Source organism: Ureibacillus thermosphaericus, assembly GCF_002370195.2.
In the GTDB taxonomy this organism is placed as follows: Bacteria; Bacillota; Bacilli; order Bacillales_A; family Planococcaceae; genus Ureibacillus; species Ureibacillus thermosphaericus.
In genome coordinates this window covers 3,002,206-3,232,891 of record NZ_AP018335.1, presented here as the reverse complement: position 1 = coordinate 3,232,891, position 230,686 = coordinate 3,002,206, and the positions used below count along the sequence as shown (strand labels likewise).

The window sequence follows — 230,686 nt, the reverse complement described above, 5'->3', positions numbered from 1 at the left end:
AAGGATTATTCCGGAACGATTAACAATTCAACACTTGGTAGTTTTATCTGAACTTAGAGGGATTTAAAGTTTTTACTGGCGTATTCTAATGCTTGAGCAAGTTGACGTTTTATCTGAACTTAGAGGGATTTAAAGTTGAAGTTTTCGAGCTTCAATGAAACCAACTTTACGACGTTTTATCTGAACTTAGAGGGATTTAAAGGATTATTCCGGAACGATTAACAATTCAACACTTGGTAGTTTTATCTGAACTTAGAGGGATTTAAAGGTTTTGTTATATCAATTGTTAACAGGAAAAACTCCGCATGACACATATTTTAACGTGATTCATAATGTCCCTTTTCCAAAACCAAGAGAATTAAACGATAGTATTACACCTTCGATGGAAAAGGTAATCATGAAGGCGTTAGAGAGAAATCCGGAAATACGATATCAGTCGGTTACCGATTTCCGCACTGAATTTAAAAAAGCGGTAGACGAACATTTAAAAGAGCAGCAAGTTGAAAAGTTTATTCCTCGTGCAACATTAGCAAGCAAACGAGATCCGTTAGAATTAGCAATGTTGAATTGTAAACTAAAAAAATTTACATTAGCCGAAAAAATTTTAACGACGGAAATTACAAATGGAAATACAATGCCAGAAATCTTATTACAACTGGCATATGTATATTACTCAACTTTCGCAGAGTAATATCTTATTGCAACTCTTGATATGACTGTTTTATATCGTCTTTCATTATTTCTCTTGTTTTTTATTGATTTTATTTTTTTAAAAGAAAAAGACACCTATCTTTTGGTAAAATTATGGTGAACAAACCAAATACCAAAGAAGGTGTCACCATTATGATAACGAAAAAAGATACTTTTGCACAACTACCAAAAGAACTTGAACGAAGATTTTCTGAATTAAATATAGGCAAACATTTGAGAAAAGCGAGAATTACTAAGGGATTTGGTTATTCATGCTTATCTATTTTCCGTCTTATTTTTTTGCTTGTTTTCCAATATAAAAATTGGTTTCAAGCACTTCAAAGTAAGAAAGCCGTGGACTTACCTAAAAAAGATACGATCTACCGTTTTCTAAATTCATCTACTTATGCTTGGCGAACTTTTTTACTTTCCTTATGTCAAGATCTTACTGGACGTATAAAAAAGCTTACATCAAACAACAGAGTGAAGGTGTTTATTGTTGATGATTCACTCTTTTCACGCAACCGAAGCAAGTCTGTTGAACTTCTTTCACGAGTATTTGATCATACAGAGAAACGATTCTATAAGGGGTTTCAGTTGCTTACTCTTGGTTGGTCTGATGGATATTCTTTTCTACCTGTAGACTTTGCTTTATTGAGTTCAGCGAAAAAGGAAAATCAACTTAACGGGGTCGATGAATCCATTGATAAACGCACTTCCGGCTACAAGCGTCGTCTTGAAGCACAACAAGATAAGCCAAGCGTTGTCTCTGCTTTATTGGATCATGCCTTAAATGCAGGAATTACAGCTGATTATGTGTTAATGGATACTTGGTTTACGCATGAGCCTTTGATTGAAAAAATCACGGATAAAGGTTTATTTGTCATTGGTATGGTCAAGCAGCTAAAACAACGTTATTTCATAGATGGTGAAGCCCATACTCTGGATGAACTCTTTAAAAAAGCAAAGCGTACCATGGAAAAGAAAGACCTACTCGGTTCGATCCATGTTCATCTTGCAAAAGGACGACAAGTCAAGATTGTATTCGTGCGTAACCGCAATAAAAAGAGTGAATGGTTAGCCATTTTGAGTACAGATACCACACTTTCAGATGAAGAAATTGTGCGTATTTACGGGATGCGCTGGGACATCGAAACATTTTTCAAGTGTACCAAATCATTGCTTAACCTAGCAAAAGAATTTCAAGGTCGTTCGTATGATCTGTTGATTAGTCATACAACGATTGTGTTTACTCGCTTTATACTCTTAGAGTGGGAGCGTAGACAAAACAACGATCCTAAAACGATTGGAAATCTCTTTTTTCTATTATGTGAAGATGTAAAAGATATGAATCTAGAGAGTGCATTGAATCAATTATTAGCGATCTTCCAAACATTAGCAGAAGCTAATGTTTGTTTGAACATGGAATTATTTAAAAGTAAAGTACAAGAATGGATTGCGTCTTTACCCAATTACATCAAGAGATGTCTGACAATATCTGTGTGCGAAAGTTGAGTATATTATAAAACAGACCGATTATTTGAGGCGTTACGGCAAATTGAAAATATTGAAGGAGTAGCAATTGAGGACACACGCCAAGAAAGTTTTGCTACAGCCGTAAAAAATCTAAAAGCAAGAATTTTCTTAGCAATGAAAAAGTACGAGGAAGCGCTGCGTTTATATGAAGAATTGAATCTAAAAGAACCAGGAAATTTAGATTATCGTTATAAATTAGCGTTATGTTATGGAGTGTGTGGAAAGGAAGAAAAAAGCATTCAAATTTTGGAACAAATCAATCAAGAGACTCCAGGAATTTGGGCTGTTGTGAAAAAACTTGGTCAAGCGTACGACCAAAAAAGGGATTACGAACGGGCAAGAGGCTATTTCAAATATGCCTTAAAACTAAGGCCAGATGATGAGTACGTAAAACAGAAGTTGGCTCTTTATGAGTATTATTTGTAATTGAGCATTTTGCATATTTTTTGACCCAAGAGCCATAAGGATTTCAAAGACATAAAAAAGGACTTCACCCCTAAAATGTAGAATTTTTGAAGTGACGAAACAACAAAAAATTCAAAAGGAGGAAGTCACTTTGTATATTCTACAAGAAAGCCTATTTTCCTTTGAAGAACTGCAAAAATTAGAGTCAAAAGAGAAATTACCTATCTTTTTTAGCTCGCTTGATTTACGCCCTTATGCTAAACAGTTGAGAAGTTCTTCACCCCGAGGGGCTGACGGTCATTCCAGAGAAGGGATTCTAAGGGCTCTCATCGCTGCCCCACTCGAAGGCATCGACACCTTTACCGCCCTTCATCATCGATTGGATAAAGACCTTCGTTTCCGTTATCAATGCGGTTTATCGATTGATCGCCCCGCACCGTCTATCTCCACTCTCAGCCGGGTTTTTGCAGCACTTACCAAAAAAAAGCTGGCTGAAAAGATCTTCCTTGACTTGGTACAGTTAGCTCAGGAGGAAGGAATAATTGACGGCAGCCACCAGGCCATCGACAGTGCCGCCATTGATGCCTATGAAAAGAAACAGCCCAAAAAGCGTAGTGAACAAACGGGTAATGCCAATTGGGGCGCAAAATATGATTCCTTCGGCAATAAAATTACCTGGTTTGGCTATAAGATGCATCTTTCAGTCGATACCGCAAGCGAACTGCCAATGGCCATAAAAGTAACCCCTGCCCATGTGAACGATGGAGAAGTCGCACCAGAATTAATCGAGCAAGTGGCAGAGCGTACCAAATCCAAAATTGAATTTCTGATCATGGATGGCGGATATGACCAACTAAAAAACTATGAATCAGCCAAAAACATTGGAGCGCAAGCCATTATCCCGCTCAATTTGCGCAACGAAAAAGAGCCTCCTGAAGGGATTTCTTCCAATGGAACTCCGCGTTGTTCCATGGGTTATGAAATGACTTATTGGGGAGCTGATAAGGACCAGCTCAAGTTCAGATGTCCTCACGCAACCGGCAAAGTGGATTGCCCATTAGGAATGGCAGCCTGTTCATCTTCCAACTATGGAATGGTGGTAAAAGTCGACATCAAAAAGGATGTGCGCCGATATTCCAATCCGCACCGTGATACAAAACGTTGGAAAGAGCTTTACAACGAGAGGACAAGTGTAGAACGCTGTAATTCAAGAATGAAAAGCTACCTTACGTCGAACTCCCTACATGTATGGGGAATTGAGAAAGTAAAGAGCCATATTTACCTGAACGCTATTGTATTACTTGTTTCAGCGCTAGCGATGGCAAAGGAAAATAAAGGGAAGAAAGCCGCTTAAAAAAATTCAATGTGAAAAATTCTGCAGGTATGCCCAAAAACAGGATTATTGTAATATTTTGTAAAATAACATGCTGGTAGCTATTTGTCGAGTGCTTTATTTTTTATACTTTTATCCAAAAAATCTAATTTTGCAAAATGCTCAATTCAATGATATTAAAGAGTAAGTAAACTTAACCAATTAATGAATACGCCTGAAAAGTCATTTTGATGCCCCTCATTTGGGCTGTCGCATACGCTTTTACCGTAAATAAATTGTAAGCTTGAGATCAAACGACGTATATAAATAGGTCGCACCTTTCTGTAAGATAGAGTTACTGATTACAGAGAAGGTGTTTGTATTTGTCGATTGAAAAATTGAATATCGAACCCATCAAATTGGATTCTTATTCCTGTTCAACTCCAACGAATCCACTCCTCACAGACTCGTATGAATCATTTAAGTCGCAAATTTGAAAATTTCTTTTTATCCCGGTGTAAAACTCCATATCATTCAAACAATCATCAAGGGATTAAATTTCCATGTTTCATGATCATCCATATTATCAGTGGTTATTCATATATGATAAAAGGGTTTGATGGGTTGGCAACGTTCATTCAAGACTCTTTCAAACTTGAACAATACAGTGAAGCCAATTTCTTATTTTGCGGACGGAGGAATACGCTGTAAATGTTCGTATTTTGATTGGGCTGTCGCCGACAAGCTTTACAAGAGTATTGATTTATGGAAAGCTCCAATGGCCTAGAAACGAAAATGAGGATTGAAAGCTGACTCAAAAGGAACTTAGATGGTTACTGGAGGGCTCTCGATATTACAGCTCAAAGCCATTTCAAAATCAAAAAAGGTGTTTTCTGACTATCCATTCATAATATTTAACGTGAAATTTATACGGAAATTTGGTGAATCGTGTGGGCAACACATCCTGCAGACTGAAAAAGTAACTTAACTTCTTGAAGAACAGTTAAGACTATATGAAAGAACATAATGATCAGTTAACCTGTTTATAGCAAAATAAAAATGGTTCTTAAGTTTGGTGAAAGCATATATTGTGTAGATTCCCATTTTTGTTTAAATTTTTTTAAATAACAAACTTATAAGCGATATAATACACGCTTTTCTAGTAAATCTAATTTTGCTTGACCATACATCATCGTTTCATTAGCTTCAACCGATGAATAGACCTTCTACCACTCCATTGCTTTAGGAAGTATGGAATGCCAGCATAATCGCCTGTAGCTCACTTCGAAGCCGCAGTGAACAATTAAATAAATAATTGTTTTTAGAAGACAATTGTTCCTTCAACCATTTTAAAAACGCAAGATAGTTACGTTCAACAATTGCCTTTCTAAATGTTTGAACGGTTGGGTAGAAAGAGCTTTGTGATGGGTACTGCTTAAAGGATTGTTCGAGGAGTTGAATTTCCTCTTCTGAAAGTGTGGATTTCCGTTTCCAAATACACAAAATCATCTATCGTCTTGAAATTCGAAAAGATGGTGTAGTAGACTCCTACTGTTTTCGTTCTTTTCGTATGCTTTCGACTGCAACGCGAACCTTAGAAACAAATAGGTACTTGTCTTGCATCAATTCTTATCTGTCATCATGTTTGAAAAAGAAGGAAAGAACCAACAAATTTTTCAAAATGAAACCAAAATGTAAGATTAAACAATGTAATACTGGATTATTTTACTCCAAAAAGACTGGATGGAAATTTTGAATCAAAAATATAACTAAAACTATAACTACTAATAGAGATTTTGCAAGTACTATTAACGAATCTTCAATAATTTATTATATTATTTCACTAGCGTCGCATAAATAAGTTTTGAAATTTCAGATTTTATTTTTCTGGAATATTAGCGAAAAACAAAAGCACCTAAATAAAGGTAGTAAACATCCATTTTTTACCTATAACTTAAGACGAGTGCAACAACGACAAATCAACCTTTAAGGAACGCTCTTCCCTTCGATTTTCCGTAACCCAATGTGTGCAGATTTCCATAAAGCTGCTTTCAAATATTATGTCTATTGATATTTTTTATGCGACACTAGTGTCCGATGGCGAATCCATAATAATTACAAAAGGTATTTAATTTCTTATTATAGTGAATATAAAGAGAAACACACTACGATGTATAAAAATTCATAAGTTTCGAAAATAAAGAATACATGAATGGAAAGAAACGGAAACACTTCTCAACAAAAATTTCCATTTTTTATTGTTTAGACAAATCTATTGATTGCCCGTAAAACGATTTTTATTGAAATCCCCTCCCCAAAACCAAACATTTCTTGAACTGTGCAACATTCCCCTAACTTTCTTCACAGACTTGTATTTCCAATTTCCCTTCATTTTAAGTAAAATAAGAAAAAAGAATGTTCGGAGGTAAGGATAGTGGATGAAATTTACCGCGCACTTAATGGCTATCCGAAAAGAATGATAGGATTATCCGCATTGGAAGCAATCATGGGGAATTTCTTTCATACATACGAAGAATATGCCGGCTTTATTTTGAAGCTGGAACAGGAAGGCATTTTGGAGATGGTGAAGTCTAAAGGAAGAACGACAAGAAATCCATCGCTCGCCTTTCAGTACCGGATCAATAAAAGTCTGCTTCAAACCGGTTTCCATCAAGAGATTCAACATTATCGCAACAAGTTCCATCCATCCATAAACCTTGATGAATATTACAAAAAAGATCCTTCCATTTGGCGGCACGATCTTCCTTATCTCATCAAAATCGATGAATACATAAAAACATTTGGTTTTCCGGAAGAGTCCGTTCCTGCACCGGAGCGCAGTTTTGAACTGGTCCAGGATGAAAAATGGCTCACTGAAAAAGGGGGAAAAGAGCTGCTGGAGCGTATCGGACTCTTCCATTCTTTTAACATCATCCCTGTTTCCGACCCGTTGATGTTTGCCATCCATCCCAAGCTGGTGACAAAGGAGACACAGTTTCACCTGATTGTTGAAAATAAAACGACTTATCAAGGTCTGCTTCCGGCTTTGCCATCCACTGAATTTTCCACATTGATTTACGGAAGTGGGAAGAAAATCATCCATAGCATCGATCAGTTCCGGGATCAATATCCGGTCAACGCCCAGCATCATTTTTTCTATTTCGGCGACATTGACCGGGAAGGAGTGTCCATTTGGCATTCGTTGAACCAAAAAATCAAAGCCCATTTGGCATTGCCATTCTATAAAGCTTGTCTTGAAAAACAGCCGATCGCCGGAAAAGAATATCAAAGACAATATACTGAAGCTCAAGAAAAATTCATTAGCCAATTTCCGCAAAAGGAGCAAGAACAACTGGCGATGATGTTTTCAGAAGGGAAGTATTACCCGCAGGAAATATTAAAATCAAAAGAATTGCAGGAAATTTGGAGGGGATCCGATTGGAACAGATGGATATGCAAGCGTTATTAAGCGGATACAGAGATCGGATCCGGCGCATCGCCCTTTTTGAACCATTGAATGAACTGGAACGGAAAAGGGATGTTGATTTAAATGGGACGAAGATTGATATGAAAGGGCTTGGCCTCCTCACTTTGCTTTTTTTCTTTGAACAGAAGTTGATGCGAAATCAAAGGACAGGTGTCAAAGAATTGGCTTCCTTTTTAAAAGAGGCCACGAAAGAAGTGTATATGCTGAAAGAGGAAACCTATGAAGAACTGGCCAGAACCTTGATTCAAAATTTCCGCCCGACCCACGGAAAAAAACGCAGCTACGGTTATTTTGATTGGGAGGAAAAGGCGGAGGAGACCATTGAATATTCCATTTTGAAGGCGAACGATTTTGATGCCGGAACGAATACCCAATTCTACACATTGGATGAAGATGGATTGGAATTGATTTTTGCAACGAAGGAATTTTATAGTGAGTTCCAAATATCCATCAACCAATTGATTTTACGGAAACAGCTGGAAAAGGGGGAATTTAAGGGGGCACTTCGGCAAATCAATGAAATGCGGGTGGCCGTCGAGACGTTGCAGGAACGCATTGTCAAATTGAAGCATGAAATCCAGCGAAGCATTGTGTCCGAAGAAACGTTTGAGCGGTATAAAGAGCTGCTTGATGATATTTTTCAGAGGCTGGAACGGGAAGATGAAGAATTCAAAGAATTGAGGGAGTTTGTCAAAGAAACGAGGGAACGATTGTTTGCCGAAAATATTCATCAAAAGGAGCAGAAAACGTATCAATACATTTTGCAGATCAACAGGGAATTGGAGAAAGTGCACTATGAACATTCCGAGCTTCTGAATCAGACTCTCCATTTGAAAAACACGACTTTGATTACAGCCCAGGAGTCGCTTTATTATACGGGCATGCATTCCTTTAACTTCGACCAAGATATCGTGTCTCTCATTGTGTCCACCCCTTTGCCGTTGGATGCGATGAAAGGCGTTCTCCATCCTTTCCTGAAAGTGGAAGAAAATGAATTTTGGTCGCCGCTTGCTGTTTTGGAAGAACAGAATATCGTGGAAGACCGAAAAGAGAAGGTGGAATATCACTTTTATGAAGTGGATGACGAAAACAGCTTCAATTCATATAAACAATGGATTTCAGAAAAATATAAAGAGCTGATGGAACATTTTCTGAAGGCTTATGAAGAAAATAGCGGCAATACGTTATCCGAGTTCATATCCTATCTCGAAAGAAATCAATTGGAGAATCTATTCCAAATGCGGTATTTCTACGATTTTTGGATTGTTCTCCACCAACGTTCGCCTATTCAAGCGGGAACGGATGATGAAGAAAGCAGAACGGTTTTTGATGAGGCCTTTCGATTATTGGGAAAACGCAAATTAATCGTTACGGAAGATAAAGCGATCATTCAAAAAGTAGATCGCTATTCCATCAGTGAAATGAACATAAAGTTGGAGGATGAAGATGAACTATTCTGAACAAACAGTGTTGCAAGCCTTTCGACTATATACGAAGCTGGCAAAGGACGGGGTTTTGGGCAAAGAGGCCGTTCAAATCTATAATGCCGATGAAGATGTGCGCGCCCTTCTTGAATTGTTCAGCCAGGAAGTGCATTGCGCCATAATCAAAACGAGTGAAGAACTGTTTCTCGTTCCTGAACCGAAGCTGTCTCCATTCCATGTAAGCAATGAGTGGATTAAACGGAAATATTTGCGTTCCGGTGCGACGAATGCGGATATGTATCTTCTTTATTTTTGCATACTTGTTCTTTTCGGCAGTTTTTATGATTCCTATCAAAGTCCGCATCCCACAAGGCAATTTATCGGCATGGATGATTGGATCCGGCTGATTCAGGAGCGGATTGATCATTTGAAATCCCATGATGAGGAACAATTAAAAGCATCGGAAAAAGAGTTTTCTTACAATTGGAGCGCTATCATCGAAAAATGGGATGATATGGATGATATTAAGGAAACCGCTAAGCGGCAATCAGGAAATACGATTAGCCGAATGAGCTTCCTGCATATGGTTGCAAAGTTTTTGAGCGACCAACAGTTGATCCGGGAAATCGGGAATAATGAAATCACCTTGACGGAAAAAGCGATGACCATCATCCAGCGATTTTTCATGGCAGTGGAATATAACAAAGGGATTTTTGAGTTTCTTTATAGTTTTGATAAGGAGGGACAACATGCCGGCCATCAATAAAATCAGATTGACCAATATTGTCTATGAAGAAGGCAACAAGCGTTATAATGATGAACTCTTTTTATTCAACGGATATAATGGGGCGATTCTTCTTGAAAACGGCGGAGGGAAGACCGTTTTTATCCAAACGGTATTGCAAGGGATGATTCCCCATACCGATTTGGCGGATCGAAAAATTAAAAACACTTTGGTGTTGGAAAATGCCCCGGCCCATATTGCGATCGAATGGATACTCAACGAACGTCCACGGCGATATGTTGTGACGGCGGTGACCCTTTTTATGACGGATAAAGGATTGGATTCTTACCGCTATGTTTATGAATATGATGAAGGGGATCAGAACGGAATCGAAGGCATTCCTTTTGTTCGGGAAGGACAAGGCGGCACCAGACCTGCCGACAAGGGAGAAATGCTTGATTATTACAATGGCATGAAGGAACGATATCCTTTATCGGCAAGAACGTTTTCGACAATCAAAGAATATCGGAAGTTTATTGAAGAACAATACCATATTATTGCCGATGAATGGGAAAGTATTGTGACGATCAACAGCTCGGAAGGGGGCGTCGAGGCCTTTTTCGAAACCTGCAAAAACACCACCCAGTTATTTGACCGCTTATTGATACCGACCGTTGAACAATCGATTGCGGGTCATCATCCAACCCTTTTTGCCGATATCTTTGAAAAACAGCTGGATAATTTGAAACTTTATAAAAAACTGAAAGAAACCATTGAAGAGAACAAGCGGATCCAACATCAACTGGAAAAATACGTGCAAACGTTTGAAAAACTGCATTCCTCCCAGCTTGCCTATGACAAGTCGAAGCAGAAGGCAAAGGGAATCTGGGAAGAGATTCAAATTCAAAAAATCGATGTTGCAAAAGAAATGGAAAAGAATGAAGAGCAATTCAATCTTTGGATTCAAAAGAAAAAAGAACATGAAGTGAAAGTGGCGTCTTATCAGATTGCCGTTGAGGAAGAAAAATACGAACAACTGCAGAAAGATTATGATCTGGCAAATGTTGAATATGGCACAAAAAAGGAAGAACTGGAGCAACATAGCCTTGCCTATTATTCATTGAAATTTGCGAAATGCAAGCAACTTTTGAATCATTATCAAAAGGAAATTGCGTTTGTTGAAAGCGAAATGAAGAAGTTGGAAGAAATAGAAGAGCTCTCGGATTTGCAAAACCAATTGGAAGAAACGAAGCAGGCGCTGCTCGGACATTTTATTGAACAGATGGATGACATGAAAAAGAATATGGAACAAATCCAATTCGAACTCAATCCGATTGTAAGGCAAATCGATACATTGCAGGAAGAAAAGCGGTCCATCGAAAAACATGATTTGGATAAGCAAAGGGAAATCGCCGGTGTTCAGAAAACCATCCAAATGAGGGAAGCGGATATCGAAAGGTTGAAACAAACTTTGCTTTCCAATCCACAGCACGAACAAGTGGAAGAGAAAATGGCCGAATGGCAAAACCGCCATCAATTTTTGGATGAAGAACTGATACGGCTTCACGGAGAGAAGAAGGAAAAAGAGAAGCAATCGATTGAGCTGGATGAAACCATCGAAAAATTAAAAAATGAGAAGAACGGTTTGCATGTTGCCAAAGAACAATTGAAAAACGAGAAAAGCCAAATTGAAAATGAACAAAGAAAATTGATTCGAATTTTGGGAAGATTAAGACCGCAATGGGCCATTCTGGAATCGGTCTATGAAAATGAACACTCCATTTATAACCGGCTTTATGAAACCGTCGAAAAATTGAAAAAGGAAAAAGAGGTTTTATTATACAAAGAGCGGGTGGCATTGCGTTTAGTCGATGATTATGGGGAACAGAAAACATTTTTCAGCGATCCGTTGATTGAAGCGCGGATAAAATCATGGAAAAATCAATTGGACTATTGCGTAACGGGTATTGAATATTTGCAGATGCTGAATGAAGCGGATTATGAAGAAAAAGTCTTCTATCCGTTATGGGCTGTCACTTTGATTACAACCAATAAATCGAAGGAAGAATTGCAAAAGAAAGTGGAAGACCTTGCAGATGAACTTCGATACCCGATTCAAATACTGACGACCGAAGAAGCGGCGAAGATAAAGAAAGATGCCGTCCAACCGGAGCCATCCTGGATTATTCCTGCTCATTGGGAAAAAGGGATGATGGAAGAGACCTTTGGGCAATGGAAAGAAAAAGTCCGTGTGGATGCGGAAAAAGCGACGAAGGAAAGAGAACTGAAAGAAACGGAACAAAAAGAATGGGAATATGCCCTACAAACCTTCCAACAATTTTTGAAAGACTATCCATATGAACGGCTGACCGATTTTCAAAAAAGATGGTCGGAAACAATGTTAAAAATCGAACAAATCGAAAGAGAAATTGAAAATGCGGAGCAGCAGCGAAAGAATCTGAAGCATCAAATCACAACCATCGGGGAACAAATGGAACTTTGCCAAGAAGAAATGCAAGGGCTTGAACGGAAAATCCAGGAAGGGAATCAATATTTCCATTATTGCCGTGAAGTAAAAGAGGCCAAGGAAGTTGAAAAAGAGTTGAAAGACGTATTGGCCAATATAAAAGCCAAAAAAGCACATTTAGCCGCACAATTATTGGATTATAACGAACAAAAGGCTGCACTGGAGGAACGTAAACAAAATTTAAAATGGAAATTAGATTCTCTTAAAAATGATGAAGAGTATAAAGAAGTGCAATCATTGACCCCAATTTTTACCGGGGAAAGCCGGAAAAATCTCCGCGACAAAATCCAGACGCTGAATTTGAAAATCCATCAAGCGTCAAAAAGTATAGGAGAATTGAATGAAAAGCTGGCCAATGCCAAACACAATTTGACTAAATTGCAGGAAGAGATGGATCAGATCCGCAATGAATGTGAAAATGTGCATGAACATTGGGAATTTCCATCAGATGGAGAACATTTATTGCAAAATAAGATTATCAAAATAAAAGAGTTGAAACAGGCATTAAACAAGTTGGAAAAACAGGTTACAGAAAAGCTTTCTGCAAAGGAAGAGCAAAAAGGAAAAAGAAATCATTTGAAACAGCTTTTCCGTGAAAATTTTCCGGATCATGATATTTACACATTCTCCGTTCCATTAAACCAAGCGGAAGAAGAGCTTGCTGAAGAAAAGAAGGCGCTTCAAAAAGAGAAGAATTATTTGGATGAACAGATGGAACAAGTGTCACGGGAGCAAAACAAGATTGATGAAGCGGAACGCGAGCTGATCAAATTCATTGAAAAACATCATTTTAACGCACCGCAAGTCGTGACAATCCCTTTAAGTGAAAATGAAAAAATGGATTTTATCTATAATCGGAAGAAAATGGTGAAAGCCATTATCCAAGAATTGGAGCAACATAGTGGACAAGTGGAGAAGGAAAAGGAAGCGGTGGATGCCCAAAAACAAGCTTATAAGCAGTTTTGTTCAACGATTTCTGATAATAAATTGCAAAAAATGGCGATTGAAGGTGTGGATTATAAGACGGGTTATGAAGAGTTATTGGATTTTAAAAAGAATATGATGATCCGAATCGAGCGGTCGACGAATTATGCCAATGAACATATACGGCAAAAAGATGAGGAATTGCAAGCATATATCAACCAAATCCATAACCATTTAAAAACAGTGGTAGAAGAGTTGAAACAAATTCCAAAACATACAAAAGTAAAAGAAGAGGATCAATGGAAAACGATTTATACTTTTACGATCCCTCAATGGGACGAAGAAGAAGGTAAGCAGCGGATTCGCGATTACATTGAGTGGATCATGCTTCAACTGGAGTCGGATCGTTATGTAAAAGAAAATGGCCTTCAGGATGAAACGAAAGTTCGGAATGACATTGAAATGTGGATGCAAACCAAACAGCTTCTGCAAGTGGTGATGAAAAATGAAGGCATGAAAGTAAGTTGCCGCAAAGTGACAAACGAAAATAAAGTGTCGACAAGGTCCTATTCTTGGGAGCAGAGCAATGTATGGTCAGGCGGAGAAAAATGGAGCAAAAATATGACGTTGTTTTTGGGCTTGTTAAAATACGTCGCTGAAAAGAAACAGCATCAAAAAACAAACATGAAGCACAGCCGGGTGGTGATTTTGGACAATCCATTCGGCAAAGCATCGAGCGACCATGTGCTCAGTCCGGTTTTCTTTGTTGCGGAACAATTGGGATTTCAAATCATCGCATTGACTGCCCATGCGGAAGGGAAGTTTTTGCGGGATTATTTCCCTGTAATTTATAGCTGCAAACTCCGTGAAGCCAAACAAGCCAATAAACAAATCGTCGCAACGGAAAAATGGCTCCACCACGCATACTTCCGCGACCATGAACCGGAAGCGTTGGAAAGACTGACAGAAAAGGAACAAATGTCTTTGTTCTAGAAAACGTGGGTTTATTCAAAAGAGCGAATGAGAATGATGATTGGCTTTCTCATTCGCTCTTTTCGTGCGCCCGGCATGTACATGAACTATAGGGTGTAAGTCCCGAACCCCGAAGACAGAAGTAGAGGTTAGCCAAGAGCAAGGGTGTCCGTGGTGACGCGGAATCTGAAGGAAGCTGGAGGCAAAACACCGGTCCGAGGAACACGAACCTCATATAAGGCTAGGTATGATTGAGTGAGTTTGCAAAACAAAACAAAGCTCTTTCTGTCGAAGGTCATATCGAGTAGATGAGGCGGATAGATGGTGTGAAAGTGCATGTACTTACCCGGGGAGGTCTGGCGGATAGGTGAAGTACGCTTCATAACCTACTTAGTGATAAGTAGCTGAACCGTCAGAAGTCAGCAGAGGTCATAGTATTAGTTGGTCTAGAACAACTAAGAAGGACCGAACAATTAAGAGAGAATAGCCCTTGGCATTCAGTGAGTCATGATGAAAACAGAAAACGTAGTACCTCACTTGAGGAAGGAAGCGGTGAATCCCGTGGGGGACCTCTTGGAGGGTGGAGTGACCACTGGCATAAAGAGAACAGCTATTCACGGAAGTTATAAAGACTTGCGTCAATCATCTTAATTGAACCGCCGTATACGGAACCGTACGTACGGTGGTGTGAGAGGACGGGAGTTAATCGCTCCCTCCTACTCGATTGCCAAGTTTCACCCCAACGAGAGCTTATTCCAATCTTTGATCACTAAATCCTCTTTCGTAAATTGCACCATGTTGCCGACAATCGGCATATGGATCCAGCCTTCCAGCACCGGTTTGCCGGAAGCTTCGGTCAAAGCGTGGGCATAGATCTTAGGTACGCGCTGCCAAAAGTTCTTCGCGGCCCGGGAATGTTTTATGGTAGATGATGACCCATCCGTCCGGCAGTTCAATTAAACAATCGATGACTCCTGAAGCCTTTTGATTAAGGACTGTCCGTTGACAATGATTTCTCCATCCTCTTCGCCAACCCAGACGGACATCTGTTGCCATTTGTTCATTGAGCCAAGTTGCTTTTGAAAAATCGCGGGTTATAGTCCCGGGCACGGGTCATTCCCACATAGAGCAATCGCCCCGACTTTCCAAAACGAAAGCGGGGGATTCATTTATTCCTTCAAACTTTTCCCAAAGCCTTTCAAAAAGTGAAGGGCGAAGTGGAGGCCGCGGTTGACGTCCGGGTCGTTGAGCATTTTTAATACATCGAATACGCCGAGTTTTTCATCATTGTTCAATGCATTTTTCGCTTCATCTAAGCCATTGGTGAAACTATTCGCTAATGTTTTCGTTGCTTCCGGGTCGATGGTAGATAATGCACCAGCTGCATTCATCAAATGATTCATGAGATTTGTCGCTGGTTTTCTAGTCAGTTGGCCAAGGGCGATTTCCGCCACATCTTCCCGAGCTTCAAGGAGTTTTTCCGCTGCTTCTAGTGCACCCATTTCCTGAAGTTCATTTAAAATCGAAAAGAGTTGATGAATAGTTTCCTTATTTTCCGAAACGAGCTCTTTCAAGTTCTCCAAATTTTGTTCTACGATTTCTTCTTTTGTTACTGGCTGCTTTCGAATTGTCCGAATTGGTGAGGCCATGTTTTCCCTCCTTTTGCATTGCTTGTTTGTGATTGGACAGAACTGCTCTGCCCAACGCAATTTCCGATTGTGCAGAGCTGCTCTATTACTGCTTCTCCTAATTAGTCGTGATCGGCACGTAATCAGGGCGCTTCCATTTTCGTTCCACTTCCACACCATTTTGCGGATTTCGTTTTTTCGTTCTTGGATTTGTTTTTGGAAGCGGGCGTTTTCCTTTATCTTTCAATACCTCTAGCCGCACTTTTGTTTGCTTGTAGGCAGGGGTTTTTGTGTTCACATCCGCTGCCGGACCCGTTAAGAAGTTGATGGCCGAATCTTTGCTTACAGAGTTCATTGGCAGGAAGAGTTCGTTTCCTTTCACCCGGTCTGTCACAAGGGCTTTGACTTTACATGCCCCATATGGAGATACAAGGCGCACGAACATGCCATCTTCAATGCCTCGCTCTTTTGCCAGCTCTGGCGATACTTCCACGAAGATTTCCGGCACTTTCGATTGAATGCCTGTGGATTTGTTCGTCAAATTGCCTTCGTGGAAATGTTCGAGCATCCGTCCATTATTGATGATGCAATCGAATTGTCCTTCATATTCCACTGGTTCTACCCAGTCGTCTAAAGCAAAACGGGCTTTTTTGTCCGGGAAGTTAAAGCCGTCCAAATAGAGTAAAGGCGTATCTTTACCATCGAGGCTGCCCCAGCAGAAGCTTCCCCAGCCTGCCAACACATCATAGTTGGCTTGGGAGAAGATGGGGGTGAGGCTTGCCATTTCATCAAAGATTTCACTAGGATGGCTGTAGTTCCAATCATAGCCTAAACGCTGCGCCACTAATTGAAGAATTTGCCAATCTGGTTTTGATTCCCCAAGAGGCGGCAATACTTGATACAACCGCTGCACGCGGCGTTCTGTATTCGTAAAAGTTCCTTCTTTTTCTAACGAAGGAGAAGCCGGCAAAATGACATCCGCATATTGGGCAGTACGAGAGAAGAACACATCTTGTACGACAAAGAACTCCAATTTAGAAAGGACTTCATCTACATGATTGGCATTGCAGTCCACTAAAGTCATTTCTTCCCCGACTAAATACATTGCTTTCATTTTGCCTTCCATAATGGCATCAAGCATTTCCGGATTTGTGCGACCAGGTGTAGAAGGAATTTTGGTACCATAAGCGTTTTCAAATTTTTCCCGGGCTTTTTCATCCGTTACCCTTTGATAGCCTGGCAGCATATTTGGCAATGAGCCCATATCGCAAGCCCCTTGCACATTATTGTGGCCGCGGAGAGGGAAAGCACCTGCCCCAGGACGTCGATAGTTTCCTGTTGCTAATAGAAGATTGGAAATAGCCGCAGAAGTATGGGAACCGCCTGTATTTTGGGTAACCCCCATTCCCCAAAGTACGCATGTGCCGTCTGCATTGCGAATCATTTCCGCCACTTGCATCAACGTTTCTTTCGGAATGCCTGTCACTTCTTCCGCATAGTCAAGGGTATATTTTTCAAGGAGTTGTTTATATTCCTCAAAGTTTAGGACATTTTCTTGGATAAAGGCTTCATCATGCCAACCTTGGTCAATAATGTATTTTGTGACGGCCATAATCCAAACTTGGTCTGTTCCTTGTTTCGGGCGGAGGAAAATATCTGCTCGTTCTGCCATTTCATTTTTGCGAAGATCAGCCACAATCAATTTTTGACCGTGCAATTTATGGGCGCGTTTAACTCGCGTTGCTAAAACCGGATGGCATTCTGCAGGATTAGCGCCAACGATGATGACAAGCCCTGCTTTTTCGATGTCTTTGATGGTTCCAGAGTCACCGCCGAAACCTACCGTGCGGATCAGTCCGTCAGTTGCCGGCGATTGGCAATAGCGGGAGCAGTTATCCACATCGTTTGTTTGGAAAATTTGCCGAGCCATTTTTTGCACTAAGTAATTTTCTTCGTTTGTCGTTTTGGAAGAAGAGATAAAGCCGATTGAACCCGGACCATAAGTTTTGTGAATGCGGAGAAGGTTTTCTGCCACAAAGTCTAATGCTTCATCCCATGACACTTCCACAAATTCACCATTTTTCCGGACTAAAGGTTTTGTAAGCCGTTCTTTAGAGTTGACGAAATCCCAGCCGAATTTTCCTTTGATGCAAGTGGAAATGCCGTTGACTGGACCTTCAGAAGGCTGCACTTTCAAAATTTTTCGCCCTTTTGTCCATACTTCAAAGGAACAGCCGACGCCGCAGAAAGTGCAAACCGTTTTCGTTTTCTTGATGCGTTTTTTGCGCAAGGACGCTTCCATCTCGGAAATGGCGAAAATCGTGCTGTAATCCGGTTCCACTTCTTTCACTAAATCAATCATTGGATTTAAAATTTCTTTTTTCAGCCCTGTTAGAAATCCAGCTTCCCCAAGCATGGATTTTTCCATCAACGCATTGGTTGGGCAAACAGTCACACATTGTCCGCAGCTGACGCAGGAAGATTCATTGATTTTTACGCCATCATCCCAAATTACTAAAGGTCTTTCTGCTTCCCAGTTGATGGAGATTGTTTCATTTACCTGTAAGTTTTGGCAAACCTCCACACAGCGGCCACAGGCAATGCATTGGTTTGGGTCATAACGGTAGAAAGGATGGGACATATCGACTTCATCAGGATCCACTTTTGGACGATATGGATATTTTTGCGATTTGATGCCCATCATCATCGCTGTGTTGTGGAGAATACAGTCGCCATTGTTATTGTCGCAAACGGTGCAGTACAATAAGTGATTTTCAAGAATGCGGTCCATCGCTTCTTTTCGAGCAGCTCTCGCCCTATCTGAATCCAGCTTCACATTCATGCCATCTAAGGCTTTGGTGGAACAGGATCTAACAAGCTTTCCATCCACCTCCACAATGCATGTATCGCAAGTTTGAATTGGATCAACAATCGGCGCACGGCAAATTTGCGGGTGAGGGATGCTGTTTTGATTCAAAATATCCAAAATCGTTGCCCCTTCAGAAATATCATAAAGAGTGCCATTAATATTGATTTTCTCCAAATTGAGAACCCCCTTATCGTGAGCGAAAGATTTCTAGTTTTGACACCTGAAAAAATAAAAAATCCACCATGAAACGGCATGAATGTTCATGCTGCTTAGTCATGGTGGATTAAATTTTTAGCAAACTCTTACTAAAAACCCAATCTCAAACATTATCATTTGGAAAATATATTATGATTTTCATGCATAGGTTTTGACATATACATAAAAATCAAAATATATCCAATTCATCCACAATATCCTTTTTTATATCATAACGCGGAACGTTCAATTCAACAATAGAAAAGTAATTTCTTAATTTTCGAAAATATTTTCTCTTTTATTTTTCAGAATTTGTTATTATTATAATCAAATTATAAACGAGTTTCTAGATGTTGGAGGGTTCAACTTGTCTAAAAAGATACATGAATTTAATAATCTCATCAGAAAACTGCGCAAAAATTTATTTGGAAAAGGGCCGGACCGCATTCATACGGTGTTTATTGATAATATCGTTGTATCGCTTTTATACGGCAATCTAACCCCAACAGAACGATTTATTGCCACAACGCCAGAAGGAGCCAAAATGGTGCATACCGCCCGCACAACGATGATTAAAGATTTATATGCCAAATCAACGCCGAAAGAAATGGAAGAATTGATGGGCTCTAAACTGCTCCATTTGTTTACCGACATCAAAATCGAGGAAGACTGTGCTGTTTCGGTCTTTATTTTTGAAGATCCAATTTCGGAATAAAGGAGAAAATCGATGAAAACTACGGTTACTCGGGAAATTATCCGAATTGAAAACGGCGAAAAACAGCAAGTCACGGATTTAATTGTTTCGGAATATGCACTCACTGTAAAGGTCAACCAACAGGAAATCGTGACAATGGTTTGCACGCCGGAATATGTGGAAGATATGGTCATTGGCTATCTCGTTTCAGAGCGCATTCTTCATTACAAAGATATTGAGGATATTTGGCATCAGGAAGAAGAGGGCTTTGTGCATATTAAAGCAAGGAAAGTGAACCCTTTTGTCCAACGACTGCAAAATAAACGGTATTTGACTTCTTGCTGCGGGATGAGCCGGCAAGGATTTGTCTTTGCAAGCGATGCATTGGCTTCTAAAAATTTGGAAGATGTGAAACTTAGCATCGCTCCGGAAGATTGTTTTCGATTGATGAAGGAAATGCAAGATTCTGCGCAAGTTTTTAAACAGACGGGCGGCGTCCACAATGCCGCACTTTGCGATGTAAAAGGCATTGTCATCAGCCGCATGGATATTGGGAGACACAATGCCCTTGATAAAATATATGGCTATTGTTTGCGAAATAACATCCCGGTAAAAGATAAAATCATTGTTTTCAGCGGGCGCATTTCCTCCGAGATTTTAATGAAAGTGTCTAAAATCGGCTGTGCAATGGTTTTATCGAAATCTGCTCCTACAGAATTGGCCCTTAATTTAGCAGAACAGCTGGGCATCACAACGGTCGGATTCATCCGCAATGAGTCGATGAATATTTACACCCATCCAGAAAGAATCCGGCTAACGAAAGAAGGCGATTGACTATTACAATGCTACAAGACCAATTGAAAAGACCTTTGCGGGATTTGCGAATATCGGTGACAGACCGATGCAATTTCCGCTGCCAATATTGCATGCCTGCCGAAATTTTCGGCCCGGATTATCCTTTTTTGAAATCGGAGCAGCTGCTTACTTTTGATGAAATCGAACGGCTCGTCAAGATTTTTGTGTCGCTGGGTGTGAAAAAAATTCGGTTTACAGGGGGAGAGCCTTTGTTGCGCCCCCGTTTATCGGAATTGATAGAACGTATTGCCGCTATTAGTGGAGTGGAGGATTTGGCCCTTACAACGAACGGCAGCTTGTTGAAAAAGCATGCGGAGGATTTGGCAAAGGCGGGGCTGAAAAGAGTTTCAGTCAGCCTAGATTCGCTGGATGAAGGCCGTTTTTCGGAAATAAACGGCCATCGGGGCAGTGTGAAGGCTGTTTTAGAAGGCATTGAAAAAGCCCATGAAGCAGGCTTAAAAGTGAAAGTCAATATGGTGGTAAAAAGGGGAGCCAATGAGGAAGATATTGTCGCCATGGCAAAATTTTTCAAAGAGAGAAAGCAAATTCTCCGTTTTATTGAATATATGGATGTGGGCAACACCAATGGATGGAAATTGGATGAAGTTGTCACAAAACAAGAGATTCTTGAACAATTGAACGATGTGTTTCCTTTAAAACCCATTAAGCCCAATTACCGAGGGGAAGTGGCAAAACGTTATCAGTATCTAGATGGAGATGGGGAAATCGGGGTTATTTCATCGGTTACAGAGCCTTTTTGCGCAACTTGTACCCGGGCTAGGCTGTCGGCTGAAGGAAAAATGTATACTTGTTTATTTGCTTCAAGCGGCACGGATTTGCGGAGTTTGTTAAGGAATGGCGCGGATGATGAAACCATCCAGCATTGTGTAATTAACGTGTGGGAAAACCGGAAAGACCGCTATTCCGAAGAACGCAATCAATATACAAAGAACAAGCCGAAAGTGGAAATGTCCCATATCGGAGGATAAAAGAAAAAGCGGCATTCGCCGATCTATACATGATGCACGAACGTTCCGCTTTTTCCTCCTGTTTTTTGGACAAGATAAATATCTTTAATGACCATCCTTTTATCAACAGCTTTGCACATATCATAAAAAGTGAGGGCCGCCACACTTACAGCCGTTAATGCCTCCATTTCAACGCCGGTTTTTCCGGTGCATTTTACCGTTGCTTGGATATGCAATTCGTAGCCGCTTTTCGATTTCGTATATTCAAATTCAAAATCAATGCCTTGCAACATGATTGGGTGGCACATTGGAATAAGGTCCGGCGTTTTTTTCGCCCCCATAATTCCGGCAATTTGCGCCACTTGCAATGGGTCGCCTTTTTTGATTCCTCCCTTTTGTATGGCTTCGTACAATTCATCGGATAAGGTAATTATGCCGCGTGCGATGGCTGTACGCTTTGTTGTATCTTTTTCGGAAATATCGACCATTTTCGGACGACCTTCTTCATTCCAATGGGAAAAATTACGCATCATTTTTTCTCCTTTTTTAGAATTTCCAGCAAATCTTGTTGGGTATTAATATTGGCAAAGGTTTGGCATTCCTCATCAAATTTAACATAGCAAACCTTCAGCTCCTTTAAAAAGTCTTTCATGCTTCTTTTATGTTGTTGAATGACAGAATCAAGTATCGGCAAAGTTCTACGCCGATAAATGGCAGCAAGGGGCTGGATTTTTGAATTTTGCTTTGGGACGATGGCTTCATACCGGTCATCGATTTTGTTTAGCATTTTGCGGATAAAATCTGCGTCTATAAAAGGCATATCGCTTGCCAGCACAACAAACCAATCAACATCAGGAAAATGTTGCATGACGTTTTGGAGTGCAACTAAAGGCCCTTGATGCAGTGTTGTTTCAATATGGAACACCACATTTTCTTCCGCAAAATTTGGCTGTAGTTCGGCATTGGTTGCGATGATGATAGGATGCAAAGAATTTCCTTGCAAAGCTTTTAAACTTTTTTTATACAAAGGTTCTTCTTCAAAGATTTCAAACATTTTTGGGCGGCCGAATCTCGATGATTGACCTCCTGCTAAGACAACCCCTGCCATGTTCATTGGCGGTTCAGCTCGCTCACAAAATGTTGCACCGTTGGGAGAATAAGTTTGGTCATGGCAAGCGTTACGGCATTTTGGGAGCCTGGCAATAAATAGATGGCTGTTTGATTTCTGCATCCCGCTGTGGCACGGCTAAACATCGCTTTTGCTCCGATTTCTTCATAGCTTAAGTAGCGGAACAATTCCCCGAAGCCAGTCATTTCTTTCTCCAAAAGTGGAACAATCGTTTCGTAAGTTTGGTCCCTTGGTGTAAAGCCGGTGCCCCCTGTCACGATAATGGCATTGATGCTTTCATGTTCGCACCAGTTTTGAATGTGGCTTGCGATTTCTGAAGGCTCATCTTTGACGATTTGGTAATCTGCAACGTGAAAAGAAGCCCCTTCAAGCAATGATTTGATTTTTTGTCCGCTGAGGTCATCGTCTTTTGTACGTGTGTCGCTTACCGTTAAGATAGCGGCATGGATAGGAATTTGTTTTGTAAGGTGCAATAGTAGCCCTCCTTTGGTACATTTCTATTTTTAGGAAATTATAGTTTATCATAATAGTTGAAGCAAATTTTTGTAAAGGAAAGATGGGTCATGATGAGTGATCGATATTCAAGACAACAATTATTTCGCCCCATTGGAGAAAAAGGACAGGAGATGCTGAAGCAAAAACACGTCCTGATTGTAGGCATTGGTGCATTGGGCAGCGCATCGGCAGAAGCCTTAGCAAGAGCCGGCGTCGGGAAACTTACCTTGGTGGACCGGGATTATGTGGAGTGGAGCAATTTGCAAAGGCAGCAATTGTACACGGAGCAGGATGCAGAGGAGAAACTGCCTAAAGCGATTGCAGCAAAAAACCGGCTTCAAGCAATCAACTCAAGCATTGAAGTAAAAGGGTATGTACTTGACGCTTTCTCCGAACCATTTGCGGAACTCTTAAAAGATGTGGATGTAATTTTGGATGCAACGGATAATTTTGATGTCCGCTATTTAATCAATGACCTTTCCCAAAAATATTACATTCCTTGGATTTATGGTTCCTGTGTGGGAAGCTACGGTGCCACTTACACCATCTTTCCCGGAAAAACCCCTTGCCTTCGCTGTTTGCAAAAGGTCATTACGAATACAGGGCTCACTTGCGACACGATTGGCATCATTAGCCCAGCGGTTCAAATTACCGCAGCCTATCAAGTGGCAGAGGTGTTGAAAATTTTAGTGGGTGATGAAGAGGCGCTGAGAAAGACGTATTTACTCTTTGATGTATGGAAAAATCAGCATTATGAAATCAATGTGGAAAAAATGCAGAATGAGGATTGTCCTTCATGCGGGATGCATCCGACGTTTCCGTTTTTATCTTATGAATCTCAAACGAAATTGGAAGTATTGTGCGGTCGGGATGCGGTGCAAATTCGTCCGGCAAAACCCCTTTCTTATTCTTTGGACGAACTTGCCCATCGCCTGCAAAATTACGGGAGAATCCAAAGAAATCCATTTTTAATTTCATGTCTAATGGAAAATGTTCGAGTGGTGATTTTCAAAGATGGACGCGTCATGATTCATGGCATTCAAGAAATTGAAAAAGCGAAAAGCATTTATTATCGATTATTAGGATAAAGAAGGTGTGTTAAGTTGTTGGAAAAAAGAAATCCCATACCAGTAGGGGAAGCGGTTCGTAGGGTAATGGAATTTGCCTTTGAAGCGAAGAAAGAAGTTGTGCCTTTAACGAAAGCGCATGGCCGTTTTTTAGCGGAAGATATTGCGGCAGATATAGATGTTCCAGCCTTTGACCGCTCTCCTTATGACGGTTTTGCAATCCGTTCTATCGATAGTAAGGGTGCAAGCAGGGACAATCCCGTAATTTTTAAAGTCGTGGGGGAAATTGGTGCAGGATATGTCTTTGAGGGAACGGTGGGCAAGCAAGAAGCGGTAAGAATTATGACGGGCGCTCCGATTCCTAAAGGATGCGATGCTGTGGTGATGCTAGAGTTGACCCAGGAATTTGAAGAAAATGGCCAAAGTTTTATGTCCATTAAACGTCCTTTTGAAGCAGGAACGAATATTTCTTATCGCGGCGAGGAAGTTCGAAAGGGAGAGGCACTCATCGAAAAAGGAGAGTTCATTAACCCTGGAGTGATTGCGTTGCTTGCAACCTTTGGGGTGTCGGATGTGCCTGTTTTCCGAAAACCGGTTGTTGGCGTGATTGCAACAGGCAGCGAACTGGTGGAGCCGGGGGAAGCTTTGCAGCCGGGAAAAATCCGCAACAGCAATGCTTATATGATGATGGCTCAAGTGGAGCGGGCAGGGGGTACGGCAATGTATTTAGGCAAGTTGAAAGATGACCTTGAAGAATGCATTGATGCTGTTTTGAAAGCGATGCAAGAAGTGGATTTATTAATCACTACTGGCGGCGTATCTGTGGGCGATTTTGACAATGTGCCTGCGATTTATGAAGCAATCGGCGCAAAAGTATTGTTTAATAAAGTGGCGATGCGGCCGGGAAGCGTGACAACGGTGGCTGTGAAGGATGAGAAGCTATTGTTTGGGCTTTCCGGAAATCCATCCGCCTGCTACGTTGGATTTGAACTGTTCGTTCGTCCAATTCTTCGGAAAGCATTTGGCTCTAAACGCCCGCACCTAAAAAGAGCCCAGGCCATCTTAGGGGCGGACTTTCCAAAACCAAATCCTTTTACCCGTTTTGTGAGAGGAACAGCTTTTCATGAAAATGGGACATTAAAAGCCATTCCTTCCGGGTTTGATAAATCAAGTGCTGTTTCTTCTTTAGCAAAAGCCAATGCTTTCATTGTACTCCCAAGGGGTTCCAGGGGATATGAAAAGGGAATGCAGGTGGATGTATTGTTGCTTGATGACCAAGAAGGAAGTGAGTGGCCTTGGGACGATATCGTAAAATCTTACAAATTGTAGGGTATTCTGGCAGCGGAAAAACTACGTTGATGGAAAATCTTATTTCCCAAGCAGCTGCTCAAGGTTTGCGCGTTGGTGCAATTAAACACCACGGGCATGGAGGCATCCCAGAGGAATTCTCTAAAGACAACGTTCGCCATGAACAAGCAGGAGCCTGTGTTGCAGCAGTGGAAGGGCACGGTACATTGCGTTTAAGCATTCATCAGGAGAGCTGGACATTGGATGAAATATTAATGATGTATGATTTGTTTAATCTCGATCTCATTTTGATAGAAGGCTATAAACAGGAACGATTCAGGAAAGTGATTCTTTTGCGAAGTCCAGAGGAGATGGAGCTGCTTGAAAAGTTGTCCAATATTTTATGCGTCATCCACTGGCCAACTTGTGTAATAGAGAAAAAGATGGATTATCCTGTTTTCTCCATTGACGAAGAGGAACGGTACATAAAATTTTTGATGGAAGAATGGAGGGGAAATCATGGAAACGTCATTGTTTGAAATTATTGAACATCCCATTGATGTTGAAGAGGTCAGAAAGAAAGTGGTAAACCGCAATGCCGGCGCAATCACCTTATTTGTCGGAACTGTGCGTGAAATGACCAATGGGAAAAAGACGTTATTTTTGGAATATCAAGCATATCCGGAAATGGCGGTAAAAATGTTTGAACAGATTGCAAAAGAAATTAAGGAACGCTGGCCGGAAGCGAAAATCGCCATTACCCATCGAGTGGGCCGGTTGGAAATTACAGAAATTGCTGTAGTCATTGCCGTATCTTCCCCCCACAGGAAAGCAGCATATGAAGCGAATGAATATGCCATTGAGCGACTTAAACAAATTGTGCCAATCTGGAAAAAAGAGCATTGGGAAGACGGCAGCGAATGGATTGGCGATCAATTGGAAAATGTGCCATATGCGGAAGGAAAACCACGATTCTGAGAGGTGAACAAGGATGATTAAGGTATTGTTATTTGCCCACTTGCAAGAAGCCGTTGGACAATCAAAGGTCATGGTAGAGCTAGAGGGCTGCACAGTACAAGATGTGAAGAAATGGATGGAGAAGGAATATCCTCAACTTTCTTTGGAGCAAATGATGGCTGCAGTGAATGAAGAATTTGTCACAGATGATGCAGTCGTAAAAGATGGCGATACCCTTGCCTTCATTCCGCCGATTAGCGGAGGGTGAACTTGAAGCAAATAAAAAGGAGGCCTCTTAAATTTTAGAGCCTCCTTTTATTTTTCAATTGAACCACTAAAAGTAGTGCGAAGGAAAGCAGGAAGATGGATATGCACCACATCCAAGCCCAAGCCATATTGCCTGATTCGATGGCAATATAAATGGCGGTTGGGATAGTTTGCGTTTCTCCCGGAATATTTCCAGCAAACATCAACGTTGCCCCAAATTCCCCCAACGCCCGGGCAAAGCTTAATATGCTTCCGGAGATGAGCGATTTTGAAGCAAGGGGGATAGAAATATACAAGAAAATTCTCCATTCGCTTGCCCCGTCAATTCTTGCGGCATCTTCAATATCTTTGTCGATGGCTTCAAATCCTGCTTTTGCGGATTGATACATTAAAGGGAAAGCGACGACCACCGCTGCAATTACCGCTGCATACCAAGTGAAAATGACGGGCTGCTGAAATAACCACTCTAAAAATTGTCCCACTGGGCTGTTTTTCCCAAAAATCACAATAAGGAAAAAGCCGACAACGGTTGGAGGAAGCACCATCGGAAGCAGAAGAAACGTTTCTAGCAGAACTTTCCCTCTAAAATTTTTCCGCGAGAGCAACCTTCCGGCAATCGTTCCAAAGACGATTACAATCATTCCTGCAATGGCAGCCGTTTTAATCGATAGCCAAACCGGAGTCCAAAATTCTTTATTTAACAGTAAATCCATAGGCTTCAAACACCTTTATTGCATTTTCGCTTTGCAAATATTGATAAAAGGATTTGGCTGCATCATAATTTTGTGATTCCTTGATGACCCCAACAGGATACATTATTGGCGCATGGATGCTTTCATCTGCTGTTGCTGCAATTTTGACTTTATCGGAAACTAATGCATCCGTTTTATAAACAATGCCTGCATCCACATTGCCCGTCTCCACATAGGACAACACTTGTCGGACATCTTTTGCATACACCAATTTGGATTCCACAGCTTCCCATAAATTCATCCGTTCAAGGGTTTCTTTTGCGTATAGGCCGGCTGGGACAGTTTCAGGCGTTCCAATGGACATTTTATGGATTTCTTCAGCTGCAAGGTCTTCAAAACGTTTAATGGAAGAATTGTTTTTGGGAACAATTAATGCAAGTTCATTTCCAAGCAGGTTGGTACCTTCTTCTATAATGCCTTTTTCAACAAGTTCGTTATAGGGCTCTATTGCCGCAGAGAAGAATAAATCGACAGGCGCCCCTTGAAGGATTTGCTGCTTAAGAGAACCAGAAGAGCCGTAATTGAAGGTTAAGGAAACATCCGGATGTTCCTTTTCGTAGTGCTGTTTTATTTCATCTAAAGCATCCTTTAAACTAGCTGCTGCGGATACCGTAAGTTTAACCTCTTTACTTTCCTGGTCGGAGTTCGAACATGCTGCAAGAATGAAAGAACATAACAAAATTGTCGTGAACATGCACAATTTTTTCATCAACAATTACCCCAGTCTTTAAAAAATCCGATTTTTTGTTTGGCTTTCAAAAAAATGTATTTTCTCTAAATCTATTGATAAGGTGTGAGGTTGTCCAGCTTGAACATTCGCTGTTGGTTTCAATCGGGCGGTGAAGGGCTGCTCTCCTAATTTGAAGTGGACAAGAACTTCAGCACCTAAAGATTCAACGATTTCTGCTTTTGCTTGGAAACTGATGCCTCTTTTTGGATTGAATGAAAAATCTTCCGGCCGAATTCCGATGATGATTTCTTGCTGATTGTAATCTTCTAAAAGAGTCAATTGACTTTCTAATAGAGGAATTGAAAGGGAGTCGATTTGAATTTTTCCGTTATTTATGATGCCGTTGAAAAAGTTCATGCTTGGTGAGCCGATGAACCCTGCCACAAATACATTTTTTGGCCGATTGTATATTTCCTGCGGTGTTCCGATTTGTTGGATAGTTCCTTGATTCATGACGACAAGGCGAGTAGCCATCGTCATAGCTTCAGCTTGGTCATGGGTTACATAAAGGGTTGTTGTTTTTAGGTGTTGATGGATTTGAATGAGCTCTTTTCGCATTTTTATGCGTAGTTGAGCATCTAAGTTGGAAAGGGGTTCATCCATTAACAAAAGGTTGGCATCCCGGATAATGGCCCGTCCAATGGCTATGCGCTGCAGCTGCCCTCCTGAAAGTTCATTAGGCTTTCGTTTTAATAAATCTTCAATATGCAAAAGTTTAGCAATATTTTGGATGCGAGATTCAATTTCCTCTTTTGGGGTTTTCCGGCTTTTTAATCCGAAGGCCAAATTGTGGTAAACATTCATATGGGGATAAAGGGCAAAATTTTGAAAGACAAAGGAAACATTGCGTTCCTTTGGTGAAAGATGATTGATGCATTGCCCATCCATGATAATTTGTCCGTGGGAAGGCTCCTCCAACCCTGCAATAAGTCGCAATAGAGTCGATTTACCGCAGCCGGAAGGACCAACAATCACAATAAATTCCTGATCTTGAATCTCAAAATTGACATCCTTAATAGCATCGAATTGGTGATAGGCTTTGTGCAGATGCTCTAATTTTAACTTGACCATGTTACTCATCCTTTGGAGGTTGGAATGAATAGTTACAAAGATTGTATAATAATTAATGACGAATTTAAAGGAAAAAATTGTTAATTATTTGTTTTAGTCCAAAGAAATCGGATTTATGTAATGGTTTTTTCTGAGGCAATTTTGTTAATATAACTTTAGTAAAAAGAACGCAGGAGGAAATCCATGATTATACGACCGAAGCATTTAAACAAAGGAGATACAGTTGGAGTGATTGCCCTTAGCAATCCGATGGATGTAGAAAGTTTGCAAAATCCTTTATCGATCTTTAGTGAAATGGGATTACAATACAAATTAGGACAAACCATCGGACTTTCTGGAAAGTACTTGGCAGGAACAGATGAAGAGCGGGTGCAGGATTTGCATCAAATGATTATCGATCCGGAGGTAAAGGCGATTTTTTGCGTGACAGACGGATATGGTGCTGCAAGAATAGCTGATCAAATTGACTATCCATTGCTTGCTGAACATCCTAAAATTTTTTGGGGATGTTCAGATATCACGTTTTTACATATTGCCTTTCATCAGTTTTCCAATGTGGCAACCTTCCACGGACCTGCTCTTTCAAAAATTGCAGATGAACAATCGAAAAAAATGCTTTACCAATTATTTGCACCTTACGAAATTTTTTATGATGAAAGCCTTTCGCCGCTTGTGAGCATTATTCCTGGCGCGGTTCAGGGAGAAATTATCGGCGGGAACTTGCGAAGAATTGTGGATACCCTTGGCACAAAATTTGAAATTAATACGCTTGGAAAAATTTTGCTTTTGGAAGAAGCAGATTTGCAGATTGAAGAAATCGACCGTTTGCTGAATCAGTTGAGGCTTGCAGGAAAGTTAAAAGAAGCAAGCGGCTTTGCAATTGGAAGTGTTGGTAAGGAAGACATATTAGCTTTATTCAAGGAATATTTATCCCCATATAAAAAGCCAGCAGTAGCGGGATTCAACATTGGGCATTCGAAGCCAAACATCGGTATTCCACTAGGGGTTGAAGTGATTTTGGATGCGGATGAGAAATTGCTGCGGCTCTTGCCAGGAGTGGAATAAGCGTTAGAGGTGAGTTACATGGATTGGCTAAAAATACTGTCTTTGATTTGTATCGCACTCGGATTTATTATAGGTATTTACGGTTTGAAGAAAAGATCTATATGACCATTATTTCAGGGATTTCCTTTTTACTAATTCCGATTTTCTTTTCATTTGGATGGTATGGATTTATTTTATTCTTTCCTCCGTTAGTGTTTGTTTTTTCCAATAACAAATCGAAAAAGTAGAAGGCTGGATAATCGCCGGCTTTAGCAAAATAATCGCCAAAGCGTAAAAGTTAATCGCCACCTAGGATAAGATAATCGCCAAACGAAAAAAAATAGAGCTTTAGAAGAAATCGCCAATCGAAAAAGCCTTGCCCAAAGAAAAAGGCTGTTTAGAAAGAAAAATCTTCCTAAACAGCCTATTGTTATAACGGCTGCACCAAAAAAACTAGGTATCTTGTTTGACTTCCTTTGCGTTAGTTGGTCATTGGTTAAAAGTGATCAAGTGACAGGTCAACGGTAATCGGTTTACCAACTATCGATTCAAACACCATTGCAGCCGTTACACCCCGGGGAGGACTCTCACCGCCCCTAGGCATTAGAAATATTTAGAATCATCAAATTCAATATGAATTTCATAGTTTTTCGCGTTGATTAAATTTGAAAGGCTATGAGCTTCTTTTTCAAGCTGGATGGCCCGTTCCCGGTATTCTCGAGGTTCATATGTTGCAATTTGATAAAGCACCGTTCCTTCGCCAGTCGTTGTATAAATTTTTTCTTTCTCTGTATTCCCTAAATCTTTATACAAACTTGATTCTGCTCTCAGTTGTTTCGCCAATTCAATGGCCTCTACAATTGGCATTTTTTCCCCTTTGAACTCAATCGCATGGTCAATGTTTGCCCGATAGATGAGTCTATCCAATGTCCGCACATCTTTCCGTATTTCTGCGAGTTCCGCTTCAATTTCCGATAAAGCTCTGCCGGATTGTTTTGGGGTTTCTCCTTTTTCTACAATCACATGGGCGTTGTTGTGCATCTCATACACCAATTCTTGAATTTTTTGGTTCTTTGTCAAATGGTGTTGGTGAATAAATTTTAGTGACATTATTTGGTAATATGTAATCGGATGGCTTAGGGGAAATTCGAGGTTCCCCTAAGCTGTTTTTATTTTCGCTAAGTTTTGGGTAATGAATATTCGGTTTCTAAAGTGATAGAAGGATCGATAACCGAAAGAAATGCGTTTAATCACTTTGATTTTGTTATGAATCCCCTCTAAAATGCCGTTATTATAATCGTACTTTAGCGTATTCTCGACGTAATTGATGTATTTGTTGATTGTCTTGATGGCGGTTTTCATATAGCTGGAAACGATATTTTGTTTATTCTCTAATGTTTTCTTTAGGAGCTCAAAGTCTTTGATTTTTATGCAATGTTGCACGTATTGGTATAACTCATAGGACGCTTTTAATTCAGAATCTAAATCAATGAGATAGTGGAGAATCTCCACCTCACACATATGCTTTTTAAAGCAACGATGATATGTATAGTTCTTATAATCAAGTTTTGTTTGATCTTTCAGAAGGAGCTTCCAGTATGTTTTCAATTTATTGTAATTCTTTTTATCCCGATTCATGACGTTGATGCGCGTTTTGTTTAATGCTCTGCTAAATAGTTGGAGGATATGGAATTTGTCGAGTATGATTTCCGCTTTAGGGAAAACTTCGTGAATTAAGGAAATATAAGGGCTGTACATATCGATGACAATCGTTTTTACCGCATCTCTCGCCTTCTTGGAATACCGTAAGAAATACTCTTTGAGGACATGTAATCTCCGGTCCTCCACGATATCCACAATCTCCCCCGTTTCAGAGTCGCAGAAAATAAAGGACATCGCTCCAGCTGCGGATTTCACTGATTTAAACTCATCAAAACACAAATGCTTTGGAAGGTAGTGAACATTTGGTTGATAATAGCTATAAAAGCTGTCAATGACACGACTGACAGTGGCATGAGAAACATTATGTTTCATCGCAATATCTTTTTCGGATATTTTATCTTTGGCGTTTAAAGCAATCGCTACTTTAGTATTGTTGGAAATACAACAGTTTTTAGCCACGACGCTCGTTTTTAAAGTAAACGTGGAATGACAATGTTTACAGAAATAACGCTGTTTACGCAATTTTAAGTAGGTATGAAAACCTGAAATGCTAGGCATTTTAATGAGAGACGTTTTAAAACCGTGTTTAATGATTTGAACATCAAAGACATGTCCACAAGCATAACAAGCTTTTGGTTGGTAAGTTAATTGGCCATAAAAGACTTTTGATTGGACCCCTTTAATGAGTTCTTCTGCACAAAAATTTTCATCAAATGTGATATTTTTGTCTTTTATATTGAGTAGGTTTCGTATAGAATGATGGTGAGACATGTGACACAACTCCTTTGGAAAATGTGTTTTGGCGATTACATTTTACCAGAGTTTTGTCACTGTCTCATTTTTTTGTTCAAAAAAATTGGTGCTGGTTTATACTCACCAACACCAAATATTATAGAGCCGGAAAAGGAAAAACTTTTCACCGTGGCTCTTTTTTATTACCCTTGGGCAAATAGACTATTGAAAAAATAAGGGAACAAAATCTATAATTACTAAAAGTTCACATTTCGTCTGGAAGGGATGGGGGAAAGTGAAAATCCGTGCGTTCATTTTGGCCGTTGTTGCAATGTTGCTTGTTGCTTGCAGCGATGGGGAGAAGACAACGAAAAATATGATTCAGCAAAAAGATTTTTCCGATGGGGATCACTTGTTAAAGGCGGTGGTGGGCGATAAAAGCTTTTATTATGAATACTCCGCGGAAAAAGGGAAATTTTTAAGAGTATGGGTTGAACGGTATGAATATGGGAAGTTGGCTGAGAAGGCTGGTGGCGTTGGAATTGGAATGACGGAAGATGCCAAGGGGGAAATGTTATTCTGCTTTCTGGAAGATTCCGAATGGGACAATTTTTACTTGCGCAAAGTGATCACAGATGAATCGGGCTATGCCATTTCAAACAGTCAAATTCCCAAACCGGACGAAAAGCTGGGTGCGGGAACATGGGGTCCGGTCATTAACGACAAAATGGAATTTACCGAAGACATGGTGTTGGGATATATGGCGTTTTTTGAAGCGGATGACGGAAATTCTGTGAGTTTCAGAACAAACGTGACAGACCCGAAAGAATTCATTGAAGAAAATGGGGATGTTCCTCTTCTTTACTTGATTCGGGCTTCTTTGTCGGACGAAGATGAATGGGATTGGAACAATGAAACAGGAAAGGAATGACGGAATGAAACCTTCAGAAAAGACGTTGAGAATTTGCGAAAAAGGGCACCGTTTTTATAAGAGCAGCGATTGCAACAGCTGCCCTGTTTGCGAGGCGGAACGGAAACCAAAGGAAGGCTTCCTTGCCAGTTTATCCGCCCCGGCAAGAAGAGCGTTGGAAGGGAAAGGCATCACATCGGTGGAAGAACTCTCGGACTACACGGAAAAGGAAATCATGTCCCTTCACGGCGTGGGGAAAACCGCGCTTGTGAGAATGAAAGAGGCATTGGACGAAGCGGGATTGAGGTTCAAAGAAGAATGAAACAGACTGCCTTACGGATTTTTTGAAACTTTTTGCAATGTTTGGGCGTAAATAAATGAAATAATTTCCGATTGAGGTGGATCAGAATGAAAAAATATCTTGTATTTATCATCAGTTTCATTCTTCTTTATGCCGTTTTCCAACTTTTCTCCGGTTTCATTTTGACAATCCTTAATACGCCAAACTTCTCAACCGGGGCTTCAACTCAAACGGTCACATTCGGTGAGACTTCCAAGTGGTCGTTTCTGTTAATGACGATCGCTGCATCCGTCGCCTTTTTTGTATCCACAAAATTTCAGAGAGGTTGAAGACATTTGGAACTTTTTCAATTAAAGAAATCCATTTCCACACTAAACGAACAGGAAGCAAAAAGCCTGCTGCATTTACTGTTGATACGTTCGGAATACGGAGATTTTCCGGAATTTGTGCGGTCTGTAAAAGAAGCGCTTATGAAAAGAATGGAGACACCGGCCGGGAAAAATGTGCATACCGTACATATTGTATTTGGTAGCTCCGCGGCAGGCAGCTTGAGATATGCTTTTCGGGATACACCATACGAACAAACGGAGGAAATCATCGAAGTGCCAGATAACTTGGCGGAAGGTCCAATACATCATCTTCACACTGCGGAAGGGTTTGAGCGACGGTATCAGTGGTTGAAGGAAAACTACCGGTGGGAAAAGGACCAAGCAGAGTGGTACAAAAACAACATGCAACAAGCCTTTGAAAAGATCCGTTCGATTCCTCCGGAGCAGCGGGTGGTCATTTGGACTGGTGAAAATGCCAGTGAAGGGACGGGCCTTCGATTTTCGCTCTACTTATTGAAGGAAAAAACGAATGAAATGTCTGTTTTGAATACGTATGATGCCTATCGCAAGTTTTACAATGGAATGCATGAAGATTTTCCTCGGCATACGGGAGAGTTGTCCCCTGAGCAGTTGCTCCTTTTTTATGAACTTGGGGAGCTTGAGGAATTGACGGAAGAACAGCGACAGGCTTATGCGAAAGAAGGGGAAGAATGCTTGCATTCCGATGCAGTGTTGCGGACTTACAATAAAGGCCAAATTTTCGGTGCGGAAAACCATCGGGATGATGCATTGATCATCGGAAAGATGAAGAACCTACAGGGCAATAAGAAATTCATTAAAGCAGCAAGAGTCATTGGAGAGGTGCTTGGCCACCTGGATCAATATACAAGCGATGAATGGATTGAGTATCGCTTGCGCCAGTTAATTGCACAAGGAAAAGTGGAGTATCAAGGTGAACTCCGCGAAATGAGATTTTATGAAGTGAAATTGAAGGAAGCATTCGTTCAATAGGGCATGTTAAGACATGCCTTTTTTATTTTTGATGTAACTTTTTTCCGCGTTAAACGTGGATATAGTGAAAGGAGGGCGTGAGAGTGAAGCGATGAATTTGGAGCAAATGTATGTTTTACATGTTCAAGATGTGTATCGATATATTTTTTCTCTCTGCAGAAATCAGGACTTGGCTCAAGATATCGTGCAGGAAACCTTCTATCGCGCCTTCCTGTATCTTGAAAGTTACAAAGAGGAGCAAATCCGGCCCTGGTTGTTTAAAGTGGCCTATCATACGTTTATTGATTGGATTCGGAAAGAGAAGCGGTTGACCTATGTGGGCGATATGACAACGGTTCATCCAAAAGTGACCGAAGCAACAGAGGATACGGTCATGAACCGGCAACATATCCATGAATGGCTGGCGCTTATTGATACTTTGCCGGTTCATAAGAGAAACCTCATTCTTTTAAGGGATTATTACCAATTTTCTTACCAGGAAATTGCGGAAATCCTCGGGATGCCCATTTCAAATGTAAAGGTGGCGATTTTCCGAATCAGAAAACAGCTGCGAACGAAAATGAAGGGGAGTGAGAAGGATGCGTTGCGAGGAAGTCAGAAAAAAACTTGAGGATTATCTTAACGGAACGTGCACAAATGAAGAAGAACTGGCCATAGAAGAACATTTGCAAACTTGCGAAGAATGCGAACGGGAAATGGAAGAACATATCAATCAGAAGAAGATATCGGCAAAGGATTGGAATGTTCCGGAGCTATCTTACATAGAACAGCGCAAAATTGTGCGCAAGGCGAAATGGAAAAATCGACTTTCCACTGCATTTACCGTTTTTGGCCTCTTCTTTATCATCAGCATTGGGTCGGCAATCGTTACGGGACTTTATTATAAAAATACCGGGTTGACAGCCAATCGGGTGATTCAAACGGCGATTCAAATGACGCTGCCCAATGTGTATAGTGATGGCGCAGGAACGAGTACGAATTTTTATTTTAACGCGGATATACAGGGGGATCTTCAGAAAAGTGTGGGCAGCGAAGAACGATATATCGGAAAATACCATGGAAAAATGATATTGAATTATTTGAACGGAATATCGAAGGAATGGGTGGACGGCCGATATGATTTAAGCTTAATTTTCCATTATCCACTTGGTTTCCTCAATGGCGCTTATGAAGAAAATCTTGAGGTTTATCGTCTTGGCGATGAGACTTGGGAAGCGTTGAATAAGTTGCCGGAAGGGACGGTTTCAGAGATAGCGGTCAGTTTGGATGGGGTTTATACCTTTGATGAAGTAAAAAGGCTGTTCAAGGATTATGATATCGATATTGTTTGGTATGCCATTGATACGGGTACGGCAAGGGACAATGATACGATTGATGTCAGTATAGGCGAAGATTTGTGGGGCATTCATGAATACGCTTGGTACAAACTGTTAGGTGATGATGAATCCGATAAGGCCACAAAAGAAGATGCCTTTAAAAAAGGACTGGCATTTTTGGCGGAACATGCAACTTGGGCAAAACGCGTCATTTGGGATTTTGATCAAGAATCCATTAAGGAAATGCTGGATTATGTGGACGAACATGGCGTGAAATGCTATGGGGTTGTGTTGACGGGGCCGACAAAAGAGTTGGCAAAACTCGCTGACAATGAACATATTACCTATGCCGCTTTAGGGGAAGTGGATTTTTGGAACTGGACCGGAAAACAGACCGGCGGCGCACTTTATAATTGAATGTGCCTGCCATTTCATGAATTCCGCTCCTTGCGTAAACAATAATAATGAGGGGGGAGAACATGAAAACAGCCGTTTTTTTGGATCGGGATGGCGTCATCAATGAAGTGTTAACAGAACGGGTGAAATTTGTAAACAAGCCGAAAGATCTTCATTTTTTGCCGGGTGTACCGGAAGCGATCCGCAAATTGAATGAGCATTTTGATTATATTTTTGTTGTCACGAATCAGGGGGGAGTAGGCCTTGGGTTTATGAAGGAATCCCAGCTTCAAAAGGTGCATGAGCATATGGTGAATGAATTGAAAAAACACGGAGCCATTATCCATGATATCGCTTATTGCCCCCATAAACCAAAAGCGGGATGCGCCTGCCGCAAACCGGGTTCCAAAATGATTGAAGATTTGGCTGAAAAATATCAAGTGGATGTGTCCAACTCTTACATGGTGGGCGATACGGATACGGACATTCAAGCAGGGAAAAAAGCGGGAACGAAGACGGTTTTTATCGGTGAAGAGGATCCTTTGGCCGATGCGGCATTTCCTGATTTGCAAAGTGCGGCGGATTGGATCATCAAGGATGCCCAAAAAAATGATTGTTAAGCTGCAAGGATATTGCGGAAAGCTGCAGATAATTTGCTACCCACTGCAAATACTTGGCTCAAACCGGCAAGTATTTGCAACTAGTCGTGCGCCCGGCATGTACATGAACTATAGGGTGTAAGTCCCGAACCCCGAAGACAGAAGTAGAGGTTAGCCAAGAGCAAGGGTGTCCGTGGTGACGCGGAATCTGAAGGAAGCTGGAGGCAAAACACCGGTCCGAGGAACACGAACCTCATATAAGGCTAGGTATGATTGAGTGAGTTTGCGAAACAAAACAAAGCTCTTTCTGTCGAAGGTCATATCGAGTAGATGAGGCGGATAGATGGTGTGAAAGTGCATGTACTTACCCGGGGAGGTCTGGTGGATAGGTGAAGTACGCTTCATAACCTACTTAGTGATAAGTAGCTGAACCGTCAGAAGTCAGCAGAGGTCATAGTATTAGTTGGTCTAGAACAACTAAGAAGGACCGAACAATTAAGAGAGAATAGCCCTTGGCATTCAGTGAGTCATGATGAAAACAGAAAACGTAGTACCTCACTTGAGGAAGGAAGCGGTGAATCCCGTGGGGGACCTCTTGGAGGGTGGAGTGACCACTGGCATAAAGAGAACAGCTATTCACGGAAGGAGAATAACGATGCTTTTGAATCAAATCCTGTCACGGGAGAACATGCTTCAAGCACTAAAACGTGTAGAACAGAATAAAGGAAGCCACGGAGTAGATATGATGCCCGTACAAAACCTACGACAGCACATAGTCGAAAACTGGCTATCTATTAAGGAGGCAATTCTCAAGGGAACTTATGAACCAATGCCAGTCCGCAGAGTCGAAATCCCGAAACCTGACGGCGGTGTTCGTTTACTAGGAATCCCTACCGTACGCAAGATGCCCTACCCGATGGAATACCGTATTCAGAAACTGAATCAATATCTAATGGGATGGTGTGGATATTTTGCGTTAGCAGACACCAAATCTATATTCCTTGGATTAGATAAATGGATTCGTAGAAGACTTCGAATGTGTCTATGGAAGAACTGGAAGAAACCGAAAACAAAGATACGCAACCTTATTCAACTTGGCGTACCACAAGGGCAAGCGTATGAATGGGGAAATACTCGGAAGGGTTATTGGCGTATTTCAAATAGTCCAATATTACACAGAACCCTTGGTAACTCCTATTGGAGAAACCAAGGGCTGAAAAGTCTTGAAGCTCGTTATGAAAACTTGCGTCAATGATCTTAATTGAACCGCCGTATACGGAACCGTACGTACGGTGGTGTGAGAGGACGGGAGTTAATCGCTCCCTCCTACTCGATTAATGCTTTGGCAATTATTTTGCCAAGTTTGACTATTATCCTTGGCATTTTGGCTATTATCGAATCAACTTTGACTATTATCGCCGATTTTTGAAGTTGATTTTAATTTATTGGCTATTAAATTCATAAGTTTGACTATTATCTTCTAAAGAATGACTATTATGTTCAAAGAGTTGACTATTATCGATTATTTCGTAAACTTTTTTCGATTGATTGGCTATTATGTTCACAAATTTGACTATTAACATAAGCAGAATGACTATTATTGTGCCATCTTTGGCTAATATCTCGCTTAATCTATGCAAAATCAGCCACACCTTTTCACTTTTCAAAGTTGTTGGCCTCATAGTTTAGATAGAAAAAACATTAAATTTTGCACTAACCCGTAATTTATATAATACCGAATTCAAACGACGCATATAAATCGATTGCACCTCCCTGTAAGTTAGAGTTATCGATTACAGAGGAGGTGTATTATTTGGTAATTGAAAAACTGAACATCGTACCGTCAAATTAGAAGACGATTCATCTCTCGCTTCAACAAATCGTGCTCCTCACAGGCCTATATGTGTAATTTAAACAACGAATTTGAAGTTTTGGTTAATAAGAATCCAATATAAAATGACGAAAATCAAAAAATGACTCTATCAATTTGGTGCTAGAATATGAAAACCAAATATGATAGAGCCATTTTTTTACTTATGAATTATTTAAATAGATTAATAGTTGTAATAATAATCGGTATTCCAAATACGTCGATGAGGAATGCACCTACAATTGGCACTACGAGGAAAGCTTTTTGCGATGGACCGAATCGTCCGACAATGGCATGCATATTTGCCATCGCATTTGGAGTGGCTCCCAGTCCATGGCCGAGAAAACCTGAAATCATGACTGCCGCATCGTAATTTTTGCCGAGCAATCTAAATAATACAAACATAGCAAGTAAAACAATAAATAACACTTGTACCAACACAATGATTAATAAAGGCAATGCTAAATCTGTAATTTCCCAAAGCTTAATACTCATCAACGCCATGGATAAGAATATTCCTAAGGTAATATCCCCAATAATGGATACAGTTTTCATATTGATAGCACCCGGTTTGATTTTATCAAGAATGTTGCGAACAATAACCGCTACAAACATAGCACCAACATAGCCAGGTAATACAAAATCCGTTAGCTCGGAGAACCATTTTCCTATATATGAACCAACCGTCATACAGAATGTGATGATTAATACTTGAGTAAAGAACGTTTGAGTTGTCACTTGTTCATGATCTGTATCCAATGAAGAAACTTCCATTTCCTCCTTAGATGGTTTTAAATCATATTTTGAAATTAAATGTTTCGCTGCAGGTCCACCAACTAATCCACCTGCTACAAGTCCAAGCGTTGCAGCTGCTGCACCGACTGTCATTGCTCCTTCAAATCCTAATTCTTCGAGCGTTTGACCAAAGGCAGCAGCGGCACCGTGACCACCCTCCATTGATACTGCACCAGCCATCATTCCGATTAATGGTTCAATGCCTAAAAGTGATGCTAATCCCACCCCAATGACGTTTTGCATTAACGCTAAAAAACCACAAGCGAGCCAGTAAATAATAAGCAGCTTTCCGCCGAGTTTTACTAATTTAAAACTGGCTCCTAATCCTACTGTAGTAAAGAATGTTATCATAAATAAACTTTGCAATGAAGTATCAAGAGTGATTTCAAAACCTGCAGACTTAGAAATCGTGACAATCAGCGCAAATAATAATCCCCCTACAACTGGTGCTGGTATACAGAAACGTTGAAAAATTCCTACCTTTTTAATAATGAATGTACCAATTGTTAAAAACAACACCGCTAAGAAAATAGTTGTAATTTGATCAAACGCCATCGTTTTTACCCCCTTTGTTTTATCATGAACATGATCACTTCATTGACGAAATACGCCGCTAATTTTGCAGTTTGGCCATTTAAATCGAAGGTTGGATTTACTTCACAAATATCGAATGAAGCCACCTTTGGAGATTGAAGCACATGCTGGATGATTTTTCGAACCTCAACAGCATTTAGTCCAAAAGGTGATGGGGCACTGACCCCAGGCGCTTCTGCTGCATTAATGACATCCATGCAAAGTGTTAACAAAATCACTTCATTTTGATTGATAAAAGAATCGATTTCATTTAGAGCTTGATTCATATTTTCTCGTATTTGTTGCTCTAAAATTGTAGTGACTCGAAACTCTTTTGCTCTTTCAAACAGTTCCAGTGTATTTCCGTATTGTTGTATACCGATTACACAATAAGATGCATGATTGTCATGATCTAAAATTTGTTTAAACATCGTTCCAGATGAAGTCGTTTCTTCATAACTTCGCAAGTCAAAATGAGCATCGATATTTATGATTCCTAATTTTTTATCACGACCGATGTATTGTCGAATACCTAAGTAGTGACCATATAATGTTTCGTGTCCTCCCCCGAGCACAATCACTTTCGAACCGTTTGTCCGTACTTCCGCTATTTTTTCCCCTAATAATTTTTGAGCTTTTTCTAATTCCGCATCTTCACAGCTTATATTTCCTAAGTCAGTGATACAAGCCGATTCCCCGTGCCAAGGTATATTTGCCAAAGCTTTTCGAATGGCATTAGGTCCTTCTTTGGCACCGATTCGTCCTTGATTTCGACGAACCCCTTCATCACATTGGAAGCCTACGATTGCCACGTTTGGTATTGGGTCAATATTTTTTTCTAGCTGTACGATTTCATGGTAGCGTTTGCTTTTTTCATCTCCATAATCAATTCTTCCAGACCAAATTTGTCGTAATGATGTCATCAAAAACGCATCCCCTTAATTTTGAAATATTCTGAGTAGTTAGTATCAGTATAGTTTGAATTGATTAATAAATCTAATATATAATTTGAATAATATTATAGATAATAACTATAAATAGGGTGGTTTAATGGATACGAAGCAGTTGAGATACTTTATAAAACTTGTGGAATGCATGAGTTATACGAAAGCATCAGAGGAATTACACATTGCCCAGCCTTCGTTAAGTATAGCAATGAAAAAATTAGAATCTGACGTAGGCTATCCTTTGTTTGAAGGACATACTCGAAAACTTCAATTAACAGATGTTGGGGAATTTCTATACGGTAGAGCCAAGGAGATTTTGGAGAACTTAGATATATTAAAAATTGAATTGCAAGAAATCGGTTCAGTTGGGGATGGTTGTTTGATATTAGGGTTAATTGAATCAGCAAAACATTGGATACCGCAAACATTAAAGAAATTAAAACAAGATTATCCATTCATCAACGTTAAGCTAGTCGATATTTTAGGTGCGGAAAGTGTCAAACAAGCTTTACGAACGCATCAATCGCATGTCATTATTACCAATCAAATTATTAACGAAAAAGATATTGTTTCTATACCGCTATACGAAGAAAGATTAGTAGCTGTTTTGCCAAAGAATCATCATTTAAAAGAGAAAGACACTTTGGAATTGAAAGATATATATAAGGAACCATTTATAATTAGTACTGAAGGATTCCAAACACGCTTAGATGTTTTAAAAGCATTTGAAATGAACAATTTGCCTATAAATGATAAATATGAGATTGAACGATTCGAAACAGCCATTTCCCTAGTACAGGAAGGATTGGGCGTGACGATTTTACCTGAAAATTATTTAAAGGGTTCTACAAGTGAAGCGGTTATTCAAAAAGTAATTGAACATCCAAATCTTAAACGTACTGTGCATCTCACTTACTTAAATCAACGCTACTTACCAAAATCCATTAGAAGGTATATCGAATTAGTACAAGAGCATTATTCTAGAGCATAAGTTCAATAATTCATGCTTCGTCATTTGCATGAATTCAAAAAGAGTTTTCATAACTACTTAATTTTTCTATACTACTATGTATAGAAATTTCTAAAATAGAAAAGGAAATGGAACATGAATACACAAATTTCAGAGCATACACCACGATTGTATTTTGAATTTGCGAATTCTAAAGGAAATATAGAGCCGATTACGTTTCTTCATCCTGATAAAATCATTTCGACTTACGACATCAGTGAAGTGTTAACTTGTCTTCAAGAAGTGCAGAAAGGGGTTAAGCATGGATATTACGCGGCAGGTTTCTTGTCTTATGAGAGTGCTGCGGCTTTTGACTCTGCGCTTAAAGTGAAGCCTGGTCATACAATGCCGTTGTTATGGTTTGGTCTTTTTAAAGAACCTTTACATGAATCGCCAGCAGTGATGAATTCCTATTCACTAACAGAATGGAAGCCTGATGTAAATGAAGAAGAGTATCGGGAAGCCATCCAATTTATTAAAGATTCCATTGCGAATGGAATTACATATCAAACGAATTATACGATTCGTTTACATGCGCAATTTGAAGGTGATTCATTTGCATTATTCAATAAAATGAAAAAAGCTCAATCGGCAAATTATTGCGCTTACATTCATACAGGAGAACATAGTATTCTATCGGCATCTCCTGAGTTGTTTTTCCATATTGAAGGAGAGAAAATTACAACTCGCCCAATGAAGGGGACAATAAAAAGGGGAAAAACTTTTGAAGAAGATCAAGAAAAGGCAAAGTGGCTCTATCATTCAGAAAAAAATCGTGCAGAAAATGTAATGATTGTTGATTTGCTGCGTAATGATTTAGGGGCTGTTGCCGAAACCGGAACAGTGACGGTACCCCGATTATTTGATATTGAACAGTATCCAACGGTCCATCAAATGACATCGACTGTTACTGCAACCTTGAAAAAAGAAACAGAACTAGTAGATGTGTTAAAAGCTATTTTTCCGTGTGGGTCGATTACTGGAGCACCGAAAGCTAGTACAATGGACATTATCACAAAGTTAGAAAAAACGCCTCGTGAAGTATATTGTGGTGCTATTGGCTACATTACTCCAAATAAAGAAGCTATTTTTAATGTGCCAATTCGGACGGTACTGATTGAGCATCAATCAGGAAAGGCCACTTATGGTGTAGGAGGCGGCATTACTTGGGACTCCACTGCTGAAGATGAATTTAATGAAATTCTTGCAAAATCTGATTTCCTTACTCGTGAAGTGAAAGAATTTCAATTATTAGAAAGCTTATTGTTGGAAGATGGAGAATTCTTCTTACTAGAGGAACATCTGAATCGATTAGGGAAATCAGCAGCGTATTTTCAGTATCAACTGGATATCAATGAAGTAAAACAGAAGTTGAAAGAGTTTGCAAAAGCTAATCAATCAGGACAATGGAAAGTTCGATTACTTGTCAATCCAAGTGGTACATGTACAATTGAAGGGCAATCAATCGTGAAAATGGAGTCTCCTAAAAAGGTTGCACTTGCTAAAACTCCAGTAAATTCGGAACATGTATTTTTATATCATAAAACAACGAATCGAGATCTTTATGAATCGTTCAAGCCTCAATCAGCAGATATGTTTGACGTTCTCTTATGGAATGAAAGAGAAGAGTTGACGGAGTTTATAAACGGCAATGTTGTATTAGAAATGGACGGAAAACTTTGGACTCCACCTGTTAGCAGCGGATTGCTTGCAGGTACTTTCCGTGAACATTTATTAAAAGCAGGAGAGATTAAAGAAAAGGTTTTGACATTGGAAGATTTGAAAAAGTGTTCGAAAGTATGGTTTATCAATAGTGTAAGAAAATGGATTGAAGTAGAATTTGTTTAAGGCATTTTAGGACTTCTAATTTGGAAGTCCTTTTTTTGTGGAAAAGAGACGAGTCTAGTTTTCATAAGCAAGAAATTCATATCTGAAACAATGACTAGCATAGGATAAACCAATCATTGTTTTGTTTCTGTAAGGGGGGAGACAACTAAATCATTGTTTGGGATGGGTGAATCACGGTAATACACAAAAGGGGGTTCAAAATGAGAAAGATTGGTCTGTTAACACAAATTTTAATCGCATTTGTTCTTGCGATTATTGTGGGTGTCATTGTTGGACCAAGTATTGAAGTGGTTAAACCTCTTGGGGATTTATTTTTAAGACTTATTAAATTTATTATCGTTCCATTAGTACTTGCTTCTCTTGTGATTGGAATTGCTGGTACAGGTGATATTAAGCGAATCGGCAGAATGGGTGGAATTACTTTTGCTTATTATTTAATTACGACAGCTATTGCCGTAATTATTGGATTAATTCTTGCTAATATTTTCAAGCCCGGTTCAGGCCTAAATTTAACAATATCTGAAGAAGCAGCTGAACCTAAGGAAGTGCCGGGAGCTATTGATACGTTGTTGAATATTATTCCTACAAATCCTATTCAATCATTGGTTGACGCTAATATGCTTCAAATAATTTTCTTCGCACTTTTCCTCGGAGTAGCTATTGCGTTGGTTGGAGATAGAGCAAAACCCGTTTATGATTTTTTCGATGGACTTGCAGAAATTATGTATAAAATTACCCATATTGTGATGAAAGTTGCTCCAATCGGGATTTTTGGTTTAATTGCTCCAGTTGTGGGACAATACGGTGCTTCTGTTCTCCTCCCGCTCATCAAATTAATTCTCGTTGTTTATGTTGGATGTATTCTTCATGCACTAATTGTATATTCAAGCTCAGTGAAGTTTTTAGCCAACTATAGCCCAGTAAAATTTTTCAAAGGGATTTTACCTGCAAGCTTAGTTGCTTTTAGTTCGTCCAGCAGTTCTGCCACATTGCCAATCACAATTCAAAATACAGAAGAAAATTTGGGCGTGTCAAAGAAAGTAAGCAGCTTTGTATTACCACTTGGGGCTACCATCAATATGGATGGAACGGCATTGTATCAAGGGGTATGCGTGCTGTTCATCGCACAGTTTTTAGGTGTCGATCTTTCATTTACACAGCAATTAATTATTGTATTAACTGCAACGCTTGCATCAATTGGTACTGCAGGTGTTCCAGGGGCTGGGTTAATCATGCTGACAATGGTGATTACAGCAGTTGGATTACCATTAGAAGCATTAGCATTGGTTGCAGGGGTTGACCGCGTTTTAGATATGATTCGCACATCAACCAATGTTACAGGAGATGCATCTGCAGCGGTTGTCGTTCAAGCTTTTGAGGATAAGCAAGGGACGGATTCCGCGGTATGATTCGTTAAACAATTTGTAAGCGTTATATTATCATACAAAAAAGCAATTCGGTTCAAGTTTGAACTGTAGTTGCTTTTTGTATGTTCGTTTTGATGATAATGAAGAACAAAGTTATTCCATAATTTGCATGTCTGCTTTTATTTTAGCCTAATTAAACCCTTTTGTTATAATAGTGGAGATTTGCTCAATGGGTATTGGTGAAGTAAAGAATTGAATAAGAAGGGGAATACGATGGAATTTATACGCAATTACCTTATAAGTTATGAATTGAACGACACGTGGGTTCGTTATTTATCAATTGCCATCATGATTGCGTTCATTATCATTGTTTGTATCATTGCGAACTTTATTGCCAAAAAAATCGTCATTCGTTTTATCATCAAAATCATACATAAAAATAAATTTACTTGGGATAACATCTTGCTGGAAAGTAAGATATTTCATAGGCTGTCTCATTTAGTACCTGCTATTATTATTTTTTATTCTGCTGCCATTTTTCCTACTTATCAGAGTACAATTGAGAAGTTTGCGATAACGTACATGATCATAGTTGCTTTAGGTTTGCTGAATAGCCTATTAACAGCTTTTCATGATATTTATCAAACGTATGAGATTTCGAAAATTCGACCAATCAAAAGTTATTTACAAGTAGCTAAAATTGCCAATTATATTATCGGAACGATTTTGGTAATTGCTAATCTATTAGGAGAAAATCCAATTATTCTTTTAAGTGGAATCGGTGCGTTATCAGCTGTGTTTATGTTAGTGTTCCGCGACTCTTTGCTAGGTCTTGTAGCCGGCATCCAGCTGACAGCTAATGATATGGTACGGGTTGGCGATTGGATTGAAATGCCGAAGTATGGTGCGAATGGAGATGTCATTGATATTTCCTTAAATACTGTGAAAGTGCGAAATTTCGACAGAACGATTACGTCTGTTCCGAGTTATGCGTTAATTTCTGATTCTTTTATTAACTGGAGAGGAATGCAGGCATCGGGTAATCGTCGAATTAAACGATCGTTGTTTATAGATATTACAAGTATTTCTTTCTGTTCTGAAGAATTGCTTGAAAAATGTAAAAAAATTCATTTGCTCAAAGATTACATTGTTCATCGCCAAAAGGAGATTGAAGAATATAACCAAAAGCATCAAATTGACCGATTAGCCAATTCAGTGAATGGTAGAGCTTTAACGAATATTGGATTATTTCGTGCGTACATCACTCAATACTTAATACATCATCCAGGTATCAATGAGGAAGCTACATTAATGGTTCGACAATTAGCACCGACTGAAAACGGATTACCATTGGAAATATATGCTTTTGCCAATACAGTAGTATGGACTGAATATGAATCCATTCAATCTGATATATTTGATCATTTATTTGCTGTTGCACAAGAGTTCGGTCTTCGTCTTTTCCAAATGCCAACTGGTAGCGATTTAAAAAATATACCGCATATTCTTGACAATGCGCAGACGAATAAAAGAAACGTTGAATTTGTTGCGAAAAAATAATGGTCATTATTGTAAGTTGATTATAAAATAAAAAAGGGCGCCAAATTTAAATTATAGGAGGAAAAAAATGAGCTCAATTAAATGGATTGAAGCAAAAGATTACGAGGATTTAAGTAAAAAAGCTTGTGACATCTTTGTAGAACAATTACAAAACAAACCAAATTCAGTAATTGGGTTAGCGACAGGAAGTACGCCAATTGGCTTATATAAAGAGTTAGTTCAACAATATCATTCAGGTAATGTTTCTTTTAAAGATGTGGTTTCATTTAATTTAGATGAATACGTTGGAATTGACCCAGATAATGAGGCAAGTTATCACTACTTCATGAATCATCATTTATTTAAACATGTAGATATTCAAAAGGAAAACGTACACATTCCAGAAGGTCATAGCTCTGATTTAGAAACTGCATGTCGTACATATGAACAACAAATAAAAGAAGCAGGTGGAATCGATCTTCAAGTACTTGGTATCGGAGTAAATGGACATATCGGATTCAACGAACCAGGCACACCTTTCGATTCTCTTACACATATTGTAGAATTAACCCAATCCACAATAGAAGCAAATCAAAAGTATTTTGAAAAACCAGAGGATATGCCTAGAAAAGCAATCACAATGGGTATTCAATCAATTTTAAATGCAAAGAAGATTATTTTGTTAATTTCCGGAGAAGCGAAACAAGAAGCTTATGACCGTCTTCGTACCGGTGTAATAACAGAAGATTTACCGGCAAGTGCTTTACACCAACATCCTGATGTAACGGTTATTTATACAGGAGTTAAATAAAATAAGTGAAAAGGGCCGCGTAAGGTGAGACGGCTCTTTTTTTCTGGACTAATCTCTAGAAGCATTGTTCAACGCCATTTGTTAATATAGTTGTAGTATCAATAAATTGTAGGAGGAACTCAATGAAAATAAGGCCAATGCACTTAAATAAAGGAGATACTGTAGGGATTATAGCACTAAGCGGTCCTATTGATTTGGAAAGCTTGCAACGAAATATATCTCTATTCACCGATATGGGATTACATTATAAATTAGGAAAAACCATTGAGCTTAATGAACATGATTTTGAGGAAACAGATGAAGCGTGGGTTCATGACTTGCATCAAATGATTGAAGACCCTGAAGTGAAAGGAATTTTTTGTGCCACTGATAGATATGGTGCTGCGAAAATAGCTGATAAAATCGACTATCCACTACTAACTGAACATCCAAAAATATTTTGGGGATTTTCAGACATTACCTTTTTACATATAGCCATTCAACAATATTCAAATGTTGTCACATTCCATGGACCTTCTCTTTCAAAAGAATTGGACGAACAATCGAAAAAAATGTTTTACCAATTATTTTCGCCTTTTGAAATTTATTATGATGAAACCATTTCACCTCTTGAAAGTTTAATACCTGGTTCTGTACGAGGTGAATTTATAGGCGGAAATTTGCGTAGAATTGTCGATACACTCGGCACAAAGTTTGAAATTGACACGCGCGATAAAATTTTGCTTATTGAAGATGAAGAATTGAGTATTGAAGAAATTGACCGTATGTTTAATCATTTAAGATTGGCAGGGAAATTGAAAGAGGCATGTGGGTTTGTGATTGGGCGATTAGGAAATGGTGGTGTAGAAGAGAACGCATTATCCTTAATAAAAGAATATTTGTTGCCATATAAAAAACCTACAGTTGCGCGATTTAACATTGGCCACTCTACACCAAACATAGGCATTCCCCTTGGGGTGGATGTTATATTAGATGCTGATGAAAAATTGTTGCGATTTTTGCCAGGAGTGGAATAGTTTTTTGAATGAAGTTGCGAGATATGCATCTTTGATGGTTTAGGGGTGATGATATGGATTGGTTGAAAGTTCTGTCCTTATTATGTATTGCGTTAGGTTTCTTGATTGGAATTTATGGATTAAAGAAACGATCAATATTAACGATTATTTCTGGTATTTCCTTTTTATTAATTCCGATTTTTATTTCATTCGGATGGTTTGGTTTTATACTCTTCTTTCCTCCGTTAGTGTTTGTTTTTTCAAATAGGTCAAAAAAATAGTTGTGAAGTGTTATCTGAGGGATATCGTCACGGAGTTGACTATAATTCATTGTAGTTTACCCATTTTCACTTGTGTGGAGTCGATTGGCAAATAACTTCCCGAGTTTGACTATAATCCAGCTGAGTTTGACTAATAAATTATGGACTTTGACTATTATCCCTTGATTAGGGAGTCGGAATTTTTCGATTGGCAAATATCTTCCCGAGTTTGACTATAATCCAGCTGAGTTTGACTAATAAATCACGGACTTTGACTATTATCCTTTGATTGGGGAGTCGGAATTTTTCGATTGGCAAATATCTTCCCTGGGTTGACTATAATCCAGCTGAGTTTGACTAATAAATCACGGACTTTGACTATTATCCTTTGATTGGGGAGTCGGAATTTTTCGATTGGCAAATATCTTCCCTGGGTTGACTATAATCCAGCTGAGTTTGACTAATAAATCATGGACTTTGACTATTATCCTTTGATTGGGGAGTCGGATTTTTTTGATTGGCAAATATCTTCCCGAGTTTGACTATAATCCAGCTGAGTTTGACTAATAAATCATGGACTTTGACTATTATCCTTTGATTGGGGAGTCGGATTTTTTTGATTGGCAAATATCTTCCCGAGTTTGACTATAATCCAGCTGAGTTTGACTAATAAATCATGGACTTTGACTATTATCCTTTGATTGGGGAGTCGGAATTTTTCGATTGGCAAATATCTTCCCGAGTTTGACTATAATCCAGCTGAGTTTGACTAATAAATCATGGACTTTGACTATTATCCTTTGATCGGGGAGTTAGAATTTTTCGATTGGCAAATATCTTCCCGAGTTTGACTATAATCCAGCAGAGTTTGACTAATAAATCATGGACTTTGACTATTATCCTTTGATTGGGGAGTCGGATTTTTTTGATTGGCAAATATCTTCCCTGGGTTGACTATAATCCAGCTGAGTTTGACTAATAAATCATGGACTTTGACTATTATCCTTTGATTGGGGAGTCGGATTTTTTTGATTGGCAAATATCTTCCCGAGTTTGACTATAATCCAGCTGAGTTTGACTAATAAATTATGGACTTTGACTATTATCCCTTGATTGGGGAGTTAGAATTTTTCGATTGGCAAATATCTTCCCGAGTTTGACTATAATCCAAAGTAGTTTGACTAATAAATCATGGACTTTGACTATTATCCTTTGATTGGGGAGTCGGATTTTTTTGATTGGCAAATATCTTCTCGAGTTTGACTATAATCCAAAGCAGTTTGACTAATAAAACTTGAACTTTGACTATTATCAAAAATAAGAATCTCCGTTAGAAAAAAGTAAGGCTGTTTAGAAAGATATCATTTTCTAAACAGCCTATTGTTATAACGGCTGTACAAGAAAAAACACTTAGGTATTTTGACGATCGATTGCCTTTGCGCTAGTTGGTCATTAGTTAAAGGTTACATAGTAACAGGTTAATGGTTATTGGTTTGCCATTTATGCACTATATCAAGTTTGACAGCCGTTATACCTCGGGGAGGACTCTCACCTCCCCGAGGAAATGATTTTGTTTTAGAAATAATTGGAATCATCAAATTCAATATGAACTTCATAGTTTTTGGCATTAATTAAATTAGATAGGCGGTGCGCTTCTTTTTCGAGCTGGTTTGCCCGCTCACGATATTCGCGTGGATCGTACATGGCAACTTCGTATAGAACAACTCCTTCACCAGTTGAAGTGTAGATTTTTTCCTTTTCAGAGTTGCCTAAAGTTTTGTATAAGGAAACCTCTGCCCGCAATTGAGTAGCAAGTTCGATAGCTTCAACAATGGGCATAACTTCCCCTTTAAATTCGATTGTATTTTCAATATTCGCCCGATAAATCAGTTTGTCTAATGTGCGGATATCTTTTCTCACTTGTGCCAGCTCTGCTTCAATTTCTTTTAAAGAACGGCCCGTTTGTTTTGGTGTTTCACCTTTTTCAACGACGACATGAGCATTTTTTTGAAACTCATACACTAATTCTTGAACTTTTTTCGTTAAAATGCTTTTTAATTTGATTCCTTCTGCCAGTGGAATAGTTTTCATTTTTTCACCTCAATCGTTACGCTCGGATTATCGGCGGATAATAATGCGGTCGTAAATTCTCCCCCTGCAACTTGTGTAAACATTTTACCGCAAGATGAAAGGAGTTTGTTGCAATAGTCTTCTTCTAAAGATGGACGTAAATAAAAAATTTGCAATGCTTCCGTAGTCTCTTCCGTAACGCTTGTTCTGACTGAATCGACAAATGGACTTCCAAAAGCCCCTTTTTCATCTTTGCTATATAAAATATTTGTTAATTTGTTATATCGGCCATTTAATCCATCATAGCCGGTTTCACTATTTCCTAAGTTAATTTCAACGTCCCCTACAATATGATCGACATCGTAAATACCAATAGGAATTTCATGTTCTAGCGAAAAGAAATTATTTAAATCCACCGCTAAATGAACAGGAGATAAATAGTTTTGTTTCGCAATTCTCCGCATTAAACTTTCAGCAGAATGACGGTAACGGTTCGGATCAGCACCTAACGCTTTCCAAACGGTTCTCCATTCTTTAATACCTGGACGTTCTGTTACAGGAGAATCTTGCAGTTCAAAAAATAAATTTTCTTGAAATAATTGCATTCGTCCTTTCAACATTTGAGGCGATTGTGATACAACAATTTTGGTATAATGAATAATGCCGATTTTTAGTTGCGGGACTTGAGAAAATAGTTCTTTATTGATTGAAAGGTTCATTAACATTCACCTGCCAATTATTTGTAAACCTATTGTACCATAAATGAAAAGGAAAGTAGATTGATTCTCATTAGACTTTGAATGATGTGAACGAGGGGAGGTGCAAATTGCGACTTTTTCATCGCGATTAGAATATGAATGTAGAACAATTGAAAATGGATTTAATTGAATATGCGAAGTCCATCGGGGTAGATAAAATCGGATTTACCACAGCGTCTCCCTTTCAAGAAATGAAAAATCGTTTGAAAAGGCAACAGGAATTGAATTATCAATCCGGCTTTGAAGAAGAGGATATCGAGAAGCGAACAGAGCCAAAGAAGCTATTGCCTGAAGGAGAAAGCATTATTGCGATTGCTTTAGCTTATCCATCTAAAATGAAAAATCCCCCAACTGGTAAAAAAGGTGAACGGAGAGGGATTTTTGCAAGAGCATCTTGGGGATTGGATTATCATGTGGCAGTAAAACAACGACTAGAATTGATGGAACAATGGCTACGAGAAAGAGTTCCCAATGTCTCGGTTAAGTCGATGGTCGATACGGGTGAGCTTGTAGACCGTGCTGTTGCAGAACGAGCGGGGATTGGTTGGAGCGGGAAAAACTGCTCGATTATTACCCCTGAATTCGGTTCATATGTCTATTTAGGAGAAATGATTACAAATATTCCATTTCCACCAGATTCTCCGATTGAAAATGAATGCGGCGATTGCAGGTTATGCCTAGATGTTTGCCCGACTGGTGCATTAGTAGAACCTGGTCAATTAAATGCAAAACGCTGTATTGCCTTTATAACACAGACGAAAGATGTTATACCGGATGAATTTCGAACAAAAATTGGAAACCGAGTATATGGCTGCGATACATGTCAAACGGTTTGTCCAAAAAATAAGGGGAAGACGAATTGGATTCATGATGAATTTTTGCCAGATCCTGAACTGGCAAAGCCGCTCCTCGTTCCACTGTTGAAACTTTCGAATAAAGAATTTAAAAACAAATTCGGTACAATGGCGGGTTCATGGCGAGGGAAAAAACCCATTCAGCGAAATGCAATCCTTGCACTGGCTCATTTTAAAGAACAATCAGCCGTGCCAGAGTTAATTGAATTATTGAAAAAGGATGAACGTCCTGTCATTCGGAGTACTAGTGCATGGGCTCTCGGGAAAATTGGTGGAAAGAAGGCAAAAGATGCATTGCTTGAAGTATATCATCAAGAAAAAGATGAAGAAGTGCTGCGTGAAATAAAAAAAGGGCTGGAACTAGTGGAAAGAGGCTAGCCCTTATTCCAAATAAAAGATGTATAAAAGAAGGAAGTGTCTAGTTTTGCCATTACATATCGTATTATATCAACCCGAAATTCCAGCTAATACAGGAAACATTGCACGTACTTGTGCTGCTACGAATACAACTTTGCATTTAATTCATCCTCTAGGGTTTTCTACTGACGATAAAATGTTGAAACGTGCAGGATTAGATTATTGGGAACATGTCAATATTGTGTACCATGACTCTTTAGAAGATTTTCTCGAATATGCAAAGGATGGGGAATTATATTTAATCGAAACGTATAGCGATGAGCCTTATACAACTCATGATTTTAGCGATAGGGAAAAAGACATTTATTTCATGTTCGGGAGAGAAACGTCTGGTTTGCCGAAAGATTTTGCATACGAACGTCGCGATAAAGTGCTAAGAATTCCTCAAACAGATAAAGTGCGTTCTTTGAATTTATCGAACTCGGCAGCCATCATCATTTACGAAGCATTACGCCAACAAAATTTCCCTGGGCTAAAATAAATTGCAAAGGGATGGTCTGAAAAAATGAAATGCTCCCTATTAAATGATACAAATAGGGAGTTTTTACAAATGCCCAAAAGACGGCCAGTTTGCGACGAGGATAGGGGAAGCTTGCTTCAACTAGAAAGGAGGTGTCTGGAAGTTTTCGACTTTCAAGACACCTTTTAATATTTATTCGCCATCCAATGTAAAAACAATGCGGATTCCTGAAGGGTCAATGGTTGAAAACTCTTGATGGCCTCCATATTTTGAAGCTCCTTCAAATCGTTCTACAACATGCCCCATTTCTTTTAAATGACCTTTAATTTTTTCTGCTTGTTCCTCGTTATCCAGCACTAATGTATAGGATTTTAAACCAACACTTTTTTCACTAGAAGGAGAACCTCCTAAGCTCTCCCAAGTGTTTAATCCAATGTGATGATGGTATTTTCCAGTGGAAATGAATAACGCCTGGCTTCCATATCTTGTAACAACTTCAAAACCTAAAGCTTTTGTATAAAATTCTTCTGATTTTAAAAGATCAGATACAGATAAATGAATATGCCCCATCACTGTTCCTTTAGGTAATCCATTCCAATGACCATCCGCTAAATCAAGAAGGGAACGGAAATTAACGGGTTCCGTTGTCATATAAACGGTATTTTCATTCCAAAACCACTGTGCTTCTGGACGGTCTGCATACACTTCAATGCCATTTCCGTCCGGATCGTATAAATAAATGGCTTCGCTCACATGATGGTCACCTGCACCAATTTGAACATTTAGTTGAGAAATATGTTGAATGAAATTTCCTAAATCCTTTCTAGTAGGGAGCAATATCGCAAAATGATAAAGACCAGTTTGACCTCTCTGTAAAGGAAGTGCATTGTCTACTTGCTCAATGGAAAGAATGCTTGTTTTTCCATCTGTTGTAAAAGCAGCTGCTTTTTCGGTTTGCTCCAACACGTCAAAGCCAATAATATTTTTGTAATATTCTAAAGAGCGATCTAAATTTGATACCTTTATTTGAACGTGAGAAACATATGTGTTTGGTTTTTTATGAAAATGTGTCGCCATACAAAGTCTCCTTAAAGTGATATTAATCAATCCACTTACTTTATGTAACTAAGTTTATTTTGTTAAGTATAAAAAGTCAAGACATAAAACAAAAAGGCAACCCTAAAATAGGATTGCCTTTTTTCGTATTTCGAATGATAAGAGATTATTCTTCAGTGTAATCTCCTTCACGTCCAGCAGTTAAAATAGCTGTGAGAAATGAAGCACATACTACTAGTAGTAAAACAGTACCCATGGAAGTATACCTCCTAAGTAAATGTTATCTCTAATTTAGTATAGCTTAAATAAATTTACTTTACTATATCATTTTTTTGAAGGATTTGTTCACAATAACTCATATAAACAATTGGGAGGTTACTTCTGTGGAAAACAAAAATGAAATGCCAGTTAGCGGGCATATGACGAATAATCTAGAAGATTGTATTTGGCTTGGGAAACAAATGGAAAGACTGCGGGATGGGGAGCAGTTAGAAGATGATCATCGAATTCCAGATCCAATTCAATCAGATGTTGTAGATCATCCAAATAAAGATGAAAGATTGAAAAGAAAAAATTAAATAGAAGGGGCAAATTCACAAAGATTCGCCCCTTAGTTTATTATGCATTCACTTTATAATTCTTTAATTCTTCTCGTAGTTTGGCTTTTAAGAATTTACCAACGGATGTTTTTGGAATCTCTTTTAAGAATACAATGTCATCCGGAATCCACCATTTCGCAAATTGATCTTTTAAATAATCGAGTAGTTCTTCTTTTGTAGCTTGTTTTCCTTCTTTTAATACGACGCATGCAAGTGGACGCTCTTGCCATTTTTCATGAGGAATGGCGATGACCGCTGCTTCTAATACAGCTTCGTGAGTCATGAGGGCATTTTCCAAATCGACAGATGAAATCCATTCTCCTCCGCTTTTGATTAAATCTTTTGTACGGTCAGTAATTTTGATATAACCTTCTGGTGTGACAACTGCAATGTCTCCAGTATACAACCACCCATCACGGAATGCTTCTTTTGTTCGTTCATCTTTATAATATTCATGGGCAATCCATGGACCTCGAATCCGCAGTTCGCCCATCGTTTTTCCATCCCATGGAACTTCTCCTTGGTCATTTACTACTTCCGTATCAAGAAGTGGAACAGTAAGGCCTTGTGTTGCACGGATATTTAATTTTTCTTCCCGCGTCCAATCTTCCATTGCGGATGTATAGTTGGAAAGAGAAACAAGTGGTGTTGTCTCGGTCATACCGTATCCAATAACGTACGGAACATTGTATTTATCTTCAAATGCTTGAATTAATCCTTTTGGCGAAGCAGAACCTCCCGATACAATAGCTTTTAGGGAAGAAATATCGCGAGGATTTTTTTCCTGTTCTTGAAGTACGCCAAGCCAAATAGTTGGAACACCTGCTGTTAACGTCACTTTTTCTTGTTCAATTAAATCAAGTAGTAAACTAGGTGTAAAGTGAGGACCTGGTAATACTTGCGTTGACCCATAATTTACTCCAGCAAATGGCATTCCCCATGCATTCACGTGGAACATTGGAACAACCGGCATGATAATGTCTCTTTCGGTGATTCCCATTCCGTCTGCTAAACCAAGTGCCATACTATGAAGTACTAATCCGCGATGAGTGTAAACGACACCTTTTGGCATTCCAGTAGTTGCACTAGTATAACAAATTCCTGCTGGTGAGTTTTCATCTAAATCATTCGGAAATTCAAATTCATCTGCTTCTTCTAAAAGCTGTTCATAAGAATAGACATTCGGGAAAGAGGATTCAGGAACGGTTTTATCATCTTGCATGACAACAATATGTTTAACCGTTTTTAAGTAAGGAATCGCTTTTTCAAGTAGTGGGAATAGATCTCCATCGACTAACAAAATTTCATCTTCCGCATGATTAATCACATAAATGATATGTTCTGGCGAAAGGCGAATGTTAATCATGTGCAAAACGGCTCCGGCACAAGGAACTGCAAAATATGCTTCTAAATGCCGGTGATGATTCCAAGCAAAAGAACCAACTTTTGTTCCGCGTTTCATCCCAAGCTTTGTGAGAGCGCTTGCAAGTTTTCTTGTGCGTTTGACATAGTCTTTGTAAGGAATGCGGTGAATTGTGTCTGGGCTTGTACGCGAAATAATCAACTTTTCAGGAAAGTAGCGCTCAGCCCGTTTTAAAAAACTCGTTAATAATAAAGGTGTATCCATCATCTTTACATCATCCCCCTTGTTTTTTTCCCTTTCAATAAATATATTTAGAAGAATACTACATTATTACTAAAAAATGTGGCGTATTATAGAATATTTTAACTTTAAAGAGAAAATAATGCTATGAATTTATTAGGAAGTTTCTATTAATTTTAATTCCTATAATATTGATGGATTAGATAATTTTTTTATTTATATTTTTCAGTTTATAATGAGGTTAATGAATGTGGTAGTGTCAAAAGTTCTATGAAAAACTAGCACGGTTCATACTACCTACCATTTATTAGGTGGAAATGCCACGCTATCGCTCTTGACAAACACACCAATGGTTTATTCAGAGGTCAATCAAGGGCGAAGGGAACAAAAGAAGGCATGCTAAATAAACCCTTGACTTTTTCCATTTTAAACCATTGGTAAGTTCGGTTTGTCAAGAGTTCGCTTCGCCGATAGCTGAATAGGGCTCAGCTAAACAAAAGTTAGGCTGACTGTTGTTGAATCCAGTCTTGAGCTAGCCTAATAAGGGCTGTCCATCTCGCTGGCATGGTTGGTAGCTTTTCTAATTCTGGAATTGTTACTGGCACTTTACCTTCAAGTGAAGAATGTGGGCGCAAGAAGTTAAAGTAAGCCACAAACAATGTCACAAAAGAAACAGAACCTTGTTCAGAACCAAAGCCGTGTGTCGATCGATAATTTCCTTTAAACGTGCGATTTAGTCTCTCGATGATTTGCTTGAGAGGTCGATACTCTCTGGAGACATCATCTTCATTTGTTAGCCCGATGACCTGTTTTACGTCAAACGATATGTGGTTTTCTGCGAAGAAATGCTGTGCCAACAAGTAAATAGGGTTACCATCTACTACAAATTGTAGGTTTTCGGGTATTTCTTTCAGCTTCACTAGTACTTCATCAATCGCTCGTATTGCTGTTGCGGTGTCGCGATTTGGTGACACTGGATACGAAAGAATGACTTTCTTGACCGCATCAAAAAAGAAAAACAGATAATGCCAACGACCGTTGACCCGGATGTACGTTTCATCCCCACAGAATTGATCCGACAGCTCATACGGAAAGTAGTCAATATAAGGCTTGAGCCATAATGCGACGCTGTTTTCGTAGTTTAGGATACTTTGATGGGAGACAGACACGCCGTGAATATCCTTCATGATCGCTGCCGTTTTACGGGCCGATAATCCGTAATTGACATGGTACGTCAAGATGAGCCCAAGTGTATGCGGTGAAACATACAATCTTGATAAATCGACTTTTGGCTGCTTTGGTGATTGTTTGGATAACGGTTGATAGTCGATGTGGAACTTCCGGTAAATGTAGCGAACTTTCAGCGATTGTGGATCTTCTTTAAACTGTTTTTTCTCTTTTTTAGTCATGGCGCTCAAGTTTTTTTGATAATAGGTACACATATCATTTTTGCACTTAAACACGTGAAAATCTTTTCGTTCTTTAATTTTTTCAAGCGTTTTAAGGCAGTGAGGACACTTAAGAATGGCCTCTTTCTGATAACGACTTTTTTTATTGAAAACACACGCACACACCTTACACTGATATTGTCCTTTTCCTCCGTTATTTGCGTACAAATACGCAGAAGGAGCACCACACTTCGGACAACATAAGGTAGACGGTACGGGCGTAGAATTGGCTCGACGGCGTACTGGTTTTAACGGTTTTCCTTTGGATTGAAGATATTCCGTTAATAAAAGCTGATAATCGAGCTTTTCTACCTTTTCAATGATAGGTAAATCATCAATTTGAAGCTTTCGATAAGGCTGATTAACAGGAGCTTCTTTGGGTTTATCGAACATGCTTCTTCCAATTAGTAGGGTAAGTAGAGTTCGAATAATTTGTTCTTGAAAGTTTATAAAAGTAAGTAAATAGGTTATAATTTGAGGTAACAACTTGCCACTTCTCCTTTCTAGGGATTTTGTGTTGGTGTGGTTACCTCACTAATACCCTAGAATTTAGGGGGTGGCAAGTTTTTTGCTTATAAAGCCCTCTAATATAGGATTCTATAACCTATTTCTATATAAAGTTTTGACAATACGCATATGGTGGTAGTGTCAAAAAATCTATGAAAACTTAGTTTTGGAGGGATGTGATCTAGCGAAACTAGAGGAAATGCCGCCGCAATCGCTCTTGACAAACACGTCAATGGTTTGATTTCGAACCAACAAGGGCGAAGGGAACAAAAAGAAGGCACACCAAAGAAGCCCTTGCCAATTCCCATTTTAAACCATTGACTGGTTCGGTTTGTCAAGAGTTCGCTTCGCCGATGCTGGTAAGGGCTCTGCTAAACAAAAAGTTAGGCAGTTTGCTCTACTAGCCATTGTTGAGCTAAACCAATCAGTTTTGTCCAACGTGCAGGCATATTCGGCAGTCCTTTTAGCTCTGGAATAACTACAGGCACTTTGCCTTCCAGGGCTGAATGTGGCCGCAAGAAGTTAAAATAAGCCACAAACAAAGTCACATAAGAAACGGATCCGTGATCGGATCCAAATCCGTGTGTCGATCTGTAATTGCCCTTAAATGTTCGATTCAGTCTTTCAATAATTTGTTTTAGCGGTCTGTATTCCGTTGAAACCTGGTCTTCGTTGGTTAGTCCAATGACCTGCTTCACATCAAACGTAATACCGTGCTGGGCAAAAAAGTGTTGTGCTAAAAGGTAAATCGGATTGCCATCTACGACAAAGGTGAGGTCTTCCGGGATCTCTTTCATCTTCTATAAGGCCTCATCAATCGCACGAATGGCTGATACCGTATCACGATTTGGAGAAACAGGGTAGGACAGAATAATTTTCTTTACCGCATCAAAAAAGAAAAAAAGATAATGCCAACGACCATTCACCTTAATGTATGTTTCGTCTCCGCAGAATTGATCAGAAAGCTCGTAAGGATAATGATCCACATAAGGTTTGAGAAGAAGTGCTACGCTGTTTTCGTAATTCAATATACTCTGGTGAGAGATGGGTACGCCATGAACATCCTTCATCAGTGCAGCTGTTTTCCGAGCCGATAAGCCATAGTTTACATGGTAGGTTAAAATGAGCCCCAATGTGTGCGGTGACACATGAAGCCTGGACAAATCCACTTTTGGCTTCTTAGGTGAATGTTTGGCTAACGGCTGATAATCAATTTGAAACTGACGGAATATGTATCGAACTTTAAAAGACGGAGGATCCTTTTCGAACTGCTTTTTCTCTTTTTTAGACATTCCTTGCAGTTTCTTTTTGTAATACGGACAGTCATTGTTTTTGCACTTAAATACGAGAAAATCTTTTCTTTCCTTGATCTTCTCGAGTGTTTTCGAACAGTGTGGACATTTTAGTATAGCCTCCTTGGCATATTGATTCTTTTTATTAAACAGACACGCACACACCTTGCATTGATACTGTCCTTTACCTCCGTTATTGGCATAAAGATAATCTGACGGAGCACCACACCTTGGACATTTCATGGATGAAGGTACTTTACCTTTTGAATTGGAACGCCTCTGAACAGGTTTGAGAGGTTTCCCGTTCTTCTCCAAATATTCTTTGAGAAGAATTTGATAATCGAGCTTTTGTAGAGTTTCAATGATTGGCAGCTCATCCACCTGGAGTTTTTGATAAGGCTTATTGACAGGCTTTTCAGTTGGCTTATCAAACATGTTTTTTCCAATCAGAAGGGTAAGTAATGTTCGAATCATTTGATCTTGGTACTTGATATATTCAAGCAAATAGGTTAATAATTGAGGTAACAACTTGTCACTTCCTTTATTAGGGATTTTTGAGTGTGTGGTTACCTCATAAATACCCTAATTTTAAGGGGGTGGCAAGTTTTTTTTATATAAAACTAGTTATATCAACAAAAACGTAAGTTTTATTAAGTAATTTTTGACAATACGATGAATGTAAGGGGAGTGATTTTATGGCAATACCGTCAAAAACATTAGCCAATGGTGTAGAGATGCCTTACTTAGGGTTAGGCGTGTATAAAATGGAAGATCATGAAGAAGCTTTAAATGCAATGGATACAGCGTTAAAGTTAGGCTATCGAGCAATTGATACAGCTTCACTATATAACAATGAAAGAGAAGTGGGAGAAGCGATACGAGCTAGCGGTATTCCACGTGAGGAAATTTTTGTAACAACTAAGGTATGGAACAATGATCAAGGTTATGACGAAACGCTTCGAGCATTTGAAACTTCATTGAAAAAATTGGGGCTAGATTACGTGGATCTTTATTTAACTCACTGGCCTGTTGAAGATAAGTTTATCGATACTTATCGTGCCATTGAGCGTCTGTATGAGGAAAAATTAATCCGAGTACCAGGTGTATCAAATCACCATCAACATCATTTAGAAAAAATCTTCGCAAAAGCAAATGTGAAGCCAATGGTAAATCAAGTTGAGTGCCATCCGTATTTGCAACAAGATGAATTAAGAGCATTTTGCCGCGAACATGAGATTGCCGTGACTGCATGGTCACCAATTGGCAAAGGTCGCCTATTGAATGATAACACTTTAGTAAAACTCGCTGAAAAGTATGGAAAAACTCCAGCACAAATCGTTTTACGTTGGCATTATCAAAATGATACAATTACAATTCCAAAATCAGTAACACCAAGCCGCATTGCCGAAAATATGCAAATTTTCGACTTTGAATTATCAAATGAAGATATGCTTGAAATAAAAATGATTAATAAAAATGAGCGATATGGACAAAATCCTGATAATTTCCATTTTGATTTTTAAGGGGAATAAAAGAGCAAATCTAGAATGGCTATTATGATGATTGACTATTATTCTTTTTGGATTGACTAATATTAAATTGAGTTTGGATAATATCCTATTATTTCATTTCAATAATCCTTGGGAGTGTCAGCAATATAAATAGCTTCTTTCGTTACAGTATCCCTTCGCAACGGAAGATAAGTAGCATCTAAATAAATACACACATAGCGTTTATCTAATTCTCGTTGATTGAACTCTTCTACGGCTTCGGAAACGGCTTTAGTCATATTGGAAATGGTTTGAGGTGTATAGTGATGACCATACATTTTTTCAATTAAATCTGCTATTTCAGACGTAGTAATGTCTTTTTGGAATAGATGGATAATCGTTGTCTCGAGTGAATCAATAGTGCGTTTATATGGAGCAATCGTTTGTTGTTTAAATTCTCCCTTTCGATCTCGTGGAATTTGAAGTTGTAAATCGCCATATTCCGTATGAAGGGTGCGTGAATAATACCCATTGCGCGAATTTCCAGAGTTAAAGCCAGCACGATCATATTTTTCGTAATCCAGAAAGGCTGTTAATTCTGTTTCTAATAGGAAGTTCATCGCTTTTTCTAAATGAACACGAAAAACTTCTGTAATATCTTGTTTTTTTACAAGTACTTCAATTAATTCTGTTGTAAACTGATTAATAGGAAGACCTCTTTTCTTGGGATTTTGTTGGTAACTTTATTCTATCAAGAAAAGGTCTTCCTTTTTTATTGGATTTTTTATTTACACAAAATGTTTTATACTCACGGTAGTTCACCTCATATGACTTTTATTTTCGTAATTTTTATGATTTTCATCAATCTTTTTTTCAAGCTTTTTTAGTTTTAAATATATATCAATTAGAAATCCAAAAATCAAGCCCTGTCCAGCAAAAACTTCTGTTTTAAAATATGCACCGCTAGCAAAACCAATAATAAATCCTATAATTGCAAACATATTTAAACTTCTCCTTTAGAATTAAAATAAATAACAAGTACAAAATTAAAGTAAAATCTCGCAATGTAACATTAATATGCGAGATTTTTCTACTACAATCACCATGAAAGATTAGCTGCTATATTTCCTTTTTTAACACCTGTTGTAACACTAACACTAAATACACCATTTTTATCGAATCCAATTGAACCCAAAGCTAGTGTTTGATGTCCATATTCGAATTTAATAGTAGCGTCTCCAGATGACTTTTTAGTATAAACATATTGTTCCATATAACCATTGTGTAGATTTAATTGTCCTTGTCTTAAATTTATAAAACATCCTACCCCACCATTTGTAGAAAAATCATCGGGATGATTTCCGTAGTCTCTTAATTGCCATCCACCAGCGCCTGTCCAATATTCATGTCTATGTTGTACAACTTGATTGTTGGAAACAGGAAGACTAAATCCCGCACTATCTGCAACACCAATTGCAAAAGCATCTGTTAAAGTAACTACTGGAGTAGAAATCCACTACCATCTTCCTACAATTCTGAATTTTTTATAACCACTTTTATCTGATTTTACTTCATAAGCTTCTTCCCTCCATTTGGTTCGAACCTTTTAAATCTCCTTGTGGATCAGTATATATTGGTTGAATTGTATTAAACTTATTATTAGGAATTCCATCTGTTACAGTAATTATATCACTTGTAATAAATTTCTTCTTTGCTCCTTCTTCGATTAAGGAACGTAAGAATTCTGGTGATCTAGTCTTAATTTCTTCTAATGTTAGTCCTACATCTTCTTGTAATATATTAATTTCTTCCTCAGTAAGTAATTCTAGCGAGTTACTTTCATCTTCAATTTCTGAAGCTTTAGCAAATGATGGAACGATTAAAAATAATATAATCGTAAATAATAAAACAACATAATTTTTCATCATAGATGTTTCTTTAATTTTTTTCAATCATTTTACATAAATACCAAAAATTTGTTTTTTAATATTATAAAAAATATTAAAAATTATTACTAATTAACAAAGTACTATTTTTTAAATTAGTAATAACTTAGTTGTAGAATTGGTGAAACAAGCAGAAGAAACGAAGAAGTTGCCTATATTCGAGGAAAATATTAAACACTTTGAAAAATCACTAAAATAGATCGAAAGGGAATGAATGAAAGAACAAATAATTATCTAGTATCTTTATATAGTAATATTTTAATATATAGAGATATTCATAAATTCATATATTAATATTTTTGTAGATAGGAGCTTTTGAACATGACCATACAAGAAATGCTAGAACATGCTCCAGACCATTTATTAAATATGCTGGATGTAAGGTCTATTAGTTCTAAAGCTGAATTGTTTGATAAATGTAATAGGGAGTGTCAAGAATTTTGTGTAAATGAATTTACCCTTTGATGGATTGGCTAATAAATTAATGAGTTTGACTATAATTCAACCATTTGACTATTATCTGCCCAACTTTGACTATAATAGCAAAATTATGAAGCTTTAACGAATAGCTATTAACTTATTGAGAATGGCTATTATAGTGATTTGTTTGACTATTATTTTCCCTTAATAATCTTTTAATTCAATAGTATGATTAAAATAAGAGAAGGCTGTTAGAAAAATTCATTTTCTAAACAGCCTTATAAATTTTTCATTCTGCGGAAAGATTAAGAACTTGCTTTATCATTAACAATGATACGTTTATCTAGAAAAGGATGTTCAAATTCTAATTGAATGGCATGAAGTTCATAATCGCGCTTCGAAGTTTTACGAGCATTGTACATTACATCCCCTACAATAGGATGGCCGATATGAGCCATGTGGACGCGGATTTGATGGGTTCTGCCTGTTTCTAATTGTAAATGAACAACTGTTGAATGTTCTTTTCGTTTCACAACCTTAAAGTGAGTGACAGCATGTTGACCAGTTTTTGAAACGATTCGTCGTGTAGGATGATGACGATCTTTTCCGATTGGTGCATTAATGGTTCCACGATCTTTTTTTATGATTCCTTGGACTTCCGCTTCATAAGTTCGAACGATGGATTTTTCTTCAATCATTCGGTCAAATACTGATTTTGCAATGGGATGTTTTGCAACAATCAACAGACCTTTTGTTCCTTGGTCTAGCCGATGAACGTGCTCTGCGTATTGTAACCCTTTATCTTTCATATAAGCCATTACGTGATTCATGCAAGTATTGTGATCGTCCCTGTCGTTCGGATGTGTACTCATTCCTTTAGGTTTTGAAACAATTAAAATATGATCATCTTCGTATTTTATTTCGATTTCACATTGTTTCGTTGGGGAATAGTTGGATTTCGGGACGCTAAAAATAAAAAATAGCATTGTTCCTTTTGATAATGGTTCATTCCATTTAACTGCTTCACCATCTGTATTTTTCACAGCTTTCGCCATTCGTAGTTCATGAACGAGTTTTTTTCCTAGTTTCCATTTTTCCCGCAACAAAGTTTCTACCGTTAATCCATCTTGCGAAATTTCATAGTGAAAATGCATACGTTTTCCTCCAAAGAAAAATCGTGTCCATATAAAGAACACGATTTCCATTTTACTTATTTTAATACCACTTCTTCAAAGAATTTGCGAATGTTTTCATCAGGATGTGCTCCTACCATTCGCTGAACTTCTTTTCCATCCTCGAAATAAATTAGCGTTGGTGTATATTCAACGTTATACTCGTCCCAGCCTTTTTCATATTCTAAGATGTTTAATTGATCGATATGAACATTCATTTCTTTCGCAATTGGCATGAGTCGAGGCGTCATTTCTTTACAATGTGGACATTCAGGACTAAATAAATAAGCTACAACTGGTTCACCTGAAGCAATTTTTTCTCTAAGAGCATCTGGCAAAATAATATTTTGATAATTTTCATCATCTAATAAATCAATTGTAGATTGTTTTAAATTGTCTGTGCCATACGGATTGTTTTCTAACTTGCTTTTGTTTGATAAATTTGTTAACACAATGATCACTGCAAATAAAATTACAACGATTGCTGCAAGAATTCCAAGCTTTTTCAACTATTTGTCCTCCTCAAAACCTTTAACATATAAAAACTAGTAATTGCAATTAAGATAAATGCAACTAACGCTAAAAATGGAATCGTAATGAAACCAAACCAGTTAATATATTGGCCTGTACATGGTACTCGTCCACAAGCTGGTGCATGTTGCGATAAAAAGTCCAATTTTTGAATTCCATAATGGTATAGGGAAATCGTTCCACCAATGCAAGAAAATACGGCTGTTGTTACCGCAATCCGAGCATTTTTTTGTAAATATGCCACAAGGGAAATGACTACAATTGGATACATTAATATCCGTTGATACCAACAAAGTTCACATGGTTCATAACCCCGAACTTCGGAAAAATATAAAGAACCTAGCGTTGCTACCAAAGAGACTAACCATACAAATAGCAAACTATTCTCTAATTTTTTGCTCATTATTACTCTCCTAAAAGATTTAATCTGTGCAGTTTGATTATAAATTGTTTTGACTTCGAAGTAAATGAATTCATATGAATAGAACGATAAAGTTCGAGAAATTGGAAATTCATTCAAAAGTCTTAGAGTTGAACGAATGCGAGGGAAAAAGGGGAATGTTATGATTAAACTACAAAGTGTTTGTTGAGGTGCTATATGGTAGTAAATGATCATTCCAATATTACATTATTAAAAGAAATTGCGGAACTGCTTAATGAAGAAACAGAATTAATACCAATGCTAAAAGGAGCACTTAAAAAATTTTTAGCAGGAACTAATTTTACAACAGGATGGATTTTCTTTATTAATGAAAAAGGAAAGATTAATCTTGTAGTCCACGAGAACTTGCCGGAAGGGTTATGTTACAATGACTGCCAATATTTAAAAAAGGGTGGTTGTTGGTGTGTTTCTCGATTCCGACGAAATGAACTAAAAAAAGCATCAAATATTATTGAATGTCAAAGAATTGAAAATGCCATCGAGGAAAAGGTGGGCGATACGGCAGGAATTACTCATCATGCAACGGTGCCATTACAATCGGGTAATGAACGGTTCGGAATACTAAATGTCGCTACTCCCAATACAGTTGTATTTACAGAAGAAGAATTGGAATTGCTAGAATCTGTAGCTTTTCAAATGGGATCTGCCATTAAACGTATTTGTTTAACGAAACAAGAACAAGAAATGGCATTAGTTCGAGAGCGGAATCGGTTGGCGCGCGACTTGCATGATTCTGTGAATCAGTTATTGTTTTCCGTTACGTTAACGGCTCGTGCTGGAATAGAGATGAGCGATAATATAGAAATTAAGGAAACCTTTAAAGAAATTCAAAATTTGACACAGTCCGCATTAACAGAAATGAGGGCTCTTATTTGGCAATTAAGGCCTCAAGGATTGGAAAGTGGACTAATCGATGCAATAAAAGCTTATGCAGAAATGTTAAAGATCAAATTAACGATCAATGTATCAGGAGTCATTCAATTTCCTTCAAGAGTAGAAGAAACATTATTCCGAATCACTCAAGAGGCATTAAATAATGTCCGAAAACATTCGGGCGTGATGGAAGCAACGATTTACTTAACGGTGACACAAACAGATATTTTACTCGTTATAAAAGACGAGGGTAGAGGTTTTAAAATTGATCAAAACATGAACATCCCTTCCATTGGATTGCAATCGATACGAGATCGAGCTACTGCAATTGGCGGCACAGCTGAATGGGTATCGGAGATTGGAAAAGGGACCGAATTGTTCGTTCGATTACCTTATTGAGGAGGGAAGCAGGATGATACGTGTTTTAATTGCGGATGATCATCATGTTGTTCGTAGAGGCTTATTATTCTTTTTGAAGACCCAAAAAGATATTGAAGTAGTTGGGGAAGCGAAAAATGGGATGGAAGCAGTTCGATTAGTGGAAGAATTAAACCCGGATATTGTCTTAATGGACTTAGTCATGCCGGAGATGGATGGCATTGAAGCGACGAAACAAATTAAAGCGTGTTGGCCAGAAGTGCAAATTATTATATTGACAAGCTTTTCAGATAAAGACCATGTTCTTCCCGCCATCGAAGCTGGGGCAGCTGGCTATCAGTTAAAGGATATTGAACCGGATGATTTAGTCAATTCCATTCGGCAAGTAATGCATGGAGAAAGCATTATGCACCCGGTAGCCACAACACAATTGGAAGAATCATTAAGGGAGGAAGGAAATCTGCCGCATGTGAAAAACCCATTAACTCCACGTGAACAAGATGTGCTGGCGGAATTGACGAAAGGAAAAAGCAACAAGGAAATTGCATCGTCATTATTTGTTACAGAAAAGACAGTCAAAACCCATATTTCGAATATATTTGCGAAATTGGAAGTGCAAGATCGAACACAAGCAGCTCTTTATGCAGTAAAACATGGGTTAACAGAAGGAAGAGGGAAAATTTAAATTAGAGTTATGTCATTTGCGAAGGAAAGCATTTATAAAATAAATGATTAAAGGGAACAGTAGAATTTCGATAAAATGGATCTACTGTTCCCTTTAAATTAGTACTTCTGTTCTTTTAATCTGCACCTTCTTCTGCCTCGTGAGGTTCAATATGTACAAGCGCTGTACAATTAATGTCAAATCGTTTAATCGTTGACTCGATATTTTCTGTAATGCGATGGCTTTCCCAGACGTTTAAATATGGATTTACTGTCACTGTCACTTCAATAAATGTTGCATTTCCGTGTGTTCTTCCTTTTAAATCCACCAATTCAATAACACCATCTACATTTTTTATTAATGTGGATAAAGTTTCGATTTCCTCGGTATCAAACGCATCTGTCAATGTTTGCACTGATTCCCAAAAGATTTCCAATGCAGTTCTAATAATAATCACTCCGATGATTAAAGCAGTAATGGTATCTATAATTGAATAGCCGATAATCGAAGCAAAAATACCGATGGCTGTACCAACGCTAACTAATGCATCGGAACGATTATCATAGGCAGCCGCTTTTAACGCAGAACTTTTAATTTTTTTAGAAAGAGCTAAGTTATATCGATATACGATGTACATGACAGCAGCACTGCCTAATGCAACAATAATGGTTAAAGTGGATGGCGAATTGCGAACAGGGTCAAATATGTTCATAATTGAGCTAAAGATTACTTCAAGTCCAACGACCATCATAATAAAAGAAGCCACTAAAGATGCAACCGTTTCGGCACGCAAATGACCGTATTGATGGTTTTCATCAGGAGGTCGTTGCGAAATCTTCAGACCAATTAAAACTGCTATAGATGCAATAATATCTGTAGTATTATTAAGACCATCTGCTTTTAAAGCTTGTGAATCTCCGATGTGACCTATAATGAGTTTCATCGAGCTGAGAAATATGTATGCGCCAATTGACACCCAGGCACCTTTTTCCCCTGCTCGTAAATTTGTATAAAGCTCCACTTTTTTTCCTCCCTACAAAAGTTCCGAACATGACAAAACGACTTTCTTAGAAAAGAAAGTCGTTTTTGAAATACGTTATTCAGCAACTGAGTACAAGTCGAGTTCTTGTTCTTCCGGCAATTTGATGACTTCAATGTATAAAATATGGTGACCATCTAATTCTTTAATTTTGAATTCGTAACCATCATATACAAAACTGTCACCCTCAACAGCGTCGTAGCGTTGAGTCCAGAACCAGCCGCCGATTGTATCGATATCTTCATCATCGATATGAATATTCAACATTTCATTTACATCTTCAATTAACATTTTTGCATCTATAATATAATGGCCATCACTAATTTCTTGAACTTCAGGGATTTCGTCATCGTCGAATTCGTCTTGAATATCACCAACGATTTCTTCAATGATATCTTCGATGGTTACTAAACCGGAAGTTCCCCCGTATTCATCCATTAAAATTGCCATGTGTATACGATCATGTTGCATTTTTAATAAAAGATCGCTGATTGGAACAGTTTCAATTACTCGAATAATTGGTTGCATATATTCTGTAATTGTTTTTTCTGCATTTTTAGGATCTTTTATATATGCAGTTAATAAATGTTTTAAGTTGACTAAACCAATTACGTGGTCTTTATCGCCATCAATCACCGGATAGCGAGTATATTGTTCCACACCCATTACTTCAAATACATCTTTTAGTTTTGCTTCCTTATCAATCGTTGTAATTTCTGTTCGCGGCACCATGATTTCTTTGGCAGTGCGGTCTGAGAATTCAAATATACTGTTTACATATTCAAATTCAGAATATTTGATTTCACCGCTTTTAAAGCTGTCAGCCATAATCATACGAAGCTCTTCCTCCGTATGGGCTGTATCGGTTTCGTTAAATGATTTCACACCGAAAATTCTTGCCAAACCACGAGCAGACATGTTTAAAAGGTGAATGAAAGGATACATCACTTTATAAAATGTATACAACGCTCCTGAAAAATTAAGCGTTACCCATTCAGCTTTTGTAATCGCTAACGTTTTAGGCGCTAATTCACCTGCCACAACATGGATATACGTTACAATACTGAATGCAATAATAAATGAAAGAACTTCAGTGATAGGTCCTGTTACACCAATCCATTTAAATAATGGACTTAATAACAACTGTACAGTAGGTTCACCTAACCAACCTAGACCTAATGAAGTAATGGTAATTCCTAATTGACAAGCAGATAAATACTCGTCAAGGTTCTCAATTACCTTTTTAGCCTTAATTGCTTTTTTGTTTCCTTCTTCTAAAAGTTGATCAATACGCGTTACCCGAACTTTTACTATCGCAAATTCTGTGGCAACAAAAAATGCTGAAAACAAAATTAATAAGGCAAAAACAGCTAACTTAATGGTCAGCCCCACTATGTCTCCGTCCAAATACTTTCCCCGTTCCACGCCCGAATGAGGGGTGAAATGAGGAGTACACCTCCTACAATAAAATTAATTTTTAATAAGATAATCATAACGGATTTTTGAAAAAAATACAAATCATCCATCTCTGAAATTTTCAGAAGATTGTGAGTTGTTTTGTTATATATAGTATGCGATTTCGTCAATAAATTAAATCTTTTGGGGCAAAGAATAATTTTCCTTAAGCAAAATAGAGCTTTTATTGGGAGGAAAAATAAATCGCAAAAAAAGAAATAGTCCGTAATAACTTTCAATGTTCATGAAACAATAATGAAATATAATCGTATATAACAAAAAGTATGTTATTATTTATTTCGCAAAGTAACTTTTGTTAGTGAAATCATTGTGTTAGAAAAGAGGATTTTAATGGATGTAGTACTATTAATACTATCTATGGCAATTATCGGTGCAATCATTGGTAGTGCAACAAACTTTTTAGCGATTAAAATGATTTTTAGACCATATAATGCGTTTTATTTAGGAAAATGGAAGCTTCCTTTTACACCAGGACTAATTCCAAAACGCCGCGGGGAATTGGCAAGGCAAATAGGGGTGACGGTGCAAGATTATTTATTGACACCTGATGTCATCAAAAATAAATTATTCTCTCAAGAAATTCGATTTGGAATTTTACAGTTTGCACAATCAAAGTCGGAAGAATTGATATTTTTAAATAATAAAACACTGAAAGATTGGTTGGAACTAGCAGGAATAAATGGGTTGCCAGAAAAGATTGAAGGGCAAGTGGATGATTTTATAGAAAAACAATTTGTATCTTTTAAACATACTTTATCGACAAAATCGATTGAAGAAGTGTTGCCGGAAGATATTACAAAAACGATAAATCAAAAAGTACCAGAATTAGTGACAACCATCATTCAAAGAGGGGAAGATTATATTTTATCTTCCAAAGGAGAAATCACCATTAAAAATCTATTAGATGATTTTCTTTCTTCAAAAGGGACAATCGGTGGACTTTTCCAAATGTTTTTCAGCGATTCTTCATCCATCGTCTCTAAAATTCAACATGAGCTCGTTCGACTTCTTCGCTCATCTGAAACAAAAAATTCATTAGTGAATATTATGAATGATGAATGGGGAAAAATAAAAAAACAGCCTATCATGAATTACCTAAATGAGATACAATTAGAACCAATACTAATAAATATCCAATCCTATGCCAAAAGAGAATTAGCTATTGAAGAACGATTCAATAAATCCATAAACTATTACTTTCCAAATGGCAACGACTGGGTAAAGTACGATTTGATGCCTAAAATTGTCGATAAGGCTTTGGAACTTGCTGAATCAAAACTTGAAGATGTACTGAAAAAATTAGACATTAAAGAAGTTGTTCGAGAGCAAGTTGACTCTTTCCCAATCGAAAAGTTGGAAGAAATCGTGATAGGAATTGCAAATCGTGAGTTAATGATGATTACTCTATTAGGCGGTTTCTTAGGAGGATTAATTGGTATCGTACAAGGTTTAATTGTACAATTTTTAAATTAATAGAGAGTAGGATTATAAATGAATCAATTTATGGAACTTATTCAAAAGTTAGAGACATCCATTAGTCAAACGGAAGCGTTTCAAAAATTAAAAGATACTGTTGACATTGTTCGTAATGATGAACAAGCAAGAACGATTTTCACTCAATTCCGCGATGTTCAGGTAAAATTGCAACAAAAGCAAATGCAAGGAGAAGAATTGCTAGAGGAAGAATATCTCTACTTCCAAAAAACTGCTCAACTTGCTCAACAAAATCCTAAAATTATGGCAATGTTAGAAGCTGAAATGGAATTAAGCCGTCTTATTGATGAAGCAAATCGTTCGCTAATTAAACCGATTCAATCCCTCTATGATGGACTATAAGATCGGTAATTGGACCGCACTGAATGTGTGGTCTTTTTTATTTCCATAAAAAACATGCATGATTTTATAGTCAATAAAGCCTTTCGCTGTTAAAATAAACAGGAACTAAAAATAAAAAAATCACGTAAACAAGTAAAAGTGCAACAAGTTCTATAAAGGAAGAGGTATGAATGAAAAAAATAATCATCCACGAAAGTTTCAAGCAAGACTGGATTAATGTTTTAACACATATAGCAAATCTATTTTTTGAAGATTGTAAGCTTTACGAAATCATTGAGGATCCGGATTTGTCTGTTCGTTTTCAATATAAAATGGAAAACAACGTGTATTACACTGCTAGTAAGTTAGAGGTGGATGGAAAAACGTTTATTAGCACTTATTCAAAAAAATATGATACGGATGGAACAGAAAAAGAACAAAATATTCGAATGAAGCGCGCATTATCTCACGTGCTGTTGGACGTGTTAGAGCAATATACTGGAATCAAGCAACATTGGGGGATTTTAACGGGAGTACGGCCAACAAAACTTTATCATAAATTAAGAAAACAAGGACTTACACGGAAAGAAATTGCAGAAGTGTTACAAACCGATTTTCGTGTATCCACCGAAAAAATCCAATTATTGGAATCGATTGTTGAGCGCCAATTGGCAACAATTCCCGATTTAGATGAGATTGGGAAAGAAATTTCTATCTATATCGGTGTCCCTTTCTGTCCGACGAAATGCGCTTATTGTACTTTCCCAGCCTATGCAATCGCGCCGAATCGAAAAACAGGACGAGTTTCTTCTTTCCTTGATGGATTGCATATCGAAATGAGAGAAATGGGAAAATGGTTGAAGGAAAATGATATGAAAGTGACTTCGATATATTGGGGCGGCGGTACGCCAACAGCAATCGAGTCGGATGAAATGGATGCCCTATATGAGACGATGTTTGAATCGTTCCCAAATCCTGAATCTATTCGTGAAATCACTGTAGAAGCAGGTCGACCTGATACGATTACACCGGAAAAAATAGAAGTGTTGAAAAAGTGGGGGATTGATCGCATCTCAGTCAATCCGCAAAGTTATACCGATGAAACGTTAAAAGCGATAGGCCGCCATCATACCGTACAAGAAACAATCGATAAATTTTTACTTGCTCGCAATTTAGGAATGAATAATATCAATATGGATTTAATCATCGGTTTACCAAATGAGGGTGTTGAAGAGTTTCAACATTCTTTAAATGAAACTGAAAAACTGCAACCAGAGTCTCTTACTGTGCATACGTTATCTTTCAAACGGGCTTCCGAAATGACGCAAAATAAAGATAAATATAAAGTGGCTGATCGTCCAACGGTGTCGCGGATGATGGAAATGGCTCAAAAGTGGACTCGCGAAAATGGATACAATCCGTATTATTTATATCGCCAAAAAAACATTTTAGGTAATTTAGAAAATGTCGGATACTCTAAACCGGGCGAGGAAAGCATCTATAATATCGTCATTATGGAAGAGGTACAAACGATATTAGGTATCGGTTGTGGGGCAGCTACTAAATTTGTAAATCCTAAAACTGGTAAAATCACACAATACCATAACCCTAAAGAGCCTTATCAGTATATTTTATCTTTTGAAAATGCGATTGAGAAAAAGATTGAAATGCTCAATGATTTATATCGAGTGCAATTGAAAAATGAATGTTGAGTTACCCGTTAACGATAACACCTCCCCTCTATTACTGTGGAGGTGTTTTTTAAATGAACAAAATGTATAAATAGAAGTTCCAATTTCTATATAGCTAGAATTTCAATATATGCTAGAATAATAATTACTACAATCATAAATAGGAGAAGTTGGAAATGGCAATTACGACGATCATATTTGATTTAGATGACACGTTACTTTGGGATAAAAAAAGTATCAAAACAGCTTTTGAAAAAACATGTCAATATGCGGCAACGAAATACGATATAGACCCTGAACAATTGGAAGAAGCGGTACGCAAAGAAGCACGAAAGCTTTATGAATCCTATGAAACTTACGATTATACGGTGTTGATTGGTATTAATCCTTTTGAAGGTTTGTGGGGAACTTTTGATGATCCTACTGATTCATTCCAAAAAATGAAAAACATTGTGCCGAATTATCGAAAGGATGCTTGGACAAACGGTTTAAAAGCGTTAGGCATTGATGATGAAACATTCGGCGCTGAGCTCGGAGAACGTTTTGTTGAAGAACGGAAAAAACACCCTTTTGTTTATGATGATACGTATCAAGTTCTTGATGCATTAAAAGGAAAGTACCAATTAGTACTATTAACAAACGGTGCACCAAGTTTACAAAACTTAAAATTAACTTTAACACCAGAAATCCTCCCTTATTTCGACCATGTGATTATTTCTGGTGATTTTGGAAAAGGAAAGCCTGATACATCTCTATTTGAATATATGATGGAAAAGGCCGGCATTACTGCGGATGAAGGGATTATGGTAGGCGATAATTTGAATACAGATATTTTAGGCTCATCTCGGGTAGGCATGCGAAATGTTTGGATCAATCGGGAAAATAATCTGCAAAACCCTGATATCCAACCAACTTACGAAGTTTCATCATTAACGGAATTTTTACAATTAGTTGAAAAGCTTTCATAATAAAATGAATGCGAGACATATGCCGTCTCGCATTTTCTATTCTGAGAGTTTTGCAAAATTAGATTTTTATTAAAAAGAGTTTTAAAAGAAACCCAAATAAATTGGGGTATTTTGTATCTTTGGTTTACAAATATTCTGTTTGTCCTTTTTTGGGCGTACTTGCAGAATTTTTCGCTTTAAAAATTTTTTAAGCGGTTTGTTGCTTTTTACTCTCTTTTGCCATTGCGAGAGCTGAAACCAGTAATACGATGGCGTTCAAGTAAATATGAGTTTTTACTTTATCGATTCCCCACACATGCAGGGAGTTCGCTGTAAGATAACTTTTCATTCTTGAATTGCACCGTTCTACACTGGTTCGCTCATTGTAAAGTTCTTTCCAACGTTTGGAATCGCGGTGTGGATTAGAGTACCGGCGAAGATCCTTATTCACGTTAATTTTTACTACCATTCCATAGTTGGAGGATGAACAGGCTGCCATTCCTAATGGGCAATCCACTTTTCCGGTTGCGTGTGGACATCTGAATTTGAGCTGATCCTTATTGGCGCCCCAATAAGTCATTTCGTACCCCATCGAACAGCGTGGGGTTCCATTGGAGGCAATTCCTTCGGGAGGCTCCTTTTCATTACGCAAATTGAGTGGAATAATAGCTTGAGCCCCGATGTTCTTGGCGGATTCGTAGTTTTTTAGCTGGTCGTACCCACCATCCATTATCAGGAAATCAATTTTAGAGTTTGTACAACTCTTTACTTGTTCAATTAATTGTGGTGCGACATCCCCATCGTTGATATGAGCAGGGGTTACTTCAATCGCCATTGGTAATTCACTTTTGGTGTCAACGGAAAGATGCATCTTATAGCCAAACCAAGTAATTTTATTACCGAAGGAATCAAACTTTGCCCCCCAATTGGCGTTGCCTGTTTGTTCACTTCGCTTCTTAGGCTGCTTCTTTTCATAAGCATCAATGGCGGCACTGTCGATAGCCTGATGTTTTCCATCAATTACTCCTTCCTCTTGAGCTAACTGGACGAGATCTTGAAAGATTCTTTTCACAAGTCCAGTTTTGGTTAGTGAAGAAAATACTCGGCTAAGAGTAGAGATGGATGGTGCAGGCCTGCTAATATCTAAACCACATTGGTAACGAAAACGCAGGTCATTTTTTAATCGATTGTGAAGAGAAGTAAAAGTATCAATACCTTCTAATGGGGCAGCGATAAGAGCCCTTAATATCCCTTCTTTGGAATGTCCTTCAGCCCCTTGGGGTGAAGAACTTTTCAATTGTTTAGCATAAGGACGCAAATCTAGAGCACTAAAAAAGATCGGTAATTTCTCTTTTGACTCTAAAATTTGCAATTCTTCAAAGGAAAATAGACGTTCTTGTAGAATATACAAAGTGACTTCCTCCTTATGGATTTTTGTGGTTTGGTCACTTCAAAATTCTACAAATAAGGGGTGAAGTCCTTTTTTATGCTTTAGAAAACCTTATGACTCTTGGGTTGAAAAATGTGCAAAATGCTCATTCTAAATAATCATATTTACTTGCTTCTTCAATTTCTCTTTTTGACATTGGAAAAGGTATTTCATCCTTCGTCGATACATGGAAAGACTGGGGTTCATCGTTATTTGCGTATTCTTCAGGGTCGTCATATAGTTCATTGAAATCTTCAAAATCCCCTTCAAAATCTGATGGCGTTTCAGATGTACCGTATTTTGCAACCACTTGGAATGTATCTTCAAAATCTTGAATTACCCCTTCTACTTCTCTTTCAGCAAAGGAATTATCGACAGGAGGAATCAGTAAATCTTCTTCTACTGGTCGATCAGTAGGGATGTTTTTTGCATCTGCATGTTTAATACAGAAGGAGGTATATGGAATAGCTGCTAATCGATCATATGGAATTTCTTTTTTACATACTTCACAAACTCCATATGTACCGTTTTCAATTTTCTCTAAAGCAGCGTTAATTTTAGCTAATTCATCTTCTTGGTGAACTTTTAAAGATAAATCCTTTTCTCTTTCGAAAAGTTCTGTTGCTATGTCTGCAGGATGATTGTCGACTGTTGATAATTCATCAATAGCGTCTCGTAAGCTGCCACGGTCAACAAACTCGTCATCTACAGATTGATTTTTTAACAACGCATGTTTTTGTTCAATCAGCTGTTTTTTTAGCTTAGCAATTTGTTTTTCCGTTAAAATGGTCATCACGTCCTTTCGTTCATCCATAGTATGAACAGAAAAATGAAATTTAAAGGAGAAAACAAAGTTGGAAAGTTTTCTATCGGAAGTTTTTTGGGCAAAATAATATACAGACAATGGTAAAATTCCATTGCCTGTATATTTAGGGACACAAAGCACAATTCTGTTCTATCTCACCAAGTAGTCGTGCCGGGCAGCTTAAAGAGTAATTGCTTTTACTTCATCGATATTTTCTAATTGTTCTACGTAAACTAAATCTTCAGGAGTTACTTCATTATCGATTGAAAGAATCATGACAGCAGCACCGCCAACTTGTTTACGTCCCACTTGCATCGTTGCAATGTTGACGTCTTTCTCAGCAAGTTTCGTTGCAACGAGGCCGATTGCTCCTGGCTTATCGATATTTTTGATGTATAATAAGTGACCTTCTGGAATAACATCTACAACAAAGTTTTCTACTTTTACGATACGAGCTCCAAGACCGTTTAGAAGTGTACCTGCAACACTATGTGTTTCATTTTCCGTAATTACTTCAACAGTAATAAGGTTAGTAAATCCTTTTGCTGTTGTTGTTTTATTTTCGTTAATTTTTACGCCAACTCTTTCTGTTAAATAACGTGCATTTACGTCATTTACATTTTCGCCGTGAGTTTTCTTTAAGTAACCTTTTAATGTATTGGCAGTCAATGGACGTACATCGTAATTTGCGATTTCACCAGCGTAGAACAAATTAATTTCTTTTAATGGTTCTGTTGTTACTTGTGATAAGAAAGCACCTAGTTTTTCTGCTAATTCAAAGAATGGTTCAACTTCAGCTAGCAGCTCTTTTGGAATTGATGGCATGTTCACAGGGTTTGTAACAGTACCAGTTTTAAAGTATTTAATAATGTCGTTAGAAACATCTACTGCTACAGATTCTTGTGCTTCAACTGTAGATGCACCTAAGTGAGGTGTAGCAATCACTTGTGGTAAAGTTAGCAATTTATGATCTGTAGCTGGTTCTTCAACGAATACGTCAAGAGCAGCGCCTGCGACTTTTCCTTCCACGATTGCATCATATAAATCATCTTCGTTGATGATTCCACCACGTGCACAGTTAATAATGCGTACGCCAGGTTTCATAAGAGCGAATTTTTCTTTATTAATCAAATTTTTTGTTTCAGGTAATAGTGGTGTATGCACAGTGATAAAATCAGCTTGTTGGCAAATTTCATCAACAGTTGCTTTTGTTACACCAAGTTCTTTCGCTCTCTCTTCAGTTAAGAATGGATCATATGCCATAATATTCATACGTTGTCCTTTTGCACGGAAAGCCACTTCTGTACCGATACGCCCCAAACCGATAACACCTAACGTTTTATTCTTCAATTCAACCCCAACGTAAGTTTTGCGATCCCATTTTCCATTTTTTAAAGATAAATAAGCTTGTGGAATATGGCGAGCAAGAGAAGTCATCATCGCAATGGTATGTTCAGCAGCAGAGTTTGTATTTCCATCTGGTGCGTTGACTACAATAATACCGTGTTCAGTTGCAGCTTGTAGATCGATGTTATCTACTCCTACACCAGCACGACCAATTAATTTTAAATTTTTTGCAGCTTCAATTACTTCACGAGTCACTTTCGTAGCACTGCGCACGATTAATGCGTCAACATCTTTAATTTTTTCAATGAGTTCTTCTTGTGAATTCCCAGTATCCACAATGATTTCTAAATTCAGATCTTTTTCTTCGCGCAATGGGAAAATACCGTCTTCACTTAATGGATCCGCAATAAACACTTTAATTACATCTGTAGCTGTAGTTGCTTTTGTAACCATTTAAAAAACTCCTTTTTCATTAATATTTTTTAATAAAGAATTAAAGACAATAGCCAACTATCGAACAATTGCAACAATTGTTAGACTTTCTCGATAAAAAGACCCCTTCCATTTTTTTAGGTATTAAAAAAAGCCTTCCACCCCCTATAAATTAGGGGCGAAAAGCTGTCATATCAACTTCACGCGGTGCCACCCTTTTTCTTTGCCTAATTCAAGGCAACCTCAAGTGATGCGTAACGTGCATTAACCGGAATTGGCTTACTTATTTGTTCAGCCATTCTATTCAGGAGTGGAACTACAAACGCCAGAAACACTGATTTGCACCAACCATCAGCTCTCTGAGAATCTGAACGTAAGAGCATGTCTCCGTCATAATATTTTGACTCTTATTAATGTGTTTCCATAATAAACTGATTATTCATGAATGTCAACTAATTTCCTAAAATGATTAAAAAATTTTAATGAAAACGCTTAAATTTTTTGTTAATTAACGAACGTTGTATTTGTAGTTTGTTGTTAATATTCGTGTTTTAATTGTTTTTCCATGTATAAAGATTTTTTAATTGATGAATATACATTTATTGTTGCTAAAATTTGATTGTCTATGTTTGAAAGGAATTTTCTCCATCTAAGTAGAAGTAATAATTGTACATCAAAATGAAGGGGTGGAGGAAATGACATACGAAACAATTGAATTAAGTCGTAATGATCGTCTTGCTGTGCTCACATTGAAGCGTCCACAAGCGATGAATGCAATGAATGAAGTAATGTTAAAAGAACTGGCGGATTGCTTTGAACAGTTACAAGGCGAAAAGGATATTCAAATATTAGTTATTAAAGGGGAAGGGCGAGCATTCTCTGCTGGAGGAGACATTAAAATGATGCTTCAATCAGAGCAATTGCAAGAGTTTCATGATATCATGGATTCGATTTCCCGAATGATGCTTGCTTTCTATCAATTGCCGATGATTACGATAGCTCAAGTACATGGTGCTGCAGCAGGTCTTGGATTCAGCCTTGCCATTGCATCAGATTATGTCATTGCTGAAGAAAATAGCAAGTTGGCTATGAATTTCATAGGAATTGGCCTCATCCCAGATGGTGGTGGGCATTTCTTTATGAAGGAACGAGTTGGAGTAGCAAAGGCAAAGCAAATTATTTGGGAAGGCAAAGTGATGAATGGGGAAGAAGCATTAAACCTTGGATTAGTGGATGTCGTTGTAAAGGATGGAGAAGCGCAAAAATACGTGCAACAATATACAGAGAAAATTTTATCTTCTCCTATTTTAGCGATGCTTGAGACAAAACAAATTTATCATACTGAGCGCCTTTCTGAATTAAATAAAGTGCTGGCAAAAGAGCTGGAAGCACAAATAAAGATGAGGAATACGAAAGACCATTTGGAAGGTATTAAAGCCTTTGTTGAAAAGCGTACCCCTCAATTTATAGGGCAATAAAACTTGTTTAGCAAAAAAAAATTAACTGGAGGTTGGCTATTTATAGTGAAAAGCCAACCTCCAATTTTTTTATACATGGAATAAAATGATTTTTCCTGAAGAGTTTACGAGTCGATGCGTTTTATCTTGAACCCCTTTTTCTTCAATGCGTTTTTGGCCTTCTATTATGGCTTCTTGTTCATTTTCAAATTCCCAAACTTCATTAAATAATAGTTCCCCTGATTTTTCATAAGCCGTGAAATAAAAATTTGCCATTTTCATCCCATCCTTTTTTGAAAATTCAATTTTATTATACAACAAAAATAAAGCAAGTTTATAGAATTATAATTTATGAATTCTTTCATCGAATCAAGTTTAAACAAATGGTACAATGAAAAATGAACGATAAATTTGAACGATGAAGGGAAAGAAAAGGGAGTGTCGGATATGCCAGGTATTACTCAACTCCAGCCAGGAGATGCAGTGAATCAATTTTTGCTTATTAAACAGGCAACCAAGGGAGTAACAACGGTGGGTAAGCCTTTCATGACGCTCATTCTCCAAGATAAAAGTGGCGATATCGAAGCAAAGCTTTGGGATACGAATGAAGAGCATGAAAAAATGTACCAACCGCAAGTGATTGTAAAAATAGGTGGAGAAATCCATGAATATCGCGGTAAAAACCAACTTCGCATAAAACAAATTCGACTAGCAAAACCGGAAGACGGGATACAGATAAATGATTTAATTCCTTCTGCTGCAACACCAAAGGAAAAATTATTTGAAGAGTTAACCCAATTTTTCTTTGAAATCAAAAATCCCAAAATTTCTAGAATCACCCGTTTTCTAATGAAAAAATATCAATCAGAATTGACTGTTTTTCCCGCAGCCTCTAAAAACCATCATGATTATGTTTCTGGATTATTAGATCATATCGTGCATATGTTGAGATTAGGGAAGGCAATTTGCGAATTATACCCATCATTAAATAAAGATTTAGTTTATGCTGGAATTATATTGCATGATATAGGGAAAGTGAAGGAACTGTCCGGCCCTGTATCCACAACATATACGGTAGAAGGAAATTTACTAGGTCATATTACAATCATGGTTGATGAAATCGGGCAAGCGGCAAAGGAATTAGGAATTGAAGGAGAAGAAGTGATGGTATTACAACATATCGTTCTTTCTCATCATGGGAAGGAAGAGTGGGGAAGCCCGAAAAAACCGATGATTCAAGAGGCAGAAATTTTGCATTATATTGATAATATTGATGCGAAAATGAATATGTTAACGAGGGCATTAAACAAAACAAAGCCAGGAGAATTTACGGAACGTATATTTGCGCTGGATAATCGTTCATTTTATAAACCGAAATTTGAAGAATCTAAATAATGAACAGGGAAAAAGAGGAGACGAAGAAAGCAGTGGTTTTCTTCGTTTTCTTTTTTTAAGGAATGTTTGACATGTTATCGTAAGAGAGTATTTCTTGATTCAGGATGATGTTCTTTGAAATATTAATTATGGTGGAAAGCTACTGAATTTGGCCGCTTTTTGTAAAAATAAATGGTGCTGGTATGAATCCAGCACCATTTTTAACTTAGAAAGATAATCCTTCAAAGTATTTAGTTCATAATCTTTTTTATTCTTTATCTTTAGAATCAGTTTCTTCTTCAGTTAATAAAATTTGTGAAAATGCATCTTTTAAGTCTTTATCTTTAATTTCAATTTTCGCTTCTTTCACTAACTCTGTTAATTTCGTAGCAAATCCGCCTTTCATATCAATCAATTCTTGGCGAATTTCATCTTTTTTCTCTTCTAAAGTACCATAATCTTCAACTTCACGTTTGTCCAAAAGTTGAATGATGTGGTAGCCGAAATCTGTTTTAACTGGTTCGCTAATTTCATTTACTTCTAATGCATAAGCAGCATCGTTAAATTCTGTTACCATTGTTCCAACAGTAAACCAGCCTAAATCACCGCCTTGTTCAGCGTTGGCAGAGTCTTTAGAATATTCTTTTGCTAATTCAACAAAGTCTTCACCTTTATTAAGCTTTTCAAGGACTTCTTTAGCAGTAGCTTCGTCATCCACTAAAATATGGCGAGCATGCAATTCATATTTTCCTTGGTTATAATACTTTTCAATTTCTTCATCTGTTACTTCGATATCCTTTTCAGCTTTTTCTTGTAATAAAGTAAAGCGGATATTTGATTTAAATTGCTCTTCCGTTAATCCTTGTGATTGTAAAACGTCTTTGAAAGAATCTCCGAATTGCTCTTTGTATTGATTGAAGCGCTCTTCTACTTCTTCGTCTTTTACTTCATAATTATTTTCTAGAACATGCTCAATCACTACTTGCTCTAATAACATGCTACCAGCTAATTGTTTAATTTCATCATAGAATTCATCTTTTGTGATGTCGCCATATTTTGTGGAAACCACTACTTCATTACCAGAGTTGCAAGCAGATAATGTAAATACGGATGTTGCTAATGCAATAGCTAAAAATGTTTTCTTCATAAATATACTTTCTCTCCCTGTCTTTAAAATCCAATTGTAACTATAACATAAACGAATAAAAATCTAAATGGTTGCACTAATATGTTTGCCTAAGTAGCCCATTACCTACTGCATAATATAGGCATTAGAAAGGAGGTGTCGTTATGGGTCAAAGTTATGGTGGTGGATACGGAGGTAGCTCCTGGTTCGCGCTATTGGTTGTGTTGTTTATCTTATTAATCATTGTTGGTGCAGCTTACATGTATTGATTACAGTGAATTGAGCTAAAGGAATTCCTTTAGCTCTTTTATCTATATTGAACAATAATTGTAACCTACATCTCCTCTTATTAAAAATTGATAGCAACATACACCTCAATATAAAAGGATATTAGTAAAATCGTTATTAATATATTAATTGTGCTAAAAATTTTTGGTTGTTTTTCTTCAGGTATTTCTTTTTGCATACATAGTGCATATGTCATTTTGTTAATTTGGAATAAATAAAATACCGAGAATAGCACTACAATTAACAGTAGCAAGTCTATTCCTCCCCTCTATCACTTCATTTAAGAATAACAAAAAGTGGTACCATCCCACAAGTGAGTAATTGAATATTTTATCGTTTTAATTGTTGGGAATGTTTGAAAAACTAGGAGGAACTAGAATTTCATAACCTTTAGGCGTTTCCTCTATTACAGCATTTTTTGGTGCTTTCACCAAATGTATAAAATATAATATGTCTACTAAGCAAATACCACAATGATATCCGAGTAGTAAACAAGCGTAATGTGAATAATAGGGAAGGAATATTGCTACAAGTATAAGTAAAGTATTTACAATAATAAATGGAGTTAAAAGAATAAACATATATCTTTTTTTCGGTAACATTTTTTTAATTCGAATTTGAACTATAGGAATCAGTTTAAACTCAAATCTCCATTTTAATTTAACCGATTTGCGATAAGAAAACAGTGAGTAATAATGAATTAGCTTATGCAGCGGGTATAAAAGTAAACAAACTAATAAAAATAATGGGAAATGATGAGCATCATATATTAATGGACGGTTTGCACCGATGATAATAAATGAAAAAGAAAAAACAAGAATAAAAATAATGATTGCATATAATACTAGGCGAGATGTACGATATTCTCTTTTTATGTTAATCGTTTTCCAACAATGCATATTTGCAATACTCCTCAATCTGAAATTAAGAAAATTGTAAAACAAACTGAATTATTATGCTAATAATTTTGCAGATAAAAGAAAAAAGAGTGTACCTCATACACTCCCCATAATCCCCAATTGCTATTTATTCATTAATATTTCATTTTTAATAACTACTTCATGGGTATCTTTTTCTTCTATAGATTCTTTAAAATTTTTGAAAGATCTCTCAAATATTTCGATAAAATCTTCCCCGTAAATATTTCGAATAATTGCCATAACGTCTAAAAATTCTGGAAATCTACCATACAATTGTTTCAATGCTAGAGATCCTTCCAAAATAGAGTGTTCCGTATCCAAGTAATGATTATACATACGAATCACTAGTTCTGCTCCCTCAGGAGTTAGTTCAACATACGTATTGCGCTTGTCATCATCGCGCTTTGAAAATTTAAGAAGCCCGCGCTCTTCTAATTTCTTTGAGAAGTTGAACGCAGTTGATACGTGCATTACCCCAAACCTTGCAACATCTGAAATTGATGCACCTTGCAAATGGAAAGCAATCCATAAAATGTGATGTTCGTTAATGTTTAAATTAAACGGTTTAATCCATTGTTGCCAGTCTTTTTCGACTGCTTTCCACAAAGCTTTTGAAAGTTGAGCGATTCGTTGGCTATAAATCATAGCCTCTTTCAACGTATAAGATTCTACAGACAATTTGATTCACCTTCTTATTATAGGATTTTAAAATATTATAGCAATAAAAGAAAAAAGTTTAAAGTTAGAAAAAATAAATAAATGAAAAGTGATTAATAAATGTTATTTTTTAATAATATTTGAAAAAAAGTGCTAAAAACACATTGTTGTTTAGTTATAAAGTCATGGTTATTATTATACTGAGTATAGTTTAACCTTTTTTGATTTGTGAAATATTATTCTCGATTTCGCTTAGACTTTTCTGCAATTGTTCCAATTCTTCTTTTAAATTTTGCGAACTTGGTTGAATATCTTGTGTAAATTGTGAAATGGAATTTTTTACTTCTAATAATATTTGTGGAATAGTAATTTTCACTTCATTTGTTAAAGTGGAGATCCCATTTTTTATGTCATTGATTTGATTATTTAATTGACTCATAGTTGTTTTTAAATTTTTGGAAGTAGTCGCGATATTCATTCGTAATTGATTGCCTGTTTGTGGAGTTGTGAAAATTGCAGTCGTAATTCCTGCAATGACTCCAGCAGTTAGTCCGATGAAAAATGGTTTTGCACGCATTGAAAATCTCTCCCTTTTTTTGTAATTAGTATGTAAAGAAATTGTCTAAAATATTAATTCTTGTACTTATCCATATTAAACCAAAATGAAAGAAAATAAAAAAGCTATCTAAGTAAAACTTAGACAGCGAAATATCCAATATTATGATACTTATGTAACAGAAGTTTCGAATTTGGAACGCATTAACAAACCTTTTAAAATAGGATAAATAATTGCAAATGCAATGATATTTGCAATCGTTGCAGGAATTACTCCCGTTACAAACATAATGCCAAAAGCTGCTGGCATTTCGCCTACTAATAATAGCAACATTGATAAAAATACAGTTCCTGATAACAACGTTCCTAATCCAATCAAAATACCGTAAGCTACAACATTTTTTGCAAATTTATTTACTAAAAGTACTACAACAAAAAAGATAAAACCTGTGGCAAATTTATCGATGATATTTGGAATGAGTGATCCTGGAATTGATGAGAATAAACCGGAAAGAACACCAGTTACTACTGAAAGGATAAAAGTATCTCGAACAGTAGGGAATAAAATAATCCCGACAAACATCATCGTTAACATTAAATCTGGCTTAATTCCACCACCGATTGGAACTGGTGGCATCACTAAATAAAGAGCTGTACCGATCCCCACTAAAAGGGCCATTAACACTAAATTTTTCGTTTTCATAATAAATCTCTCCTCTACTAAACTATGCTCTACTTTCCTAACGTGCCCTCAAGCCGTTAGCGAAAATATATAGTATGATTGTAATCTTAAAAGAAATAATTTTCAAGCAATTTTAATAGGATAGTAACAACTTTTTTAAATGACAAAGACTGACTCGTGGAATTGTTTTGAGCCAGTCTGAGAAAGCATTACTTATTCAAATTTGCTTTAATTTCATCCGCAATTGCTTTTAATGTGTCAGGAGTAAACTCATCTTTTTTCGTTTCCCAACGTACTATATATCCATCGTTTTCGTCATAGCGTGGAATGAAGTGCAAGTGATAATGGAATACTGTTTGTCCAGCAAAGGCACCGTTGTTGTTCAATGTATTCATTCCTTGTGGATTAAACGCTTTTTTAATGGCATTTGCAATTTTTGGTGCAGCTGCATATAAATTTCGTGCTACATCTTCAGGCATTTCAAATAAGTCTTTGACGTGTTGTTTTGGAATTAATAAAGTATGTCCTTTTGTTAATGGCGCTACGTCCATGAAAGCTAAAACATGTTCATCTTCATATACTTTATTTGATGGAATGGAACCTTCAATAATTTTGCAGAAAATGCAGTCGCTCATTTCACCCAATCCTTTCATACAAAATTTATCTACATTTTAACATATTTCATGAGATGAATACATTTTCTAATTTTGATAAACTGTAGGAAGAATAGGAGTGTTAACTATGTTGGAAGTAAAGGATGTAACAGGTGGATATACAAGAAAACCCGTCATTAAAGATTTGAACTTTTCAATTGGACAAGGGGAATTGGTTGGCTTAATTGGTTTAAATGGCGCTGGAAAAAGTACGACTATTAAACATATAATTGGGACGCTTCTTCCACAAAAAGGAGAAATCCGTTTAAATGGTGTTACGTTAAATGAAGATATTGAAACATATCGTTCATCTTTTTCCTATATTCCCGAAACGCCCGTATTATATGATGAACTTACGTTAAAAGAACATTTGGAATTAACGGCGATGGCATACGGCATTGATCAGCATACTTTAAAGGAACGTTCCGGAAAATTATTAGAAGAATTCCGGATGGAGAAGCGCCTCAATTGGTTCCCATCCCATTTTTCAAAGGGAATGAAGCAAAAGGTGATGATTATGTGCGCCTTTTTAGTAAAACCTTCATTATATATAATTGATGAACCATTTGTTGGGCTCGATCCGTTAGGGATTCAATCATTGCTTAACCAAATGACTGAAAGGAAAAACGAAGGGGCTTCTGTTTTAATGTCTACGCACGTTTTATCGACGGCTGAGAAACATTGTGACCGCATCATTTTCCTTCATGAAGGACGAGTTCGTGCACAGGGAACGATGGAAGATTTACGAAAAGCGTTTAATATGCCAAATGCAACGTTAGATGATTTATATATTGCCATGACGAAGGAGCAACATAATGAGTAATTTGGCAGAAGTATGGTCCAAACGTTTCGAACACTATATGATTGAAGTTCAAAAATATATGCGTTTTGTGTTCACTGGGCATTTGGCTATTGTGATTGTGTTTGCCATTGGAGCGCTTGGGTTTCAATATAGCCAGTGGTTGCAAGTTGTATCATCCAATTTCCCAGCTGAATGGCTTGTTGCTGTAGTGGTAGGTATTATCGTTGCATTTTCTCGTCCAGTCACTCTTTTAAAAGAGCCAGATCAAGTATATTTATTGCCATTAGAAAAACAGATGCCCATCTATTTCCGAAAAGCATTGAATTGGACTTTTTGGTCACAAGTTTTCCTATCTGCAATTTGCTATCTTATTGCGATTCCTTTATTGAATGCAGTTACGGAATTAGAATCATTGCGTATTTGGCTTGGGTTGCTGTTTATCATCATACTGAAATATATTAATGTTCAAACTGAATTCCATTATCGCTATGTCAATCGAGGGAATTTCATCGCTTTTGATCGCATAGCAAGAATGGCGGTATCAATTTTAGCGGTGCAAGCCATTCTATCGGTTCAATTTTGGTGGGCTTTCCTATATATATTGTTGCTTATAGTGTACAATCAGTCGTTAAAAAAGAAAGTAATCGTTCAACCAATTCCTTACGAACATTTTGTAAAATTGGAACAAAATCGTATGATGGCCTTTTACCGATTTGCGAACTACTTTACAGATGTTCCTCATATCCGCGGTGCAATAAAACGTAGAGCATGGTTAGATATCATTTATAAATTTGTTCTATTTAATAAGGAAAGTACTCAAAGTTATTTAGTTTTCCGTACTTTTGTAAGAACGAATGACCATTTTTATTTATGGGTTCGTTTAACAGCCATTTTAGTGATTGTCGCGTTGACGATCGATATTCCGGTTGTATTATGGATTGTTGCAGGAGCATTAAGTTTTGCTACGACCATTCAGTTAAAATATGCGTTATTGTCTTCTTCTGATTTTCGTATGGACATGCTTTTTCCAATAAAAGAGAATCAACGAAAGAAAGCTGTTCAAAAGCTATTGCGTATTTTTATGATTATTCAAGGGATGCTAGTAATGCTTTGTGCCATTGGACAGCCATATTTCTTTGTTCCAGCAATTATTATCATTGTGATGAACGAGTTGACGTTTAACTTGTCAAAAGATCCGGTTGTGCATGTTTAAGTTGGATTATACATCTGCTATATAAGCGTATTGGATTTCATAAGTGTTTTCCAATGCGCTTTTATTCTTGAGTTCTATTATGGAGAATCCAGAAAGTACAAATTACAACATGATAATCGTTTACTGTTTTTATTGTTGAAACAAAAAAGAGAGAGTTTTTTCCAATTTGTATTCATGAATATCCTACAAAATGAGATGAACTAGCGTAATTCCCATTCTCATAAAGTAGACACTAGAAGAAACTGCACATCCTCTTCTCCATCATTCCACCAATAATGATTACGGCTAGATTCGAACATAATGGATTCCCCATTTCTTAATTCAAAAACGTTTCCTTCGAGAGAAACAGTTAAAACTCCAGATAACACATAAATAAACTCATGGCCGTAATGGGAAAATTCATTTCCTTTGTTTTCCTTTGGCTTTAGTGTCGCTAAGATCGGGTGAAATGAAGCCCCTTGAACATTGTTGGACAAGTCTTTGTAAAAAAACGGAAAAGATTTTGCTTGATAATTTGTATCAGAGAAGAACAAGCTTGGATTGACATTTAACGCATCGCTAATTTTTCTTAACGATTCTAAAGTAACACTGCATTTATTTCTTTCTACTTGAGATAAAAAACTAATTGAAACCCCCGTCTTTTCAGACAAATCTTTTAAAGTCATCTTCTTCATTTTTCGGATTTTTCGAAGCTTTTCCCCAATCATCATAAATAAACATCCCCCTAAAAAATAATAGAACTAATACCTAAATTTTTCATAGAAAATTCGAATGAATGTATGATTTCTTGCATAAATTTAAGTGACACTTCAATTTTTATATATTCAATAGGAGGGACTAACATGAGTACAAGCAAAAATGTTATGACGAAAGTTTGGATTGCAAGTTTAGTAGGAAGTTCAATTGAATGGTTCGACTACTTCCTTTATGGAACGGTAGCGGGACTTGTATTCAATCAAGTGTTCTTTGTAACCGACGATCCGACGGTAGGGTTGCTTGCGTCTTATGCATCTCTTGCGCTTGCATTCTTCATCCGTCCATTTGGAGGAATCATCTTTGGATATATTGGAGATAAAATCGGAAGAAAACGTACACTCGTCTTAACATTATCAATTATGGGGATAGCGACAGTATTAATGGGATTATTACCTACATATCAAGCAATTGGCATAGCGGCTCCAATCATATTAATTGTTTTACGATTAGTTCAAGGACTTGGAATTGGAGGAGAATGGGGAGGAGCAGTATTACTTGCTGTTGAATATTCTCCAAAAGAAAGACGGGGCTTTTACGGTGCCTTCCCACAAATGGGTGTCACAATTGGGATGTTTTTAGGTTCGGGAGCGTTATCTTTTATTACTTCTATTGTTTCGCCTGAAAGTTTCGTTGCTTGGGGATGGCGTATTCCATTTATTTTAAGTGCTTTATTAGTAATCTTTGGTCTTTGGATTCGTAAAGGATTAGATGAAACGCCTTCCTTTAAAAAAGTACAAGAATCCGGAGAAATTCCGAAGTTGCCTTTCATAGAAATTTTTAAAACGCAGTGGAAAGAGGTTATTATTGCTGTAAGTGGAAAAGTTGTAGAAACTGCACCATTTTACATTTTCTCTACATTTATTGTTTCCTATGGTACGAACAACTTAGGATTTAAAAGTTCACAAGTGTTAATATCCATCATGATTGCTACAATTATTACAACAATTTTAATGCCGTATATGGGTAGCTTATCTGATAAAATTGGTAGAAAAAAAGTTTATATTACGGGAACAATCGGAATGATTTTATATGCGTTTCCTTATTTTTGGTTGCTCGAACAAAGAACATTTGCGACACTCCTAATTGCTACAGTGCTTGGATTGGGAATTATTTGGGCTCCGATTACTTCTGTGCTGGGAACAATGTTTTCTGAAATATTCGATGCAAAAGTTCGTTATACTGGGGTTTCATTAGGATATCAAATTGGGGCTGCCTTGGCTGGAGGAACAGCGCCGTTGATTGCAACATGGCTGCTAGTTGAATTTAATAATTCTTACGTTCCTGTTGCGTTATATATCATCTTGACAGCGGTCATCTCTTTTATTGCTGTATTAACAGTGAAAGATAAGAATAATCAAGAATTGGATGAATTTAAAGGTAAAGAAGTGAAAAAGAAAGAATTGCAAAGTGTTTAGTAAAAATGGAGCGTGTGGTCATTGATTCTATTAAATGAAAAACAGATTAAGAGCATCTATAAAATGGAAGATGCATTAAAAGATGTGGAAGAAATGCTAATAGCAAAGCAAGAAAATAAAGTGTTGGCACCAATCAGAACAGTGCTTGAATTTCCGGAAAAAAATGCTTCTTCTTTATATATGCCGAGTGCAGATTTGGAACATCACTTTGCCAGTGTTAAAGTAGTAACAATTTTCCCGAACAATTCAGCAAAGGGGCTACCGACAACGCAAGGGATTATTGTTTTAACTAGCACGGAAAACGGAGAGCATTTGGCAGTTATGAATGCTTCTTATTTGACGAGGCTTCGCACCGGGGCGATGACAGGATTAGCAACAAAGAAACTTGCGAAACAAGATGCGAAGGTGTTGACAATCGTAGGTACAGGTCGCATGGCTTTTGAGCAAGCGCTAGGCGTAATGGCAGTAAGGAAGATTGAGAAAATTTTATTGTTTAATCGTTCAAAGGAAAAAGCGTTTCAATTTAAACAACAATTAGTAGGACATGGTGTAACTGCATCCATTGAACTAGTAGATGATGTGAATGAGGCAGTTTCGAAGTCAGAAATTATTTGTTGTGCGACAAATTCAACGACACCAGTGTTTAATGGGAAATATTTAAAATCTGGTGTCCACATTAACGGAGTCGGATCTTACTTACCTCATATGTGTGAAATCGATCGTACAACCATTTTACGAGCTTCCAAAATAGTAGTGGATGATCTTGAAGGGATTATGGAAGAAGCAGGTGAATTAATTGATGCGAATAATAGTGGTGAATGGTCCTTTGAAGATGTGCATGGCGAACTGGAATTATTAGTAAGTGGGAAAATTGCTCCGAGGGAAAGTGAGGATGAAATCACTTTTTTCAAATCGGTTGGTGCATCCTACTACGACCTTGCAGTTGCAAAAGGCGTCTACTATAAAGCATTAGAACATCGTATAGGAACAATTATCGATTTAATGTAAAAAGCTGACTCAATACTTGAGTCAGCTTTCTTCATTATTTTTTTGTTTTGCGCCAGAATAAGTTGTAATGTATGTTGCAGCATTAAAAATATTGTCTTTTTTTACTCCTACGGAAAAATGTTCGAGTTCATAAGCGAATGGATCGTATTTTTTCCATATGTCATAAGCACGTTTATTTGTCCATTGGAAGAGAATTATATATGTCTCAGATTTTTTTGGGCGTAGTATTCGATAAGCCATTAATCCAGTTTGAACTTTCATTCCGCCCAATCGCTGTAAAATGTTTTTTTCAAAGACAGGTCGTCCTTCATCAGAAACTGGGATATGGTAAAAAGTAAAGAAACCTGCTTGTTGTAGTTCATTTAATCCATCTACCACTTCATATTTCCGCGGTGTTTGAAAGACGGTTTTTCTCTCAGTTTCATGTAGTAAAAGCGTTTCGTTTATGCCATACAAGATATACATATTTTCGTTTTCATATTTTTGATGTAATTTTTCCATAAATTGTGGAGTTCCTGTCGTCATGTAAATATTCATATTTTATTCCTCCTTAAATAATAAATGCAATATATTGTCTAAAATTTGTCATAATTTAATTGAGAAAAATGTGCTATTTAAAGAACAAATTTATGACATTTGTCAGAGAAAGCTATACAATGATAAAGGAACAGTATATATTGAAGGGTATCAATGACTTAGTAGATTATTTGTAAGTATAAAGTTATTATTATGAATTGTAGCATTATATAGCGATGAAATTTGTAGAAAAGTGAAAGATTGAAATCGATTTCATTGCACTTTTCGTCAAATTGATTATTTTTGAGGGGAAGGTAAAGAAAAAATGAGGCAAATAAACGACACACTGATTAGAGCAGCGAGAGGAGAACGAACGGAATATACTCCTGTTTGGTATATGCGTCAAGCAGGGCGCTCTCAACCAGAGTATCGAAAATTAAAAGAAAAATATTCACTGGAGGAAATTACTCAACAACCAGAACTTTGTGCATATGTAACAAGATTACCTGTGGAACAATATAACGTTGATGCCGCAATACTTTATAAAGATATCGTGACGCCTTTGCCTGGTATCGGGGTCGATGTAAAAATTCAAGCCGGTGTTGGACCAGTGATTTCAAACCCTATTAGAAGTGCGGAAGATGTTGAAAAGTTAGGGGAATTTTATCCGAAAGAACATACTCCATACGTGCTTGAGACGATTAAAATGTTAACGGAAGAGCAATTGAATGTGCCGTTAATTGGATTTACAGGTGCTCCCTTTACTTTAGCTAGCTACATGATTGAAGGCGGTCCATCTCGAAATTACAGCAAGACAAAATCGTTCATGGTATCCGATCCAAAAGCTTGGTTTAAATTGATGGATAAATTAGCAGATATGATTATTGCTGATATCACAGCTCAAGTGGAAGCTGGAGCTAGTGCAATTCAAGTGTTTGACTCTTGGGTTGGCGCATTGAACGTTGAAGATTACCGAGTATTCATTAAACCAGTTATGACTCGCATTTTTGCAGAATTACGAAATCAAAATGTACCATTAATTTTATTTGGTGTGGGCGCAAGTCATTTAATCAACGATTGGAATGATTTACCGATTGATGTAATTGGACTTGACTGGCGCATGCCAATTCGAAAAGCTCGTGAACTAGGAGTAGAGAAAGCTGTTCAAGGAAACTTAGACCCTTCCATTTTATTAGCGGACTGGTCCGTAATTGAACGCAGAACGAAAGACATTATTGATCAAGGAATTGAAGTGCCAGGACATATATTTAATTTAGGACATGGTATATTCCCAGAAGTAAATCCGGAAGTATTAAAACGATTAACAGCATTGATTCATGATTATAGTCGTGAACGGATTGCAAAACTAAATAATGAATGATGAAAAAATTTTTTGAGGTGAAAACATTGAAACCAGTACACGGTCTACTAGTAATGGCTTATGGAACGCCATATAAAGAAGAAGATATTGAAAGATATTACACGCATATTCGTCATGGACGAAAGCCTTCTGATGAACATTTAGAGGATTTAAAAGATCGTTATAAGGCGATTGGCGGAATTTCTCCTCTTGCAGAAATGACTAAGAAACAAGCAGAAGCGCTTGTCAATCGATTAAATGAAGTACAAGACGAAGTGGAATATAAACTTTATATCGGATTAAAACATATTGAACCATTTATTGAAGATGCAGTCGAAGAAATGGTGAAAGATGGAATTCGAGAAGCCGTTTCGATTGTATTGGCGCCTCATTTTTCAACGTTTTCTATTAAATCATATAATGGTCGAGCGAAAGAAGCTGCTGAAAAATTAGGCGGTACACTAAACATCACTTCAGTAGAAGCATGGTATGATGAACCGAAATTTATTGAATATTGGTCACAAGCGATCCTAGCAGAATTTGATAAAATGACGGAGGAAGAAAGAGAAAAAGCTTGTGTAATTGTTTCGAACCATTCACTGCCAGAAAAAATTAAAAATTTGGGCGACCCATATGAGGAACAGCTCATTGAAACGGCTCGTTTGATTCAAGAAAAAACGGGGATTCAAAATATTGAAATTGGATGGCAATCTGCAGGACAAACACCTGAACCGTGGCTTGGTCCAGATGTTCAAGATTTGACTCGAGAACTTTATGAGAAAAAAGGATACCGTTCGTTCGTATATGCACCAGTCGGCTTCGTAACAGAGCATTTGGAAGTATTATATGACAACGATATTGAATGTAAAGATGTATGTGATGAGCTAGGGGCGCATTACTATCGCCCACCAATGCCAAGTACCCATCCTTTATTTATCGATGCGATGGTAGATGCCATTTTTAAAAAGTTAGAGAAATAATAGAAAGTGATGATGAGGGTGACGATTAGAAAGAAAATTGCTGTAATTGGCGGCGGTATAACGGGATTAACAGCAGCGTTCTATTTAAATAAGTGTGCACGGGAAAATCACTTACCATTAGATGTGGTGTTAATCGAATCTTCATTACGATTAGGTGGTAAAATCCAAACGTTAAGGAAAGATGGATTCATTATTGAACGGGGTCCGGAATCTTTTATTGATCATGATGAGAGCATGATTGAAATAACCAAACATTTAGGCATTCAAGATGAAGTTGTATGCAATAGAGAAGGTCAAACTTATGTGGCTGTAGGTAAACACCTATATCCAATTCCGAAAAGCATTTTGTTTGGTGGAGCACCTATTGTCCCCTCATTATTAACTTCTGGGATTGTTTCATTAAGTGGAAAATTTCGTGCTGCAGGAGATTTATTATTGCCTAAAACTAAAGAAGATAAGGATGAACCGATTGGGGACTTTTTCCGGCGCCGTTTTGGGAAAGAAGTAGTTGAAAATTTAGTGGAGCCGCTGCTAGCAGGTACTTTCGCAGGAGACATTGATCGGTTGAGTATCCAATCAATGTTTCCTGAAATATATGAAATGGAAAAACAATATCGTAGCTTAATTTATGGAATGAAAAAAACGCAATTTTCATTACTTCATAGTCAGGTGAAAGGGTTTCAAACTTTCAAAAATGGCTTGGAAACTTTAGTGGAAAAAATAGAGGAACATTTACCGCCTAAATCGATTTTAAAAGGAGTCAAAGTTGAATCGATTGATAAATTGCAAGATGGGACACTACAAATCTACTTTAATAATATTGCTCCATTAAAATGCCATGCAGTGATTGTGACAACGCCTTTAAATGAAGCGAAAAAAATGTTTGAGCATTACGGATTTTTTCATGAAATACCCGATATGAACTATGCAACGATTGCAACGGTAACGATGGCTTTTCAAAAATTAGAAAATCAGCTTTATGAAGATGCAATTAATTTTTATTTCTCGAGAAATAGTGATATTTCAATTACGACTTGTACATGGTGTAATCATAAATGGGACAATGTAGCTCCAGCTGGATATGATTTGCTCCGAACGTATATTGGTCGTGTAGGGGATGAAGCAATCGTTGAATTGTCGGATGCAGATATAGAAAAAACGGTTCTTCATGATTTAGAGAAATCTCTTGGCATCAAGCAACAACCTCAATTTACGGTAGTTTCTCGCTGGAAGCAATCAATGCCACAATATACGGTTGGCCATGAGAAACGTTTGCAGAAAATGAGAGAAATCCTGAAGAAAGAATTCCCTCATGTTAAATTAGCCGGAAGTTCTTATGAAGGAATCAGTGTTCCAGATTGTGTATCGCAAGGAAAACAGGCTGCACGTGAAATCATGTCGGAATTATTTCATGAAGAGTCTAGTATTTTAGCGTAATAATGTGATGGTAGCGAGTTAAAAAATTGCTGAACAGTTTTATGGTATCTCATCATTTACTAGTTAAAGTGCTGCTCCGGAATGTCAGTGTTCATTGACTTTCGGAACAGCACTTTTCGTATTTTTAATTAGGAGAAAGTCGGAACTGGAAAAGGTAAGGATGCATATGAAATGCACGGGTGAATGAGGTAAATGCACGAGTGAGGGTGTTATATGCACAAGCGTGGAGTAAAGTGCACGAGTGAGAGTGTTATATGCACAAGCCGAGGAGTTAAATGCACGAGCACGGGTGTTATATGCACAAGCCGAGGAGTTAAGTGCACGAGCGCGGGTGTTATATGCACAAGCCGAGGAGATAAATGCACGAGCGCGGGTGTTATATGCACAAGCGTGGAGTTAAGTGCACGAGCACGGGTGTTATATGCACAAGACGAGGAGATAAATGCACGAGCGCGGGTGTTATATGCACAAGCGTGGAGTTAAGTGCACGAGCGCGGGTGTTTTATGCACAAGCCGAGGAGTTAAGTGCACGAGTGCGGGTGTTATATGCACAAGCCGAGGAGTTAAGTGCACGAGTGCGGGTGTTATATGCACAAGCCGAGGAGGTAAATGCACGAGTGAGAGTGTTATATGCACAAGCCGAGGAGGTAAATGCACGAGCGCGGGTGTTATATGCACAAGCGTGGAGTTAAGTGCACGAGCGCGGGTGTTATGTGCACAAGCGTGGAGTTAAGTGCACGAGCGCGGGTGTTATATGCACAAGCGTGGAGTTAAGTGCACGAGCGCGGGTGTTATATGCACAAGCGTGGAGTTAAGTGCACGAGCGCGGGTGTTATGTGCACAAGCTCGGTTTATATGCACAAGCCGAAGTTGCATCTGCACAAGCCGAAATAGTATCGACACAAATTTTAGCTATAATAAATGAAAAAATTGAATTGATTGTCAAATTTATTTCATTCAAACTTCACAATTTTTCATTACTATAGAACTTGGGGTGATTGTTTGAAAAGATGGATAACCTTCATAATCATTTTCTGTTTTTGGATATTACAAGGATGTGAAGATGAGCGTTTTCAATCGATAAATCAACACCAATCCTTTGTTGCTTCTCTAAATATAATAGATCCTTCCCTCGATTTTTTTGATTCGAAAGGTGAACGAATTGCAACATGGAAATTCGATAAATCATACACTGGTGCAACGCTAATTCCTTTCGATCGACTTGTGCTATACGGGCATCAACTAAATGAAATCGATATTTATGAGCTATCCACAGGAAAATTAATTCAGTCGATTGAAACGGGGATTGGAACAACAAATGCCTATTACGATCAAGAAGAACATTTACTGTTCATTACCAATAGTAAACATAATACAGTCATTTCCTTTGATGAACATGGAAAAAAACAAGGAGAACTTCGTTTAACGGATTATCCAATGTCAATGGATAGTCATCAAGGGAAATTATATATTATCAACTACAAGGCACCTGTACTTTCAGTTGTAGATATAAAATCAATGACACTGGTTGATGAATGGAGTATAGATAAATCATCTAGTGGTTTAATGATTGTGGAAGAAACAAACACCCTTTGGATAGGTGGACACGGCGCTGGAAGTCGTCCAAATCAAGTTGTAAAAGTACATGATTTAAAAACGGGGCAGTTCATTCAAGAAATTCAAGTTTCCCATATGCCTGTTGGATTTACTAGAAATGAAGATATTATATACATCACGAATCATGGCTCAAATGAATTGTTTGCTTGTGATGTGAAGGGTAATGTGTTATGGAGAAAAGAAGTAGGTGCAAACCCATTTGCTGTAGCTTCTTTTAAAGATCAAATCATCGTTGCTGGCTTTGACGACAATCAAATTTATTTTATACAAAATGGGGAGATACAGAAATCGGTTTCCACCGAACATGGACCGTTCCAGCTGCTAGTGAGGGAGGTTTGAAGATGCCGACAGTACTAATCTTAGATGATGAACAAGATATGAGAAATTTAATAGAAGTGATGCTTTCTAAATCCTTTTTTCATACAATCGCCGTTGAAAGTGGAAAAGATGCTTATCCAATAATCGAATCAAATGAAGCGGATATCGTCCTTCTGGATGTCATGATGCCCAATGAAGACGGATTTCTTGTCTGCCAAAAAATCCGTAATATTTCTTCCGTACCAATAATCTTTTTAACAGCAAGAGATGGCAATGAAGACAAAGTGAAAGGTTTGACAATCGGTGGGGATGATTACATCGTGAAACCTTTCACTGCTAGCGAATTAGTTGCCAGAATACAGGCAGTTTTAAGAAGGACGGGCTTAAATAGACAACCGATTCTTGAAAGAGGGGTTATTAAGTTAGATGAAGTCTCTCGAAAAGTGTATGTCAACAATCAAAAAGTAACATTAACATTAAAAGAATTCGATTTGCTTCAATTATTTATGAAAAATCCAAGTACAGTTTTTTCCCGCGAACAATTATTAGAGAAGATTTGGGAGATTGATTATGATGGTGGGACGAGGACGGTCGATACCCATATTAAAACATTAAGATTAAAATTAGGGAAAATTTCAAAGGAGGCAAGCGACTACATCCAAACAGTGTGGGGGATTGGCTATCGCTTCGAACTAGTATGAGAAAGTTATCAACAAAAATTTGGGTGTTAATCATTGCTTACTTAATGGTGACCATCGTATTTATGTATCTATTTGCAGATTTTCTCTATGAACAATTTTATGTGGAAGATACAAAAAGCGAGATGATGGAGATTGGTGAAAACATCCAATCCATGTATACAGGTGGTAAAGTAACCGATGAATATGTGGAGATGGTTGAAGCGTTTAATATGCATTCGAACTATCATGTATTTGCAGTCCGGAACCCTCGTGAACTAAGTGCTTGCGTCCCTTTTGAAATCGATTATAATACGTTGATTGGTCCGAACGAACGGCGGATTTTATTAAATGGAGAGACTGTTACAAAAATCGGATACGAAGAGCGATTCAAGCGAGAAGTGGTTTCGGTGATATTGCCACTCACGGATCAAAAAAGATTGGAAGGAATTATTTATATTTATTATCCTTTGGCAAAAATTACTGAATTAGCTAAAAATGAAGTGGCTATATTGATGGTGGGAGGATTGCTTTTTACTCTCGTCATTGCCATTTTTGTTTATAAAAGTTTACAGCGAATCATGCGTCCGCTCAATGAATTGCAACGAGCAGTAGAACAAATGTCAGAAGGGGATTACAGTGCAAGGGTAAAGGTGACTTCAAAAGATGAAGTCGGAATGCTGTCAGATGCATTTAACCATATGGCAGAAGCGATTCAACGAGAAGATGAAAAACAAAAATCCTTCTTAGCAACCGTTTCTCATGAATTACGTACACCAATTAGTTATATTAAAGGTTATAGTGAGGCTATTCAGCAACAACTATTAGTAGGAAAAGAACGAGATGAGGCAATGGAGCTAATTCATCGTGAAGCGAATCGCATGGAACGCATGACAAACGAATTGCTTCAGCTTGTTAGAAAAGATAGTGAAGAAATCGAACTGTTTCCGATTGTTTTATCCGAGACCATTCGGGAGTCAATTAAGCTATTGGAAGGACAAGCTCATGAAAAGAACATTATCATTGCAACAAACCTAGACGACAATATAATTGTCCAAGGGGATGAAGAAAAATTAAAACGAATTTTCATTAACGTGATTGAAAATGCAATACGCTACTCAAATGAAAATGGCAAAGTCGCCATCAATTGTTATCAATCTAATCATCATGCAATCATCGAGTTTCAAGATGAAGGAATCGGTATTCCAGCAGAAGATCTCCCTCATGTGACCGAAAGATTCTACCGGGTCAATAAGGCGCGAAGTCGATTTGACGGTGGGGCAGGATTAGGATTATCAATAGTAGAGCAATTGGTGAAGTTACATGATGGAAAATTGCATATAGATAGTGTTCTCGGAAAAGGAACGCTTGTGAAAATATCATTACCAATAATGGAGGAAGATTAATATGAAAAAAATGTTGATTACATTATTAGCTGTACCAATGTTGATGATGGGGTGTTCATCAAATGAACCGGAAGTTGATACAAATGAAGAACCAATTGATGTATCCGATTTGGAAGTAAAAGTAGAAATATTAACGCCTACAGAAGTGAAAGTCGGAGAACCGGTGGAACTAGCTGCTCATGTAACACAAAACAATGAAAATGTGGAGGATGCAGATGAAGTAAAATTTGAAGTTTGGGAATCAGGATTGCGCGATCATGGAACAATGATTACAGGGGAACATGTCGGTGATGGCGTTTATAAAGCAGAATATACTTTTGATCATGATGGAGTTTATTATATGTATGCACATACGACAGCTCGCGGCTTACATGTCATGCCGAAACAACAAATCGTGGCAGGAGAGCCGGATATGGATAAAGTAATCCCAGAAGAAGATACTTCAAAAGAGGATACTGAACAAATGCAACACGATCATAGTCAGCATGGACATGGAGATTCTCATGGAAGTAATCACTAGTTTCAAATAATGAAAAATAATATACACTTCAGAAATGAAAGCCTGTGAAATTTTACGTTTCGTAAAAATTTCACAGGCTATGATATTTTTTAGAATTAACAGATACTTTTATGATTAAATCGGTTCTTTGTCAAATGGTGTTGGTGAATAAATTTTAGTGACATTATTTGGTAATATGTAATCGGATGGCTTAGGGGAAATTCGAGGTTCCCCTAAGCTGTCTTTATTTTCGCTAAGTTTTGGGTAATGAATATTCGGTTTCTAAAGTGATAGAAGGATCGATAACCGAAAGAAATGCGTTTAATCACTTTGATTTTGTTATTAATCCCCTCTAAAATGCCGTTATTATAATCGTACTTTAGCGTATTCTCGACGTAATTGATGTATTTGTTGATTGTCTTGATGGCGGTTTTCATATAGCTGGAAACGATATTTTGTTTATTCTCTAATGTTTTCTTTAGGAGCTCAAAGTCTTTGGTTTTGATGCAATGGCGAACGTATTGGTATAACTCATAGGACGCTTTTAATTCAGAATCTAAATCAATGAGATAGTGGAGAATCTCCACCTCACACATATGCTTTTTAAAGCAACGATGATATGTATAGTTCTTATAATCAAGTTTTGTTTGATCTTTCAGAAGGAGCTTCCAGTATGTTTTCAATTTATTGTAATTCTTTTTATCCCGATTCATGACGTTGATGCGCGTTTTGTTTAAAGCTCTGCTAAATAGTTGGAGGATATGGAATTTGTCGGGAAAACTTCTTGGATTAAGGAAATATAAGGGCTGTACATATCGATGACAATCGTTTTTACCGCATCTCTCGCCTTCTTGGAATACCGTAAGAAATACTCTTTGAGGATGTAATCTTCGGTCCTCCACGATATCCACAATCTCCCCCGTTTCAGAGTCGCAGAAAATAAAGGACATCGCTCCAGCTGCGGATTTCACTGATTTAAACTCATCAAAACACAAATGCTTTGGAAGGTAGTGAACATTTGGTTGATAGTAGCTATAAAAGCTGTCAATGACACGACTGACAGTGGCATGAGAAACATGATGTTTCATCGCAATATCTTTTTCGGATATTTTATCTTTGGCGTTTAAAGCAATCGATACTTTGGTATTGTTGGAAATACAACAGTTTTTAGCCACGACGCTCGTTTTTCAAGTAAACGTGGAATGACAATGTTTACAGAAATAACGCTGTTTACGCAATTTTAAGTAGGTATGAAAAACTGAAATGTTAGGCATTTTAATGAGAGACGTTTTAAAACCGTGTTTAATGATTTGATCATCAAAGACATGTCCACAAGCATAGCACGCTTTTGGTTGGTAAGTTAATTGGCCATAAAAGACTTTTGATTGGACCCCTTTAATGAGTTCTTCTGCACAAAAATTTTCATCAAATGTGATATTTTTGTCTTTTATATTGAGTAGGTTTCGTATAGAATGATGGTGAGACATGTGACACAACTCCTTTGGGAAATGAGGTTTTGTTCGATTACATTTTACCAGAGTTTGTCACATGTCTCATTTTTTTGTGTAAAAAAATGGTGCTGGTTGTATCCACCAACACCAAATATTATAGAGCCATTAAATCTTATAACATGAGTAAAAGGAGAATTTTTTCGTTAAATATATATTTTCCGATTTTTGATAAAAATAGTATTTTCAGTCTATTCCTAATTTTTGGTTATTGATATATAGTGAAAAAAATAATTCACTTTTGAAAGAGGTATTAGTTTATTAATGATGAGAAAAATTTTCATTATTTTGTTTGGCATTAGTTTCATTATTTTATTGTTTTGGTTAAATCTAGAGAAAGAATTAGATTACGATGATTATGAAAATATGGAATTGCTTTCAACAAAAAGTAAATCTCAATTAGAAAACGAAGGATATTCGAAAGTAGATATTGAGAAAATTAAAGAGTTTGATAAAAACTATCAAAACCATTTATCTTTAGTAAACATGATTGAAAATAATACAGTTAAACACTATGGATATAATAATAGAATAATTGAGGAACATCGAAAAATTATTTATGAGAAAAATGATTTTACTAAACAGCATAATCATTTAATGTTTAATACAATTGTCATGGATTTAGCAAGAGATGAAGAGAGAGATGCAGCCAGAATCATCATTGAATTCGAATGGAATAATAAACCTAGTAGTAACAGACATGCAATTAACGTGACATATAACAATTTTATAATGAAAAATATTTATACGGCGTTAAAATATGTCGATTCAAAAGATCAAAATGATATTGTTTATAAAATGGCTGAACTAGAGCCTGTAAATTTTCTTGATGGATTCTATACGGATTTTGATTCGAGGAAAAGAATTGATGGGAAAAATTATGTGTTAACAGCAGGTATCATAGTTTTAGATGTTCGATCTTATATTGTAGGTAAAGGGATCGCACCACTATCCATTACTTCTAGATATGTAACAAAACCGCTTATAGGTAGTCAGGAAATATTGTCAGAACAAGTAATCGTCAATGCTGGAAACGAAATTTAAAGCAGTACAGACCTTACAAGGGATGTGCTGCTACTTTTTTTGAAATAAACATCCATCATGACAGACTTTTCAAATGAAAAAAATGGCTTAAGTTCTCCTGATTGAAAACTTAAGCCGACAAACATATATGATAACAGGAAACAGCGAATTTAATCTTTATATATTGATAGAGGCGAATTTGTTCAAGCCTCTTCACGTTTGAAAATAAATAAGCGAATTTATAAGCGATTTTCAATGTTGTTAAGCGATTTAATAGTAAGTTCATTCAATTAGGTAAGCAACTATTTATAAACAATCATTATAGTGAACTGCATTTGTCACATGTGTTAGTGTAGCATTCACTTTGTTCTTCAATTTTTTCACCGCATTTTACACAGATTTTATCTGGCAAATTTTTGAAGAATTCAACAATATTTTCTAACATAGGGGGACCTCCTTATGATTAACTGTTTTATAATAGGTGTTTGTATTTGTAATTGTATTATAACAGTTTGGATTCGTCAATAAGGAAAATGCCCATTTTACAAAACTGTTTTGTGAATATTTTGTGAATCGGTAAGAAAAAATTGCCAAAATCGAAAATCAAAATGTGCTATGAAATGAACGTTATAATTTTTTTGATAAAATAGAGTTAGACATTCCAGAAAAGGGGGAATGATTTTGGAAAATTCGAGGATTTTTATAATAGAGGATGATTATAAAATTGCTTCACTATTGGCTGAAACGTTAAAAAGATACCAATATGAAGTTGAGATTGTGAAAAACTTTGAGGAAATTGTGGAAGAATGTATGGCATTTTCACCACATTTAATTTTGCTTGATATAAACTTGCCTTCTTATGATGGCTATTATTGGTGCAGACAGTTAAGACAATATACGAAATGTCCAATAATATTTATTTCCGCACGTTCCGGGGAGATGGATCAAATATTTGCCTTAGAGAATGGCGGGGATGATTTTATTACAAAACCATTCAATTATGAAATAGTGTTAGCAAAAATTAAAAGTCATTTAAGACGGACTTATGGTGAATATTCTTCACGACAAGAAGAGAGAACTGTTCAATTAGGTCAATTGACTCTTTATTTAGAACGAATGGAATTGCATGTGAAAAATACGGAGATACCGCTACAGAAAAAAGAATGTGCCATTTTAAATATTTTAATGAGAGAGTCGCCAAAGGTCGTATCGCGAGAAAAATTATTGGAAGAGCTTTGGGATGACCAAGCCTTTGTCGATGAAAATACATTGAATGTCAATATGACCCGAGTACGAAAGAAACTAACAGAATATGATGTTCAATCTGTGATTGAAACAGTTCGTGGGGCTGGTTATCGATTTGTTTTAAGTTCGGAGGAAATGTAAGCATGGGATTGAAATTATTTGTAAAGGAAAATATTTCGTTCATCCTCTTTGAGCTAATTGTCGTTTTATTCATTTTATCGCTATATTGGCTAGATGGTTTTCGGAATTTAGATACAGCAATTTATTCTGTCATCATTAGCCTATTACTTACATTTTCCTATCTTGCCATTCGTTATGTGTTTCGAAAAAACTTTCTAGAACGAATCTCCAATATGCCGAACTCGATGGATGATGCGCTTCAAAAAAATGCAAAAACACCAGAGCATCTACAAACAGAAGCCTATTTCCAAGAACTGTATCGACTGTATCAAAATGAAGTTCAAAATCTATATGCAACCCAAAATAGACAAGAAAAGTTTTTAAATCAATGGATTCACCAAATGAAAACGCCTATCTCTGTTTTAGAATTATTATTACAGGAAGAGGAAAATAACCTAGATAAAACCAGTCTCCAAGAGGAAGTGGATCGACTAAAAAGAGGCATGGAAATGGTATTAATGAATGCAAGGCTTGAGAAGTTTGAAGAGGATATGCAAATTGAACAAGTTAACTTAAAAGGTGTTGTCACTGCAACAATTAATGACAATAAGCGTTTATTTATTACGAAACATGTCTTTCCGGTCATTGATATTGATGAAAAAATAACAGTTACAACAGATTCCAAATGGTTAAAATTTATGCTTAACCAGTTTATTACGAACGCAGTAAAATATACTTTCGAGCAAAATAAAAAGGTAAAAATTTTTGTGAAAAAAAACGATTCAAATGTTACGTTGTATGTTCAAGATGAAGGAATTGGAATTCCAAAATCTGATTTATCGCGAGTGACTAACCCCTTTTTTACAGGAGAAAATGGTCGAAAAACGGGAGAGTCTACAGGTATGGGGCTATATTTGGCGAAGGAAATTTGTGAGAAGTTGGGTCACGAATTAAAGATTGAATCCGAAGTCGGTAAGGGAACAATCATTTCGGTGAATTTCTAAAACATTTCCCAATAATAATGAATCTTAAACAGAATTTGCTTAAAGAGGGAGCTTATATGGCAATTTTACAAATCATCGATGTAACAAAAGTGTATGAAGGGAAGGTAACGAATCGAGCATTAAATCAGTTGAGTTTTGAAGTGGAGAAAGGCGAATTTTTAGCGGTCATGGGGCCTAGTGGAAGCGGCAAAACGACGTTATTAAATTTAATTTCCACAATTGATAAACCCACTTCAGGCGAAATAATTTTTAATGGGACGAAACCTCATTTATTTAATAAAACGGAACTTGCTTATTTTCGAAGACGAGAACTTGGTTTTATATTTCAAGACTTTAACTTGCTTCCAATGTTGACGGTGGAAGAAAATATTGTACTGCCTCTTACCCTTGACAATCAGCCAGTTTCTTTAATGGAAGAGCGAGTAAACACGCTTGCAGAAAAGTTGGGATTAATGGGAGTACTAACGAAAAGGCCAGATGAGTTATCGGGTGGTCAAGCACAAAGAGTAGCGATTGCAAGAGCTCTCATTCATGAGCCAGCGATTATTTTGGCAGATGAACCAACTGGAAATTTAGATTCCCACAATTCAAGAGAAGTGCTCGAACTGTTAAGTAAAATAAATAAAGAACGAAATGCAACGATTATCATGGTAACTCATGACCCGATTGCAGCTAGTTTCTGTGATCGAGTGCTTTTTATCAAAGATGGAGAATATTTTAACGAAATCTATCGAGATGATCGTAGGCAAACATTTTTCCAACGAATATTGAATGTGTTGAGCTTGTTAGGGGGAAGAGTCGGTGACCTTTCATCAATTCGCTTACCGTAACGTCATCCGTAATTTTCGAATATATGCAGCATTCTTTATGGCAAGTTTCTTCTCCGTATTTGTGTTTTTTATTTACTCGATGATTATGTTCCATCCCGAAATTGATGAAGGTTATTTAGGGAATGTGCCGATTGGCGGTTTAGTATTTGCTGAAATTATTTTAGTCGTGTTTTCATGGTTTTTTATTTTTTATTCGATGAAAGCATTTTTAGAAGCGCGTGCTAAAGAATTTGCCATTCTGCTTCATTTAGGAATGGAAAAGCGTCAGCTCAGCAGACTTATCTTTTTGGAAACAACGTTGATTGGAACTCTTTCGATTGCGTGTGGCATCCTTTTTGGGTATGCTTTCACAAAATTTTTCTTTATGATTGTTCGGGAAATTTTAATGTTGGATCAACTGCCTTTATATTTTAAATGGGAGCCGTTTGTCTTAACAGCAGCCGTTTATTTTAGCGCATTCGTCATCATTTCCATTATTAGCATAAACTTTTCTCCAGAAAGAAAAATAATTGATTTATTGAAATGGTATCATTTTGTTAATATTAACGATCATTTTTCAAAAAAGAGAGCAATTTTAGCAGTCATTCTTTTAGCAATTGGATATGTATTAGCGTTATTAACAAATCGAGTGAATTTTTATCCGTTCGTTGTTTTAATACCAATTCTCATTACCATTGGGACGTATTTTTTCTTTACAGATTCTACTTCATATTTCGTTCATTACATGAAAGAGCGGAAGAGTTTTTCGTGGAAAAAATCAAGAATGTTATCCATTGCAGAGCAAACATTGATCATGAAAAACAATGGAAAAATGTTTTTTGTTGTAACAATGGTCTCAGCTGCTGCTTTTTTATGTGTAGGGTTGCTAGCAGCCCTGTCTTCGTACACTTCAAAATACGATCAACTAAATCCATTAGGTTTGATATATAAGGGACATATTGATAACCCTTATGAAAGGGCTCATATTCGATCTATTTTGAACGAGTTGGAATTGAAAGGTCTTTCATACCATTTAACAAGATTTGAAGTAAAAAAACAGACGTCCTCTTATACGAATTACGAAGTGGAAGTATTTCGAGAATCGGATATAAACAGTCTATTGTTCTCTTATGGTTATCCGATGGTGCGATTAGATTCTGGTGAAGGAATGTTTATTCCGTACTCCGAAGAGGCAATTAAAAAACTATCGAAAAGAACTGTGCATACAGTATTGAAAGAAAATAATGTACCGATTTCGATTAATCAAGTATATCCGGAGTTGATATTTCCAAGTTCCATTGTCAGTCCAAATGCTATTATTATTAGCGATGAAGATTTTTTACGTTTAAAAAAGCCTTATAGTGGATATCCACATGTGGAACCTGGATATCATTTGTTTGCATTTGATATTCCCCAATGGTTAGAAGCACAAGATGTTGGATTGTCCATTTACAAAGAGGTACAAAAAGAATATGAAAAAGGGCGGTATGGATTGCCTTTTTATTTTGAAAATGCTGGTTTAAATTATTCTTTTGTTTTATCAACTTACGCATTATTTACACTGGTAGGGTTATTAGTTGCAGCAGTATTTTTACTAGCTGCTGGAAGCTTTATTTACTTTAAAATTCATACCAATTTAGATTCAGAAAAGCGAAAGTTTGATGTGTTAAAGCGAATGGGCATTGCAGATAGTGAAATAAAACGCCTTGTGACAACACAATTATTTCCTCAGTTTTTCTTGCCTTGGGGTGTGGCGATGGTTCATAGTTTATTTGCCTTTTTGGCTTTGCAAAATATATTAAAGGATATTGCCAATATATCAATTGTAAAAGAAATCATCTTTGCTTTTTCTTTCATCATTTTATTGCAAGTGATTTATTTCTATTTAATTCGATGGAGATATATTGCTCACGTAAAAAATTAAGTTGGGGATGCTAGTATGAATTTAGTAAAAAAAGTTCGCGAACAGTCTTTAAACCACCCAGAAAAAATCGCTTATATTTTTGAAGGTCGTTCAACAACTTACTGTGAATTTGAAGAAAAAGTAAGCAGTCTTGCTTTTTCGATGAATCAACTGGGCATTCAAAAAGGGGACCATGTAGCACTAATTTTTCAAAATTGTCCCCATTTTTTAATTGCTTATTATGCATTGATGCGTATTGGAGCAGTTTCAATTCCCATCAATCCGATGTATACGCTGGATGAAATGTCTTACATTGTTGACAATGGAGATGTAAAGTGGATTATTGCTGGAGAAGATTCGATAGAGCGAATTAATCAATTGTCCAATAAATTTTCACAAATAAAAGGTTCAATTCTTTGTGATAAAGATTCATCACATCTTTTTCATGATCGGCAAGAAGGCAAGTACCATTTTTACTCTGATTTAATAAAGCATTCATATTCGATGAAGCCGGTATCGTTGGAAGCGGACGATATCGCGATCATTTTATATACATCTGGAACGACTGGCCATCCTAAAGGTGTGATGTTGACTCACGGAAATCTATATGCCAATGCACGAGACGTTGGAGATTATTTTTTGTTTTCGGAAGAAGATCGAGTGATTGCCACCTTGCCTTTTTATCATGTATTTGCTTTAACAGTCGTGTTGAATGTTCCATTAAGCACTGGTGCAACGATACTAATTGCACCAAGGTTTTCTCCAAAATATATTTTTCAGCTTGCAAAGGAATATCATGCGACCGTGTTTGCTGGGGTTCCTACGATGTATAGTTTTCTTCATCAATACAAAGAAGGAGAGCCTTCAAGTTTCTCTAGTTTACGATTAGCCATTTCCGGAGGTGCTCCGCTCCCAATCAAAGTACTCGAAAATTTTGAAGAAAGGTTTAACATCCCAATTTTTGAAGGGTACGGATTATCGGAAGCAGCGCCAGTTACATGTTTTAATTCTCCGACACAAAAGCCAAAACCCGGTTCAATTGGTACCTCCATTCCGAACGTAATAAATAAAGTGGTAGATGATCAGGGGAATGATGTAGCGATTGGAGAAGTTGGAGAATTAATATGTAAAGGACCAAATGTCATGAAAGGATATTATAAGTCTCCTGAGGAAACAGATAAAGCCATTCGTGATGGTTGGTTATATACTGGCGATTTGGCAAGACAAGATGAAGAAGGATATATTTATATCGTCGATCGCAAAAAAGATTTAATTATTGTAGGGGGATATAACGTATATCCGCGTGAAGTGGAAGAAGTATTATATGCCCACCCTAAAGTATTGGAAGCAGCTGTAGTAGGTTTTTCTAATGAAGATTATGGAGAGGAAGTACATGCCTTTATTGTTTTAAAGGAAGAAGCCTCTTATGATGAGTTACTTCAACATTGTGAAAAACATTTGGCAACTTATAAAATTCCAGAGATTTTTCATATTATACAATCATTGCCGAAAAACTCTACTGGGAAAATTTTGAAACGTCATTTAAAAGAACGGATTGAGCGAAAAGTGACAGAATAATAGGGAACCAGTACAATAGATGAAGTGTAACTTTAAAGATAGCGAAATATGGAAGAAAGAGGGAAGAAAAATGGAAAAAATGAATGTGGAAAGTTTTAATTTAGACCATACAAAAGTTAGTGCACCATATGTACGCCTAGCTGGTGTAGTCACAGGAAAAAATGGTGATGTGGTTCGAAAATATGATATTCGTTTTAAACAGCCAAATAAAGAACATATGGAAATGGCAGCACTTCATTCAATAGAGCATTTAATGGCTGAACATATTCGTAATCATACAAATCAAGTGGTGGATTTGAGTCCGATGGGATGTCAAACAGGATTTTATCTTACAATGATTAACCATGATGACTATGAAGAAGTCTTGAATATTTTAGAAAAAACGCTTCGCGATGTAATGGAAGCGACAGAAGTACCTGCTTGCAATGAAGTGCAATGTGGCTGGGCAGCAAATCATAGTTTAGAAGGGGCCAAACAATTGGCGAAAGAAATGTTGGAAAAACGTAGTGAATGGTCGATTGTTTTTAAAGGAGAATAAATTTTATGCAGTATCATCTTTTAAGGATGATACTTTTTTGTATAATTTTCATATGTCGTATTTTTGTTCTAGTTTTATTTTTCGTTGTATTTTATCATAAAAATTGTATATTATTGGAATTGTACATAATGAAAAAGTGGGGATATTGGTATGGAAGTGCTTGTAGGTAGGCAACCAATCTTTAATACACATGAGGAAGTGGTTGCTTATGAACTTTTATACAGAAGAAATGAATCAAATCAATATGAACAAGTTGATTCAGATAATGCAACAATTCAAGTGTTGAAAAACTCCGTATTTACTATAGGAATGAATGAATTAACAAATGGATTACCAGGGTTCGTAAATTTTACGGAAAATTTGTTAATGACGAATAATATCATTGATTTAATTGATCCCTCTACATTTGTAATCGAAATATTAGAGGATGTGCCGATTACGATTGAATTGATTATGCGGATTGTAGAATTGAGAAAACGAGGTTTTACAATTGCGTTAGATGATTTTGTTTTAAGACAAAATATAGAATATTACAACACGTTATTTGCAAATGTAGATATTATTAAAGTCGATTTTTTAAGCACTCCTAAATCCGGAAGAGCTATTATTGAAGAGCGTGTGAAAAATTTCTTTCCCCACATTCAACTGTTGGCAGAAAAAGTAGAAAATCGTACTCAATTTGAAGAAGCAAAAGCGGCAAATTATTCACTATTTCAAGGATATTTTTTTGAACAGCCTCAAATTATTAAATCAGTGGATATACCCATGAATATGTTGCAGTATTTTGAAGTAATGAGCTTATTAAAAGAAGAAAATTCCAACGTTCAAGAAATTGCTGAAAAAATAGAACAGAACATATCTATAACTTACAAGTTACTTCAGTTAATTAATAATATTTCCAGAAAAAAATCGAAAGTGCGATCGGTAAAGCAAGCAATCGTGATGTTAGGGTTAATCGAACTGCGTAAATTTCTTTATTTACTAGCAGTTGATGAAGGGCTAGCGGATGAACCATCAGATGTTTACATTGAATTAATGAGAACATCCATTTTCCGTGCCAAAATTTGTGAATTGCTTGCAAGAAAAAAGAATAAACAAAATTATTCCGAGTATTATTTAGTAGGGATGTTTTCATTAATCGATACAATTTTACAAAGACCCATTCAATTAATTGTTCAACAATTACCGTTTTCGGAAGTAGTCATCGAAACGATTTGTGGCAGGGAAACGGAGATGACTATTTATTTACAACTGAGCATTGCATTGACAAAAATGGATTTGGAAAAAGCAAATCAATTAGCGAAACAGTTAGGCATTTCTACGGCTGATTTAGGATATATATACAGAATGGCTTTAGAATATACGAAAAGCTCCATATAAATTATGGCGAAAAAATCCTATTCAATGATTGTTGAATAGGATTTTTTTATTTGCGCACAATATTCTTACATGAACCTTCGTAAATGGATTTCAAAATTATACTAAAATAATTTATTCCTTTTTTATTTGAATGTGAACACTCTTTCACAAATAATTCACAAACCTGAAACAAATGTTAGAAGTGTTGATATTATTGCTTTTTGCGGTATTATCTAAACTTTGGATATTTGTCCAAATGTTTCTTTGTTCAACAATTTTGATATAATGAACATGTATTGCATTTTTTATTATTTTTTTGGAGGGGTTCAGATGAAAAAAGCATGGTTAGCATTATTATTCGGATCCGCCCTTGTTCTTGGTGCTTGTGGTGGCGGCGGAGACGAAGCTACTGACGGAGGTTCAACTAACGACAATACTACAGATGAACAAACAACAGATGGCGGTACAGAAGCTAACAAAGGTGAAGAACTTGTAATGAGCAATTGTACAACTTGCCATGGCGGTAACTTGCAAGGTATGGGGAATACTCCAGCACTTTCAGATGTTGGTTCAAGATTGTCTGAAGAAGAAATTTTAGATATCATTCTAAACGGTAGAGGTGCAATGCCTGGCGGATTACTGAAAGGTGAAGATGCTGAAGCCGCTGCTGCATGGTTGGCACAACAAAAATAATTTTGTTTAAAAAATAAAAGCGTTTACATTAGTGAGTCTTGGGAGACGTTATGAGCACGTCTCCTTTTTTATTTTGGATAAGTATACTATAATGCTAAAATAAATACATATGTGAAAAAAGGTGGGAGAGAAGAATGGCACAAGTAACAACAAAAGATGTAATGGAGAAATTTAAATTAACCCTTGTAAGTGGTCATGAAGGGATTGGTCGCCATATTACAACGAGCGATATTTCTAGACCAGGCTTAGAAATGGCAGGTTATTTTACCCATTATCCTGCGAATCGTGTGCAACTTATTGGAAGAACTGAATTATCATTCTTTGAAATGCTCCCTCCGGAATTAAGGCAAGAACGGATGATGAAACTATGTTCGCAGGAAACACCAGCAATTATTATTTCTAGAAATATGGATGTTCCTCAAGAATTAATTGATGCCTCTAATGAAAACAATGTACCAGTATTAGTTACGTCCATGAAAACGACAAGGTTTTCAAGTAGGCTTACCAATTATTTGGAAAGTAAATTAGCACCATCAACAGCCATCCATGGTGTATTAGTCGATGTGTATGGAATTGGTGTCTTAATTATTGGAAAAAGTGGGGTAGGGAAAAGTGAGACAGCTTTAGAATTAATTAAAAAAGGACATCGACTCGTAGCGGATGATTGTGTAGAAATTCGACAAGAAGCCGAAGATATATTGATTGGGAGTCCCCCACCTTTACTAGAGCATTTATTAGAAATTCGCGGAATCGGCATTATCAATATTATGACTTTATTTGGTGCGAGTGCTGTTCGACCATATAAACGCATTACATTAATCGTGGAGTTGGAAACTTGGGATCCAAATAAAACTTACGATCGATTAGGGCTAGATGAAGAAAAAATGAAAATCATTGATACGGAAATTACAAAATTAACGATTCCGGTTCGCCCTGGACGAAATGTTTCCGTTATTATTGAAGTAGCAGCAATGAATTATCGTTTAAAAAGGATTGGCATCAATCCTGCATTGGAATTCTCAAGAAGATTAGACGAAGTTATTGCAATGCATGATGAGATTGATGAATATTAATTATTGAAAGATGATTTAAATTTGAGAGGAGTTCATATGGAGAATATTTTGTTAGCAATCGATCCGGTTGCCTTTAGCATAGGTCCTTTATCTGTGCGATGGTATGGTATTATCATCGTTACTGGTATCATCATTGCTTATTTTGTCGCACAAGCGGAAGGAAAAAAACGTGGATTGCCTGAAGATTTCTTTGGAGATTTGTTGCTTTGGGCAGTGCCGATTTCCATACTTTGTGCCCGCCTATATTATGTCATCATGAAATGGGATTATTATGGTGCTAATCCAGAAAAAATTATTGAGATTTGGAACGGCGGTATTGCTATACACGGAGCGTTGATTGGGGCAATTACAACTGCATATGTTTTCTGTCGTGTGAAAAAAGTAAGCTTTTTAAAAGTTGCGGATATTGCTGCTCCAAGTATATTAATTGGCCAAATCATTGGCCGTTGGGGAAATTTCATGAATCAAGAAGCATATGGCGGCCCCGTTTCCCGTGAATTTTTAGAAAGTTTATTTTTGCCAGATTGGATTATTGAGCAAATGTACATTCATGATTTAGGGACATATGTTCATCCAACTTTTTTATATGAATCATTATGGAATTTAGTTGGCTTAATTATTTTATTGCTATTTAGAAAAGCCAATTTACAACGAGGGGAAATTTTCTTCTCTTATTTAATTTGGTATTCAATAGGACGATTCTTTATTGAATCGATGAGAACAGATAGCTTGTATTTAATTGGAGATTTACGTTCAGCCCAAGTCGTTTCAGTGACGTTAATCATCGTCGGATTTGCCAGCATTTTTTATCGCAGATGGAAAGTTCGTCCTGTTGTTCGATATTTTGATGAATAGATAGAAAGGAAAATGAGAATGTCAACGTTGAAAAAGGGGTTCATTGCAGGCGGTAAAACAGCCTGGTCTTTAAGTAAAGTTATTTTTCCAATTACGTTTATTGTGACAATTTTACAATTTACACCAATATTACCTTGGCTCATTGACTTGATTGAACCATTCATGGGAATTCTAGGATTAAGTGGTGAAGCCGCTATTCCCCTTGTGCTAGGGAACTTTTTAAATTTATATGCAGGGATTGCTGGAATACTTTCAGTTGAGTTGACTGTCAAAGAAGTGTTTATTCTTGCAGTTATGCTATCTTTCTCCCACAACATTTTCATTGAAACAGGTGTTGCATTAAAGGTAGGAGTAAAACTATGGGTAATTCTTACTGTCAGATTTGGTTTAGCGATTTTATCTGCTTTAGTGATTCGATTTCTTTGGAACGGTGGAGGAGAAATTGCAAAGTATGGCTTAGTTCCTGCACAAAATCCTAATCCGGACGGTTGGGGAGAAATATTATTACTTGGACTCCAAAAAGCGGGTTTAGGGATTTTGCAATTATTAATTATTGTCATTCCTTTAATGATTGTCGTGCAATATTTACGTGACTATCATTTCTTAGATAAATTATCAAATTTACTGGCTCCATTGACGAAAGTAATTGGAGTAAAACCAAATGCAGCGATGACATTAGTTGCTGGATTAGTAATTGGTTTAGCCTATGGAGCAGGTGTGATGATTCAATCAGTACAAGAAGATGGTGTGAGTAAAAAAGATGCTACATTATGCTTTATCTTTTTAGTTGCATGTCACGCGGTGATTGAGGATACGCTTATTTTTACGCCTTTAGGAATTCCGATTTTACCTTTATTAATTATACGAGTAATTACAGCATTTGTACTGACGATTATTATTGCATTTATTTGGAATAGAACAGAACTAAAGGCATTAAATAGGGAAGTGGTCCAGTAAGAATGAAAGCCTTATTATTTGACTTTGATGGAACGTTATTAAATACAAATGAATTAATTATCCAAACATTTATGCATGTATTAAACGACAAATTTCCTGGGCAATATTCGCCACAAGATTGCATCAACTTCATTGGTCCATCATTAAAAGAGACTTTTGAACAAATTGCGCCAAATGAAGTCGATGAAATGATTGCAAAATATCGCCAATGGAATCATGCTTATCATGATCATTATGTGAAAGAATTCGATGGTGTCAATGAAACTTTAGAAGAATTAAAAAAGCAAGGGCATAAATTAGCGATTGTCTCAACGAAAAAAAGGGATACAATCGAACGAGGACTTCAATTCATGAAAGCAGAACATTACTTTGAATTCTGGATAGGTTTAGAAGATGTTACGAAAGTAAAACCGGATCCGGAACCTGTTTTACTAGCATTAGAGCGTTTGAAAATGCCAAAAGAGAAGGCTTTGATGATTGGGGATAATTATCACGATATTTTAGCAGGAAAAAATGCAGGTATAAAAACAGCTGGAGTTGCTTGGTCAATTAAAGGAGAAGAATATTTACGACAATTCCAACCGGATTATATGCTGCATCATATTTCCGATTTACTAACAATCGTGAAGGGGTTGTAATATGCGGAGAACTGAAACATACAAAGTTCAAGGAGGCGCCAACTCTTTATGGCATGTATATAAAACCGTTTCTTTTTGGAAGGTTGTAAAATGTTTTATCTTTATTCAAATTGGTCGAATTACTCCGTTTATGGGATTAAAAAATTGGATTTATCGCACCTTTTTGAAAATGAAAATCGGAAAGAGAACTTCTCTTGCGCTAATGGTAATGCCTGACACGATGTTTCCAGAGCGTATTTCAATTGGTGATAATACGATTATTGGATATAATACAACGATTTTAGCTCATGAATATTTAATTGATGAATATCGATTAGGCGATGTGAAAATAGGAAATGAAGTGATGGTGGGAGCGAATTCCACCATCTTGCCTGGTGTCGAAATTGGCGATGGAGCAATCGTTTCGGCTGCTACATTAGTGAATAAAGATGTTCCAGCTGGGGCGATGGTCGGTGGAAATCCCATGCGCATCATTTTCACAGCTGAAGAAATGGCGGAACGGAGAAGAAAAAAACAGGCGAGTGGGAAAGAGGATGTTTAGAAAGATGAATCTTTCTAGGCATCTTTTTTTATAAAAATAAGAAGCAATATTGCTTAAATTATCTGAATAGTAGCAACAGTTTAGAAAATATATCATTTCCTATTACCACCAATTTTGAATTGACGAATCTTTAAAAGTTCGATAAAATGCTTTCATATACTAATTCTCTAATTATCTAACACTCTAATATGTTAAAGTATAAATAACAGGATGTGTGAATATGTCATCAATCAAAAAGTTTGAAAAACCTCTAGGAATGAGAGATACATTCCCGCCTATATATGAAAAGATCGAAAGAACAAGGCAAATAGGTCGGCAATTTTTACGTTCACGTGGGTTTGATTTTATTGAGACACCAACTTTAGAATATTACGATACTGTTGGAAAAGCATCAGCTATTTCTGACGCATCCCTATTTAAATTGGTGGATAGCCAAGGAAATACCCTTGTCTTGCGTCCCGATATGACGACCCCCATTACAAGGGTTGCGACATCTAAATTATTAAAAGAAAAAATCCCACTCCGACTAGCTTATTCGGCAAATGTTTTCCGTGCGCAACAAATGGAAGGTGGAAGACCAGCCGAATTTGGTCAGATGGGCATTGAAATTATTGGAGATAAATCGGTTTACGCTGATGCGGAAGTACTGATAATAGTAATCGAATTGATGAAAGAGTTTGGAATTGAATCATTCAAATTAACCATTGGGCATGCAGGTGTACTGCATGATATTTTAAATGATTATACAGACCACGATTATCAACGGGAAACTTTACAAAGATTGCTTGTTGAGCGTAACTATGTGGGATTTGAAGAAGCGGTGCATGAATTTGATTTGCCTGTAACAAAAGCAAATGCATTGCTCGAATTTATTAATGAAGCAACAAACTTAGCTGCCATCGAAGATATGGAAAAATATGTAAGGAAAAACGATGGTGTAGAATATATGAAACAACTTGCTAAATTAATTGAAGCATGCAGTCTTTCGCAATATGTTTCTTTCGATTTTACACTATCTAGCCACATGAATTATTATACTGGCATGTTATTTGAGATTTTCGCATCAGGAAGTGGTTTCCCACTTGGAAATGGTGGACGTTATGATGGTTTATTAAATTTGTTCGGTAGTGATGTAGGAGCAACAGGTTTTGGCATTCGCATCGATCGACTTCTTGAGGCATTGCCTAAAGAAGAAATGGTTGAAGAGACTGTTTGCATCCTATTTGAAGATGAGGAATTTAATAGGGCGTTAGAACTTGCAAATACGTTAAGACAACAGGGTGCTCGTGTAACGGTACAAGCGAAAGAAGGATTGATTAATAAAGATGCATTTACAAAATTGTTTAGTCGGGTCGTTGAATTGAGCCAGGGGGAAGAACAATGAATAGTGAATTAACGATTGCTATGCCGAAAGGACGCATTTTTGAAGAAGCGTTTCAAATGTTAATAGATGCTGGATTTCAATTGCCGGAAGAAGTGGAAATGTCACGGAAGCTAATGATTGAAATTCCAGAAGAGAACATTCGATTTATTTTAGCGAAACCAATGGATGTTCCCGTTTATGTAGAGCATGGCGTTGCAGATATTGGAATTGCAGGGAAGGACGTATTATTAGAACAGCAAAGAATTGTGCATGAGCTATTGGATTTAAAAATTAGTAAATGTCATATCGCATCAGCAGGCTTGCCAAATACAGAAATGGATGAAATTGCACCTCGCATAGCTACGAAATATCCAAATATTGCAATGAATTATTATAAGGGCATTGGTGAGCAAGTGGAAATCATTGAATTGAACGGGTCTATTGAACTTGCGCCGATGATTGGTCTTGCTGATCGCATTGTGGATATTGTTTCAACGGGAAGAACATTAAAGGAAAATGGACTAGTGGAATATGAACACATTGCCGATGTGTCTTCTCGTTTAATTGCAAACCCAGTAAGCTACAGAATGAAAAATGCACGAATTCAAGAAATTGTATCCCGATTGAAGAAAATTGTGAAATAGAGGGAAGGTCAAACAACATGAAAATTTCTAAGTTATCTAAAAACATTTCGTTAAAAAGAGAACTTGAGAGCGGAAATGAAGAGCAGCTAAAAACGGTACGTCAAGTGTTGGCAGATGTTCGTGAAAACGGCGATCAAGCTGTTCGTAAATATACGGAAATGTGGGATGGAATTGTTCTTTCTGATTTACGTGTGACAGAAGAAGAAATCAATGAAGCGCTTCAACACTTTGACCCTCAATTAAAGCAGGACTTAGAAGAAGCGGCAAACAATATTCGCAATTATCACGAAGCGCAAAAAAGAAATGGGTATACATTGCCGTTAACTGACGGATCGTACCTTGCTCAACGAATTGTTCCACTAGATTCGGTAGGATTATACGTGCCGGGTGGGTCTGCCGCTTATCCTTCCTCTGTATTGATGAATGTTATTCCTGCTCAAGTTGCAGGGGTAAAACGCATCGTCATTACTTCTCCTTGTGGAAAGGATGGTAAACTTCCCCCTGCAGTTCTTGTTTCAGCTAACATTCTGGGCGTGAATGAAATTTATAAAATTGGCGGTGCCCAAGCGATTGCAGCGTTGGCCTATGGAACGGAATCAATTGCTCCTGTCGATAAAATTACAGGGCCAGGGAACATTTTTGTTGCATTAGCAAAAAGAGAAGTATTTGGTGAAGTAGCGATTGATATGATTGCTGGACCAAGTGAAATTTGTATAATCGCAGATGATTCGGCTTATCCAGATGAAATAGCAGCAGATTTATTAAGCCAAGCGGAACATGACAAACAGGCATGCGCAATTTTAATTACAACGAGCGAAAAGTTGGCACAAGCTGTGAGCGAACAGGTGGAAAATCAATTAAAACAACTTCCGAGAGAAGAAATTGCAAGAGCTTCTATTGAAAACTTTGGACATATTTATATTGCAGAAAATATGGATCAGGCAGTGGAAGCAGTAAATACGCTTGCACCTGAACACTTAGAAATTGTGACTGAAAATGCGGAAAAAGTGAGTGAGGGTATCCGCCACGCGGGTGCAATCTTTATCGGCCGTTACAGCTCTGAGCCGGTCGGGGATTACTTTGCTGGTCCGAACCACGTATTGCCGACAAATAGCACAGCGCGCTTTGCTAGCGGATTAAATGTAGATGATTTTATTAAAAAGACAAACATTGTTTATTATACAGAACAAACATGGAAAGAGAATGTGCAAAAAATTGCAAGACTTGCCCGCATGGAAGGTTTAGAAGCTCACGCAAGAGCTGTAGAATCGAGAGGTTGGAAGAAAGGTGAAAACTAAATGGCACAAACAAAGAAACGATTTGCTCAAATCGAACGAACAACGAAAGAAACGCAAATCAAAATAGAATTTTATTTAGATGGAGAAGGAAAAGCAGAAGTTGATACAGGTGTTCCTTTTATGGATCACATGCTCGATTTGTTTATGAAGCATGGATTGTTTGATGGGAAGATTGTTGCAAACGGTGATACTCATATTGATGATCATCATACAACAGAAGATCTCGGAATCGTTTTAGGACAAGCAGTTCGAGAAGCGTTAGGTGATAAACGAGGCATTCGTCGATACGGAAATGCTTTTGTACCAATGGATGATGCATTGGCACAAGTGGTTGTAGACTGCTCTAATCGTCCTCACTTAGAATATCGTGTTGCGCCTGAATTGAAGGAAAAAGTAGGAACATTCGATACGGAATTAGTACATGAATTTTTATGGAAGTTTGCTTTAGAAGCAAGAATGAATGTCCATGTAATCGTTCCTTATGGACATAACACACATCATATTATAGAAGCGATTTTTAAAGCCCTTGCTCGCGCGATTGATGACGCTGTTCAAATCGATCCACGAGTTAAAGGAGTACCTTCAACGAAAGGACTACTTACATGAAAATTGGTGTAATCGATTATGGCATGGGAAATTTATTTAGCGTTGTACAAGCGTTAAAAAAATTAGATGCAGAAGTAATTCTTTCATCCAAAACAGAGGTGTTAAGTGAAGCTGATGCTCTCATATTGCCCGGAGTCGGCGCTTTTCCTGATGCAATGAAGAAGCTAAAAGAAACTGGGCTTGATCAGTTTATTCGAAATGAAGTAAAGAACAGTAAACCACTTCTTGGCATTTGTTTAGGAATGCAGCTGTTATTTGAAGAAAGTGAAGAAGTTGCTCCGACAAAAGGTTTCGGATTTTTTGAAGGAAAAATCGTTCGTTTTTCTGGAATTTCTGAGCAGGGAGAAAAATACCGAGTTCCTCATATGGGCTGGAACTCATTGATATTTCACTCAATTCCAAAATGGTTAGAGGGGGAAGGAATGCCAGAGGACAAACATGTCTATTTTGTTCACTCTTATTATGCAAATACTACCTCCTCTCAAGTGGTGGCATCTGCCGACTATTTTAGTGTGAATGTTCCCGGCATTGTTCAAAGCGGCAATGTTTGCGGTATGCAGTTCCATCCTGAAAAATCAGGAGAATTCGGCGTTTATTTACTGAAAAAGTGGCTGCAAGGGGTGAATTAGATGTTAACAAAACGGATCATACCTTGTTTAGATGTAAAAGATGGAAGAGTCGTAAAGGGTATACAATTTGTAGGTCTGCGGGATGCAGGAGATCCGGTAGAATTGGCAAAGTATTATGATGAACAAGGTGCAGATGAACTTGTGTTTTTAGATATATCAGCCTCTTTCGAAGGCAGACAAACGATGGTTGAAGTTGTGAAAAAAACGGCTACAGAACTTGCGATTCCATTTACGGTGGGAGGCGGAATTCGCACGTTAGAGGATATGAAACGAATTTTACGAGCTGGAGCGGATAAGGTATCAGTCAACACATCAGCAATCGAAAGACCAGAATTAATTAGAGAAGGTGCAGATTATTTTGGTTCGCAATGCATTGTTGTCGCTATTGATGCACGTTATTCTGAAGAAGACGGTACTTGGATGGTTTATACCCATGGTGGGCGAAATAAAACGAATTGGACTGCTGTTGAATGGGCAAAAAAAGCGGTGGAACTTGGAGCAGGAGAAATTTTATTAACAAGTATGAATAGAGATGGCGAAAAAACAGGATTTGATTTAGCGTTAACGAAAGCAATTCGTGATGCGGTGACTGTGCCGGTTATCGCAAGCGGTGGTGCAGGCAATAAGGAGCATTTCCGAGAAGTATTACAAGATGCTGATGCTGACGCAGCCCTTGCAGCATCGATTTTCCACTATAAAGAAACAAGCGTGGCAGAAGTAAAAGCCTATTTGCGCGAAAAAGGAGTTTGTGTCAGATGATGGAAATCGAAAATTTAAAATTTGATGAAAAGGGTCTAATCCCTGCTGTTGTACAAGATGCACGTACGAAAGAAATATTAACAGTCGCTTATATGAATTTAGAATCGCTACATAAAACGGTGGAAACTGGGGAAACATGGTTTTTTTCACGTTCTCGTAATGAACTTTGGCATAAAGGAGAAACGAGCGGAAATACGCAGAAGGTTGTTTCAATAACAACTGATTGCGACCGAGATGCGCTAGTTGTTGAAGTCATCCCTGCTGGCCCTGCTTGTCATAATGGAACAACTTCCTGCTTCACAGAAATAGTTGTGGAGAAAGGGAAAGTTGGAAGCGTTGGTATTATCCCAGAATTAGTAGAAATCATTGAGAAACGCGAAAAAGAGATGCCAGAAGGAGCTTATACTACTTATTTATTCAATGAAGGCATCGACAAAATCTGTAAAAAAGTTGGTGAAGAAGCAACAGAAGTAGTGATTGGTGCGAAAAATCGAAATCCGGAAGAAGTGAAATGGGAAGCAGCTGATTTGATTTATCATCTACTTGTATTATTACAGGAACAAAAAATTAGCGTGTACGATGTGCTAGAAGTGTTGGTAGAACGCCATCAACAAAAGAGAGCGAGCACAAAAATTACAAAATAATTTCATCATTCTTTTAAAGCATTTGCCATGACGTAGGTTGGAAATGTGATATAATAAAATGGATTAGAAAAGGGACGTTTTTAAAACGTTCCTTATTTATTGTCTCGGAGGTTCATTTTGGAAAAGAAGCAACAGAAAGGTAAAAACAACATTGTCTCGTTTATTCCAGATGGTGAATATTATTTCAATAAAGCAATAAAAGCGTTGGAAAAGGACCAAATGGATCGAGCGTATAAATATATGAAAAGAGCTGCAGAATTGAGTCCGGATGATGCTCATGTATTAATGCATTATGGCCTATTAGAATTAAGCGCCCAAAATTTTGAAAAGGCTTATGAATTGATTCATACTGCATATTGCATTGAACCAGATGAACCGGAACATATTTATTATTTAGCGGAAGTGTCCGGTTATTTAGGTTTAATGAATGATGCAAAAAAATATGCAGAAAAATATTTAGAACTTGATCCTGATGGTTATTATGCATTGGAAGCTAAGGAAATAATCGATTTCGCTTATTTTGAACAAAATGAATTGGAAGATTTGGAAGAGGATTCATACGATCAATTCATTCAGCAAGAAAAAGCTCGTCGATTAATGGAAAATAGCCAATTTAATGAAGCGATTGAAGTGTTAGAAGAGCTTGTTGATCAATATCCTGAGCTTTGGGCTGCTTATAACAATTTATCTCTTGCATACTTTTATGTAGGAGATTTGGAACAATCAAAAGCAGTTTTACATCATGTTCTTCGAGAAAATGTTGGAAATTTGCATGCATTATGTAATTTAACCATCATTGCATATTATGAAAAAGACGAGTCAAATCTGAAACAATTAGTGGACATATTAAAAAAAGTACATCCATTTGATTTTGATAATCGATATAAACTTGGTGCAACATTAGCATTGATTGGAGAATATGATTTAGCCTACAAATGGCTTCACAGCATGTCGAAACGAATGGCACCAAGTGATTCAGGTTTTTATTTTTGGTTAAGTCAAGCGGCTTACTTTTCCAATCATGTGAAGGAAGCTGAAAAAGCTTGGGAAATGTTAATTCGTATTGATCCTTCGAAAAAGGGAATGGAGCCATGGAAACACATTAAAAATAAAGAAATCACAGAAATTCCAACGCTTGATCAAAATCGAGAATACATTATTAAGAAAATTAATAGCGATTATCCGGCACATCGAATGTTTGGCTTTTTCCTGCTCAGTAAATCGGCATTTAAACAGGAAATTATTTCTCATCCAAAATTAATAGATCTTTCAAAATACAACGGCTTAGAAAAACTTTGTTTAGCTTATGCACTTAATCATCAATTTAATCTTAAAAACAAAATGGAAAGAAATTTCACTCGTTTAATTGGAGTGGCGGAAGAACTTTATAATAAAACGGAAGCATTAACATTTGAATTACAGTACTTATATCAAATGTGGTTTGTCCTATCTGAAAAAGCCTTTTTGAATGGCTATGAATTTAAAAATGTAAAAGCTCTTGCTGCTGCAGTGGAATATATGTATTTTTCAACGGTTCAGTCAAATCGAGTGACGAAAAAACAATTTGCGGAAAAACACGAAATTACTGTTTCTACATTAACGAAGTATGTTGACCAATTACTAAAATTTCTACCTTTTGACGAGGAGTAAGCAAACTATTTGAAGTTCCTAATTTATTAGACTACATTAGAAGTAATTAGGAGGAATTAAAAATGGCTGAAGAAAAAATTTATGATTGCATCATTATCGGGGCAGGTCCAGCAGGGATGACTGCAGCGGTATATACTTCACGTGCAAACCTTTCAACTTTAATGTTAGAACGTGGAATTCCTGGCGGACAAATGGCAAATACGGAAGAAGTGGAAAACTATCCAGGATTTGAATCCATTTTAGGACCAGAATTATCAACAAAAATGTTTGAACATGCGAAAAAATTCGGTGCGGAATATGCTTATGGCGATGTAACAGAAATCATTGATGGCGAGGAATATAAAATCATCAAAGCAGGATCAAAAGAGTATAAAGCTCGTTCCATCATCATCGCAACTGGTGCTGAATATAAAAAATTAGGAGTTCCTGGTGAAAGCGAACTAGGAGGCCGTGGTGTAAGTTATTGTGCAGTATGTGACGGAGCTTTCTTTAAAGGAAAGAATTTAATTGTTGTCGGTGGTGGAGACTCAGCAGTTGAAGAAGGAGTATATTTAACTCGATTTGCTGAAAAAGTTACAATCGTACACCGCCGCGATAAATTACGTGCACAGAAAATCTTACAAGACCGCGCTTTCGCTAATGAAAAAGTTGACTTCATTTGGAACCACACAGTGAAAGAAATTAACGAGAAAGACGGAAAAGTCGGCAGTGTAACGCTTGTTTCAACAGTAGATGGTTCTGAAAAGGAAGTTCCATGTGATGGTGTCTTTGTTTATATCGGTATGGTACCATTAACTGCTCCGTTTAAAAATTTAGGTATTTTAAACGATGATGGTTATATTATGACAAATGAAAAAATGGAAACATCTGTAAAAGGTATTTTTGCAGCAGGAGACGTACGTGATAAAATGTTGCGACAAATTGTTACAGCAACGGGAGACGGAAGTATTGCAGCCCAGTCTGCGCAACATTATGTTGAAGAACTAAAAGAAAAATTAGTGAACAAAAGGTAATGAGAAATTAACTATATTGTAACTTTTATTACCATTGATAAGGGGTATAATAAAATTAGAATTTAACCCCCCTTTTAGATTTATATATTTTGTTGTTTCCATTTTGGGAACAACTTTTTTTTTGAATATTCTACGGAACGCCTTCCAATCATAAATTAAAATAATAGATTGTTTCCATAGCATTTTTTGTACCGAACGAAAAGAGTCGCGGTATAATAACAGTAGTAGGAGTAACAAAGATTCGAGGTGTCGTTTATGCAAAGAATTGCAAATTTATTAGCAATACAAGATGGACAAGTTCTGCTTCTTAAAAAACCGAGAAGAGGTTGGTATGTCGCACCAGGCGGGAAAATGGAAAGCGGTGAATCCATTGTTGAAGCAGCAGTAAGGGAATTTCGAGAGGAGACGAATGTTACTCCTAAAAATGCCCATTTAAAAGGTGTCAATACAATTGTTATTAAAGAAAATGATGAAGTAATTGATGAATGGATGCTATTTACATTTGTAGCGACTGGTGTTGAAGGAATTCCAAATAAAGAAAATCGAGAGGGAATTTTAGAGTGGCGTCTAATTGAAGATCTTTACCACCTCCCAATGGCGGAAGGGGATCGAAAAAATTTATTATTTGCAGCGCTAAAACAAGGGATTCAATACGGTACGTGTGTATATACAAAAGATTATGAATTAATCGAGGCGAAATATCAAACTTCGATGGAGCTAATCGAAGGGGATGAAAAAAATGGGTGAAATCGATCACGAACATGAATTAGTCATCATTACTGGCATGTCCGGTGCAGGCAAAACAGTAGCTGTTCAAAGTTTTGAAGATCTAGGGTATTACTGTATAGATAATTTACCTCCAGAATTGTTAACAACTTTTTTAAGATTGATGAAACAGTCGAAAAAAAGAATTTCAAAAGTTGCAGCAGTAATGGATATGCGAGGGGGAGAATTTTTCAACTCTCTCATTGATGCACTTGATATTTTAGAAAAAGAGAAAAATGTAAAGATGCGAGTTTTATTTTTAGACGCAGATGATGAAACGCTCGTTCGTCGATATAAAGAAACGAGACGCCAACATCCGTTAGCACATGGAGGATTACCTCTAGATGGAATAAAAAAAGAAAGAGCAATGCTATCAGAGCTAAAAGGCAGGGCTCATTATATTTACAATACCTCCAATATGAAACCACGAGAGCTTCGTGAGCGAATTGGAGAGGAATTCGCCGTATCAACGAGTCCAAAGTTTTCAATCAATGTGATGTCTTTTGGCTATAAAAATGGAATTCCTATTGATGCGGACTTAGTATTCGATGTAAGATTCTTAAAAAACCCTTATTATGTTGAGGAATTGCGCAATAAAACAGGGTTGGATAAAGAAGTCTATGATTACGTTTATAGCACAAAGGAAACACAACTATTAATTCAAAAATTAGAAAACTTATTTGATTTTATTATTCCTCAATATGTTAAAGAAGGAAAATCGCAATTGGTGATTGCCTTTGGATGTACAGGCGGTCAACATCGCTCTGTAACATTAACTGAATATTTTGGAAAATATTTAAGTGAAAAATATCAAACTGAAATAACACACCGTGATATTCGATCTTAGAGAGGATTGTTTTAATGGAAAAAATCAATATCGTTGTCATTGGAGGAGGGACCGGTTTATCAACAGTATTACGCGGGTTAAAACTCTATCCATTTCATATTACTGCCATTGTCACGGTAACGGATGATGGCGGTTCTTCCGGAAGACTTCGGGATGATTATGATATTCCGCCTCCTGGAGACATTCGGAATGTCATTGCCGCTTTATCTGATACGGAGCCTTTAGTGGAACAGATGTTTCAATATCGCTTTTCCAATTCAAAAGATCTTGGGGGTCATTCATTAGGGAATTTAATGATTACCGCATTGACTGACATCATTGGCGATTTTTCCAGTGCCATTGCCGAGATGAGTAAAGTGTTGAAAGTTCACGGAAAAGTTATTCCATCCGCAAATAGACAAGTGAATTTACATGCAGAATTATGGGACGGAGAAATCATAAAGGGTGAATCGAAAATTCCTTTATCCAACAAACGCATAAAGCGCGTTTTTTTAGTGCCAGAAGATGTAAAGCCCCTTCCAGAAGCAATAAGTGCAATCAAAAATGCAGATTTGATACTAATCGGTCCTGGTAGTCTTTATACAAGCATCATACCGAATTTGATAGTGAAAGAAATCGGTGAAACTGTTGTACAATCGAAGGCTAGAAAAATTTACATTTGCAATTTAATGACGCAACAAGGGGAAACGAATCAATATAAAGCGGCTGATCATGTCAAAGCAATATATGAGCATGTCGGGAAACCGTTCTTAGATGCCATTTTAGTGAACAGCAATGATTTGCCATCCCTCATCAAAGCAAATTATAAAGAACAAAACGCTGAACCTGTTAAAGTTGATGTGGAAGAATTAGAAAAGCTCGGATTAGAAATAATTAAAAAAGATATCGCTACAATTAAAAACGGCGTTGTGCGACATGAAGGTGAAGCGATTGCAGAATGGTTACTCGATTACTCATTAAAAATAAAAAATTAGTATGAACGATTTACATAAGAGAGGGGGGCTTCGATGTCATTTGCTTCAGAAACGAAAAAAGAATTGACTCAAATTGAAGAGAGCGATCAATGTTTAAAAGCAGAAGTCTCTGCAATGATCCGCATGAATGGGACGCTCTCTTTTTCAAATAAACAACTTAGTTTAGATGTGCAAACAGAAAACGCTGCAATAGCTAGAAGAATTTATACGATTATTAAAAAGCTTTATCCGTATAATGTAGAATTGCTGGTTCGCAAAAAAATGAGATTAAAGAAAAATAATGTTTACATTTGTCGAATTCGTGAAGGTGCGCAAGAAATATTAAAAGACCTTGATATTTTACAAGGAGAGTTTCAATTAAATCATTCTATTTCCCAATCGTTATTGAAAACAGATGAGCAAAAAAGAGCCTACTTAAGAGGGGCTTTTTTAGCTGGTGGTTCTGTTAATAATCCAGAGACGTCATCGTATCATTTAGAAATTTATTCAATGTATAAAGAGCATAGTGAAGCGTTAGCCAATTTGATGAATGAATTTCAATTAAATGCGAAAACCATTGATCGTAAAAAAGGGCACATTACTTATTTAAAAGAAGCGGAAAAAATTTCAGATTTTCTTGGCTTAACTGGCGCATTTCAAGCGATGTTAAAGTTTGAAGATGTTCGTATTTTACGAGATATGCGTAATAGCGTAAATCGAATCGTGAATTGCGAAACAGCAAACTTAAATAAAACCATTGGTGCAGCATTAAGGCAAGTAGAAAACATAAAATTTATTGATCAAACAATTGGTATCGATAATTTGCCAGAAAAATTGCGAGAAGTCGCTAGGCTACGCATCGAACATCAAGATGTCACGTTAAAAGAATTAGGAGAAATGGTGTCGACGGGAACAGTCAGCAAGTCAGGAATCAATCATCGTTTAAGAAAGATTGATGAAATTGCCGAAAAGCTGCGCCGTGGCGAAAATGTAATAAAATAATAAAATTGAATTCACATTGTTCTTTTTAAATAATTTCGTTAAGATAGATATAAAATGAGATGAACGGTTTTAGAAAGGGTGTGAAAATGAAAATGGTTGAAACCACAGTGGAGGTTAAACTGAAGACCGGCTTGCAAGCTCGACAAGCGGCGTTGTTTGTTCAAGAGGCGAATCGTTATAAGGCAGATATTTTTCTGCAAAAAGATGATAAAAAAGTAAATGCAAAATCTATAATGGGAATCATGAGCTTAGCCATTGCAAGAGGTACAACAGTAAAATTAATCGCTGAGGGTAATGATGAAAATGAGGCAATTGAAGGATTATCTTCCTTCATCCAAAAAGAAGTTTGATTTATGAAAAAATTGAAAACGCTCGCAATTTTTCGAATTATTTCGAGAATTGTGAGTTTTTTTATTTTTAATTATTCAAACAAATTTTCAAGTGGGGAATATAACAAAGAATAGGGTTTTTTGAACGAAACGATATATTAGTATAAATTATGATGAATATTTGATATGTCGATTTGAGTAAAGACGGCAAGTAAACTTGTCGCATATGTTTTGTCGCAATTTATTAGTGACAAAACCTAGGGTTGAAAAAGGGCGAGGGCCTCGAGTTTGGCCTTGGAATCCAGCGAAAGAAAATCGACAAAATAAAAAATTATCACCCAATAATTATTGGGTGATAATTTTTATTTTCGTGATTATTTTTCCTCACTTGAAGAAATAATGTGGTCAATTAAACCGTATTCTTTAGCTTGTTCAGCTGTCATGAAGTTATCACGGTCTGTATCTTGCGCAATTTTTTCAATTGGTTGACCAGTATGATCAGCCAATAGTCTATTTAATTTATCACGTAAGAATAGAATGCGCTTAGCTGCAATTTCAATTTCAGTAGCTTGCCCTTGAGCACCGCCAAGTGGTTGGTGAATCATCACTTCTGCGTTAGGCAATGCATAACGTTTTCCTTTTGCACCTGCAGATAGGAGGAAAGCACCCATGGAAGCTGCCATACCGATACAAATTGTTTGTACATCTGGTTTAATATATTGCATTGTATCGTAGATTGCCATACCTGCAGTAATTGAACCACCTGGTGAGTTAATGTATAACGAAATATCTTTTTCTGGATCTTCTGCAGCTAAGAATAACAATTGTGCTACAATAGAGTTTGCTACATTATCATCAATTGGGCTTCCAAGTAATATAATTCGGTCTTTTAATAGGCGAGAATAAATATCGTAAGCACGCTCACCACGACTTGTTTGCTCAATAACTGTAGGAACTAAATTCATTATTACGTCCTCCTTAAACCAATAATTGATTTTCTTTATATTTCTACGTACCGAAACGGAAATTGTTTCAGCTTGTATGTTTATCATACACATATTAGTCAAGAATGGTCAAATATAAAGTAAGGGCAATTTATTGAATATACACAAATCCCAAATCATCTATAATAGAATAACTTTCTTCTTGCTAAATGGTTGAATTGTTATGAAGACCTGTGTATAATGATAAAGTCGTTAATATTCATAGACGAAACAGATTATTTACAACACAATGCATATTTATTATTATATGAAAAATAGTAATAAAATATGCAAATTTTGGGAAGACCTTTTATTTGATATGTGCCCTCGTGGTGTAATGGATAACACTCAAGATTCCGGTTCTTGCACTGGGGGTTCGATTCCCTCCGAGGGCGCTACAAACATCCGATGATATGACTGCGTTTGCAGTCTTTTTTATTTTTTGGATATCTGAAAATATCCGATAGAATTACCAATTTCTTAACCCCATCAACGTTTAGGTGCTTTAATTCCTTCTATTTTGTATCCACCTCCCCCCTTGATTATCACTTTATATGATCACAAGTAATGATTCCGTCCTCAATGCGTTCCAGTTGAGTAATTTTTACTGATTTCATTGATGAATTTTGGTACATAATTTGCTACTTACTATTACTTAGCAATAAGAGTCGGAGTATTTTATAGTAAAAAATTATGCTGTGAAACTTAATAAGCTCATTTATTTAACAATGAATAATAAATTTACCTAAAAAGTTAAAACTTCTTATTATTTTGACGATAAGAAAAATGGCCCATTCATCGCAACTTTTCCGTCATAGGAAGTAAGTCTCAATTCGTTTTATTTTGTTCAGCAATTGGATTGATTAGATGCCATATTAATGTATGCAGAACGAGAGGTAAAAGAGCCATCTGTCTAGTTTATCTTATTTTTGCATTTGAAACATTTTAACTTTATGGAAAGAAACAGAAACTCTGCTTTAAGAAAGGGGATTCAAAATGATTCTCATAAATGATCAAATTATTTCTCCAATTCTGGTCAAATCGTTGCAAGAACTTAATGTACCTGTTATTAAACAAGGTAACAGTTCGGAAATGCCAGATGGAGATTTTTTTTCTATCATTAACGAACACCAAAAGATATTGACAAACTCTGAAAGCTGCTTAGCATTGCTTGAATCTTATGCTCCTAATAGTGTTCAAAATCGTTGGTCAAAACAATTAAAAGATAAAGGGATGTTCCGTCAAATCCTTTCTAAAATGTACCCTGATTATTTTTATAAGGTAGTAAACCTGGATGAGCTTTTTAACATTCCGGTGGAGGAAATCCCTTTTCCCGTTGTAATTAAGCCAAGCAAAGGATATTCAAGCGTTGGAGTGTATAAAGTAAAAAGTGCAGATGAATGGCAGGATGCAATACATAAGTTAAGTGTAGATTTACTTGTTATAAAAAACATGTACGACAATGAAGTGATTAACGGAGAGAGCATTTTAATCGAGCAATGGGTATTTGGAGAAGAATATGCTGTTGACTGTTATTACGATCATAATGGTAATCCTGTGATTTTAAATATTTTTAAACATTTGTTTAAAGACGAATATGATACGTCAGATCGAATCTACTATACATCAAAACAAGTAATTCATGAAATCTACGATGACATATTGGCTTTTATGCATAAGTTTAGAGAAGTTGTTCCGTTGAAAAATTTTCCAATTCACTTTGAAGTGAGAAAAAATAATCATGGCATTATTCCAATTGAAATGAATCCGCTCAGATTTGCTGGGGCGGGAACGACAGATCTCGGATTTTATGCTTATGGCTGTAATGTGTATAAGCATTATTTTGAAGGAACTAGCCCTAACTGGGAAGAAGTGCTTCGCCAGATGGACCAAGGTATTTACGGTTTCTTCTGCGCGGAAATCCCTATGGACATTTCACAAAATCTTATAAAGCACATTGATCATCAATCATTCAAAGAACAGTTTAACCAAATTTTGGAATATCGAGAAATACAAGCAACAAATGATAGAACGTTTGCTGTTGTGTTCTTCAAAAACGAAACAATGGAAGAACTTTATCAATTACTGCAAATGGATATACGGCCATTTATTGCATTAAAGGAAATGGAACATTCGAGGGAGAGATAAGGAATGAGAGAAATAACTCTGAAAAAATCGATAAAAACCCAATTAATTGTTAGTTTCTTATTTCCGTTTCTTATATTTTCAATGATTCTTTTCGGGTTTGTTAAATATGTATCAGATTACATTATTCAAGAACATGTGATTCCACAATTTGATGAACTGTTAAAAGAAAATGGGCAATTATTGGCACTGTCGATTGATCCGGATTTAATCAAGAATACGATGGAATCCCCGGAAAAATACGGGATGCAGCTGAAGCGGAAATTAGATTCATTTTTTGAAGGGAAAAAGGGAATCGAATATGTATATGTATTGTCCAGAAAAAATGGAAAGGATGTCATTGTCGCTTTAAATGACAGTGACGATTTTATGGTTGAGTCTCCGTTTACGGGGGATCAAAAAACATCCTTTGAAGAAAAAGAGACGGTTCTGAGTCCGATTTACAGAGATAAATGGGGCGTTCATAAATCATTTTTCCTTCCTTTAGAGGATGATGGTGTGGAAGCCATTTTTGGAATCGATATGAGCGCTCAATTTATAGACCAGTTAGAAAAGCGGATAATGACTGTTTCGCTTATTGTAACAGCTGTTATGATTGTTATTGGAATCTTATTGGCTTTATTTATTGGAAATCGGATTTCTAAACCGCTTAATAGTTTGGTGCAATATGCGAAAACCTTTTCTACCGGAGATCTTAGCCAATCGATAAATATTAATCGCCAAGATGAAATAGGAATTTTGGCAAACAGCTTTGAAGAAATGAGAAAAAATTTGAGTCACATCATTGACAATGTCAAAGAGAAATCGGAAGGCATCCATCTTACCAGTCAAACTCTATCGGAGTCCTTTGAAGAATTGGATCAGGCTTCTAAGCAGATTGCGACAAGTACAGATGAAGAGGCGAAAGGGGCCGAAGAAAGAGCCAACCATATTGAACGGATTTCCAATATGATATCGGAAATATCCTCATCGATATCCAATGTAGATGAACAAACGAAGGTGATTAAAAACCTGACGGATCAAACGAGTCAGCAAGCGGAAAAAGGAAATGTCCAAGTTGAAATCATCACCGAACAAATGAACAAAATCAAACAAAATGGCATGGTAAGTAAAGAGAACTTGTCTAATCTGGGGAAAAAATTAGAACATATTAATGAAATTATTAAGATTATCCAGGAAATTTCATCACAAATCCATCTTCTTTCTTTAAATGCATCCATTGAAGCGGCACGTGCCGGAGAGGCGGGCAAAGGATTTTCGGTGGTTGCCCAGGAAGTCCAAAAACTTGCTAATCAAACGGATGGATCGATCAAAACCATATCGAAAGCGATCGTTGAAATTAATGAACAGGCGAATCTCGTGCTGAATTTGAACCAGCAAGATTATGAAGATATTGTAAAAGGTGTTGAGATTGTCGAGGATAATGGGCGATTATTCAATTCAATCTTTGAGTCGGTGGAGCAATTGGCAAAAGGAATTGATACGATAGTGAAAAGTACGGAAGATTTGGATCAAGCATCCGACAAAATTTTAATGTCCATTCAAGAAATTTCGGCCATTTCAGAACAGGGAGTGGCTGCGACTCAAGAAATTTCTGCTTCTGCTGTTCAACAAAACAACACAATTGATTACTTAAAACAACAAAATTCAGATCTAAAACTATTGGCTGACAACCTTCAAGATATGATTAAGCAATTTAAGACAAGTGAAACTGCAACAAAATAAAATGAAACTTTTTCAGGAGATTTCTTTATATTCCATTAGTGGAGATGCTCTTACTTCTGAAGACTTTGATTCTTTTAACTTTATATTATATGGAATGTGTAGTTGGCGATGTTGAACAACAAAAGCGGCCAGATTAAAAACTATGGTAGATTCAACAGAAAATACTACTGATGATGAAAAAGTTAAAACAATTTCGAGGATGAAATTGGGCATGACACTTTATTTGATAAAACATAAATATAGATGTTGTTCCAAACGACCAGGACAATAAGCCTACTTTTTTAAGTAGGCTTATTGTGCAAAAAGAAGGCGGAGAGACCTCCGCCTTCATGGATTTACGCACTGAAAATAATTATGTACAGACATAAATTTAACAACTGAAAAGCATTGAAATATCGATACGTTTAGGTGCATGGTTATTATTCCTTCGAGGGTGCCATTTTACTTGCTAGCAAGTAAATAAGTTGTACTCTATAGTTTAACAGCCTAAAGATAGATGTGTGGAATAAAATGGAAAGTGAACATTTCATTTTATCCCTTATTCATTTTTTTAATCAATTTTTTTAAATAACTTTTTTCATAAAATTTAATATTCATTCAATAAGATTCCCCCTTCCTCATCTAGCGATTTCGCTTAGGTATGGAGGGGTTTTTTGGGTGTGTAGGGTATTTTTATACAAGAGATTGAAAAATCTATCTTTTCGAAATGTTATATCAATAACATCTAAAACTAAGATATTTCACAAAAATAATGTAATAAAATATAACTTTTTTAATAATATGAAAAATTAAATGTTGTATAAATATTTCTTGATTTATATAATTAAACATATCAGTGTCACAAATTTTTATCTATTGCTGATGAACAAGTTAATGACTAAAGGAGGATATTGCAAGTGGTGAAAAAAAATCGCAGTTTATTTATGATGTTACTTTTAACACTACTATTAATGTTAACTGCTTGTGGAGCGGGTGGTGAAAAGAACACAACAGGAGATGCTGGCGAGAATACAGGAGATGCCACAGGTGAAAATTCAGGATTAAAAGACAAAAAAATCTTAGTCGGAACAGAAGCGACATTCGCTCCATTTGAATATATGGACGATAAAGGAAATATCATTGGAATCGACGTAGATATTTTAGATGCAATTTTCGAAGAATTAGGCATGGAATATGAAATTCGCCATGTTGGTTGGGATCCAGTGTTCCAACAAGTGCAAAACGGCGAATTGGACATGGGGGCTTCTGGTATCACAATCACTGATGAGCGTAAACAAACTTTCGACTTCACTAACCCATATTTCGAGGCTACACAAGTGATTGTAGTTACTGAAGATTCAGAAATTGAATCAGCTGAAGATTTGAAAGGGAAAAAAGTATCTGTACAAATCAACTCAACTGGACACCAAGCAGCGAAAAAACTTTTAGGAGAAACAAGCCCAGATATTTTAGCGTATGAAAACCTTCCGTTAGCGATTCAAGAAGTAATCAATGGAACAACAGCAGCGGCAATTGGTGATAACGCGGTAGTGTATGAATATATTAAAAATAATCCAAATGTAAAATTAAAAGTTATTGAAGACGATGCATTCGATAAAGAATATTACGGCTTTATGGTGAAAAAAGGAAACACTGAGCTATTAAATTTATTAAATGAAGGATTACAAAAAATTAAAGAATACGGCAAATTAGCAGAAATTACTGGACAAGAAATTGAATAACAGAGTAGGGGGTGTTTCAGATGGAATTCCTGGATTTTCGCTGGGATATAATCTGGAACTACCGTGAAAGCTTCATACGTGGTATTTGGGTAACGTTAATCTTAACAATTTGTGGATTTATAGGCGGATTCATATTAGGAGTTTTACTCGGATTAGGGAAAAATTCGAAAAAGAAATGGCTTTATTTCCCTTGTAAATTATATATCGATTTATTCCGAGGAACGCCTCTCCTAGTTCAAATATTTATTATTCACTTAGCTTTAATTCCAACGTTGTTTGGACATTCACTAGGGTTTATGGTTTCAGGGATTACAGCACTTGTATTAAATTGTGCTGCCTATACAGCTGAAATTATCCGTGCGGGGATCCAATCAATAGATAAAGGTCAAATGGAAGCGGCAAGATCTCTCGGTTTAAATCAATTCCAAGCGATGCGGAAAGTTATTTTACCGCAAGCTTTCCGCCGTATGATTCCCCCTCTTGGAAACGAATTTATTACTCTATTAAAAGATTCGTCCTTAGTAACAGTAATTGCTGCCAACGATATTTTATATGCAGCAAAAGTCGTTTCAGGAGCATATTTCCGTTTCTGGGAACCATATCTTGCTGCGGCAGCGCTTTATTTAACACTAACGTTTATCGTTTCGAAAATCGTTTCACTCATTGAGAAACGCTTTAGCATTGAATACAATCCGCGCAAAAATAAAAATGAAGGGCGGGTTGGTGCATGATTAAGATCGAAAATCTTCATAAAAGCTTTGGCGAGTTACATGTGTTAAATGGAATCGATTATGAGATTCAAGAAAAAGAAGTTGTTTGTGTGATTGGTCCTTCTGGTTCTGGAAAAAGTACATTTTTACGTTGTATCAATTTATTAGAAGAAATTTCAGATGGCGCCATTTATATTGACGGTACGAAAGTCAATGATCGAAATACAGACATTAATAAAATCCGTACAGAAGTAGGAATGGTGTTTCAACAATTTAATCTATTCCCACATATGACGGTGATAGATAATATTACGATGGCTCCTATGCTCATTCGAAAAATGAATAAACATGAAGCTGAGGAACTGGCGCTTGAATTGCTTTCTAAAGTAGGTCTTCGTGAAAAGGCATACAATTATCCTCAACAGTTATCTGGAGGTCAGCAACAACGAGTAGCCATCGCAAGAGCACTAGCGATGAAACCGAAAGTCATGTTGTTTGATGAACCAACTTCTGCTCTTGACCCAGAAATGGTAAATGAAGTGTTGGATGTAATGAAACAATTGGCTTTTGAAGGAATGACGATGGTCGTTGTTACACATGAAATGGGATTTGCTCGTGAAGTTGCGGATCGGGTCATCTTTATGGATGGCGGCGTTATTGTGGAAGAAGGAAAACCAGAAGACATTTTTGGAAATCCAAAACACGAACGAACAAAAGCTTTTTTAAGTAAAGTTTTATAAATCAAAAAGGACATCTCCACATGTCAAGAGATGTCCTTTTTGATTTTTCATTAGTTAGGCATATCTTTTGCTCTATCTGCTTGACCATACATATTTAACATAGTTTGCATATCTTGTGGTGAAAGTTGTGGAACTTGATAATATCCTTTTTTGTTTTGGTAAAGTGAAAGTTCGTATGCCATTTCAATGCAGTTTGGAACAGAGTCTTGCAATACGCGGCGTACTACTGGGTTTGTAGCTTCTAATGCAGCAGCTGTTTTACCAGTCGCCAACGCTTTATGCTGACTTAACATGAAACCTGAAATGATGCTGTCATCAATTTCATTTGCTGAAGTAATTGGTTTTTTCGGTTCAGATGGTGTTAAACCGTATTTTGAGTCATTTCCGATTTGCATGCAGTACTTACGAGTTGGATGGCTTGGATCTTGCCCCGTTTTAAAACATTCAGCAGTAATATTGTATTCATCGAGCATAAACGCATATTGTCTATCTAAAATATTTAATAATTCAGGGTCTTGAACATGTGGACGTAACATGACAAACATGTTTAATGCGCCAATGGAAGCACTTAATACTTCATGAACATCCATCACCTCGTGAGCACCGTGATTCATCGACATAGGGATATTTTCTGAAGTTTGTTGTTGGTTTGTGAATTGATTTTCCATTGCATGTATCCTCCTTAATTTATGTTTCTGTACACTCGTACATAACTATTTTGGCTTCTTCATCATTTGATTATTCATTGAAGATTTGGGATAGTGAAATTAGGAATTGAAGAAAAGAGGGAATATCAATGAAAGTTCAATTTTTTAGCAGACCAAACTGTCATTTATGTGATGAAGGATTAAGTATTTTAAAGCTAGTCCAAGACGATATTCATTTTGAAATAGAAATCATCAATATTGAAGATGATGATGACATTCATGAAAAGTACATGTTGATGATTCCGGTCGTTGTAAAAGATGGTGAAATCATTCAATATGGCCAATTAGATTATGTGACGTTATACGAAGCTTTTTTGAATAAATAGAACATTAAATCATTATATTGATATAAAACCCTTTGCTGTGATTATTCCTTTGGAGGTTTATGAATACATGTTTTGAGGAAAAATGGAATGAAGGAAAATAGCAAAATGGAGGATGCTATATGACAATAAAATTGGCGATTAATGGGTTTGGTCGTATTGGACGTCTAGTATTTCGAGAAGCAATGAAAAAAGAACAATTTGAAGTCGTTGCAGTAAATGATTTAGCGGATGCAAAGCAATTAGCTCATTTGTTAAAATACGATTCCGTTCATGGCATTTATGATGCGGAAGTTCAACATGAAGAAGATGCGTTAATCGTCAATCATAAACGAATTCAAGTATTTTCAGAAAAAGAACCTGAAAATTTGCCATGGGAGGAAATGAATGTTGATATTGTTTTGGAATGTACGGGACTTTTTCGTTCGGAAGAAGATGCCTCTAAACATTTAACGGCTGGTGCAAAGAAAGTCATTTTATCCGCCCCTGGAAAAGGAGATATGCCAACATTTGTGATGGGGGTTAATCACCAACAGTATGATCCGAAACAACATCATGCCATATCCAACGCATCATGTACAACGAATTGTTTAGCACCAGTAGCGAAAATTCTTGATGAAAAGTTCGGCATGAAACGAGGTTTGATGACAACCATTCATTCGTACACAAACGATCAACGGCTTCTTGATTTACCTCACAAAGATGCACGCCGTTCTCGTGCAGCAAATTTATCCATGATTCCAACAACGACAGGCGCAGCGATTGCTGTTGCAAAAGTGTTGCCACAGTTGAAAGGAAAACTAGATGGCTTTTCCATTCGCGTACCAACGCCTAATGTTTCTTGTGTGGATTTAGTAGCAGAGTTAAATTCGAATGTCACAATTGATGAAGTCAATGCAGCCTTTCGAGGAGCAGCGACTGGAGAACTAAAGGGCATTTTAGATTATAGTGATTTGCCGCTTGTATCAATTGATTACAATGGCAATCCTCATTCAGCAACGGTAGACGGGCTTTCGACGATGGTATTGGATGATAATATGGTAAAAGTTGTTGCTTGGTATGATAATGAAGCAGGGTATTCTGCACGATTAATCGATTTAGCGCTATACATTGCAAATCAAGGGCTCTCTTATTAATCAATGTGTCATATTCATTTTGCATTATTGAAAAAGTGTAGCATATTAGTGAATTTCTAATGAAAAAGTATAGCCTAAATATAAAGAACGATTTATAATAATGGAGGGTAAAAGGAGTGGTGGAATAACCCATCGCTTCTTATTTTTTGCTAATCAAATTGGAACAATAATTCAATAACTGTTGTCTTATATTAATGTGGAATGACGGTAAACACTTAGGAGGTTACTTCATGTTTTCGAAAAAGACGATGAATGATATTGACGTACAAGGAAAAAGAGTATTTGTACGTGTAGACTTTAACGTGCCAATGGAAAATGGAGCAGTAGTTGACGATACAAGAATTCGTGCAGCTATTCCAACTATTCAACAATTATCAGAAAAAGGTGCAAAGGTGATTTTAGCTTCCCACTTAGGTCGTCCTAAAGGTGAAGTAAAAGAAGATATGCGTTTAACAGCTGTTGGAGAGCGCCTTTCTCAACTAATGAATAAACCAGTGAAAAAATTGGATGAATCCATTGGAGAGCTTGTAGAGAAAACAGTAAATGAAATGCAAAATGGGGACATTGTGTTACTTGAAAATGTCCGTTTCCATAAAGGTGAAGAAAAAAATGACGAAGAGCTAGCTAAACAATTTGCTAAGTTAGCGGATATCTACGTAAATGATGCATTTGGTGCTGCTCATCGTGCTCATGCTTCCACTGAAGGAATTGCAAAATACATTCCAGCAGTTTCTGGATTGTTAATGGAAAAAGAATTAGAAGTATTAGGAAAAGCTTTATCCAATCCTGAAAGACCATTTACTGCCATCATTGGTGGAGCAAAAGTAAAGGATAAAATCGGTGTCATCGAAAACTTGCTTGATAAAGTGGACAACTTAATTATCGGCGGCGGACTTTCCTTTACATTTGTAAAAGCACAAGGGTACGAAATTGGAAAATCATTGCTCGAAGAAGATAAAATAGAATTAGCTCGCGGCTTCATTGAAAAAGCGAAAGAAAAAGGCGTTAACTTCTACATGCCAATCGATGCAGTTGTAGCAAAAGAATTTTCTCCAGATGCAGAATCGAAAGTGGTAGATATCGATCAAATCCCAGAAGACTACATGGGCTTAGATATTGGACCAAAAACAGCTGAAAAATATGCAGAAGTGATTAACAATTCCAATCTAATTATTTGGAATGGACCTATGGGCGTATTTGAAATGGACAAATTCGCTAACGGAACGAAAAAAGTTGCAGAAGCGATGGCCGAAACAAAAGGGTATACTATTATTGGTGGTGGAGATTCTGCCGCTGCAGTTGAAAAATTCAACTTAGCTGAAAAGATGGATCACATTTCAACGGGTGGAGGAGCTTCTCTAGAATTGATGGAAGGTAAAATTTTACCTGGTATTGCCGCGTTGAACGACAAATAAGGAGAGAAATTTAATGCGTAAACCGATTATTGCTGCTAACTGGAAAATGTATAAAACCTTTGATGAGGCAGTGGAGTTTGTAGAGGCAATTAAAGACCGAATTCCTTCTGAGAACAAAGTGGATGCAGTTGTTTGCGCCCCAGCCTTGTATTTGCCAACCCTTGTGGAAATTGCTAAGGAAACAGACTTGGCTATTGGAGCTCAAAACATGCACTATGAGGAAGAAGGTGCTTTTACAGGCGAAATTAGTCCAAAACAGTTAGAGGCTATTCAAGTTGACTATGTTATTTTAGGTCATTCTGAGCGCCGTGAATATTTCAATGAAACAGATGAAGCGGTAAATAAAAAAGTAAAAGCTGCTTTAGCTCACGGTATTGTTCCAATCGTATGCTGCGGGGAAACATTGGAAGAACGTGAAGCTGGCCTAACAGAAAAGAAAGTAACGAACCAAGTGAAAAAGGCTTTAGCTGACTTATCCCCAGAAGAAGTACAGCATATAGTTATTGCCTACGAACCAATTTGGGCAATCGGAACAGGTAAAACGGCTACGGCAGATGATGCAAATGCGGTATGTGGCCATATTCGCCAGGGAATTGAGGAATTGTTTGGAAAAGATGTGGCTGAAAACATTCGCATTCAATACGGTGGAAGTGTCAAGCCTGAAAATATTGATGAATTATTATCAAAAGAACATATCGATGGCGCACTCGTTGGTGGTGCCAGCTTACAAGTTGAATCATATTTAAAATTATTGGAGGCGGGGGCAAATGCCTAGAAAGCCAGTCGCATTAATTATTTTAGACGGCTTTGCATTACGCGATGAAGTATTTGGTAATGCAGTGGCTCAAAGTAGGAAACCAAATTTTGATCGTTACTGGTCAACGTATCCACATGCAACTCTAACAGCATGTGGAGAAGCAGTTGGACTTCCAGAAGGCCAAATGGGTAATTCAGAAGTTGGACATTTAAATATTGGTGCAGGCCGAATCGTATACCAAAGCTTAACACGAATTCATAAATCAATTCGTGAAGGTCAATTTTTCGAGAACGAAAAATTGCTTGGAGCAATCGAATATGTAAAGAACAATAATTCCAAACTCCACGTTATGGGGCTATTGTCAGATGGTGGGGTACATAGCCATTATGAGCATTTATTTGCATTATTGAAATTGGCAAAACGTCATGGCCTTGACGAAGTGTATGTTCACGGATTCTTAGATGGACGCGATGTAGGTCCGAAAACAGCAATTGGTTATATTGAAGAAACAGAAAGACAAATGGATGATATCGGAATTGGAAAATTCGCTACGATTCATGGTCGTTATTATGCAATGGACCGTGATAAACGATGGGAACGAGTGGAATTATCTTACAAAGCTCTAGTGGATGGTATTGGTCATACTGCTGCTAGTGCAAAATTAGGTGTAGAAAACTCCTATAATCGTGATGTAACTGATGAATTTGTCATTCCATTTGTCATTACTGAAGAAGGAAAACCAGTAGCAACCATTGACGCAAACGATGCAGTCATTCATTTTAATTTCCGACCTGACCGCGCTATTCAGCTATCGACTGTATTTACGAATGACAAATTTATCGCATTTAAGCTATCAGATAAGCATCCTGAAAATTTAAAATTCGTCACATTTACTGAATATAGCGACGAAGTATATGCAGATGTAGTGTTTGAAAATGAAGATTTAATTAATACTGTAGGGGAAGTCATCTCAAGACACGGTTTAACGCAATTACGTATTGCTGAAACAGAAAAATACCCTCATGTTACATATTTCATGAGCGGCGGCAGAGAAGAGAAGTTTCCTGGTGAGGAAAGAATCTTAATTGCATCCCCAAAAGTAGCTACATATGATTTAAAACCTGAAATGAGTGCTTATGAAGTAACAGAGGCACTGCTTAATGAATTAGAAGCAGATAAATTCGATGCCATTATTTTAAATTACGCAAATCCTGACATGGTAGGACACAGCGGTATGTTAGAGCCGACAATTAAAGCAATCGAAGCAGTAGATGAATGCTTAGGCCGAGTTGTTGATAAAATTTTAGAACTTGGCGGTACTGCCATCATTACAGCAGACCACGGCAATTCTGATGAAGTGGTTACATTAGACGGCAAACCAATGACGGCTCATACAACAAATCCAGTACCAGTCATTATCACAAAACATGGTATTGAGATGAGAGAAAATGGAATTTTAGCCGATTTAGCACCAACTATGTTAAAATTATTAAATATACCACAACCTGAAGAAATGACAGGACAACCACTTTTTGAGGTAGTGGAAAAGTAAGAATATTGATTATGATTTTCACAATTTATTTTTGAAATTTATAAATATACCCAATCTCAGCTAAATTAAAATTTTTTATATAGAGGAGAATTGATATGCCATTTATTACACAAGTATATGCTCGTGAAGTTTTAGACTCTCGCGGTAACCCAACAGTTGAAGTAGAAGTATTTACGGAATCAGGTGCATTTGGACGTGCTATCGTTCCATCTGGTGCATCAACTGGTGAATATGAAGCTGTTGAATTACGTGATGGCGATAAATCTCGTTATCTAGGAAAAGGCGTATTAAAAGCTGTAGAAAATGTTAACACAATCATTGCAGAAGCTTTAGAAAACAACTATTCTGTATTGGATCAAGTAGAAATTGACAATGCTTTAATCGAACTTGACGGTACTGAAAATAAAGGCAAATTAGGTGCCAATGCAATTTTAGGTGTTTCTCTTGCTTGCGCACATGCAGCGGCAAATTATCTTGATATTCCTTTATATCAATATCTTGGTGGTGTGAATGCAAAACAATTACCAGTGCCTATGATGAACATTTTAAATGGTGGGGCACATGCAGATAACAACGTAGATATTCAAGAATTCATGATTATGCCTGTTGGAGCGGAATCTTTCCGTCACGCATTACGCATGGGAGCAGAAATCTTCCACAATTTAAAAGCTGTATTAAAAGAAAAAGGTTACAACACAGCTGTGGGGGACGAAGGTGGATTTGCACCAAACTTAAATAGCAACGAAGAAGCGATTCAAGTGATTTTAGAAGCAATCGAACGCGCTGGCTATAAACCAGGAGAAGAAGTTCGCATTGCATTAGACGTAGCTTCATCTGAGCTATACAACAAAGTAGATGGAAAATATCATTTAGCTGGTGAAGGCGTTGTTAAAACTTCTGAAGAAATGGTGGATTGGTACGAAGAATTAACTTCTAAATACCCAATCATTTCCATTGAAGACGGCTTAGATGAAAACGACTGGGAAGGCCACAAACTATTAACTGAGCGTATTGGCCATCGCGTTCAACTTGTAGGTGATGATTTATTCGTAACTAATACGAAGAAGTTAGCGCAAGGAATTGAACAAGGCGTGGGTAACGCAATTCTAATTAAAGTAAACCAAATCGGTACATTAACAGAAACTTTAGATGCAATTGAAATGGCAAAACGCGCTGGCTACACTGCCATCATCTCCCACCGCTCCGGTGAATCTGAAGACTCAACAATTGCAGACATTGCTGTAGCGACAAACGCTGGCCAAATCAAAACAGGCGCTCCTTCTCGCACAGACCGCGTAGCAAAATACAACCAATTATTACGTATTGAAGATCAACTTGGCTCAACTGCTCAATATCTTGGCATTAAGTCATTCTATAATTTGAAAAAATAACATGAATTGAACTGAACCGAGCTTCCGAAAAGTGGAGGCTCGGGTTTTTTCATGGCAATGAGAGAATGGGAGAACTTCGGGGAAATAGTCAACCCCGAGAATTTTATTGCTAAAGGGAAAAACAGCAACAAGAGAGAACAGATAATAGTCAACTTCGAGGAGATAATAGTCAAAGTGGCTACGATAATAGTCAAACTTGGGAATATAATAGCCAAAGGGAAAAAACAGCTACGAGAGAGAACAGATAATAGTCAACTTTGAGGAGATAATAGTCAAAGTGGCTGCGATAATAGTCAATCTCGGGAATATAATAGCCAAAGGGAAAAAACAGCTACGAGAGAGAACAGATAATAGTCAACTTCGAGGAGATAATAGTCAAAGTGGCTGCGATAATAGTCAATCTCGGGAATATAATAGCCAAAGGGAAAAAACAGCTACGAGAGAGAACAGATAATAGTCAACTTCGAGGAGATAATAGTCAAAGTGGCTGCGATAATAGTCAATCTCGGGAATATAATAGCCAAAGGGAAAAAACAGCTACGAGAGAGAACGGATAATAGTCAACTTTGAGGAGATAATAGTCAAAGTGGCTGCGATAATAGTCAATCTCGGGAATATAATAGCCAAAGGGAAAAAACAGCTACGAGAGAGAACAGATAATAGTCAACTTTGAGGAGATAATAGTCAAAGTGGCTGCGATAATAGTCAAACCCGAGAACATAATTGCCAAAGGGAAAAATCAGCAACAAGAGAGAACGGATAATAGTCAACTTCGAGGAGATAATAGTCAAAGTGGCTGCGATAATAGTCAAACTCGGGAATATAATAGCCAAAGGGAAAAAACAGCTACGAGAGAGAACAGATAATAGTCAACTTCGAGGAGATAATAGTCAAAGTGGCTGCGATAATAGTCAAACTCGGGAATATAATAGCCAAAGGGAAAAAACAGCTACGAAAGAGAACGGATAATAGTCAACTTTGAGGAGATAATAGTCAAAGTGGCTGCGATAATAGTCAAACCCGAGAACATAATTGCCAAAGGGTAAGCATGCCTATTTAAAGAAGGCCATCTAGAACCCCCAGACTCTAGATAGCCAAAATATACTTTCATATCCTAACGATTGAGAATATCTTCTGGAATAATATAATATCTCCCCTTCTTATCACCTACTGTTTTTAAATTTAGTCGAGACAATATTTTAGAAGATGCATACATTGATTCTACATGGAAAAACTCCCTAAACTCTTGATTCGTAATCCGGTCGCTAATCAATAATCGATAATCATCTAACGCTCTTAGAAAAGCTTTTCTACTTTGAACGCCGCACTGCGGACAAGACCAAATTCCTCTTTTGTAAGTCATGACCACACTATAATTGCAATTTTCGCAAAGCACTCCTTTTCGTATTCTCTCAACACTGATATTTAAATCAAAATCTCGTGCGACCACTTTAGAAAGAAGATATTTCGCTAATTTATCCAATTGACTTGTAGTAAGTTTACTTTCGTGCCGAACAAGACATTTTTTGATAAATGAACGTAACCCGCTCGCATGAAAAATTGGAGGAGATTTCGGAACATTTCCGATGATGGAAGAAGGATTTGCCATGACAACCGCTTTCTCAATTGGCAAGGAAATTTTTAATTTCGATAAAATCCGTTGAAATAATTCTTCATGGCGATGCAATTGATCAAAAGGATTCGTTAAAATATCTTCTGTGCCTGTTGGACGAGTGCGAGTGAGTTGATGTTTCTGTTCATCATAATCAACTCGGCCAGAAATATTTTTCACTTCCAAAATTAACAAAAAGTGTTTCGTTAATAGAACCGTATCCACTTGATGAGAAAATCCAAATTCATTTTCAATTTCATAATTAAACAATAAGTAATGTTCATTCAAATACGGCATTTCAAACCATTCACGGTCGACTCTGTGCTCACCCTCGTATCCATACTTTAGCCGTGTCAAATAATCTTGAAAGTAAGTGAAGTCTCGATCATTTGCATCTAATCTGCGTAAAAGAGCTTCGATAATGAGAATGCTTTTTGGAGTTTTTCGGTCCAATAAAAGCAACGTATCACCCCCTTTATCCAACATAATAAAACCTGGAGTATCAAAAAGGAATAAATTTCCTGAAACTTTTATTTTGGACGGAAAAAGGCTGTGAAAATCAAAGTTTACCCTGCCTTAAACTAGCCATAAAAAAAGCAAGATGACGAATCACCTTGCCTCCATACAAATATAGAACTGCTTATTCTTCCACTTTTCCAGCTTTCTTTGACCAATAGGTTGCAAGTATCGGTCCGGAAATATTGTGCCAGAAGCTGAAGATGGCACTTGGTACTGCAGAAATTGGATCAAAATGTGTTGCCGCTAAACTTGCACCTAATCCAGAATTTTGCATTCCCACTTCGATGGCAACAGCTTTTTTGTCTTCATAATCCATGCGGAAAATTTTCGCTGCTAAATATCCAAGAGCGTAACCTAATCCGTTATGTAAAATTACGACAGCTAAAATTAATAAACCAGATTCGATAATTTTATCGCGGCTGCCGCTTACGACTGCTGCAACAATTAACACAATTGCAACAACCGAAATTGTTGGCAGAATATCGATGCTTTTTGCAACAACTGGTTTAAAGAATATTTGAGCAAGAATCCCTAAAATAATAGGAATTAAAACCACTTTTACGACAGACATAAACATGGCCATAAAAGATACTGGAAGCCATTCACTTGCTAAAAAATAAATTAATGCAGGTGTTACAATTGGAGCAAGCAACGTTGTAAATGACGTAATTGTTACAGATAATGCCGTATTCCCTTTCGCTAAAAATGTCATAACGTTTGAAGCAGTACCGCCAGGACAACATCCAACTAAAATCACTCCGACAGCAATTTCAGGTGGAAGTTGGAAAGTTTTCGCTAATACAAAAGCAAGCAACGGCATGATAGTAAATTGTGAAATGATTCCAAGAATAACTCCTTTAGGGTGTTGCAAAACGAGTTTAAAATCCTCTAATTTTAACGTCATACCCATACCGAACATGACAATTCCGAGAAGCGTCGTAATCCAAGGTGCAATCCATGTGAAATATTGTGGAACCCATATTGCGAGAGCAGCAGCTAATAATACCCAAATTGCAAAGGTATCTCCTGCAAATTTCCCGATTTTTTGAAACGTATTCATCGAAACCCTCTTCTTTCTATTAAATTTGTGAGTGGAATTTATTTTATGAGAATAATATAGAAAAATCAATAAAATTCCGAAAAAATAGAACTTTTAGAATAAAATAAATTATGAAAGCGTTTTAAAAATAACTGTTTTGATAAATATTTTTTCAATTTTTTAACATTGTTGTAACGGAGAATCGTTTTTGATATACTAACTATTAGTGTAAAAGTACTGTTCGTTCAGGAGGTGGGACTAGTGCATACTGTATTATTAGTATTATTAATTCTTGTGTCTCTTGCTTTAATCGCCGTAGTATTATTGCAATCTGGTAAAAGTGCAGGTTTATCAGGTGCCATCTCTGGTGGAGCTGAACAACTATTCGGTAAAACGAAAGCTAGAGGAATGGATTTAGTTTTACATAGATTGACAATTGTTCTTGCAGTATTATTTTTCATTTTGACATTGTTAATAATTAAATTTTAATGGATAAAATAAAAGTCTAACCGAGCATGGTTAGGCTTTTTCATTTATAATGGAGTAGAGTTTGAGAAAAATTTGCATACTCGTGAAAATACTGGCATCAATTCAACAAGATTCACATATAATTGGAGGATTTTATGAAAATTAAAGAGCAACAACCATTCTTTTTTCAAGCAGGAAAGCGGGCAGTATTATTGCTTCATGGATTTACAGGAAGTTCATCCGACGTACGAATGCTAGGTCGTTTTCTTGAGAAAAAAGGTTATACATGTTTTGCCCCTCACTACCGAGGCCACGGTGTACCGCCAGAACAACTGATTGAAACAGGTCCAAAAGATTGGTGGGAAGATGTTGTTAAAGCATACGAAACCTTAAAAGAAAAAGGATATGAAGAAATTGCCGTTGCAGGTTTGTCTCTTGGCGGTGTGTTATCACTGAAGCTTGCCATGAACTTCCCTCTCAAAGGAGTCATCACCATGTGCTCTCCTATGACAATGAAAACGACGGATATCATGTTCAAAGGTGTTATCAAATATGCAAAAGAGTATAAAAAATATGAGGGAAAAACAGAACAACAAATTAGTGAAGAAGTTGAAGCTATTCGCCAAAAAGGAATGCCAAGCTTACCTGATCTGCAGCAATTCGTGCAAAATGTTCGAAATGAACTGGATTTAGTGTATGCACCGATTCTAGTCATTCAATCAAGAAACGACGAAATTATTGACCCGAAATCCGCTCATATTATCTATGAAAATGTGGAATCCTTAAATAAAAAACTGATTTGGTTTGAAGAGTCCGGACATGTCATTACATTAGATAAAGAAAAAAATCAACTGCATGAAGTAATCTTCGAATTTCTAGAAAGCCTAGATTGGGAAGATTAACTCATTTCGAAATAAAGGAGGGAAATCGCAGTGTTCAGTGAGCTAGAACAAAGAATATTTAATTTAATGAAGGAAGAAGATTATAAGCCGCTTAAAGTGGATGAGCTAGAAGAAGTGCTCGGTATCGAAAGTGCGGATGAATTTAAGGAATTAGTAAAAGCGCTCGTACGCATGGAAGACCAGGGATATATTGTACGCTCCCGTTCGAACCGTTACGGCTTGCCGGAGCGAATGAACTTACTTAGAGGAAAATTTGTCGGCCATTCAAAAGGATATGGATTCGTCATTCCGGATGAAGAAGGATTAGATGATATTTTCATCCCTCCACATGAAGTCAATGGCGCATTAAATGGAGACATTGTGCTAGTTCGGGTATTGAAAGAATCTTCAGGCGATAAGCGAGAAGGTACAGTCATTAAAGTGGTAGAACGTTCGAAAACAACGTTCGTTGGTACGTATCAAGCAAATCGAGGATTCGGATTTGTTGTGCCGGATGATAAACGATTAAACATGGATATTTTCGTAGCGAAAGAAGATTCTTTAGGTGCGGTGGATGGCCATAAAGTGGTTGTGGAAGTGACAAACTGGCCGAGCGAAATTAAATCGGCTACAGGGGTCATTATTAAAATATTAGGGCACAAAAATGATCCAGGTGTTGATATTTTATCTATTATTTATCAATATGAAATACCGCCTGAATTTCCTGATGAAGTGCTAAAAGAAGCAGCACAAATGCCTGATGTGATTACGGAAGAAGATTTAGTAGGCCGCAGAGATTTGCGAAATGAAACGATCGTAACGATTGACGGCGCCGATGCAAAAGACTTAGACGATGCGGTAACGGTCACGAAAAATGAAGATGGTACTTACAAATTAGGCGTTCACATAGCGGACGTAAGTTACTATGTGAAGGAAGGGTCTCTCATTGACCAAGAAGCATTTGAAAGAGGAACGAGTGTTTACTTGGCGGACCGAGTGATTCCAATGATTCCCCACAGGTTATCAAATGGCATATGCTCATTAAACCCTCAAGTCGACCGCTTGACGATTTCCTGTGAGATGATTGTTGACCAAAACGGACAAGTCATTGAACATGAAATATTCCCAAGCGTGATTCGTACAACAGAGCGAATGACTTATCGAGATGTTTATAAAATATTAGAAGAGGAAGATGAGGAGCTTATCGAGCGGTACAAACCTCTTGTTCCAATGTTTAAAGAGATGGCAGAATTAGCTTCGATTTTACGTAAAAAACGCATGAATCGAGGAGCAATCGACTTTGACTTTAATGAAGCAAAAGTGGTTGTGAACGAAGAGGGTTGGCCAATTGATATCGTGTTACGTGAACGCACGGTTGCTGAACGAATTATTGAAGAATTCATGCTTTGTGCAAATGAAACGGTAGCAGAGCATTTCCACTGGATGGAAGTTCCTTTCTTATATCGTATCCACGAAGATCCAAAACCGGAAAAATTGCAACGTTTCTTTGAATTCATCACAAACTTCGGCTTAATTGTAAAAGGAACAGGTAATTCCGTTCATCCGAAAGCGTTGCAAGAAATTATTGAATCCATTGATGGATTGCCGGAAGAACCGGTGATTTCGACAATGTTGCTACGTTCATTGCAACAAGCAAGATATTATCCAGAATCTTTGGGACACTTTGGTCTATCCACTGATTTTTATACGCATTTCACATCACCGATTCGACGCTATCCAGACTTAATTGTTCACCGATTAATTCGGACGTATTTATTTGAAGGGGACGTTTCAAAAGAGACGATTTTTAAGTGGGCTCAAGAAATGGAAGACATTGCAGATCATACTTCTGAACGGGAACGAAGAGCGGTGGATGCAGAGCGGGATGTAGAAGCGTTGAAGAAAGCCCAATACATGTCAGATAAAATTGGTGAAGAATTTGTTGGAATTGTTTCTTCTGTCACAAGCTTTGGTATTTTCGTAGAGCTGCCAAATACGATTGAAGGGCTCGTGCATATTACAAACTTGACGGATGACTATTATCATTTTGATGAACGCCAAATGATTATGGTGGGCGAATATACAGGACGCATCTTCCGCATTGGAGATGAAGTGAAAGTCCGTGTGGCGAATGTGAATTTGGACGAGTCTTCTATTGATTTTGAAATTGTAGATATGGTGAAATCTTTCCATAAAGTTCGCAAAGAAGCGCCTAAAGTGATTCATGCTGAACGGAAGAAGAAAAAACGGAAAGAGGAAGAAGAGCGCGGCCGCAAAGGGAAAAAGAAAGAGAAATTCTACGAAGGCGTTGCAAAAAAAGGGAAAAAGAAGAAAAGAAAGTAGCCCGATGATTCGACAAATATCTGTCGAACAATTATACTAGAGGCTGTTATGAAATTACTTTAAAATAGAAGAAGGAATTTCTAGCAGCCTTTTATTTTGTGTGTTCAGCGAGGTGTAAATTATGCCAAAGGGTACAGGAAAAGTCATTGCTCAAAATAAAAAAGCAAACCACGATTATTTTATTGAAAAGACATTTGAAGCTGGCATGGTATTGCAAGGAACGGAAATTAAATCCATCCGCGCTGGCCGTGTGCAATTGAAAGATTCGTTCGTGTTGGTACGGAACGGGGAAGCATGGATTCACAATATGCACATCAGCCCATATGAACAAGGAAACCGATTCAACCATGATCCGCTGCGAGTGCGGAAACTGTTATTACATAAAAAAGAAATCGCAGAACTTGCCGGTGCAGTCAAACGGGACGGTTACACGATTGTACCTTTGAAAATTTATATTAAAGACGGCTATGCCAAGTTGTTGGTCGGCCTTGGCAAAGGTAAGAAAAAATATGATAAACGTGCGGATGAGCGGAAGAAAGAAGCAAAACGTGAAATGGAACGCGCATTGAAATTAAAAAATCAATAGAGTGTTGATCAAAAAAATAATATTTATGAAAGAAAAATGCTAAATTTTTATTTCGGATAGTTGCAAATTATTTATTAGTGAAGTATAATAATAAACGTAGACAGCCAGTTTGGACGTTCTAAAATAACCGTAGTCCTTTTGTAGTATACTATGAAGGGGACGTTACGGATTCGACAGGAATGGTTCAAGCTTAAGCTGCGCGTCGGAGGGCTCGTCTCCGTGATCAACGGCAGTTAAAAATAACTGGCAACAAACAATCTTACGCTTTAGCTGCTTAATTGCTGAAGCACTCTAATCAACCATCGCCCATGTGGTTGCATTAGGGTTCATCCTGAGTGGGCTACGGCGAGTGCCTTGCTTGGGGCGCTGGCAAGAGATTCAACAAGCTAGCGTGCAGGACGCCTGTTTGTCGGCAGAATGCAACGCGAAACCTCAGTAGACAAACTACACGCGTAGATGCTTAAGTATTGAAGTTTCTGGACGTGGGTTCGACTCCCACCGTCTCCATAAATCTTTTATCAATAAATTTTATAAAATTTTATAAAGTGTCAAAATCCTTTATATCAAGGATTTTGGCACTTTTTGATTTCAAAAAGTATCGATGGTTTGCAGAGATTTTCGGTCGAGTTTAGGTTGTATTTTGCAATAGAAAAGTGCAGAGAAATGCAATTAAAAATGCAGAGGTTTGCCACCCATTTAATTCCTTTTCGACAATGCGTGGGACAGTCTATAGCTCTCGCCATGAAAAGAGATGATATGGGCGTGATGAATTAGCCTGTCCACTAACGCTGCTGTTAAACGAGAATCTGTAAAGATCCGGTTCCATTGACTAAATTCTAAGTTAGATGTAATAATTACGCTTTTCTGTTCATAAAACTCCGATATAATTTGGAATAATAATTCAGCTCCTTCTTTACTAAATGGTAAGTATCCCATTTCATCTAAAATGACCAAATCAACCTTCTCCATCCGTTTTCTAAATGCTGATAAACGGTTGTTACGTAAAGCTTGCTCTAATTCCTCAACTAGGTGGGCAACACGGTAAAAACGAACCTCATAACCTAGTTCACAAGCTTTTTTCCCTAGTCCTGTGGCTAAATGAGTCTTCCCTGTCCCGGGTGAACCAACTAAAACTACATTTTCTCGATTCTCAATAAATTGTAGGCTACACAAATCCTCTTTGGTTAAGTGAGGAGGGAACCGAAGTTGTTCGGTCCACTCGTAATCATGTAAACTCTTTTTATCTAAGAACTTCGCCTTTTTTATCAAGCGGATTGCTCTCGCTTTTTCTCTTAATCTTATTTCCTCCTTAAGTAGCCCATATAAGAATTGTTTCGGAGTTTCAAACGGTATTTGCTCGTATACATCCGCAACATAAGCTAACCTCAATGACTTACACAATTCTTTAATGTCCTGTTTCAATTGACAGCCTCCTCTCTAGGAGCTAATGAATCGTATTTACTCCAGTCCACTTCATAAGGATTATTATCACTAGGTAGCTTATCCTGTGCAATTAATTCATAGAACTCTTCATTAATCTTCTTCATGTCATGAGAAACTAATAAACTAGCTAGAGCTTCTAATCGTTTTCGTCGAATAATTAAATTATCTACCAACAAAAATTCTTTAATTCTTCCCGGTAAATACTTATTATAGCGCGAATATTCTACAACCCTTGGTTTATGAATCCATGTTTTAATTATTGAAAGCCATGGTAATGCTTTTCGCTTTTTCATATATGGCCGATAGTCATCCAATAATATCTCCCCATTAGGTGAAAACAATCTTTAATTGATCCCATGTTAATATCATTTGTAATTGACTATAGTTGCCACCCTTAGGGACATGAACCAACGTCTGATCCCATTATATTTGTTTACTTTAACAAGATGCTCTTTAAATACAGGATAGGGCTTTTCCGGTAATGCTAGAAGATAATCCCGTTCTTCCTGCCATAAGTCCTCAATACGTACGTTTTTGGCATAATGAATTCTATTTCTGTCCGCCTCTAATTTATGAAATAATTGATCAGTTAAACCCTCATAGCTGTCCATTATTGGAGCTGAAGTAAAAAAGTTATAGCGTATATATCCAACTTTATTCTCAACATTTCCTTTTTCATGGCCACTTCTTGGATTGCATACCTGCACATCAAAGCCATAATAATTCTGAAATTGAACAAATTCATCAGTTAATTGTGCTTCTTCATTTTTTGTCCTTTTTTTCTTCACAGCGGGGGTCAAATTATCGATTCTTATCCTTTTAGGTACTCCCCCAACCTGTTTAAAAAGAATATTGAGACCATGTAAGAAGCATTCTTGATTTTCAGCTGGTAACGGTACTGCAAATCCAGCATTACTATGAGGAAACGTCATAACTAAAGCATGAATATCCACAATTTCTCCATCTTGTACAGCTTCCATTACTCCAAAGTCTACTTGAGCTTCACCCGGAGGATGTTCTAATCTTTCATACCCTTTATCCTTTTCTTCTTGGTGAGTATTCATCCATTCAGAGATAAAGTAACAAACAGTACGATAAGAACCTTGGAAACCCATTTCCTTTAGTTCTTCAAATATTTGTTTCTTTGTTCTTCTTAATTTTTTCCTTAACTTTAAATCCTCAAAAAGCCAATCTGAAACAATTACTCCCCACTTTTCCTCATACATCATCCCTTTCTTTTTAAATGATTTCTGTTTAGGGAGTTGATCTTCATCCGCATACTTCTTAGCTGTTCGCCAATTAATTCCCATTGTTCTTTGTATTTCTGAAATAGATAAACCTTTGTTATTTCTTAAATGTTTGATACAATTAATATCAGACATTGCTAGCATCCTTTCTTACCTCCACTACCAATTGCTTGACACAATTACTGTAGTGGGACTTGGGGTGACTGGCAAGTCTTTTTTTGTTTATGCACAAAAATTTAGTGCAGGACTCTGCATTTTTCCTTTGCAAAGCTCTGCACTTTTATTTTGCCATACACAAATGGTGTCTTTCGTTGTAAAGGGGCGGTCTTGCCATTCCATATACTTTTGTCGAGAGTGAGATAATACAAAGGCAATAAAATAAAGTTTGATGTCCTTATTATCTATTGTTTTCTGAATGGTTTGCCCCCAGTCTACTTGCATTTGTTTTCCTGGTGGTAATTCATCAACAGCTTCATGTTTTCGGGGGTCATCCGTTTTTTCAATTTGATAAATTTCTCTCATCTCTTTGACATACCGACGAACTGTACTTTCTCCAACTTGTAAGTCAGGAAACTTTTCTTGAAGCCAGTCCAAAATTTGTGCTCCACTCATGCTTGGATTTTCTTGTAACCATGTCACAATCCAATCCCGATAGTGATCTAACTTTTTCTTTCACTCAATCGTGCCAAACTCCTGCACCGCTTCTTCAAATGTCATATTTAAATACTTATAAACTGTATTACGTGAGATTTTCAATTTCCTTGCGATTTGTGAAATTCGCAATCTTTTAGTACGTAATTGATGGATTTCAATATATAACACAAGCTTCTCCTCCACTAGTACAACCTTCAATAAACTTAATAAACTAGTTTATTAGAAGTGTATTTGATAGTGAAAAAGTGTTAAATCCAAATGAGCGAAATCTGTTGATTTTATTTTATCGTTTACATATAAACAGAAATGATAGAATAAAGAAAAGTGATTGTGATGTAGAAGGTTGGTGTATCTATGGACAATACAAAAACTTTTGGTTATGTACGAGTATCATCGGCAGATCAAAATGTCGATAGACAAATTCACAAATTAAGAGATTTAGGTATTGAAGAAAGAGACATTTTTATAGATAAGGCTAGTGGTAAGAATTTTGATCGACCAAATTATCAAGCGTTAAAAAGAATTTTACGATCAGGTGATTTAATTTATATTAATGCTTTAGATCGTTTGGGGCGTAGTTATGATGATATCATTCGTGAGTGGAAAGAAATCACAAGAAAAATAAATGCAGATATTGTCATATTAGAAAATGAAACTCTTTTTGATAGCAGAAAATTTAAAGAGATGGGCGATGTGGGAAAACTAATGGAAGATTAATTTCTTTCCTTATTATCCTATGTCGCTGATCAAGAAAGGAAAAAATTTTAAGACGTCAGGCTGAAGGAATAAAGGCAGCGAGAAAAAAAGGAAAATATTACTGCTACTGCTTTTATGAAAAAATTAGGGTTAAAACGAAATACCTTTTATAAAATAATGAAAGAGTATGAATTAACTTTAAGTAATAATACACTAAATACTAATAAATAATATTTTTTAACAATTTTTCAGAATAAATAAATGTAATATAATGGGAGTGGGATAAATTGCAATTATCACAAATTACAAATGAAAAGATTATTAAAAGTAAAAAACGTGTTCAAAATCACGGTGAAGTATTCACTCCTAAGAGAATTGTAAACAACATGTTAGATTTACCAAAAATTCAAGAAGCATGTTTGAACATAACATCAACATTTCTAGAACCAGCAGCAGGAGAAGGTGTATTTCTTGTAGAAGTTTTGAAAAGAAAGTTAAAAATTGTTAAGGAAAAATACGGTGGTGATTTAACTCGATTTGAGAATTATTCACTATTATCATTGTCAACATTATATGGGATTGAATTACTAGAAGATAATGCTCAAAAATGTGTTATGAATATGTATCAGGTTTATTACGATAACTATCGTGCAATAGCGTTAGAACATGGGAAAAATGTAAAAAGTAATGTGTTGGACAGTGCAAAATTAATTATTTCCAAAAATATTGCACAAGGTAACTTTTTGACGAAATTATCTGCAAGTGGAAATCCAATTGTATTTAATGAATGGAAACCTTTAAATCTCCGTAGCAATTCAAAAACAATAAAAGTTCAACGAACGGAATATACATTAGAAGATATTTTATTAGGAAGAAAAAAAGAAAGTGGAGAGCAATTGTCTACTTCGGAAAGAATTGAACAATTAGATCTTTTTGAATTATACGGTATTGAAGGATTTACTATTTCTAAAAAAAATCATTTAAAATACATTCCTGTAAAAATTACTGATGTGTATAGGGAGGAAATGGAGGAAGTCAATGGCTAGAACTGATATAAAACCTTATGAAGAATTGGATTTGAAAATATATGCATATATATTACCTGAAGTACCTAGTCATAATGGTTATGTTAAAATTGGCGAAACTTCTAGAAGAGTAAAAAAACGTATACAAGAACAAGTTGGTACAGCAGGATTAAAACCAAAGATTCTTTTTGAAAAAATCGCAAAAAAATCTGATGGAAAGTGGTTTCGAGATAAAGAACTTCATCGTTTTCTTCTTAGGAATGGCGTTAAAAAAAAGAATTTTAATGGATATGCAGACGAATGGTTTTATTTTAATGGAACACTCGAAAAAGCAGAAGCACTAACAGATAGATTTATCAATAAAGATTATGATGATATTCAAGTTCATGATGAAAATTATGATTATATACTTCGGGATGAACAAAAAAAGGCAGTTCAGCTAACCCTTGATTATTTCAACAGTGGGAAAGAACCGAGAGAATTTCTTTGGAACGCGAAACCCCGCTTCGGAAAAACTTTAACTGCATATGATTTTATAAGAAAGATTAATGCAACAAATGTACTTATTGTAACAAATAGGCCAGCAATAGCAAATTCATGGTTTGACGATTTTAAAAAGTTTATATCTTGGCAAGAACCACAAATGAAATTTGTTTCTGAAACAGATGCGTTGAAAGGGACAGAGGCATTATCACGTGAAGAATTTCTTGAATTTTTAAGCAATACTGATTTTGAAAATCCTTCACAAGTAACGTTTATATCACTACAAGACTTAAAAGGTGCAAAATTTGCAGGTGGAACCTATGAAAAACTTGAATGGGTTAGTCAATTAAATTGGGATTTATTAATCATTGATGAAGCACATGAGGGTGTTGATACCGAAAAAACTGACGCTGCATTTGATAAAATTCAACGGAACTTCACTTTACACTTATCAGGTACACCATTCAAAGCGTTGGCAAATAACAAATTTAGTGAAAAGCAAATTTTCAACTGGTCCTATGTTGATGAACAAGATGCAAAAGTTAATTGGGACTACACTATTGGAAGTAACCCATATGAAAATCTGCCGACACTTAACTTATTTACTTACCAAATGAGTAAGATGATTGAGGATCAAGTTTCAAAAGGATTAACGTTAGATGACGAAACGAATGTTGATTTTGCTTTTGATCTAAATGAATTTTTCAGAGTAAAAGAAGATGGAAAATTTGAATATGAAGCAAGTGTGAAAAAATTCCTTGATAATTTATGTTCGGGAAAATACCCTTTTTCAACGGATAAGCACAGGGACGAATTAAAACATACTTTTTGGCTTTTACCCCGTGTGAACTCTGCGAAAGCACTTGAGAAATTATTAAAATCTCACCCTGTATTTAAAGAATATAAGATTGTCCTAGCGGCTGGAGACGGTATTAGTATTGATCAAGAATCTAATTTTGAGGAAGAACGACAAGACTATACGAAAAATGAAAAAAGCTTCGATAAAGTGAAAAGAGCTATAAGTGAAAATGAAAAAACGATTACTTTATCTGTAGGTCAACTTACCACAGGTGTTACAATCCCTGAATGGTCTGCTGTGCTGATGTTAAATAACATAAAGTCACCAAGTCTGTATTTTCAAGCGGCATTCCGTGCACAAAATCCATACGAATATGTTAAGGATGGTAAACTTTTTAGAAAAGAAAATGCTTATATTTTTGATTTTGCACCAGAACGGACACTTGTGCTCTTTGATGAATTTGCTAATAATTTATCAAGTGGTGGTTCAAAAACAAGCGAGGAACGCAAAAAGAAAATCAAAACATTATTAAACTTCTTCCCGGTTATTGGTGAAGATGATGAAGGGCAAATGCATGAGCTGGATGCAAATGAAGTTTTAACAATTCCAACAAAGATTACGTCAAAAGAAGTAGTAAAACGTGGATTTATGAGTAACCTTTTATTTGCCAACATCTCTGGGATTTTTGCTGGGAATTCACCATTTAAAGAAATTCTTGATAAGATTAAGCCTGAAAAAAATAAACGTTTGATAGATCGCAGAGAAGTAAAATTAACAGATCCGATGATTGATGAGGAAGGTAATATTGATATTCCTACTGAAATTGTTATCAATCAAACAAAAGATATTTTTGGCGACGCAATTTATAAGGTTACGGAAATTAATGATATACCTGAAATACCTGAAGTGAAAACATTCACAACAGAGATTAACGAAACGCTCGATAAAGGCTTCGATAAGTTAAAAGAGACATTCAATTTGAATAAAACACAAACAAATAAAGCCAAAGAAGAAGTTGTTTTGACAATTCAAGATGTCGTTCAGAAAAATGTAGAAGCTTATAAAACTCAAGTGAAAGAAATTGAACTTGATTATACGGATAAAATACAAACTGCTGAAGCAACTAAAGATGAATCGAAAGTTGAGCAACTAAGAACGGAGCTTGAAAAGAAAAAGGCTGAAGTAAACCAAACTTTTGTTGAAAATCTTAATTCACAAGTAAGCACAACAGTTGAAACGGCTGTTGAAAAGCAAATTGTAAAAGTGGAAGAAAAAAAGAAAAAATTAACGGAAGATGATGTTCGTGATCATTTACGTGGTTTTGCTAGAACTATTCCTGCATTCCTAATGGCTTACGGAAACAAAAATACTACTTTAGCCAATTTTGAAGAAAATATTGATGAACCAACTTTTGAAGAATTAACGGGTATTACTGTTGAAGAATTTAGAAAACTACGTGATGGTTTTATTTATGAAGATGAAGATGGCAATAATAGAAAAGTGCCTGGGTTATTTAATGAAGTTGTATTTAATGCAAGTATTCAAGAATTCTTAAATACAAAGGATCGATTGTCAAACTATTTTGATGAGACTCTGAATGAGGATATTTTCGATTATATTCCACCTCAACAAACGAACCAAATCTTCACTCCTCGAAAAGTTGTGAAATTAATGGTCGATATGATTGAAGAAAAATATCCGAACATTTTTAGCAATTATAATGTGAGGTTTATTGATTTATATACGAAGAGCGGACTGTACATTACAGAAATCGTTAAACGTTTGTACGAAGGTTTAAAAGAGCAAATTCCGAATTCGAATGAAAGAATTAAGTGGATTCTTGAAAATCAAGTGTATGCTTGTGCACCAAGTAACATAATTTATAATATTGTAAAAAATTATATCTTTTCTAATTTAAAAGACATTGAAACAAGAAATATTGTTGAATATGATTTAACAAATTTAGCTAAAAAAGGTAATGCGAAGGAAAAAATATTGCAACAATTTGGAGGTGAGAATTTGAAATTTGACGTAATTATTGGTAATCCACCATATCAAGAGATGGACGGTGGCGCACAGGCTAGTGCGAGTCCAATTTATCACCATTTTGTACGTTTAGCGAAAGAACTTGAACCAGATTTAATTTCATTTATCATGCCGTCTCGCTGGTATGTAGGTGGTAAAGGTCTTGATGATTTCCGAGATGAAATGATGAACGATATTCATATTAGAGAATTACATGACTGGCTAACTCCAGAAGATATTTTCCCTAATACAAATATTCGTGGTGGAGTTTGTTACTTCTTATGGGATAAAAATTTTGACAATAGCCAAAGCCGTACACGTGTTGTTACACACGAAAATAATTTGATAATTGATGATGTTGTTCGACCAATGAGAATTAAAGATTCAGACATTTTTATACGTGATGCAAAAGCACCAACGATACTTGATAAAGTTTTTGCTGAAGATAATATTGATACATTACTCAACCATATATCACCACTAAGACCTTTTGGATTTAGAGGTTACTTTACTAAAGATGAAAAATTCCGACCAACAAGTTCAGGATTGTCAGATCCAATTATCTGTTATGGAAAAGGAAAAGTAGTTGGTTATCTTGAAAGAAATGAAGTTTCAGTGCGTCCAGAATGGATAGATGTTTGGAAGCTATTTACTCCACGAGCAAATAATATTGGAACTGAATTAAATGATGATAATCTAAATACTTTCATAGGCGAACCCAAAACGATTTGTACAGAATCATATCTTGTGATCGGAGCTGATTTAGGATTGGACGAATCTTCATGTTATAATCTTTCAAAGTATCTAAAAACTCGTTTTGCAAGATATTTACATGGTCTAGCTAAAGGAAGCCAAGATGCTACAGCTAAGACTTTTAGGTTTGTACCGTTACAAGACTTTACTAATGATTCTGACATAGATTGGTCTGCTTCAGTTAAAGAAATAGATCAACAATTGTATAAAAAATATGGTCTTTCAAGCGAGGAAATTGATCATATTGAACGAAGAATTAAGGAAATGTAAGTTGTCTAAATATATAGTAGCGCGTCATTAATACATGGCGTGCTTTTAATAATAATTAGCGAGTTATTGTACAATTATTAGGGAGTAGCTAATTAGATTTACGCAATTAGGAAATATTTTCTTGTCAAAGGTGGGATCAAAATGGATGAAACAACTTTACGAAAATTGTTGGACGAGTACCGAGGATTACCTTCTGAAACTGAATGGCTTGAATTTAAAGAAGCAAAAAAGGATTTTCACTTTGATGACATAGGAAGATATTTTTCTGCTCTTAGTAATGAAGCAAACCTAAAAGGTAGACAAGAAGGTTGGTTAATTTTCGGAATTCATGATAAGACAAGGGAAATCGTGGGAACTCAGTATCGGTTGGAACGTTCAAAATTAGATAAGTTAAAACAAGAAATTGCAATGCATACTAGCAATAATATTACATTTATCGAGATTCATGAACTGTTCTTTAGTAAAGGTAGAGTCATAATGTTTCAAATTCCAGCAGCACCAAATGGAGTCCCTGTTGCATGGAAAGGTCACTATTTTGGAAGAAACGGTGAGTCCTTAGTTCCTTTAAATATTCAAAAAATAGAATTTATACGTAGTCAAGCGAAAAATAAAGATTGGTCAGCGGAAATTTGTGATGGTGCAACAATAAATGATTTGGATAGCGAAGCGATTGCAAAGGCTAGACATGAGTATAAAAGGAAACATCCTAAATTTGCAGAGGATGTGGACATATGGGACGATATTACATTTTTAAACAAAGCGAAAGTTACTATTCAGGGGAAAATAACTAGAACAGCGATAATATTACTAGGAAAGCCTGAATCAGAGCACTTCTTATCTCCATCAATTGCAAAAATGAGTTGGATTTTAAAAGATGAAAATAATATTGAAAAAGATTACGAGCATTTTGGTCCCCCATTCATTTTAAATACAGATAGACTTTTTAAAAAAATTAGAAATTTAAAATATCGATATATGCCAGATCAAAGTCTTTTTCCAATTGAAATAAACCAATATGACTCATATGTTATTCGTGAAGCTTTGCATAACTGTATTGCACATCAGGACTATGAGTTGCAGGGAAGAATAAATATTATCGAAAAACCTGACGAATTAATCTTTACAAACTTGGGGGACTTTATACCAAGTACAGTAGAAAATGTAATTAAACAAGATGCTCCACAAGAATATTATAGAAATAGATGGTTAGCAGAAGCTATGGTAAATTTAAATATGATTGATACGATTGGAAGCGGAATTAAAAAAATGTTTATCGTACAACGTAATCGTTATTTTCCATTACCAGACTATGATTTAAATGAACCTAATAAAGTCAAAGTACGTATTTTTGGAAAAATATTAGATGAGAATTATACAAAAATGCTTATTAACAATACGGATTTAGATTTAGACTTAGTTATTAATTTAGATAAAGTACAAAAAAGACAATTAATTTCTAGAGAAGAAGCAAAAACATTAAGGTCAAAAAAATTAGTTGAAGGAAGATACCCAAATTTATATGTTTCAGCTAAAATTGCAGCTATTACTGGAGATAAATCAACGTATATTAAAAACAGGGCATTTGATAAAGAACATTATAAAAAACTAATCATATCCTTTTTGGAAAAGTATGGGTCAGCGAGTAGGGAAGACATTGATAACTTGATATTAGATAAGCTTTCAGATGCTTTAGATGAAGAACAAAAAAAGAAAAAAGTAACGAATATTCTATATGAAATGCGTAAAAAAGATAATACTATAATAAATACTGGTTCGAATAGAAAGTCAAGATGGAAACTAACATCTAAGAAGGTTGAGAATAGTTAGATTTAAATTTATATAAAAATTAATACTTCAATGGAATAGAATATCTAAATAAATATCTTAAACAACACAAAAGAAAGCCATTTAAGAAATAAATTTAGATAAAAAAACAATAATTCAGCGCATTAGAATATCTAAATAAATATCTTAAACAACACAAAAGAAAGCCATTTAAGAAATAAATTTAGATAAAAAAACAATAATTCAGCACATTAGAATATCTAAATAAATATCTTAAACAACACAAAAAAGCTATTTAAGAAATAAATTTAGATAAAAAAACAATAATTCAGCGCAAATTTAGCGCATTAGAATATCTAAATAAATATCTTAAACAACACAAAAAAGCCATTTAAGAAATAAATTTAGATAAAAAAACAATAATTCAGCGCATTAGAATATCTAAATAAATATCTTAAACAACACAAAAAAGCCATTTAAGAAATAAATTTAGATAAAAAAACAATAATTCAGCACATTAGAATATCTAAATAAATATCTTAAACAACACAAAAAAGCCATTTAAGAAATAAATTTAGATAAAAAAACAATTTAGCGCATTAGAATATCTAAATAAATATCTTAAACAACACAAAAAAGCCATTTAAGAAATAAATTTAGATAAAAATAAAATAGAGTGAATCAGAATGTCTAAATAAATGTCTTAAACAACACTGGAAAAAATATATTCAACAAATAGTAAGAAGAGATTTTTTGTTTTTCTATGTTATTTAAAACTTGCCCCCAACAAAGTTTTATGATATGTCATTTAAATTGGCATTTAGTACAATTAAAAAGTATGTGAAAAATACTTGGAAACATTGATTTATCAGCGTTTGTGTTAAAAAACGGTTTGACTCCCAGCCGACACGATATACTATTTTGAAGAAGGCTCTTTACTCCATTTAACTTTTAATGATGAGAGCTATAATATATTTGTTTACGAAAGTAAAAATAATATTTGTTTCCTTCATGAAGAAAATAATGTCCCTCACTCTTACAATATTCTCAACGGAGATAACTTCTTTAAACTCTTAAATTCATATGTAGATATAAAATAAGGGTTTGTCCAGAAAGTAAATTTTGATATGTTGATTTGAGTGGCGAGGAAGCAGGGCTGACTCTGAATGCGTCCGTCCAGAACGAAAATCAACAAAGCCAAAAATCTCATCCAACACGTAGATTGGATGAGATTTTTTTGGTGCGCCCGGCATGTACATGAACTATAGGGTGTAAGTCCCGAACCCCGAAGACAGAAGTAGAGGTTAGCCAAGAGCAAGGGTGTCCGTGGTGACGCGGAATCTGAAGGAAGCTGGAGGCAAAACACCGGTCCGAGGAACACGAACCTCATATAAGGCTAGGTATGATTGAGTGAGTTTGCCAAACAAAACAAAGCTCTTTCTGTCGAAGGTCATATCGAGTAAATGAGGCGGATAGATGGTGTGAAAGTGCATGTACTTACCCGGGGAGGTCTGGCGGATAGGTGAAGTACGCTTCATAACCTACTTAGTGATAAGTAGCTGAACCGTCAGAAGTCAGCAGAGGTCATAGTATTAGTTGGTCTAGAACAACTGAGAAGGACCGAACAATTAAGAGAGAATAGCCCTTGGCATTCAGTGAGTCATGATGAACACAGAAAACGTAGTACCTCACTTGAGGAAGGAAGCGGTGAATCCCGTGGGAGACCTCTTGGAGGGTGGAGTGACCACTGGCATAAGAAGACAAGCTATTCACGGAAGTTATGAAAACTTGCGTCAATTATCTTAATTGAACCGCCGTATACGGAACCGTACGTACGGTGGTGTGAGAGGACGGGAGTTAATCGCTCCCTCCTACTCGATTGTTCCTGGCATGGTGTAACCGTCAAGTAGAATTAAACAATTTTCTACAAATAATTTTAAACAGTTTTCTACAATTAAGATTCAACAGTTTGCTAAATTAAAATAATACCTTTCTGTATTTCATACGAATGCTATCCGTTTCGTTATCGAAAGTGATAATTTCACTCCTATGTAATAAACGGTCAAGTATAGCTGTTGTTAAAGTAGGATCACCAAGAAATTTTCCCCATTCATTTGGCCCTTTATTAGAGGTTAGAATGAATGCTGCTTCATAGATAAACTGGAAAAATAGATTGGCTTCCTGAGTCTCGTAAGTCATGTACATGACATCATCAATAATAATTAAATCCGAAGCTATAATACGTTTGTAGCGTATTTTAGATTTATTGATATATTCTTTTGTTTTTAAAATATACATAAGCTGATTCATGGAGACAAAGGATACTTTGTATCCTCTCTCCACAGCGTGTATTCCTAATGCAACGGATAAATGTGTTTTTCCTGCTCCTGTTGGTCCCATCAAAATTAAAGTAAAAAATTCTTCAATCCAATTCAGTTCTTTTAATACATTTAGTTGTTTTTCACCAAGAGCTGTTTGTTCCTTCAAATCATAGGTATCAAACGTCAATATTTCTGGGAACTCTGCCCATTTCATTAATCTCTCATTATTTTTCTGCTCTCTACATCGCATCTCATAGCTTAAGATTTCATAAACCAGTTCATGATATGTCCAATTCTTTGCTTCAGCTTCACGGAGTAAATTCGGTAATTCTTTAGCCGTCTCAGCGAGGCGCAAGGTACGACATTTATCTTGTAAAATTTCATAGGGATGATGATTCATTCATTTTCACCTCCAGATAAGACTTTTAAATAAATGTCTTCGGATCGTTCTGGTGCTGATAAATCTTTATACTTCTCATTCAATTCAACGATTTTAGGTGAACTTTTTTGATATTGTACAGATAATGCATGTGCAATATCCCGAAAATCATTTGCACTGGTCATTCCAAGTTTCTTCATTTCAGATAAAGCTTCCTCACAATGATTTGGGTAAATTCTGATGGCTTGTTGTAGTACTTTGAGTTGATCCACTAAATGACGTGGATATCGTTCTTTCAATTTGTGTATTAACCATTGAATATTCTCTTTATCTATGAATGTTTCTTGAATTTGATGAATTAAAAGATCTCGTTTACTTGTGCTATGTTCCCGATGGGAGGGATCTGTAATAATCAATCCTTTTCCTTCGGATATTCGGTGCTTTGCTAACTCCATCCCAGTTTCTTTCAGTCGAATAATTAACCAACCATCCTCTTCTTGTAAATAAGCAAGATTTGGGGCATCTGCTCTATATGTTCCTTTAGGAACGCTATATCGATTTCCTTCATAACGAATAACATTGTCCTTATGGATATTTCTTGTTATACTTGGAGTTGAAACATTTGCGAAAATGTAAGTACCAGAGACTTTCTTTAAGTGTTGCTTTTCCAGGGCGTGCACTTCAGAAGGTCTCTTTTTCGTATTATGATGAACTTTATAGTTTCCTGTTCTTTTCAACCAAGCGTGGCACGATTGATTCCAATCTGAAAGATGATCGAATACTCGATTTTTGCTAAAATTATTTTTTACAAATTTCACAACCTGTTCAATTTTACCTTTTGATTCCGGATCACTCTTTCTACATAAATAAACATTAAATTTACGGGTATGATGATATTTAGTAAATTCAGCTGTAAGAATTAAATCACCTGCATTTTCACTAACTGCTAATAACGCATCTTGGTCATAGACCATTTCTTCTGGCATTCCTCCAAAGTATTCAAATGCATTTTCATGTATTCGAATCATATCGGAAGTACGAAAAGGTCGATCGAGCCATTCTACATATTTATATCTTGAATGTGATAAAACAAATGCGATAAAATACAACTTTTTATTCTCACCTTGTCTGTTTTTGACGGTAGTTTGTCCAAAATCCACTTGAGCCTGTTTTCCCATTGGTAATTCTGGAACTACACTATATGTCCTCTGAACCTTTACCTTTGGAATCCGATAGTAATCCCTCATTTCGTTTAAATAATTTCGTACAGTGTTCTCAGCGACTTCCCTGAAACCTAACTTTTCTTCCAACCAATCATAAACTTGTGCAGCAGTTAAATCAGGATGTTCCTTCAACCACCCTAGAATTTGATCATGATAAGGGTCTAGTTTCTTTTCTCTTGTACGTAATGTACTTAAAAATTCTTCAAACTCATCAGTACTCATATTCAAATAATCTATCACTCTATTTCTTGAAATATTTAGTTTTCTTGCAATAGCACTCTTGGAGAATCCCTCTTTGTATAAACGATGAATCTCGATGTAAAGCATAAATCTGTTCACTCCTAATTCCTCACTTTCAATAGACTAGTAACAGTATATTTGAAAGTGATTGATGGTGGGGAAACTGTTTAATCTTATTTGGGGAATTCTGTTGAGTTCTATTTGTGGAAAACTGTTGATTCTAGTTTAGCGTTTACACATGGATGTAATCTATAGAGTGAAAGTCCTGAACTGTGAAGGCAGAAGTAGCAGTTAGCTTATGTCCGAGGTGACGCGCAATCTGAAGGAAGCGAGCGCGAAACTGGCTCATGAGGAACACGAACTTCATAAAAGGTGAACCATTAGGAGAATCCGAAAATGACGATGGTACGTCAGCTTATGAATATATACCACAGTATCATTGATGAGTTTGCGCAATAAAACAGCTTGAGTTTGGGTTACTAGATCTGTAAATTGTAATCGATCATTCCTATTATTTACATAAATCCTGATTTGAACTTTTGGACATGACAAACCTCCCCAATTATTTGATTTGAAGAGATTATCTTATGTTTTGTTTTTGGCAAGTAGAAAATGTATGAAATGGCAATTAAAAATGCATACATACACTTGCCAAATTCCATGGTTAACGTTGAGAGATTGAGTCTTTGTATCGGTGACTTTCACCATTGAAGATGATTAAATGAGAATGATGAATCAGCCGATCAATGACGGCCTCTGTTAAAATGGGATCGCCAAAGACATTATTCCATTGGCTAAACGGTAAATTGGTTGTCACAATGATGCTTTTGGTTTCATAACACATGGAAATAACTTGAAATAATAACTCTGCCCCCTGTTTATGCAATGGAATATAACCCAATTCATCAAGAATCAAGAGATCCAACTTTTCGATTTGATTGAGAAATTTACCAAGGTCACCTTTTTCATTGGCCTCCAATAAAGCATTGACAATGGAGGCGGCCGTATAGAACTTCACTCTTTTTCCTTGTTTTTTCATCAAATTGAGGGCGATGAGAGTGGAAAGGAATGTTTTACCGGTTCCCACTCCGCCATAGAAGATAAGGTTTTCCTGATTTTTCGTAAACTCACCTTCTAAAATATAATCTTTTGTGATGCCTGGGGCTAGTTGAATCTCCCGCCAATCATAAGGTTTATTTGGAATTTTCGGCAATGTCGCCTGTTTTAGTAGTAAATTTATCCTTCTCTCATCTCGATGCTGCACTTCTCGTTCAAACAGCTTCAGTAAAAATTCCTCATTTGTTTCCGCATGGATGGTATGGTAATTGGCTGGAATCCAGCTTAATTTTAGTCTTTTGGCATATTCCTTAATCATTTGTTCCATGATGCCACATCTCCTTGGGATTCGAATAGGCGGTCATAATGCCTTACTCCTCGGATGGCTTCCGGCATATCTGGAACGTGTTTTTTCGGTTGAATTGGCTCTCGTATACCTCTTCCATTGATTAATTGATAAAATACCTGTTTAATCGATTCTACTTTCGGATGACCATACTGGGAGGCAATCCTCAAAGCCTGTGTCGAAACTTCGAAATCATGGTCTTTTAGTAAAACAGCTAGTAGCTGTAATGCTTCTTTCTTTTCTTGAACGGTACAGTTGGAAAACATTAAAATTTAAACAGAGTCTTATCTTTAAAAAAAGAGGATGTCCCAAAAGCAGAAAAATGGGACACCCTCAGGTTCATTGATCAATTTGCATGAAAAATCAACAAGCAACGCATTGTCCACGGCCATTGTCCAATTGATCGGAGCATTAGCTGTGGTCATTTCCATCTGCACGATTGTGTTTTCCACCATTAGTTATGTCATGAAGACCAAACAAATTAATGAACAAACGTTCCGGCCGTCGCGCCCGCTTATTTGGCTTTTGGCTTCTCTGTTGCTGCTGATCACCGGATTGTTTGGATATTATTTTTTACCTTGCTTTAATAGCGGCTTTTTGGCCGCTTTTTATTATCCTGACGACCGAGAAGACACCCGCTTCCACGTGTGAGCATTGGTGTGCGTGGAGGACTTGCGCGTTAGGAACATGCAAAAGAATCGCAAACTAGCCATGTCAAGACAAGGTGCGGTTGCGGTCGATAAGCATATATATATTTATTAAGCATATATATATTTATTATGATGCCAGCGCCGAAGCTTTGTTGATTCAACGGAGGGATGGTCATGTTTATCCACATTGTTCAACCTGGAGATACGCTTTTTTCAATCAGCAGGCGATACGATTATCCGCTGGAAAGTCTGCGCCTTGTCAATGGCTTAGTTGAAACGAATATTGTTCCTGGTCAAGCTTTGCTTGTTCCTAGCTATACGTATACAGTGCAGCCAGGAGACACGCTAAGCGCCATTGCACAGAAAGCATTTGTGACGGTCGAACAGTTGCGGGCAGCCAATCCGGCGGTGGATCCGTACAGGATGTATCCGGGAATGAAAATTTATATTCCTGATATTTCCTGGTATCAAGCTATAACGTTAGCCTATTACATTCTCCGCGAACCGAACTTAGATCGGACGTTCGTGCGAGATTTTGCCCCGTATTCATCGTACATTGCCCTGTTCGAATATCACTTTGCCCCTAATGGCGACATTGTCACTACGCGGGATGACGCCGCAGCGATTGAAACAGCATGGCAAAACCGCGTCACACCCATTGCGGTAGTGACGAACCTAACATCAGAAGGATTTAGTGCGAGACTGGCAAGCCAAGTGCTGAACAATACGGAAGCAAGGGCGAACTTGGTTGAGAACATCTTTTATTTAGTATCACGGAAAGGCTATGGTGGCGTCAATATTGACTTCGAGCAGGTTCGCGGAGAGGATCGTGATTTGTTTACGGGTTTTTTGCGCCAGTTGCGCGATCGGTTAAAACCGGCTGGGTATGTTTTGACGATCGCCGTTCCAGCGAAAACGAGCGAGGAGATCCCTTGGCTCAGGGGCTACGATTACGGCGGCATTGGTGCTGTCGTCGACTATATGTTTATTATGGCGTACGATTGGCACCATTTAACAAGTGAACCTGGTCCAGTCGCTCCTATTAGTGAGGTGAGATCGACGCTTCAGTTTGCCGTCGAGCGCGTCCCCCGAAAAAAAATCTTGCTCGGACTCCCTTTATATGGATACGATTGGATCATTCCGTACCAGCCTGGGACATTGGCGAAGGCCCTCTCCAACCAAGAGGCGGTTTTAACCGCCATGCGTTACCAATCGCCGATTCAATATTCGTTTCAATATGAATCCCCCTTTTTTCGATATACGGATGAACTTGGAAACATTCATGAGGTATGGTTTGAAGATGTCAGAAGCATAGGACAGAAAATGAAATTGGCCCGCCAATTTCAGATTGCGGGCATCGGTGCATGGGAGTTGGGGCTGCGATTTGCGCCAGGCCCATGGTTGGTGCGAAAGTTTTTTACTGTTCGGAAAGTATAAGAAACACCCATTTCTGTTGGTTGTCTAGTCAGCGGGGAAATCGGGAAAATGGATGCTTCTCGCTTCGTTTGAAGTGGGAAGCGTTTTTTGGAAGCTGGCTGAAAAGTCGTTGCATTGGATTTTGCGTTTTTTTGTTGACAAGAAAACAATGATGCGATAGTATTAACGTCATCTTGATCTGCAGATTTATCAGCGAACAACAGGGAAAAAGATGCCTCAAAAATTTCCAGCATTAAGTGCTTCAACTACAAATTTTGCATGGCTATTATGTTGCGTTGACACAACAATTAAATCAATGCTATCATCATTGATCAATATTAAAGACAATCCTTGAATTCCCTTGACAAGCTCTTTCTTCCCCGCGTCAAGTTCCCCAGATTTCACGTCAAGCTCATTTTATTTCTTATCAAGCTAGAGGGAATTTTAATCATTTTTTAGGTAACTCTTGCATGGTTCAAATTCTTCATATCTCGTGTCAAATACACCGAATTCCACCATAAAGTTTCTTTATTCTCCACAATTTAGAGAGTATATGAAGCAGTTTCATGTCTATATCCTTTAGAAAACAGCCTATTCACCTTTATAATAAGTTGATCAGAGTCTAAATCAGTCTTCCCACATTTTTTATTTGTAAGCGTAAAATAACGCCCACGTGTTTTTTCGTGGGCGTTTATTATATGCTCTATTTAGTTTTATTTGGTACGCGACATTCTTCTGGAATTGTCTTCGACCAAGGAAGGAGTTGATCGATGGCTTCTACATCATTGTGATCTATCAATGGTAATTGTTCGAAAAGATAGGTTAAGTAGTTCAATGGATTTAATTGATTCTCTTTAGCTGTTTCGACAATGTTATAAATAATAGCGCTGGCTGATGCACCTTTCATCGATTGTGCAAATAGCCATGCCTTCCGGCCCATCACGAATGGTTTAATCAATCGTTCTGCACGATTATTATCGATTTCAAGTCGACCATCTTCTAAAAACACTATGAGCTTACTCCATTGATTTATACAATATGTAATTGCCTCTCCCAATTTGCTTTTTGGGGGAACTTGAGGGCGTTTTGTTTTTAGCCATGCCAAAAAAGCGTCTAACACAGGTTTACTGTGTTCAAGACGGTATTCTTTGCGCTGTTCGGGAGTACAGTTCTCAAATTTTTCACTGATTTGTCTTTCAATCTGGAATAATTGATTACAGAATTGAATTCCTTCTGCAGCGGTTGATGATGTTTTATCCACATTGGCTGGTAATGCCTTCAGTGCTTCATCGAATTTTCGCCTTGCATGTACCCAACACCCTACCAGTTCGACATCCTTTAATTCATGATATCCTGCATATCCATCTACATGCAGATATCCCTTAAATCCTTTTAGAAAAGCCTTCGGATGTTTACTGTGACGAGTCGTTTGATAATCATATAAGATGATTGGCGGTACGTCTCGTCCTGTTCGATACATCCACATATAAGACTTCGAATCCGCTTTTCGTCCAGGTTCTGCTAGAACTTGAAGTGTAGTTTCATCCGCATGTAGAATATCGTTTTCGAGTAATAGCTCATGCATCCGTTTATATAGAATGGAAAGCCAATTGGTTGCACCATAAATCATCCAGTTGGCGAGCGTTTGGCGTGATAAATACACACCGAATCGTTCCAACTGCTTTTCTTGACGATAAAGAGGCATTCCTTCCACGTATTTTTGGTTCATGATATAGGCCATAGCCGATGCAGATGCCAAACTTTTTGGGTAAATTGGTGTTGGCATTTTGGCTGTGACAATCGGTGTCTCGATTCCTTCCCGTTCACATTGACGGCAACTGTAAATATGTTGAACATGCTCAACGACTTTTACTTGAGCAGGAATAATCTTGATTTCTCTTCGTATTTCCGTACTCATTTCGTGTACGGTTCCACCGCAACACAAACAAACCTGCTCTTCTTCGGCTAAACGATAGTGAATCGTTTCCGTCGGCAAGTTCTCTAGTTTCGCATCGCGTTGTCCTACAGACTTCTTCCGTTTATAAGTAATGGTTTCAAGTGTAGGTTCTTCCACTTCTGTATCCGCTGTGATTTCAGCTTCATTAAAAAGAGGAAGTTCGAGTTGATCCGGATTCGTTTTTTCACTGGAAGCCCCAAATTTTTTATGTTGGCTAAGGCGGAATTGTTCTTCCAACCATTTGATTTTAGCCTGTAAGGCTTCATTTTGTTTTTTGAGTTCCGCATTTCTCGCTTGCAGTTCTTCAATTGTTGATTCATTGGTTTGTTTGTGTTTGTTCATAAGTTAAAGAATAAAGGAAAGGAATTGACAGGTCAATGTCAAATTCCTTTTAAACCATGATTTTAGCTGATACTTGTTCATGTGCTTGTTTTTGTTCAAATGAAAGACCATCGAGCAACCAACTGAATTGGCGGGGAGTGATGCACAAAGTAAGCGTAAAATAATCCCCACCTTTTAATGATAGGGATTAAATACTATTATTGTGATAAGTTATTAAAAACCCGACAATTCAAAGGAATTGTTTTGGACCAAGGAAGTAGTTGATCAAGCTCATCCATATTGCTTATATCCATATTGGGAAGCCTTTCAAATAAGTAGCGAAGATAATAAAATGGATTTAATTTATTCTCTTTTGCTGTCTCCACAATACTGTAAATGATTGAGCTGGCCTTAGCTCCTTTCGGAGTATTGCTAAAAATCCAGTTCTTCCTTCCGATCACAAATGGTTTAATGGATCGTTCACTTCGATTATTATCGATTTCTAAACGTCCATCCTCTAAAAATGCCACGAGTTTTTCCCATTGGTTGAGGCAGTATGTAATGGCTTGACCTAATAGACTCTTTGGTAAAACATTGCTTTTCTCTGTTTTTAGCCATGCTGAAAAAGCCTCCAACAATGGTTGGCTGTGTTTAAGTCGTTTTTTATATCGTTCTTCTGGTGTACATTCTTTCAAATCACGCTCGATGGCAAATAGCTGATTACAGAAATTGAGTCCTTCCCGAGCTGTGACTGCTGAATGACGTTTGGATTCAGGAAGTACGTTTAAAGCCTCATCGAACTTTCTGCGGGCATGAGCCCAACATCCAACTAATGTTACGCCGGATACCTTATGGTATCCTGCATATCCATCGACATGCAGGTATCCTTCAAACCCTTTTAGGAATTCTTTGGCATGTTCTCCTGCTCTAGTTTCCTGATAGTCATAAAGGACAAGTGGTGGATCCTCTCTTCCAGTCCGATAAAGCCACATGTAAGATTTCGATGTACTTGACCTTCCAGGTTCATGTAAAACCTGAACAGTTGTTTCATCCGCATGTAGAATGTCTTTAGAGAGGAGATGCTCTTTCATTCGTTGATAAATTGGCGCAAGCCATTTTTCGGCACCATAAAGCATCCAATTGGCCATGGTTTGCCGGGATAAGATCACACCTAATCGTTTGAACTGTTGTTCTTGGCGATATAGAGGTAGCCCCTCTACATATTTTTGATTCATAATATAGGCCATGCTTGACGGTGAAGCTAAACTTTTTGGATACACAGATTTTGGGGCAGGTGCTGTAACGATTGGTGTCTCTATTTCATTACGCTCACAATGACGGCATCCATAGACATATCGAACGTGTTTTAAAACTTTGACTTGAGCCGGAATAATCACTAATTCTTGTCGTACTTCTGTGCTCATTTCGTGTGTTTTTTCACCGCAACACGAACAGACCTGCTCTTCTTCGGGTAAACGATATTCAATCGTTTCCATAGGCAGGTTTTCAAACGTAGCTTGACGTTGACCACGTTTCTTTTTACGACGATATGTAATTGTTTCAACAGTTGGCTCTTCGGCTTTTACATTAGACTCTACCTCTGCTTCATTGAATAAAGGTAGTTCTAATTGATTAGGATTTATTTTTTCGCTTGAAGAGCCAAATTTTCGTTTTTGACTAAGACGATACTGTTCTTCATACCATCGTAATTTCGCCGTCAATTCAACGATTTGCTGTTGAAGTTTTTCAATTAATTCAAATGGGTTTTGGTTAGGATTCTTTAAATTTTTCATCATGTAGTAATAATTCGACGGTTTTAGCTATTTTCCTCCAAGGTTTTTGTTAAAAGTAAAAAATTCATATAACTGTTCTAGCCTTTACTTCTGGGTGTGCTTTCTTTTGCTCCATTGGAAGACCATCCAATAACCAGCGTAATTGCCGATAACTAATTTGTATCGTTCCAGTGTCATTTTCATTTGGCCATTGAAATTTTCCTTTTTCCAATCGACGATAATAAAGCCAAAAACCATTATAGTCCCAGTGAAGAATTTTTAATTTATCTCGCTTTCGATTACAGAACACAAAATAACTTGATGAAAAGGGATCTAAATCAAATCCCTCTTTCACCAAAGCAGCTAATCCATCAATGGATTTTCTCAAATCAGTACTTCCTTTTGCCAAGTAAACTCGTTCAGCTCTTGTACCAACTAACATGTTGATTTCAACGTCCTAACCACTTCTGAAAGAAAGGCCGGATCGAAACCAGGTTTTACTTCAATTGAAATCCCACTAATTTCAATCCGTAATGAATTTTCAACTGTTTGTGAATGATCTTCTAGGGTAACGGATGCCCATTTTGTAGACTTTCCTTGATTGTTTATTGGATTTTCAATTTTTCTTAACCAGTATTTAAACTGGTGAATACTCCATTGATTTTCCTTGCACCAGTTTACTTGAGTTTGACCGCTTTTACGATAGTCAGCGATTCGTTGTTCCCAAACCTTTCGTAATTCAGGATTCTTAGGCATAAAAAAACCTCCTTCAATTTCATCTTGAGGAGATTATCTCATGAAATTAGCACATCAAGAAGGTGTGCAAGATTTGACGCTTACTGCACAAAGGGCCGGGAGTTCTTTCATCAGGCCATTGAAAGACCCCTTTCTCTAAACGACGATAGTACAACCAAAACCCATTGTGATCCCAATGGAGAATTTTCAATTTATCTCGTTTCCGATTACAGAAAACAAAGAGATTAGAAGAGAAAGGATTTAACTGAAAGCTCATTTGAATAATGGCTGCTAATCCATCAATCGACTTGCGTAAATCCGTTGCCCCCGCTGCTAAATAAACATGTTGAATGGGTGTTTTACTTAACATGTGTTTTCAGCACCTGAACCACTTCGTTGAAAAGGAGTGGATTGAAACCTTCTTTTACTTCGATGGAAAATTCCCCAATGTTAACGATGAGCGGGGAGTTTTTTTCATCCAACGGATGGGATACTTCAACAGTTAGCCATTGAGGGGAAGTCCGTGAAGTTTCAGTTGTCTCTAACTCTAGTCTTTTCATCCATTTATACATACTTTGGTGACCTACTTGATTTTGTTTGCACCAAGCTTTTACACTTGACTCTCCACTAGATCGATAAGATTCAATTCGTTGTTGCCACAATTGTTTTCGTTCATCTGGGGACATAAAAATAAAAACCTCCTAACTTTTGATGTTGATCTCATTATCACAAAACATCAAAATGGTTAGAAGGTGTGGGATATTTGGCGCTTACTTCTAAAACTTGTTTTGTTTGCAGTTCTAAATTGTCCCGACCTATTAATTGTCCCTCAGAGTTAATAGCATTTTGTCCACCGATATATATTGTCTTTGCATTACCGCTAACTGTAACCACTTGACTAAAAACTCTTGAATCAAATAATCCCTCCGGATTACTATGTTTCACCTTTAACCTACTCATCAGTACATCTCCCCCCAATTATTCATTATAATCTCTAATATCGGATTATATAAATAATCTTTACACACACTCTTTTAACTTGTCGGTAGTTGGAAACATATCGACGGCACCTTAAGCACTATCTGTAGATGTGAACATATCCACTAAGCTTTACTTATTTCATTAACTCCATTAGATATTTGTATAGATCATCAGTAAGTCCATATCTAAGCTGGGAATTATCCAAAGAAGCATGAAATGAGAATATGGAATTCTTAAGTTTCTCATCTTCACCTATTGACTTGTTCATAAAATCTTTCCAGTAATTAATGCATTCAATTGCATTTAAATCTGTATTAGGCAATTTGTTCTTGTAACAATAATTAAGTTTTGAAATGAATTCCAGCCATTCTGTTGCTCCTTCTGATTCTGCTTTATCTCTTTCTAAGTTATTTTTTATTTTATCTAACTGTTCTTTAGTAATATATTTGTCTGCTGAGGAATTAATAAATGGGACGATTGCTTTAAAATCATCTAATGAGATATTCTTATTATCTTTAAGCTCCTGTTTTAGTTTTAGTAGCTTACTGAAAAGTAACTGCTTCTGGGCAATTTCCTCTTGAACTTTTGAAATTTGGATCTCAACGAATTTTCGAATATCTATATATCTATCATGAATCAGATCCTTTATCTCATCAAGGTTAAATCCCATGTCTTTCAAAGAAATTATTTGATATAATGTTGTAACACTCTGTATGTCATATAATCTATGCCCTGTTTCAGTAATCTTAGATGGTTTTAATAAACCGACTTCATCATAATAATGTAGAGTTCTGACAGTTATACCTGTCATACTTGCTAATTCCCCAATCTTAAGAAATCTATCCATTTTGTTCACTTTCCTTCATTTTTACAATTATTTCTAAATCATTTGTTCTAAATATATACCTCTTACCACATATACCACATTCCAGTTCTTCATTTTTTCCAACTTTAATTGATTTTTTTAGCTCATCGGTTTCAACAGACATTAGGATACCAAAAAACATCTCTTTTGAACAATTGCATTCACTTTGCACGATATATTCATCTACTACTGTTGCATATGGGAAAACCTTCAAGGGCAGTTCTGCCCATTGCTCTGTAACTATATATTTCTTTGCACTGTCGATACCATCCATTACAAATTTTAAATTATCAATATTGTAAAAAGGCAGTGGTTGTATCAAACAACCTCTTGCAATTCCGTTTTCAATCCATGTTCGAAAAATTGTTTTTGTCTGCTCACTTTTAAAATAGAAATATGAAAAGCACGAATCTATAGAAGCAGACTTTAATTCTACCGTTCCAGTAAACATTCCTCCTGTCCAACTCCCTCTTGTAATAGAGAGAGATGTCCCTTCTCCGACTAAATCGGCAAAATCACCATTAAAAGAAGCTAGTCGGGAAGAAAAAATACAATTAACATTGCCTCTTCCATCTACATCACAGTAAGCCGTATACCCAGCTGGTTTAAACCGAATACTTACATTTATACGCTGATCGATTTCGGTTAAAAAGCCACGTAATAGACAACAATCTATAAATATGTTCGTATAAAGCTGTCTTGCAAAATCTGTTTTCATATCTCTTAAATTGCTACGCTCCAGAATATTCGTTGCATCAACAATAAAAAGTCTTATTTCCTTATCTTTTGTTAATAATTTCACTAAATTCTTCTTCATAATCATTACCTCCATGCACGCATTATATAACATAACGTAACGTGAGGTTCAAGTGCCTTTTTATTAAATTCTTATATAATTTAAGAAACCGCCAACCAAGAGAATATATCTCCTGAATGACGGTCTATCATGGAGGTAATGTTTCAACTCAGTCCGAATCCCAGCGAAAAATCAGGATTGCAGCTATCAGCGCAAGAACGCCGAAAGCAAGCAGGATAAACAAATTCGCCGCCGCTCCCCGTAAATCGAAAACTATCGTACTATGAAGCCCACTTACAAAATGGGAAAAAGGGTTGAGCCGGCTTAGCGTCTTAATCCAGGTAGGTGCTGTGTCCAAACTATAAAAAGCACTGCTCAAAAACAGCATCGGCATTGCGAAAATATTGGAATATATACTGGCTTGCCCTTCATTTTTGCTTATATTAGCCACTACAAAGCTTATTAAAGTAAAGCATATGGTTGCAGTCACCAGCGTTACATAAAAGATCAGCAAAGTCCCAAACTGCATCCTGATGCCGAATAGCACCAGCCCCCCAATAAGCAGGATGGTAGCTACGGCCAGAGATACTACCGTCCATGCTAAGGTCAAGGCAATAATAAACGAAAAAATTTTCATGGGAGTAACTCTTAACGAATCAATTTCATAAATCATAGTATTTCTGAAGTATAGAGTACCCCTATACTAAAAACTTTGTTTTTTTTAAAAATTATGCAACTTGGTTTTGTTGCTGTAATAAAGCATTGATTCTTCAACAGCTAGTTTGCAGGTATTATAAATTAACGTCACCAGATTGAAATGCATTTTTGCTTTCTTTCCTGTACGATGACGGACATTGTTTAATTGAAAGTATTCCTTTAAATAAGCGTTAACGCGTTCGACTGCTGTACGTTCTTGATAAAGCTGTTTCCATCGTTCTGTCCCACGTGCTGGATAGGTAAATTTACGGATATCTATATCACATTTGATTTTGAAAACTTTTTGGCAAAGGGTGTCTTCTCGTAATGGGCAAGTTGCACATTCCTTTGGACGTGTGAATTTTAATGTATTGTACTTAGCGTCAAAGCTGTCATATTGGTAACTATGTTCACGCACACAGGTTGGACGAAAATGTTCATCGAATCCTATATATTCTCCTTCTCGGCGAACGTTGTAAGGAATCACGACTCGCATGGACTGTGATACGGCTTGACGGTAAATAGGTTCAACATCATAACCAGCATCAAATATAGCGATTGTAAATTGACCGTTTCCGAAGTGATGAAGTTTTTTCAATAATGGAATCGCAGCTTTACAATCACTTCAATTACTTGAGGACATCAAACGAGTGATGATATATTGACTTTTCGTCGAAACAGCTAAATGTGCTTTATAACCAAACCAGAATGTATTTTTTCCTTTACTATTCTTTTTCACACCCCATTTTGGCTCAATCGGTACATCCTTCCAAAGGGTTTCTAATGGGATATCCAGCTGTTCTTTCAGTTCTTTTTCATAGGTTGATTGATTTCCTTTTTTCTCTACTTGTTCGGCTAACCAAACAGCTCGTTCAGCTTTAGTTTTACGACCACGTTTTTTAGGAGTTTTAGGTGCTTTCTTTTCTGATGGTGTGAAAGCATCACGAGCTTCAAAGTGACTCGCATCGATGGCGACATGTTCATCATTTAGAAAGCCTTCCAACATCGCTGTTTTGATGAGTGTATCGTTCATTTTATCTAGCACATCTGATTCACTAATGACTTGAATCATGCGGGAATAAGAGCTTTCAGATGGTACGACATCAGACACAAGGAATCCACAGTCGAAACGAAATAAAGGATCATGAACCAAACGTTTGACTAAATCCTTGATAGTTGGAATACGTTCGACAATACGTATAATCAGCGATTGAATCATTGCACCATCATTCAATTCACGTGGTGCACCTTTCAATGTCTTTTTAGAAAACAATTGAAATATAGGCTGAATGTCGATCACACTAAAAATGGCATCATAACGATGGGAACTTTCCATTTCTAACAATTGATGGATGTCAAAAAGAGAAATTTGTTTTACAATAGTCATAGGGTACTCACCTCTTTCGTATGGTTTGTTTGGTTACCTACCATTATAACGAAATTTGGGGAGGTACCCATTTTTTATTGTCTTGAATCCCTTGAAAATCAAGGGGTGAGAATTATGAAATTAACTCAATTGATTGATTTAATTCTGATTATTTAATAACATAATATTGTAAGTTTTCAAAAAAATGGAGGGATTTAAATGAAAAAGAGAAAAAGACTTACATTTACTACAATCGTAACGCTTATCATTACAACTATCCTTTTCGGGAATACCACTTTTGCATCTAGCACCGAAGTTCCTGAAATTAAAGACAGAGGAGAAAAAGCAATTTCTATTGGGCATCCTATTCAGTTAGAATTAAATGACTTAGACTTAAATTCAATGGACTTTAGCAAGGCGCATTCACTATTGAAGAAACAATAATTGATGAAAATGGTAATGAGGCAGTTTTAGGATTAAGTTTCGAACCAAGTAAAGAAAGCGAATTCTATACAGCGGGTAGTAAAACTTACGATGCAACAACTGGAACTTGGAGAGTCTATTATAATGGTGGTATTCTTGCATATATGGAATACCGTTTTGACGTATCAAAAAGTGGTAGCCAGTGGAAAATTTCTAACGAACGTGATTTTGATTATCATGCATTATTTTCCAAGTTCAGTAATGAGAAGTTAGAAATTAATCGTTCAACATCAACAAGTACTTATCCTGCAGAGATAAGAGGTTCAGTGTATGTGGAACTCTTTGATACAACATGGGTTGGTCCTATTTATTCAGGTACAGCATGGCTAAAGACTACTATAAATAGTAAGGGGAAATTAACCGTATCATGGAATTAATAAAATCTTGATTCAAAATACAGCGCTATTTTTTTACATGAAGGGTAGGGTGAATCTATGGAACTTGCAACCATCATGATAATATTGGGGATTGTCCTATTATTCTCAATTACGTTAGGCGTGTTTTTTGGAATAAAATATCTAATAAAGTACAACGCGGAAGTAAAAAAAAAGACTGATTAATATTAAAAACATACTAACATTAGTAGCACAGGCCAAGGCCATGGTTTGTGCTACTATTTTTTTATAGTAGAAGTGAAGAAAGGTCGAGCAGCCTCTGGGACCAGTTAAGAGTCCGTATTAAAAACAGACCAACTTCACACCCTTATTTGAATCAATTTAGTATGTTGGGTCCAAAGAGATCGTGTATAAGAAAGTGAAATCGATAAGGCAATGTGAAGACTTCTATCATTGGCAAGGTAGTGTCAAAAAATCTATGAAAACTTAGTTTTGGAGGGATGTGATCTAGCGAAACTAGAGGAAATGCCGCCGCAATCGCTCTTGACAAACACGTCAATGGTTTGATTTCGAACCAACAAGGGCGAAGGGAACAAAAAGAAGGCACACCAAAGAAGCCCTTGCCAATTCCCATTTTAAACCATTGACTGGTTCGGTTTGTCAAGAGTTCGCTTCGCCGATGCTGGTAAGGGCTCTGCTAAACAAAAAGTTAGGCAGTTTGCTCTACTAGCCATTGTTGAGCTAAACCAATCAGTTTTGTCCAACGTGCAGGCATATTCGGCAGTCCTTTTAGCTCTGGAATAACTACAGGCACTTTGCCTTCCAGGGCTGAATGTGGCCGCAAGAAATTAAAATAAGCCACAAACAAAGTCACATAAGAAACGGATCCGTGATCTGATCCAAATCCGTGTGTCGATCTGTAATTGCCCTTAAATGTTCGATTCAGTCTTTCAATAATTTGTTTTAGCGGTCTGTATTCCGTTGAAACCTGGTCTTCGTTGGTTAGTCCAATGACCTGCTTCACATCAAACGTAATACCGTGCTGGGCAAAAAAGTGTTGTGCTAAAAGGTAAATCGGATTGCCATCTACGACAAAGGTGAGGTCTTCCGGGATCTCTTTCATCTTCCATAAGGCCTCATCAATCGCACGAATGGCTGATACCGTATCACGATTTGGAGAAACAGGGTAGGACAGAATAATTTTCTTTACCGCATCAAAAAAGAAAAAAAGATAATGCCAACGACCATTCACCTTAATGTATGTTTCGTCTCCGCAGAATTGATCAGAAAGCTCGTAAGGATAATGATCCACATAAGGTTTGAGAAGAAGTGCTACGCTGTTTTCGTAATTCAATATACTCTGGTGAGAGATGGGTACGCCATGAACATCCTTCATCAGTGCAGCTGTTTTCCGAGCCGATAAGCCATAGTTTACATGGTAGGTTAAAATGAGCCCCAATGTGTGCGGTGACACATGAAGCCTGGACAAATCCACTTTTGGCTTCTTAGGTGAATGTTTGGCTAACGGCTGATAATCAATTTGAAACTGACGGAATATGTATCGAACTTTAAAAGACTGAGGATCCTTTTCGAACTGCTTTTTCTCTTTTTTAGACATTCCTCGCAGTTTCTTTTTGTAATACGGACAGTCATTGTTTTTGCACTTAAATACGAGAAAATCTTTTCTTTCCTTGATCTTCTCGAGTGTTTTCGAACAGTGTGGACATTTTAGTACAGCCTCCTTGGCATATTGATTCTTTTTATTAAACAGACACGCACACACCTTGCATTGATACTGTCCTTTACCTCCGTTATTGGCATAAAGATAATCTGACGGAGCACCACACCTTGGACATTTCATGGATGAAGGTACTTTACCTTTTGAATTGGAACGCCTCTGAACAGGTTTGAGAGGTTTCCCGTTCTTCTCCAAATATTCTTTGAGAAGAATTTGATAATCGAGCTTTTGTAGAGTTTCAATGATTGGCAGCTCATCCACCTGGAGTTTTTGATAAGGCTTATTGACAGGCTTTTCAGTTGGCTTATCAAACATGTTTTTTCCAATCAGAAGGGTAAGTAATGTTCGAATCATTTGATCTTGGTACTTGATATATTCAAGCAAATAGGTTAATAATTGAGGTAACAACTTGTCACTTCCTTTATTAGGGATTTTTGAGTGTGTGGTTACCTCATAAATACCCTAATTTTAAGGGGGTGGCAAGTTTTTTTATATAAAACTAGTTATATCAACAAAAACGTAAGTTTTATTAAGTAATTTTTGACAATACGATTGGCAAAAAGGAGAGGATAATATGAAACACAGGATTATTTTTGGTGTTTTTATTCTCCAATTTCCGTATTTATCTGTATAAGTAATTTCAGTAAACGTTGTTATAACTTTTGCTCCGCCACTTGAAGTACTTTTGATAGTTACATCTAATTTATCCTCACTTTTGGTATTGGGAATCTACGCAAAACAATTGTTAATTAACACACATCCATTCGTAATACTATTTGAGTTTACTTTCCCATTACTACACACACGCTCTCTTTAGATATTTTTAGCCCCAAAAATTGCCCCAATTAGCCCCAAAATCATTCAGTTTTATGCTGTGTTTTGCACGACTGGAAAAAAGAATAAATCACCTTAAAGCCTTGATATTACTTATCCTCTATATTTCTTTATGCTTCAATTTGCATTGAAATAGTATATTGTAAATATATATAACTGCCCCCAACAAAGTATTTTTTGAAATGGCATTTAGATTGGCATTTAATACATATAAAAAGTGTGTGAATAATACTTGAAAACATTGATTTATCAGCGTTTGTGTTAAAAAACGGTTCGACTCCCGCCGTCTCCATAAATCTTTTATCAATAAATTTTATAAAATTTTATAAAGTGTCAAAATCCTTTATATCAAGGATTTTGGCACTTTTTGATTTCAAAAAGTATCGATGGTTTGCAGAGATTTTCGGTCGAGTTTAGGTTGTATTTTGCAATAGAAAAGTGCAGAGAAATGCAATTAAAAATGCAGAGGTTTGCCACCCATTTAATTCCTTTTCGACAATGCGTGGGACAGTCTATAGCTCTCGCCATGAAAAGAGATGATATGGGCGTGATGAATTAGCCTGTCCACTAACGCTGCTGTTAATCGAGAATCTGTAAAGATCCGGTTCCATTGACTAAATTCTAAGTTAGATGTAATAATTACGCTTTTCTGTTCATAAAACTCCGATATAATTTGGAATAATAATTCAGCTCCTTCTTTACTAAATGGTAAGTACCCCATTTCATCTAAAATGACCAAATCAACTTTCTCCATCCGTTTTCTAAATGCTGATAAACGGTTGTTACGTAAAGCTTGCTCTAATTCCTCAACTAGGTGGGCAACACGGTAAAAACGAACCTCATAACCTAGTTCACAAGCTTTTCTCCCTAGTCCTGTGGCTAAATGAGTCTTCCCTGTCCCGGGTGAACCAACTAAAACTACATTTTCTCGATTCTCAATAAATTGTAGGCTACACAAATCCTCTTTGGTTAAGTGAGGAGGGAACCGAAGTTGTTCGGTCCACTCGTAATCATGTAAACTCTTTTTATCTAAGAACTTCGCCTTTTTTATCAAGCGGATCGCTCTCGCTTTTTCTCTTAATCTTATTTCCTCCTTAAGTAGCCTATACAAGAATTGTTCCGGAGTTTCAAACGGTATTTGCTCGTATACATCCGCAACATAAGCTAACCTCAATGACTTACACAATTCTTTAATGTCCTGTTTCAATTGACAGCCTCCTCTCTAGGAGCTAATGAATCGTATTTACTCCAGTCCACTTCATAAGGATTATTATCACTAGGTAGCTTATCCTGTGCAATTAATTCATAGAACTCTTCATTAATCTTCTTCATGTCATGAGAAACTAATAAACTAGCTAGAGCTTCTAATCGTTTTCGTCGAATAATTAAATTATCTACCAACAAAAATTCTTTAATTCTTCCCGGTAAATACTTATTATAGCGCGAATATTCTACAACCCTTGGTTTATGAATCCATGTTTTAATTATTGAAAGCCATGGTAATGCTTTTCGCTTTTTCATATATGGCCGATAGTCATCCAATAATATCTCCCCATTAGGTGAAACAATCTTTAATTGATCCCATGTTAATATCATTTGTAATTGACTATAGTTGCCACCCTTAGGGACATGAACCAACGTCTGATCCCATTATATTTGTTTACTTTAACAAGATGCTCTTTAAATACAGGATAGGGCTTTTCCGGTAATGCTAGAAGATAATCCCGTTCTTCCTGCCATAAGTCCTCAATACGTACGTTTTTGGCATAATGAATTCTATTTCTGTCCGCCTCTAATTTATGAAATAATTGATCAGTTAAACCCTCATAGCTGTCCATTATTGGAGCTGAAGTAAAAAAGTTATAGCGTATATATCCAACTTTATTCTCAACATTTCCTTTTTCATGGCCACTTCTTGGATTGCATACCTGCACATCAAAGCCATAATAATTCTGAAATTGAACAAATTCATCAGTTAATTGTGCTTCTTCATTTTTTGTCCTTTTTTTCTTCACAGCGGGGGTCAAATTATCGATTCTTATCCTTTTAGGTACTCCCCCAACCTGTTTAAAAAGAATATTGAGACCATGTAAGAAGCATTCTTGATTTTCAGCTGGTAACGGTACTGCAAATCCAGCATTACTATGAGGAAACGTCATAACTAAAGCATGAATATCCACAATTTCTCCATCTTGTACAGCTTCCATTACTCCAAAGTCTATTTGAGCTTCACCCGGAGGATGTTCTAATCTTTCATACCCTTTATCCTTTTCTTCTTGGTGAGTATTCATCCATTCAGAGATAAAGTAACAAACAGTACGATAAGAACCTTGGAAACCCATTTCCTTTAGTTCTTCAAATATTTGTTTCTTTGTTCTTCTTAATTTTTTCCTTAACTTTAAATCCTCAAAAAGCCAATCTGAAACAATTACTCCCCACTTTTCCTCATACATCATCCCTTTCTTTTTAAATGATTTCTGTTTAGGGAGTTGATCTTCATCCGCATACTTCTTAGCTGTTCGCCAATTAATTCCCATTGTTCTTTGTATTTCTGAAATAGATAAACCTTTGTTATTTCTTAAATGTTTGATACAATTAATATCAGACATTGCTAGCATCCTTTCTTACCTCCACTACCAATTGCTTGACACAATTACTGTAGTGGGACTTGGGGTGACTGGCAAGTCTTTTTTTGTTTATGCACAAAAATTTAGTGCAGGACTCTGCATTTTTCCTTTGCAAAGCTCTGCACTTTTATTTTGCCATACACATTTAGGTCAAACCTACTTATTTTTATGTCACGATTCATTCAGGAGGAGTTTTCAATATTTTTTCAACTTATTGTAATTCTTTTTATCCTGATTCTTGAATTTGATACGCGTTTTGTTTATAGTTCTGCTAAATAATTATGTAGAAGTTTAAATGGACTTTTTCTAACTTCTTGAATATTTTTAAATTAGTATAAATGATTAAAAATAGTGTTAGATCTTTTGTTTGAAAATAGCAAATTTTTCTATTAATATATTATTAATCTTACTATGATGTGAGAGGCGTCCTACTGTGTAACGATTGTTACTAGCTTTAGGGTGGTGAATGTTTCAGAATCGATTCGTCAAGTACCAATGGCAAACTGCTGAGGATAGATAACAGTGACAGAATTAAGATTTGTACTAAACATTCCATAGTCATATTGAGCAACTCCGCTTCAATTTGATTATACAGTTTAGAGGAAATTGGTAGCCAGGAATATTTTTATTCTAGAAACTTTTGTGTATGCTAGGAGGTTTTTCTGATGAATCAGAGTGACATGCTACCATCACATAGCCTCTCTAGCTCTTCCGATATTGATTGGGGAAAGTATGAGGCGAAAAAATACTTGCATTTTGATCAACCGACTCCTTTAACTAAAGAATTGAAAGCGAAACTTTTAAATCCTAATTGGGTAATTCAGCATTCTTTTTGGCCATCAATTCACTTTGTAATTGAATTTAATAAGTATGTACTAAAAGAAAATTATAGAGAATTGAAATTACAAGGAAAATCAAATAAAGAATTAAGGGAAAAAAAGATAAAAAAGCGAGATATTTATTATTCATCTCATGTAGATAGTTATATTTACAAGTATTATGGAGATGTATTAAACAATCATTACAATAAATATGCAAGTAATTGTGGAATTGATGAATCAATTATTGCATATCGCAATAATAAAAAAGGCAAAAATACGATAGATTTTTGTTATGAAGTATTTGAAAAATTATTTGGATATGAAGAAGCAATTATCATTTCAATTGATTTTACAAAATACTTTGATAATATTAATCATTCGGTTTTAAAAAAGAATATTCAAGAAGTTTTAGATGTATCGAAGTTAGAAAAAGATTTTTATACAGTTTTTAAAAACTTAACAAAATTTACATATGTAAAGAAAGAAGATGTAAGTCGATTTTTAATAGGGAAATATGGAACTGATAACACAAAAATATTAAGAAAAGAGTATAATTTGAAACGAATTATGACTGATGAAGAATTTAGGGAATTTAAGAAAAAATATATGTATAAACATAAAAAGCCTTATGGTATACCACAAGGTTCTGGAATGAGTGCTGTCTGTTCCAATGTACATTTAATCCACTTTGATCAAGAAATACAAAGATGGGTTGATGGATATGGTGGGTTATATAGAAGATATTGTGATGATATTATCTTAATCATCCCTAATAAAACAACTGAAAATTGGGAGGAATATAGACAGCAAGCTTTTGATATTATAAAAAAATACGAAAACATAGGTTTAAAAATTCAACCTGAAAAAACAGTTGTAAGATTATATGAAAATAGATTAATTAAAGATACGGAGGGGAATTTATCGCAGCTAGATTATTTGGGATTTGTAACAAATGGTAATGAAATTCGGATACGTGAAAAGAGTTTATTTAAGTATTATAGCCGTGCTTATCGAAAAGCGAAGAAGTGTAAAAAATCGGAACTTTATTTCCAAAAAGAAGGTAAAACTAGATTATATGGAAGACGAGATTTGTATCGTGTTTATACACATCTAGGAAGAAATTATAAAAAAAGGGGTAATTTCATTACATATAGTAACAAAGCCCACATGAAAATGAAAAATCTAGCACATGTTAGAGAACAAGAAAAATATCCTATAGAAAGTAAGATTTATCGTCAAATCAAACGACATTGGGCTAAGATTCAAAAGCGTTTAAAATAAATTTAAATTGGTTCTTTGTCAAATGGTGTTGGTGAATAAATTTTAGTGACATTATTTGGTGATGTGTAATCGGATGGCTTAGGGGAAATTCGAGGTTCCCCTAAGCTGTTTTTATTTTCGCTAAGTTTTGGGTAATGAATATTCGGTTTCTAAAGTGATAGAAGGATCGATAACCGAAAGAAAAGCGTTTAATCACTTTGATTTTGTTATTAATCCCCTCTAAAATGCCGTTGTTATAATCGTACTTTAGCGTATTCTCGACGTAATTGATGTATTTGTTGATTGTCTTGATGGCGGTTTTCATATAGCTGGAAACGATATTTTGTTTATTCTCTAATGTTTTCTTTAGGAGCTCAAAGTCTTTGATTTTGATGCAATGTTGCACGTATTGATATAACTCATAGGACGCTTTTAATTCAGAATCTAAATCAATGAGATAGTGGAGAATCTCCACCTCACACATATGCTTTTTAAAGCAACGATGATATGTATAGCTCTTATAATCAAGTTTTGTTTGATCTTTCAGAAGGAGCTTCCAGTATGTTTTCAATTTATTGTAATTCTTTTTATCCCGATTCATGACGTTGATGCGCGTTTTGTTTAAAGCTCTGCTAAATAGTTGGAGGATATGGAATTTGTCGGGAAAACTTCTTGGATTAAGGAAATATAAGGGCTGTACATATCGATGACAATCGTTTTTACCGCATCTCTCGCCTTCTTGGAATACCGTAAGAAATACTCTTTGAGGACATGTAATCTCCGGTCCTCCACGATATCCACAATCTCCCCCGTTTCAGAGTCGCAGAAAATAAAGGACATCGCTCCAGCTGCGATTTAAACTCATCAAAACACAAATGCTTTGGAAGGTAGTGAACATTTGGTTGATAATAGCTTTTTTAATCGTTTCGGTAGAACAAAAATTTTCATCAAATGTGATATTTTTATCTTTAATATTTAATAAATTACGTATAGAATAATGATGAGACATGTGACACAACTCCTTTGGAAAATGAGGTTTTGTTCGATTACATTTTACCAGAGTTTGTCACATGTCTCGTTTTTTGTGTAAAAAAATGGTGCTGGTTGTATCCACCAACACCAAATATTATAGAGCCTGCATTTTTCCTTTGCAAAGCTCTGCACTTTTATTTTGCCATACACAATTAAGACAGCTATGTGAAAGAAAAGGCGTAGAAATTATTGTGTTTTTGTCAATATAAAAAAGGATTTAGCGTTTACAATTTAAAAGAATGAAATACATGTTACGAAAAACAAAAATATCGACACAATGATAGAAAAAATGCTAACCCCTTGACTTTTTTTATTCTTCAAGTTTTCAAACCCCAATATTAAGAAAAATACCCCGAGGAAGAAAATAGACAAGAAGTTATATGAATAATCATTCGTGACTAAGCCGTATGATGAAATTCCAATTACAATTAAAGCAAGTAATATTTTTAGCCATTTCAATCGTATCACCCTTAAGTGGAATGATAAATAAAGGAAATTAAAAAATATATGATTTTTCAATAAAGTTTGATATTTTTCCAATTTTACTGTTTTGGGCAATTAAAAAATGCATGAAATGGCAATTAAATTTATTCGATATCTTGAATAATTATTCGTATCTATAATCGCTTGACATGGAGCCTTTGCGGTCATGATTTCTTGCAAAGGGGGCAAGCCATAATTATATTTGGACTTTGCAAGGCAAAGTAGCCTATCATGCCCACCACCATGTAAAGCGTCAAATATGCAAAAATTTATGCATAACCTTAATTGCCAAACACTACTAAAATTAATTACCATCACTAGCATTGCACTAATTAAATCTGATGATTCAAAATACTAAGAATGTTCAATTTTTTATTGATTTCGAAACAAAAAAATCCTTTACAATGGAAGTACAGGTGGTTCCTGTCCAAATCCAATCGTAAAGGATAAACGTTATGGACAAGAATACACTAATTTCATCATTTGGTAAATGGGTTTCACCCATAAATATTCAAAAACTTAGCGAACAAGTCAAAGAATTGAAACAGGACTATTACACAAAAAAGCTGACAACAGAAGCCTATATTAAACTTTTATTGGTAGCCCAGCTGCTCGAATTTAAGAGCTTAGAGGAAATGAGTGATGCACTTGTAGACGAAGATCTTCAAAAAGCACTCGGATTTGAATCGATAAGTGCCTCTCAGCTATCCCGAAAAAACAATCAGATCAACCCACTAATTCTTGCAAATTTGTTCTTGGATCTTGTTTGGAAAATTCAACGGTACCATTATAAAACCGGAAAGAATATGCCACTGAAAATCATTGATTCAAGTACACTCCCGTTGAATTTGACCAATTATAAATGGGCAAAATTCCGTAAAACAAAAGCTGGTGTAAAGCTACACTTACGGCTCGTTTTCATGGATAAAGACACCGTCTATCCTGAAAAAGCAGTGATTACGACAGCAAAAGAACATGACCGAAATCAACTCGAAGTCCTAGTGGATGATAAAGAAGCCATGTATGTGTTTGACCGCGGTTATGTGGACTATGAACGTTTTGATCGGATGACAGATGATGGCTATTTCTTCGTTTCAAGACTGAAGAAAAACGCAGTCATTCGTGAAGTCTATACATTTTCACTTCCTGATGATTGTCACGTTCTATCCGATAAAATGGTCTACATTGGTACCACACAAAATCGTACTGAAAATGTCTTTCGTCTACTAGAAGTTATGGACACAAAAGGGAACTTACTTCGTTTCATCACCAACCGATTTGATTTAAAACCAGAAGAGATAAGTGATATTTACCGATCTCGCTGGGCTATTGAACTCTTTTTCAAATGGCTCAAGCAACACGTAGAAATTAAGCACTTTTATGGAATGAGTGAAACAGCTATTCAAAATCAAATTTTCTTAGCCCTTATCACGTATTGCTTACATGTTCTCATTCAATTGGAGATGAAAAGTAAGAAATCTCTACTTCGAATTACTCGTTGGTTAAAGAGAGCTCTGTGGAAACCAGCTTATGTTTGGTTGCGAAAATTTGATGGGCGAGCCAGTCCATAATCTCCCTTTTGTCGTTGTCGCTCTGGTTTAACTGTATATATTTACCAAATGGGCAGTGCCACCTTTCTTTAGGTTTTGTCTTTTTGGCACAAATTCACAAAAATTAATTAACAGAAAATTCTAACTATATTTATGCAATGCTAATGAATTACCATCAACAATTTTACGAATTGAATAGAGAATTCCCTTCTTTTAAGGGCTACATTTCCTTTACGGAATTGTACAAAAGTATTGGAAATTTTAGTTAATCTTTTAAAAACAGTAAAAATAATATTTAAGTGTTGATATTATACCCTAATGGGTATATGATATCGTTAGAGTAACAAAGAAAGGGAAAAGGAGGTTTCAAATCATCTATCTTAAGATAATGTATTGCTGTCAATTCAAGTTTTGCTCTAATTTATGTTGGAATTCTATTCAACATTAGAAGAAAAAACCAATTTCTGTAATAAAATATTTATTCATACATGAAGAAAAGGATTCCATGACGGCAAATTTTTGGTTTTATATTCAACAAAAAATTTTTCTAAAATAAAATACCCTAATAGGTATAAGGAGGTTTTAAGATGTCGATAAAAGCACATGTACAGTTAGATTGTACGGGGCTTTCATGTCCAATGCCGATTGTGAAGACGAAAAAGGCAATGGAAGGGATCGAGGAAGGACAAGTATTAGAAGTGAAAGCGACCGATAAAGGTTCAATTGCCGACTTAAAAGCATGGTGTGATAGTGTTGGACATCAATATATCGGTATGTTTGAAGAAAATGGCGTGCTGTTTCATTACATTCGTAAATGTAATGAGCAAGTTGTTGAAAAGAAATTTGAACATACAATCTCGAATGATGAAGTTCTGAGTCGAGTGAAAAATGGCGGAATTCTTCTAGATGTTCGAGAAGAAGCGGAATACGCTTTTGGTCATATTGAAGGTTCCATATCCATTCCAATGGGGGAATTAGAAGACCGTTTAGATGAATTAGACAAAGACAAGGAAATCTATGTCATTTGTCGAACAGGTACACGCAGTGATTTAGCTGCTCAAAAATTAGTAGAAAAAGGTTTTACAAAAGTTTATAACGTCTTACCAGGAATGAGTGCTTGGAAAGGCGATTTAATAAAAAAATTATAAATTCGGAGGGGTTTGAAAAATGTCTAATAAAGTTGCAATTATTGCAAGTAATGGTGGATTATTTGATGCATATAAGGTATTTAATATCGCAACGGCAGCAGCTGCTACAGAGAAAGAAGTAGCAATCTTCTTTACATTTGAGGGTCTGAACTTGATTCATAAAGAAGCGATGAAACAATTGCCACTTCCAGAAGGAAAAGAACATTATGCAGAAGGATTTGCGAAAGCAAATGTTCCAAGTATTCCGGAATTAGTAGAAATGGCAAAAGAGATGGGAGTAAAATTAATCGCTTGTCAAATGACAATGGATGTTATGAATTTAACGAAAGAAGACTTTATTGATGGAATTGATGTAGGTGGCGCAGTTACATTCCTTGAGTTTGCAAAAGATGCTGCACCAACATTAACGTTTTAATCATTTGTTTTATTCCATTCTTTAGTGGAAGGGATTACTCTTCCACTTCATATCACAAAAATATACCTGCAGGGGGTAAGTGGAATGGCAGTTCAAAAAATGACATCAGCACAAGTAGCTCGTAAAGTAATCGAAAATCAACCATTATTTATTTTAGATGTACGAAACAGAGAAGATTTTGAAGATTGGAAAATCGAAGGACACCGATTTGAATATTTAAATGTGCCTTACTTTGAATTATTAGATGGTGTGGAAGAAATTCTTCCAAAATTACCGTCCGATCAAGATATTTTAGTTGTTTGTGCGAAAGAGGGCTCTTCTGTCATGGTTGCGGAAATGCTTTCAGATGCAGGATACGATGTGTACTACCTTGAGGGTGGTATGAAAGCTTGGAGCTCTTACCTCGAGCCAATTAAAGTAGGTGATTTGACTAATGGAGGTGAACTGTATCAATTTGTTCGTCTAGGGAAAGGCTGCTTATCTTATATGGTCATTTCTGATGGTGAAGCTGCCATTATTGACGCAGTTCGTTTTAAAGATGTGTTCATCAACTTTGCGAAAGAGAAAAATGTGGAAATTACCCACGTATTTGATACACACTTACATGCGGACCACATCTCCGGAGGACGTCATATTGCAAAGGAAACAGGGGCGAAATATTATTTACCACCAAAAGATGCAGATGAGGTGGTTTATGAATATAATCCATTGGAAGATGGTTTAACAGTGAAGGTTGGGAATTCCAAAATTGAAGTAGGCGCTCTGTATTCACCAGGTCATACAATTGGTTCAACTTCCTTCATCGTAGATAACAAGTATTTATTAACAGGAGATATTTTATTCATTGATTCCATCGGTCGACCTGACTTAGCAGGACGTGCTGAGGATTGGGTAGGAGATCTTCGCGAAACGCTTTATCGCCGTTATCGTGAGTTAGCGGAAGATTTAATTGTATTGCCTGCACACTTCATGATTATTGATGAGTTGAATGAAGATGGAACAGTTGCAAAACGTTTAGGGAATCTATTTGCGGAAAACCATGGTTTAAATATTGAAAGTGAAGAAGAATTCCGTAAGACAGTAACAGAAAACTTGCCACCACAACCAAATGCATACCAAGAAATTCGTCAAGTAAATATGGGGAAATTGACACCAGACGAAGAAGAACAAATGGAAATGGAAATCGGTCCAAACCGTTGTGCGGTACGTTAATTATGAAACAGGTGGGGAGAATGATAAACTCCCCCTTTTTAATGAGAATTAAAAAGGAGCGTTTGAAATGGAAGTCAATCAAGTGTTAGATGAAAAAGGATTATCTTGTCCACTCCCGATTGTACGGGCAAAAAAAGCAATGGATACGTTAGCGACAGGTCAAGTGTTAGAAGTGCATGTGACAGACAAAGGCGCACTATCTGACTTTCCTGCTTGGGCTAAATCAAGTGGACATGAAATATTAGATCAATCGATTGAAGCGGATGTAATCAAATTCATTGTTAAAAAGGGATAACGAATCGATAAAGAGGAGAGGTGACATTCGGGAGAGGGTGTCACCTCTTCTGGAAAGAAGGTATCAACATGGACATTGCTTGGATTCTAACCATATTTGCAATAGGATTTGTTGGGTCATTTATCTCAGGGATGGTTGGAATTGGTGGATCGATTATTAAATATCCAATGCTTTTGTATATCCCTTCTTTATTAGGCTTTACCGCATTTACAGCTCATGAGGTATCTGGGATAAGTGCTGTACAAGTATTCTTTGCTTCTCTTGCTGGTGTTTGGGCATATCGAAAAGGTAACTTTTTAAATAAATCCCTTATTTTCTATATGGGAAGTGGAATTTTAATAGGAAGTATCATCGGAAGTTTTGGTTCATCCTATTTTTCGGAACAAGGTGTTAACATTGTATACGGAATCTTGGCGTTAATCGCCGGAATTATGATGTTTATTCCAAAGAAGCAAATTGATGATATCCCGTTAGAACAAGTCACTTTCAATAAACTACTTGCAACGATTTTATCTCTCATAGTGGGAATTGGTTCAGGGATTGTTGGAGCAGCCGGTGGTTTCCTCCTTGTACCGATAATGCTTGTCGTATTAAAAATACCAACTCGCATGACCATTGCAACAAGTTTAGCTGTTACGTTTATTTCATCGATAGGAAGTGCAGTAGGGAAACTATCAACAGGGCAAGTAGATTACTTGCCAGCCATTATTATGATTGTCGCAAGTATTATTGCTTCACCTTTAGGAGTGAAGGTTGGTAAAAAAATGAACCCTTCTATTTTGAAGTGGATTCTAGCGATTCTCATTATCGGTACAGCTATTAAAGTATGGATGGATATACTATAAAAGCAAGTTACATGAACAATGGGAAAAATCTTATTGAATCAATCAAAAAAATATTAGACTTCCCAAAGGTATTATGAGATAGATTTTAGTAATAAATAAATAGAAAGAAGAAAATGGGTGTTGGCGATAAACCAGCACCAATTTTTTTATTCCTTCTTTTAATTCAATTTTTTCGGTAAATGTATTAAATCAAGATTTCACTACAACAACAATTAACGAAAAATGAGTAGCTGATATTACATATATCCATACGCTTCGTGATGGCTGGTGTTATCTAGCGTCCGTTCTAAATAATACTATGAGATCGTCATTTTGACGGTCTTTTTGTATGTTTAAGAACAGCCTTGTAAAAGAAGAACATATTAGCCTATAACTCGAAAAAATGTTCCGTACTAATGAAATCCCCCATTTAACACCAGAAGCTTCAAAACGACTAATTTCATCATTATAAGGAGAAAATATAATGTCGAATTCAGTTGTTGCCACTAAGTCTTTTTGTAAGAGGAAAGAATCCTTTATTCTTAATTTTCTTTATTTTTAAAATTTTGATACACAGAGAAAATTCCCGTAAAAAACACTTGCATTTAAGCTAAAGACCGAATATTATTAATTCTGTTGTTTTTAATGTTCGTATTTAGGGGGCTGAACATTTTGTTTCGACTACAAGAAAATAATACAACTGTAAAAACTGAAATTTTTGCAGGTTTAACAACTTACTTAACAATGGTATATATCGTTATCGTTAACCCTTCGATTCTAGCGATTTCTGGTGTTCCTAGTGAACAAGTATTCACAGCGACAATTATTGCGGCAGTATTTGGTACATTATGGTTGGCGCTATTTGCCAATTATCCAATTGCAATGGCTCCGGGTATGGGGTTAAATGCATTCTTTACGTTTTCGGTTGTCCAAGCTTCTAAAGGCGAAATTGACTATATGACAGCATTTTCTGCTGTATTTGTAGCGGGTATTATTTTCTTTATTATTAGCTTAACGCCTTTACGACAAATGCTCGTTAAAGCCATACCGAATAATTTAAAATTAGCTATTACTGCTGGTATCGGTTTATTCATCGCTTTCATTGGTATGCGATCAGCAGGCATCGTGACAGATGACGAAGCGACATTAGTCCGATTAGGAGATTTATCAAGCCCTATGGTTTGGTTAACAATTGTAGGGGTTCTTGTTACGGCTATCTTCATGATGTACCGTGTATTCGGTGCAATTTTCTGGGGTATGATTGTGACAGCAATCCTTGCAGCATTAACTGGCAATTTAACATTCAATGGTGTTATTTCAATGCCATCATTACCAGAAGGGATTTTAGTATGGAATCCAATTGAAGCTTTTGGCGATGTCATTAAATATGGTTTATATGGGACAGTATTTTCATTTATTTTAGTTACATTGTTTGACACGACAGGTACGATGATTGGCGTTGCGAAACAAGCGGGTATTTTAAAAGAAGATAAATTGCCACGAGCACGTCAAGCTTTCCTTGGTGATTCGATGGCAACGATCATCGGTTCAATGTTTGGTACAAGTCCATCAACAGCCTATATCGAATCTTCTTCTGGTGTAGCAGTAGGTGGACGTACTGGATTAACGTCGTTAGTAGTTGCAGGGCTATTTGTCATTACCTTATTCTTCTCGCCATTAGCAGCTACATTAGCAAGTGTACCTGCTATTACTTCTCCTGCCTTAATTATTGTAGGTAGTTTAATGATTGGTGTTGTTCGCCATATCGAATGGGATAAAGTAGAAGAAGCATTTCCAGCATTTTTAGTTATTTTGATCATGCCATTAACGTCTAGTATTTCAGATGGTATTGCATTCGGGTTTATTTCTTACCCATTATTTAAGTTACTGAAAGGTAAGGGGAAAGAGGTTCATCCATTACTTTACTTCTTTGCAATTTTATTCATTATCCTGTTAGTGATTATGTCTCACTAAAAATGAAAAGCCTCTCATTTTGCGAGAGGCTTATTTTATTGGTGCGGAAGAAATGACCTAGGGGATTATTCCATTTATGTTAAAACAACAGGCAAAGTTAATCTTCGAACGGTTAACTCTGCCTCTTTATCAATTAGTTGAAGATCAACTTTCTTCAACGTTTATAACGAGTTCCTCAAAAAATTGATCATTAAAATATATTTTTAATTTCCATAATCCACTTGAAGGGAACATCATATTAGATGGAATATGGGAATCTGCACCGTTATGTGGGCTAATGGAAACATCAGAATATTGCCATACTGCATCATTGCCAAATAACAAAACAGGATGTTCTTTTCCGTCTTCATCAACACCAACTACTTTAAAATCACCGCTGATTTTATCTTCCTCTCCCCAGAAATGCCACATATATTTATCCGGTTTATTCGCAATAAACTTTGTTGCGACTGCTTCACCTTCGTTACCCGAACCGACCAAAATTCCCATCTTACCTTCTTTCCCAATCAATACATACTCACCCTTTATTCCGTCATGAAAAGTCACGGGTAATGTAAAAGTAGGGCTTGCCTCTAACTTTTTGTTTTCATCAAAATTTTTACAGCCGACAAGAGTCATTAACAATAGTACAGAAATCAACATAATGATTTTATTCCTCATATGACTCTCCCTTTATTAGCTTGAAATAAACGACATTTTATATTACTTTCAACATTTTTACTAATATTCCTTCTTATTTAATCATTCGGATGCCGAATGCCAAGCCTCTTAGAGCGGAAAATAAATAAAAGATTTTCATTAGCCTCTTCTTTCCGTCAAGTACTCCCCAAAAAACAAAAAAAGGCCTAAGGGGATTTAGGGCCCCTTAAGCCTTTTTTACACTAAGCCCTACAGCTTTGCTTGTTTTACCCATTTATTGACTTGTTCATCCGTACCGTAAACAAAATGATTTGGCAATGGCTCATGCATTTTAGCTGTATCCGGTGTTTCTTCATGGACATAAGGAATTCGTTTCCGTTTTCTTTCCAAAATCGGATCTGGAAGAGGAACAGCGGATAATAAAGATTTTGTATATGGATGAATTGGGTTGTTGTAAATTTCGTCTGCATCGCCCAACTCCATAATTTTTCCCCGATACATAACCGCAATCCGATCGCTGATATATTTAACCATCGATAAATCATGGGCAATAAATAAATAAGTCAAATTTCGTTCCTTTTGCAGATCTTTTAGCAAATTGACTACTTGCGCTTGAATGGAAACGTCGAGAGCGGAAATCGGCTCATCGGCGATAATGAAGCTTGGATCTAAACTTAACGCTCTAGCAATTCCGATTCGTTGTCTTTGGCCACCGGAAAATTCATGTGGATATCGTGTCATATGTTCACGATTTAAGCCAACTGCTTCCAATAAAGAAATAATCTTTTCTTGACGTTCTGCTTTGTTTTTATATAGGCCGTGGATATCAAATCCTTCGCTGATGATTTCACCAGCTGTCATCCGCGGGTTCAGTGAAGCATATGGGTCTTGGAAAATCATTTGTATTTCCCGTTTTAATTGCTTTTGTTCTTTTTTCGATTTGATTTGATGAACATTTTTTCCTTTGAAAATCACTTCGCCGCCAGTAATGTTATAGAGTCCGATAATGGAGCGGCCTGTAGTGGATTTACCGCAGCCAGATTCACCAACGAGGCCTAATGTTTCACCTTCAAAAATATGAAAACTAATGCCGTCAACAGCTTTTATTGGATTGGAAGGAGAGCCGAAATATTGAGTTAAGTTTTTTACTTCCAAAATTTTATTCTCTTTATTCACCTAATCCAGCCTCCTTCTTATATCTTTCCATTCTTCTTACGATTGGCTCAGGAATGTCGATTTTCGGTGCATATTCATGCAATAGCCATGTTTTAGCATAATGTGTATCGGATACTTTAAACATTGGAGGTTCTTTTTCAAAATCGATGGCCAATGCATATTTGTTCCGAGGTGCAAAGGCATCACCTTTTGGCGGATTAGTCAAATCCGGTGGAGAACCTGGAATCGCATACAATCTTTCATCACTTTTGTTATTTAGATCAGGCATGGAGCCAAGAAGTCCCCAAGTGTATGGATGTTTTGGATTGTAGAAAATATCGTTGACCGTTCCGTATTCCACAATTTGTCCTGCATACATAACCGCCACCCGATCGGCGACATTTGCTACAACCCCTAAATCATGGGTAATAAAAATAATAGATGTTTTATGTTTTTTTTGAAGTTCCTTTAATAATTCCAATATTTGCGCTTGAATCGTCACGTCAAGGGCTGTTGTCGGTTCATCGGCAATCAATAATTTCGGATCAGCCGCAAGCGCAATGGCGATAACAACACGCTGTCTCATACCGCCACTAAATTCATGTGGATATTGGCTGAACCGTTTTTCTGGCATTGGAATGCCGACTTGGCGAAGCAATTCAATTGCTCTTTCTTTTGCTTCTTGCTTTGAAACTTTTTTATGTTTTAAAATTACTTCCATAATTTGTTTTCCAACACGGATAGTTGGGTTTAAAGCAGTCATTGGATCTTGGAAAATCATCGCAATCTCATTGCCACGAATTTTGGACATTTCTTTATCGGAAAGGGGAATTAAATCTTTTCCTTCCAATAAGATTTGACCATCCGCATATATTCCTGGTGGCTGCGGAATCAATTTCATAATGGCATTGGTTGTCACACTTTTACCCGAACCGGATTCGCCAACAATTGCCAAAGTTTCCCCTTCATATAATGTAAAATCAACGCCACGTACTGCTTGAACAAGACCTGCATATGTTTTGAAGTTGATTTTTAAATTTTTGACTTCGAGTAATGGTTTATTCATGCTTCCACCCCTTTCTATTTGCGTAATTTTGGATCAAGTGCATCGCGCAAACCATCACCAACGGCATTAAAAGCAAAGATTGTTAAAGAAATTAAGAAAGCAGGGAAGAATAAACGCCAAGGGGCTACACGTAAACCGCCCATACCTTCTGATGCCATTGTTCCCCAGCTGGCAACTGGTTGGTTTACTCCTAAACCTAAAAAGCTTAAGAACGATTCTGTGAAGATGGCGCTTGGAATTGTTAATGTCATCGTTACAAGAATTGCACCTAAAGCATTTGGGATAATGTGGCGGATAATTAAATGCCAATTTCTTGCGCCAAGAGTTCTCGATGCTAGTACGAATTCACGGTTTTTAATGGATAACACTTCACCGCGGACAATCCGTGCCATGTTGATCCAACCGGTAATCGATAAAGCGATAATCATCGGTAAAAGACCTTGTTCCATTACTACCAATAAAATGATTACCACTAAAAGATAAGGGATGGCAGATAAAATATCGACAATCCGCATCATAATATCATCTACACGTCCGCCAATAAGTCCAGAAATGCTTCCCCATAAAACGCCAATGATTAAATCAATAATGGCAGCTGTGATACCGATAAATAATGAAATGCGGGCACCAAACCATACACGAACAAAAATATCCCGCCCTAAATCATCTGTTCCAAACCAATGTTCCTTTGAAGGAGCTGCATTATAAACACCTAATTGATCGCGATAACTGTATTGCGACAGTTCAGGAACAAATATCGCAAACAGTGTAATGAGGAATAAAATGATAACACCTGTAACCGCCAATTTATTTTGGTTAAAGCGGAGGAATACTTCTTTCCAGAAAGATACAGGCTTTTTTGCCAATTTATCGCCTTCTTCCAACCGCGGTCCGACTACTGTAAACATTTCAGGAGTTAAATTGTTGGTCGTTTCATGCTGTTTTACCATTATTTCTTTGCTCCTCCTTTCAATTTAATGCGCGGGTCAATGATAGTATATAAGATGTCTACGATTAATACAGCGAGCATTAAAATAATTGCATAGAATACGGTTGTTCCCATAATGACTGTATAATCACGGTTTGTGATACTTTGAACGAAATGTCTACCTAATCCAGGAATGGCAAAAATTTGCTCTATAACAAAACTTCCTGTTACAACACCGGCTGTTAAAGGCCCTAAATAAGTAATAACCGGCATTAATGCATTACGCAAAGTATGCTTAAAAGTGATTGTCCATTTGCCAAGCCCTTTGGCACGGGCTAATTTCACATATTCACTGTTGTTTTGTTCCAACATGCTGGAACGGACCAATTTTGCGATATACCCCGCATGTGTCAAAGCGATTGCCAACGCTGGCAGAACTGAGTATTTAAAGCCGTTCCACCCGGCAACAGGGAATAGGCCCAATTTTAAAGAGATGAAGTATTGCATTAATCCGGCCATAACGAATGAGGGGATTGAAATGCCCAAAACCGCGATGGTCGTTGCAAAATAATCAATCACGCGGTTATGGTAAAGGGCCGCAATGATGCCAAGTAATACACCGATTCCAACCGCTAAAAACATGGCTTCAAGTCCAAGAGATAACGAAACCGGGAACCCATCGGCAATAATATCGTTCGTGGAGCGGTTTTTATATTTCATGGACTCGCCAAAGTCAAACGTCAACGTATTGAGTAAATAATCCTTATATTGAATATACCAAGGATTATCTAATCCATATTTCGCTCTTAAATTTGCTTCAATTTCAGGTGGAAAATCCTTTTCACTTGCAAAAGGATTACCAGGTGCAGCCTTCATTAAGAAAAAGGTTGCCGTGATGATAATTAATAACGCAATGAACATAAGAACAATTCTTTTGAGAATGTACTTCAGCAAAGTGCTCCCTCCTTTATCTAAAAATTCTGTATAGTCCTAAAAAATAGTGAAAGGCTGCTATGAATCAATACAATCGATTTCAGCAGCCTTTACAACTATGAACCTAGAATTTAATTACACCAATTTATTATTCAACATCTACATATTTTAAGTAAATATTACCTAAAATATCTGTCTCCATGTTTTTCACATAGTCTTTAGCAACACTTAGGTTAGTGTAGTAGTAAATTGGTGCAACCGGCATTTCTTCAATAATGATCGCTTCTGCTTGTTTTAATAATTCTAAACGTTTTTCTGGATCAGTTTCTTTGTTAGATTCTCTTAATAGTCTTGTATATTCTGGGTTTTCCCAACCTGTATCGTTGTTACCGTTTTGAGCAGAATCATATTGTTCTAGGAATGTATAAGCATCGTTGTAGTCTGCAATCCAACCTAAACGTCCAACTTGGTAATCTAAATTTGACAATTTGTCTAAGTAAACTTGCCATTCAGAGTTGTCAAGAGTTGCATTGATGCCTAAGTTTTTACGCCAATTTTCTTGAATGAACTGAGCGATTGCTGCGTGAGCTTCACTCGTGTTAAATGAAATTGTGATATTGATATCTTCAGGTTTGCTGATTCCTAGCTCTTTCATACCTTGTTCAAGAGCTTTTTTCGCTTCTTCTACATCATTGTCTTTGAAGTAGCCGCGATCTTCTTCAAAGCCTTTAATCGCTACAGGAACCATACCTAATGCAGGTTTTTGTTCACCTTTTGTAATGTTGTCAATCAATGATTGACGGTCAATTGCAAGTGCTAATGCACGACGGATATTTTTGTTTTTAAGAATTTCATCTGTTGTATTAAATTTGTATACATAGATGGCTGCATAGTCTTTGATTTTTAAAATACCTTCTGATTTGTATTGGTCAATTGCATCTAAAGCTACTGTTTGGAATGGAGAACCTAAGAAGTCAATTTCGCCATTATCAAACATAGTTGTTGCTGTTTGTTCAGATTCAACCATTGTAATATTTACTTTTTCAAGTGCTACATTATCAGCATCCCAGTAAGTAGGGTTTTTCTTCAATGTGATATCTTTGTTATGATTCCAAGAATCAAGCAAGAATGGACCGTTTGTTACATAATCTTCTCCAGCTTCTGTGTACCATTTTGGATTTTTCTCAGCTACATTTTTATTAACTGGGAAGTATGTTTTAAATGCTAACATTTCTAAGAAATAAGGTGTTGGTTGTTCCAATGTAACAACGATAGTTTTATCGTCTTCTACTTTAATACCAACATCTTCAACTTTCGCTTTACCTTTGTTGTAAGCTTCTGCGTTTTTGATTGGGTAAAGCATAGAAGCATATTCGGAAGCGTTTTCAGGATTTAATACCCACTTCCAAGCGTATTCAAAGTCATATGCTGTTACAGGATCTCCGTTTGACCATTTTGCATCGCGTAATTTGATTGTGTAAGTTATTTGGTCATCGCTGATGGAAATGTCTTCTGCTGCCGCATTCACAACTTCAGAACCTTTGCGAGTTGTTAAACCTTCAAAAACGTTATTTAGAATTGCACTAGAAGTAGAATCTGTTGCAAGACCTGGATGTAAGGAAAAAGGCTCAGAAGCGATGACTAAATTAAGTTCTTTTGAACGAGAAGTTTCTTTTCCTTCACCTTCGTTTTTGTTTTCTTCTTTGCTGCCGCTGCAGGCACTTAGCACTAAAGTAAGTGTGAATAGTGCTGCTAATAAGAGCCAAAACTTCTTTTTCATTTTTTCCCCTCCATTAAGCATTTTAAAAATTTTCAGAAAAAACGCGGATGTGCCATTTTTCTGAAATTTGCGTGCTCGATAATCATAATATCAAACTTTTTTGTTAAAATAAATACTTTTTTAATTCTCTGGAAGATTTGAAAATATCTATTTTTTAAAAAATATTTTCAACTGAGTTAATTTCATAATTCTCACCCCTTGATTTTCAAGGGATTCAAGACAATAAAAAATGGGTACCTCCCCAAATTTCGTTATAATGGTAGGTAACCAAACAAACCATACGAAAGAGGTGAGTACCCTATGACTATTGTAAAACAAATTTCTCTTTTTGACATCCATCAATTATTAGAAATGGAAAGTTCCCATCGTTATGATGCCATTTTTAGTGCAATCGACATTCAGCCTATATTTCAATTGTTTTCTAAAAAGACATTGAAAGGTGCACCACGTGAATTGAATTATGGTGCAATGATTCAATCGCTGATTATACGTATTGTCGAACGTATTCCAACTATCAAGGATTTAGTCAAACGTTTGGTTCATGATCCTTTATTTCGTTTCGACTGTGGATTCCTTGTGTCTGATGTCGTACCATCTGAAAGCTCTTATTCACGCATGATTCAAGTCATTAGTGAATCAGATGTGCTAGATAAAATGAACGATACACTCATCAAAACAGCGATGTTGGAAGGCTTTCTAAATGATGAACATGTCGCCATCGATGCGAGTCACTTTGAAGCTCGTGATGCTTTCACACCATCAGAAAAGAAAGCACCTAAAACTCCTAAAAAACGTGGTCGTAAAACGAAAGCTGAACGAGCTGTTTGGTTAGCCGAACAAGTAGAGAAAAAAGGAAATCAATCAACCTATGAAAAAGAACTGAAAGAACAGCTGGATATCCCATTAGAAACCCTTTGGAAGGATGTACCGATTGAGCCAAAATGGGGTGTGAAAAAGAATAGTAAAGGAAAAAATACATTTTGGTTTGGTTATAAAGCCCATTTAGCTGTTTCGACGAAAAGTCAATATATCATCACGCGCTTGATGTCCTCAGGTAATTTAAGTGATTGTAAAGCTGCGATTCCGTTATTGAAAAAACTTCATCACTTAGGAAACGGTCAATTTACAATAGCTATATTTGATGCTGGTTATGATGTTGAACCTATTTACCGTCAAGCCGTATCACAGTCCATGCGAGTCGTGATTCCTTACAACGTTCGCCGAGAAGGAGAATATATAGGATTCGATGAACATTTTCGTCCAACCTGTGTGCGTGAACATAGTTACCAATATGACAGCTTTGACGCTAAGTACAATACATTAAAATTCACACGTCCAAAGGAATGTGCAACTTGCCCATTACGAGAAGACACCCTTTGCCAAAAAGTTTTCAAAATCAAATGTGATATAGATATCCGTAAATTTACCTATCCAGCACGTGGGACAGAACGATGGAAACTGCTTTATCAAGAACGTACAGCAGTCGAACGCGTTAACGCTTATTTAAAGGAATACTTTCAATTAAACAATGTCCGTCATCGTACAGGAAAGAAAGCAAAAATGCATTTCAATCTGGTGACGTTAATTTATAATACCTGCAAACTAGCAGTTGATCGAATCAATGCTTTATTACAGCAACAAAACCAAGTTGCATAATTTTAAAAAAAAACAAAGTTTTTAGTATAGGGGTACTCTATACTTCAGAAATACTATGATTTATGAAATTGATTCAACTATTAAAGTTTGATAGTTTGATATGACATAACATTCAGAGGGATTTCTCTATTGATTTGGATAGGGAGATAATTAGTTACTCAACTTTCGCACAAGCCAACCGTCATTCACAATTAACTCATATCCATAAGAATCTAATGAGGATGGAACATGATTATTAACTTGGATATCTGCATTTTTAATTGAATTCGATAACATGCATGAGGATAAAAGTATTAAAATACTTAGTATTATAAATAGTTATATTAACATTTTTCATAAATACCCCACCTTTTATAAAAACGTATTGTCAAAAATTACTTAATAAAACTTACGTTTTTGTTGATATAACTAGTTTTATATAAAAAAAACTTGCCACCCCCTTAAAATTAGGGTATTTATGAGGTAACCACACACTCAAAAATCCCTAATAAAGGAAGTGACAAGTTGTTACCTCAATTATTAACCTATTTGCTTGAATATATCAAGTACCAAGATCAAATGATTCGAACATTACTTACCCTTCTGATTGGAAAAAACATGTTTGATAAGCCAACTGAAAAGCCTGTCAATAAGCCTTATCAAAAACTCCAGGTGGATGAGCTGCCAATCATTGAAACTCTACAAAAGCTCGATTATCAAATTCTTCTCAAAGAATATTTGGAGAAGAACGGGAAACCTCTCAAACCTGTTCAGAGGCGTTCCAATTCAAAAGGTAAAGTACCTTCATCCATGAAATGTCCAAGGTGTGGTGCTCCGTCAGATTATCTTTATGCCAATAACGGAGGTAAAGGACAGTATCAATGCAAGGTGTGTGCGTGTCTGTTTAATAAAAAGAATCAATATGCCAAGGAGGCTATACTAAAATGTCCACACTGTTCGAAAACACTCGAGAAGATCAAGGAAAGAAAAGATTTTCTCGTATTTAAGTGCAAAAACAATGACTGTCCGTATTACAAAAAGAAACTGCAAGGAATGTCTAAAAAAGAGAAAAAGCAGTTCGAAAAGGATCCTCCGTCTTTTAAAGTTCGATACATATTCCGTCAGTTTCAAATTGATTATCAGCCGTTAGCCAAACATTCACCTAAGAAGCCAAAAGTGGATTTGTCCAGGCTTCATGTGTCACCGCACACATTGGGGCTCATTTTAACCTACCATGTAAACTATGGCTTATCGGCTCGGAAAACAGCTGCACTGATGAAGGATGTTCATGGCGTACCCATCTCTCACCAGAGTATATTGAATTACGAAAACAGCGTAGCACTTCTTCTCAAACCTTATGTGGATCATTATCCTTACGAGCTTTCTGATCAATTCTGCGGAGACGAAACATACATTAAGGTGAATGGTCGTTGGCATTATCTTTTTTTCTTTTTTGATGCGGTAAAGAAAATTATTCTGTCCTACCCTGTTTCTCCAAATCGTGATACGGTATCAGCCATTCGTGCGATTGATGAGGCCTTATAGAAGATGAAAGAGATCCCGGAAGACCTCACCTTTGTCGTAGATGGCAATCCGATTTACCTTTTAGCACAACACTTTTTTGCCCAGCACGGTATTACGTTTGATGTGAAGCAGGTCATTGGACTAACCAACGAAGACCAGGTTTCAACGGAATACAGACCGCTAAAACAAATTATTGAAAGACTGAATCGAACATTTAAGGGCAATTACAGATCGACACACGGATTTGGATCCGATCACGGATCCGTTTCTTATGTGACTTTGTTTGTGGCTTATTTTAACTTCTTGCGGCCACATTCAGCCCTGGAAGGCAAAGTGCCTGTAGTTATTCCAGAGCTAAAAGGACTGCCGAATATGCCTGCACGTTGGACAAAACTGATTGGTTTAGCTCAACAATGGCTAGTAGAGCAAACTGCCTAACTTTTTGTTTAGCAGAGCCCTTACCAGCATCGGCGAAGCGAACTCTTGACAAACCGAACCAGTCAATGGTTTAAAATGGGAATTGGCAAGGGCTTCTTTGGTGTGCCTTCTTTTTGTTCCCTTCGCCCTTGTTGGTTCGAAATCAAACCATTGACGTGTTTGTCAAGAGCGATTGCGGCGGCATTTCCTCTAGTTTCGCTAGATCACATCCCTCCAAAACTAAGTTTTCATAGATTTTTTGACACTACCACCATATGCGTATTGTCAAAACTTTATATAGAAATAGGTTATAGAATCCTATATTAGAGGGCTTTATAAGCAAAAAACTTGCCACCCCCTAAATTCTAGGGTATTAGTGAGGTAACCACACCAACACAAAATCCCTAGAAAGGAGAAGTGGCAAGTTGTTACCTCAAATTATAACCTATTTACTTACTTTTATAAACTTTCAAGAACAAATTATTCGAACTCTACTTACCCTACTAATTGGAAGAAGCATGTTCGATAAACCCAAAGAAGCTCCTGTTAATCAGCCTTATCGAAAGCTTCAAATTGATGATTTACCTATCATTGAAAAGGTAGAAAAGCTCGATTATCAGCTTTTATTAACGGAATATCTTCAATCCAAAGGAAAACCGTTAAAACCAGTACGCCGTCGAGCCAATTCTACGCCCGTACCGTCTACCTTATGTTGTCCGAAGTGTGGTGCTCCTTCTGCGTATTTGTACGCAAATAACGGAGGAAAAGGACAATATCAGTGTAAGGTGTGTGCGTGTGTTTTCAATAAAAAAAGTCGTTATCAGAAAGAGGCCATTCTTAAGTGTCCTCACTGCCTTAAAACGCTTGAAAAAATTAAAGAACGAAAAGATTTTCACGTGTTTAAGTGCAAAAATGATATGTGTACCTATTATCAAAAAAACTTGAGCGCCATGACTAAAAAAGAGAAAAAACAGTTTAAAGAAGATCCACAATCGCTGAAAGTTCGCTACATTTACCGGAAGTTCCACATCGACTATCAACCGTTATCCAAACAATCACCAAAGCAGCCAAAAGTCGATTTATCAAGATTGTATGTTTCACCGCATACACTTGGGCTCATCTTGACGTACCATGTCAATTACGGATTATCGGCCCGTAAAACGGCAGCGATCATGAAGGATATTCACGGCGTGTCTGTCTCCCATCAAAGTATCCTAAACTACGAAAACAGCGTCGCATTATGGCTCAAGCCTTATATTGACTACTTTCCGTATGAGCTGTCGGATCAATTCTGTGGGGATGAAACGTACATCCGGGTCAACGGTCGTTGGCATTATCTGTTTTTCTTTTTTGATGCGGTCAAGAAAGTCATTCTTTCGTATCCAGTGTCACCAAATCGCGACACCGCAACAGCAATACGAGCGATTGATGAAGTACTAGTGAAGCTGAAAGAAATACCCGAAAACCTACAATTTGTAGTAGATGGTAACCCTATTTACTTGTTGGCACAGCATTTCTTCGCAGAAAACCACATATCGTTTGACGTAAAACAGGTCATCGGGCTAACAAATGAAGATGATGTCTCCAGAGAGTATCGACCTCTCAAGCAAATCATCGAGAGACTAAATCGCACGTTTAAAGGAAATTATCGATCGACACACGGCTTTGGTTCTGAACAAGGTTCTGTTTCTTTTGTGACATTGTTTGTGGCTTACTTTAACTTCTTGCGCCCACATTCTTCACTTGAAGGTAAAGTGCCAGTAACAATTCCAGAATTAGAAAAGCTACCAACCATGCCAGCGAGATGGACAGCCCTTATTAGGCTAGCTCAAGACTGGATTCAACAACAGTCAGCCTAACTTTTGTTTAGCTGAGCCCTATTCAGCTATCGGCGAAGCGAACTCTTGACAAACCGAACTTACCAATGGTTTAAAATGGAAAAAGTCAAGGGTTTATTTAGCATGCCTTCTTTTGTTCCCTTCGCCCTTGATTGACCTCTGAATAAACCATTGGTGTGTTTGTCAAGAGCGATAGCGTGGCATTTCCACCTAATAAATGGTAGGTAGTATGAACCGTGCTAGTTTTTCATAGAACTTTTGACACTACCTATAAAAATGTACTATCACCACTTGAATAAATAGTCCATACACTAATAGGATCCTTTTGAGCCTCAATCAACTCCTCTAGTAAAAGAAATGCTGTCAATGTACCTGTCCTCCAATTGTACGAGTAGAAAGCTCTAAAATATCGATTGAAAAATTCAAGACATTTATTATACGTCATTACAAAAGAGAACTTATTCTTAAATATTCTGGCTATTATACTTTTATATGATACTGAAATATAACTCCAACTTTTAACTAAGTTCATCCGAATACAAACAGTTTTGTAGAAAAATGGTTCTGAAATTCTATTATATAGGAGGAATGTATCGTTTTCTAAATAATACAAGTTAATTATTTACAAAAAAGGTATAAATTGTTATTTTTTACTTTGACGGTACCGTTAAATAAATTAAAAGAATAGGGAGGCCAAAATCATGAAATCATTCAAAAAACTATTTGCAATCGGTTTCGCTACAGCAGTCTTATTAACATCAACAGGGGCATTTGCAGGAACACTGGGACCTGAAACTCTTACAGGAACATCTGCAAAATCTTCAGAAGTTTATTTAGGAAGTGGAACACATAAATTAGTAGCAAAAGGAATTAGTGGAACTGGCGTCGCTACTGTAAAAAAAATCCGAGTATTATGGCCTGACCAAAATGTAAAATCTGTAGATGTTACAGCTCCTTATACTTCTACTGCAGAATTCAATGCAGAGGCTACTAACGGTGGTGTTAATCAAAGTTATTATGTTCTCTGGAATGGTTCTACATCATCCGCAAAAGCTCAAGTTTCTATAGTTCATCCTTAATTTTCAAATGGGGTATCTAAAAATTAAAAATTTAGACACCCTTGCGAATAGAGTTATGAATTATCATTACTCTATTCAACTTACATATCACTTGTAAATAAAAAGGACCTCCATACTTGTAAGTAGAAAGGACTTCCATAAGATATGAGTAATATTAAATTATTACCAAACCAATCAACCTTTTTTTATTTAAAATTAAATATAAAGAATATTCTATTTTTTATTGTAATGTTAGTAGCTATTTTACTTACATTACGTATAAGTGAAACTTTGAATTTTTCGATATTTCAATTTACCACATTTAGTTATTTTACCTTTATAACCTTAAACTTCTTTTTCTTAATTTCCTCTACTATAACCACACAAAAACAATTGGAAATTATAAGTTTTTTGGAAAAAGATTCTTGGAAATTTATAAGCAAAATCTGCATGGCAAATTTAATATTAATGTCTTTAATTGTAATATTTCCTGTGTCTATTATGTTTTTTTTTAAAAATTCTTTTACAATGAACGAATATTTGTGGCTAGGAATCATTCATTTTTTTATTATCTATTATTCTTCAAATATTCTATTTACTGTAATTGGAATTAGTGTAGGCCTTACAGTAAAAAATAATTTTGCAATTGTAATCTCTATTTTGATATTTATTCTTTTAATTAGAATTCCATATATGATTCATCCAACTTCACCATTTGGAAGGTTATTTAATATTTATGATGATGAGGTATTTTTTTCAACAAATGATTTGGCTGGTGTCCTTTTCAATATATCCTATTTATTAGATAAATTATTCGTTGTTTTATTCATTTTATTAATTGGTTTATTGATAAGAATTATAGTAAATAAAAAGAAAAAACTATTAAATGTTGGATTACTTTTCATAATCTTACTGTCTCAAGTGATTGTAGTTTATAACTACATTATCCAAAAAGAAGTTCATCATCAATATAATGAGTTTTTACAAAACGAATATCAAATTCTCTCCCATAAGATGAAATTAAATTTAGGAAACAAATTAACGAACGAGAGCATACTAAATATAAAAATTAATGAGGATACGAATACGATTCAATTATTTTTAGATCGAGTTTTTGATATTAATGAAATCAAAATAGATAATACTCGATTTGATTTTACCCGTGAAAACGATTTATTAGAAATTACAGGAGACTTTAAAAAAGATCAACAGCATATATTAAAAATTACATATCAAGGTAAAGTAAATATTGTTGACGATTTAGGTTTTCATCTATTTTACGTTTCACCATTATCGGTCAATCTACCTGGAGATAGTTTTTATTGGTATCCTAAGACATCTAATTATCCTAATAAAGAGATTTATTTTGACGTTGAATTAGAGAAAAAAGGAACAATATTTAGCAATCTAGCGGTAGTTAAAGAAACGGATGATAAATATAACATTAGAGGTAATGCTTCTGATTTGTTTCTTTTTTCTGGACAATACAAAGTCATGAATGAAAATGAAATTGAGTACGTAATACCTATTGGTTATGAACCATCGATAATTCAAATGCAATTATCGTCCATTACTACAAGGGAAGAGGTACCTAATGAAGTAAAGAAAAAAATTATTGATAAAAATTATTCAAGGGTAGTAATGGGGATATGGCCATTAGAAGATTCTTCAGCATTAGTAAAAGTTTCTGGAGACACCATTTTCGTTCGATTTTTTAATTAAGAAATTAAAAAAGGTGATAGATTATGTCAAACCAATTATCAGTAGAAGGCATCAATTTCTCATATAGAAAAAAGAAAGTATTAGAGAATGTTTCTTTTACTTGTCAAAATGGTGTGATTGCATTATTAGGAAATAACGGAGCTGGAAAAACAACGTTAATGAAGGTGATTGTAGGTTTAAAAAATCCAGATTCTGGAACAATAATATTGAATGATACTAATTTAGTCAATGTTGATAAATATCCTATTCATAAAGTTGGGTATTTACCACAAAATTTTGATATTTATCCAAATATCAGCGGATATGATTTTTTATCTTATGTTTATGATGTGAAAAAATTACCCAAAAACTCAAAAAAGCAAGCTCTTGAAGAAGTCATTACAAAATTTGGACTTCGTGATGTCATTAAAAAAAGATTTTCCTCATATTCGGGAGGTTATAAAAGAAGATTGGGAATTGCTCAAGCAGTACTCGGAAAACCGGATTTAATCATTATTGATGAACCAACAGTTGGGCTTGATCCGGAACAAAGAATCGAATTCAGAAGTTATCTTGCTGAAATTAGTTTGGATGCAATTACATTAATATCAACGCATATCATTGAAGATGTCGAACTATATAGTAATGAGATTTTAATATTAAAAGATCACACTATAAAATTCCAAGGTACTGTTGAAGAAATTATAAATATTAGTGTGCCTTTTATTTCTACAAAAAATATACCTATTACTGAGTTAGTTTCATTTAGAAAAGAATACAAAATTATTGAGGAAAAACGAATTTCTGATGATTTAATCAAAGTTAAATATATTGGAGACTCTGATATTCATCATGATGAAAAGGAGATTTCTTTAGAAAATGCATATATCTATTTTCAAAACCAAATTTGAACAGATATCAAAGTTTGTTAATTATTATGATTATAATCATACATTAGGAAAAGGTGTTTTATATATTACTTTATTATTTTTAGTTATAGGAATTTTTTCACCTGCCCCTACAGACTACTTGAGCTCAATACGAGCTGGTTATTCGTTGTACGGATTCGATAATTTATATGATTATACTTTTCCAATGATATCTGTTTTCATTGTTTTTTTTGCTTTTCTAAAAGATTATATAAATAATCGCTATGAATTAATTATTTACTTTAATGCTTCTAGATTTAATTACAATATGTTGTTTAGATGGGGTTATTTTGTGTTCATTTGTTCTTTAAGCAATTTTATAACGGCTACCTTCTATTATCGATTTGTTTCTTTTTTAGATTTACTAAGTATCGTTTTAAGTTTAAGATTTGTACCTAATATTCTATTTTTAACTTCGCTTCTACTATTCCTCATTACGTTAACAAAAAATTGTTATGCTGCTTTATTTGTTGTAGGTAGTTATTTATTGCTTGATTTTTTATCTTCAGCGAGGATGTTTAAGTGGTTTTCATTAGGTGTCCATTCTTCAAACTATTATTACACAATATCTCCTGCTTATTATTTGTTAAACAGAGCATTATTAGTGATTCTTAGTGTTTTATTCGTTTTTATAGCTTGTAAAATATCTGCTAAAGAAAATTTATGATTTGATGAAGGTTAACTTTGTTTTACTAAAAAGGATGTTCAAATAAAGTGATTCCTTCAAGCTAATTTCTAATAAGTAAGGGGGCGTCTGAAAAGTCATTTTGAAACGCCCCCTTTGGTGTGCCCGGCATGTACATGAACTATAGGGTGTAAGTCCCGAACCCCGAAGACAGAAGTAGAGGTTAGCCAAGAGCAAGGGTGTCCGTGGTGACGCGGAATCTAAATGAAGAGTTTTATGAATTAATAGCACAAGAAAAGTTAGCTGGTCAAAATAATCCTTATGAAGTGGATTGGAAAAAGTATGATTTATTGGCCCCTACTGAGGAGGTATCTCAATGAAACAGGACATTAAAGAGCTTTGTAAATCATTGAGATTGGCTTACGTTGCAGATGTTTATCATCAAATATCATTTGAAACATCCGAACAATTCTTGTATCAGCTACTTCAAGAAGAAATTAAATTAAGGGAAATAGCAAGGACAACTCGATTAATAAAAAAGGCCAGATTCCTGGATAAGAAAAGTTTACAGGATTACGAGTGGACCGAACAAATTCGGTTCCCTCCCCATCTAACGAAAGAAGATTTGTGTAGTCTTAACTTCATTGAGAACCGAGAGAATGTAGTTTTAGTCGGATCACCAGGGACAGGAAAAACCCATCTAGCCACCGGCTTAGGAAGAAAAGCATGTGAACTAGGTTATGAAGTTCGATTTTATCGAGTCGCTCATTTAGTAGAGGAATTAGAGCAAGCATTACGAACCAATCGATTAGTATCGTTTAGAAAACGATTAGAGAAAGTCGATTTAGTGATTTTAGATGAAATGGGCTACTTACCATTTAGTAAAGAAGGAGCCGAGTTGTTATTTCAAATCATATCTGAGTTCTATGAGCAAAAGAGTGTAATTATTACATCAAATTTAGAGTTTAGTCAGTGGAATCGGATATTTATTGATTCTCGCTTAACAGCAGCTTTAGTTGATAGGTTAATTCATCATGCACATATTATATCTTTCCACGGTGAAAGTTATAGACTGTCTCATGCATTGTCAAAAAGGAATTAAAAGGGTGGCAATCTTCTGCATTTTTGATTGCATTTTTCTGCACTTTTCTATTGCAAAATACATATGAAGCGATGTGTTTAATCTTTCTACTTAGCATAGGTAGAAATTTCTACCTTTCAAAAGTAGAACTATGTAGATAATATCGGTTCATACTTGAAACAAATTTATTTTTAGAAAACTATGTTGCAGATTCGGATTCGGAAAACCGCATTTAAATTTCGGAACTATCCAATATACGCAATGCAATTTCCAAATATATATTATATTTATTGATTCTTAAGGAGGCTTAGGTTAATGAAGAAATTATTAGCATATGTATCTATTGTGGGAGTTATGGTTTTAAGTCTTTTCTCTTTTGGTGGTCAAAATGTTGGAGCTAGTAGTTTGAATAATGGAAATCTAGATATTGTAGAAAAGCAGAAGCTAATTCGACAATATGAAAAGTATTTCGGACCTATCAAAAGAGCTGCAACTGAAGAAGAGATAGAATTAATAGATGAAACAATAGAGAAAAAAATGAAGAATAATGAGAATTTTACGCTGAGAGAAGTGCTTGAAGAACTTGGACTTGAAGATGTTGGATATCAAGAAGCTGATAGTTCTGACTTAGTTTATACTCTGAAGAGAGGTTTGTATGAATTCGAAGATAGTCATTATGAACCTCAAGATATTAATTTGAATAATGGAAATCTAGATATTGTAGAAAAGCAGAAGCTAATTCGACAATATGAAAAGTATTTCGGACCTATCAAAAGAGCTGCAACTGAAGAAGAGATAGAATTAATAGATGAAACAATAGAGAAAAAAATGAAGAATAATGAGAATTTTACGCTGAGAGAAGTGCTTGAAGAACTTGGACTTGAAGATGTTGGATATCAAGAAGCTGATAGTTCTGACTTAGTTTATACTCTGAAGAGAGGTTTGTATGAATTCGAAGATAGTCATTATGAACCTCAAGATATTAATGAAGATAATATTAGTACACTTGCTTTAAATGTAGGTATGATGGGGTTCAGAAATCCTAGCCATTCAAGTACAAAATTTACTGCAACATTACAGTTTACAAATATAGGTTTTTCAAAGATTGATTCTTTAAATGGTATGGTTACACCATATACAAAAACAACTAATGGAGGTTGGGTTCAAAGCGGTGAATTTGAATACATTGCTGAGACGGACCTAATCATTGGTACTACTATTTTAGGGAACTTTAGTGCACCACATAAGGATCGAGGAGCAAAGTTAGAAGCTGTAGGTGTTATAGTTCAAAAGGGGAAAGGCGTTGTGCTAGATCCTGCAAGTGCAATTTACAATCCGAGATAAGTAACCCCCTTAATAGAAAACAAGTTGGTGAATACTATGTATGAACTTAAAGATTCAAGTTTTGTTATTTTTGATACTCAATCAATAGTTATTATTATAGGTATTATTATATTGATAATAGCTAGTTATGTATTTTTAAGAATTAGAAAAAGTAAATAGATTAATGTTAATAATAATTCCCTATTTTCAATTAGGGAATTATTATTTTTATAGACATTAAAATATGAATTGAGCTAAATATAAGTAAGCGTAAAATAAAGCCCACCTAGTATTTTAGGTGAGCTTTAGTGTATTCTTTATTTAACTTTAGTAGGTATGCGATATTCCTCTGGAATGATCTAGTGTTTCTAAATCAATTGGTATTTGTGGATTAACTTTTACAACATTTCAAAGGTTGTGTGTGGCAATGAGTAATAAAAAAGTTTACTTGATTTTACTTTTCTCAATTTTAGTTCAGTTATATTGTTTTATTGTTGTATTAGAAGGTCCTATTGTAGGAATTGAAGTAAAAAAATCAGATGATGGGAAATGGTATGTCAGTAATGTTCAAGAAAACAATTGGGGGTCATTGGTAAATATAGAACTATCGACTGAACTTATAGAAGTTGATGGGGTACCCTTATCAAATATAGGCGAGTCTAAAATTACAATTAATCAAGCTGATAGTATAACGTTTTTACATAACGGGGATTTTAAAAAAGTAGATATCAATTATAGAGGGATGGAATTTCAGTTAATAAAGCATTTTATCATTCCTTTAGTATATGCATTATTAAGCATTGGACTTTCTGTATACCTTATTTTAAATTCACAGAATTATAGTAGGCTTCTGATTTATCATTTACAATTTACTGCCCTAGCATATACCAGTGCCGGTGCTGCAGGAAGAGGAGACTATTTCAGTAATATAGTAGTTTCATTAACACTTTTTCTAAGTGTTGTTTATCTAATGTTATATTGTAATTTGCTTTTAAAAACAATAAATAAGACATTTGAAAAGAAAGTAAATCTATTTATTGTATCGGTATCTATCGCATTAATTGCTATTAATATAGTACGTTATTTTGTTGATGGAATCTTATATATCCAAGTTACATTTGAACTGATCGTATTGTTATGTTTATTATGTATTTTTATCAAAAATATGGTAACTGCTTTAAAAAATAATGTTTTCAATGCAAAACCATTACTTTTAATCTTTTTGCTTGGGTTTGGACCATTCTTTTTATTGTATGGAGTTCCAATAATCTTTAATTATAGTCCTGTTTTAACAGCTGATGTAGCAGCTTTATTTTTATTAATTATTCCAACTTGCTTATTTTACTTAGAATATGCTGAGCGTTTAATTAGTTTTCAGTATGCCTTTGATAGAATGTTTGTACATTTAAAAATCGCGTTACCGTTTTCGGTAATTTTAGCATTTATTTTAATGTTATTTACAAAGCAAATTTCTGTTTCCCAATTTAGTTTTTTCTTTTTAATGATTTTTATTGCATTAATTATTTTATTATATTTAAAAGAATCGATTGAAGTAAAAAGTAGTCGGTATATTATTACTTCTGAATATTATACTCTTTTAGATTTTTATAATTTTATTAAATCTTCCTCCAAAATCAGCGATATAGCCAGTTTAATTGAACACATTAAGAATGAATTAAGCTTGATATTAAAAATTAGTTTGAAAAATATTAAAATAATCAAAGTAAATTTACTTAATTCTAATGTATTTATGGAATTAAATAATTTACAAGAGGTTTCTAAGAATCTAATTTATAAAAATAATAGTGAGTATGTTATAGTGCTTCATGAAAACAATGAAGCAAGGTGGATAGCAATTGTACAAATAGAAAATGGCCGATTTCCATCAGAATCTTTAAAAATGTTAGAGCTGTTTCTAAATTATATACATAATATGATGGATAACTTTCTCAAGTTGGAAGAGATATTAAATTTATTAGCGAAAACTGATAATGTAAAAATATCTAGATGGTATAGTAAAATATGGATTAATTCTACTGAACGAGAGCGTAGACGATTATCTGCAGAAATACATGACACGATTTTACAAGACTTAATTCAACTTAGCCGTGGAATAGAAGAGTTAGTAATCAATCAACATGAATCAAATGAAAAAAGTAAGGTAATGTGTTTACATGAAGAAGTACTAGATATTATTGATGATACAAGGGACATTTGCGAATATTTATATCCTCCAATGCTAGAAAGATTCGGCCTTATACGTTCGTTAGAAGAGCTAGTTAATAAAAATAAAATTCGATTTAATGCCCTTATCAAAGATGATTTTGAAGATATTGATCTGTCACTTCAACAATCTACTACGATTTATCGTATTATCCAAGAATTATTATCTAATGCAAATAAACATTCTCAAGCGACTGTGATTCATATTAGTTTGAAATTAAAAGATTCCAAAATAGTCATTGACTATTCTGATGATGGTGTAGGAATTAACCCTGAGTTTCAATTTGATGAAGTTAAAACAATGGGGTTATTAGGTATAAGAGAACGTATAAAGTATTACGGGGGAAATCTTGATATTAAAAACAAAAGTGATTCAAAGGGATTGCAAATCCGAGTTGATATGAATGTAGGTGATTCTATTGAGAATAATGATTTTGGATGATCATATAGCGGTCGGTGAGGGAACACGTACGATATTAGAAAGCGAATTGGATTGCCATGCTGAAGTGTTTACAAATGCTCGTGCTGCACTAGAGCATGTAAAAAGCACGACATATGATATTTATTTAATTGATTTCAATTTATCAGAGATGGATGGATTAGAATTTTTAGAAAAACTTTTAAACATTGACCCTAAAGCAAAAGCTATTATTTATACAGGATATAGCATAGAAAAGTACATGCCGGATTTAATAAAAAAAGGTATATCAGGGTTTATTAGCAAATCAGATAGTAGAAAACAATTAATTGATACTATTCATTATGCGCTAGATGGAAAAGTTATAATTTCAATTCCAATTCTGAATAAAATTTTGAATAATACAGAACAAAGAAATTCTAATCCTTTGACTGATAGAGAAATTAAAATCTTAGACATGGTGAAAAATGGAATGACGAACAAAGGTATTGCTAGAGAGCTTCATTTAAGTCAGCGTACAATAGAAAAAGATCTGACATCTATTTTTATAAAACTAGATGTAGGGTCTCGAGCTGAAGCAGTAATTAAATGGAATGAATTACTGGAAAAAGAGATTTGATTTAAAACCTAGAGGCTGGGACAAAAGATCTTTTTGCAGCTCGTTCACTTTATTCGTTATGTCCCAGCCTCTGTTTAAAATTAACTAGTAAAAATATAGGTGGTGAGAGGTATAATTCCAATACTAATTTTTATCGCAGTATTTTTAGCATTCTATTACTCGTTACCGGATGAAAAACTATGGATGATGGTATTTATCGCGCCTATATCCTACTGGATAATCCAATTCATAAACGGTTATCTTATCCAAGGCAGTATAGAGAAAAAAGATGAGGAAAGTAATTATGATCATGAGTTACCATGGTACTTAAAAGAGAAAGTACTGTTTATGATTTGTATTATTTTGCCACCGATCGCGTATTTCATTGTGTTAAGGAATTTAAGAAGATTAGAGTACGAACATAAGATTAGATTATTGACGTTTACAACTATCATTGTATCATTATGGCTTTTGAGATTTTTACCAGACGAATGGGAGCTCTATGTGTGGGCGTTTATGTTAGCAATTATTATAGGGAATAATATATTAAAAGTAATAAAACACTAAGATATATACTTTCAAATGTAAGCACCAAACTTCCCCCTATTTTTACCTATACTATTAATATTCGTGTTTATAAAGGATTAAAGCAGCCGTGACGAAATGCACATTTTATTGAAGCTAATGTCAGAAAGTAGTATTTCGTGATGGCTACTTATGATTTGAAGCTTTACTAGACAGCCATCTGAAATATATTTATGCTAACCCAAACCACGCGACCGCTTCACAGTGTTCAGAGTCAACTTCTGCGTGTTAACGATAACCAGAACTTATTTAATTAACAATTGTATTTTTATATACTTTTTCACTAGCATTGCACTAATTAAATCTGATGATTCAAAATACTAAGAATGTTCAATTTTTTATTGATTTCGAAACAAAAAAATCCTTTACAATGGAAGTACAGGTGGTTCCTGTCCAAATCCAATCGTAAAGGATAAACGTTATGGACAAGAATACACTAATTTCATCATTTGGTAAATGGGTTTCACCCATAAATATTCAAAAACTTAGCGAACAAGTCAAAGAATTGAAACAGGACTATTACACAAAAAAGCTGACAACAGAAGCCTATATTAAACTTTTATTGGTAGCCCAGCTGCTCGAATTTAAGAGCTTAGAGGAAATGAGTGATGCACTTGTAGACGAAGATCTTCAAAAAGCACTCGGATTTGAATCGATAAGTGCCTCTCAGCTATCCCGAAAAAACAATCAGATCAACCCACTAATTCTTGCAAATTTGTTCTTGGATCTTGTTTGGAAAATTCAACGGTACCATTATAAAACCGGAAAGAATATGCCACTGAAAATCATTGATTCAAGTACACTCCCGTTGAATTTGACCAATTATAAATGGGCAAAATTCCGTAAAACAAAAGCTGGTGTAAAGCTACACTTACGGCTCGTTTTCATGGATAAAGACACCGTCTATCCTGAAAAAGCAGTGATTACGACAGCAAAAGAACATGACCGAAATCAACTCGAAGTCCTAGTGGATGATAAAGAAGCCATGTATGTGTTTGACCGCGGTTATGTGGACTATGAACGTTTTGATCGGATGACAGATGATGGCTATTTCTTCGTTTCAAGACTGAAGAAAAACGCAGTCATTCGTGAAGTCTATACATTTTCACTTCCTGATGATTGTCACGTTCTATCCGATAAAATGGTCTACATTGGTACCACACAAAATCGTACTGAAAATGTCTTTCGTCTACTAGAAGTTATGGACACAAAAGGGAACTTACTTCGTTTCATCACCAACCGATTTGATTTAAAACCAGAAGAGATAAGTGATATTTACCGATCTCGCTGGGCTATTGAACTCTTTTTCAAATGGCTCAAGCAACACGTAGAAATTAAGCACTTTTATGGAATGAGTGAAACAGCTATTCAAAATCAAATTTTCTTAGCCCTTATCACGTATTGCTTACATGTTCTCATTCAATTGGAGATGAAAAGTAAGAAATCTCTACTTCGAATTACTCGTTGGTTAAAGAGAGCTCTGTGGAAACCAGCTTATGTTTGGTTGCGAAAATTTGATGGGCGAGCCAGTCCATAATCTCCCTTTTGTCGTTGTCGCTCTGGTTTAACTGTATATATTTACCAAATGGGCAGTGCCACCTTTCTTTAGGTTTTGTCTTTTTGGCACAAATTCACAAAAATTAATTAACAGAAAATTCTAACTATATTTATGCAATGCTAATGATACTTTTTATACTTTATTAATGGTAAGCACTCTTGATTTGAAATCTTCCTCAATTTTTTTTATTTTTACTTTAAAGTCATTATAATCATTACAGTTATGGTTCTTTGTCAAATGGTGTTGGTGAATAAATGTTAGTGACATTATTTGGTAATATGTAATCGGATGGCTTAGGGGAAATTCGAGGTTCCCCTAAGCTGTTTTTATTTTCGCTAAGTTTTGGGTAATGAATATTCGGTTTCTAAAGTGATAGAAGGATCGATAACCGAAAGAAATGCGTTTCATCACGTTGATTTTGTTATGAATCCCCTCTAAAATGCCGTTATTATAATCGTACTTTAGCGTATTCTCGACGTAATTGATGTATTTGTTGATTGTCTTGATGGCGGTTTTCATATAGCTGGAAACGCTGTTCTGTTTATTCGCCAAGGTTTTCTTCAAGAGCTCAAAGTCTTTGGTTTTGATGCAATGTCGAACGTATTGGTATAACTCATAGGACGCTTTTAATTCAGAATCTAAATCAATGAGATAGTGGAGAATCTCGACCTCACACATATGCTTTTTAAAGCAACGATGATATGTATAGTTCTTATAATCAAGTTTTGTTTGATCTTTCAGAAGGAGCTTCCAGTATGTTTTCAATTTATTGTAATTCTTTTTATCCCGATTCATGACGTTGATGCGCGTTTTGTTTAAAGCTCTGCTAAATCGTTGGAGGATATGGAATTTGTCGAGTACGATTTCCGCTTTAGGGAAAACTTCTTGGATTAAGGAAATATAAGGGCTGTACATATCGATGACAATCGTTTTTACCGCATCTCTCGCCTTCTTGGAATACCGTAAGAAATACTCTTTGAGGACATGTAATCTCCGGTCCTCCACGATATCCACCATCTCCCCCGTTTCGGAGTCGCAGAAAATAAAGGACATCGCTCCAGCTGCGGATTTCACTGATTTAAACTCGTCAAAACACAGGTGCTTAGGAAGATAGTGATAATTCGGCTGATAGTAACTATAAAAGCTGTCAATGACTCTACTGACAGTGGAATGAGATACATTGTGTTTGATGGCAATATCTTTTTCGGAGATTTTATCTTTGGCGTTTAAAGCAATCGATACTTTGGTATTGTTGGAAATGCAACAGTTTTTAGCCACGACGCTCGTTTTTAAAGTAAACGTGGAATGACAATGTTTACAGAAATAACGCTGTTTACGCAATTTTAAATAGGTATGAAAACCTGAAACACTAGGCATTTTAATGAGAGACGTTTTAAAACCGTGTTTAATGATTTGATCATCGAAGACATGTCCACAAGCATAGCACGCTTTTGGTTGGTAAGTTAATTGTCCATAAAAGACTTTTGATTGGACCCCTTTAATGAGTTCTTCTGCACAAAAATTTTCATCAAATGTGATATTTTTATCTTTAATATTTAATAAATTACGTATAGAATAATGATGAGACATGTGACACAACTCCTTGTAAATGTGGTTTTGGTCGATTACATTTTACCAGAGTTTTGTCACTGTCTCATTTTTTTGTTCAAAAAAATTGGTGCTGGTTTTTACTCACCAACACCAAATATTATAGAGCCATTTTCTCTAATTAAGAAATAGATTATTCAAAATCAATTATTACTTTCATTGCTTTTTCCTTTGATGCATTTTGGAAGGTTTCGTATGCATCCAGCATGTTTTCGAATTTAAAGTTATGTGTAATTAATTCCTCAACTTTAATTTTCCCGCTTGCGAGTGTTTTCAAGAGCATCGGCGTTGAATTGGTAGAAACTAGTCCTGTTGTAATCGTTACATTTCGGATCCATAAATCTTGAAGCTCTAAGTCTACAGATTTACCATGTACCCCTACATTTGCTAAATTACCACCTGGAGCTAAAACCTTTTGGCAGATATCAAAAGTAACAGGGAATCCAGCTGCTTCGACCGCCACGTCTACACCACGACCATCTGTTAACTCCATAATTTGTTTAATTGCAGATTCTGTGTCTTTAGAGTTAACAGTATGAGTTGCACCGAATTTCTTCGCTTCTTCTAATCGATTGTCGTCTAAGTCAACCATAATAATTTTGGAAGGAGAGTAAAACTGAGCAGTTAATAAGACTGCCATACCAATTGGACCTGCACCAACGATTGTCACCGTATCACCAGGCTTCACTTGACCATTTAGTACGCCGATCTCAAGGCCAGTTGGTAAAATATCCGAAATCATAACTGCTGCATCGTCTGAAATACCTTTTGGGATATGGTATAACGAATTATCTGCATGGGGAATGTGCACATATTCGGCTTGTGTACCATTAATCAAGTGCCCTAAAATCCAACCACCATCTTCACAATGTGCATAAAGTGCCTGTTTACAATAATGACAGCTACCACACGATGTAACGCACGAAATAATCACTTTATCTCCCGGCTTGAAGTTTTTAACACCTGGTCCAACTTCCTCAACTATCCCTACACCTTCGTGACCTAAAATCGTACCTTCTTTTACTGCTGCCACGTCACCACTTAAAATATGTAAGTCTGTGCCGCAGATTGTTGTTTTGACAAGCTTTACAATTGCATCACCGTCATTAATAATATTCGGATTTTCGACTTCTTTCAATGACTTTTTCCCTGGACCTTCATATACTAATGCTTTCATGTTATCTCTCCCATCATTTTATTAACTTAATATTTTAATAATAGTTTATATTCTGAATATTAACAACGATTAATATAAATATTAAATTTCACCATTCATTTAGTAGATTAATTAGTTTATTAGATTCGGGAAGCTTCTTTTGGGCTGCTAGATGACGACTTGTAGTTTTGTATAGGTTTGGTTGGTTCCGAACACTCTTCCACTTCAGTATTACATTGTAATATTACATAACACTGAAACGTATATATATTACAAATTAATCTTACCTTTACCTAAAACTTTAGATGTAGTATAGATTTATGGACACAACTTGGTTAAGTCATTAATATTAAACTAACGAAAGGTCGTTGGATCTAAGTCAAGATTTCGGACACAAAAAGATTAAGTTTTTTTCTGCACAACAACCATTCATGGAGTGTTCCACATCCCAAGTAGATTGTCAAAGTGAAAAGAGCCTTTGACAACCTACTCGGGACGTGGAGAAATAAACCCATGGATGTTGTGCCAAAAAAATGTGAGAGGGGACTAACTTGTAACCCTTAGGTTACGCTGCTGAACGACACATCTTTTCATACTCATCTGGTGTTAAATAACCAATGCTTCCATGAATTCGTTTGCGATTATACCAACCTTCGATGAATTGAAATAAGGCAATTCTCGCTGTCTCAAAGCTTTCGTATTTTGTTAGGTAAACTTCTTCTTTTTTCAGTGTAGCGTGAAATGATTCAATACAAGCGTTGTCATATGGACATCCTTTACGACTAAATGACGGAATCATATCGTATTTCTTAAGTAGTTCTTGGAATGCTTCACTTGTATATTGGGTTCCTAAATCAGTATGCACAATAAGTCCAGGGCCAGGTTGTTGATCTTCTATCGCATTCTGGAGTGCCTCGAGAACAATTTCTGTTGTCATTGTACGCGAAAATTTGTAGCCGACCACTTTTTTCGTATGTAAATCAAGTACGGATGCGAGATAACACCAGCCATCACGAAGTGTATGGATATACGTAATATCTGCTACCCATTTTTCGTTGATTGTTGTTGTGGTGAAATCTTGTTCAAGTACATTTTCGCGTTCTTTCACTGGCTCTCGTGTAGATGCTGGGCGATATTTTTTGACAATACATGATTGGATGCCTGCTTGCCTCATAAGACGTTGAACTCGTTTAATGCTACATGAATAGCCTTCTTTTTGAAGTATTTCATGGATTTTAGGTGCGCCATAGCGACCTTTACTTTCATTGTGAATCACTTTAATCCGGTCAAGTAGCACTTCATTGGCGATATGATAGCTATTGGGTTTCTTATGAAATGAATCATAATACGTACTTCTTGGCAACTTTAAAACACGACACATCATTTGAATTGGGTGATGTTCGCTTTCTTCTGTAATAAAGTCGATCAGTTCTTGCTCATCTATTTTCTCGCGAATATGGTCATAGCCTTTTTTAAGATTTCGATCTCCTGTTTCAACCGAAGGTTTTCCTTTTGGATTGCATCTACATCTGACACAGTTAATTCCTGTGTTCCTTTAATTGGAGAGAGTTGCTTAATCCATTTATAAATAGTTGCTTCTGACACACCATATTCGCTAGAGAGTTGACTGACCGGAGTACCTGAGCGATAAAGCTCAACTACTGTTTGCTTAAATTCTTGATTATAACGTTTTCGACTCATATTACGGACACGACCTTTCGTTTCAATAATAATGACTTAACCAAGTCGTGTCCATGTATCTATACTACATTCATAATTTATTTTTATTTGAGAGTTTTGCAAAATTAGATTTTTATTAAAAAGAGTTTTAAAAGAAACCCAAATAAATTGGGGTATTTTGTATCTTTGGTTTACAAATATTCTGTTTGTCCTTTTTTGGGCGTACTTGCAGGATTTTTCGCTTTAAAAATTTTTTAAGCGGTTTGTTGCTTTTTACTCTCTTTTGCCATTGCGAGAGCTGAAACCAGTAATACGATGGCGTTCAAGTAAATATGAGTTTTTACTTTATCGATTCCCCACACATGCAGGGAGTTCGCTGTAAGATAACTTTTCATTCTTGAATTGCACCGTTCTACACTGGTTCGCTCATTGTAAAGTTCTTTCCAACGTTTGGAATCGCGGTGTGGATTAGAGTATCGGCGAAGATCCTTATTCACGTTAATTTTTACTACCATTCCATAGTTGGAGGATGAACAGGCTGCCATTCCTAATGGGCAATCCACTTTTCCGGTTGCGTGTGGACATCTGAATTTGAGCTGATCCTTATTGGCGCCCCAATAAGTCATTTCGTACCCCATCGAACAGCGTGGAGTTCCGTTGGAGGCAATTCCTTCGGGAGTCTCCTTTTCATTACGCAAATTGAGTGGAATAATAGCTTGAGCCCCGATGTTCTTGGCGGATTCGTAGTTTTTTAGCTGGTCGTACCCACCATCCATTATCAGGAAATCAATTTTAGAGTTTGTACAACTCTTTACTTGTTCAATTAATTGTGGTGCGACATCCCCATCGTTGATATGAGCAGGGGTTACTTCAATCGCCATTGGTAATTCACTTTTGGTGTCAACGGAAAGATGCATCTTATAGCCAAACCAAGTAATTTTATTACCGAAGGAATCAAACTTTGCCCCCCAATTGGCGTTGCCTGTTTGTTCACTTCGCTTCTTAGGCTGCTTCTTTTCATAAGCATCAATGGCGGCACTGTCGATAGCCTGATGTTTTCCATCAATTACTCCTTCCTCTTGAGCTAACTGGACGAGATCTTGAAAGATTCTTTTCACAAGTCCAGTTTTGGTTAGTGAAGAAAATACTCGGCTAAGAGTAGAGATGGATGGTGCAGGCCTGCTAATATCTAAACCACATTGGTAACGAAAACGCAGGTCATTTTTTAATCGATTGTGAAGAGAAGTAAAAGTATCAATACCTTCTAATGGGGCAGCGATAAGAGCCCTTAATATCCCTTCTTTGGAATGTCCTTCAGCCCCTTGGGGTGAAGAACTTTTCAATTGTTTAGCATAAGGACGTAAATCTAAAGCACTAAAAAAGATCGATCATTTCTCTTTTGACTCTAAAATTTGCAATTCTTCAAAGGAAAATAGACTTTCTTGTAGAATATACAAAGTGACTTCCTCCTTATGGATTTTTGTGGTTTGGTCACTTCAAAATTCTACAAATAAGGGGTGAAGTCCTTTTTTATGCTTTAGAAAACCTTATGGTTCTTGGGTTGAAAAATGTGCAAAATGCTCATTTAAAAATTTTGTTAAAATATAAGTAACTATAATAGAAAGAGAGGTGAAATTACACCATGAGTGAGAGCATTCTAACCCCAATCATGTTAGGTTTTATGATTAACACAATAGTATTTGCGGTCACATACTTTATTTTTAAAAACACAGTGAAAGCAACACATTTTACACTAGGAGCTGCTTTGCTTGTTTTAATTAGTTCATTCATCGTCGGCCAATGGTTAGGTATGGGAATGGGCGTAATTAGTATGGGAATGTTTTTAGCTTCTGTTGTTTTCTATCTTTTAAATCTAACGTGTAAACGCTAAACTAGAATCAACAGTTTTCCACAAATAGAACTCAACAGAATTCCCCAAATAAGATTAAACAGTTTCGCCACCATCAATCACTTTCAAATATACTGTTACTAGTCTATTGAAAGTGAGGAATTAGGAGTGAACAGATTTATGCTTTACATCGAGATTCATCGTTTATACAAAGAGGGATTCTCCAAGAGTGCTATTGCAAGAAAACTAAATATTTCAAGAAATAGAGTGATAGATTATTTGAATATGAGTACTGATGAGTTTGAAGAATTTTTAAGTACATTACGTACAAGAGAAAAGAAACTAGACCCTTATCATGATCAAATTCTAGGGTGGTTGAAGGAACATCCTGATTTAACTGCTGCACATGTATTTCGCAAGTTAAATTTGAGCCAATTGTTAATTAAAATGTGAGCCACTAAAAGTTGCTCTGTTCCATCCATTCTTTCGTTTCTAAAATTCGGTAAGATCCACCAATCATGTTAATGATGTGCGCACGATGCGTGAGTCGATCGGTTAACGCTGAGGTTAAAACTGGATCATGGAAGACCTCTTCCCAACGTTCAAATGTGAGGTTACTTGTAATAATCGTTGCTGCTCGACCGGCACGTAACGATAAGTGCGTAAACAGAAGCTCTGCTCCTTCTTTATCGAACGAAATGTAGCCAAGTTCGTCAATGATGACTAGATCATACTTTTCAAATTTCAATTCAAACGAGCGTAACGTTCTTGCAGAACGGCTTTCCTTTAATTGATTCACAAGTGAGGCTACACTCGTGAAATACACTTTATAGCCTGCTAAACAGGCCTCGATTCCTAATCCAATCGCAAGATGGGTTTTACCAGTACCAGGTGAGCCAATTAATAACACATTCTGCTTGTCCTGAATAAACTTTAGCTCTTTCAAATGAGGAAGGCGGACCGCCGCATTTTGCGGCAGTGCCTCTACATCTAATTCTTCTAACAGTTTTTTCTCTGGAAAATTGGCTAATCGAATTCGGTTAGCTTTTGCTCGTACGTAACGATCCTTCATTTCTTGTTTAAAGCGAAATAAAGAAACTCAGCTGGCGATGTATATTGTTCAACTAAGACTTCCTGTTCAAGTAAAGAACGAATACTTGGTAAACGTAATTCTTTGCACATGTCAATCATTTCTTTTTGCTTGTCCATTAATGAACCACTCCTGTTCCTTTAGAATGAAATAACGCTGCTAATGAAGAGAGATTATCTAAGGATTGGCTGGCGACATCATCTTGGCCAGTTAGAACAGTACGTACTTCCGCTGATTGTTCTGCTAAGAAAATGATTTTTTCAGTTGTTAGTTGAACCAAAGGGTTCTTTTCTAGTTCAGTAATGACTTCTAATACTCTTGCTAGGCAATCTCGTTCTTTGGTATAAACAAGCAGCTCTAGAAAATCTTTTTCATTTCCGATATAATAACGTTGGTAGATATTTTTTATTTGTTTTGGTGCTTGGCTCAAACATTCACTTTGGGCTAAGGCACACTTTTTTCTTTTGCAGCGTGTTTAAATAGTGGTAAATATTCATCACCCAGACATGCACTTGCCAGCTTCGTTTATGCTTTGCGATACATTCACCTTCACTAAACAGAAGCACTTCCTCAGCACGAGCTTTTAACTTAATATATTCTCCTACATGCCCCTCAGGTACAGAATATCGGTTGTGCCGATAGGTAACAGTACTATATTTGTCCACACGTAGTTCTACTAATTCTGCCGGATCGAATGGTGCAGCTGTTAAGCTACCAGCACGTTCAGCTTTTTCTTCCAACATCAATTCATGATGTGTTTTCTCCTTCAAATAATGAGGACGTTGATTTAATTTTTCGATGATCGAAACTAAATATTCCTGTGCCTCTTCTAAAGAAGTAAACGTATCACGGTGCGCAAATGCTTTCCGGCGTATATATTCTACACTTCGCTCTACGTGGCCTTTTTCATTGCCTTTACGAGGCTGACAAAGTCGAATCTAAAAATGATAATGCAAAGATAAACTTTTCATACCGTCGGTAATAAAGCGGTCGTAACCAATAAAGTTTTTGACGACGGTACGCATATTGTCGTATGTAAAAACATTCGGTACGAAGCCCAAGTCTTCAATACATTTTACGTGTGCATCCTGTACACAAACCATTGTTTCCGATTCATAGAGTCGGGCATAACGATCATTGCTATAGGCTAATGTAAATACAGCCATTGAAAGACTTCTTAGCTTACCGTCAATGAATAATTTTATTTCTCCCCAATCAAACTCAATTTCACGACCAGCTGTTGGCTCTTGACGAATGAAGACTTCTTTTTCCTTCTTTTCCTCACGATTCACGAAGTTGCGAACCGTAGTGTAGCCAATTTTAAAACCTTCGTCTAAAAGTTTTTCATGTGAATGAATTTCATAATTCATAGCCCTTGTCTCCCAATGATTTTGAGAGTTGAAAAAAGAAGCACCTCCCCAAATCTTGTATAATGGTAATAACACGAAAAACATAAAAAGACTGGAGGAGTGCTTCTTATGACCATTATACGACAACCTAGTCTATTTAGCATCCAAGAATTATATGACATGGAACCTACCCAAAAATATGAAGCCATTATTTCTACGATAGATTTAGATGCCATTTACCATGAAGTCACTAAAAAGTCGCGTTTTGGCGCACCTGAAGAGCTGAATTATGCCGCGATGATTATTTCTGTCTTCATTCGATACGTGGAACGAATTCCAACCGTTAAAGACTTAGTTAAACGACTAAATGATGATGTCGTTTTCAAGCTGAATTGTGGATTTCTCGTTTCTGACAATGTCCCTTCTGAAGCATCTTATTCTCGGCTGATAACCAAGTTAAGTGACTCCAACATTCTAGAAAAGGTTCAAGAAAAGGTAATCCTTCAAGCTATTTCAGAGGGTTTCATTATCGATGACACGGTTGCCATCGACGC

At 36.5% G+C, this 230,686-nt stretch carries 208 protein-coding genes, 1 tRNA gene, 1 other RNA gene, 12 pseudogenes, 1 CRISPR repeat array and 1 other annotated feature (2 of these 224 running past the window's edge); of the genes and pseudogenes, 138 read left to right on the top strand and 84 right to left on the bottom strand.

All coding sequences use genetic code 11. The features are described from left to right. A CRISPR array of direct repeats spans nt 1-268; the repeat unit is 29 nt; unit sequence GTTTTATCTGAACTTAGAGGGATTTAAAG (it extends 1,936 nt beyond the left edge of the window). A gap of 3 nt (nt 269-271) precedes the next feature. The 10 genes from UtA1_RS15635 to UtA1_RS17335 all read left to right on the top strand — a co-directional run bounded on the left by UtA1_RS15635 (nt 272) and on the right by UtA1_RS17335 (nt 14,652). Next, the gene (locus tag UtA1_RS15635) at nt 272-691 is read left to right on the top strand and encodes a hypothetical protein (protein WP_145986162.1); all 420 of its coding nucleotides are present in this window, start codon (nt 272-274) and stop codon (nt 689-691) included. 152 nt (nt 692-843) lie between these two features. Beyond that, the gene (locus UtA1_RS15630) at nt 844-2,205 is read left to right on the top strand and encodes an IS4 family transposase (RefSeq protein WP_096550514.1); all 1,362 of its coding nucleotides are present in this window, start codon (nt 844-846) and stop codon (nt 2,203-2,205) included. A 135-nt stretch (nt 2,206-2,340) separates the two neighbouring features. Further along, on the top strand, nt 2,341-2,652 hold the full coding sequence (locus UtA1_RS15625; RefSeq protein ID WP_096552077.1) for a tetratricopeptide repeat protein: 312 nt from the start codon (nt 2,341-2,343) through the stop codon (nt 2,650-2,652). Nucleotides 2,653-2,782: 130 nt separating this feature from the next. Next, nucleotides 2,783-3,985 (top strand): transposase, encoded by a 1,203-nt coding sequence (locus tag UtA1_RS15620; RefSeq protein WP_096550268.1) that lies wholly within the window; start codon nt 2,783-2,785, stop codon nt 3,983-3,985. A gap of 429 nt (nt 3,986-4,414) precedes the next feature. Further along, nucleotides 4,415-4,654 carry an IS66 family insertion sequence element accessory protein TnpB gene (gene tnpB, locus UtA1_RS18090; RefSeq protein ID WP_096552075.1) on the top strand — a complete coding sequence of 80 codons (240 nt, stop codon included), beginning with the start codon at nt 4,415-4,417 and terminating at the stop codon, nt 4,652-4,654. A 1,723-nt stretch (nt 4,655-6,377) separates the two neighbouring features. Further along, nucleotides 6,378-7,412: a Wadjet anti-phage system protein JetD domain-containing protein gene (locus UtA1_RS15610; protein ID WP_096552073.1), complete on the top strand. Its 1,035-nt coding sequence runs from the start codon at nt 6,378-6,380 to the stop codon at nt 7,410-7,412. Next, nucleotides 7,382-8,890: a replicative DNA helicase gene (locus UtA1_RS15605; protein ID WP_096552071.1), complete on the top strand. Its 1,509-nt coding sequence runs from the start codon at nt 7,382-7,384 to the stop codon at nt 8,888-8,890. The genes UtA1_RS15610 and UtA1_RS15605 overlap by 31 nt, the downstream gene beginning before the upstream one ends. After that, nucleotides 8,877-9,620, top strand: a complete 744-nt coding sequence (locus tag UtA1_RS15600; protein WP_096552069.1) for a DUF6063 family protein — start codon at nt 8,877-8,879, stop codon at nt 9,618-9,620. Before UtA1_RS15605 ends, UtA1_RS15600 begins: the two co-directional genes overlap by 14 nt. Continuing rightward, nucleotides 9,604-14,022 carry a coiled-coil domain-containing protein gene (locus tag UtA1_RS15595; protein WP_096552067.1) on the top strand — a complete coding sequence of 1,473 codons (4,419 nt, stop codon included), beginning with the start codon at nt 9,604-9,606 and terminating at the stop codon, nt 14,020-14,022. Before UtA1_RS15600 ends, UtA1_RS15595 begins: the two co-directional genes overlap by 17 nt. Nucleotides 14,023-14,508: 486 nt before the next feature. Then, nucleotides 14,509-14,652, top strand: coding sequence for a hypothetical protein (locus tag UtA1_RS17335; RefSeq protein WP_172597789.1), 144 nt, complete (start codon nt 14,509-14,511; stop codon nt 14,650-14,652). A 518-nt stretch (nt 14,653-15,170) separates the two neighbouring features. On the opposite strand, the gene UtA1_RS15585 is transcribed toward UtA1_RS17335, so the two are convergent. Both UtA1_RS15585 and fdhF read right to left on the bottom strand, forming a co-directional pair. Continuing rightward, entirely contained in the window at nt 15,171-15,650 is a 480-nt protein-coding gene (locus UtA1_RS15585; protein ID WP_096552063.1) for a DUF1641 domain-containing protein, read from the bottom strand. 97 nt (nt 15,651-15,747) lie between these two features. Then, entirely contained in the window at nt 15,748-18,672 is a 2,925-nt protein-coding gene (gene fdhF, locus UtA1_RS15580; protein ID WP_096552061.1) for a formate dehydrogenase subunit alpha, read from the bottom strand. A gap of 388 nt (nt 18,673-19,060) precedes the next feature. Here fdhF and UtA1_RS15575 point away from each other — a divergent pair, with 388 nt between their 5' ends. Genes UtA1_RS15575 through moaA form a run of 3 tightly spaced genes read left to right on the top strand, consistent with a single transcriptional unit; the run spans nt 19,061 to nt 21,231 of the window. After that, complete coding sequence (locus tag UtA1_RS15575) at nt 19,061-19,408, top strand: DUF2294 domain-containing protein (RefSeq protein ID WP_096552060.1); 348 nt, start codon at nt 19,061-19,063, stop codon at nt 19,406-19,408. Nucleotides 19,409-19,420: 12 nt separating this feature from the next. Beyond that, complete coding sequence (fdhD, locus tag UtA1_RS15570; protein WP_096552058.1) at nt 19,421-20,221, top strand: formate dehydrogenase accessory sulfurtransferase FdhD; 801 nt, start codon at nt 19,421-19,423, stop codon at nt 20,219-20,221. Between the two features lie 8 nt (nt 20,222-20,229). Continuing rightward, the gene (gene moaA, locus UtA1_RS15565) at nt 20,230-21,231 is read left to right on the top strand and encodes a GTP 3',8-cyclase MoaA (RefSeq protein WP_096552580.1); all 1,002 of its coding nucleotides are present in this window, start codon (nt 20,230-20,232) and stop codon (nt 21,229-21,231) included. A gap of 23 nt (nt 21,232-21,254) precedes the next feature. On the opposite strand, the gene moaC is transcribed toward moaA, so the two are convergent. From moaC to UtA1_RS15550, 3 genes are read right to left on the bottom strand one after another with little or no spacing between them, the layout of a single operon-like run. Next, the gene (moaC, locus tag UtA1_RS15560; RefSeq protein WP_096552056.1) at nt 21,255-21,740 is read right to left on the bottom strand and encodes a cyclic pyranopterin monophosphate synthase MoaC; all 486 of its coding nucleotides are present in this window, start codon (nt 21,738-21,740) and stop codon (nt 21,255-21,257) included. Further along, nucleotides 21,740-22,264, bottom strand: a complete 525-nt coding sequence (mobA, locus tag UtA1_RS15555; RefSeq protein WP_232019864.1) for a molybdenum cofactor guanylyltransferase — start codon at nt 22,262-22,264, stop codon at nt 21,740-21,742. Before mobA ends, moaC begins: the two co-directional genes overlap by 1 nt. A 56-nt stretch (nt 22,265-22,320) precedes the next feature. Then, complete coding sequence (locus UtA1_RS15550) at nt 22,321-22,812, bottom strand: MogA/MoaB family molybdenum cofactor biosynthesis protein (RefSeq protein WP_096552052.1); 492 nt, start codon at nt 22,810-22,812, stop codon at nt 22,321-22,323. Nucleotides 22,813-22,905: 93 nt separating this feature from the next. Here UtA1_RS15550 and UtA1_RS15545 point away from each other — a divergent pair, with 93 nt between their 5' ends. The 5 genes from UtA1_RS15545 to moaD are packed head-to-tail and all read left to right on the top strand — an operon-like array spanning nt 22,906 to nt 26,413. Next, nucleotides 22,906-23,922, top strand: coding sequence for a MoeB/ThiF family adenylyltransferase (locus UtA1_RS15545; RefSeq protein ID WP_096552578.1), 1,017 nt, complete (start codon nt 22,906-22,908; stop codon nt 23,920-23,922). 15 nt (nt 23,923-23,937) lie between these two features. Continuing rightward, a complete protein-coding gene (locus tag UtA1_RS15540) occupies nt 23,938-25,230 on the top strand; it encodes a molybdopterin molybdotransferase MoeA (RefSeq protein ID WP_096552050.1) in 1,293 nt (430 codons plus the stop codon). Then, on the top strand, nt 25,191-25,727 hold the full coding sequence (gene mobB, locus UtA1_RS15535) for a molybdopterin-guanine dinucleotide biosynthesis protein B (RefSeq protein WP_096552048.1): 537 nt from the start codon (nt 25,191-25,193) through the stop codon (nt 25,725-25,727). The genes UtA1_RS15540 and mobB overlap by 40 nt, the downstream gene beginning before the upstream one ends. After that, the gene (locus UtA1_RS15530) at nt 25,708-26,166 is read left to right on the top strand and encodes a molybdenum cofactor biosynthesis protein MoaE (protein ID WP_096552046.1); all 459 of its coding nucleotides are present in this window, start codon (nt 25,708-25,710) and stop codon (nt 26,164-26,166) included. The genes mobB and UtA1_RS15530 overlap by 20 nt, the downstream gene beginning before the upstream one ends. Before the next feature lie 13 nt (nt 26,167-26,179). Continuing rightward, on the top strand, nt 26,180-26,413 hold the full coding sequence (gene moaD, locus UtA1_RS15525; protein WP_096552044.1) for a molybdopterin converting factor subunit 1: 234 nt from the start codon (nt 26,180-26,182) through the stop codon (nt 26,411-26,413). 34 nt (nt 26,414-26,447) lie between these two features. Here the strand turns inward: moaD and modB are convergent, their stop codons facing one another. Genes modB through UtA1_RS15510 form a run of 3 tightly spaced genes read right to left on the bottom strand, consistent with a single transcriptional unit; the run spans nt 26,448 to nt 28,965 of the window. After that, the gene (gene modB, locus UtA1_RS15520) at nt 26,448-27,125 is read right to left on the bottom strand and encodes a molybdate ABC transporter permease subunit (RefSeq protein WP_096552042.1); all 678 of its coding nucleotides are present in this window, start codon (nt 27,123-27,125) and stop codon (nt 26,448-26,450) included. Then, on the bottom strand, nt 27,106-27,873 hold the full coding sequence (gene modA, locus UtA1_RS15515; protein WP_096552040.1) for a molybdate ABC transporter substrate-binding protein: 768 nt from the start codon (nt 27,871-27,873) through the stop codon (nt 27,106-27,108). Before modA ends, modB begins: the two co-directional genes overlap by 20 nt. An 18-nt stretch (nt 27,874-27,891) precedes the next feature. Then, nucleotides 27,892-28,965: an ABC transporter ATP-binding protein gene (locus tag UtA1_RS15510; protein ID WP_096552038.1), complete on the bottom strand. Its 1,074-nt coding sequence runs from the start codon at nt 28,963-28,965 to the stop codon at nt 27,892-27,894. Nucleotides 28,966-29,148: 183 nt separating this feature from the next. Here UtA1_RS15510 and UtA1_RS15505 point away from each other — a divergent pair, with 183 nt between their 5' ends. Next, nucleotides 29,149-30,030, top strand: coding sequence for a S66 peptidase family protein (locus UtA1_RS15505; protein ID WP_096552036.1), 882 nt, complete (start codon nt 29,149-29,151; stop codon nt 30,028-30,030). Nucleotides 30,031-30,612: 582 nt separating this feature from the next. On the opposite strand, the gene UtA1_RS15500 is transcribed toward UtA1_RS15505, so the two are convergent. Both UtA1_RS15500 and UtA1_RS15495 read right to left on the bottom strand, forming a co-directional pair. Continuing rightward, nucleotides 30,613-31,050 carry a hypothetical protein gene (locus tag UtA1_RS15500; protein ID WP_232019863.1) on the bottom strand — a complete coding sequence of 146 codons (438 nt, stop codon included), beginning with the start codon at nt 31,048-31,050 and terminating at the stop codon, nt 30,613-30,615. A 117-nt stretch (nt 31,051-31,167) separates the two neighbouring features. Beyond that, complete coding sequence (locus UtA1_RS15495) at nt 31,168-32,442, bottom strand: ISL3 family transposase (RefSeq protein ID WP_096552032.1); 1,275 nt, start codon at nt 32,440-32,442, stop codon at nt 31,168-31,170. A 256-nt stretch (nt 32,443-32,698) separates the two neighbouring features. Between UtA1_RS15495 and UtA1_RS15490 the strand changes: the two genes are divergently transcribed. From UtA1_RS15490 to UtA1_RS18130, 7 genes and pseudogenes are all read left to right on the top strand, one after another. Beyond that, complete coding sequence (locus UtA1_RS15490; protein ID WP_096552028.1) at nt 32,699-33,334, top strand: hypothetical protein; 636 nt, start codon at nt 32,699-32,701, stop codon at nt 33,332-33,334. 4 nt (nt 33,335-33,338) lie between these two features. Beyond that, nucleotides 33,339-33,635, top strand: coding sequence for an RNA polymerase alpha subunit C-terminal domain-containing protein (locus tag UtA1_RS15485; protein ID WP_096552576.1), 297 nt, complete (start codon nt 33,339-33,341; stop codon nt 33,633-33,635). Nucleotides 33,636-33,949: 314 nt separating this feature from the next. After that, nucleotides 33,950-34,954, top strand: a complete 1,005-nt coding sequence (locus tag UtA1_RS15475) for a DUF1835 domain-containing protein (RefSeq protein ID WP_096552024.1) — start codon at nt 33,950-33,952, stop codon at nt 34,952-34,954. Nucleotides 34,955-35,018: 64 nt separating this feature from the next. After that, on the top strand, nt 35,019-35,564 hold the full coding sequence (locus tag UtA1_RS15470) for an RNA polymerase sigma factor (protein WP_145986161.1): 546 nt from the start codon (nt 35,019-35,021) through the stop codon (nt 35,562-35,564). Continuing rightward, nucleotides 35,533-36,687: an anti-sigma factor gene (locus UtA1_RS15465; protein WP_096552020.1), complete on the top strand. Its 1,155-nt coding sequence runs from the start codon at nt 35,533-35,535 to the stop codon at nt 36,685-36,687. The genes UtA1_RS15470 and UtA1_RS15465 overlap by 32 nt, the downstream gene beginning before the upstream one ends. 62 nt (nt 36,688-36,749) lie before the next feature. Then, nucleotides 36,750-37,286, top strand: coding sequence for a D-glycero-alpha-D-manno-heptose-1,7-bisphosphate 7-phosphatase (locus tag UtA1_RS15460; RefSeq protein WP_096552018.1), 537 nt, complete (start codon nt 36,750-36,752; stop codon nt 37,284-37,286). Nucleotides 37,287-38,157: 871 nt separating this feature from the next. Continuing rightward, nucleotides 38,158-38,520: pseudogene (locus UtA1_RS18130) on the top strand (group II intron maturase-specific domain-containing protein); the annotation flags it as partial. Nucleotides 38,521-39,306: 786 nt separating this feature from the next. Here the strand turns inward: UtA1_RS18130 and gltS are convergent. Continuing rightward, complete coding sequence (gltS, locus tag UtA1_RS15440) at nt 39,307-40,485, bottom strand: sodium/glutamate symporter (protein WP_096552014.1); 1,179 nt, start codon at nt 40,483-40,485, stop codon at nt 39,307-39,309. 5 nt (nt 40,486-40,490) lie between these two features. Next, complete coding sequence (gene hutG / locus UtA1_RS15435; RefSeq protein ID WP_096552012.1) at nt 40,491-41,426, bottom strand: formimidoylglutamase; 936 nt, start codon at nt 41,424-41,426, stop codon at nt 40,491-40,493. Between the two features lie 127 nt (nt 41,427-41,553). Between hutG and UtA1_RS15430 the strand changes: the two genes are divergently transcribed. The 6 genes from UtA1_RS15430 to UtA1_RS15405 all read left to right on the top strand — a co-directional run bounded on the left by UtA1_RS15430 (nt 41,554) and on the right by UtA1_RS15405 (nt 49,040). Then, on the top strand, nt 41,554-42,441 hold the full coding sequence (locus UtA1_RS15430) for a LysR family transcriptional regulator (RefSeq protein WP_096552010.1): 888 nt from the start codon (nt 41,554-41,556) through the stop codon (nt 42,439-42,441). Nucleotides 42,442-42,555: 114 nt separating this feature from the next. Continuing rightward, nucleotides 42,556-44,307: an aminodeoxychorismate synthase component I gene (pabB, locus tag UtA1_RS15425; RefSeq protein WP_096552008.1), complete on the top strand. Its 1,752-nt coding sequence runs from the start codon at nt 42,556-42,558 to the stop codon at nt 44,305-44,307. Nucleotides 44,308-44,507: 200 nt separating this feature from the next. After that, nucleotides 44,508-45,716: a dicarboxylate/amino acid:cation symporter gene (locus UtA1_RS15420; RefSeq protein ID WP_096552006.1), complete on the top strand. Its 1,209-nt coding sequence runs from the start codon at nt 44,508-44,510 to the stop codon at nt 45,714-45,716. Between the two features lie 231 nt (nt 45,717-45,947). Then, nucleotides 45,948-47,234, top strand: coding sequence for a mechanosensitive ion channel family protein (locus UtA1_RS15415; RefSeq protein ID WP_096552004.1), 1,287 nt, complete (start codon nt 45,948-45,950; stop codon nt 47,232-47,234). Between the two features lie 67 nt (nt 47,235-47,301). Then, on the top strand, nt 47,302-48,024 hold the full coding sequence (gene nagB / locus UtA1_RS15410; protein ID WP_096552002.1) for a glucosamine-6-phosphate deaminase: 723 nt from the start codon (nt 47,302-47,304) through the stop codon (nt 48,022-48,024). 122 nt (nt 48,025-48,146) lie between these two features. Next, the gene (locus UtA1_RS15405) at nt 48,147-49,040 is read left to right on the top strand and encodes a S66 peptidase family protein (RefSeq protein ID WP_096552000.1); all 894 of its coding nucleotides are present in this window, start codon (nt 48,147-48,149) and stop codon (nt 49,038-49,040) included. Between the two features lie 112 nt (nt 49,041-49,152). Here UtA1_RS15405 and UtA1_RS15400 read toward each other — a convergent pair whose 3' ends face one another. The 3 genes from UtA1_RS15400 to UtA1_RS15390 form a co-directional block, all read right to left on the bottom strand. Next, nucleotides 49,153-49,350 carry a hypothetical protein gene (locus UtA1_RS15400; RefSeq protein WP_126434541.1) on the bottom strand — a complete coding sequence of 66 codons (198 nt, stop codon included), beginning with the start codon at nt 49,348-49,350 and terminating at the stop codon, nt 49,153-49,155. A 1,504-nt stretch (nt 49,351-50,854) separates the two neighbouring features. Further along, nucleotides 50,855-51,370 (bottom strand): DIP1984 family protein, encoded by a 516-nt coding sequence (locus UtA1_RS15395; protein ID WP_096551997.1) that lies wholly within the window; start codon nt 51,368-51,370, stop codon nt 50,855-50,857. Next, nucleotides 51,367-52,068 (bottom strand): B3/B4 domain-containing protein, encoded by a 702-nt coding sequence (locus tag UtA1_RS15390; RefSeq protein ID WP_096551995.1) that lies wholly within the window; start codon nt 52,066-52,068, stop codon nt 51,367-51,369. The genes UtA1_RS15395 and UtA1_RS15390 overlap by 4 nt, the downstream gene beginning before the upstream one ends. Nucleotides 52,069-52,202: 134 nt before the next feature. Here UtA1_RS15390 and queG point away from each other — a divergent pair, with 134 nt between their 5' ends. Beyond that, a complete protein-coding gene (gene queG, locus UtA1_RS15385; RefSeq protein WP_096551993.1) occupies nt 52,203-53,339 on the top strand; it encodes a tRNA epoxyqueuosine(34) reductase QueG in 1,137 nt (378 codons plus the stop codon). A gap of 19 nt (nt 53,340-53,358) precedes the next feature. After that, entirely contained in the window at nt 53,359-53,859 is a 501-nt protein-coding gene (gene trmL / locus UtA1_RS15380; RefSeq protein ID WP_408647300.1) for a tRNA (uridine(34)/cytosine(34)/5-carboxymethylaminomethyluridine(34)-2'-O)-methyltransferase TrmL, read from the top strand. Nucleotides 53,860-54,030: 171 nt separating this feature from the next. Here the strand turns inward: trmL and UtA1_RS15375 are convergent, their stop codons facing one another. Beyond that, entirely contained in the window at nt 54,031-54,915 is an 885-nt protein-coding gene (locus tag UtA1_RS15375) for a VOC family protein (RefSeq protein ID WP_096551989.1), read from the bottom strand. 362 nt (nt 54,916-55,277) lie between these two features. On the opposite strand from UtA1_RS15375, the gene UtA1_RS15370 reads away from it, so the two are divergent. Then, nucleotides 55,278-55,472, top strand: coding sequence for a hypothetical protein (locus tag UtA1_RS15370; protein WP_016838176.1), 195 nt, complete (start codon nt 55,278-55,280; stop codon nt 55,470-55,472). Between the two features lie 40 nt (nt 55,473-55,512). On the opposite strand, the gene UtA1_RS15365 is transcribed toward UtA1_RS15370, so the two are convergent. From UtA1_RS15365 to UtA1_RS15355, 3 genes and pseudogenes are all read right to left on the bottom strand, one after another. Then, on the bottom strand, nt 55,513-57,123 hold the full coding sequence (locus UtA1_RS15365; protein ID WP_096551987.1) for a long-chain fatty acid--CoA ligase: 1,611 nt from the start codon (nt 57,121-57,123) through the stop codon (nt 55,513-55,515). Nucleotides 57,124-57,596: 473 nt separating this feature from the next. Further along, nucleotides 57,597-59,030 (bottom strand): DDE-type integrase/transposase/recombinase, encoded by a 1,434-nt coding sequence (locus UtA1_RS15360; protein WP_096549692.1) that lies wholly within the window; start codon nt 59,028-59,030, stop codon nt 57,597-57,599. Between the two features lie 404 nt (nt 59,031-59,434). Further along, nucleotides 59,435-60,871 (bottom strand): annotated as a pseudogene (locus tag UtA1_RS15355) (DDE-type integrase/transposase/recombinase). Nucleotides 60,872-61,038: 167 nt separating this feature from the next. Here UtA1_RS15355 and UtA1_RS15350 point away from each other — a divergent pair. Next, nucleotides 61,039-61,866, top strand: a complete 828-nt coding sequence (locus UtA1_RS15350; RefSeq protein ID WP_096551985.1) for an aldo/keto reductase — start codon at nt 61,039-61,041, stop codon at nt 61,864-61,866. 128 nt (nt 61,867-61,994) lie between these two features. Here UtA1_RS15350 and UtA1_RS15345 read toward each other — a convergent pair. The 3 genes and pseudogenes from UtA1_RS15345 to UtA1_RS15335 all read right to left on the bottom strand — a co-directional run. Next, a pseudogene (locus UtA1_RS15345) lies at nt 61,995-62,540 on the bottom strand (IS256 family transposase); the annotation flags it as partial. A gap of 111 nt (nt 62,541-62,651) precedes the next feature. Continuing rightward, nucleotides 62,652-62,834, bottom strand: a complete 183-nt coding sequence (locus tag UtA1_RS15340) for a hypothetical protein (protein ID WP_096551983.1) — start codon at nt 62,832-62,834, stop codon at nt 62,652-62,654. Between the two features lie 570 nt (nt 62,835-63,404). After that, nucleotides 63,405-63,761 carry a hypothetical protein gene (locus tag UtA1_RS15335; protein WP_126434539.1) on the bottom strand — a complete coding sequence of 119 codons (357 nt, stop codon included), beginning with the start codon at nt 63,759-63,761 and terminating at the stop codon, nt 63,405-63,407. 339 nt (nt 63,762-64,100) lie between these two features. Here UtA1_RS15335 and UtA1_RS17330 point away from each other — a divergent pair, with 339 nt between their 5' ends. Continuing rightward, nucleotides 64,101-64,244, top strand: coding sequence for a hypothetical protein (locus UtA1_RS17330; RefSeq protein WP_172597888.1), 144 nt, complete (start codon nt 64,101-64,103; stop codon nt 64,242-64,244). A gap of 260 nt (nt 64,245-64,504) precedes the next feature. Here UtA1_RS17330 and UtA1_RS15330 read toward each other — a convergent pair whose 3' ends face one another. The 3 genes from UtA1_RS15330 to UtA1_RS15320 are packed head-to-tail and all read right to left on the bottom strand — an operon-like array spanning nt 64,505 to nt 66,305. After that, nucleotides 64,505-65,353 carry an RluA family pseudouridine synthase gene (locus tag UtA1_RS15330; RefSeq protein WP_096551979.1) on the bottom strand — a complete coding sequence of 283 codons (849 nt, stop codon included), beginning with the start codon at nt 65,351-65,353 and terminating at the stop codon, nt 64,505-64,507. Between the two features lie 56 nt (nt 65,354-65,409). After that, nucleotides 65,410-65,880, bottom strand: a complete 471-nt coding sequence (locus tag UtA1_RS15325) for a thioredoxin family protein (RefSeq protein ID WP_016838172.1) — start codon at nt 65,878-65,880, stop codon at nt 65,410-65,412. Next, a complete protein-coding gene (locus tag UtA1_RS15320; protein WP_096551977.1) occupies nt 65,877-66,305 on the bottom strand; it encodes a disulfide formation protein C in 429 nt (142 codons plus the stop codon). The genes UtA1_RS15325 and UtA1_RS15320 overlap by 4 nt, the downstream gene beginning before the upstream one ends. A 195-nt stretch (nt 66,306-66,500) precedes the next feature. Between UtA1_RS15320 and UtA1_RS15315 the strand changes: the two genes are divergently transcribed. Then, nucleotides 66,501-67,616, top strand: coding sequence for a GAF domain-containing sensor histidine kinase (locus tag UtA1_RS15315; RefSeq protein ID WP_016838170.1), 1,116 nt, complete (start codon nt 66,501-66,503; stop codon nt 67,614-67,616). A 13-nt stretch (nt 67,617-67,629) separates the two neighbouring features. After that, on the top strand, nt 67,630-68,280 hold the full coding sequence (locus UtA1_RS15310) for a response regulator (RefSeq protein ID WP_096551975.1): 651 nt from the start codon (nt 67,630-67,632) through the stop codon (nt 68,278-68,280). Between the two features lie 115 nt (nt 68,281-68,395). Here the strand turns inward: UtA1_RS15310 and UtA1_RS15305 are convergent, their stop codons facing one another. Together UtA1_RS15305 and UtA1_RS15300 are read right to left on the bottom strand one after the other, a co-directional pair. Then, the gene (locus UtA1_RS15305) at nt 68,396-69,280 is read right to left on the bottom strand and encodes a cation diffusion facilitator family transporter (protein ID WP_096551973.1); all 885 of its coding nucleotides are present in this window, start codon (nt 69,278-69,280) and stop codon (nt 68,396-68,398) included. Between the two features lie 75 nt (nt 69,281-69,355). Beyond that, the gene (locus tag UtA1_RS15300; RefSeq protein ID WP_172597925.1) at nt 69,356-70,690 is read right to left on the bottom strand and encodes a hemolysin family protein; all 1,335 of its coding nucleotides are present in this window, start codon (nt 70,688-70,690) and stop codon (nt 69,356-69,358) included. Between the two features lie 414 nt (nt 70,691-71,104). On the opposite strand from UtA1_RS15300, the gene UtA1_RS15295 reads away from it, so the two are divergent. The 4 genes from UtA1_RS15295 to UtA1_RS15280 all read left to right on the top strand — a co-directional run bounded on the left by UtA1_RS15295 (nt 71,105) and on the right by UtA1_RS15280 (nt 75,248). Continuing rightward, nucleotides 71,105-72,247, top strand: a complete 1,143-nt coding sequence (locus UtA1_RS15295) for a DUF445 family protein (RefSeq protein WP_096551971.1) — start codon at nt 71,105-71,107, stop codon at nt 72,245-72,247. A gap of 18 nt (nt 72,248-72,265) precedes the next feature. Continuing rightward, the gene (locus tag UtA1_RS15290) at nt 72,266-72,610 is read left to right on the top strand and encodes a YlbF family regulator (RefSeq protein WP_096551969.1); all 345 of its coding nucleotides are present in this window, start codon (nt 72,266-72,268) and stop codon (nt 72,608-72,610) included. Nucleotides 72,611-72,780: 170 nt separating this feature from the next. Further along, nucleotides 72,781-74,301, top strand: a complete 1,521-nt coding sequence (locus tag UtA1_RS15285) for a coproporphyrinogen III oxidase (protein ID WP_096551967.1) — start codon at nt 72,781-72,783, stop codon at nt 74,299-74,301. Nucleotides 74,302-74,456: 155 nt separating this feature from the next. Next, a complete protein-coding gene (locus UtA1_RS15280; protein ID WP_096551965.1) occupies nt 74,457-75,248 on the top strand; it encodes an HAD family hydrolase in 792 nt (263 codons plus the stop codon). A 187-nt stretch (nt 75,249-75,435) separates the two neighbouring features. On the opposite strand, the gene UtA1_RS15275 is transcribed toward UtA1_RS15280, so the two are convergent. From UtA1_RS15275 to serA, 3 genes are all read right to left on the bottom strand, one after another. After that, nucleotides 75,436-76,638 carry a transposase gene (locus UtA1_RS15275; protein ID WP_096551963.1) on the bottom strand — a complete coding sequence of 401 codons (1,203 nt, stop codon included), beginning with the start codon at nt 76,636-76,638 and terminating at the stop codon, nt 75,436-75,438. A gap of 124 nt (nt 76,639-76,762) precedes the next feature. Beyond that, nucleotides 76,763-77,560, bottom strand: a complete 798-nt coding sequence (locus UtA1_RS15270) for a TraR/DksA C4-type zinc finger protein (RefSeq protein WP_269471050.1) — start codon at nt 77,558-77,560, stop codon at nt 76,763-76,765. A gap of 81 nt (nt 77,561-77,641) precedes the next feature. Next, nucleotides 77,642-79,261: a phosphoglycerate dehydrogenase gene (serA, locus tag UtA1_RS15265; RefSeq protein ID WP_096551961.1), complete on the bottom strand. Its 1,620-nt coding sequence runs from the start codon at nt 79,259-79,261 to the stop codon at nt 77,642-77,644. A 150-nt stretch (nt 79,262-79,411) separates the two neighbouring features. After that, nucleotides 79,412-79,643, bottom strand: a binding site (T-box leader). A gap of 292 nt (nt 79,644-79,935) precedes the next feature. Between serA and UtA1_RS15260 the strand changes: the two genes are divergently transcribed. Beyond that, nucleotides 79,936-80,718, top strand: coding sequence for an enoyl-CoA hydratase (locus UtA1_RS15260; protein ID WP_096551959.1), 783 nt, complete (start codon nt 79,936-79,938; stop codon nt 80,716-80,718). Between the two features lie 69 nt (nt 80,719-80,787). Here UtA1_RS15260 and UtA1_RS15255 read toward each other — a convergent pair whose 3' ends face one another. Continuing rightward, complete coding sequence (locus UtA1_RS15255; RefSeq protein ID WP_016838154.1) at nt 80,788-80,973, bottom strand: YhzD family protein; 186 nt, start codon at nt 80,971-80,973, stop codon at nt 80,788-80,790. 171 nt (nt 80,974-81,144) lie between these two features. On the opposite strand from UtA1_RS15255, the gene yhaM reads away from it, so the two are divergent. Further along, nucleotides 81,145-82,092: a 3'-5' exoribonuclease YhaM gene (gene yhaM, locus UtA1_RS15250; RefSeq protein WP_096551957.1), complete on the top strand. Its 948-nt coding sequence runs from the start codon at nt 81,145-81,147 to the stop codon at nt 82,090-82,092. Nucleotides 82,093-82,339: 247 nt separating this feature from the next. Here yhaM and UtA1_RS15245 read toward each other — a convergent pair whose 3' ends face one another. Further along, the gene (locus UtA1_RS15245; protein WP_096551955.1) at nt 82,340-83,218 is read right to left on the bottom strand and encodes a peptidylprolyl isomerase; all 879 of its coding nucleotides are present in this window, start codon (nt 83,216-83,218) and stop codon (nt 82,340-82,342) included. A 143-nt stretch (nt 83,219-83,361) separates the two neighbouring features. Here UtA1_RS15245 and UtA1_RS15240 point away from each other — a divergent pair, with 143 nt between their 5' ends. Continuing rightward, nucleotides 83,362-83,466, top strand: a complete 105-nt coding sequence (locus UtA1_RS15240; protein ID WP_096551953.1) for a YjcZ family sporulation protein — start codon at nt 83,362-83,364, stop codon at nt 83,464-83,466. A gap of 80 nt (nt 83,467-83,546) precedes the next feature. On the opposite strand, the gene UtA1_RS17720 is transcribed toward UtA1_RS15240, so the two are convergent. The 6 genes from UtA1_RS17720 to UtA1_RS15210 all read right to left on the bottom strand — a co-directional run bounded on the left by UtA1_RS17720 (nt 83,547) and on the right by UtA1_RS15210 (nt 86,934). After that, nucleotides 83,547-83,738: a hypothetical protein gene (locus UtA1_RS17720; RefSeq protein ID WP_096551951.1), complete on the bottom strand. Its 192-nt coding sequence runs from the start codon at nt 83,736-83,738 to the stop codon at nt 83,547-83,549. An 85-nt stretch (nt 83,739-83,823) separates the two neighbouring features. Continuing rightward, nucleotides 83,824-84,384: a DUF3267 domain-containing protein gene (locus UtA1_RS15230; RefSeq protein WP_096551949.1), complete on the bottom strand. Its 561-nt coding sequence runs from the start codon at nt 84,382-84,384 to the stop codon at nt 83,824-83,826. Nucleotides 84,385-84,507: 123 nt separating this feature from the next. Further along, the gene (locus UtA1_RS15225; RefSeq protein ID WP_172597924.1) at nt 84,508-85,089 is read right to left on the bottom strand and encodes an HTH-type transcriptional regulator Hpr; all 582 of its coding nucleotides are present in this window, start codon (nt 85,087-85,089) and stop codon (nt 84,508-84,510) included. Between the two features lie 184 nt (nt 85,090-85,273). Further along, nucleotides 85,274-85,639, bottom strand: a complete 366-nt coding sequence (locus UtA1_RS15220; RefSeq protein ID WP_096551945.1) for a YtxH domain-containing protein — start codon at nt 85,637-85,639, stop codon at nt 85,274-85,276. A 150-nt stretch (nt 85,640-85,789) separates the two neighbouring features. Continuing rightward, entirely contained in the window at nt 85,790-86,320 is a 531-nt protein-coding gene (locus UtA1_RS15215) for a tryptophan transporter (RefSeq protein WP_096551943.1), read from the bottom strand. 188 nt (nt 86,321-86,508) lie between these two features. Continuing rightward, nucleotides 86,509-86,934 carry an HIT family protein gene (locus UtA1_RS15210; RefSeq protein ID WP_026019060.1) on the bottom strand — a complete coding sequence of 142 codons (426 nt, stop codon included), beginning with the start codon at nt 86,932-86,934 and terminating at the stop codon, nt 86,509-86,511. 106 nt (nt 86,935-87,040) lie between these two features. On the opposite strand from UtA1_RS15210, the gene UtA1_RS15205 reads away from it, so the two are divergent. Next, entirely contained in the window at nt 87,041-87,775 is a 735-nt protein-coding gene (locus tag UtA1_RS15205) for an ABC transporter ATP-binding protein (RefSeq protein ID WP_016838144.1), read from the top strand. After that, a complete protein-coding gene (locus UtA1_RS15200) occupies nt 87,768-88,967 on the top strand; it encodes an ABC transporter permease (RefSeq protein ID WP_096551941.1) in 1,200 nt (399 codons plus the stop codon). The genes UtA1_RS15205 and UtA1_RS15200 overlap by 8 nt, the downstream gene beginning before the upstream one ends. A 218-nt stretch (nt 88,968-89,185) precedes the next feature. Here the strand turns inward: UtA1_RS15200 and UtA1_RS15195 are convergent, their stop codons facing one another. Then, on the bottom strand, nt 89,186-89,677 hold the full coding sequence (locus UtA1_RS15195; protein WP_096551939.1) for a helix-turn-helix domain-containing protein: 492 nt from the start codon (nt 89,675-89,677) through the stop codon (nt 89,186-89,188). A 132-nt stretch (nt 89,678-89,809) separates the two neighbouring features. Here UtA1_RS15195 and UtA1_RS15190 point away from each other — a divergent pair, with 132 nt between their 5' ends. Further along, on the top strand, nt 89,810-91,138 hold the full coding sequence (locus UtA1_RS15190) for an MFS transporter (protein ID WP_096551937.1): 1,329 nt from the start codon (nt 89,810-89,812) through the stop codon (nt 91,136-91,138). Between the two features lie 21 nt (nt 91,139-91,159). Next, nucleotides 91,160-92,146: an ornithine cyclodeaminase family protein gene (locus tag UtA1_RS15185; protein WP_096551936.1), complete on the top strand. Its 987-nt coding sequence runs from the start codon at nt 91,160-91,162 to the stop codon at nt 92,144-92,146. Between the two features lie 21 nt (nt 92,147-92,167). On the opposite strand, the gene UtA1_RS15180 is transcribed toward UtA1_RS15185, so the two are convergent. After that, nucleotides 92,168-92,683, bottom strand: coding sequence for an antibiotic biosynthesis monooxygenase family protein (locus UtA1_RS15180; protein ID WP_096551934.1), 516 nt, complete (start codon nt 92,681-92,683; stop codon nt 92,168-92,170). A gap of 304 nt (nt 92,684-92,987) precedes the next feature. Between UtA1_RS15180 and hemE the strand changes: the two genes are divergently transcribed. The 9 genes from hemE (at nt 92,988) to UtA1_RS15140 (ending at nt 100,977) form a co-directional block, all read left to right on the top strand. Further along, nucleotides 92,988-94,043, top strand: a complete 1,056-nt coding sequence (gene hemE, locus UtA1_RS15175; protein ID WP_096551932.1) for a uroporphyrinogen decarboxylase — start codon at nt 92,988-92,990, stop codon at nt 94,041-94,043. Nucleotides 94,044-94,069: 26 nt separating this feature from the next. Then, entirely contained in the window at nt 94,070-95,002 is a 933-nt protein-coding gene (hemH, locus tag UtA1_RS15170) for a ferrochelatase (protein WP_096551930.1), read from the top strand. Between the two features lie 12 nt (nt 95,003-95,014). Continuing rightward, the gene (hemY, locus tag UtA1_RS15165; protein ID WP_331855372.1) at nt 95,015-96,439 is read left to right on the top strand and encodes a protoporphyrinogen oxidase; all 1,425 of its coding nucleotides are present in this window, start codon (nt 95,015-95,017) and stop codon (nt 96,437-96,439) included. 241 nt (nt 96,440-96,680) lie between these two features. After that, nucleotides 96,681-96,839 (top strand): hypothetical protein, encoded by a 159-nt coding sequence (locus UtA1_RS17325; protein WP_172597887.1) that lies wholly within the window; start codon nt 96,681-96,683, stop codon nt 96,837-96,839. Nucleotides 96,840-96,912: 73 nt separating this feature from the next. Then, a complete protein-coding gene (locus UtA1_RS15160; RefSeq protein WP_096551928.1) occupies nt 96,913-97,131 on the top strand; it encodes a hypothetical protein in 219 nt (72 codons plus the stop codon). A 310-nt stretch (nt 97,132-97,441) separates the two neighbouring features. Further along, nucleotides 97,442-98,395: a YncE family protein gene (locus UtA1_RS15155; RefSeq protein WP_096551926.1), complete on the top strand. Its 954-nt coding sequence runs from the start codon at nt 97,442-97,444 to the stop codon at nt 98,393-98,395. A 2-nt stretch (nt 98,396-98,397) separates the two neighbouring features. Next, nucleotides 98,398-99,075, top strand: a complete 678-nt coding sequence (locus UtA1_RS15150) for a response regulator transcription factor (protein ID WP_096551924.1) — start codon at nt 98,398-98,400, stop codon at nt 99,073-99,075. Next, nucleotides 99,072-100,457 carry a sensor histidine kinase gene (locus UtA1_RS15145; RefSeq protein ID WP_096551922.1) on the top strand — a complete coding sequence of 462 codons (1,386 nt, stop codon included), beginning with the start codon at nt 99,072-99,074 and terminating at the stop codon, nt 100,455-100,457. Before UtA1_RS15150 ends, UtA1_RS15145 begins: the two co-directional genes overlap by 4 nt. A gap of 1 nt (nt 100,458) precedes the next feature. Then, nucleotides 100,459-100,977, top strand: coding sequence for a FixH family protein (locus UtA1_RS15140; protein ID WP_096551920.1), 519 nt, complete (start codon nt 100,459-100,461; stop codon nt 100,975-100,977). 212 nt (nt 100,978-101,189) lie between these two features. Here the strand turns inward: UtA1_RS15140 and UtA1_RS17525 are convergent, their stop codons facing one another. Both UtA1_RS17525 and UtA1_RS17520 read right to left on the bottom strand, forming a co-directional pair. Then, nucleotides 101,190-102,131, bottom strand: coding sequence for a transposase (locus UtA1_RS17525; RefSeq protein ID WP_232019861.1), 942 nt, complete (start codon nt 102,129-102,131; stop codon nt 101,190-101,192). Between the two features lie 12 nt (nt 102,132-102,143). Continuing rightward, entirely contained in the window at nt 102,144-102,443 is a 300-nt protein-coding gene (locus tag UtA1_RS17520; RefSeq protein ID WP_197722725.1) for a transposase family protein, read from the bottom strand. 285 nt (nt 102,444-102,728) lie between these two features. Here UtA1_RS17520 and UtA1_RS15130 point away from each other — a divergent pair, with 285 nt between their 5' ends. Further along, nucleotides 102,729-103,508: a hypothetical protein gene (locus tag UtA1_RS15130; RefSeq protein ID WP_096551918.1), complete on the top strand. Its 780-nt coding sequence runs from the start codon at nt 102,729-102,731 to the stop codon at nt 103,506-103,508. 298 nt (nt 103,509-103,806) lie between these two features. On the opposite strand, the gene yhfH is transcribed toward UtA1_RS15130, so the two are convergent. Further along, nucleotides 103,807-103,932: a protein YhfH gene (yhfH, locus tag UtA1_RS15125; RefSeq protein WP_016838724.1), complete on the bottom strand. Its 126-nt coding sequence runs from the start codon at nt 103,930-103,932 to the stop codon at nt 103,807-103,809. A gap of 236 nt (nt 103,933-104,168) precedes the next feature. Between yhfH and UtA1_RS15120 the strand changes: the two genes are divergently transcribed. From UtA1_RS15120 to UtA1_RS14990, 27 genes are all read left to right on the top strand, one after another. Then, nucleotides 104,169-104,873: a response regulator transcription factor gene (locus UtA1_RS15120; protein ID WP_096551916.1), complete on the top strand. Its 705-nt coding sequence runs from the start codon at nt 104,169-104,171 to the stop codon at nt 104,871-104,873. Nucleotides 104,874-104,875: 2 nt separating this feature from the next. After that, nucleotides 104,876-105,856: a sensor histidine kinase gene (locus UtA1_RS15115; protein ID WP_096551914.1), complete on the top strand. Its 981-nt coding sequence runs from the start codon at nt 104,876-104,878 to the stop codon at nt 105,854-105,856. 56 nt (nt 105,857-105,912) lie between these two features. Continuing rightward, nucleotides 105,913-106,686, top strand: coding sequence for an ABC transporter ATP-binding protein (locus UtA1_RS15110; RefSeq protein ID WP_096551912.1), 774 nt, complete (start codon nt 105,913-105,915; stop codon nt 106,684-106,686). Next, entirely contained in the window at nt 106,658-108,589 is a 1,932-nt protein-coding gene (locus UtA1_RS15105; protein WP_096551910.1) for an FtsX-like permease family protein, read from the top strand. Before UtA1_RS15110 ends, UtA1_RS15105 begins: the two co-directional genes overlap by 29 nt. Before the next feature lie 15 nt (nt 108,590-108,604). Beyond that, complete coding sequence (locus tag UtA1_RS15100) at nt 108,605-110,146, top strand: long-chain-fatty-acid--CoA ligase (RefSeq protein ID WP_096551908.1); 1,542 nt, start codon at nt 108,605-108,607, stop codon at nt 110,144-110,146. 70 nt (nt 110,147-110,216) lie between these two features. Next, nucleotides 110,217-110,684 (top strand): S-ribosylhomocysteine lyase, encoded by a 468-nt coding sequence (locus UtA1_RS15095; RefSeq protein WP_096551906.1) that lies wholly within the window; start codon nt 110,217-110,219, stop codon nt 110,682-110,684. 150 nt (nt 110,685-110,834) lie between these two features. Continuing rightward, nucleotides 110,835-112,064 carry an EAL and HDOD domain-containing protein gene (locus UtA1_RS15090; protein WP_096551904.1) on the top strand — a complete coding sequence of 410 codons (1,230 nt, stop codon included), beginning with the start codon at nt 110,835-110,837 and terminating at the stop codon, nt 112,062-112,064. 309 nt (nt 112,065-112,373) lie between these two features. Further along, nucleotides 112,374-112,736 (top strand): cytochrome c551, encoded by a 363-nt coding sequence (gene cccB, locus UtA1_RS15085; protein ID WP_096551902.1) that lies wholly within the window; start codon nt 112,374-112,376, stop codon nt 112,734-112,736. A 134-nt stretch (nt 112,737-112,870) separates the two neighbouring features. Continuing rightward, the gene (hprK, locus tag UtA1_RS15080) at nt 112,871-113,809 is read left to right on the top strand and encodes an HPr(Ser) kinase/phosphatase (RefSeq protein ID WP_016838715.1); all 939 of its coding nucleotides are present in this window, start codon (nt 112,871-112,873) and stop codon (nt 113,807-113,809) included. Nucleotides 113,810-113,845: 36 nt separating this feature from the next. Continuing rightward, nucleotides 113,846-114,664 carry a prolipoprotein diacylglyceryl transferase gene (gene lgt, locus UtA1_RS15075; RefSeq protein ID WP_096551900.1) on the top strand — a complete coding sequence of 273 codons (819 nt, stop codon included), beginning with the start codon at nt 113,846-113,848 and terminating at the stop codon, nt 114,662-114,664. Between the two features lie 18 nt (nt 114,665-114,682). Next, nucleotides 114,683-115,621 carry a nucleoside recognition domain-containing protein gene (locus tag UtA1_RS15070; RefSeq protein ID WP_096551898.1) on the top strand — a complete coding sequence of 313 codons (939 nt, stop codon included), beginning with the start codon at nt 114,683-114,685 and terminating at the stop codon, nt 115,619-115,621. A gap of 2 nt (nt 115,622-115,623) precedes the next feature. Beyond that, the gene (gene ppaX, locus UtA1_RS15065; protein WP_096551896.1) at nt 115,624-116,259 is read left to right on the top strand and encodes a pyrophosphatase PpaX; all 636 of its coding nucleotides are present in this window, start codon (nt 115,624-115,626) and stop codon (nt 116,257-116,259) included. Between the two features lies 1 nt (nt 116,260). Further along, nucleotides 116,261-116,800, top strand: a complete 540-nt coding sequence (locus UtA1_RS15060) for an acyltransferase (RefSeq protein WP_096551894.1) — start codon at nt 116,261-116,263, stop codon at nt 116,798-116,800. A 220-nt stretch (nt 116,801-117,020) separates the two neighbouring features. Further along, nucleotides 117,021-118,184: an ATP phosphoribosyltransferase regulatory subunit gene (locus tag UtA1_RS15055; RefSeq protein ID WP_096551892.1), complete on the top strand. Its 1,164-nt coding sequence runs from the start codon at nt 117,021-117,023 to the stop codon at nt 118,182-118,184. Next, entirely contained in the window at nt 118,181-118,807 is a 627-nt protein-coding gene (hisG, locus tag UtA1_RS15050) for an ATP phosphoribosyltransferase (RefSeq protein ID WP_016838709.1), read from the top strand. The genes UtA1_RS15055 and hisG overlap by 4 nt, the downstream gene beginning before the upstream one ends. Nucleotides 118,808-118,824: 17 nt before the next feature. Beyond that, the gene (gene hisD, locus UtA1_RS15045; protein WP_016838708.1) at nt 118,825-120,105 is read left to right on the top strand and encodes a histidinol dehydrogenase; all 1,281 of its coding nucleotides are present in this window, start codon (nt 118,825-118,827) and stop codon (nt 120,103-120,105) included. Further along, a complete protein-coding gene (hisB, locus tag UtA1_RS15040) occupies nt 120,106-120,711 on the top strand; it encodes an imidazoleglycerol-phosphate dehydratase HisB (protein ID WP_096551890.1) in 606 nt (201 codons plus the stop codon). It abuts the gene before it with no gap. Next, nucleotides 120,708-121,340: an imidazole glycerol phosphate synthase subunit HisH gene (hisH, locus tag UtA1_RS15035; RefSeq protein WP_096551888.1), complete on the top strand. Its 633-nt coding sequence runs from the start codon at nt 120,708-120,710 to the stop codon at nt 121,338-121,340. Before hisB ends, hisH begins: the two co-directional genes overlap by 4 nt. Further along, a complete protein-coding gene (hisF, locus tag UtA1_RS15030; RefSeq protein WP_096551886.1) occupies nt 121,341-122,099 on the top strand; it encodes an imidazole glycerol phosphate synthase subunit HisF in 759 nt (252 codons plus the stop codon). After that, nucleotides 122,099-122,743 carry a bifunctional phosphoribosyl-AMP cyclohydrolase/phosphoribosyl-ATP diphosphatase HisIE gene (gene hisIE / locus UtA1_RS15025; RefSeq protein WP_096552568.1) on the top strand — a complete coding sequence of 215 codons (645 nt, stop codon included), beginning with the start codon at nt 122,099-122,101 and terminating at the stop codon, nt 122,741-122,743. The genes hisF and hisIE overlap by 1 nt, the downstream gene beginning before the upstream one ends. A 117-nt stretch (nt 122,744-122,860) precedes the next feature. After that, a complete protein-coding gene (locus tag UtA1_RS15020; RefSeq protein ID WP_096551883.1) occupies nt 122,861-124,393 on the top strand; it encodes a tetratricopeptide repeat protein in 1,533 nt (510 codons plus the stop codon). Nucleotides 124,394-124,455: 62 nt separating this feature from the next. After that, complete coding sequence (trxB, locus tag UtA1_RS15015) at nt 124,456-125,406, top strand: thioredoxin-disulfide reductase (RefSeq protein ID WP_016838700.1); 951 nt, start codon at nt 124,456-124,458, stop codon at nt 125,404-125,406. A 255-nt stretch (nt 125,407-125,661) separates the two neighbouring features. Beyond that, the gene (locus UtA1_RS15010; protein ID WP_096551881.1) at nt 125,662-126,153 is read left to right on the top strand and encodes an NUDIX hydrolase; all 492 of its coding nucleotides are present in this window, start codon (nt 125,662-125,664) and stop codon (nt 126,151-126,153) included. Continuing rightward, nucleotides 126,146-127,018 carry an RNase adapter RapZ gene (gene rapZ / locus UtA1_RS15005; RefSeq protein ID WP_096551879.1) on the top strand — a complete coding sequence of 291 codons (873 nt, stop codon included), beginning with the start codon at nt 126,146-126,148 and terminating at the stop codon, nt 127,016-127,018. The genes UtA1_RS15010 and rapZ overlap by 8 nt, the downstream gene beginning before the upstream one ends. 14 nt (nt 127,019-127,032) lie before the next feature. Then, nucleotides 127,033-127,992 carry a gluconeogenesis factor YvcK family protein gene (locus tag UtA1_RS15000; protein WP_096551877.1) on the top strand — a complete coding sequence of 320 codons (960 nt, stop codon included), beginning with the start codon at nt 127,033-127,035 and terminating at the stop codon, nt 127,990-127,992. Between the two features lie 33 nt (nt 127,993-128,025). Then, nucleotides 128,026-128,973: a DNA-binding protein WhiA gene (gene whiA, locus UtA1_RS14995; protein ID WP_096551875.1), complete on the top strand. Its 948-nt coding sequence runs from the start codon at nt 128,026-128,028 to the stop codon at nt 128,971-128,973. A gap of 92 nt (nt 128,974-129,065) precedes the next feature. After that, nucleotides 129,066-129,323, top strand: coding sequence for an HPr family phosphocarrier protein (locus tag UtA1_RS14990; RefSeq protein WP_026019099.1), 258 nt, complete (start codon nt 129,066-129,068; stop codon nt 129,321-129,323). A 353-nt stretch (nt 129,324-129,676) separates the two neighbouring features. Here the strand turns inward: UtA1_RS14990 and clpP are convergent, their stop codons facing one another. Then, nucleotides 129,677-130,267: an ATP-dependent Clp endopeptidase proteolytic subunit ClpP gene (gene clpP, locus UtA1_RS14985; RefSeq protein ID WP_016838692.1), complete on the bottom strand. Its 591-nt coding sequence runs from the start codon at nt 130,265-130,267 to the stop codon at nt 129,677-129,679. A 341-nt stretch (nt 130,268-130,608) separates the two neighbouring features. Between clpP and UtA1_RS14980 the strand changes: the two genes are divergently transcribed. The 6 genes from UtA1_RS14980 (at nt 130,609) to UtA1_RS14950 (ending at nt 137,326) form a co-directional block, all read left to right on the top strand. Continuing rightward, nucleotides 130,609-130,680: transfer RNA gene (locus UtA1_RS14980), tRNA-Arg, on the top strand. A gap of 601 nt (nt 130,681-131,281) precedes the next feature. Then, nucleotides 131,282-132,433 (top strand): ATP-grasp domain-containing protein, encoded by a 1,152-nt coding sequence (locus UtA1_RS14975; RefSeq protein ID WP_096551873.1) that lies wholly within the window; start codon nt 131,282-131,284, stop codon nt 132,431-132,433. A 3-nt stretch (nt 132,434-132,436) separates the two neighbouring features. Further along, complete coding sequence (locus tag UtA1_RS14970) at nt 132,437-134,155, top strand: methyl-accepting chemotaxis protein (protein WP_096551871.1); 1,719 nt, start codon at nt 132,437-132,439, stop codon at nt 134,153-134,155. Nucleotides 134,156-135,054: 899 nt separating this feature from the next. Further along, nucleotides 135,055-135,876, top strand: a complete 822-nt coding sequence (locus UtA1_RS14960; RefSeq protein ID WP_408647344.1) for a basic amino acid ABC transporter substrate-binding protein — start codon at nt 135,055-135,057, stop codon at nt 135,874-135,876. Nucleotides 135,877-135,896: 20 nt separating this feature from the next. Further along, nucleotides 135,897-136,607, top strand: coding sequence for an amino acid ABC transporter permease (locus tag UtA1_RS14955; protein ID WP_096551869.1), 711 nt, complete (start codon nt 135,897-135,899; stop codon nt 136,605-136,607). Continuing rightward, nucleotides 136,604-137,326 carry an amino acid ABC transporter ATP-binding protein gene (locus UtA1_RS14950; RefSeq protein ID WP_016838687.1) on the top strand — a complete coding sequence of 241 codons (723 nt, stop codon included), beginning with the start codon at nt 136,604-136,606 and terminating at the stop codon, nt 137,324-137,326. Before UtA1_RS14955 ends, UtA1_RS14950 begins: the two co-directional genes overlap by 4 nt. 50 nt (nt 137,327-137,376) lie before the next feature. Here the strand turns inward: UtA1_RS14950 and UtA1_RS14945 are convergent, their stop codons facing one another. After that, the gene (locus tag UtA1_RS14945) at nt 137,377-137,994 is read right to left on the bottom strand and encodes a spore coat protein (protein WP_016838686.1); all 618 of its coding nucleotides are present in this window, start codon (nt 137,992-137,994) and stop codon (nt 137,377-137,379) included. 128 nt (nt 137,995-138,122) lie between these two features. On the opposite strand from UtA1_RS14945, the gene UtA1_RS14940 reads away from it, so the two are divergent. The 7 genes from UtA1_RS14940 to UtA1_RS14910 all read left to right on the top strand — a co-directional run bounded on the left by UtA1_RS14940 (nt 138,123) and on the right by UtA1_RS14910 (nt 144,868). After that, nucleotides 138,123-138,359, top strand: coding sequence for a glutaredoxin family protein (locus UtA1_RS14940; protein WP_016838685.1), 237 nt, complete (start codon nt 138,123-138,125; stop codon nt 138,357-138,359). Nucleotides 138,360-138,478: 119 nt separating this feature from the next. Beyond that, nucleotides 138,479-139,492: a type I glyceraldehyde-3-phosphate dehydrogenase gene (gene gap, locus UtA1_RS14935; protein WP_096551867.1), complete on the top strand. Its 1,014-nt coding sequence runs from the start codon at nt 138,479-138,481 to the stop codon at nt 139,490-139,492. Nucleotides 139,493-139,722: 230 nt separating this feature from the next. After that, on the top strand, nt 139,723-140,907 hold the full coding sequence (locus tag UtA1_RS14930) for a phosphoglycerate kinase (protein ID WP_096551865.1): 1,185 nt from the start codon (nt 139,723-139,725) through the stop codon (nt 140,905-140,907). Nucleotides 140,908-140,920: 13 nt separating this feature from the next. Continuing rightward, nucleotides 140,921-141,682 carry a triose-phosphate isomerase gene (tpiA, locus tag UtA1_RS14925; protein WP_096551863.1) on the top strand — a complete coding sequence of 254 codons (762 nt, stop codon included), beginning with the start codon at nt 140,921-140,923 and terminating at the stop codon, nt 141,680-141,682. Next, nucleotides 141,675-143,216, top strand: a complete 1,542-nt coding sequence (gene gpmI, locus UtA1_RS14920) for a 2,3-bisphosphoglycerate-independent phosphoglycerate mutase (protein WP_096551861.1) — start codon at nt 141,675-141,677, stop codon at nt 143,214-143,216. The genes tpiA and gpmI overlap by 8 nt, the downstream gene beginning before the upstream one ends. Nucleotides 143,217-143,311: 95 nt before the next feature. Beyond that, the gene (eno, locus tag UtA1_RS14915) at nt 143,312-144,607 is read left to right on the top strand and encodes a phosphopyruvate hydratase (protein ID WP_096551859.1); all 1,296 of its coding nucleotides are present in this window, start codon (nt 143,312-143,314) and stop codon (nt 144,605-144,607) included. 51 nt (nt 144,608-144,658) lie between these two features. After that, nucleotides 144,659-144,868, top strand: a complete 210-nt coding sequence (locus UtA1_RS14910; RefSeq protein WP_096551857.1) for a hypothetical protein — start codon at nt 144,659-144,661, stop codon at nt 144,866-144,868. 853 nt (nt 144,869-145,721) lie between these two features. Here the strand turns inward: UtA1_RS14910 and UtA1_RS14905 are convergent. Then, nucleotides 145,722-146,681 carry a nuclease-related domain-containing protein gene (locus UtA1_RS14905; protein WP_172597885.1) on the bottom strand — a complete coding sequence of 320 codons (960 nt, stop codon included), beginning with the start codon at nt 146,679-146,681 and terminating at the stop codon, nt 145,722-145,724. A 178-nt stretch (nt 146,682-146,859) separates the two neighbouring features. Beyond that, a complete protein-coding gene (locus tag UtA1_RS14900) occupies nt 146,860-147,798 on the bottom strand; it encodes a bile acid:sodium symporter family protein (RefSeq protein WP_096551853.1) in 939 nt (312 codons plus the stop codon). 240 nt (nt 147,799-148,038) lie between these two features. On the opposite strand from UtA1_RS14900, the gene secG reads away from it, so the two are divergent. The 5 genes from secG to ssrA all read left to right on the top strand — a co-directional run bounded on the left by secG (nt 148,039) and on the right by ssrA (nt 152,565). Next, complete coding sequence (gene secG, locus UtA1_RS14895; protein WP_016838676.1) at nt 148,039-148,266, top strand: preprotein translocase subunit SecG; 228 nt, start codon at nt 148,039-148,041, stop codon at nt 148,264-148,266. 134 nt (nt 148,267-148,400) lie between these two features. Continuing rightward, nucleotides 148,401-149,147, top strand: a complete 747-nt coding sequence (locus tag UtA1_RS14890) for an alpha/beta hydrolase (protein ID WP_096551852.1) — start codon at nt 148,401-148,403, stop codon at nt 149,145-149,147. A 66-nt stretch (nt 149,148-149,213) separates the two neighbouring features. After that, nucleotides 149,214-151,469, top strand: coding sequence for a ribonuclease R (gene rnr, locus UtA1_RS14885; protein WP_232019957.1), 2,256 nt, complete (start codon nt 149,214-149,216; stop codon nt 151,467-151,469). Between the two features lie 121 nt (nt 151,470-151,590). Then, entirely contained in the window at nt 151,591-152,055 is a 465-nt protein-coding gene (gene smpB / locus UtA1_RS14880; RefSeq protein WP_096551847.1) for an SsrA-binding protein SmpB, read from the top strand. A gap of 155 nt (nt 152,056-152,210) precedes the next feature. Beyond that, nucleotides 152,211-152,565: a transfer-messenger RNA gene (ssrA, locus tag UtA1_RS14875) on the top strand. Nucleotides 152,566-152,751: 186 nt separating this feature from the next. Here ssrA and istB (UtA1_RS14870) read toward each other — a convergent pair. The 4 genes and pseudogenes from istB (UtA1_RS14870) to UtA1_RS17710 all read right to left on the bottom strand — a co-directional run. After that, nucleotides 152,752-153,477, bottom strand: coding sequence for an IS21-like element helper ATPase IstB (gene istB, locus UtA1_RS14870; protein ID WP_096550005.1), 726 nt, complete (start codon nt 153,475-153,477; stop codon nt 152,752-152,754). Further along, entirely contained in the window at nt 153,474-153,812 is a 339-nt protein-coding gene (locus tag UtA1_RS17715; protein ID WP_232019859.1) for a hypothetical protein, read from the bottom strand. Before UtA1_RS17715 ends, istB (UtA1_RS14870) begins: the two co-directional genes overlap by 4 nt. Nucleotides 153,813-153,863: 51 nt before the next feature. Beyond that, nucleotides 153,864-154,889, bottom strand: a complete 1,026-nt coding sequence (gene istA, locus UtA1_RS14865; RefSeq protein WP_232019858.1) for an IS21 family transposase — start codon at nt 154,887-154,889, stop codon at nt 153,864-153,866. 153 nt (nt 154,890-155,042) lie between these two features. Continuing rightward, a pseudogene (locus UtA1_RS17710) lies at nt 155,043-155,567 on the bottom strand (helix-turn-helix domain-containing protein); the annotation flags it as partial. 186 nt (nt 155,568-155,753) lie between these two features. Between UtA1_RS17710 and UtA1_RS14850 the strand changes: the two are divergent. The 5 genes and pseudogenes from UtA1_RS14850 (at nt 155,754) to UtA1_RS17320 (ending at nt 165,041) form a co-directional block, all read left to right on the top strand. Further along, nucleotides 155,754-156,326, top strand: a pseudogene (locus tag UtA1_RS14850) (recombinase family protein). Between the two features lie 56 nt (nt 156,327-156,382). Next, nucleotides 156,383-157,141 carry a DNA methyltransferase family protein gene (locus UtA1_RS14845; RefSeq protein WP_232019857.1) on the top strand — a complete coding sequence of 253 codons (759 nt, stop codon included), beginning with the start codon at nt 156,383-156,385 and terminating at the stop codon, nt 157,139-157,141. After that, on the top strand, nt 157,134-161,450 hold the full coding sequence (locus UtA1_RS14840) for an Eco57I restriction-modification methylase domain-containing protein (RefSeq protein WP_096551841.1): 4,317 nt from the start codon (nt 157,134-157,136) through the stop codon (nt 161,448-161,450). The genes UtA1_RS14845 and UtA1_RS14840 overlap by 8 nt, the downstream gene beginning before the upstream one ends. Nucleotides 161,451-161,591: 141 nt before the next feature. Then, on the top strand, nt 161,592-163,277 hold the full coding sequence (locus UtA1_RS14835; protein ID WP_096551839.1) for an RNA-binding domain-containing protein: 1,686 nt from the start codon (nt 161,592-161,594) through the stop codon (nt 163,275-163,277). A gap of 1,620 nt (nt 163,278-164,897) precedes the next feature. Continuing rightward, nucleotides 164,898-165,041 carry a hypothetical protein gene (locus UtA1_RS17320; RefSeq protein WP_172597780.1) on the top strand — a complete coding sequence of 48 codons (144 nt, stop codon included), beginning with the start codon at nt 164,898-164,900 and terminating at the stop codon, nt 165,039-165,041. A gap of 171 nt (nt 165,042-165,212) precedes the next feature. On the opposite strand, the gene istB (UtA1_RS14830) is transcribed toward UtA1_RS17320, so the two are convergent. The 4 genes from istB (UtA1_RS14830) to UtA1_RS14815 all read right to left on the bottom strand — a co-directional run bounded on the left by istB (UtA1_RS14830) (nt 165,213) and on the right by UtA1_RS14815 (nt 169,066). Beyond that, the gene (istB, locus tag UtA1_RS14830; RefSeq protein ID WP_096551837.1) at nt 165,213-165,956 is read right to left on the bottom strand and encodes an IS21-like element helper ATPase IstB; all 744 of its coding nucleotides are present in this window, start codon (nt 165,954-165,956) and stop codon (nt 165,213-165,215) included. Continuing rightward, nucleotides 165,953-167,485 carry an IS21 family transposase gene (gene istA, locus UtA1_RS14825; protein ID WP_096551836.1) on the bottom strand — a complete coding sequence of 511 codons (1,533 nt, stop codon included), beginning with the start codon at nt 167,483-167,485 and terminating at the stop codon, nt 165,953-165,955. The genes istB (UtA1_RS14830) and istA (UtA1_RS14825) overlap by 4 nt, the downstream gene beginning before the upstream one ends. Nucleotides 167,486-168,062: 577 nt before the next feature. Beyond that, nucleotides 168,063-168,782, bottom strand: coding sequence for an IS21-like element helper ATPase IstB (gene istB / locus UtA1_RS14820; RefSeq protein ID WP_013399917.1), 720 nt, complete (start codon nt 168,780-168,782; stop codon nt 168,063-168,065). After that, nucleotides 168,770-169,066 carry a hypothetical protein gene (locus tag UtA1_RS14815; protein ID WP_096551834.1) on the bottom strand — a complete coding sequence of 99 codons (297 nt, stop codon included), beginning with the start codon at nt 169,064-169,066 and terminating at the stop codon, nt 168,770-168,772. The genes istB (UtA1_RS14820) and UtA1_RS14815 overlap by 13 nt, the downstream gene beginning before the upstream one ends. A 37-nt stretch (nt 169,067-169,103) precedes the next feature. Here UtA1_RS14815 and UtA1_RS14810 point away from each other — a divergent pair, with 37 nt between their 5' ends. Both UtA1_RS14810 and UtA1_RS14805 read left to right on the top strand, forming a co-directional pair. Next, nucleotides 169,104-169,451: a hypothetical protein gene (locus UtA1_RS14810; RefSeq protein ID WP_232019856.1), complete on the top strand. Its 348-nt coding sequence runs from the start codon at nt 169,104-169,106 to the stop codon at nt 169,449-169,451. Between the two features lie 173 nt (nt 169,452-169,624). Then, entirely contained in the window at nt 169,625-170,887 is a 1,263-nt protein-coding gene (locus tag UtA1_RS14805; RefSeq protein ID WP_060788960.1) for a glycoside hydrolase family 18 protein, read from the top strand. 682 nt (nt 170,888-171,569) lie between these two features. Here UtA1_RS14805 and tnpC (UtA1_RS14800) read toward each other — a convergent pair. The 11 genes and pseudogenes from tnpC (UtA1_RS14800) to UtA1_RS14750 form a co-directional block, all read right to left on the bottom strand. After that, nucleotides 171,570-173,165, bottom strand: coding sequence for an IS66 family transposase (tnpC, locus tag UtA1_RS14800; protein WP_096551832.1), 1,596 nt, complete (start codon nt 173,163-173,165; stop codon nt 171,570-171,572). A gap of 197 nt (nt 173,166-173,362) precedes the next feature. Further along, a complete protein-coding gene (tnpC, locus tag UtA1_RS14795) occupies nt 173,363-174,940 on the bottom strand; it encodes an IS66 family transposase (RefSeq protein ID WP_096551830.1) in 1,578 nt (525 codons plus the stop codon). 61 nt (nt 174,941-175,001) lie between these two features. Then, nucleotides 175,002-175,358: an IS66 family insertion sequence element accessory protein TnpB gene (gene tnpB / locus UtA1_RS14790; RefSeq protein WP_145986160.1), complete on the bottom strand. Its 357-nt coding sequence runs from the start codon at nt 175,356-175,358 to the stop codon at nt 175,002-175,004. Continuing rightward, a complete protein-coding gene (gene tnpA / locus UtA1_RS14785) occupies nt 175,352-175,672 on the bottom strand; it encodes an IS66 family insertion sequence element accessory protein TnpA (protein ID WP_096551828.1) in 321 nt (106 codons plus the stop codon). Before tnpA (UtA1_RS14785) ends, tnpB (UtA1_RS14790) begins: the two co-directional genes overlap by 7 nt. A gap of 46 nt (nt 175,673-175,718) precedes the next feature. Further along, a complete protein-coding gene (gene tnpB, locus UtA1_RS14780; protein ID WP_096551826.1) occupies nt 175,719-176,021 on the bottom strand; it encodes an IS66 family insertion sequence element accessory protein TnpB in 303 nt (100 codons plus the stop codon). Beyond that, complete coding sequence (gene tnpA / locus UtA1_RS14775) at nt 176,011-176,337, bottom strand: IS66 family insertion sequence element accessory protein TnpA (RefSeq protein WP_096550474.1); 327 nt, start codon at nt 176,335-176,337, stop codon at nt 176,011-176,013. Before tnpA (UtA1_RS14775) ends, tnpB (UtA1_RS14780) begins: the two co-directional genes overlap by 11 nt. 40 nt (nt 176,338-176,377) lie before the next feature. Then, nucleotides 176,378-176,611 carry a hypothetical protein gene (locus UtA1_RS14770; RefSeq protein ID WP_197722724.1) on the bottom strand — a complete coding sequence of 78 codons (234 nt, stop codon included), beginning with the start codon at nt 176,609-176,611 and terminating at the stop codon, nt 176,378-176,380. 154 nt (nt 176,612-176,765) lie between these two features. Then, nucleotides 176,766-177,479: a MerR family transcriptional regulator gene (locus tag UtA1_RS14765; RefSeq protein ID WP_034839221.1), complete on the bottom strand. Its 714-nt coding sequence runs from the start codon at nt 177,477-177,479 to the stop codon at nt 176,766-176,768. After that, nucleotides 177,472-178,314 carry an Hsp33 family molecular chaperone HslO gene (locus UtA1_RS14760; protein WP_096551824.1) on the bottom strand — a complete coding sequence of 281 codons (843 nt, stop codon included), beginning with the start codon at nt 178,312-178,314 and terminating at the stop codon, nt 177,472-177,474. Before UtA1_RS14760 ends, UtA1_RS14765 begins: the two co-directional genes overlap by 8 nt. 148 nt (nt 178,315-178,462) lie before the next feature. Further along, nucleotides 178,463-178,930 (bottom strand): ABC transporter permease, encoded by a 468-nt coding sequence (locus UtA1_RS14755; RefSeq protein WP_172597883.1) that lies wholly within the window; start codon nt 178,928-178,930, stop codon nt 178,463-178,465. An 84-nt stretch (nt 178,931-179,014) separates the two neighbouring features. Then, nucleotides 179,015-180,376: pseudogene (locus UtA1_RS14750) on the bottom strand (transposase). A 198-nt stretch (nt 180,377-180,574) separates the two neighbouring features. Here UtA1_RS14750 and UtA1_RS14745 point away from each other — a divergent pair. Then, nucleotides 180,575-180,799 (top strand): hypothetical protein, encoded by a 225-nt coding sequence (locus tag UtA1_RS14745; protein WP_096551820.1) that lies wholly within the window; start codon nt 180,575-180,577, stop codon nt 180,797-180,799. A gap of 143 nt (nt 180,800-180,942) precedes the next feature. Further along, the gene (locus tag UtA1_RS17705; RefSeq protein WP_096551818.1) at nt 180,943-181,215 is read left to right on the top strand and encodes a hypothetical protein; all 273 of its coding nucleotides are present in this window, start codon (nt 180,943-180,945) and stop codon (nt 181,213-181,215) included. 667 nt (nt 181,216-181,882) lie between these two features. Here the strand turns inward: UtA1_RS17705 and UtA1_RS14735 are convergent. From UtA1_RS14735 to istA (UtA1_RS14725), 4 genes are all read right to left on the bottom strand, one after another. After that, nucleotides 181,883-183,319: a DDE-type integrase/transposase/recombinase gene (locus tag UtA1_RS14735; RefSeq protein ID WP_096550615.1), complete on the bottom strand. Its 1,437-nt coding sequence runs from the start codon at nt 183,317-183,319 to the stop codon at nt 181,883-181,885. Between the two features lie 907 nt (nt 183,320-184,226). Then, entirely contained in the window at nt 184,227-184,952 is a 726-nt protein-coding gene (gene istB / locus UtA1_RS14730; RefSeq protein WP_041901779.1) for an IS21-like element helper ATPase IstB, read from the bottom strand. Next, the gene (locus tag UtA1_RS17940; protein ID WP_232019859.1) at nt 184,949-185,287 is read right to left on the bottom strand and encodes a hypothetical protein; all 339 of its coding nucleotides are present in this window, start codon (nt 185,285-185,287) and stop codon (nt 184,949-184,951) included. Before UtA1_RS17940 ends, istB (UtA1_RS14730) begins: the two co-directional genes overlap by 4 nt. A 50-nt stretch (nt 185,288-185,337) precedes the next feature. Beyond that, on the bottom strand, nt 185,338-186,363 hold the full coding sequence (istA, locus tag UtA1_RS14725) for an IS21 family transposase (protein WP_331854660.1): 1,026 nt from the start codon (nt 186,361-186,363) through the stop codon (nt 185,338-185,340). A 674-nt stretch (nt 186,364-187,037) separates the two neighbouring features. Here istA (UtA1_RS14725) and UtA1_RS14720 point away from each other — a divergent pair. Further along, nucleotides 187,038-188,474 (top strand): reverse transcriptase domain-containing protein, encoded by a 1,437-nt coding sequence (locus tag UtA1_RS14720; protein WP_232019855.1) that lies wholly within the window; start codon nt 187,038-187,040, stop codon nt 188,472-188,474. A 100-nt stretch (nt 188,475-188,574) separates the two neighbouring features. Here UtA1_RS14720 and UtA1_RS14715 read toward each other — a convergent pair. Then, nucleotides 188,575-189,293 (bottom strand): annotated as a pseudogene (locus UtA1_RS14715) (ISL3 family transposase). A gap of 423 nt (nt 189,294-189,716) precedes the next feature. Then, nucleotides 189,717-189,953, bottom strand: coding sequence for a DUF3953 domain-containing protein (locus UtA1_RS18085; RefSeq protein WP_390309326.1), 237 nt, complete (start codon nt 189,951-189,953; stop codon nt 189,717-189,719). 470 nt (nt 189,954-190,423) lie between these two features. Between UtA1_RS18085 and UtA1_RS14705 the strand changes: the two genes are divergently transcribed. From UtA1_RS14705 to UtA1_RS14670, 8 genes and pseudogenes are all read left to right on the top strand, one after another. Continuing rightward, nucleotides 190,424-191,539, top strand: coding sequence for an IS4 family transposase (locus UtA1_RS14705; RefSeq protein WP_096549683.1), 1,116 nt, complete (start codon nt 190,424-190,426; stop codon nt 191,537-191,539). A 566-nt stretch (nt 191,540-192,105) separates the two neighbouring features. After that, on the top strand, nt 192,106-192,666 hold the full coding sequence (locus UtA1_RS14700; RefSeq protein ID WP_096551814.1) for a sulfurtransferase TusA family protein: 561 nt from the start codon (nt 192,106-192,108) through the stop codon (nt 192,664-192,666). Nucleotides 192,667-192,685: 19 nt separating this feature from the next. Further along, a complete protein-coding gene (locus UtA1_RS14695) occupies nt 192,686-193,081 on the top strand; it encodes a DsrE/DsrF/DrsH-like family protein (protein WP_016839191.1) in 396 nt (131 codons plus the stop codon). A gap of 84 nt (nt 193,082-193,165) precedes the next feature. Continuing rightward, the gene (locus UtA1_RS14690; protein WP_016839192.1) at nt 193,166-194,293 is read left to right on the top strand and encodes an MBL fold metallo-hydrolase; all 1,128 of its coding nucleotides are present in this window, start codon (nt 193,166-193,168) and stop codon (nt 194,291-194,293) included. A gap of 67 nt (nt 194,294-194,360) precedes the next feature. After that, nucleotides 194,361-194,588, top strand: coding sequence for a sulfurtransferase TusA family protein (locus UtA1_RS14685; protein ID WP_096551812.1), 228 nt, complete (start codon nt 194,361-194,363; stop codon nt 194,586-194,588). Between the two features lie 68 nt (nt 194,589-194,656). Next, a complete protein-coding gene (locus UtA1_RS14680; protein WP_016839194.1) occupies nt 194,657-195,433 on the top strand; it encodes a sulfite exporter TauE/SafE family protein in 777 nt (258 codons plus the stop codon). A gap of 175 nt (nt 195,434-195,608) precedes the next feature. Further along, nucleotides 195,609-195,725: pseudogene (locus tag UtA1_RS14675) on the top strand (IS3-like element ISBce13 family transposase); the annotation flags it as partial. A 359-nt stretch (nt 195,726-196,084) separates the two neighbouring features. Continuing rightward, a complete protein-coding gene (locus tag UtA1_RS14670; protein WP_096551810.1) occupies nt 196,085-197,386 on the top strand; it encodes an NCS2 family permease in 1,302 nt (433 codons plus the stop codon). A 144-nt stretch (nt 197,387-197,530) separates the two neighbouring features. On the opposite strand, the gene UtA1_RS14665 is transcribed toward UtA1_RS14670, so the two are convergent. The 6 genes from UtA1_RS14665 to UtA1_RS14640 form a co-directional block, all read right to left on the bottom strand. Beyond that, the gene (locus tag UtA1_RS14665; protein ID WP_096551808.1) at nt 197,531-198,046 is read right to left on the bottom strand and encodes a DUF4871 domain-containing protein; all 516 of its coding nucleotides are present in this window, start codon (nt 198,044-198,046) and stop codon (nt 197,531-197,533) included. A 228-nt stretch (nt 198,047-198,274) separates the two neighbouring features. Next, entirely contained in the window at nt 198,275-199,201 is a 927-nt protein-coding gene (locus tag UtA1_RS14660; RefSeq protein ID WP_096551806.1) for an ABC transporter ATP-binding protein, read from the bottom strand. Further along, the gene (locus UtA1_RS14655; protein ID WP_096551805.1) at nt 199,194-200,246 is read right to left on the bottom strand and encodes an ABC transporter ATP-binding protein; all 1,053 of its coding nucleotides are present in this window, start codon (nt 200,244-200,246) and stop codon (nt 199,194-199,196) included. The genes UtA1_RS14660 and UtA1_RS14655 overlap by 8 nt, the downstream gene beginning before the upstream one ends. 14 nt (nt 200,247-200,260) lie before the next feature. After that, entirely contained in the window at nt 200,261-201,154 is an 894-nt protein-coding gene (locus tag UtA1_RS14650; RefSeq protein WP_172597922.1) for an ABC transporter permease, read from the bottom strand. 41 nt (nt 201,155-201,195) lie between these two features. Beyond that, nucleotides 201,196-202,128 (bottom strand): ABC transporter permease, encoded by a 933-nt coding sequence (locus UtA1_RS14645; RefSeq protein WP_096551801.1) that lies wholly within the window; start codon nt 202,126-202,128, stop codon nt 201,196-201,198. Nucleotides 202,129-202,255: 127 nt separating this feature from the next. Further along, the gene (locus UtA1_RS14640) at nt 202,256-203,887 is read right to left on the bottom strand and encodes a peptide ABC transporter substrate-binding protein (protein WP_096551799.1); all 1,632 of its coding nucleotides are present in this window, start codon (nt 203,885-203,887) and stop codon (nt 202,256-202,258) included. 300 nt (nt 203,888-204,187) lie between these two features. Here UtA1_RS14640 and UtA1_RS14635 point away from each other — a divergent pair, with 300 nt between their 5' ends. From UtA1_RS14635 to UtA1_RS14585, 12 genes and pseudogenes are all read left to right on the top strand, one after another. Then, complete coding sequence (locus UtA1_RS14635) at nt 204,188-205,543, top strand: transposase (protein ID WP_096551704.1); 1,356 nt, start codon at nt 204,188-204,190, stop codon at nt 205,541-205,543. Nucleotides 205,544-206,047: 504 nt separating this feature from the next. After that, a pseudogene (locus tag UtA1_RS14630) lies at nt 206,048-207,484 on the top strand (DDE-type integrase/transposase/recombinase). A gap of 404 nt (nt 207,485-207,888) precedes the next feature. Then, nucleotides 207,889-209,322, top strand: a complete 1,434-nt coding sequence (locus UtA1_RS14625; RefSeq protein WP_096549692.1) for a DDE-type integrase/transposase/recombinase — start codon at nt 207,889-207,891, stop codon at nt 209,320-209,322. Between the two features lie 680 nt (nt 209,323-210,002). After that, nucleotides 210,003-210,380: a hypothetical protein gene (locus UtA1_RS14620; protein WP_096551797.1), complete on the top strand. Its 378-nt coding sequence runs from the start codon at nt 210,003-210,005 to the stop codon at nt 210,378-210,380. 144 nt (nt 210,381-210,524) lie between these two features. Then, complete coding sequence (locus UtA1_RS14615) at nt 210,525-212,081, top strand: hypothetical protein (protein ID WP_126434535.1); 1,557 nt, start codon at nt 210,525-210,527, stop codon at nt 212,079-212,081. Between the two features lie 23 nt (nt 212,082-212,104). Next, nucleotides 212,105-212,971, top strand: coding sequence for an ATP-binding cassette domain-containing protein (locus UtA1_RS14610; protein WP_096551793.1), 867 nt, complete (start codon nt 212,105-212,107; stop codon nt 212,969-212,971). A gap of 891 nt (nt 212,972-213,862) precedes the next feature. Continuing rightward, nucleotides 213,863-213,994, top strand: a complete 132-nt coding sequence (locus tag UtA1_RS17860) for a hypothetical protein (RefSeq protein WP_269471049.1) — start codon at nt 213,863-213,865, stop codon at nt 213,992-213,994. Next, on the top strand, nt 213,991-214,716 hold the full coding sequence (istB, locus tag UtA1_RS14605) for an IS21-like element helper ATPase IstB (RefSeq protein WP_096551789.1): 726 nt from the start codon (nt 213,991-213,993) through the stop codon (nt 214,714-214,716). Before UtA1_RS17860 ends, istB (UtA1_RS14605) begins: the two co-directional genes overlap by 4 nt. 294 nt (nt 214,717-215,010) lie before the next feature. Then, nucleotides 215,011-216,039, top strand: a complete 1,029-nt coding sequence (locus UtA1_RS14600; protein WP_096551787.1) for a hypothetical protein — start codon at nt 215,011-215,013, stop codon at nt 216,037-216,039. A 406-nt stretch (nt 216,040-216,445) separates the two neighbouring features. Further along, a complete protein-coding gene (locus tag UtA1_RS14595; RefSeq protein WP_096551785.1) occupies nt 216,446-218,683 on the top strand; it encodes an ATP-binding protein in 2,238 nt (745 codons plus the stop codon). Further along, a complete protein-coding gene (locus tag UtA1_RS14590; protein WP_096551783.1) occupies nt 218,670-219,278 on the top strand; it encodes a response regulator transcription factor in 609 nt (202 codons plus the stop codon). The genes UtA1_RS14595 and UtA1_RS14590 overlap by 14 nt, the downstream gene beginning before the upstream one ends. Nucleotides 219,279-220,263: 985 nt before the next feature. Beyond that, nucleotides 220,264-221,379, top strand: a complete 1,116-nt coding sequence (locus UtA1_RS14585) for an IS4 family transposase (RefSeq protein ID WP_096549683.1) — start codon at nt 220,264-220,266, stop codon at nt 221,377-221,379. A gap of 336 nt (nt 221,380-221,715) precedes the next feature. Here UtA1_RS14585 and UtA1_RS14580 read toward each other — a convergent pair whose 3' ends face one another. From UtA1_RS14580 to UtA1_RS14565, 4 genes and pseudogenes are all read right to left on the bottom strand, one after another. Further along, nucleotides 221,716-222,990, bottom strand: coding sequence for an ISL3 family transposase (locus UtA1_RS14580; RefSeq protein ID WP_096551779.1), 1,275 nt, complete (start codon nt 222,988-222,990; stop codon nt 221,716-221,718). 151 nt (nt 222,991-223,141) lie between these two features. Then, complete coding sequence (locus UtA1_RS14575; RefSeq protein WP_096551777.1) at nt 223,142-224,185, bottom strand: zinc-dependent alcohol dehydrogenase family protein; 1,044 nt, start codon at nt 224,183-224,185, stop codon at nt 223,142-223,144. Between the two features lie 544 nt (nt 224,186-224,729). Continuing rightward, nucleotides 224,730-225,865, bottom strand: a protein-coding gene (locus UtA1_RS14570) for an IS3 family transposase (protein WP_096551775.1) whose coding sequence is annotated in 2 segments (ribosomal slippage) — nt 224,730-225,643 and nt 225,643-225,865 — 1,137 coding nt in all. Because the reading frame shifts where the segments join, the coding sequence is not laid out codon by codon here. Nucleotides 225,866-226,098: 233 nt separating this feature from the next. Further along, nucleotides 226,099-227,301 (bottom strand): annotated as a pseudogene (locus UtA1_RS14565) (transposase). Between the two features lie 185 nt (nt 227,302-227,486). Here UtA1_RS14565 and UtA1_RS14560 point away from each other — a divergent pair. After that, nucleotides 227,487-227,735: a YesK family protein gene (locus tag UtA1_RS14560; protein ID WP_096551773.1), complete on the top strand. Its 249-nt coding sequence runs from the start codon at nt 227,487-227,489 to the stop codon at nt 227,733-227,735. A gap of 138 nt (nt 227,736-227,873) precedes the next feature. Continuing rightward, nucleotides 227,874-228,146: a hypothetical protein gene (locus UtA1_RS14555; RefSeq protein ID WP_096551771.1), complete on the top strand. Its 273-nt coding sequence runs from the start codon at nt 227,874-227,876 to the stop codon at nt 228,144-228,146. A gap of 4 nt (nt 228,147-228,150) precedes the next feature. On the opposite strand, the pseudogene istB (UtA1_RS14550) reads toward UtA1_RS14555, so the two are convergent. Then, a pseudogene (gene istB / locus UtA1_RS14550) lies at nt 228,151-228,902 on the bottom strand (IS21-like element helper ATPase IstB). Then, nucleotides 228,902-230,141, bottom strand: a pseudogene (gene istA / locus UtA1_RS18080) (IS21 family transposase); the annotation flags it as partial. The pseudogenes istB (UtA1_RS14550) and istA (UtA1_RS18080), both read right to left, overlap by 1 nt. Nucleotides 230,142-230,261: 120 nt before the next feature. On the opposite strand from istA (UtA1_RS18080), the gene UtA1_RS14530 reads away from it, so the two are divergent. Beyond that, nucleotides 230,262-230,686: the start of an IS1182 family transposase gene (locus UtA1_RS14530; RefSeq protein WP_096551763.1), read on the top strand. The gene runs 931 nt beyond the window's last position; only the first 425 of its 1,356 coding nucleotides appear in the window; it begins with the start codon at nt 230,262-230,264; its stop codon lies beyond the right edge, outside the window.

What these genes read in the sequence shown, in the direction of transcription:
- UtA1_RS15630 (WP_096550514.1), top strand. Translation starts at nt 844, where the DNA reads ATGATAACGAAAAAAGATACTTTTGCACAACTACCAAAAGAACTTGAA.
- UtA1_RS15625 (WP_096552077.1), top strand. Translation starts at nt 2,341, where the DNA reads ATGAAAAAGTACGAGGAAGCGCTGCGTTTATATGAAGAATTGAATCTA.
- tnpB (WP_096552075.1), top strand. Translation starts at nt 4,415, where the DNA reads ATGAATCATTTAAGTCGCAAATTTGAAAATTTCTTTTTATCCCGGTGT.
- UtA1_RS15600 (WP_096552069.1), top strand. Translation starts at nt 8,877, where the DNA reads ATGAACTATTCTGAACAAACAGTGTTGCAAGCCTTTCGACTATATACG.
- UtA1_RS15595 (WP_096552067.1), top strand. Translation starts at nt 9,604, where the DNA reads ATGCCGGCCATCAATAAAATCAGATTGACCAATATTGTCTATGAAGAA.
- UtA1_RS17335 (WP_172597789.1), top strand. Translation starts at nt 14,509, where the DNA reads ATGATGAAAACAGAAAACGTAGTACCTCACTTGAGGAAGGAAGCGGTG.
- UtA1_RS15585 (WP_096552063.1), bottom strand. Translation starts at nt 15,650, where the DNA reads ATGGCCTCACCAATTCGGACAATTCGAAAGCAGCCAGTAACAAAAGAA.
- fdhD (WP_096552058.1), top strand. Translation starts at nt 19,421, where the DNA reads ATGAAAACTACGGTTACTCGGGAAATTATCCGAATTGAAAACGGCGAA.
- moaA (WP_096552580.1), top strand. Translation starts at nt 20,230, where the DNA reads ATGCTACAAGACCAATTGAAAAGACCTTTGCGGGATTTGCGAATATCG.
- moaC (WP_096552056.1), bottom strand. Translation starts at nt 21,740, where the DNA reads ATGCGTAATTTTTCCCATTGGAATGAAGAAGGTCGTCCGAAAATGGTC.
- mobA (WP_232019864.1), bottom strand. Translation starts at nt 22,264, where the DNA reads ATGTTTGAAATCTTTGAAGAAGAACCTTTGTATAAAAAAAGTTTAAAA.
- UtA1_RS15545 (WP_096552578.1), top strand. Translation starts at nt 22,906, where the DNA reads ATGAGTGATCGATATTCAAGACAACAATTATTTCGCCCCATTGGAGAA.
- UtA1_RS15530 (WP_096552046.1), top strand. Translation starts at nt 25,708, where the DNA reads ATGGAAACGTCATTGTTTGAAATTATTGAACATCCCATTGATGTTGAA.
- moaD (WP_096552044.1), top strand. Translation starts at nt 26,180, where the DNA reads ATGATTAAGGTATTGTTATTTGCCCACTTGCAAGAAGCCGTTGGACAA.
- modB (WP_096552042.1), bottom strand. Translation starts at nt 27,125, where the DNA reads ATGGATTTACTGTTAAATAAAGAATTTTGGACTCCGGTTTGGCTATCG.
- modA (WP_096552040.1), bottom strand. Translation starts at nt 27,873, where the DNA reads ATGAAAAAATTGTGCATGTTCACGACAATTTTGTTATGTTCTTTCATT.
- UtA1_RS15510 (WP_096552038.1), bottom strand. Translation starts at nt 28,965, where the DNA reads ATGGTCAAGTTAAAATTAGAGCATCTGCACAAAGCCTATCACCAATTC.
- UtA1_RS15505 (WP_096552036.1), top strand. Translation starts at nt 29,149, where the DNA reads ATGATTATACGACCGAAGCATTTAAACAAAGGAGATACAGTTGGAGTG.
- UtA1_RS15500 (WP_232019863.1), bottom strand. Translation starts at nt 31,050, where the DNA reads ATGCACAACAACGCCCATGTGATTGTAGAAAAAGGAGAAACCCCAAAA.
- UtA1_RS15495 (WP_096552032.1), bottom strand. Translation starts at nt 32,442, where the DNA reads ATGTCTCACCATCATTCTATACGAAACCTACTCAATATAAAAGACAAA.
- UtA1_RS15485 (WP_096552576.1), top strand. Translation starts at nt 33,339, where the DNA reads ATGAAACCTTCAGAAAAGACGTTGAGAATTTGCGAAAAAGGGCACCGT.
- UtA1_RS15465 (WP_096552020.1), top strand. Translation starts at nt 35,533, where the DNA reads ATGCGTTGCGAGGAAGTCAGAAAAAAACTTGAGGATTATCTTAACGGA.
- UtA1_RS15460 (WP_096552018.1), top strand. Translation starts at nt 36,750, where the DNA reads ATGAAAACAGCCGTTTTTTTGGATCGGGATGGCGTCATCAATGAAGTG.
- gltS (WP_096552014.1), bottom strand. Translation starts at nt 40,485, where the DNA reads ATGGCGTTTGATCAAATTACAACTATTTTCTTAGCGGTGTTGTTTTTA.
- hutG (WP_096552012.1), bottom strand. Translation starts at nt 41,426, where the DNA reads ATGACATCATTACGACAAATTTGGTCTGGAAGAATTGATTATGGAGAT.
- UtA1_RS15430 (WP_096552010.1), top strand. Translation starts at nt 41,554, where the DNA reads ATGGATACGAAGCAGTTGAGATACTTTATAAAACTTGTGGAATGCATG.
- pabB (WP_096552008.1), top strand. Translation starts at nt 42,556, where the DNA reads ATGAATACACAAATTTCAGAGCATACACCACGATTGTATTTTGAATTT.
- UtA1_RS15420 (WP_096552006.1), top strand. Translation starts at nt 44,508, where the DNA reads ATGAGAAAGATTGGTCTGTTAACACAAATTTTAATCGCATTTGTTCTT.
- UtA1_RS15415 (WP_096552004.1), top strand. Translation starts at nt 45,948, where the DNA reads ATGGAATTTATACGCAATTACCTTATAAGTTATGAATTGAACGACACG.
- nagB (WP_096552002.1), top strand. Translation starts at nt 47,302, where the DNA reads ATGAGCTCAATTAAATGGATTGAAGCAAAAGATTACGAGGATTTAAGT.
- UtA1_RS15405 (WP_096552000.1), top strand. Translation starts at nt 48,147, where the DNA reads ATGAAAATAAGGCCAATGCACTTAAATAAAGGAGATACTGTAGGGATT.
- UtA1_RS15400 (WP_126434541.1), bottom strand. Translation starts at nt 49,350, where the DNA reads ATGAATTATAGTCAACTCCGTGACGATATCCCTCAGATAACACTTCAC.
- UtA1_RS15395 (WP_096551997.1), bottom strand. Translation starts at nt 51,370, where the DNA reads ATGAAAACTATTCCACTGGCAGAAGGAATCAAATTAAAAAGCATTTTA.
- UtA1_RS15390 (WP_096551995.1), bottom strand. Translation starts at nt 52,068, where the DNA reads ATGAACCTTTCAATCAATAAAGAACTATTTTCTCAAGTCCCGCAACTA.
- queG (WP_096551993.1), top strand. Translation starts at nt 52,203, where the DNA reads ATGAATGTAGAACAATTGAAAATGGATTTAATTGAATATGCGAAGTCC.
- trmL (WP_408647300.1), top strand. Translation starts at nt 53,359, where the DNA reads ATGTATAAAAGAAGGAAGTGTCTAGTTTTGCCATTACATATCGTATTA.
- UtA1_RS15375 (WP_096551989.1), bottom strand. Translation starts at nt 54,915, where the DNA reads ATGGCGACACATTTTCATAAAAAACCAAACACATATGTTTCTCACGTT.
- UtA1_RS15365 (WP_096551987.1), bottom strand. Translation starts at nt 57,123, where the DNA reads ATGATGGATACACCTTTATTATTAACGAGTTTTTTAAAACGGGCTGAG.
- UtA1_RS15350 (WP_096551985.1), top strand. Translation starts at nt 61,039, where the DNA reads ATGGCAATACCGTCAAAAACATTAGCCAATGGTGTAGAGATGCCTTAC.
- UtA1_RS15340 (WP_096551983.1), bottom strand. Translation starts at nt 62,834, where the DNA reads ATGTTTGCAATTATAGGATTTATTATTGGTTTTGCTAGCGGTGCATAT.
- UtA1_RS15335 (WP_126434539.1), bottom strand. Translation starts at nt 63,761, where the DNA reads ATGATGAAAAATTATGTTGTTTTATTATTTACGATTATATTATTTTTA.
- UtA1_RS17330 (WP_172597888.1), top strand. Translation starts at nt 64,101, where the DNA reads ATGACCATACAAGAAATGCTAGAACATGCTCCAGACCATTTATTAAAT.
- UtA1_RS15330 (WP_096551979.1), bottom strand. Translation starts at nt 65,353, where the DNA reads ATGCATTTTCACTATGAAATTTCGCAAGATGGATTAACGGTAGAAACT.
- UtA1_RS15320 (WP_096551977.1), bottom strand. Translation starts at nt 66,305, where the DNA reads ATGAGCAAAAAATTAGAGAATAGTTTGCTATTTGTATGGTTAGTCTCT.
- UtA1_RS15315 (WP_016838170.1), top strand. Translation starts at nt 66,501, where the DNA reads ATGGTAGTAAATGATCATTCCAATATTACATTATTAAAAGAAATTGCG.
- UtA1_RS15310 (WP_096551975.1), top strand. Translation starts at nt 67,630, where the DNA reads ATGATACGTGTTTTAATTGCGGATGATCATCATGTTGTTCGTAGAGGC.
- UtA1_RS15295 (WP_096551971.1), top strand. Translation starts at nt 71,105, where the DNA reads ATGGATGTAGTACTATTAATACTATCTATGGCAATTATCGGTGCAATC.
- UtA1_RS15290 (WP_096551969.1), top strand. Translation starts at nt 72,266, where the DNA reads ATGAATCAATTTATGGAACTTATTCAAAAGTTAGAGACATCCATTAGT.
- UtA1_RS15285 (WP_096551967.1), top strand. Translation starts at nt 72,781, where the DNA reads ATGAAAAAAATAATCATCCACGAAAGTTTCAAGCAAGACTGGATTAAT.
- UtA1_RS15280 (WP_096551965.1), top strand. Translation starts at nt 74,457, where the DNA reads ATGGCAATTACGACGATCATATTTGATTTAGATGACACGTTACTTTGG.
- serA (WP_096551961.1), bottom strand. Translation starts at nt 79,261, where the DNA reads ATGGTTACAAAAGCAACTACAGCTACAGATGTAATTAAAGTGTTTATT.
- UtA1_RS15260 (WP_096551959.1), top strand. Translation starts at nt 79,936, where the DNA reads ATGACATACGAAACAATTGAATTAAGTCGTAATGATCGTCTTGCTGTG.
- UtA1_RS15255 (WP_016838154.1), bottom strand. Translation starts at nt 80,973, where the DNA reads ATGGCAAATTTTTATTTCACGGCTTATGAAAAATCAGGGGAACTATTA.
- yhaM (WP_096551957.1), top strand. Translation starts at nt 81,145, where the DNA reads ATGCCAGGTATTACTCAACTCCAGCCAGGAGATGCAGTGAATCAATTT.
- UtA1_RS15245 (WP_096551955.1), bottom strand. Translation starts at nt 83,218, where the DNA reads ATGAAGAAAACATTTTTAGCTATTGCATTAGCAACATCCGTATTTACA.
- UtA1_RS15240 (WP_096551953.1), top strand. Translation starts at nt 83,362, where the DNA reads ATGGGTCAAAGTTATGGTGGTGGATACGGAGGTAGCTCCTGGTTCGCG.
- UtA1_RS15230 (WP_096551949.1), bottom strand. Translation starts at nt 84,384, where the DNA reads ATGCATTGTTGGAAAACGATTAACATAAAAAGAGAATATCGTACATCT.
- UtA1_RS15220 (WP_096551945.1), bottom strand. Translation starts at nt 85,639, where the DNA reads ATGCGTGCAAAACCATTTTTCATCGGACTAACTGCTGGAGTCATTGCA.
- UtA1_RS15215 (WP_096551943.1), bottom strand. Translation starts at nt 86,320, where the DNA reads ATGAAAACGAAAAATTTAGTGTTAATGGCCCTTTTAGTGGGGATCGGT.
- UtA1_RS15210 (WP_026019060.1), bottom strand. Translation starts at nt 86,934, where the DNA reads ATGAGCGACTGCATTTTCTGCAAAATTATTGAAGGTTCCATTCCATCA.
- UtA1_RS15205 (WP_016838144.1), top strand. Translation starts at nt 87,041, where the DNA reads ATGTTGGAAGTAAAGGATGTAACAGGTGGATATACAAGAAAACCCGTC.
- UtA1_RS15200 (WP_096551941.1), top strand. Translation starts at nt 87,768, where the DNA reads ATGAGTAATTTGGCAGAAGTATGGTCCAAACGTTTCGAACACTATATG.
- UtA1_RS15195 (WP_096551939.1), bottom strand. Translation starts at nt 89,677, where the DNA reads ATGATGATTGGGGAAAAGCTTCGAAAAATCCGAAAAATGAAGAAGATG.
- UtA1_RS15190 (WP_096551937.1), top strand. Translation starts at nt 89,810, where the DNA reads ATGAGTACAAGCAAAAATGTTATGACGAAAGTTTGGATTGCAAGTTTA.
- UtA1_RS15180 (WP_096551934.1), bottom strand. Translation starts at nt 92,683, where the DNA reads ATGAATATTTACATGACGACAGGAACTCCACAATTTATGGAAAAATTA.
- hemE (WP_096551932.1), top strand. Translation starts at nt 92,988, where the DNA reads ATGAGGCAAATAAACGACACACTGATTAGAGCAGCGAGAGGAGAACGA.
- hemY (WP_331855372.1), top strand. Translation starts at nt 95,015, where the DNA reads ATGAGGGTGACGATTAGAAAGAAAATTGCTGTAATTGGCGGCGGTATA.
- UtA1_RS15150 (WP_096551924.1), top strand. Translation starts at nt 98,398, where the DNA reads ATGCCGACAGTACTAATCTTAGATGATGAACAAGATATGAGAAATTTA.
- UtA1_RS15145 (WP_096551922.1), top strand. Translation starts at nt 99,072, where the DNA reads ATGAGAAAGTTATCAACAAAAATTTGGGTGTTAATCATTGCTTACTTA.
- UtA1_RS15140 (WP_096551920.1), top strand. Translation starts at nt 100,459, where the DNA reads ATGAAAAAAATGTTGATTACATTATTAGCTGTACCAATGTTGATGATG.
- UtA1_RS17520 (WP_197722725.1), bottom strand. Translation starts at nt 102,443, where the DNA reads ATGTCTCACCATCATTCTATACGAAACCTACTCAATATAAAAGACAAA.
- UtA1_RS15130 (WP_096551918.1), top strand. Translation starts at nt 102,729, where the DNA reads ATGATGAGAAAAATTTTCATTATTTTGTTTGGCATTAGTTTCATTATT.
- yhfH (WP_016838724.1), bottom strand. Translation starts at nt 103,932, where the DNA reads ATGTTAGAAAATATTGTTGAATTCTTCAAAAATTTGCCAGATAAAATC.
- UtA1_RS15115 (WP_096551914.1), top strand. Translation starts at nt 104,876, where the DNA reads ATGGGATTGAAATTATTTGTAAAGGAAAATATTTCGTTCATCCTCTTT.
- UtA1_RS15110 (WP_096551912.1), top strand. Translation starts at nt 105,913, where the DNA reads ATGGCAATTTTACAAATCATCGATGTAACAAAAGTGTATGAAGGGAAG.
- UtA1_RS15100 (WP_096551908.1), top strand. Translation starts at nt 108,605, where the DNA reads ATGAATTTAGTAAAAAAAGTTCGCGAACAGTCTTTAAACCACCCAGAA.
- UtA1_RS15095 (WP_096551906.1), top strand. Translation starts at nt 110,217, where the DNA reads ATGGAAAAAATGAATGTGGAAAGTTTTAATTTAGACCATACAAAAGTT.
- UtA1_RS15090 (WP_096551904.1), top strand. Translation starts at nt 110,835, where the DNA reads ATGGAAGTGCTTGTAGGTAGGCAACCAATCTTTAATACACATGAGGAA.
- cccB (WP_096551902.1), top strand. Translation starts at nt 112,374, where the DNA reads ATGAAAAAAGCATGGTTAGCATTATTATTCGGATCCGCCCTTGTTCTT.
- hprK (WP_016838715.1), top strand. Translation starts at nt 112,871, where the DNA reads ATGGCACAAGTAACAACAAAAGATGTAATGGAGAAATTTAAATTAACC.
- lgt (WP_096551900.1), top strand. Translation starts at nt 113,846, where the DNA reads ATGGAGAATATTTTGTTAGCAATCGATCCGGTTGCCTTTAGCATAGGT.
- UtA1_RS15070 (WP_096551898.1), top strand. Translation starts at nt 114,683, where the DNA reads ATGTCAACGTTGAAAAAGGGGTTCATTGCAGGCGGTAAAACAGCCTGG.
- ppaX (WP_096551896.1), top strand. Translation starts at nt 115,624, where the DNA reads ATGAAAGCCTTATTATTTGACTTTGATGGAACGTTATTAAATACAAAT.
- UtA1_RS15060 (WP_096551894.1), top strand. Translation starts at nt 116,261, where the DNA reads ATGCGGAGAACTGAAACATACAAAGTTCAAGGAGGCGCCAACTCTTTA.
- UtA1_RS15055 (WP_096551892.1), top strand. Translation starts at nt 117,021, where the DNA reads ATGTCATCAATCAAAAAGTTTGAAAAACCTCTAGGAATGAGAGATACA.
- hisG (WP_016838709.1), top strand. Translation starts at nt 118,181, where the DNA reads ATGAATAGTGAATTAACGATTGCTATGCCGAAAGGACGCATTTTTGAA.
- hisD (WP_016838708.1), top strand. Translation starts at nt 118,825, where the DNA reads ATGAAAATTTCTAAGTTATCTAAAAACATTTCGTTAAAAAGAGAACTT.
- hisB (WP_096551890.1), top strand. Translation starts at nt 120,106, where the DNA reads ATGGCACAAACAAAGAAACGATTTGCTCAAATCGAACGAACAACGAAA.
- hisH (WP_096551888.1), top strand. Translation starts at nt 120,708, where the DNA reads ATGAAAATTGGTGTAATCGATTATGGCATGGGAAATTTATTTAGCGTT.
- hisF (WP_096551886.1), top strand. Translation starts at nt 121,341, where the DNA reads ATGTTAACAAAACGGATCATACCTTGTTTAGATGTAAAAGATGGAAGA.
- hisIE (WP_096552568.1), top strand. Translation starts at nt 122,099, where the DNA reads ATGGAAATCGAAAATTTAAAATTTGATGAAAAGGGTCTAATCCCTGCT.
- trxB (WP_016838700.1), top strand. Translation starts at nt 124,456, where the DNA reads ATGGCTGAAGAAAAAATTTATGATTGCATCATTATCGGGGCAGGTCCA.
- UtA1_RS15010 (WP_096551881.1), top strand. Translation starts at nt 125,662, where the DNA reads ATGCAAAGAATTGCAAATTTATTAGCAATACAAGATGGACAAGTTCTG.
- rapZ (WP_096551879.1), top strand. Translation starts at nt 126,146, where the DNA reads ATGGGTGAAATCGATCACGAACATGAATTAGTCATCATTACTGGCATG.
- UtA1_RS15000 (WP_096551877.1), top strand. Translation starts at nt 127,033, where the DNA reads ATGGAAAAAATCAATATCGTTGTCATTGGAGGAGGGACCGGTTTATCA.
- whiA (WP_096551875.1), top strand. Translation starts at nt 128,026, where the DNA reads ATGTCATTTGCTTCAGAAACGAAAAAAGAATTGACTCAAATTGAAGAG.
- UtA1_RS14990 (WP_026019099.1), top strand. Translation starts at nt 129,066, where the DNA reads ATGGTTGAAACCACAGTGGAGGTTAAACTGAAGACCGGCTTGCAAGCT.
- clpP (WP_016838692.1), bottom strand. Translation starts at nt 130,267, where the DNA reads ATGAATTTAGTTCCTACAGTTATTGAGCAAACAAGTCGTGGTGAGCGT.
- UtA1_RS14975 (WP_096551873.1), top strand. Translation starts at nt 131,282, where the DNA reads ATGATTCTCATAAATGATCAAATTATTTCTCCAATTCTGGTCAAATCG.
- UtA1_RS14970 (WP_096551871.1), top strand. Translation starts at nt 132,437, where the DNA reads ATGAGAGAAATAACTCTGAAAAAATCGATAAAAACCCAATTAATTGTT.
- UtA1_RS14955 (WP_096551869.1), top strand. Translation starts at nt 135,897, where the DNA reads ATGGAATTCCTGGATTTTCGCTGGGATATAATCTGGAACTACCGTGAA.
- UtA1_RS14950 (WP_016838687.1), top strand. Translation starts at nt 136,604, where the DNA reads ATGATTAAGATCGAAAATCTTCATAAAAGCTTTGGCGAGTTACATGTG.
- UtA1_RS14945 (WP_016838686.1), bottom strand. Translation starts at nt 137,994, where the DNA reads ATGGAAAATCAATTCACAAACCAACAACAAACTTCAGAAAATATCCCT.
- UtA1_RS14940 (WP_016838685.1), top strand. Translation starts at nt 138,123, where the DNA reads ATGAAAGTTCAATTTTTTAGCAGACCAAACTGTCATTTATGTGATGAA.
- gap (WP_096551867.1), top strand. Translation starts at nt 138,479, where the DNA reads ATGACAATAAAATTGGCGATTAATGGGTTTGGTCGTATTGGACGTCTA.
- UtA1_RS14930 (WP_096551865.1), top strand. Translation starts at nt 139,723, where the DNA reads ATGTTTTCGAAAAAGACGATGAATGATATTGACGTACAAGGAAAAAGA.
- tpiA (WP_096551863.1), top strand. Translation starts at nt 140,921, where the DNA reads ATGCGTAAACCGATTATTGCTGCTAACTGGAAAATGTATAAAACCTTT.
- gpmI (WP_096551861.1), top strand. Translation starts at nt 141,675, where the DNA reads ATGCCTAGAAAGCCAGTCGCATTAATTATTTTAGACGGCTTTGCATTA.
- eno (WP_096551859.1), top strand. Translation starts at nt 143,312, where the DNA reads ATGCCATTTATTACACAAGTATATGCTCGTGAAGTTTTAGACTCTCGC.
- UtA1_RS14910 (WP_096551857.1), top strand. Translation starts at nt 144,659, where the DNA reads ATGGCAATGAGAGAATGGGAGAACTTCGGGGAAATAGTCAACCCCGAG.
- UtA1_RS14900 (WP_096551853.1), bottom strand. Translation starts at nt 147,798, where the DNA reads ATGAATACGTTTCAAAAAATCGGGAAATTTGCAGGAGATACCTTTGCA.
- UtA1_RS14890 (WP_096551852.1), top strand. Translation starts at nt 148,401, where the DNA reads ATGAAAATTAAAGAGCAACAACCATTCTTTTTTCAAGCAGGAAAGCGG.
- rnr (WP_232019957.1), top strand. Translation starts at nt 149,214, where the DNA reads ATGAAGGAAGAAGATTATAAGCCGCTTAAAGTGGATGAGCTAGAAGAA.
- smpB (WP_096551847.1), top strand. Translation starts at nt 151,591, where the DNA reads ATGCCAAAGGGTACAGGAAAAGTCATTGCTCAAAATAAAAAAGCAAAC.
- istA (WP_232019858.1), bottom strand. Translation starts at nt 154,889, where the DNA reads ATGCTAGCAATGTCTGATATTAATTGTATCAAACATTTAAGAAATAAC.
- UtA1_RS14840 (WP_096551841.1), top strand. Translation starts at nt 157,134, where the DNA reads ATGGCTAGAACTGATATAAAACCTTATGAAGAATTGGATTTGAAAATA.
- UtA1_RS14835 (WP_096551839.1), top strand. Translation starts at nt 161,592, where the DNA reads ATGGATGAAACAACTTTACGAAAATTGTTGGACGAGTACCGAGGATTA.
- UtA1_RS17320 (WP_172597780.1), top strand. Translation starts at nt 164,898, where the DNA reads ATGATGAACACAGAAAACGTAGTACCTCACTTGAGGAAGGAAGCGGTG.
- istB (WP_096551837.1), bottom strand. Translation starts at nt 165,956, where the DNA reads ATGAATCATCATCCCTATGAAATTTTACAAGATAAATGTCGTACCTTG.
- istA (WP_096551836.1), bottom strand. Translation starts at nt 167,485, where the DNA reads ATGCTTTACATCGAGATTCATCGTTTATACAAAGAGGGATTCTCCAAG.
- istB (WP_013399917.1), bottom strand. Translation starts at nt 168,782, where the DNA reads ATGGAACAAATGATTAAGGAATATGCCAAAAGACTAAAATTAAGCTGG.
- UtA1_RS14815 (WP_096551834.1), bottom strand. Translation starts at nt 169,066, where the DNA reads ATGTTTTCCAACTGTACCGTTCAAGAAAAGAAAGAAGCATTACAGCTA.
- UtA1_RS14810 (WP_232019856.1), top strand. Translation starts at nt 169,104, where the DNA reads ATGTCCCAAAAGCAGAAAAATGGGACACCCTCAGGTTCATTGATCAAT.
- UtA1_RS14805 (WP_060788960.1), top strand. Translation starts at nt 169,625, where the DNA reads ATGTTTATCCACATTGTTCAACCTGGAGATACGCTTTTTTCAATCAGC.
- tnpC (WP_096551832.1), bottom strand. Translation starts at nt 173,165, where the DNA reads ATGAACAAACACAAACAAACCAATGAATCAACAATTGAAGAACTGCAA.
- tnpC (WP_096551830.1), bottom strand. Translation starts at nt 174,940, where the DNA reads ATGATGAAAAATTTAAAGAATCCTAACCAAAACCCATTTGAATTAATT.
- tnpB (WP_145986160.1), bottom strand. Translation starts at nt 175,358, where the DNA reads ATGTTAGTTGGTACAAGAGCTGAACGAGTTTACTTGGCAAAAGGAAGT.
- tnpA (WP_096551828.1), bottom strand. Translation starts at nt 175,672, where the DNA reads ATGCCTAAGAATCCTGAATTACGAAAGGTTTGGGAACAACGAATCGCT.
- tnpB (WP_096551826.1), bottom strand. Translation starts at nt 176,021, where the DNA reads ATGTTAAGTAAAACACCCATTCAACATGTTTATTTAGCAGCGGGGGCA.
- tnpA (WP_096550474.1), bottom strand. Translation starts at nt 176,337, where the DNA reads ATGTCCCCAGATGAACGAAAACAATTGTGGCAACAACGAATTGAATCT.
- UtA1_RS14770 (WP_197722724.1), bottom strand. Translation starts at nt 176,611, where the DNA reads ATGAGTAGGTTAAAGGTGAAACATAGTAATCCGGAGGGATTATTTGAT.
- UtA1_RS14765 (WP_034839221.1), bottom strand. Translation starts at nt 177,479, where the DNA reads ATGGATAGATTTCTTAAGATTGGGGAATTAGCAAGTATGACAGGTATA.
- UtA1_RS14760 (WP_096551824.1), bottom strand. Translation starts at nt 178,314, where the DNA reads ATGAAGAAGAATTTAGTGAAATTATTAACAAAAGATAAGGAAATAAGA.
- UtA1_RS14755 (WP_172597883.1), bottom strand. Translation starts at nt 178,930, where the DNA reads ATGAAAATTTTTTCGTTTATTATTGCCTTGACCTTAGCATGGACGGTA.
- UtA1_RS14745 (WP_096551820.1), top strand. Translation starts at nt 180,575, where the DNA reads ATGAAAAAGAGAAAAAGACTTACATTTACTACAATCGTAACGCTTATC.
- UtA1_RS17705 (WP_096551818.1), top strand. Translation starts at nt 180,943, where the DNA reads ATGGAATACCGTTTTGACGTATCAAAAAGTGGTAGCCAGTGGAAAATT.
- istA (WP_331854660.1), bottom strand. Translation starts at nt 186,363, where the DNA reads ATGCTAGCAATGTCTGATATTAATTGTATCAAACATTTAAGAAATAAC.
- UtA1_RS14720 (WP_232019855.1), top strand. Translation starts at nt 187,038, where the DNA reads ATGAATCAGAGTGACATGCTACCATCACATAGCCTCTCTAGCTCTTCC.
- UtA1_RS14705 (WP_096549683.1), top strand. Translation starts at nt 190,424, where the DNA reads ATGGACAAGAATACACTAATTTCATCATTTGGTAAATGGGTTTCACCC.
- UtA1_RS14700 (WP_096551814.1), top strand. Translation starts at nt 192,106, where the DNA reads ATGTCGATAAAAGCACATGTACAGTTAGATTGTACGGGGCTTTCATGT.
- UtA1_RS14695 (WP_016839191.1), top strand. Translation starts at nt 192,686, where the DNA reads ATGTCTAATAAAGTTGCAATTATTGCAAGTAATGGTGGATTATTTGAT.
- UtA1_RS14690 (WP_016839192.1), top strand. Translation starts at nt 193,166, where the DNA reads ATGGCAGTTCAAAAAATGACATCAGCACAAGTAGCTCGTAAAGTAATC.
- UtA1_RS14685 (WP_096551812.1), top strand. Translation starts at nt 194,361, where the DNA reads ATGGAAGTCAATCAAGTGTTAGATGAAAAAGGATTATCTTGTCCACTC.
- UtA1_RS14680 (WP_016839194.1), top strand. Translation starts at nt 194,657, where the DNA reads ATGGACATTGCTTGGATTCTAACCATATTTGCAATAGGATTTGTTGGG.
- UtA1_RS14665 (WP_096551808.1), bottom strand. Translation starts at nt 198,046, where the DNA reads ATGAGGAATAAAATCATTATGTTGATTTCTGTACTATTGTTAATGACT.
- UtA1_RS14655 (WP_096551805.1), bottom strand. Translation starts at nt 200,246, where the DNA reads ATGAATAAACCATTACTCGAAGTCAAAAATTTAAAAATCAACTTCAAA.
- UtA1_RS14650 (WP_172597922.1), bottom strand. Translation starts at nt 201,154, where the DNA reads ATGTTTACAGTAGTCGGACCGCGGTTGGAAGAAGGCGATAAATTGGCA.
- UtA1_RS14640 (WP_096551799.1), bottom strand. Translation starts at nt 203,887, where the DNA reads ATGAAAAAGAAGTTTTGGCTCTTATTAGCAGCACTATTCACACTTACT.
- UtA1_RS14635 (WP_096551704.1), top strand. Translation starts at nt 204,188, where the DNA reads ATGACTATTGTAAAACAAATTTCTCTTTTTGACATCCATCAATTATTA.
- UtA1_RS14620 (WP_096551797.1), top strand. Translation starts at nt 210,003, where the DNA reads ATGAAATCATTCAAAAAACTATTTGCAATCGGTTTCGCTACAGCAGTC.
- UtA1_RS14615 (WP_126434535.1), top strand. Translation starts at nt 210,525, where the DNA reads ATGAGTAATATTAAATTATTACCAAACCAATCAACCTTTTTTTATTTA.
- UtA1_RS14610 (WP_096551793.1), top strand. Translation starts at nt 212,105, where the DNA reads ATGTCAAACCAATTATCAGTAGAAGGCATCAATTTCTCATATAGAAAA.
- istB (WP_096551789.1), top strand. Translation starts at nt 213,991, where the DNA reads ATGAAACAGGACATTAAAGAGCTTTGTAAATCATTGAGATTGGCTTAC.
- UtA1_RS14600 (WP_096551787.1), top strand. Translation starts at nt 215,011, where the DNA reads ATGAAGAAATTATTAGCATATGTATCTATTGTGGGAGTTATGGTTTTA.
- UtA1_RS14595 (WP_096551785.1), top strand. Translation starts at nt 216,446, where the DNA reads ATGAGTAATAAAAAAGTTTACTTGATTTTACTTTTCTCAATTTTAGTT.
- UtA1_RS14590 (WP_096551783.1), top strand. Translation starts at nt 218,670, where the DNA reads ATGATTTTGGATGATCATATAGCGGTCGGTGAGGGAACACGTACGATA.
- UtA1_RS14585 (WP_096549683.1), top strand. Translation starts at nt 220,264, where the DNA reads ATGGACAAGAATACACTAATTTCATCATTTGGTAAATGGGTTTCACCC.
- UtA1_RS14580 (WP_096551779.1), bottom strand. Translation starts at nt 222,990, where the DNA reads ATGTCTCATCATTATTCTATACGTAATTTATTAAATATTAAAGATAAA.
- UtA1_RS14575 (WP_096551777.1), bottom strand. Translation starts at nt 224,185, where the DNA reads ATGAAAGCATTAGTATATGAAGGTCCAGGGAAAAAGTCATTGAAAGAA.
- UtA1_RS14560 (WP_096551773.1), top strand. Translation starts at nt 227,487, where the DNA reads ATGAGTGAGAGCATTCTAACCCCAATCATGTTAGGTTTTATGATTAAC.
- UtA1_RS14555 (WP_096551771.1), top strand. Translation starts at nt 227,874, where the DNA reads ATGCTTTACATCGAGATTCATCGTTTATACAAAGAGGGATTCTCCAAG.